This is a genomic window from Pseudoalteromonas sp. MEBiC 03485, assembly GCF_004195145.1.
Lineage (GTDB): Bacteria > Pseudomonadota > Gammaproteobacteria > Enterobacterales > Alteromonadaceae > Pseudoalteromonas > Pseudoalteromonas apostichopi.
On sequence record NZ_SGBT01000001.1, the window covers coordinates 2,504,682 to 2,735,367 of the forward strand.

Sequence of the window (230,686 nt, forward strand, 5' to 3'; positions counted from 1 at the left end):
ATTGGCAAACTAACAACACAAAAAGTTTACTTCGATTATGGGGATGGCACATTAGACTCCATGTATCCTGATCTTCAAAAACAAATTGATAATGTATTTATGCAACACGGTTATCCAGCTTCGTTATGGCAGAGTCAATATTTCCCTGGTGCGACGCATACAGAAGTTGATTGGGCTAAGCGATTGCAAATTCCACTTGAGTTTATGTTCAGAGCAAACGCGCAAGCACTGTAATAATTGATTGATTAAAAGAATCGAACTGCTTCTGCTAGGCTAAATGCCTGTATTAAAGGTATTTATAGCACGAAGCTATAACTATGAAGTAAAAACTTAATTACATACCCAATATTTATTGGGCATGGCTTTTGGTAAAAGGAAAAATAATGTTAAAAAAACTAGCCTTATGTGGTTTGTTAGCAATAAGCACGCAAAGTAAAGCGGATGACTATTTGCTTTACTTTATGGGGGGCCAATCAAATATGGAAGGATTTGGCTTTAATAAAGATTTACCTGCGCAGTATAAAAAACCAGTTGAAAATACCTTACTCTTTTTTGGTAACCCTGTTGCTGATGATGCATTAAATGGTGGTAAAGGTGTTTGGACTAATTTAATGCCTGGTTTTGGAACAGGCGCAAGATCGACAGATCATTCAATTATTTTATCTGAAAGGTTTGGTCCTGAATTGAGTTTTGGTAAACGCTTATCTGAGCTTACTGATAAGAAAATAGCCATTATTAAATATGCACGTGGAGGCTCATCTATTGCGCTTGGGGCATCTGGCTTTGGTACATGGGGGCAGAACTATGCTGACAACACCAAGGTTAACCAATGGGATAACTTTCAAACTACCGTAAGATCTGCGTTAGCTAACAATGATATAGATGGTGATGGTGAAGCAGATACTTTAGTACCAGCAGGGATCATTTGGATGCAGGGTGAAGCCGATGCCTATCATGAGCAAGCATCTAAGGTTTATTTCGCTAATTTAACAAGCCTTATGAATGATATGAAAATGGCATTTGGTGATAAGGAGTTACCAATCATCCTTGGCAGAATCGAAGACTCTGGTAAAACACCTCAAACTAGAATGATGCCACATATTGAGAGTGTATGGGATGCTCAGAAAAATTACGTTAAATCAAATGCTAATGCTCATTTAGTTGCCTTTGATGAGCCTGTCGAATTCATTGAAGATAAATGGCACTATAAAAGTAATTACTATATAAAACTAGGTAACCTTTTTGCAGAAAAAGCTGCCGAAACGTTAGGCAAGTAAAATTTTTTTGATAACTTCTTGAATAATTAAACCGCCGAATTAACCTCGGCGGTTTTTTGTTTATAATAGGCCCAAATTTAAAATGGAATTTACCGTGAAGAAGCGAAATTATTTTCTCTTTATATATATTTTTATTGCTTTATCTATATTTTTAATAAAAGCTCAGGCAGCTGAACTTAAGCCATTTACAACGGATGGTTGTAGCTCATTTCCCGATGGAAGCTTAGAGCATAAAAACTTATGGTTGGCATGTTGTACAGCTCATGACCTAGCATATTGGCAAGGAGGTACTTTCAAGCAACGTGAGCAAGCGGATGTTGATTTAAAAGAGTGTGTTGCTAAAGTGGGTGAGAAAGAGATTGCTATTTTGATGCTTGCTGGTGTCAGAGTAGGAGGCACAGCTCTTTTACCTACTAGCTTTCGCTGGGGTTATGGCTGGCCATACCCTAAGTTTTATGGTGAGCTAACAGCGCAAGAGCGCATGCAAGTTGAAAACCGTTTAGCAGAATACGCAAATACTGAACAGAACTAACACTTAATAAAGAGAATGGTCAGAGAGCATTCGTGTTTTTTTATAATGATTCAATATGGAGTTTGTAGATGATAAAAAAAGCCTGGATGTTACTTTTATTATTTTCTCTTAATTCTCAAGCACAAAGTTTTCAATCTAAACTTGTTAAAGCCGCCAAAGAGCGTACTGAACACGTTGTAGTTTATAACGGAAGTTATCAAAAAATAGACTACCCTAATGGTGATGTTCCAAAGAATATTGGCGTGTGTACCGATGTGATTATACGTACTTACAGAGCTTTGGGAATTGATTTACAAGCGCTTGTACATGAGGATATGCGCGACAACTTTATCTTGTACCCTTCAAAGCGAATTTGGGGCTTAACCAAACCAGATACTAATATTGATCATCGCAGAGTACCTAACCTACAAGTGTTTTTTGAAAGGCACGGTGAAAGCCATGATACCAGTAATAATGCTGCTGATTATCAAGCAGGTGATATTGTGACTTGGGTTTTACCTAATAACAGGCCACATATAGGTATAGTTACAGATGAACAATCGAAAGATAAATTAAGACCGCTGATTGTTCATAACATTGGCTGGGGTCCTAAAATGGAAGATATGTTATTTAACTATAAAATTACAGGTCACTATCGATTTGAACCAAATCTTAGCGAATAGTTTTTCTGATGTATAAGAATTGTGCCGCTAGCTATTGCTAGCGGCTTTTATTTACAGTCCTGCTTTTTTAGCGCGGGCAGCGTGTAGTTTTTTGTAACTTTCGATTAAACGAAGGTGCCTGTCTAAGCCCTCAAGCTTCATACTGGTTTCTGTTAAGCCATAAAACATCACATCGCCATTGATTGAGCCAACTACAGCATCCATGGTTTCTTGACCAAACATACGAGTGAAGCTGTGAATGTAATCTTCAATCTCAAGGTCATCGCTTAGTGCTACTTCTAACGTTGCGTGCATTGCCTGGTAGAATAGGCCACGTTCAACAATGGTATTGTCATTATATTGTAAGAAAGCTTCAACCAGCTCCATTGCCGCTTCTAAATCACCGAGTGCTAAATAAATAAGCAGTTTTAGCTCAAGAATCGTTAACTGACCCCATACTGTGTTTTCATCAAACTCAATACCGATTAAGGTGATGATATCAATGTAGTTATCTAGTTCACTTTGTTCTAGGCGTTCAACTAAATCGGCAAGTTGATCTTCTGATAAACGGTGTAGGTTTAAGATATCTTCGCGGAAGTTCAGTGCTTTATTGGTATTGTCCCAGATTAAGTCTTCTACAGGATAAACTTCTGAGTAATCGGGCACCAAAATGCGGCAAGCAGTACCAAGGTCTGAGAACTCAGCAATGTAAGCTTCTTTACCTAAGCTTTCTAAAATTCCGAATAAGCTCGCTGTTTCTTCCTCATTGCTGCCAGAGAAATCCCATTCAACAAAATCATAATCGTGTTTAGCGCTGAAGAAACGCCATGAGATCACGCCCGTTGAGTCAATAAAGTGCTCTACAAAGTTTTCAGGCTCAGAAACCGCCATGCTATTGAACGTTGGCTTAGGTACATCGTTTAAGCCTTCAAAGCTTCTGCCTTGTAATAACTCAGTTAAACTGCGCTCTAACGCAACTTCAAAGCTTGGGTGCGCACCAAAAGAGGCAAATACCCCTCCTGTTTTAGGGTTCATGAGTGTTACGCACATCACTGGAAACTGACCACCTAGCGAGGCATCTTTTACTACAACAGGGAAACCTTGTTCTTCAAGACCATTAATACCCGCAACAATACCTGGATATTTATTTAATACTTCCTGTGGTACGTCTGGTAAAACAATTTCTTGTTCAATGATTTGACGCTTAACGGCACGCTCGAAAATTTCAGATAAACATTGTACTTTTGCCTCGGCAAAATTGTTACCTGCGCTCATACCATTACTTAAGAATAAGTTTTCGATCAGGTTTGAAGGAAAGTAAACAGTTTCACCGTCTGAATGGCGAACATAAGGAATAGAGCAAATACCACGCTCTTTATTACCAGAGTTGGTATCGATTAGGTGTGAGCCACAAAGTTCACCATCTGGATTATAAATTTCACGGGTGTAATTATCTAAAATACCCTCTGGTAGCGAGTCATCGTCAGTTAGTGCAAACCACTTTTCATTTGGGTAATGTACGAACTCGCTATTGGCAATGTCTTCGCCTAAAAACTGATCGTTATAGAAGAAGTTACAGTTTAAGCGCTCAATAAATTCACCTAAAGCTGAGCATAACGCGCTTTCTTTGGTCGCACCTTTACCATTGGTAAAACACATTGGCGAAGCAGCGTCACGGATATGTAAAGACCAAACATTTGGCACAATATTACGCCAAGAAGAGATTTCGATTTTCATCCCTAACTCTTCAAGGATGGACGTCATATTTGCGATGGTTTCTTCAAGCGGTAAATCTTTACCTAAAATAAACGTGTTGCTGTCATCACCAGGTTTTGCCATCAGCATTGCTTGCGCATCAGCTTCAATGCTTTCAACAGTATCGATTTTAAATTCAGGGCCGGTTTGAATAACACGTTTTACTGTACAGCGTTCAACAGAGCGTAAAATACCCGTGCGGTCTTTCTCAGAAAGGCTTTCTGGTAATTCAACCTGAATTTGGAAAATTTGGTTATAGCGGTCTTCTGGGTCAACGATATTGTTTTGCGCAACACGAATACCATCTGTCGGGATATCGCGTGAATTACAATACACTTTAATAAAGTAAGCCGCACACAATGCAGATGAAGCTAAGAAGTAATCAAATGGACTTGGTGCAGTGCCATCACCCTTATAGCGTATAGGTTGGTCTGCAATGACAGAGAAATCATCAAACTTAGCTTCAAGCCTGAGGTTGTCGAGAAAATTAACTTTAATTTCCATTAAAAAATTCCACCTTTGTGCGCGTTGCTATCTAAGCTTTGTGTGCCAGATAAGCGTTTTCATCATAATAGGTGTAATTATCTGCTTTTTCGAAGTAATAGTCTTGGGTAAATCGAAAAAAAACTAATTTTAATGCAATAAGTTTCTGGTTGGGAAGGGAGTAGGCGATAACAAAGCTGTTATCGCTAAAAATTAAACACTCGAACCACGAATAATTAACCGTGGTGGTAAAAGGGTATTCTCTACATCTTCACCCCGAATGAGTTTGAGCAGGTTATCTACCAACATTTGTCCGGCGAGGGTAGTGTCTTGTTGAACAGTGGTAAGTGGTGGGTTTACAAAGCTGGCAACCGCAATGTTATCAAAACCAACAACATGTACATCATCAGGGACCTTGATTTTTGCTTCTTTTAACGCGCGAATAGCACCAATAGCAATCAAGTCGCTGGCCGCAAATAATGAGTTAAAACGAATGTTATTTGCTATGAGGGAACGAGTCGCGTGATAGCCAGATTCTTCTGTTGAAATAGCATTAGCCATCTTACGCTCGTTTAAAGCCACGCCTTTGGCTAAGAATGCATCTTTAAAACCTTGGTAGCGAGCAAAAAACTCAGGGCTATGATCAGAGGCATCGCCAATAAATGCACAATCAGTTCTTCCGGTTGCGAGTAAATGCTCAGCAGCTAATTTACCACCACCGTAGTTATCACAGCTGACAGTTAAATCTGGGCGGTTATCTACGCTTGCCCCCCAACATACAAACTTAGTGTTTTGGTCAATTAAGGTTTTAAACTTAGGCTGATAATCGAGGTAATCACCATAACCAAGCAAAATTAGGCCATCTGCACGGTGGCTGTCTTCGTAATCAGCTTGCCAATCAGAGCTGCTAGACTGAAACGATACGAGTAAATCGTAGCCTTCTTTTGCACAGGCTCTTGTAATACTGCCTAGCATTGCTAAGAAGAAAGGATTTATTTGTGATTCATCCGAGGTTGGATCTTCAAATAATAAAAGTGCCAGGGTGCTACTTTGTTGTGTTCTTAAGTTACTGGCATTTTTATCAACTTTATAGTTGAGCTGCTTTGCTACCTCGTGAACACGTCGACGCGTTTCTTCGTTGACCAAAGGGCTATTTCGCAGCGCGCGAGACACGGTTGACTGTGACACACCCGCATAATGTGCAATGTCAAATGATGTCGCCTTACCTTTCATATGGTTACCAAATAACAGAAGAAGTATTTCCATTTTCGGCTATTTAATATTTTTTTCAAGCTATTTGTGACAAGCGGCGTGTGTGTGACTGTTCTGTACACAGCTAGGCATTTTTTATGCGTATATATATGCTTTTTCGATACTTAATACGCAGGTTTTTTTAATAAATACGTATGCATGCACAAATAATGAAAATTTTTATTGATCCCAATCTGACACCGGTGTCATAATGTCACTGTTTTATCATTTTGTTGTCAAAACGTATTTGGCTGCCCATTCAATTGGGCAGCATTTTTTTAATACAAAAGATAGCTTCCTTGAGGCAATGACCCAAAGTTTAGCAGACACAATGGCTTTGCCATTGAAAACTAGAAAAATAAGCGGCAACTAGCTTAGACAAATAGAGAAAACAACATGAACACACAGACAACGACAGAATTCGCTCCTATTCTTGTTGCCGATATTGGCGGCACTAACGCTCGTTTCGCTTTAATCACTGACTTTAATGCACAAACTAACCAGTTTGTTATCGAGCATAATTTAACATTCCCAAGTGCTGACTTTGGCTCTTTAGAAAGTGCAATTACTCAGTATTTCAGCCAAATTTCATTTCCAAAGCCAAACCGTGCATGTTTAGCGGTAGCGGGCCCGATTAAAGCAGGTCAAGTACATTTAACAAACCTTGGCTGGCACTTTAATGTTGCGGACTTAAAAGCTGAATTCGCATTTGAGCAACTTGAAGTAATCAACGATTTTGCTGCATTTGCTTATGCGGCTCCTTATTTAGATGATTCACAAAATATGGCCGTTAAAGCAGGCCAAGCTGATGAAAATGCTAATATTGCCGTAATGGGACCTGGTACAGGTTTTGGTGCTGCGTGTTTAGTTCGAACATCTCAAGGCAGCGCTGTTCTTAGCTGCGAGGCAGGCCATATTACTCTTGCAGCAGTAACTGAATTAGACCGGTTGCTAATTACTGAACTTAAAAAGCAATTAAATCATGTGTCTGTAGAGACTGTGTTCTCAGGCCCTGGTATAGCGCATTTATATCGTGCTATGGCAGCAGTAAAAGGCGTTGAAGCTAAGAATTTAGATGCAGCACAAATCAGTGAGTTGGCAACTACAGGTCAATGTGAAGTGTGTGATGCAACGCTAAATCAATTTTGTGATTGGATTGGTAGCGTAGCAGGGGATTTAGCCCTGACATTTGGCGCATTAGGTGGCGTATTTATTGGTGGTGGTATTTTACCTCGCATGCAACAACGTCTATTATCTAGTCGATTTGTTGAACGTTTTGCAGACAAAGGCATAATGTCGCAATATACTTCACAGATCCCTGTTACGCTTGTAACACAAGACAACATTCCATTCATTGGTGCTGCTGCGTGTATACATGTTAAAAGTAACGCGTAATTAGCAGTTGGATGTAGAGCGGATGAAGAAAGTAACCATCAACAGTGTCGCCAGCTATGCCGGTGTATCGAAAAAAACAGTATCTCGCGTTCTCAACAACGAGCCAAACGTGAGTGATGCAACGCGCGAAAAAGTACTTAAAGTATTTAAAGAGCTTGATTACACGCCAAACCCAATTGCACGAGGTTTGGCACAAAACCGTAGTTTTATTATTGGTTGCTTATACGATAATCCTAGTAAAAGCTATATTACCCGTGTCCAAACTGGTGCCTTAGCTGCCTGTCATGAGCTTAATTACAACTTATTGATCCATCCTTGTGAGTTACGTGGCGACGAATTAATTAGTAATATTGAGCAGTTGATTCAAACCTCGCGTTTAGACGGTATTGTACTGACCCCTCCATTTTCAGATTTTCCTGAACTTGTAAGCTTTTTAAAATCGAAAAAGATCCCGTATGCTCGCGTCGCATCAGCGGTACTTGAAGACGACTCTATTTCTGTAAGAAGTAATGATGAGCAGGGAGCTTTTGAAATAACTGAGCATCTTATTAAGCTTGGTCATAAAGAAATCGCTTTCATTAAAGGTCACCCTGATCACAGTGCTACAGAGCAACGTTTTAAAGGTTACCGAAGAGCACTTGCTTCAAACGGCATTGAGTTTGATGAGCGCTTAGTTGAAGAAGGTAACTTCAGTTATCACTCAGGTGTTGACAGTGCCCGTACTATTCTAGATTTAAATCCTCGGCCAACGGCGGTATTTGCTTCAAATGATTACATGGCAGCAGCGGTGTTAAAACTTGCTACGCAAATGCAGTTAAGAGTGCCAGATGATATTTCTATCGCTGGATTTGATAACGCTCCAATTGCTCGTCATATCTGGCCAGGGTTAACTACCATTGCTCAACCAGTTGAAGAAATGACTCAGCAAGCAGTCAAGCAATTGATTACTCATATTAGTGACCCACAAGAGTCGCCTTATCAAGTAACCCTTGAAGCAAAACTCATTACTCGTGAGTCGACAGCTGCAATTAAATAAATTTCATCTTGTTTTTTCACAGTAGCCCGAGAATGAGTGACGCGTTCTCGGGCTTTTTTATTTCAGATGGGTAAAATGGATAACAACACTTTAACTCATTGTTTTAAAATAGAACTAACTACAAACTTAGGCTAGAGGGTACGCCTTTGATAGTAGTGCTTCATATGAATTCTGCTCATATTCTACTAAAATAAAGCTGTTCATTATTTGGTCATTTAAAAAAATTAAACTAAATTTAACAGATAAGGTTGACACCGGTGTCACAGTCATGAGTTAATACAGTGACACCGGTGTCAGGTTGGTTGTGAGAGACAGCCTGTCAGCGTACCTTTGAACGGGTAAATCAAAGATGCTCAGTACAATTATTTTCGTGGAGTCTGTAATTGTTACTGAGCCTTTATCCTCTAACTATAGAGATGAGTCGAATTTATATGTTGCATCCTCGTATTCAAGAAGTCACCGAACGCGTTATCGAACGCAGTAAAGAGACCCGCCAAGCTTATTTAGAGCGAATCTCGCACGCAAAAAAACAAACAAGAGTTCGTGCAGGTTTAGGCTGTGGTAATATTGCACATGTTATGGCTGCTTGTAGCAGCGATGACAAAGATCGTTTAAAAGCAGACGAGCAACCAAATCTAGCTATCATCAACGCTTATAACGACATGCTTTCTGCGCATGTCCCTTACAAAGATTACCCAGAAATCATCAAAAACCTTGCGACTAAGTACGATGCAACAGCACAAGTTGCTGGCGGTGTACCAGCAATGTGTGATGGCGTAACACAAGGCCGTGACGGTATGGAGTTATCATTGTTCTCACGTGACGTGATTGCAATGTCTACTGCGGTTTCTTTATCGCATGATGTATTCGACGGTGTTTTCTGTTTAGGTGTTTGTGACAAAATCGTCCCAGGACTTTTAATTGGTGCTTTATCATTTGGTCATTTACCAACGTATTTTTTACCAGCAGGTCCAATGCAATCGGGTATCCCGAATAAAGAAAAAGCTCGTGTTCGTCAAAAATTTGCACAAGGCTTAGTAAGTCGTGAAGAGCTTCTTGAAGCTGAAAGCGCATCTTATCACAGTGCCGGTACATGTACTTTCTACGGTACGGCAAACTCGAATCAAATGTTAATGGAAATCATGGGTCTACATTTACCAGGTAGCTCTTTCATTAACCCTTACACAGAACTACGTGATGGTTTAACAGGTCATGCTGTAGAAACTATGTTAAAGCAGTTAATCGAAACAAAAGATGCTAACTGCCTTGCAGATGTAGTAAGTGAAAAAACAATTATTAATGGTTTAGTTGGCTTGTTATCAACAGGCGGCTCAACAAACCACGCAATCCACTTAGTGGCTATTGCGAAAGCTGCAGGTGTGATCCTAACGTGGAAAGACATGGCTGACTTATCTGAAGTTGTGCCACTTCTTACGCGTATCTACCCGAACGGCTCAGCTGATGTGAACCACTTCCAAGCAGCTGGCGGTATGGGCTTCTTAATGAAGCAACTACTTAGCAAAGGTTACTTACATAACGATGTGAAAACGATTGTCGGTGATGGGTTAGAAGCATACACCACGGAGCCAATGTTAGATAAAGATTCATCGGTGATTATGACTAACAGCACAGGCCCAAGCAAAGTTAAATGGGTGTCGTGTCCTGAAAAGTCACACGACGAAGAAGTATTGCGCCCAATTGATAACCCGTTTAGTAAGCAGGGTGGTTTACAGCTTCTTACTGGTAACCTTGGTAAAGCAGTTATTAAAGTATCAGCAGTGGCAGAGTCACACCAAGTTGTTTCTGCACCAGCTAAAGTATTTAGCTCACAAGGTGAGTTACAAGAAGCGTATAGCCGCGGTGAATTAAACACAGACTTTATTGCTGTAATTAAAGAGCAAGGTCCGAAAGCGAAAGGCATGCCTGAACTTCATAAGTTGACGCCAGTAATGGCAACACTGCAAGACCAAGGCTACAAAGTGGCGATTGTCACAGACGGTCGTATGTCGGGTGCATCTGGTAAAGTTCCTGCTGCAATCCACTTAGCACCAGAAGCTGTTGAAGGTGGTGTAATCGCTAAAATTCACGAAGGTGATTTAGTGACGCTTGACGCACCAGCAGGTGTATTGAAAGTACATGTAAGCGATGAAGAATTAGCAAAACGTGAATTACAACTTAGCCAACCAAGCCAAACATACGGCACAGGTCGAGAGTTATTTGCAGGTTTCAGAAATATAGTAAGTAGTGCAGACCTAGGCGCTAGCGCCTTTGGTTTAGAATAATAATACGCCGTTACTGGGCTATGAGGAACAAACAATGAGCATTGAGAAAATTTTATCATCGGCACCTGTGGTACCGGTTGTTGTTATCGAAAAACTTGAAGATGCAGCACCCCTTGCACGTGCGCTTTATAACGGTGGCTTAAAAGCATTAGAAATTACTTTGCGTACGCCAATTGCGGCAGAAGCAGTGAAGCTAATGAAAGAAGCCGTACCAGAAGCATACGTTGGCACAGGTACTGTGGTTGATAAAGCGACATTTAATGCATCAGTTGAAGCCGGTGCTGACTTTATGGTTAGCCCTGGCGTAAACGACGAATTATTAGCACTGGCTAAAGAGTCTGATATTCCATTTTTACCAGGTGCTGCGACACCAAGTGAAGTAATGAAATTAGCAAGCCAAGGCTTTAAGTTTCTAAAGTTCTTCCCTGCAGAAGCAGCGGGTGGCACTGCAATGCTGAAATCAATTGGTGGCCCTTTACCACAAGTAACATTTTGTCCAACAGGCGGCATTAGCCTTGAAACAGCACCTAACTACCTCGCACTTAAAAACGTAATCTGTGTGGGTGGTACGTGGATGTTAGACAAACAACTTATTGAAAACAAAGACTGGCAAGCCATTGAAGCGCTTGCTCGCCAAGCAAGTGAAGTAAAATAATTAACGGGAGATATTAGAATGATTAATGTTGCAATTAATGGCTATGGACGTATCGGTCGTAACGTATTACGTGCCCTTTATGAGTCAGCTCAAAACAACGAAATCAAAATCGTTGCAATTAACGATTTAGCACCAGCAAATGTTAACGCGCATTTAACTCAATTTGACTCAGTTCACGGTCAATTTTCTCAAAAAGTAACACTTGCTGAAAACACCATGCTAATTGGTAATGACGAAATTACCCTTACGCAAGAGCGTGATCCTGCAAACCTACCTTGGAAAGCTCTAAACGTAGATATCGTTCTAGAATGTACTGGTTTATTCACTTCACGTGAGGCAGCGGCTAAACACATTGAAGCAGGTGCTAAAAAAGTAATCGTTTCTGCTCCTGGTACTGATATGGATGCAACTGTTGTTCATGGTGTTAATAGTGAAGTATTAAACGCTGACAGCAACATTATCTCAAATGCATCGTGTACAACAAACTGTTTAGCGCCGATTGCAAAAGCAATCAACGACACAGTAGGTATCGAGCAAGGTAGCATGACGACAATTCATGCATACACAAACGATCAAAACTTATCTGACGTTTATCACCCAGATTTATATCGTGCACGTAGCGCAACTCAGTCAATGATCCCAACTAAAACAGGTGCTGCTAAAGCAGTTGGCTTAGTACTTCCTGAACTTGCGGGTAAACTAGACGGCATGGCAGTACGTGTACCAACAATCAACGTTTCTTTAGTAGACTTAACGTTCGTTGCTAAGCGTGAAACAACTGCAGCAGAAATCAACGAAGTAGTTAAAGCAGCATCAGAAGGTGCAATGCAAGGTATTCTTGAATACAACGAACTACCGCTTGTTTCTATCGACTTTAACCACAACCCAGCGTCTTCAATCTTCGATTCAACCCAAACTAAGGTAGATGGTAAGCTTGTTAAAGTGATGGCTTGGTACGATAACGAGTGGGGTTTCTCAAACCGCATGTTAGACCAAGTTAAAGCGCTAGGTCAGTTCTTATAATAGAACAGTAAAAGTTTAAGCTTTATCCAACAAAGCCACGTTTATCGTGGCTTTTTTGGTTTTTACTGGAAATTAATTTGGATTCACATTACTTTATTGTGCGTAATTGTTTTCAAGGAAAGATAATGAAAAAAATCTTATTAACTACGTCACTCTTTTTATCGTCGATACTGCCTAGTTATGTATCCGCATCGCAAGAAGCACAGCAACTTGCAGTGTGTTTAACTGATTCACTAAATGGCAAAGAGCGAAAGAACCTCGCTAAGTGGATTTATCTAGGTATGTCGACGCATAGTATAATTAAGCCTTTCTCGAACGTGACAGAACAAGATATGGATGAAACTAATCGCTATGTTGGTGCGTTAGTTACGCGTTTATTAACCGAAGACTGTCCAAAGCAAGCAAGGGCGGCGATTGAAGTCGGCGGTCAGGGAGCAATGGAAAACGCATTCGGTATTGTGGGTGAAGTTGCAATGCAAGAGTTAATGGCTGAGCCAAGTGTTGGTAATGCTTTAGGTGCATTTGATAAATACCTTGATCAAGATAAGTTTGATAAAGCATTTCAATAATATTTAAAAGGCTTATTCTTTTATAAGCCTAAATCGTTTCATAAGGATATGGATGTTTAATAAAATTAGACAGTTATTCGCTAATAAGCTGTATAAAACAATCGCGCTGGTTTTAGTAATTCTCATTGCAGGACCTGAGTTAATGATGGGGTATGAGCTTATGGCACTACTTGAGTTTTTAGGTCCATCGACATTTGTGCTTATTCATTTAGCTGGATTAATGCTCTACCTTGAAAGGCTAAAAAACGCTTTCATGAACTTTGAAAAACATAGTTTATGCTATAGGCCAATGACTTCACACATTATTGAAATGCCTGCGTTGATTATTCATTTCCTACCTGAACGCAGCCTAGTTTTAGGTTCTATTAGCTTAGTATCAATTTGTTGTGTACACATGATAGTGATGGCTTAGCGTATATTTGTTCCTAAATTCTTCTGTGTTATGCTGCAAAAAATTGATAAATGGATTTTTATATCATGACACGTCTTTATCACCGGTTATTTCGGGCTGAGCAGTTTCAAGTGGGTGAAGGCAATATCAGTGGCTATATTGCCTGCTTCTTAGCGATTTTATCCTGTTTAGGAGTATTAGCTTTTCACTTTCCTGAGTACTTAACGACGCCAGAGCTTCGACAAAACTACAGCGTTGAGTTTTTGCGTCAGCTAATGTTCGTGGCACTAATTATTTCAGGCAGTTTAGGCTTGTTGAACTTTGTTCGTAACACTAACAAACGACTCGGTGCAACAGCTTGGGTGCTGATACTTCTTGCTATTGCATTTGGTGGCCCGAATGTTCAAGTGAGCGATTTTAGAGATAATACGCCATACTTAGGGCTTGATTGGTTCATTCTTGATTTACTTGGCTCCACACTGATTTTTATTTTAATTGAGAAGCTGCTACCGCACCGCAAAGAGCAAAAAATTCTCCGCTCTGAGTGGCAAGGCGATTTAAATCATTTCTTTGTAAATCATTTAATTATCGGTTTTGTGCTTCTTGCAACCAATCAGTTTGTGCATCACGCATTTGGCTGGGCTGTATCTGATACTGTGCAAGGCTTTATTATACAAATGCCATTTTTACTCCAGCTCTTTTTAATTATTTTAGTGGCCGATTTAATGCAATACTTTGTGCACAGGGCTTATCACGAAGTACCTCTGCTTTGGCGTTTTCATGCCGTGCATCATAGTGCAAAAGAAATGGATTGGCTCGCAGGCTCACGTCAGCATATTTTAGAAATACTCGTGACGCGTAGCTTAGTACTTACGCCTATTTTTGTACTGGGCTTTCCATCTGAAGTCATTAGCCTTTATGTGATTATTGTTGGCTTTCAGGCTGTGTTTAACCATGCCAATGTTCGCGTAAATTTTGGTTGGTTAAAGTATTTTCTGGTTACTCCTCAGTTTCATCATTGGCACCATTCATCTGATAAAGCGGCCATTGACCGTAACTATGCAGCGCATTTTTCTTTTTTAGATTATCTATTTGGCACCGCTGTAAAAGGTCAAGCAGAGTGGCCCGATAAATATGGTGTGGTTGGCGATTACATGCCCGAAGGAATGTTAAAGCAGCAGCTGTTTCCGTTTAACAGGCAAAAATAAAGCCTCAGTGAGGCTTTGTTTATAGGCAAATTAGTATTAAATCATAATCGCGCAAGCAGCTCAGAAAAGCGAGGTCGTTTTTCTGAGTTGAGTACCAAGCACTCTTGGGCTATGTCGGCAAGCATCTTTGTAATGTCATTTTGTTCAGTCACAACAGTCAGTAAATCATCGATAAAATAACCGAGGGCACGTACTTCAATGCCTTCTAATAGCTGTTGTTGAGTTGGCATTAGCATCGATAAATCGGTTGCGGCACCAAAGTCACCAAACAATAAATCGCCTTGTGAATTGATCATGCTGTTATGGGCATAAATGTCACCATGGCTAACTTGCTTTTTATGCAAATGGGCGAGGGTACTTGTCATTTGTTGAATGATTTTTAGCACCATTTCTGGCGTGTACTGGCAGTTGTCTTCGAATGTGTCACGGGTACAACTTGCAAGTGATGGTGGTAAACCAAGGTTCGTAAACTCTTTATTGATCAGCTCCATTACTAAACCCAGTTGTGACTCTTCATCAACATAGCCCAACGCTCTAATTAGGTTTGGGTGCTCACTTGCTTGTAAACAGCAATTAAGCTCATCGAGTGGGTAGCCATCACTGGTGATCTCGCCTTTAAATAACTTAAGGGCAACAGGTCGTTGATGCCAGTTTGCGAAGTGAATAACCCCAGATGCGCCTTGGCCAATCTGCTTTTTAACATCGATTTCATCCAGTGCTATTTGGCTAAACAGCTCACAATGTAAGCTGGTTGAACGATTTAAATCGTTACCAGAGAAGGCAAGCCAAGCAAGTTTCGGTAAGGCTAAAAGCCAATCTGCAACTTTTGTAAGCTTATTGGCGCTTAAACGTATTAGCTCAAGCTCTTTACAATTAGCCATTGAGGCTGGCAAATGTGTTAACTGATTGCCGGCCAGTGCCAGCTTTTTAAGCTGACTGTACTCACCAAATGTATCCGGCAAAGCGGGGATTTGATTATCAGTTAAGATCAGCCATTCAATTTTCGTTGGCAAACAGTGTGCTTTAAATTCAGTAATTTGATTACTTTTAAATGCAACCATGATTAAGTTTGGGCATTGTCTTAGCACGTCAGGTATGTGTTTAAACTGATTAAATGATAAAAACAGTCGTTTTAGATTTTTTAATTTGTAAAAATCGTCAGGTAAATCACTTAGCTGGTTATTAGATAAATCAAGGGTTTCTAACGTATCGGCTAGGGTATAAATTTCTTTTGGGAATTCAGTTAGTTCTGCAACAAGCTGAAGCCGTGTACTACCTTGTAGAGAACCGGCTTTTAACTCTTCGAGGGTATTCAATGTTGATTCCTTTGAGCTAAAAGGTAAAAGGCCAACTTGGTTGGCCTTTTTAATTAAAACTGTGCGTTATGGTAAACGTTTTGTACGTCATCACAGTCTTCTAGCATGGCTAAAAAGCGTTCCATGACTTCAACGTCTTCACCTTCAATTGGTGCTTCTACTTGCGGCACAAAGGCAATTAGATCTTCGTGGAAATCAGTAATTCCCATTTCTTCAAGTGCTGTACGGGTGTTGTTGTATTCTGTGTGTGGAGCAAATACGGTGATTTTACCGTCTTCAACTTCTACATCTGTTACATCGACATCTGCCATCATCAATGCTTCTAATACAGCTTCGTCATCATCACCGTCAAAAACAAAAATAGCGAGGTGATCAAATAAGTGTGATACTGAATTTTGCGCACCAATTTTTGCATTTGCTTTAGTAAAACAAACACGTACGTCAGCGAAGGTACGTTTGTTGTTGTCGGTTAAGCAGTCAACAATGATCATACAGTTGCCCGGGCCGTAACCTTCATAGCGAGTTGCTACGTAATCTTCGCCGCCACCACCTTTGGCTTTATCGATTGCACGCTCGATTACATGCGTAGGTACTTGGTCTTTCTTAGCACGCTCAATTAAGCGACGAAGTGCTAAGTTGCCATCGGGATCAACACCACCATTCTTAGCGCAGATATAAATTTCTTTTCCGTACTTTGAATAAACTTTGGTTTTTGCACCCGCAGTTTTTGCCATTGAGTCTTTTTTGTTTTGATAAGCTCTGCCCATCTGCGTGTTGCCTTTTTGTTATAGATAAAAATAAAGCCGTTATTCTAATCATTTAACCTAGTAGTTAACAGTGTTTATTCGTCGCTTTGCTGTAACTGCCACATTCGAGCATATTCGCCATTCGCCGCAAGTAGCTGTTGGTGCTGACCTTGTTCAACAACTTGTCCTTGTTTCATAACAATAATTTTGTCTGCGTCGGTGATTGTTGATAAACGATGAGCAATGACTATGCTGGTGTGCTTTTGCGCGACTTCATGCATAGCACTTAAAATAGCTTGCTCTGAATGCGAATCAAGCGCTGATGTTGCCTCATCAAATAATAAAATAGGTGAACCCTTTAAAATGGCTCTGGCAATTGCTATACGTTGCTTTTCGCCGCCCGACACTTTTAAACCGCGCTCACCAACAAGGGTTTTATCGCCTTTATCTAGGCTTGCAATAAACCCATCTAAGTGGGCAAGGCTTATAGCTTTATCAATATCATCTTCGCTTGCCGTTGGATTTCCGTAGGCGATGTTTTCGCGAATGCTGGTGTTAAATAGCACGGTATCTTGCGGTACGATGGCAATAGCTTGGCGCAAACTTTCAAGTGTAACTGTGTTGATTGCTTGCTCATCAATATAAATTTTGCCCGCATCCACATCATAAAAGCGGTAAAGCAGGCGGCTTAAGGTACTTTTACCTGCGCCACTGGCACCGACAATCGCTACTTTACTGCCTGAAGTAACCTCAAAACTTAAATTATTTAAAATAGGCCGTTGTTTGTCGTAACTAAAAGAGACATTCTCAAATCGAATAGCTGCTTTTGTTGTAGTTAATGGTTTTGCATCTTTGTTATCGCTAATAGCGGCTTTTCGATTTAATAAGCCGAGCATGTTTTCAAGATCAGTTAGTGCACGGCGTATTTCACGATACACAAAGCCTAAAAAATTAAGAGGAAGAAATAGCTGGATCATGTAAGCATTGATCATCACAAGCTCACCTATGGTCAGCTCTTTATTGACCACTGAACTGGCACCTAGCCACATTAGTGCTGTAATAGCTGCGGCGATAATAAGTGCTTGCCCTGAATTTAGCGCAAGTAACGATAAACGATTTTTTAGCCTCGCTTGTTCCCACTTAGCTAAAAAGCTGTCGTAGGTGTTTGCTTCATAATGTTCATTGTTGAAGTACTTAACGGTTTCGTAATTTAGTAAGCTGTCGATAGCACGAGTATTTGAGTTGTTATCGGCAGTATTTGCTTCACGTATAAATCGGTTACGCCACTGAGTTACTATTACAGTAAAAGCAATGTAAATAGCGACAGCGATAACAGTGACTAATGCAAACCAAGGTGAAAACAAGGTCGCAAAAATAATGGCGACTGTGATTATTTCAAATAGGGTTGGCACGATGTTAAACATCAAAAAGCGCATCAAAAAGCTGAGGCCATTTGTACCACGCTCTATATCGCGACTAATACCGCCTGTTTGCCTATCAAGGTGAAAGGCTAATTCTAAACTATGTAAGTGTTTAAATATTTTTAAACCAATATGGCGCATAGCGTGCTCAGTAACACGGCCAAACAATGCATCGCGAACTTCACCAAAAAACACACTGGCAAAGCGCAGCAAACCATAGCCGATGAGCAGGGCAATAGGAACGCTTAATATCGGGTTGATACTAGAATCTACTGCGTCGATTATTTCTTTTAGTGCCCAAGGCATCAGCAATGTGGCCCCCTTGGCTGCAATAAGAGCTAGTACAGCCAAAATAACTCGGCCTTTAAAGGTCATTAAATAGGGCCAGAGTGTTTTGATGCTTTGTGATAGGTTCATTGCATCAGGCGATCTCGTCACCTGTTCTTTGCGGCTCATTCCACGCATGGGGGTCTCTTAAATCAATTTGATAAAAATAGGCAAAAGCTTTCGTGTTTTAGGCAAGTGTAATTTGCAAATTTACCTCTATACTGAGTGCAGTATACACCAGCGCATTAGCAAATTTGTTAATTGCATGAGTTAAACACGAAGAAAATTAAGGAGTAAGCATGAAAACCGTCGGTTATGCAGCACATGATTCAGAAAAACCATTAGAGCCGTATCATTTTGAACGCCGTGCACTTCGTGATGAAGATGTATCAATTGAAATTCTTTATTGTGGCGTGTGTCATTCAGACTTACACACAGCAAAAAACGATTGGGGCTGGACTCAGTACCCAGTAGTACCGGGTCATGAAATTGTTGGCCGCGTTCTTGAAGTGGGTAGCGGCGTTACTAAATACAAAGTGGGCGATAATGTCGCTGTTGGTTGTATGGTAGATAGCTGTTTGAGCTGTGACCAGTGTCATCATGGTGAAGAGCAGTTTTGTCGCGAAGGAATGGTGGGTACATACTCAGGGCAAGATCGTATCAGTGGCGAACTTACTCAAGGTGGGTATTCAAAACACATTGTGGTTCGTGAAGAGTTCGTACTCAATGTACCTAAAGGTTTAGACCTAGCGAAATGTGCGCCAATTCTATGTGCAGGTATCACAACTTATTCACCACTACGCACGTGGAATGTTGGCCCAGGCAGCCGTGTTGCGGTAATTGGTCTAGGTGGTTTGGGTCACATGGCAATTAAAATCGCAGCTGCAATGGGTGCACATGTTACGGCAATTAGCCGCAGTGATAAGAAAAAACAACAGGTTTTAGATTATGGTGCGAAAGACTTATTAGTCTCAAGTGATGAACAAGTGATGCAAGCACATGCTAATCAATTCGATCTAATTATTAATACCATACCCGTTAAACATGACTTTACACCTTATATGCCACTACTTGATATAGATGGTACCCAAGTGCTAGTTGGCCAAGTTGGTGAACTTGCAGAATCAAACTCTGTTCCACTTCTGCTTGGACGTCGCCGTGTTGCTGGCTCATTGATAGGTGGTATAGCACAAACCCAAGAGATCCTCGATTTCTGTGCGTTACATAATATTCTGCCAGAAGTTGAAATGATCAAAATGGAACAAATTAATGACGCTTTCGATAAATTAAAGCAAGGTGATATGGCCTCACGCTTTGTTATCGACATGTCATCATTAGAAGTTTAACTTGTTTAACAAAGTTAAATTAATAAGCGGGTCGAGTTAGGCTCGCTTTATTTTAGTTACTTTTATTTAAGTAATAACTTGTGTTTTATTTTTTTACCCTCATTATAGCTGTGTTATCCACTTAATTTATTGGTCAGTTCTTGTTACGGTTTTTCTCAGTCATTATCTTGCTATTTACTGTGTTCTTTAGTGCACAGAGCATGGCTATGCCTGACACTCACTCACACTATGCTGCCACTAAATTGTTCCAAGTCGAGCTGACTAAAACCCCAGTTATTTCTCAAACTCATACAGCTAAGCATCCTAAACCGGTAGAACCATCGGGGTTTGATACCCTTGTGCCGCGTTTAACTGCCAGTAATTCATCATTGTTTCTTTACCATAGTCAGGTTGACCCTGATTACGAGCTATTAATTGAATTCTTTGCTGAAGATTGGGGAAAAGAGCACTTTTTAGCGCCACCAAGTGCTGTGCGCATGATCCCATGGTTTGCGTTAGCCACGCAACGTAAATCCCGCATTAGTGGCTGGAAAGACGCTAATCTCTTGTACAAAGCGAATACGACCTACCATAGCTAAACGACTTCCTTCGTTACTTTTTTATTTTTGGAATTAATTTTTTACCGGCTGAAAATGCTGGAAGGAAGTCATGTATGTCACATAAATCAAAGCCGGCGCTATGGCGTCGTCTAAAAATGAGTTATGTCGCTATGATAGCGGCGTGTATTTTATTAGCGGTTAGCGCACTACCTAATCTTTACCCTAACAAATCTTGGTTGCACATTAGCTTGCCAGATCAAACTGTGACGCTGCAAAGTGTGACAACTTCACTAAATCAACATGGTTTTGAAGTGTCTGAAGCTAATGATAGCCAAGCACAACTGGCTATTTTATTAGCTGAGCCTACTCAAAGTGCCAATGCACTGAGTTTTATAAAAACTCAATACCCACAGCTGGAAGCTAAAATTGTTGAGCATGCGACAAGCCCACAATGGCTTCAGCAGCTTGGTCTTTCACCGATTAAGTTAGGACTTGACTTAAATGGTGGGGTGCTATTTGTGCTTGATGTTGACCTAGATAAAGCAATGCAAGAGCACTTAAACAGTGTGTATCAACAAACTAAATTGACGCTTCGAAAAGACAAAATTCGTGGTATTAGAGCCAGTGAAGTAAAAGAAGGGGTTGAGCTGCAAATTTTACCAAGCGGTGAAGGGCAACTCCCAGGACTCATCTCAACCTTACAAGGTCAATTCAAAGGCCTGATGCAAACTAAATCAACGAGTAATAACCTAACCACAGTATTACTGCATTTTAATGAGCAAAGCCAAAGCGAATTCAATAAACAAGTCATGGCACAAAGCTTAACAACCCTGCGTGGACGTATTGAAGAGCTTGGCATCACAGAAGCGGTAACGCAAAGGCAAGGTAAGCAGCGCATTCGCATTGAGTTGCCAGGGGTACAAGATCCATCAGAAGCTAAACGCATTATTGGTGCAACAGCGACCCTAGATTTTTATCAGGTCGTCGAAGTGGGTGGTAAAGCGTTTAATGTGCAAGGTGGTGGCGTTGTTAATTTAAATCCTGTGGCGATTTTTTCAGGCGATCACATCAATAATGCCAGTGTTGGTAAAGATGAATGGGGCAAGCCTTTAGTCCAGCTTAGCTTAGACTCTCAAGGTGGCGACGCGATGTCTGCTTTTTCAAAGCACAATATAGGTAAGCCAATGGCTACGGTTTATTCTGAATACTCCCGGAATGCAAATGGCGAAGTTGTGAAAAAAAGCGAAGTGATCAATGTGGCAAACATTGCACAGCATTTAAGTTCTCGTTTTAGTATTACGAATATGAAAAGCCCACAAGCAGCTTACGATTTAGCGCTTTTACTTCGTGCAGGGTCGCTAACTGCACCAGTGACAATCGTTCAAGAACAAACCATAGGTCCAAGCTTAGGTAGTGAAAACATTGAACACGGATTAGCTGCTTTAATGCTTGGTATCGGTATTACCCTTGCATTTATGGCGCTTTGGTATCGTCGTTTAGGCCTGATTGCCAACATTGCGTTGTTACTTAATTTAACCGCTTTAGTCGGCTTAATGTCGTTATTACCTGGCGTGGTGTTGACATTACCGGGCATCGCAGGGCTTGTATTAACAATAGGCATGGCAGTTGATACTAATGTAATTATCTTTGAGCGAATAAAAGAGGAAAAACGTAAAGGTCGACCTACCTATCAAGCAATAGAGCAAGGCTATAACCAAGCATTTACGACCATTTTTGATGCCAATGTGACCACCATGATCACAGCTATCATTCTATACGCCATTGGTTATGGACCGGTGAAAGGTTTTGCAATTACATTAGCGCTCGGACTATTAACCAGCGTATTCACCGGTGTTTACATTTCAAAAGCGCTTAGCCAAACACTCTACATTAAACTGACAAATTTATCGGGGGCTAAAGCATGAGTTGGTCAACATTAACTGCAGCGAGTAAATCGCGCGTTTTAGGGTTATTGCTAAGCTGTGTTTTAGTCATCGCGAGCTTAGGTGTTTTATCTGTCAAAGGGCTAAACTTTGGCCTTGATTTTACAGGTGGCTACATCACTGAGATAAACACAACGTCAGTAACAACTATTGCTGATTTAAAGGCAAAGTTAAGTCCTGAAATTGCAAACAAATTAACCATAACTAAAGCGGGTGAATACCACTTTGTTTTAAGAGAAGCGCCAGAGCTTAGTGAAGCCAGCAATTGGCAATCAGAGCTGAATGAGCAAGGTGTAGAATTTACCGTGCTTTCAAGTTCTTTTTTAGGTTCACAAGTCGGTGATGAGCTTTTTGAGCAAGGCTGTTTAGCATTATTTGCAGCACTGATTGCCATTATGGTTTATTTAGCTGTACGTTTTGAATGGCGACTCGCGGTAGGCTCAGTGGTTGCACTGTTACATGATTTAATCTTAGTGCTTGGCTTGTTTTCCTTGTTAGGGCTTGAGTTTAATTTAACCGTGCTGGCGAGTTTACTGGCTATTATTGGCTATTCATTAAATGACTCAATTATTGTTGGCGACAGAGTTAGAGAGCTTTTACGTATTCAGCCAGACAATCAACGCATTAATACCCATGTTGTGATTAATGATGCAATTGGCTCTACGTTAACGCGTACATTGATCACCTCAGGCACAACACTTGCGACCATTGCTTGTATTTGGCTGCTTGCTGGCGCTGCATTAACGGGTTTTGCTATCGCGTTATTTGCAGGCATTGTGGTGGGCACCTTCTCATCGATTTGTATCGCCGCCACCTTACCGCAATTATTAGGGTTAAGTTCAGAAAATTACACCCAAACACTGGATGATAAAACCAAAGCCTATATGGATATGCCATAAGTCAGTTTTATAACTTACTTTCATCAGCCGCTATTTTTCCATAGAATAGCGGCTTTTCTGTTTTAACTGCTTTGATATGAATAAAACACACGTAATTGAACATTTACGCTTTGCGCTAGAGGCACAACTGCAAAACGCCAAAGCAGCGGCAAAAGCGGCTCATGATGCAGCAACCCACGAAGAAAGTGTTGCTGAAACTCAATACGATACCTTGGGTTTAGAAGCCGCTTATTTAGCGCAAGGGCAAGCTGAACGAGTTAATGAGTGCTACCGTGACATACAAGCATTCAATACAGTGTTTAAAGAAAGCGAATTTAATAAGGTTCGTGAAGGTGCATTAGTGTGTCTTGTCGATGAACAAGATAACTCAAAGTGGTTTTTTATGGGCCCAAGTGCAGGTGGCTTAGTAGTCACCGTAAAAGAACAGCCTATATATGTTGTAACCCGTGAAGCGCCGTTAGGTAAACAGCTGATTGGCAAGCAAATTGATGACGAAGTAACACTGACAATTGCAGGTAACGCACAGTTTTATAGCATTACAGAAATAGTCTGATCAAGAAAATTTATTAATCAGTAAATTTCATCTTCAAGTAAAAAATAACTCGTTGGTCACAAAGTAAAAAAACCTCTATAAATCACATCAAGCTTAATGCTTATAAGCACCCATCTAGTTAAGTGAAGTTTAGCCTCATGCGTTCACTTAATCGGCTGGGTGTTTTCATTTTTTTCATAAGACTTAATTTAGGAAAAGTCGTGTTTAAAACCTTGATTGTGGTTGATAACAATGAGCAACGTATTGCTCAAAATTTCGAAAATGTCATTACCTTTGACACCTACTTACGTGATTACCCAAAACATAATGAGCCAAAAACGCGTATTTTAAACTTGTGTGATACAGGGCAGTATTTAAGTAAAGGCTATTATTGCTCTTTGCTTGCTGAAGCAAGAAAGCATCAGGTATTACCGAGTGTAAAAACAATTAATGCACTACGTAGCGATGAGCATAGCACGCGTCATAAAGAGCTTGCTGGTTGTACTGTATTTTTTGGTCACACAGATCAAGAGCAGCAAAGCAAAGCAACTAAAGCATTATTCTCGCAATATCCTGCGCCTATTTTGGTGTGTGATGAACAAGGTGTTGTGAAGCAAGGTGCGATTGCATCATTAGATGACACTGGCTTTACAGAGTTTGTAAAGCAACTCAATAGCTTTACGATGTCAGTATGGCGCATTCACGATAAAAAACGTCGTTACCGTTGGGATATGGCCATATTGGTTGATCACCAAGAAAAAGTGCCGCCAAGTGATAAAGATGCCATTGCTAAATTTATTAAAGCAGCTGCTAAACATGGTATTTATGCTCAAGCACTTACATTTGATGAAATTACCAATATTGCACAATTTGATGCGTTGTTTATTCGTCAAACAACGGCCATCGACCATCCAACCTATCGTTTAGCGAGTAAAGCACAAAGCTTAGGGTTAGTGGTGATTGATGATGCAGAGTCGATACTGCGCTGCTGTAATAAAGTGTATTTGCACGATGCTTTTAATTATCAAAAAGTGCCGAGTTTAAAAACTCACGTTGTGGCTGATACAAGTGAAGAGACAATTGAAAGTTTAGAAGCAAACTTCAGCTACCCACTGGTATTAAAAATGCCAGAAGGCTCTTTCTCAAAAGGCGTATTTAAAGTTGCTAATCGTGATGAGTTAGTTGCTAAATTAACAGAGTTGTTTGAGTTCAGTGCACTTGTGCTTGCACAAGAGTACATGTACACCGAATACGACTGGCGTGTCGGGGTGTTAAATGGCCGTGCAATTTATGCGTGTCGTTATTTAATGGCGCGTAATCACTGGCAAATTTATAACCATGATGCAAAACGTTTCTTTTCTGGTGGCTTTGAAACCTTGCCAACATTTGAATTACCTAAAGTGGTACTCGATGCGGCGTTAAAAGCCTGCAAAACGGTAGGTAAAGGTTTGTATGGTGTTGACGTTAAAGAACATCAAGGTAAAGCATACGTGTTAGAAGTGAATGACAACCCAAGTATCGACCATAAAGTCGAAGATGCCTATTTAGGTGACGAGCTTTATATGATCATTATGGATGAGTTTAAACAACGCTTAGAAGCACGAGGCCGTGGTTAATGAACGCCTCTGTTTGTCAAATCCGTTTTGCTCAGGCAACGGATTTGGCGGCCCTTGTTGCCATTGAAGAACAAAGCTTTAGTCAAGATAGATTAAGTAGTCGTAGTTTAAAACGTTGGATCAGCGCAACGCATGGCTTACTGATGGTGGCCGAGATCGAGAACCAACTAGTTGGTTATGGCTTGGTTTGGTGTCACAAGGGGACGCGTCTTGCTCGGCTATATTCACTGGCGGTTTTGCAATCTCAGCAAGGCAAAGGCATTGCTTCAAAGTTACTGCTTGCGCTTGAAAACGAAACAGCTAAACGCGGCCGTTTATATATGCGTCTAGAAGTTGCGGTAAACAACCTATCGGCAATTTGCTTATATGAAAAACTGGGTTACCAGGTGTTTGGTCATTACAGTGATTATTATGATGACCATAGTGATGCCCATCGAATGCAAAAAAACATTCGACGTAATATCGAGTTTAATGCCGATAAACACACGCCTTGGTATCAGCAAACAACCGAGTTTACCTGTGGTCCTGCGGCGCTATTAATGGCAATGTCATCCTTGAATGATACCGCAATGAGCCAACTCAAAGAGCTGGATATATGGCGTGAAGCCACGACTATCTTCATGACTTCAGGGCATGGCGGTTGTCACCCTCTAGGGTTAGCGCTGGCTGCAATGAAACGTGGTTTTAAAGCTGATGTAGTTTTAAATACCCGTGATACTTTGTTTATTGACGGGGTAAGAAGCGAAAAGAAAAAAGCCATTTTGCATACCGTACACAATCAGTTTGTGGCTGAAGCAATCGCTGCAAAACTGCCTGTGAGGTATCAAGAGTTAACCTTGGCCTCCATTGAAGATTGGCTTGCGGAGGGTAAAGCGGTGGTGTTATTGATCAGTACCTATCGATTTGATGGTAAAAAGTCACCGCATTGGGTGTGTGTAACGCATATTGATGAGCATTGCTTGTACGTGCATGACCCGTTTTGTGAAAACGAAAAACAATTGGCGATTGATTGTCAGCATGTCCCAATAACCAAAGCCGATTTTAACAAAATGGCTAGTTTTGGTTCATCAAGACTCAGCACTGCGATGGCCTTTTATTTATAATTTTAATTGTTAGTTTGATTTGGAAGTACAGTGACTCTGAGTAGTTTATTTGATATTGCCCCTTATTCTTGGTCAGCAATTGGTAGCGCCGCATTTTGCGGCGCAATTATTGGTATGGAGCGTCAATTACGAGGTAAGCCTGTTGGTATTCGTACCTCCGCATTGATTGTGTTAGGTACTTATTTATTTCTTGCTACAGCATTTATGTTACATGGCGATGTGATAGACCATTCACGTGTTGTAGGCCAAATTATTACCGGTATCGGCTTTTTAGGTGCGGGTGTGATGCTTGCAAAAGATGGTGCGGTTGTTGGAGTAACTTCCGCAGCAACTATCTGGGTATTAGCCTCTATAGGTGTTGTGATTGCCACTGATAACTTGTTAGCTGCAATTAAACTTTCAGTATTAGTGGTCGTTATTTTATATGGCGTAGATGTACTTGAAGCTAAATTTAAGAGCTTAGGTCGCGGTGTGCATGTTCGTGTAAAACGCTATTCAAAGTTGTATTATCGAAAAGAAAAGTGAAGTTAGATAATAGAAGTTAGATTAGAGTGATTCATGGAGCCTTGTTACACAATAAAGCCGTCCTGTTTAGAAGATTTGTTACTTGTTGATAGTCAAATTCCTGAGTTTGATGGCCTAAATAGCCTCAGTAAATTACAAGCACGGTGTGCAGATGTTGAGCATCTAGCTTTAGTTGCTTATATCGAAAATGAGCCTGTAGCCTACAAACTGGGTTATGAGCTAGATTCAAACACCTTTTATAGCTGGCTTGGTGCAGTTGCGCCAAAATGTAGAGGGCAGGGCATAGCTCAATCATTATTAAACGCGCAAGAAGCTTGGGTTAAGACCAATAATTACCGAGTTATAATGGTTAAGTCTATGAACCGTTTTCCTGCAATGCTGAATATGCTTATCAAAAATGGTTATGCAATAGTGGGTTATGAGGACAGAGGTAGCCCACAGACTAGCAAGATTTTATTCTCCAAAGTCTTTGATTAGCGTACTAAATTCTAGACTACTCATGCTAGGTTTGATTCCATTTTTAAACGTTTTACCATGAATATTGGCCATCTCGCCTGTTGTTAAAACAAGAATACTTTCGTCACTGAGCTCAAACGGAGTATTGACAGTAGCTAAGCCACACGTTTTTTCGCCAACAAGTGTTACATTATTAAGAGAAGATAGCCCAATTGCCAATGCTTCAGCTGAACTAGCGACACTAGAGTCAATCAAAACAAAAATCCCGATAGGCTGATGTTTTAAATGATAAGTATCTGGTTGAAAATTGATTTTTTGTAGCGTGCTTTCATGGGCTATTCCATCTTTAAATCCAAATCTAGTAATGCTTCCAGATGACAAATGGAATTCACCTAATGTTTGTGTAGCGTCGAAAAAAGGGGAAAGTGCTTGCAACATCGGCCACATATTGCCGCCGCTATTTTTTCTTAAATCAATAATCCAGTATCGAGAATTCTCGTTGTCTTGAGATCTTATATTATTGATTGAATTACGAACATATTGAGATTTTTCTTCCGTTGTTGTCGCTCCAATACTGGAAACTTTTAGATAAGCAAGTTTACCTTTTTGAAAACTCAGCTTAATTTTACTGTTATTAACACAGCGTTTTTTGGCGCTGAAAAAAATTATATTTGAATCTTTATCCTTGAGATAAGTATGAGGTTCATTGAGTGATTTAAGAAGTGTTGCAACGTTTGGAGTTTTATAGCCAAGATAGGCTGATTTGTCTGAATAATCATTTTTACGGATAAAGTGCTTGTTAATTAATTGCTTTACTTCATCATAATTTGGCTCTGCTTCAACAAAAGAAGAAATTAGAGTAAATAACATCAATGTAAAAAAGTATGATTTCTTCATTAAAACTTACTTCGGCAAACTAATTAAAAAGTGAGCGCCGTTGTTACTTTCTTGAACACAGATTTCACCTTGTAGTTGTTGAGTAACTATTTTCTTCGCAATGCTGAGGCCAAGCCCAATACCTGATTGGTTGTTTTTACCTTTATAAAATGGGGTGAAAATGGAGTTTTGTTCACTAATGCTGATACCGGTGCCATTATCGGAGTAGTGAATTTTTAATACCTCATCAAAATCATAAATATCAATTTCTATAGCAGGGTTTTCGATGTTGTTGAACGCATGCTCAATTGAGTTTTGCTGCAAAATAAAAAGTACTTGTTTTAGCAAGTCTATTTCAACTTCGAATTGGCTATGAGGGTTTTGATAATTAATATCTAATTTGATACCACGATGTTTTATTTGCTCTTCTAAATGCTTATACAATGACTCCGAAAGCTGAGTTAACGTCATGATTGTTTTAGTTGATTGTGATTTTGTATAGAGCAAATCCTGTAAAATTCTTATCTTATAGGCGCAAGTAGTTAAATTGCGACTTACTAGTTCATGAGTGTCTAACAAAGTGTTTAGTGTATTTTGCAGTGTTTGCTGACTCAAGCATTTCTGTGTAAGCCTATTTTGAGTTTCTGTCACTGTTTGTTGAGTGAAATCAACGGCTGTTATGCAGTTACCTAAAGGAGTATTGACCTCATGGGCAATGCCACGAATTAAAGTGGCAAGTTCAGTAAATTGGTTTTGTTCAAGCGATTGTTTCTGTTGGTAAAGTAATTTTAGTTGGGTCTCAAAGCTTTGTTTTATTGTTTCGAGTAGTTTTATCACTGGCTCGTTGTATTCATGGGGCTTGCTATCAAGGATACATATTGTACCAAATGGCGTTGTATCGCCAGCAGAAATGGGCAAACCTAAGTAGGAAACCATATTGAGCTTGATATCAGGGTTTTCTTTCCAATCATCATCAATAAGTGCATTAGGTATATTCAGCAGTTTCTGGTTTTTTACAACATGCTCGCAATAAAGGCCTGAATTCTTAAACTTTTCACTGTCGCCTATTTCGTATGGGTTTAATTGGTTTGCATTTTTAGAAAATACACTAATAATATTATTTTCGACCTTCATTACTAAAGCGACAGGCACATCGGCAAACAGTGCTAATACTTCAAGGGTTTTATTCCAACTCTCAACTAATTCATCATAATCAGGCTGATACATTATTTGAACTCAATTAAATACAAATACTACTAAGTGATAGCTTAGTAACAAATTCTAATTGAGCAACATAAATGCTCCATATCAGATTTTATTGTTCTTCAATCAGTAATTTCTTATTAATTAACCAAACAGTTTACGCCTAACTACTGTGCGATATTCACTTGGTGTTTGTGAAAGCACTTTCTTAAATACCCTTGTTAAATGACCTTGGTCGTTATATCCGACTTCTAGTGCTACCTCTTGAATAGATAAATTTGATGAGGCTAATAACTCTTTTGCCGTTTGAACACGCAGCTGTTGCCAATATTCAACGGGTGTTTGGCTGGTGGCTTGACGAAAGCGGCGTGTAAAGGTGCGGTAGCTTAAACTAAATTGCGCCGCAATTTCTTGCAGGGTCAGTTCGGAGGTTAAATTGTTTTTCAGCCAAAATTGAATTTGCGCAATAAGTTCATCAGGGTGCTTATCAACCGCACCTTCTAGATAACGTTGATCTTCATAGGGCTTACGAATCTCATGAGAGAAATTACGTTCAACATGTTGCGCTGCTGCTCGACCATAATATTGGCTAATAATATGGACTATAACGTCTGCAAGGGCATTTAAACTGGCAACTGTATACATACGCTCAGATTGAGTAATAAAAAAGTCAGGTTTAAGCTGCACTTTAGGGTAGTCACGTTTAAATTGCTCTGCGTAATGCCAGTGGGTGGTAGCAGGGTGACCATCAAGTAATCCAGCCTCAGCAACTAAACAGTTGCCAGTACCTACACCAATGATATGACTGCCTTGCCGCCAAGAATCGCCAAGCCAGTCAACCAAGCTTTGCTGTTTGCTTACTACAGGTCGCGGGTTGCGCCAAATACCAGGGACAATAATTAACTCACTAGCTGGCGCTGAGGCAGTTTCGCAATCGGGCATTATTGCTAGCCCCGTGCGGTTGGGGATCGCTTTTATGCTAGTTGCTACTAAGTTGATGTTGAGAGGTTTAAATTCGTTATGCTGATGATGGCTTTTGGCAAAGGCCTCGCCGGCTCTAAGCATTTCTATAGGTAAGGTTAAACTAGTTATTAGTAAGTGTGGATAAACCAAAATACTAATTTCTATGGCTTTTTGATGTTGAAGTTTCGTCACTGAAATTGCTCCGACCAGTTGTTTTTGGCCTTTTATGCAGGTTATTTGGCTATTTAAGCATAAAGTGTATTAGTTAATCCATTTAAACTTGGTTTAATTCTCATAACACGTTTTCTCAAGGTTTTTTATGACAGCATTACCCGTTATTGTTGGTATGGGTGGTATTAATGCCGCTGGCCGCACTTCTTTTCATCAAGGTTATCGTCGTATCGTGTTAGACAGCTTGGACGCTAAAGCCCGTCAGGAGACATTTTTAGGCTTAGCGACTTTAATGAACTTAGTCACCCTTACTGAAGGTGTACTTAAAGATGCTCAAGGCAATACAGTTGCTGAAAAAGATATCGAAGCTAAGTTCGGTGAACAAATTTTAGCTGGCACACTTATTCGCAAAATTGAAAAAAATCACTTCGATGTTGATGCGACTCCGTGGCAGCAAAAAATGACGTTAACAGCGTCAGATGAACAACAAATAGTTTTTGAAACGCGTCGCCGTGATTTACCAACCCCTGTACCTAGTAGCTGGCACATTGAGGAGTTGAGCGATAAAAAAGTAAAAGTAACTATTAGTGCTGATCTTGCTATTAAACATGACAGTACCCGCGATAATCCAATTAAAGCGGCGGGTCAACTACCGACAGGTTTCGAACCTTCAGCTATGTATAACAGCCGCTACCAGCCTAGAGGTCTGCAAGCAACTATCTTTGCTGCAACTGATGCAATTCGTTCGACTGGTCTGCCGTGGCAGCAGGTAATGAACAGTGTTGAGCCTGATCAAATTGGTACTTACTCAGCCTCTGTTGCTGGCCAAGTTGATGATGAAGGTTTTGGTGGTTTGATTCGTGCGCGTCAACAAGGTGATCGCGTTAGTACAAAACAGCTTGCACTTGGCTTAAACACCATGTCGACCGACTTTATCAATGCTTATGTAACAGGTAACGTGGGTACGACCTTTACCACATCAGGCGCGTGTGCCACGTTTTTATATAACCTACGTGCTGCTGTAAACGATATTCAAGCAGGTCGCACGCGAGTAGCGATTGTGGCATCAGTAGAGTGTGCTATTACGCCAGAAATTGTTGAAGGCTTTGGTAATATGAGCGCACTTGCAAATGAAGAGGGCCTAAAGCGCCTTGATAATTCAGAAGTCGTTGATCATCGCCGTACAAGCCGTCCATTTGGTGAAAACTGTGGCTTTACAATTGGTGAAGGTGCACAGGTTGCTATCTTAATGGATGATGCATTGGCATTAGAGTTAGGTGCTGATGTGTTAGGTAGCGTTGCGGATGTGTTCGTAAATGCTGATGGAATTAAAAAATCAATCACAGCACCGGGCCCTGGTAACTATATTACAATGGCAAAATCTGTTGCACTAGCTAGTGGTATTGTTGGTCAAGAAGCGGTACAAAAACGTAGCTTTATATTGGCTCACGGCTCAAGCACGCCTCAAAACCGCGTAACAGAATCATTAATTTACCATAAGGTAGCACAGACATTTGCTATTGATAATTGGAAGATTGCAGCTCCTAAAGCGTATGTTGGGCATACTATTGCTCCAGCCAGTGGTGATCAATTAGCCATGGCATTAGGCGTGTTTAGTCATAACATTATGCCAGGGATTACTACAATCGATAAAGTGGCTGATGACGTTTATAGCGAGCATTTAGATATTCGCACAGAACATTATCAATGTGATGCAATGGACATTGCATTTATTAATTCAAAAGGGTTTGGTGGTAACAACGCAACGGCGACTGTTTTATCCCCAGCAATTACATTGCAAATGCTAGCAAAGCGTCATGGTGATGTGGTTATGGCGAAATATCAGGATCGTCATACTCAAGTAGCTCAAGCTCAAGCTGATTACCAACAACAGGCTGATTTAGGTCATTATGAGCTTATTTATCGCTTTGGTGACGGCTTAATTGATGAAAATGACATCAAAATTTGCCAAGATTCAATGACAATCCCAGGTTTTGATAAAAAGGTTTTATTATCAAAATCAAACCCTTATGCGGACATGTTTTAAGATCAAGACTTGTTTAAGCACATTCTTGACAGCAAGGCGCTTTTAAAGCGCCTTTTTTAGTGCTATAAATGTTCCTATCAAAGGGAATTGGAGCAATTACTCATGATTAAATTTACTAAACTCGCTGTACTTTGTTCACTTATCGCATTACCAACACAGGCTTTAGCAAGAGACGTCAATGATTTAGGTGTTGATGTTCAAGCAGCAACTTCCGCCTATATCGTAAAAAATACAAATCCGCGTTATCCAGGTAGTTATAATGGCTCTCGTTTAGAGGGCTGGGCTTTAATGTCTTATGTAGTGGACAAACAAGGTAAAGCCAAAGATATCGAAGTGATTATGGCATCTGATACTCGTGGTAGTGAAGAAAACGCAGAGAAATATTTAACGAACTTAGAATTTGCACCCGCGACTAAAAAAGGTGAAACAGTTGAAGGTGGTTATCTGTTTTCTTTTGAAGTAGGTAAGTATTTTAATGGCTACTCAAATGATAAGGCTAGCCGTGGTTTTATCAATGAGTACGATGAAATCAATAAAATGCTGCAAGCAAAGGAATTTAAAAAAGCTGAGCAAGCACTAGCCAAGCTATATAAAGATCACACTAAAAACACCTCTGAACAGGCGTTATTTGCATGGCTAAAAAGCCAATTTTTTTACCATCAACAACAATGGTTTGGCTTTGATGAGCAGCTGTCTATTGCCTATTTACTACGAAATAAGTTGCCAACAGATATACAGTATTTAGTCGCTAAAAGCGCTTTACAATGGTACAGCTTTAAGGGTGACTTCAATCTTGCTTACAACGCCATTGATGCGTTAGATAATATTGAAGGAAAAGAGTTTTCAGAAGAAAACAAACTTGCCACAATTAAGCAAATTGATGACTTATTAGCTCGTACTCCGCAGATCAATTCACAAATTAATGTCTCAAAGGATAAGCTTTCATATTTGTCATTATCTCGTGGTTCTATCAAGATAGAGGGCGCACGTGATGTATCTAAATTACAGATCCGTTGTGCTGATCAAGTAATAGACCTTGAAGCAAATGATTCAGTGAGTTATGTGCTTGATGAACAAAGCCGACGCTGCGGTTTATTAGTTAAATCTACAAATTCTGCTGAGATTAAAGTAAAACAAACTGGTTATGCTATTGTTAATTCAAAATATGATGCCAGTTAATTGTTTACTTTAAACGCTTTACATATCTTAGCGTTACGAAGTTAATTAATGCCATTAGAAAGGCGATTTCGTAACGACTAAATGCCACAGCAATGCCAATAAGTCCCATGTTCCAAATACTGGCTGCTGTGGCTGTTCCATAAGTAGAGTTTTTGTTCTTCAAAATGGCGCCACCGCCAATAAAACCAATACCCGTGATAATCCCTTCGAGTACTTTTGACTCAGCCTCTGAGCTAGTTAAAACAGACATTCCAACTAATGCATAGCCACAAGATGCAACAGCAACTAATGGAAAAGTTCGAAGACCTGCACCATTACTCGTTTTTTCTCGATCAAATGCCATGGGTAGGGCAAGTAAGTAGGCAATCCCCAGGTGCATTAGGTTATCGAGGATCTCGTGCCAATCAAGATTAAAGTCCATAATCAATTCCTTTTTGTTAATAGCCGAGTGTTGCAATTTCAATACCCGATCAGCAAATTAATTAAAATGAGGAAACTAGGGACATGTAGCCGGGTTTTTAAAAGTAGAGCTTGATATAATTTGCGATTTTTACGCACTACTGTGTCATTTTTTCAGTCTTTTGGCTGTTTGAAATTTCAGCATACAGACAGTATGCTAAACACGCTAAATAAATAGGCTTCAGTTTGAAACATACAACCTCATCTCTTGAAAAAACTGCTCTCGCATTGTGTATCTTAGGTGCGCTCATTGCTGTAATTTTGCCTAGTTTTATCACTGAACAAGTACAGCCTTTTGTAAAAACGGTTTTAGATTGGATTGGGAGTAGTTTTTTCTTAATGGTGAATTTTTTATTGTTCGCCATCATAATTTTAGCTATTAGTCCATTAGGCAGCCGTAAAGTAGGTGGGCAAGATGCTGTTGTTGAGTATTCTAACTTTGGCTGGTTTGCTATGTTATTTGCTGCGGGAATGGGCTCTGGCCTAGTTTTTTGGGGAGTTGCGGAGCCTGCTTTACATTCGCTTGACCCGCCCCTTAAACAAAGCTTATATCCAGATAGATTAGCCAGTAGCTTGGCGCTAACATTAGTTAATTGGGGGGCTCATGCTTGGGCACTTTATGCGGTATTTGCTTTAGTGCTTGGTGGGTTAACTCAATATAGTGGTAAGTCTGGTGATATTTGTTCGCCTGTTCTTACTGCAGTAGGTAACAGGTTTGATAAATCAACAAAATTTACAGTCTCTTTTATTGTAAAATTAATTGCTGTTCTCGCGATATTTTTTGGTGTAGTTGGCACTATAGCAAATTCAACTCTGTTGATAAGTAAAGGGGTTGAGATAGAGTTGGGAGTTACTTCTACTTTATTAGTTGGCTCATTAATCGTTTGTTTATTAACAGTTATATATTCGCTATCAGTAAAGTTTGGTTTACGTCGCGGCGTACAATCACTAAGCATTTTCAATGTGATTTTGGCATTCAGTTTGTTGGTCTGGTTATTAACAGTGGTGCCGATTGAGCCAATTATAAAAATTGCTCTAGATGGAACTGGCTATTATTTACAGCTACTAGTAACTGGAACTTGGCAATTTGATAGCCAATTAAAAGCGCCGGATTGGGCCACTCATTGGACATATAACTATTACTTTTGGTGGTTAGCCTGGGGTCCATTTGTTGGTGTTTTTTTAGCCAAAATAAGTCAGGGGCGTAAGGTTTGGCAATTTATTTTTGCGGTTGTGTGTATTCCTACTTTAGTGACTATTATTTGGTTTGCGACCTTTTCTGGGGCAGCAATTGAATGGGATAGACTCAATCAAGCGGGTATTTTAGTAGCGATAAAACAAGATTACAGCCAAGGATTATTTGTCTTTTTTAATCAATTAGGTTGGCAAGGAACCGTGTTTATTTGGGCTAGTTTGTTATTACTATTGATATTTGTTGCAACATCAGCTGACTCTGCAATTTTAGTCATAAGGGAACTTGTAGGAGCTGATCCTAGCAATCGAGTGACCCTTTACACTTGGTGTTTGGCATTATTCTTATGCAGCTTGGCTCTTTTACTTTTACAAGATGAGCCATTAAATCGAAGCGTTGCAATTTTAGGCGCTTTACCTTTCTTATTAATATTCCTATTGCAGTTAGTTGGGTTTCTAAAAGAGTTTATTCGCGATATTTGTGATTAATTTACAGTTTTTTACAGTTAAATTATGCATTTGTCATTATGCTTATAAAATAAGCTTAAGTGTATTGGAGGACCGATGCTTAAATTTTTGTATGTGATGCTACCTTTTAGTTTACTTAGTGGCTGTACAGCCGTTGGCCTAGTGGCAGATGGTATTGGCGGGGCCTCTAGCCAAGCACAGCCTGCAAGCGCCTATGCAGATAAAAAAGATAATGACCGAGTTAACTATGGCATGACCATGACAATGCTAGGTTACGAAATCGACAAGGCGATTATTGAAGGTCTAGAGAATGGTAGCAAAGGTAAAGATGTTGAGCTTAAATGTCGTCAAATAAGTCGCGCAGTAAATGAATGTGTTGAGGTTCAAGCTGAGCCGAAAAAAAGACCTACATTAATGGATAGTTTTAATAATGAAGATTAACTTCTCAAAACTTGTTATTTGCTTTGTTAGCTACCAATTAGTGGGGTGTACAGTGGCGGGGTCAATAGTAGATGGCTATGCAAAAAACTCACAACCAACAAACCTTGCAACCACAAATGCAAATCAAACTAACAGCACAGTAACGGACTCTGAGGGCTTTTCATTTGCAAAGTTAGGCTTTGAAATTGATAGCGCTGTAATAGGTTTACTCGAACCAAAAGAGGAACAACCAAAGTTAGTTTGCAGGCAAATCACACGAAGTATTAAAGAGTGTGAGGAAGCTAAGCCCTCACACTAAAAATTAGATATTAATCACAGATACTTTTGATGAAACATTAGGTGTTCGTCAATAAAGCTACTGATAAAGAAGTAACTATGATCATAACCTGCGTGCATGTTAATTTCGGCTGGATAATCTTTCTCATTCACGACAGCAAATATGTTCTCTGTTTTGAGTTGCTCAGTTAAGAAGTTATCGGCCTCACCTTGATCAATGCGAATCGGTAAATAATCATCAGCGACGGCTTTTTTCATTAACTCACAACTGTCGTATTCCAGCCAACTTGCTTTATCATTACCTAGGTAATTGCTAAACGCTTTTTCACCCCAAGGGCAATTAATCGGGTTAACAATCGGGCTAAAAGCACTGGCGCTGACGTATTGTTTCGGGTTTTTGAGTGCAATCATCAATGCGCCGTGACCACCCATAGAATGACCGGCAATGGCTTTTTTAGTCGTCACAGGGAAGTGTGCTTCAATAAGTGCCGGTAATTCAGACACAACATAGTCGTACATGTTGTAATGGACATTGTAAGGTGCTTGAGTAGCATTTACATAAAAGCCTGCACCTTGACCAAAATCGTAGTTTTCATCGTCAGGAACATTATCACCACGCGGGCTAGTATCTGGAGCGACAATCGCAATACCCAGTTCAGCCGCTTTTTTAAATGCCCCGGCTTTTTGCATAAAGTTTTCATCGGTACAGGTTAAACCTGACAACCAGTACATCACTGGCACTTTATTCGTTTCGCTGGCACCGGGTGGTAAAAATATCGCAAAGCGCATAGCACAATGTGTACTGGTAGCTTGGTGGGTATATTGTTTATGCCAGCCACCGCTGACTTTTGTTGAGCTTATGTTTTCTAGCATAACCAAATCCTTGAAACAAAGGCGCTAGGCATTAACCTAACGCCAAATTAAAAGATTAATAATGAATAACTGAGCGGATGCTCTTACCTTCGTGCATTAAGTCGAAAGCTTCATTGATATCTTCAAGTTTCATGGTGTGTGTGATGAAATCATTTAACGCAAACTCACCATTCATATAGCGCTCAACAATCTCTGGTAGTTCAGAGCGACCTTTAACACCACCAAACGCACTACCGCGCCATACTCGACCTGTTACCAGTTGGAATGGGCGTGTCGAGATCTCTTGGCCTGCACCTGCAACACCAATAATCACTGATTCACCCCAACCTTTGTGGCAACACTCAAGGGCAGAGCGCATTACATTAACGTTACCGATACATTCAAATGAGAAATCAACACCACCGTCAGTCATTTCAACGATGACTTCTTGAATTGGTTTGTCGTAGTCATTTGGATTGATTAAATCAGTTGCGCCTAATTTAGTAGCAAGATCAAACTTACTTGTGTTGATATCAACACCAATAATACGGCCTGCGCCAGCCATTTTCGCACCGATAATCGCCGATAAACCAATGCCGCCTAGACCAAAAATAGCAACAGTATCGCCTTTTTGAACTTTTGCAGTTTTAGTTACAGCGCCCATACCAGTTGTTACACCACAACCAAGTAAACAAATTTCTTCAAGCGGGGCTTCTTTGCTTACTTTAGCTAGTGAAATCTCAGGTAATACAGTGTACTCAGAGAAAGTAGAGCAACCCATGTAGTGATAAATTGGTTGACCATCTTTATAGAAACGCGTCGTGCCATCTGGCATTAAACCTTTGCCTTGCGTTTCACGTACCGCAGAGCATAAATTTGTTTTACCAGATTTACACATCTTACACTCGCCACATTCAGCAGTATAAAGAGGAATAACATGATCGCCTACTTCAACATGTGTGACGCCTTCGCCTACAGCTTCAACAATACCGCCGCCTTCATGGCCAAGGATTGCTGGGAAAATACCTTCAGGATCTTCACCAGATAAAGTAAATGCATCTGTGTGACAAACACCTGTAGCAACAATCTTTACAAGCACTTCGCCTTTTTTAGGCATCATTACATCCACTTCTTCAATTGATAGTGGTTGATTTGGACCCCAAGCGATAGCCGCTTTTGATTTAATAAAATCAGTCATAACGTTCCCTTATAGTTGTTGGAAGTAAGTATTAAACCTAGTCTATTTTATTTATTTCTCAATGAATGATAATCTTCGTTTTATTAAAACACTTTTACAGTATGGTAATAATGAATCGTTGGCACGGAATTGATGAATTTTTAGCGGTAGCAGAAACGGGCAGTTTTACCAAAGCAAGTAAACTTCTGGGTATGTCGGTGGCCCATGTAAGCCGATATGTGAGTCAATTAGAAGAGCGATTAAACACACAATTGCTAACCCGTACGACCCGTAAAGTGGTGCTAACGCAAGAGGGGCAGGTGTTTGCGCATCAAACAAAGCAATTACAGCATGCCATGGATGATGCCACGGCACTGCTTGCTGAGCAGCAACTGACACCAAAAGGCAGTATAAAGCTAACAGCCCCAGTGATGTACGGTGAAAGTTTTATCATGCCTGCAGTACATTCGTTTATGCAAAAACACCCAGATATTGAAGTGATCAGCCATTTAAGTAATGAACAAGTCAATCTATTAGAAGATGGGTATGACCTAGCAATTCGGCTCGGTCATTTAAAGGATTCATCCTTGAAAGCACGGCGTATTAGTCAGCGCAGGCTTGTTATTTGCTGTAGCCCTGAATATATAAATAAATTTGGCCAACCACATAGTGTTAGTGAATTACATCAGCATAATTGCCTGATTGGAAATAACAGTTACTGGCGGGTAAAAGAGCAAGGCCAAGATAAGCATATAAAAGTGGCTGGGCGGTTAGCATGTAACAGCGGTTGGGCATTGGTTGACGCTGCTATGAAAGGGTTGGGTATCGTGCAACTACCGGATTACTATGTTAATGAACACCTAGCCAGTGGCAAGTTGACCGCTGTACTTTCAAATGTTGCACCCGCACCTGAAGGTGTATGGGGTGTTTATCCACCTAGGCAGTTTATAGCAACCAATGTAAAAGCATTACTAGACCATTTGGTTGCTACTGTTCAAGTATCAGATTTATAATTATTTTTTACAATTTCGCGCATCCCATGCTAGCTAAATCTGTGCTAACATGAGCGCATATTTAGCCCTTGGAATATCCATAACTTATTATGTTTCAACCTGTTAGCCTTTTTATAGGGCTGAGATATAGTCGCTCCTCAAAGGGTAATGCCTTTATCTCATTTATTTCATTTTTCTCTATTGCGGGCATTGCTATTGGCTTAATGGCCTTGTTTACAGTCAGTTCAGTAATGAATGGCTTTGAAAATAACCTGAAAACCAACATGCTTGGATTAATTCCCCATATCGAAGTATCTGCTGATGATAACTCGAAAGAAACCATGCTGCAGTTAAAGCAGCAACTAGAAAACTCTCAAGATATTAAACAAGTTAACCTTTATCGTCATGGTGAAGCTATTTTACAAACTAACCAAGATTTGCACGGCGTATTGTTACAAGGGCTCTATGATGAAGGAAGCTCCCTCTATAACGTAAAGGATAAAATTGTTGCCGGTAATTGGTCACAAGTAATGGATAGCAACTACCATATTGCTATTAGCCGCTATTTGAGCCGAAAATTAGGCATTTCGCTCGGGGATAAAGTACGGGTGATTATGCCTAATGCGAGTTCATATACCCCCCTAGGTCGAGTACCTAGCCAGCGCTTGTTTACCGTTGGCGCTCTTTATGAAACGCAATCAGAAATCGATATGTCATTGGCATTTACTAGTGGTTATTCGTTAGGCCGGGTTTTAAAGCTGGCAAAATCAGCGGCACCAAACTTAAGTGTTTCGCTTTATGAACCATTTGCTGTTGAGCAAGTTTTGCAATCTCAGTCAGCTATTTTAAATGATTACACAGTGGCTGATTGGCGAGCTAGCCAAGGGACACTATTTGCTGCTGTGGCGATGGAAAAGCGTATTATGTCGATGTTACTTGGCTTAATCGTGCTCGTTGCGGTGTTTAATATAGTTTCAGCATTAACCATGATGGTCAGTGAGAAGCAAAGTGAAGTAGCTATTTTACAAACACTGGGTTTAACCCCGTTACAAGTGCAGCATGTTTTTATGATCCAAGGCTTATATAACGGTCTGATCGGTACCAGCATTGGTGCGTTACTTGGTGTGCTATTAAGTAGCAACATTAATGAATTATTAAATATGTTAGGCATCAATTTATTAGCGGGTGTGAGTTTACCAGTTAAATTTGATGTTATGAGTTTGAGTCTAATTGCTGCAGGGAGTATTGCGATGAGCTTTTTAGCTACTTTGTATCCTGCCAGAAAAGCTGCAAAAGTGAATCCAGCAGAGGTATTACGTTATGAGTGATTTAGTTATCAATTGTCAGCAGCTGAACAAAGTTTATCAAGATGGCGATAACGAGGTTGCGGTATTAAAAGGGGTTGATTTAACACTTAAACAAGGCGAAATGTTAGCTGTTGTAGGTAGCTCTGGCTCAGGCAAAAGTACTTTATTGCATATATTAGGCACCTTGGATAACGAAAGTTCAGGCAAGGTTGAAATTAAAGGTCAGCAGGTTTCTAAATTAAATCGAAAACAACAAGCCAGTTTCCGGAATGAAAATTTAGGCTTTATTTATCAATTCCATCATCTATTAATGGAATTTACTGCGATTGAAAATGTTGCTATGCCACTCTTAATTAAAGGTTTAAGTGCAGTCGATGCAACGGAAAAAGCGCATAACATGCTAGATAAAGTAGGCTTGTCTCATCGCAGCGAACATAAACCATCGGCTTTATCAGGTGGTGAGAGGCAGCGGGTTGCAATCGCACGTGCATTAGTAACAGAGCCTGCTTTGGTGCTTGCCGATGAACCAACGGGTAACCTAGATAAACAAAACGCTATTAAGATTTACGACTTAATTAAAGAGTTAAATACCAGCTTAAAAACCAGTTTTGTAGTGGTAACTCATGATTTAGAGCTTGCAGATAAACTCGGCAAAATTGCTTATTTAGATGATGGTAAGCTTGCAATTAAAGAGTCTCAGCATGTTGCTTAGTGCCTTTATTTCAAAACGATTCCGCGCTCATAGCGGACAAAAAGACGGACAAAATGGCTTTGTTAGCTTTATAGCTAAAGCTTCGACGATTGGCATACTTTTAGGAGTAGCCGTCTTAATTGTTGCTCTTTCAGTTATTAATGGCTTTGAGCAGCAATTAGTGCATCGGCTTTTATCGGTTGTACCACAGGTTGAATATGTCGCGCCAAATAAACCAATCAATAACTGGCAATCAAAAATTGCGCTACTTCGCTCTCAAACCGGTGTAACAGGTGCTGCACCCTTTATTAGTGTTAATGGTATGGCGCAATATAAAAGTGAGTTAAAAGCGGTTGAAGTGCGCGGTGTTAGCCCTGAATTTGAAAATCAGGTGTCGGCATTAAACCAATTTACAGAAGGGCGCTTAGTTAGCCAGTTACAACAAGAAGATGTGCTTTTAGGACAACAAATAGTAAACCGATTAGGTCTTAAAATTGGCGATCCAGTTACCTTATTAATCCCACAGATAAACCAGCAAAGTAACACTTTACTGGCTCCAAAACGCGTGAGCTTGAATCTGGCTGGTATTATTAAAATGGGCGGTCCAATAGATGAAACCGCGGCTTTTATTCGTCTAGACAAAGCGCAAAATGTGCTGAGCTTTAATGAAAACCAAGTAACCGGCTTACGATTACAAGTGGCCGATGTGTTCGCCGCCCATCAAACAGCGATGCGTGTTGGGCAAGTTATTCCAGATTATGTTTATGTCTCTAGTTGGTTTCGAACGCAGGGAAGCTTATATCAAGATATTCAAATGGTTCGTACCATTGTGTATATCGTGGTGTTTTTAATAATTGCGGTAGCGAGTTTCAATATTGTTTCGTCTCTAGTGATGGAAGTACGTGAGAAACAGGCAAATATTGCGATTTTAAAAACCATGGGCGCACAAGATAGTACCATTTTAGCGACCTTTGTTATGCAAGGTTTTACACAAGCCTTAATAGGTGTGATTTTGGGCACGATTATCGGTGTGATGCTAGCATTAAATATTAGTGAACTGTTCACTTGGGTAAGTAACTTATTTGGTGATAACCCGTTACAAGGCGTGTATTTTATCGAGTTTTTACCAAGCAAATTAGTATGGCAAGATATCGTTATCACCGTGATTGTCACCTTTGTCCTCGCAATTTTGGCAACACTTTACCCGGCGTGGCAAGCAACCCGGGTAGACCCTGCAAAAGTACTTGGTAACTAAAGAAATTCAAGCTTGGACAAGCATTAGATTATTGATTTTTGGTTTCATGAATTTGGCCCTAAAGGTTGGTATTAACAATCTGATGAAGTTGATGCATTAATTAAGCGTTAGTTTTCATAATGTCTTTTGCAGGTTAGCTGGCGAGCATGCTGATTAGTGAATATATGCGCTAGGCTATTAGCTGAAATCATCGTGTTAGCTCAGTTTTCACGCGGTATTGACCGTGAAACAGCGAAAGCGTTTAGCCAAGATCCGTAAGCGCTAAGCTTAGCGCAAAGAGCTATCGAACTAGGTTTTGATATATAACTTGAAAGCTCACAAGTAGCGTTTTTTATATGCTTTTTATGCACAGTGAATCGAAAGTCATTCATCAGCAGGCTGAGCAATTGTTTAAAGGCATGAGTAATTATGAGTTTGAACTAAAGCACAAAGTTATTATTGATAGGTTTGGTCGTTACCCACACCGCAACACAATTTTAGGTCGAGAATCAACAATTGAAGAGCTGCAATTTTAAACTGTGCCTAACTCTTCATTCTGAGTTGGCTGAATAATACTCAAGTAAATTAAAATGCCTTTTGATTGCCCGTAAACACTTGCACAGCGCCATTTTAAACCTTAAAGTGTCAGAAATGTTGTAAAAGAGTAACCACCATGGAACAAAAACAAGCAAGACCATTAACACCAGAAGAACAAGCCGAAGCGCAAAAACAAAGTGTTATTTGGCAAAGAGAATGTTTCCAAAATGCACAAAAGCATCTAGCAGAAAAAGGGGTTATCCCGCAAACTGTTGTTGAGAAAGAAAGTCGTTTCATTGCGCCTTTAGTGGCAATTTGGAAATTTAAAGCACAAAACGGTAAAAGCTATTGGGTGATCACGGGTCGCTTACCGACTGATCACGCTGAAGCAAGCGCAGCAACTAATGCACGTGAAGTATTACGTTATTTTTCAATGCAGTGGCAATTGAAGGCTGATCAGCTAATGCAATCAGGGGCCGTAGACAAAACCAAAGTTGATTTTGCGAATTTGCTAATCAATCGTGCTCATGGCTTATATGAGTTGTTTGAAAAAGAAGAAATGTGGCAAAACGAGCCAGCATAACTGACTTTACAAACTTACTAATAAAAAAGCTGAATATTTTTATTCAGCTTTTTTATTTTACCGAAACCTTAATGTACTAAAGTGAATGGCCGCGTATCAAACTGCTTGATAGGGCAGAGCATTCGCTGCCTTGGAATACCAGCTTCCATAAACACTAAACCATCTGCTGAAAAGCCATTTTGTTTAAACCTGTCTACCTCATTCAAAATACAATTAATACTGACACAGTCACAGCCTTGCTTTTCAGCCATACTTACTAAGTAATTCAATAATGATTTGTAAACCGAACGGTTACGGTGTTCAGGCAAAACTGCTATACGACCAATTAGGCCATCATTGCATAAACGCCCAGTAGCAACTGGGCATTTACATTCGTCTGTTACAAGGACGTGATGTGCTGTTTTATCTAAATGGTCAAACTCAATGTGTTTTGGAATATGCAATTCGCAAACAAATACCCGCTCTCGGATCTGTTGTAAAAGTTCCTTGTCGATATTCCATTCAACTTCATCTATTTGATAGCCCATAAACACACGCTCCTAACAAAACCAAATACCCTCATTTAAAAGTGTAGTAAAAGTTTTCAAGAAAATGTGATTATTTTTTGAACTATTTATATCAGCAGCTGTCAGCCAGGTTTGATCTGTGAGCTTTTTAATTAATTCAAGCTCATGTAAATCATGCATGTAATTAATGCCATTAACACTTAAAAGTATTTTATCTCCAATCACTTGATAGATTGCTCGGGTGCCACCTAAGCGCTCAAAAACAACCTCGTCATCACGTAGTAACTCAAGTAAATTATCTAATGTATAAGGTTCTTCTAAAGGTGCTAAATCCATTTCATGTTTTGGCTGACTCATATTGTTACCAAGCCAAGTCTTAAATACTGCATCATCATTTATTGCAGCAATCATCAGCTGTTTAACATTTTCAGCTTCAAATTCCTTAAGTTCGCCTTTTGAGTCACGTAATTTAAGCTCAGCATCACTGTATCGTTGATTGCCAAGTTCAGTATCTATCAAATGGTCTGCAAACTGTGATAATAAATCGCGCTGGTTTGGTGCTCGAAAGCCAACAGAGTAATTTAATGCGTTTTCAACTGCGTAACCCTCATGTGGACAACCCGGTGGAATATAAAGAATATCACCAGGCTCTAGAACACAGTCGATAACAGCAGGAAACTGCTCGACTTGTAGCAGGCTTTTATTTTGCGCAAACTGTCTTAGGTTAGCATCAGGCATACCAACCCGCCAATGGCGTTTGCCTTGGCCTTGAATAATAAACACATCGTATTGGTCTAAATGCGGGCCAACACCACCACCTGGTGTTGAGTAGCTAATCATTAAATCATCGATGCGCCAGTTAGGAATAAAGCGAAATGGCTCTAGTAATTGAGCAGCTTCGTTATGCCAATGGTCAACCGCTTGTACTAGTAATGTAGCGTGCTTTTCAGTCAATAAGCTAAAGTCTTCAAACGGACCATGGTGTGCTTGCCAGTCATTTGAGTGATTGGTCACTATTCGTGATTCAATACTTTCTTCCATGGCAAGACCCGCAAGCTCTTCTGGCTCAATGGGGTCAGTAAAGTCTTTAAAACCTTGTTTGATAAGCAATGGTATTTTTTGCCAATACTGAGCTAAAAATTGCTCTTGGGTAAGTGAATTGATGGATAATTGATACATAACATGACCTAAGCGAATTGGTATAAAAAAAGCGAAAGGAAGGCCTTTCGCTTTTTCAAGTCTTTGTTTGAATTTAAGCTAAGTTATCGATGAACTCAACCGCACGACCAATGTAATTAGCCGGTGTCAATTTCTTCATTTCTACTTTTGCTTCTTCAGGTAACTCAAGACCGTCGATGAAATCAGCCATGATTTCTTGGTTTACGCGCTTACCACGAGTAAGGTCTTTAAGTTTTTCATATGGCTTTTCGATACCATATTTACGCATAACAGTTTGGATTGGCTCTGCGAGTAATTCCCAGTTTTGATCTAGCTCTTGTAATAAACGTTCTTCATTTACTTCAAGCTTGCTTACACCTTTTAATGTCGCTTGGTAAGCGATAAGAGTGTAGCCCATACCAACACCTAGGTTACGTAACACTGTTGAGTCAGTTAAGTCACGTTGCCAGCGAGATACCGGTAGTTTTTGCGCAAGGTGAGTAAAGATAGCGTTAGCAATACCTAAGTTACCTTCAGAGTTTTCAAAATCAATCGGGTTTACTTTGTGAGGCATTGTTGAAGAACCAATTTCACCTGCGATTGTTTTTTGTTTGAAGTGGTTAAGTGCAATGTAGCCCCAAACGTCACGGTCAAAATCAAGTAATACAGTGTTGAAACGTGCAACTGCATCGAATAACTCGGCAATGTAATCGTGTGGCTCGATTTGTGTTGTGAACGGGTTGAATGTTAAACCTAGGCTCGTTACGAACTGCTCAGCGTGGCTGTGCCAATCGTAATCTGGGTATGCACTTAGGTGAGCGTTGTAGTTACCTACAGCACCGTTGATTTTACCTAACATTTCTACGTTAGCAATTTGGTCACGTTGACGCTTTAAGCGCATGTAGACGTTTGCAAACTCTTTACCCATTGTAGAAGGGGTAGCTGGTTGACCGTGGGTACGTGTCATCATCGCAACTGACTTGTACTCAACTGCTTTTTCTTTTAATGCATTTAGAAGTTGGTCACAGTATGGAAGTAAAACTTTGTCACGCGCTTCAGTTAGCATTAAACCATGAGACAAGTTATTGATGTCTTCTGAAGTACATGCAAAGTGAATGAATTCGTTAACTGCGTTAAGCTCCGCGTTGTCAGCCACTTTTTCTTTAAGTAGGTATTCAACTGCTTTAACGTCATGGTTGGTTGTGCGCTCGATCTCTTTAACGCGTGCTGCGTCAGCTTCGCTAAAGTTATCAACAATGGCATTAAGTAAAGCATTAGCCTCGTCGCTAAATGCCGGTACTTCTGTGATTGCGCTAGCTGCAGACAAAGCTTGTAACCAACGAACTTCAACAGTTACACGGTATTTGATTAAACCAAATTCGCTGAAAATACTGCGTAGTTCCGTGGTCTTGCTGCCATAGCGACCATCTACCGGAGAGATAGCGGTTAACGCTGAAAGCTCCATAATGACTCCTAAATTGTCTAGTTTGAACGATAATTAAATTGATTGTTTAGCAATAGCGAGGATTTTTCTTTTTGCAAAGAAAAAGTGACGGCGTTTACCGCCCATTTGTCGCCATAACACGGCACTACGAATTCCGGCCAATAATAAGGCGCGAATTTTGTTTTGCGTGAGCTGCTGTTTTAATAACTCTGGCTTGCCGTAAACTTGAATACGATGCCCAAGGGGGCTTAGCACCGACGAGTAAATATCAGCAAGCGCTGCTACTACAGTATCATCTGTGATAGCAAAATGGTCGAGGCGACGTTTAACGTCATCAATGCGACGACCTAATTCATTTAAGCTGCTTTGTTTTGCGCTCAAGGCACGTTCTAATTGCATTAAGCCACCTACATATTTTACGATTTCGACGTCTTTATCTGCGCCGGCAGAAAGCTGGGCAATCAAAATACGATAGCCTTCACGTAAATTATGTTTACCCTGATATACATCTTCAGGTGTATCAGGTGATGTTTCGACAATACAGCTTAATAACTTTTCTAATTCGTGATCACTGCCTTGGCCATATTGCGCAACTTTTTGTACTTGTTTGGCAACTTGGCACATGGCAGCTAAAGCCATGACTTGGTGCTCTGTCATTACTTAATCACCGAATCAATAATACCACCACCTAAGCAGACTTCATCAGCGTAGAATACGGCTGATTGACCAGGTGTAACCGCTTTTTGTGGCTCATCAAATAATACGCGAGCCATGCCATCTTCACCAACGAGTAATGTACAGCTGATGTCTTCTTGGCGATAACGAGTTTTAACAGTACAGCGCGTTGTACCTTTAGGGCCAACACGGTCAACCCAGTGTAGTTGATTTGCATTTAAGCCATTGCTGTATAGGCGAGGGTGGTCTTTACCTTGGCCAACAACTAGTACATTGCGTTCAATGTCTTTGTCTACAACATACCAAGGTTCACCCGAACCTTCTTTCATACCACCAATTAAGAGGCCTTTACGTTGACCTAAAGTGTGATACATCAAGCCTTCGTGCTCACCAACTTCATTGCCATCGGTATCTTCGATTTTACCTGGCTGTGCCGGTAAGAATTTTTGTAAGAAATCTTTGAATTTACGCTCACCGATAAAACAAATACCTGTACTGTCCTTTTTATCGTGAGTTATTAAATCTTGCTCTTCGGCAATACGGCGAACTTCAGGTTTAGCAATATCACCTACAGGGAAAAGCGTTTGTGCAATATGTTCATGGCTTAAAGTGTATAAGAAATAACTTTGATCTTTATTGTCATCAAGGCCACGACACATAACAAATTTATCACCCCGTTTTTCACGGCGCACATAGTGACCAGTAGCGATGTAATCAGCGCCGAGTGCTTGAGCTGCAAATTCTAAGAATGCTTTGAATTTAATTTCTTTATTACACATGATGTCTGGGTTAGGCGTACGGCCTGCTTTGTACTCTGCTAAGAAGTACTCAAAAACATTATCCCAGTATTCTGCTGCAAAATTTACAGTATGAAGCTCAATACCTAATTTATCACAGACTGCTTGTGCGTCTTTAAGGTCTTCAGCTGCAGCGCAATATTCATCATTATCATCTTCTTCCCAGTTTTTCATGAACAGGCCTTCAACTTGATAGCCTTGTTGCTTTAATAAATACGCTGATACAGAAGAATCCACACCGCCGGACATACCCACGATGACTTTAATGTGACTATTTTCGCTCATAATATTCGCTGTCATTTTTTAACTGCTATGGAAAGGCCGATATTATATACCCAAACCAGCCAAAATCACAGCCGTTATTGGTAAATCAAACTAAGTGGATAGGCTTTACCAGCTAAATGATCTTCAATGCATTTTAAAACGAGGGGGCTTCTCAGTGGTAGGCTTTTAATTTGTTCAAAACTAAACCAATCTGCGCTGAGAATATCATCATCCTGGGGGGAGGGTGCTATTAGTGTAGGGCAATTAAAAGCAAAACTAAAACGCATATAGTGAACGCCATTCGCGGCATGCAAATTATAAATGCCAACAAGGTGATTGGCATTAAGGCTAATGCCAGTTTCTTCAATAAGTTCGCGATGAGCTGCTTCTGCTAAGGTTTCATTGGCTTCTAAATGACCTGCTGGTTGGTTATAACAAATTTCACCTGTGTGCTTATCGCGCTCTTTAACAAGTAAATACTTGTCTTGACACCTGACGATTGCAGCAACTGTGACATTAGGTTTATGCATCGGGATTGTTCACGACTTTAAACTGGCCACTGTCCAAACCATCAAGAGTATAGTTACCAATGCTATATCTAATTAATCGCAAAGTAGGGAAACCAACATGGGCTGTCATACGGCGAACTTGGCGGTTTCTTCCTTCAGTGATGGATATTTCTAACCAGCTAGTTGGAATATTCTTTCGTTCGCGAACGGGCGGGGTACGTGGCCAAATTGCGGGTTCATTAATTCGCCTAACCTTGGCAGGCTTGGTCATGCCATCTTTAAGCTCTACGCCTTTGTTAAGCGCAAAGATAGCCTCATCAGTAACATCACCTTCTACTTGCACCCAATACGTTTTTGCTGTTTTTTTATTGGGTTCAGTGAGAGTGTGTTGTAATTTACCGCAGTTTGTAAGTAGCAACAGCCCTTCACTATCTCTGTCTAGGCGTCCTGCTGCATAAACGTCTTTAATAGTAATAAAGTCGGCAAGCGTTTTGCGGTTTTGATCATCAGTAAACTGGCAAAGCACATCAAATGGTTTGTTAAACAGTACGACTTTACGTTTCTCTGGGCTAATTGCTTTTTTTACTTCACGTTTTTGTATCGGCCTTGAGTATGTTCGGCCACTACTGCGACGTGGTTTACTTTTAGGTTTGTTTACCATTAAATGCACCTAGCTGGTTTAGGTAAACCTGCAATTTTAGTTGCTTGCTTAGCAGGACCTTTAGGGAAAAGTTTGTACAAGTACATGCTATTACCTTTTTCTTCACCAAGCTTTTGAGCCATAGCTTTGACCAACATACGAATAGCTGGGCTGGTGTTGTATTCAAGATAAAAATCACGCACAAAGTGCACAACTTCCCAGTGCTGTTCACTTAAAGTAATGTTCTCTTGTTCAGCAATGATAGGCGCTAGATCTTCACACCAATCATTTGAATCAAGTAAATAACCTTGTTTGTCTGTTTCTATTTGTTTGTTATTAAATTCAAGCATGGTTTACCAAGTAATTGTGTTCTGTGCATTTAAAGTCATTTCTACAAACTGTGTGTAGTCTATTACGATATCCTCTTTATTGAGTGAAATATCGCGAGCTGTAGTATCTTCTTCAAGTAAATATAGACAGGATGAGAACTGCTTAAATTGCATATTGTTATAACAAGCATCACTGACTAGTAGTACCTTATCCTGTGCAGTAATTAGATTAGCCAACATATTATTGCAATAGTGGGATAAGGGTTTCGAAAAAATATGCAATGTACTCATAACGTCACCACCTGATGCTGCTCTGTAATTAAGTCTCGCTGTTGCTCAAAGTTAGCTACTTTAACATCGATAATCAGACTATCTTCTGAAAGGTTAAAGTCCATTAACGACTTTTCACAGACATAAATGTTTTCAACATCGTATAACTCAAGGGTTTTAATGGTTTTAAAATAGTTTTTAATGCCAAGTAGCTCTGGCTGTTGATTTTTTTTCAGAGCTAATACTGCCTCACCACTAAGAAGCCAACTAATGTTTTGTTCGATAGCAGCAAAAATCAGTGTAGTGTCGAGTGATTCACGAATATGTTGATCATCAAATGGACTGTGTTGACTGATCACAAGAATGTTTTTCATTTAAACTGCACCCATTTATCAGCTTCACTTACTAACATTGCAAACTCAGCTAAGCCAGCAACTGTAAACACGCCTGTGTTATCAATATCTAACCCTCGTTTTTCTGCAGCAGTAACACAAAGAAGCAGAGGAACATCTTGCGAGTTTAATTCTTGCCATAAACGATTAATTGGTAACTCATCACTGGCAAGTTCTAAATGATTACTGGAGTGGAAAACACCTGCTTGATAAAGAAAGATAGCTGTAATTGAGTGACCAGAATCAAGACAAGCTTGCGCAAATTTAATTAGCCGTTGTGTCGTGTCATGATCGGTCGGCGCGGTATGAAGAGAAAGTACAAATTGTGCCAAAACGCATCCAATAAAAAAGCCCCTAGAAAGGGGCTATTTTAGCAGAACTATTTAATTAGTCATCACTTGCACCAAGTAGGTGTAGAAGTGACGTAAATAAATTATACACGTTCAGATATAAAGCAACTGTTGCGCGGATGTAATTTGTCTCACCGCCATTAATAATGCGGCTAGTGTCAAATAATATTAAACCAGACATAATCAATACAACTGCAGCGTTAATTACCATAAAGGTAATAGAGCTACCAATAAATAAATTTACTAAGCTTGCGATAATTACCACAATTAAGCCCACTGTTAAAAAACCACCCATAAATGAGAAATCTTTTTTAGTGGTTAGAGCGTAAGCTGATAAGCCGAAGAAGATTAAGGCTGTCGAACCTAGGGCTTGCATAATAAGCATAGGGCCATTTGGCATTGCAGCGTAGTAGTTAAGCATTGGACCAAGTCCTGCGCCCATCAAACCTGTGAAAACGAATACCCAGGCAACACCTGATGCACTGTCTGCCTTTTTGTTGACAACAAAAAGTACACCAAATGCAATCAAGCTAAATACTAACCCCATAAAATAAGGTAGATTCATTGCCATTGAAATACCGGCTGTTACTGCGCTAAATGCCAGTGTCATAGCTAGTAAGAAATAGGTATTCTTCAAAACTTTATTGGTTTCAATAGTCGACATTACTGGTCTAGCAGTATTGTACGATTGATTAAACGCCATTGTTAGAGCTCCTTTAAATGAACTTATACGTTCGTTAGTTCCAATTATTAAACTGAACTAAGCCTATCAAGAGTTATATATTTGGGCAAACTATTGTGGATCAATAGACAAGATAAATAATAGAAAAGTTCAAATCGATTATATTTTGAGTGTGATTGTGTTAATGCTGAACGATTTAGTTGTTTTTTAATCACTTAAACAGTTTTTTGAAAAAAAAGCTTCACAAACCCGGCTTCCTTATCTATTATGCACGCCGTCGGAGAGATGGCAGAGTGGTCGAATGCACCGGTCTTGAAAACCGGCAGGGGTTTGTAGCCCCTCTAGGGTTCAAATCCCTATCTCTCCACCATTATTTTTACTACTTGTGTAAACGGGTAGGTTTTCGCATTCGGAGAGATGGCAGAGTGGTCGAATGCACCGGTCTTGAAAACCGGCAGGGGTTTGTAGCCCCTCTAGGGTTCAAATCCCTATCTCTCCACCATCATTGAAGCCGCTGAATTTATTCAGCGGCTTTTTTGTTTCTGCCGCTTTATTATTCCTTTGCTAAGCAAATTACGACTATTGTCGATATTTCGCATTTTCCCTAGTTAGTCCATGCTTAATACTTCTCGTATTATCTTTGTGGCATTAGGGAATTTATGAAACATCGTTTAGCAAAGAGTGTAGGACTTTCTTTATTATCGCCTGTGATCGTTGGTTGTATCTTAGGCCTTTATTATGCGTTTTCACTTGAAGGAAATGGCTTTAGTATTTTCTTTAACTTACTTGTCAGTGCAATAGCCAATGCACACATTGTAGGCTTAACTATGGCTGCATTTGTGGTACCTGGCTACCTGCTTATGTATAAGTATGCGAAAGTAAATTATTCAGGTGTGCTGACACTGGGTTTACTAGGTGGAGCTATCTTTAGTTACTTATTGAGTGCTACAACAGGTATGGCATTTGTAGTCAATGCTGTCATGTCTGCCCTTGCAGCAGGGCTGTTTTTATTTGGTTTAAGACAGGGCCTTACAGCACAATCTTCTCATCAATAGCAGAATAATTAATCAAGCTGAATGAAATTGAGGGCAAAATGTTTTTTTTTGCCCTCAAAAGGTTTCATTTGTCGTCTACAAAGAGTACCTTTAGCTACTGTATGTTTAATAAGAAGTAGTTTGGTATGCAAAAGCAAGATTTTTACCAGTCATTAGTTAAACAAACTGAATCGCTAATCACTGGTGAATCAAATATCATTGCCAACATGGCAAATATTAGTGCGCTGTTATTTACCTCACTAGAGGACGTAAATTGGGCGGGCTTTTATTTGATGGATTCACCTGAAGAATTAGTGCTAGGGCCGTTTCAAGGTAATCCTGCATGTATCCGTATTCCAGTAGGTAAAGGGGTATGTGGAACTGCCGCGCAAACACAACAAACACAACTCATTGCAGACGTGCATGCATTTGCTGGCCATATTGCCTGTGACGCTGCATCTAACTCAGAAGTAGTTGTGCCGATTTTCAAAGACGGTAAAGTAATTGCTGTACTTGATATCGATAGCCCAAGCATTGCGCGATTCGATGCTGATGATCAAGCTGGTTTAGAAGCATTGGTAAAGTGCTTTGAGGCAAATCTAAAATGAAAGATCTGCTAAATGTGCAAGATTACCTCTTTGCAATTGCTGATGTTGGTGATTGGGAAGGGGAAGAAGAAGTTGTTGCTGAAAGGCTCAACGACCTGATTCACATGGCTTGGGATCGTCTACCGGACGACCTTGACTGTGAATCAATTGATGAAATTATAAATGGTATTTGGGAACACCTTCGTGGTGATTTAGCGCTTATTGAAGCGGACTTCGAAGAGTTGACCGACTGGGTAACACACTATGTCGATTCATCACTTGATGAAAAGATGTAATAAAAGGTTCTAAGATGGAAACCACAAACAAGCTAAAAGATATTAATGAAGTACTGGATTTCTTATATCAAGAATTTCCACAATGTTTTAAACAAAAAGACGGTATTCAGCCGCTTAAAGTCGGTATCTTTAAAGATATTGCTGAGCGCATTGAAGGTTCTGAGAAGGTAAGTAAAACTCAGGTACGTCAAGCATTAAGAAAGTACACCTCAAACTGGCGCTATTTAGAAGCTGTGACAAAGTCTGAGTTCCGTATCGATCTTGATGGTAATCAAGACGAAAAAGTTGAACAAGAGCACATTGAGCACGCACAAAAAGCGTTAGAAGAAAGCCGCGCTAAAATGGCGAAGCGTAAGAAGCCGCAACGTCCACGTAAAGACGGTGACACAAAATCTTACAAAAAGAATACTGGCCACCACGCTAAATCAGGCGAAAAAGGCGCTAAAGTAAGTAATAAGCCAGCTAAAGCTGCTCCTGCAAAACGTTCAGGAAAAGTTGAACCTTTACCTGCCTCTGAGGTCAAGGTTAATAGCAAAGTTAAAGTTAAACTTGGCCAAGCACTTGTAAACGCAGTTATTACTGAAGTGAATAAAGATGAAGTTCACGTTGAGTTAGTAACAGGGATGCAAGTTAAGACCAAAGCAGACAGCCTGTATATCATTTAATAGCTGTAAAAAATAAAGGAGTTGTGTATGAGTAAAAAGTTTACGCTCATTCCGTTAGTCGCTGCCCTGTTTTCAGGTTCATTATTGGCATCTTCAGACAATTTGACTGAAAAAGATCTGCCAGTACTCAAGCAAGAAAGCCAACATAGTACGGCAAGCAAACGGGTGACAAACTTATTTACTCGTGCACATTACAAACCAATTAAATTTAACGATCAATTATCTGAAAAGGTTTTTGATCGATACATTGAATCTCTCGACTACAACAAAAATGTATTTTTAGCGTCTGATATTGCTTCTTTTGAGCAGTATAAAGATCAGTTTGATAATGCATTGTCGACAGGTAAATTGGGATTTGCCTTTGATATTTTTAACTTAAGCTTAAAACGTCGTTTTGAACGTTATGATTATTCTTTATCGCTGCTTGAAAACGAAATGAAGTTCGATAAAGAAGATGAGTATCTGTTCGACCGTGAAGACGCCAATTGGGCAACAAGCCAAGCTGAGCTTGATGAACTTTGGCGTCAACGAGTCAAGTACGATGCTTTACGATTAAAAATGACGGGTAAAGACTGGCAAGGCATTAAAGAAGTCTTGACCAAACGATACCACAATGCGCAAAAACGCTTAGTGCAAACTAATAGTGAAGATGCTTTTCAAATCGTGATGAATTCATTCGCACGAAGCATTGAAGCGCATACCTCTTATTTATCACCTCGCCGTGCTGAGCAATTTAAGATGGACATGGATCTTGAATTAGAAGGCATTGGTGCTGTGCTTAGCTATGATGAAGACTATACAGTAATTCGTAGCTTAGTACCTGGTGGCCCGGCTGATAAGTCAGAACAAATTAAAGCAGATGACCGTATTATTGGTGTTGCCCAAGAAGGTGAAGAGTTTGTTGATGTGATTGGCTGGCGTTTAGATGACGTAGTTGATCTGATCAAAGGCCCAAAAGGGACAAAAGTTCGCCTGCAATACCTAAAAGGTGCAGATGCTCACGGTACACCTAAAGTAGTTGAAATCACTCGTGATAAGATCCGCTTAGAAGACCGCGCTGCAAAATCTGAAGTATTTGAAGCAAAATACTCTGACTTAACCAGCAAAATTGGTGTTATTGAAATTCCTGGTTTCTACAACAATTTATCGCAAGACGTTAAAATTGAAATTGCGAAATTAAAAGAAGCCAAAGTAGACGGTATTATCATTGATTTACGTCAAAATGGTGGGGGCTCACTCTACGAAGCAACTCAGCTTTCTGGTTTATTCATAGACCAAGGTCCAGTAGTGCAAATTCACACGTTAAATAATCGTATTGAAGAGCAAAAAGACCGTGACGGCGTCACTTTTTATGATGGCCCACTCACTGTTTTAGTTGATCGTTACAGTGCATCAGCCTCAGAGATTTTTGCTGCAGCAATGCAAGATTATGGCCGTGCAATTGTGATTGGTGAACAAACATTTGGTAAGGGTACAGTACAGCAGCATAAACCCCTTGGCCGCGCCTATGACTTATACGATCACCCATTAGGTAGCGTGCAATATACAATCGCTAAGTTCTACCGTATCAATGGCGGAAGCACGCAGCACAAAGGAGTGATCCCAGATGTGTCATTCCCATCAGCAATTGAACCATCGGAGTGGGGCGAGAGCCAACAAGATAATGCCTTACCTTGGGATAGTATCATTCGTGCTAAATATAATTCAGTCGATAACTTGAAACCAGCTATTGCTTACGTTAATAAGCTTCATGATTCGCGAATTGCAGATGAGCCGGAGTTTGGTTATGTGTTTGATGACATTAAGCGCTACCAAGAAGAGAAAGACCGTAAAACTATCTCACTGGTTGAAGCGACGCGTTTAAAAGAGAAAGATGAAAGTGAAGAGCGTGCTTTAGAGCGTGCTAATGAACGATTAGTTCGCCTTGGTGAAAAGCCAGTAGAAAAGCTTGATGATTTACCTGATAGCCTTGATGAACTAGACCCTTTCTTAGAAGAGGCTGCATTAATCACGCAGGATTTTATTAAATATGGTCGTATTGCTAAGAAATAATTGGCAATTAAATAGCAATATTGATTAATAAAAAGGCGCTTAGGCGCCTTTTTTGCTACCTAAAACAGGTCAGGTTGTTATAATTGCAGGATATGGCTGCCCAAAAGCCACTGAAGTTTTGCGTCAAGCTTACAATAATAATTAAACACGCCACATAAGACGTGTAGGAGACTATCTTTTGAATTCAATTGAAGAGAAACCAATTAAACAGGCCAGTTTTTTAGATGCCTTGATCCCAATTACTGTGCTCGTGTGCCTGCTAGGCGCCGCTGTTTATTTATTCGGTGATAATTCATCATCAGGTCCTAACCAAATCGCTTTATTATTCGCTACTTTTACTGCAGCATTAATTGGTTTAAAAAATGGTTATACCTGGAAAAAACTAGAACAAGCCATGATTGAAGGGATCACCTTATCACTCGGTGCAATCATCATTCTGCTAATGGTGGGTGCCTTAATTGGTACTTGGTTGTTATCGGGTACTGTACCAACTCTAATTTACTATGGGCTACAAATAATAAATCCTAGCTGGTTTTATGCGGCTAGCTGCTTAATTTGTGGCATTGTAGCTATGAGTATAGGCAGTTCTTGGACCACAGCGGCGACCATTGGTGTGGCGTTATTAGGTGTTGCAACAGGCCTTGGCCTTGAACAAGTTGTAACGGCGGGTGCGGTTATTTCTGGTGCCTACTTTGGTGATAAATTAAGCCCACTTTCTGAAACAACTAACTTAGCACCTGCTGTAGCTGGTGCTGATTTATTTGAGCATATCCATCATATGCTTTGGACAACAGTGCCAAGCTTCATCATTGCCTTAATCATTTTTATCTTTATGGGCTTTAATGCTGGAGGCTCAACAGAAGCAGGGCGTATTGATGAAATCGTTAATTTATTAGAGCAAAACTTTAATATCGGTTTTGAAATGCTAGTACCACTGGTTGTGTTATTGCTTTTAGCAATTCGTAAAATGCCGGCGTTCCCTGCAATATCGATTGGTGCGGTGTTAGGTGCGATTTGGGCTATGTTATTTCAGTCAGATTTAATTAACAGCCAAATTGATGCATCACAAGGCCATCTGATTGGCTATTTTAAGTTAGTTTGGACAACTTTCTTTGATGGTTTCAGTATTGACACTGGCGACGAAAAAATGGACTCATTATTAAGCGGTGGAGGTATGGCTGGCATGCTGACAACTACTTGGCTAATTATGACGGCCTTAATGTTTGGCGCAATCATGGAAAAAACTGGATTACTTGATATGTTCGTTAAGAGCATCTTAAAAATTGCTAAAAGCACTGGCTCTCTTATTACTGCAACTATTGCAACTTGTATTGGTACTAATGCAGTTGCAGCTGACCAATACATCGCAATTGTGGTTCCTGGTCGTATGTTTAAAGACGAATATGAAAAGCGAGGCTTAAAGCCGGTAAATCTATCTCGTACGTTAGAAGATGGTGGCACAATTACTAGCCCTCTTATTCCTTGGAACACCTGTGGTGCCTATATGCAAAGTGTTTTACTAATCAATCCATTTGATTATGCCATGTACGCATTCTTTAATTTAATTAATCCATTATTAGCGATTGTTTATGCCTATTTGGGTATTAAAATTTTACGTATAACCCCAAAACACCTTAAACAACAAGCTAACGCTGAATAAACTATTTAGGCCCTGCTAAGCAGGGCCATTTGGAGTCAGTTATGTCTGCTACGAGTAAACCTCAAGCTCAATATTTAAAAGATTACCAAGCCCCACAATTCTCAATTCAACACATCGATTTACATTTTGAACTAGCGCCGTTAAAAACCTCAGTACAGTCAACAATGACAATCAATCGTACTGACGAAAGTAATGCTGATCTTTCTCTAGATGGTGTTGATTTAACACTAATTTCTGTGATGGTTGATGACAAAGCTTATAATGATTACACGCTCGAAGATGAAAAGCTGATCATTCATAATTTGCCTAAAAATTTTATACTTAAAATTGAGAACCAAATTGACCCGCAAACAAACACCTCATTAGAAGGATTGTACCTGTCAGGCGGTGCTTACTGTACGCAATGTGAAGCTGAAGGTTTTAGAAAGATTACCTATTACCTCGACCGACCAGATGTACTTGCCAGCTTTGATGTGACAATTATTGCCGACAAAAAATACACTCATTTACTGTCTAATGGTAACCAAATTGAATCAGGTAACTTAGATGACGGACGTCACTTTGTAAAATGGCAAGACCCATTTAAAAAGCCAAGTTATTTATTTGCACTTGTTGCTGGTGATTTTGATGTGCTACGTGACCATTATACAACCCAGTCTGGTAGACAAGTTGAATTAGCCTTGTTTGTGGATAAAGGCAACTTATCGAAAACGCCCCACGCGATGACGTCTTTAAAGAAGTCAATGCAATGGGACGAAGAGCGCTTTAACCTTGAATATGATTTAGACATTTACATGATTGTTGCCGTTGATTTCTTCAACATGGGTGCAATGGAAAATAAAGGTCTCAATATCTTTAATTCAAAATGTGTTTTAGCAAATCAAGAAACGGCCACCGACAAAGATTATCATACGATTGAGTCTATAGTTGGCCACGAGTACTTCCATAACTGGACAGGTAATCGAGTCACTTGCCGAGACTGGTTCCAATTGTCGTTGAAAGAAGGGTTAACGGTTTTCCGTGATCAAGAGTTTAGTAGTGACTTAGGCTCCCGTGCACTTAATCGTATTGATGCAGTTAAAGTTATGCGAACTCACCAATTCAGTGAAGATGCAGGGCCTATGGCGCACCCAATTCGACCTGAAAAAGTCATTGAAATGAATAATTTTTATACTGTGACTGTGTATGACAAAGGAGCTGAAGTTATCCGTATGATGCACACCTTACTGGGAGAAGAGAAGTTCCAGCTAGGTATGGCATTGTATTTCGAGCGCCATGACGGGCAAGCTGTTACCTGTGATGATTTTGTGGCTGCAATGAGTGATGCATCCGGTATTGATTTAACGCAATTTAAGCGATGGTACAGCCAAGCGGGTACACCAAAGCTCAATGTAGAACAAGTGTATAATGAACAAAATCAGACTTTTACATTGAGTATTGAACAATTCGCACCTGATAATCAGCCTAACAATGCCTTATTGCACATACCGTTTGCTATTGAGCTTTTAGATAGTGAAGGGCAGTCGCTACCTCTTGTGATTGATAATCAGCCACAAGATTCGGTATTAAATGTTACTGAAAAAACGCAGAAATTTGTTTTTGAAGATATTACACAGCGCCCAGTAGCAGTGCTACTTGAAGATTTCTCAGCGCCATGCATTGTTAATCAAAATACGTCTGCAGCTGATCTGTTACATATTATGCGTTTTGCTCGCAGTGACTTTTCACGTTGGGATGCTCAGCAGCGTTTATTTACGAATGAAATTAAAGCGGCGATTGCCAGTGGTGAAGCTTGTTTATCTGATGATATCTTGTCGGCATTAAAGCTACTAGTTGATAATCGTGAAGGTGACCTCGCACTAATTGCGGAGCTGTTAAAACTGCCTAGCTACGATACTCTTGCTGCAGAATATGCCGTCATCCCTGTTGATGACATTATTGCTGTGCAAAATGCATTTGAATCGCAAATTGCCAACTTCCTAACAGAGTCATTGGTTAATTGTTATAACGCCCTTGATGACGATGGTTCTACATCCGCTACAGCCGTTGCCGTACGTGCTCTTAAGCAACTTTGTTTATACTATTTAGCGAAAACAAATCATAGCGAAGTTAGCAGCTTGATTAGAGAATCTGCAAACAGTAGCAATATGACCAACGCCCTTGCTGCATTAAGTGCTGTGGTTAAAGCAAACCATCCACTGTGTGACACACTGCTAAATGAGTTTGATGCTAAATGGCGTCATGATGTGCTTGTTATGGATAAATGGTTTGCCTTACAAGCAATGAAAGATTCAGCAACGTGTATCAACGATATTAAAGCACTCTATGATCATCCTAGTTTTGACTTTGGTAACCCTAACCGAGTGCGTGCATTAGTTGGAAGCTTTAGTCACTTTAATATCACTCAGTTCCACCGTGCAGATGGAAAAGGGTATCAATTACTAGGTGATTTACTGGTTAAGCTTAATAATATTAACCCGCAAAATGCATCGCGCATGCTGACACCGTTTATGTCATGGAAACGCTATGATGAAAATCGTTCAGCGGCAATGAAAGCACAATTGCAACGCTTAGCTGATTTAGATGGTCTCAGTGATGATCTGTTTGAAAAAGTTGAGAAAGCTCTAGAAAGTTAATGAATGAGTATTACTTTGCCTTGTATCTGAGTTATGCAGAATGTCTTGATTACTATCATGGTAAATATAAATCTGTGCAAGTCACAGAGGATGGTGGCAAGACTGTTCGCTTTGATGCAAACCATTTACGCCCTTTTATTTCATCCTTAGGGATAAGAGGGCGCTTTAGGTTGACATTAACCGCTGAAAATCAGTTTTTAAAACTAGAGAAAATTAGTTAAAAAGCAGCTTTGGCTGCTTTTATTTTGTGCTTTTTAATCACTAAAAAGTTAATTTTCACTGTCTACTATTCTCTAAATTTATTATATTTTTGTTAATTCGATTTGTTCTATTGTTAATTTACGTGTATAAAATATCTGGTATGACGTCTTACCAATGCGTAAACGTCACATTTTTAAATAAATATTAACCGATTGAACGCGTTCTATATTGTAATTTTACTGTTTCGCTTCTATCGTTAGAAAGATACTAAAAACAACAATTTGATCACAAAACAACCCGTTACAGGGGGATGAACACAATGATAAAACGATCGCTTTTTGTTAAAAACAAAATAGCTTTGGGACTCGCGGCGGCTACACTCGGACTCTCAAGCACATCTTTGCACGCGGCAAACTTTGAATTAGGTGACTTTGACATACGTTTTGACTCTAATTTCTCTTATGGCCAAAGTATTCGTGTTGAAGACCGAGATTTCAAACATATAGGTAAAAGTAATAACCCTTCATTCGATTGGACGGGTTATCATTCTGCTTTAAATCCAATCTATTCTTCTGCTGATGTATGGAACCAACCAGGTGCATATTCAAATAATGGTGATGCAGGTAATCTTAATTTTGATAGTGGTGATTCATTTTCAAAATTATTAAAAGGTAACCACGAGCTATCAATCAGCAAAGATAACTTTGGTTTCTTCACTCGCTTTATGTACTTCTACGATTTTGCGTTGATGGATGGTGATTACGCATATAGCAATCCAACTTCAGGCAATAAAGTTGATCCATGTGATGATGACGACACAAAAGAACAAGTGTGTGCTGATTTACGTTTACTCGATGCCTATGTATGGGCAAACTTTGATTTAAATGAAGGTCGTAACCCACTGTCTATTCGTTTAGGCCAACAAGTTGTTAACTGGGGTGAGAGTACTTTGATTTCGCATGGTATCAACGTAAACCCAGTTGATATCGATCGATTAAAAGCCCCTGGTGCAGAATTAAAAGAAGCGTTCATACCTGTAGGTATGCTTTGGGCATCTCTCGGTATTACAGATAATTTAACGCTAGAAGGTTTCTACCAGTATGAATGGCATGAAACACGTCTTCCTGCGGCAGGTACATATTTCTCGACCAACGATTTCGCGTCTGAAAATGGTTATCAGCAAAATATTCAACTGGGCTTCACCTCTAACCCAGATATTGATTTAGCATTCTTAACAGAAAGCTTAAATAATTTAGATGACATTGTTCGCTCGCAAGGTGTTGATCCTACATCAGCACAAGGTCAAGCAATGATGGCACAAATGTACCTAGCTTACCCGACCAAAGTGGCATTAAAAGGCAAAGGTTCTGCAGGTAAAAACGAACCTGATGACGGTGGTCAATATGGCTTACGCCTAGGTATGTACTTACCTGAATTAAACGACACTGAAGTAGCGCTATACCACATTAACTATCATAGTCGTCGCCCAGTAATTTCGGGTCAAGTATCAAACTTTACTGATGCGGCAATAGCTGCCGATATCGGTATGTTACTAACGACAGAAATCACAGAAGATAATGTAACAGGCTTACAAGCATTTACTAAAGGACAGCTAGAATACCCTGAAGATATTAAGCTTTATGGTCTAAGCTTTAATACATCAGTCGGTGAAACAGCGCTTGCTGGTGAATTTGCATTCCGTCAAGACGAACCACTACAAATTGATGACGTAGAGTTACTTTACGCGGGTATGCCTGAGCAATTAGCGGTTGCAGGTATTCGTCCTGACTTTGCTGGTATTTCACAAATGAGTTTAGGCGATGCTACGAGTGTTGTAGGTCCAGGTGAAGTTGCACAAGGCTTTATTCTTCGTAACACAGCACAATTACAATTTACTGCAACGCATTTATTTGGTCCTTCGCTAGGTGCTGATAGCTGGGCGGTAGTTGGTGAAATTGGTGGTGTACGTATTAATGATATGCCAGATTACGATGAGCTTCGTTTAAACGTTGCCGGTACTGGTCGAAGCGGTATCATGCAAGGCCCATTAAGCGATGATTATTCAACGCTACACTTAGGTCTTTCAAACGGTCCTGAAACGAATCCATTCCCAACGGCTTCTGCATGGGGTTATCGCCTAATTGCCAAAGGTGATTATTATAACTTCTTTAGCGGTGTTAACTTCTCGCCACGTTTTGTGTTCTCGCACGATGTAAATGGTATTACACCTGATCCAATGTTCTTATTTGTTGAAGACCGTAAATCGCTCGGTGTTACCATGAACTTCAACTATCAAAATGCGTGGTCATTCGACTTTAGCTACAACTCGTTCTGGGGTGGTGGCGCAACGAATACTTTCTCTGACCGCGATTATGTTTCTTTCAATATTAAATATTCAATCTAAGGGTAAATTATGATTATTAGAAAACCTACCCTCATTGCAGCAGCATTTTGTGGCGTTTTCGCAAGCTCAAGTGTACTTGCAAAAATTACCGCTGATGAAGCGGCTCGTTTAGGTAATGATTTAACGCCTATTGGCGCAGAAAAAGCAGCAAACAAAGATGGCTCTATTCCGGCTTGGACTGGTGGTATAACAAAACCACCTGCTAGTTATAAGCCTGGTATGCATCATCCTGACCCGTTTGCTGATGATAAAATCTTATTTACGATTGATAAATCGAACGTTGACCAGTACAAAGATTACTTGAGCCCAGGTCAAGTTGAATTATTCAACACGTATCCTGATACGTTCAAGATGAATATTTACCCAACTCGTCGTAGTGCGTCTTATCCTCAGTTTGTATACGATGCAACTAAAAAATATGCAACGACAGCTGAGTTAGTAGAAGGTGGTAACGGTATTAAAAATACCGCTGTAGGTGTTCCGTTCCCAATTCCTAAAGATGGTTTAGAAGCTATTTGGAACCACTTACTACGTTTCCGTGGTTTATCAATTGCGCGCTCTGGTGGTCAAGCAGCACCGACAGCGTCAGGTTCATACAACTATGTAGGTTTTGATGAGCAACTATTAGTTGAATACTCATCACCTGAAGCAACGCCAGAGAAACTACAAGAATCTAATATCTTGTTTAAGTTTAAGCAAAAAGTAACTGAGCCTGCTCGTCTTGCAGGTACTGCGTTACTAGTTCATGAAACCATGGACCAAATATTAACGCCACGCCAAGCATGGACATACAATTCAGGTCAGCGTCGTGTTCGTCGTGCACCTAATGTTGCCTATGATGCACCTGGAACAGCAGCTGACAGCTTACGTACGACTGATGATTTTGATATGTTCAACGGTTCTCCGAATCGTTACAACTGGACATTAAAAGGTAAGCAAGAGCTTTATATTCCTTATAACAGCTACAAGCTTCACAGCGACAAACTAAGCTACGATGATATTTTACAAGCAGGTCATATCAATCCTGAACATGTTCGTTATGAAAAACACCGTGTTTGGGTTGTTGAAGCGAACCTGAAAGAGGGTACTCGTCATATTTATAAGAAACGTGTTTTCTATATTGATGAAGATAGCTGGCAAGTACATGTAACGGATATCTATGATAATCGCGATCAAATGTATCGTGTAGCGATGGCTCATGGCCTTAACTACTATGAAGTACCTACTCATTGGAGTACGTTAGAAGTTTATCATGACCTTAACTCTCGTCGTTATTTAGCAATTGGTTTAGATAATCAAGAAAAAATGTATGATTTCTCACAATCATTCAACGATAACGAGTTTACTTCAAGCGCATTACGCCGCGAAGGTCGTTAATAAAATTAAGGCACCTGACTCCAGGTGCCTTTTGCAATTCGCGTAAGTCATCAGTACACGCAATAGGTTTCCCAGTGACTTTTTTGACTTCTCTTTTTTATCTTTTCGAAGGCGATTTATCTTTATGAAGTATTTGCTTTATGCCTGTCTTGCTTATAGTGCTTCATGTTTTGCTCAAGACATGCCTATGCCGCAACAAGCTATTAGCGCTGTTAACGCAAACAAAACTCTACTCACCGACATTGAACTAGCTGGCTCAAATCTTGTTGCTGTTGGCAAACATGGTGTGGTTATTACAAGTACAGATGCTAAAACTTGGCAACAAGCGAGTGTACCGACCCAAGTACTACTCACTGCAGTTGATTTTTATAATAGCGATTTAGGCTGGGCCTGTGGTCATGATGCAACCATCATTAATACACAGGATGCAGGAAAAACCTGGCAATTACAGCAGTCTCTACCAAACATGGATAAGCCATGTTTAGATATTTTATTTACTACTGCTGAGCATGGTTATGCAGTAGGTGCTTACGGCATGTTTTTTGAAACTAATGATGGTGGCCAAACTTGGCAGAAACGTTTTTTAGATAGTCTATTATTTGAGGAAGACCGTGAATACCTCAATGATTTAAAAGACAGTGATCCAGAAGGGTATGAAATTGAAACCGCTTCAATACTCCCACATTTTAATCGTATTGTTAAAACCGATAATAGCTTATTCCTAGCTGGTGAAATGGGGTTAATGGCACAAAGTTTCGACAATGGGCAAACATGGCAGCGTCTTGAAGAGATCTATATGGGCTCTTTCTTTACGTTTGCGTCAACTGCAGATCAAGGTGGAGAAGACCTAGTTGCAGGCCTTAGAGGCAACATTTTTACTCGCCAAGCTGGCAGTGAACAGTGGCAGCAAATACCACACGACAATTATGCAACCGTTAATAGCGCGATTAACTACAACAACCAGTGGCTATTATTTGCTAACAGTGGGGTGATTTTCCATATTAAGAATGACCAACTTACAGAAGAACAAATGGCCGATGGTAAATCGTTACTTGATGGTGTTGTGTTTCAAGACAAACTAATTATGGCTTCAGAAAATGGCATTAAAGTGAAGGAGTTGAATCCGTAATGCGTGGTTTTTTAGATATTTTAGAAAGAGCGGTGTTTCGTCATCGCTTATTCGCAATTATTTCCTTTGCTTTGATCACCTGTTTTTTATTATTCAAAGCAACACAAATTCAATTAGACGCATCGTTTAATAAAAATATTCCGCTCAATCATGACTATATGAAGGTTTACACCAAACACGAAAAACAATTTGGTGGTGCAAACAGTATTTTGATTTCAGTCTGTGATGCAGACGGTGATATTTTTAATGAAGAATTTTTTACCCAACTTAAAGCAGTTCATGACCAGCTTTATTTTATTCCCGGTGTGAATCGTCCATTAGTAAATTCAATCTTTGCACCGAGTGCGCGTTTTGTTGAAGTGGTTGAAGATGGTTTTGCTGGCGGTCCAATTATTCCGGCAAACTTTACCGCTGACAAACGTGGTCTTGCGGTTGTAAAAGAAAATATCGAAAAAGCAAAAGTGGTTGGCCGCATGATTGCCAGTGACTACTCTTGCGCGATGGTGACAGCCCAATTACTCGAAACTGACCCGCAAACACAAGAAAAACTAGACACTTTAGCGTTTGCTGAAAAGTTAGAAACGCAAGTCCGTGATCCGCTCAGTACTGATAAAGTCAGTATCCATATCATTGGTTTTGCAAAAATGGCAGGTGATGTAGCTGAGGGGGCTAAAGGCGTACTGTTATTTTTTGCTATTGCGATTGCTTTCACATTCGTGATGGTTTGGTTATTTTGTCAAAGCTTAAAGCTGACGATTTTACCGATTGCGTGTTCAATCATTGCGGTTGTCTGGCAGTTAGGTTTGTTATCGACCTTAGGCTTTGGTTTAGATCCTATGTCAATTCTAGTGCCGTTTTTAGTGTTTGCGATTGGCGTAAGCCATGGTGTGCAAATGATTAATGACATCGGTAAAAAAGTGTCAACAGGTAGTTCAACTCGGGTTTGCTGTCAGGCAAGCTTCAGGGCACTTCTGATCCCAGGTGGTATCGCACTGTTATCTGACACAATTGGTTTCTTAACTTTACTAACCATTGATATTGGTATTATTCGCGAACTTGCCATCACAGCGAGTTTAGGTGTGGCGGTAATTATTTTCACTAACCTGATTCTATTACCTGTATGGGCATCTTATATGCGCTTTGAAGGCACTGTGCATATTCAAGCGGGTACTCACACAGATAAACCAAATTTCTTAGATAAGTTACGCGAGCTATTAGTAAAAGCTACTGATCGTAAAACAGCTGGTTTTATTATCGTCTTTACGGCTGTGTTATTTGCAGTGGGTTACTGGCAAGCTGACAAAATGCGTATTGGTGACTTACATGCTGGTGCGCCATCTTTGCACCAAGATGCCCGCTATAACCAAGACACCTTTTTGATTTCTGATAAATACACCATTTCATCAGATATCCTAAAAGTGATTGTAGAAGCGTATCCTGCTGCGTGTACTGAGCATGATGTTATGGAACGTATTAGCCGCTTCCAATGGCAAATGGAGAACGTTTCAGGGGTGCAATCAGCAGTGAGTTTAAGTTCTGTTGCACAGTCAGTGAATGCCGGCTTTAACGAAGGTAATTTAAAATGGCAGAGTCTGCCGCGCAATACCGCCAGTTTAGTGCAAGCTACTTCACGCGTCGAAACAAGCTCAGGTTTACTCGATGGTAACTGCTCTGTAATGCCAGTGATTATTTTCTTAAATGACCACAAAGCAGAAACTATTGACCATGTAGTAGCAAAGGTTAAAGAGTTTGCTGCCGCTGAAGGTACGGATAAATTGAAGTTTAAGCTCGCGTCAGGGCCAGTAGGTGTAATGGCTGCAACGAACGAATCGGTATCGGCTGCACAGTTACCTATGATGCTTTACGTTTACGGCGCCGTAATCCTGCTATGCTTAATTAGCTTTAGAAGTGTTAAGGCTACGGTTGCAGTCGTATTACCTCTGTACATCGTATCAACCTTAGCGCAAGCGTTGATGGTACAACTTGAAATAGGTTTAACAGTGTCGACATTACCAGTTATCGCTTTAGGTGTTGGTATTGGTGTCGATTACGGGATTTACATACTTTCATCAATGATGGGGCAGCTAAAACAAGGTGTGGCACTGGAAGTAGCTTATCGTAATGCATTAGTAGAGCGTGGTAGTGCAGTGCTGTTCACAGGTATTACCTTAGCCATTGGTGTTAGCACATGGATTTTCTCTGATCTGAAGTTCCAAGTGGATATGGGTATTCTTCTGACCTTCATGTTTTTGGTTAACATGTTGGGTGCAGTACTACTTTTACCTGCAATTGGTAGCTTCCTCTGGACTGACCAGAAAAAATAATGTGAATAATTGTGCTCCAATATGGCCAGTAATGGCCATTTATATCTATATTTTGTGAATAGATGACCAAATAGCTGAAAAGCTTAAAATGATTTCATCGAAAAGGCTGTTTATTAGCTGTAAAAGAGTTAGAATTTACCTGACTCCACGCTAATAAATGGCTGTACAAATATTCTACTAATCGATAAGTAGTATAGATTAAGGAACATACAATGACACGAAATGAAGGGCAAGCCTCGGTTATCTTAGATAATGTCTGTAAGCTGATCCAGAAAAAAGTTCACGCTGATAATGTGTTACTCGTTGAGAAATTCGCCAAAGCCTTGTACAGCAATATGTCTAAAGAGGATTTGGCTCATCGCAACGATAGTGACTTATATGGCGCTGCACTAAGCCTATGGAACTCGCTAGAAAAAAATAATTCTGATGACGCGGTTGTCCGTGTTTTCAATCCTGAAGTAGCAAAAGATGGCTGGCAGTCATCGCACACTATTGTTGAAATCATCGCGAAAGACATGCCTTTCCTAGTTGATTCTGTGCGCATGGCCATGACCCGCGCAAACATCGCTTCTCACTTATTACTTCACTCTCCGCTGAAAATCCAACGTGATAAAAACGCTAAAATCACCGGTATTTCAAGCTTAAAAGCTGAGCAAGAATCAACGTCGACAAAAACTGTGTTCTTTATCGAGATTGATCGTCAAACAGATGCAAAAGTCATTGAGTCTTTCAAAAAAGAACTTGAGAGTGTGTTAGTTGACGTATCTATTGCTGTAGAAGATTGGCAGCCAATTCGTGAAAAACTTATTGCGGTAACGAAAGACTTACCAAAACGCCATCATAATAATAACGAAAGCGAAGTTGCAGAAACGGTAGAATTTTTAGACTGGTTAGCCAAGGATAACTTTACGCTAATGGGTTACCGTGAGTATGAACTTTCGCCAGTGCAAGGTGATTACCAGTTAAAAGGTAAAAAGGGCACTAGCCTTGGTCTAATGAAAAACACAGACGAAGAGCATAGCCGTTTACTTTCAGAATTACCTGAAGTAGCTCGCCAAGAAGCACGTAGCAGCAATTTATTAATTTTAACGAAAACAAATTCAGTATCTCGTGTGCATCGCCCTGCGTATATCGACTATGTGGGTATTAAGCGTTTTGATGATGCGGGCAATGTAATTGGTGAAGACCGTTTCCTTGGTTTATTCTCATCAAGCTTTTATAACAACAGCGCCGCTGATGTACCTGTACTGAAAAGTAAGATTAACCGCATTATGGAAATGTGTGACTTTGCAAAAGGCACTCATGCATACAAAGCGGTATTAAATATTTTAGAAACGTATCCACGTGATGAACTTGTTCAAGCACGTGAAGCTGATCTACTTGAAGTTGCCATGGGCGTATTACAAGTACAAGAGCGTGATATGTGCCGTATTTTTGTGCGTAAAGACGCATATGGCCGTTTCTTCTCTTGCATGGTATATGTACCGCGTGAGCGCTATAACACGGCTCTTCGTCGTGAAACGCAACGTATCTTAGCCAATGCATTTAATTCTGACGAAAAAGTCGAATTTACTACTTTCTTCTCTGAGTCAACATTAGCCCGTACACATTACACGGTGCGTGTGACTGACAATAATATTGAATATAACGTGAAAGACATCGAAAACAACCTAATTGAAGCTGCCCGTACTTGGGAAGATAGACTCCAATCTGCACTACTTGAAAGTGCAGGTGAAGCACGCGGCAAAGAACTAAACCGTAAATATGCACAAGCGTTTGCGAGTGCGTATAAAGATCAGGTTTTACCAAGTGCTGCGGTTGTTGATATTGAAAAACTAGAACTTCTTACTGACGAAAACAAACTAGAAATGTTGTTTTACCGTCCACAAGAAGAAGCAAATACTAACGTTGTTCGTTTAAGCTTATTCCATAAAGATGAGCCAATCCACTTATCTGACGTAATGCCAATGTTAGAAAATTTTGGTTTACGCGTAGTGGGTGAAACACCTTACTCAGTTAAAACGACTGACGGTAAAGTTAATTGGATCATGGATTTCACCATGCTAATTGACAATAAGGGCATTGCTGATTTTGATAAAGTATCAGCACGTTTCCGTGCCGCACTGACTAATGTTTGGAATAACCGATTAGAAAACGATGGTTTCAACCGTTTAGTATTAATGGGTGGCTTAACAGGTCGTGAAGCGTCTATTCTTCGTGCATACGCTAAATACATGCGTCAGATTGGTGTAACTTTCTCGCAAACATACATCGAAAGCACGTTTGCCAATTACCCACATATTGCTTCGCAAATCGTTAACTTATTCACTAAAAAGTTCTCTGTTAAGAACCCAGGTAGTGAGAAGGCTCTTGAGAAGCTAGTTGCACAAGTAAATCTTGAACTAGAAAACGTAGCAAACCTGGATGATGACCGTATCATCCGTTTATACGTTGATATGATCAATGCAACCCTAAGAACGAACTTCTTCCAAAAAGAAGCGGATGGCCAATTTAAGTCTTACGTATCATTCAAGGTGCAACCTTCTATGATCCCAGAAATGCCATTACCACTTCCTGCGTTCGAGATCTTCGTATACTCGCCGCGCGTTGAAGGTGTGCATTTACGTGGTGGTAAAGTTGCTCGTGGTGGTTTACGTTGGTCAGACCGTCGTGAAGATTTCCGTACTGAAGTACTGGGTCTTGTTAAAGCGCAACAAGTTAAAAACACGGTTATCGTACCAGTTGGTTCTAAAGGCGGTTTCGTATGTAAACAGCTACCAACAGAGCGTGAAGCATTCTTCAAAGAAGGCCAAGAGTGTTACAAGATTTTCATCCGTGGTTTATTAGATATCACAGATAACATTGAACGTGGTGAAATTGTGCCACCAGTTGATGTTGTTCGTCATGATGAAGATGACCCGTATTTAGTTGTTGCTGCCGATAAGGGTACTGCGACTTTCTCTGATATCGCTAACGGCATCGCAAATGAATATAACTTCTGGCTAGGTGATGCATTTGCATCAGGTGGCTCAGTAGGTTACGACCACAAGAAAATGGGTATCACGGCAAAAGGTGCGTGGGAATCTGTTAAACGTCATTTCCGTGAAATGGATATTGACTGTCAAACAACTGATTTCACTGTTGTGGCAATCGGCGACATGGCGGGTGACGTATTTGGTAATGGTATGTTGCTTTCTAAGCACATTCGCTTACAAGTAGCGTTTAACCACATGCACATCTTTGTTGATCCAAACCCAGATGCAGCGACATCTTACCCAGAGCGTGAACGTTTATTTAATCTACCGCGTTCTTCTTGGGAAGATTACAACAAAGACCTTATTTCACAAGGTGGTGGTGTATTCTCTCGTGCGGCTAAATCAATTAGCTTAAGCCCAGAAATGAAGAAAATGCTCGGCACTAAGAAAGCGAGCATGACACCTAATGAGTTAATCAAAGCAGCACTAATGATGGAGTTTGATTTACTTTGGAATGGTGGTATCGGTACTTACATCAAGCACTCTAAAGAGACTGATGCTGATGTTGGTGACCGCGCGAATGATGCACTTCGTATTAATGGTTCTGAGCTTGGTGCGAAGATCTTAGGCGAGGGCGGTAACTTAGGTGCAACACAATTAGGTCGAATCGAATTTGCTGCTAAAGGCGGTCGTGTTAACACTGACTTCATTGATAACGTGGGTGGTGTAGCATGTTCAGATAACGAAGTTAATATTAAGATTTTACTTAATGGTCTAGTTGCAGAAGGTGACTTAACGCGTAAACAACGTGATGAGCTACTTTATTCAATGACTGATGAAGTATCTGAGTTAGTATTAAAAGATTGTTATCGTCAAACGCATACCTTATCGATTACTCAATCAAAAGGTACGTCGACGCTAAAAGAAAAAGTACGTTTCATCCACGCACTTGAAAAAGATGGCAAGTTAAACCGTGCAATCGAGTTCATTCCAACGGATGAAGAACTTGCAGAGCGCGCAGCAGCGGGTAAAGATTTAACTCGTCCAGAGCTATCTGTATTAGTTTCTTATGCGAAGATGGTACTTAAAGAGTCTCTAGTGGTTGATGAAATCACTGAAAACCCATACTACCGTCAATTATTAGTTAAGTCGTTCCCAGTGCCACTTCGTGAGAAGTTCAACGATGCAATGGATAACCACCCACTTCGTAAAGAAATTATCGCAACTAAACTTGCGAATAATATCGTTAACGATATGGGTCTTAACTTTATGGTTCGTATGCAAGAAGAAACAGGTGCGAATGAAGCTGAAATCGCACTTTGCTACTCAATTGCAAAAGAAGTGTTCCAGATGCCAGAAACGTGGTCATCAATTGTTGCGCTTGATAATAAGATCCCAGCAGCTGTGCAAACAGAAATGCTATATCAGTTACGTCGTACGGTTCGTCGTGCAACACGTTGGTTCTTACGTCATCGCAATAAAGCACAAACGATTGAGCAAGCAATTGAATTCTTCGCACCAACATTTGCTGATTTAAGTGAAAACCTAAACAGCTATATGGTTGAAAAAGAGAGCGAGCGTCTAGTTAAAGCAGCTGACAAGTTAATTGACAGCAATGTACCAAAAGCACTAGCGACACGCATAGTTTCACTATCAAGCTTATTCTCTGTAATGGACTTAGCTGAAATTGCAAATAATTCAGAGCGTAGTATTGATATGGTTTCTAATACGTACTTCAAGTTGGGTGCACGTATGGGCCTTCATTGGTTCCTTGACCAAATCACTAACCAACCGGTTGCGAACCACTGGCAAGCACTTGCTCGTGCGTCATACCGTGAAGAGCTGGATTGGCAACAACGTACATTATCAGCTGTGGTACTTAATAGCTTTGCAGCAGATAGCAAAGACATTGATGCACAAATTGATGAGTGGATGGATAATCAAGATCTACTATTACAACGTTGGAAGCAGATGTTATCTGAGTTCAAAACATCGCAAAGCCACGATTTTGCGAAGTTCTCAGTGGCACTTCGTGAACTAATGTTGCTAAGCCACAACTGTGACACTTCCAAATAAGTGAAAAGTCGTTAAAATACATACCCCAGCTCGCTGGGGTATTTTTTTGCCCTTAATTTGCAATGGTCCGTTTTAAACGGCTACCTTGTTTATTTTACCTGAGGAACAAACCATGTTTTATGATCTAGCTCGCCGTTTTATGTTTACCCGTGATGCGGAGTGGGCTCATGAATTTGCACTTAATAATTTACGACGATTTGCTCATACGCCATTGAGTGCTGCGTGGTCTCAATCTGTCCCTAATAAACCTGTAAATTTTTTAGGGTTAGAGTTTAAAAATCCGGTAGGTTTAGCAGCAGGCTTAGATAAAAATGCAGAGTGTATTGATGCATTTTCGCAAATGGGCTTTGGTTTTGTTGAAGTAGGTACTGTTACCCCACGTCCTCAAGCTGGTAACGATAAACCACGTATTTTTCGCCTACCTGAATCAAATGCGATTATTAATCGCATGGGTTTTAACAACAAGGGTGTTGATAACCTAGTTAACAATGTTAAAGCGGCGAAATATGACGGAATTTTAGGTATCAATATTGGTAAAAATAAAGATACACCAAACGAGCAGGGTAAAGATGATTACATCCACTGTATGCGTAAAGTGTTCGAACATGCATCATACATTACGGTAAATATCTCTTCACCGAATACCCCTGGTCTACGCGACTTGCAATACGGTGAAGCGCTGGATGATTTACTACAAAGCTTAAAGAACGAACAACTTGATTTAGTTGCAAAGCATAACAAACAAGTACCTATGCTGGTTAAGATCGCCCCAGATCTTGATGAAGTACAAATTGCTCAAGTAAGTGAATCATTGATCAACAATAAGATCGATGGCGTTATTGCCACGAACACCACTCTTGAGCGCGCTTTGGTGCAAGGACAACAATACGCAAATGAAGCGGGTGGTTTATCTGGGCAACCAGTTCGTCAGCGCTCAACCCACGTGGTTAGCGAGCTTAAGCGCTTAACCGAAGGTAAACTACCGATTATCGGTGTGGGTGGTATCGAAGATGCGGAGTCGGCAAAAGAAAAATTTGCAGCAGGTGCAGACCTAGTTCAAGTTTACACTGGTTTTATTTATAAAGGTCCGGAATTGGTAAAAACGATCCTAAATGGCTTATAAGGATCAGTTATCTAAGCAATTGATCATTAATAAAATGTTCTAAAAAATCATTTTATTAATGGTCTGCTTTAGTTATAATTTATGGTTAAGCGCACAGTATTTATTCTTTAGGGAGGAGACATGTTACAAGCATCTAAGCAATGGAAATGGCTTGCTTGTGCGAAAAATAATCGTCTTTTGGTTGATCTTGACCAAGATATGCAACTGTGCACGCCTTATAAACTTCGCCAACTTACCGATGCTGTGCTAAAAGAACCAAATTTTAGCCTTGAAGATGCTGCTTTTTATCAGCAAGTTTATCAATACCTCGAAACTTTCTCATTATGGAATCCTGCAGAGCTTTGCCAAATTGCTCTTAATGCCACAGCGGTAAAATTTCATTTAAAGCCAGTACTTGCAAAAAGTTGGTTTTTTCATGAGTATCACGGCAGCCAACCAAGTGTTGAAGCTGTAGTGAAGTTGTGCTCACAAGCACAAGAGGGTGAGTTTTTAATTGTCGACCATTCAAGTGAAGCCTCAGTGTGTATTAACTTAAGTCAACATTTTCAATTAGACGAAAATCTATCACTTGAGCAGTTTGAAGCCATTAAGGTTTTAAATAACCGTATCCATCCTGTTTATATTCAACAAAAACAGTTTAAATCTGCCTAATATCCCTGCAAATGTTGGCGTTTTTGTTCGCCAAGCTATGCTATAATCCTGCGCAATTAGCATTTAAGGGTTTTTACTTTGCAATTTATCGCACTTACTTCTATCGGAATAGAAAATTTACTTGTTGATGAGCTTACAGCACTCGGTGCAGAAGTCTCAAAACAAACCGTGGGCTCTGTACGTTTTGAAGCTGATAGCTTATTAGCACAAAAGATTTGTTTATCGAGTCGCTTTGCCACTCGTATTATGATGCTTATAGAAGAAAAAGAAGGCGTAAAAGACAAAGACAGCCTTTATCAATTTGCACGCTTGCAGCCTTGGCAAGAATGGTTTGGTCCTAAACAAACCTTTGCTGTTGATTTTAGCGGTACTAATAACGACTTAAAAAATACGCAATTTTCAGGTCTCGTTGTTAAAGATGCGATTGTCGATTATTTTGCGGATTTATTCGAGCAGCGCCCAGATGTTGATAAATACAACGCCAATGTTCGTGTTGTAGCTAGATTGAACCGCCAAGGGGTCGCGCTTTATATCGATTATTCTGGCCCTCGTTTATCTGAACGTGGTTATCGTCAAGATCAAGGCAAGGCTCCAATTAAAGAGCATTTAGCTGCAGCTCTTGTAAAACGTAGTGGCTGGCTTGAAAACGTACAGCAACCTTTGTTCGACCCATGTTGTGGTTCTGGTACCATTTTAATTGAAGCAGCCAGCATGGCACGCAATGAAGCACCGGGGTTATTCCGTGAAGGTTTCGCGTTCGAGCGCTTGCCAAGTTTTCGTATTCAAAAATATAAAGAGTTAAAAGCTGAATTAACTGCTCAAATTACAGATCCAAAGTTATGGCTTATTGGCCACGATATTGATGGCGGTGTGATTGCAAAAGCTCAGGAAAACGCCGAGCGAGCAGACCTTGGTAATGTGATTAAATTTAAACAAAGCGATGCGACTAAGTTAACCTCTGTAGCGAAATTACCAGGAGTGGTGATTTCAAATTTACCTTATGGTGAGCGCTTAGGTTCAATGGCTGAGCTGGTTAACTTACACCGTAGTTTAGGTGTGGGCTTTAAAAAGCACTTTAACCATTGGAAGCTTGCTTTATTAGGCACAGACGAAAGCCTATTTAAATTATTAAAACTTGTTAAATTAAAACGCTATAAGTTCAAAAATGGCCCGTTAGATGTTGTTTTAAATCTATACCAACTAGACGATAAACAAGTAGAGCTAAGCAAAGAAGACAAACCTGCACTTAATTTTGAAGGCTCAACGGCATTTGCAAACCGCTTAAAGAAAAACAAGCAAAACTTAAAGAACTGGTTAAAACAAAATGAAGTGAGCTGTTATCGCGTTTATGATGCTGATATTCCAGAATATAACGTAGCTGTTGATGTTTATGATGACTCAGCTGTTATTTTTGAATATGCTGCACCGAAAGAAATTGATGATAATACGGCACAAAAACGCTTACAGGATGTCATAAGCCTGACTGCTGAACAGTTAGCAATTGCACCTGAAAATATCGCAGTTAAAGTGCGTAAAAAACAAAAAGGTGAAGAGCAATACACTAAAGTATCAAAACAAAATCGCACTCAAGTCGTCGAAGAGTTTGGTGCTAAATTTAAAGTTAACCTTTTTGATTATTTAGATACTGGTTTATTTTTAGATCATCGTTTGGCACGCCGATATATTCAACAAAATTCGCAAGGCAAACGTTTCTTAAACTTGTTTGCTTATACTGGCAGTGCATCTGTGCATGCGGCAGTAGGTGGTGCTAAAGCTATCACCACCGTTGATATGTCAAAAACTTACTTAAAGTGGGCGCAAGAGAACTTTGCGTTGAATGACCTAAGTAATACTCGCTATCGTTTTGAACAAGCTGACTGCTTGAAATGGCTTGAATATGCTCAAGGTCAATATGATTTAATCTTCTTAGACCCACCGACTTTCTCAAATTCAAAACGTATGAAAGATGCATTTGATGTACAACGTGATCATATTAAATTACTTACGTGGGTTAAGAAAATCTTAAGCCCGAACGGTACGCTTATTTTCTCAAATAATAAGCGTGGCTTTAGCATGGATGAAGTAGGGCTAATGGGTCTGGGTTTAAAAGCAGAAAACATTTCAGATAAGACTCTATCACCAGACTTTAAGCGTAATAAGCAAATCCATAATAGTTGGCTTATTACCCATGGCTAATTTTACCCTGTACCACACTGATGGCTGTCATCTGTGTGAAATGGCCGATGAATTATTAATTGCTGCAAACGCATCGTTTGTAGCAAAAGACATTATGGACAGTGAACAGCTGATTGCTCTATACCAAACCAGTATTCCGGTTGTTGAAGCTCATCAAGGTGAGAAATTATTCTGGCCTTTTGATGCTGAGCAGTTAGCGCAATTTATTGCTGATAATAAAGAATAAGAGTAGTAATCACGATGGATTTAATCAGAATAGCCAAAGCGCAACTCGCTTATGGTACACATCCGCTACTAGATGATGCCGATGCCGTTATTGAGTCAGGTGAGCGTGTATGTATCGTTGGCCGTAACGGTGCAGGAAAATCAACACTACTAAAAGTACTTGATGGCCAAGTGACATTGGATGATGGCGAAATCAACCAATTAGGCGGGATTCGTATTTCTCGTCTAGAGCAAGATCCCCCCAAAGGGGCAGCAGGTTCAGTATTTGATTATGTTGCTCAAGGCATGCCAGATATTGCTAACTTACTGATAGAATATCACCACGTTAGTAATCAAATGCAAACAGACTATAACGATAAATTGCTGAACAAATTAGAGCGTTTATCTAATGAATTGGAAACAGTTGATGGCTGGCGTTTTGATACCCGTATTCAATTAGTTTTATCTCGCTTAGAGCTGGAGCCAGAGGCCAAACTTGAATCATTATCGGGTGGTTGGCTACGTAAAGTTGCTCTAGCAAGGGCTTTGGTTAGTGAACCCGACTTACTGTTACTTGATGAGCCAACTAACCACTTAGATATGAGTAGTGTTATTTGGCTTGAGCAGTTTTTAAAAGAGTTTAAAGGCGGTATCGTTTTTATATCTCACGATCGTGCGTTTATACGTGCAGTTGCTACTCGTATTCTCGATTTAGACCGTGGTAAGCTTGTTTCATATCCTGGTGATTACGCAACTTATCTTGAGCAAAAAGCGCATGATTTAAAAGTAGAAGAAACACAGAATGCACTGTTTGATAAACGTTTAGCTGAAGAAGAAACGTGGATCCGTCAAGGCATTAAAGCACGTAGAACACGTAATGAAGGGCGAGTACGCGCACTAAAAGAATTACGTAAAGAGCGTAAGCAACGTGTAGATCAAGTTGGTAAAACTGATTTCAACATTGAAACTGCTGATCGTTCTGGTAAGTTGGTGTTTGAAGCTAAAAACATTTGTCATGCATTTAAAGACAAAGTGATTGCGAAAGATTTCTCGACGCTTGTTATGCGGGGCGACCGAGTTGGTCTTGTGGGACCAAACGGTATAGGTAAAACAACGCTGCTGAAAATTTTATTTGGTGACTTAGTTCCAGATAGCGGCAGTGTTAAACAAGGTGTTAATTTAGAATTTGCCTACTTTGACCAATACCGCCAAAAGCTTGATGAAGAAGCTACAGTGCAAGACAACGTTGCTGAAGGCAAGCAAGAAGTGATGATGGGCGGTCGTTCTCGTCATGTGTTAGGTTACTTACAAGACTTCCTATTTCCTCCGGCACGGGCTCGTACGCCTGTAAAAGCACTTTCTGGTGGTGAAAAGAATCGCTTATTGTTAGCAAAGCTATTTTTAAAGCCATCTAACATAATTGTACTCGATGAGCCAACCAATGACCTTGATATCGAAACGTTAGAGCTCCTTGAGGAGATTATTAACCAATACCAAGGCACCGTATTGATAGTTAGTCATGACCGTGAATTTATTGATAATACCTGTAACTCTGTATGGGCCTTTGAGGGGAACGGCAAGATCACAGACATTGTTGGCGGTTACAGCGACTATGAAGCATACGCCGCTCATTTAGCTGAGCAAGAAAAACAACAACAGCAACAAATTAAGCAAGAAAAGCCAGCCGTTGTTAGCCAAGATAATACACCAAAGAAAAGTAATAAACTCTCTTACAAATTAAAACTTGAATTAGAAGAATTACCCAGTAAAGTGGAACAACTTGAAAAAGCGTTAGACGCTCAGCAAGTTGTGGTTAATGACCCTGACTTTTTTAAGCAAGATGCTGCAATTACAACAGAAGCATTGAACCATTTAGCCGAGTTAGAGTCTGAGCTTGAAGCCGCTTTTGAGCGCTGGGAAGAACTCGAAGATTTAAAGAATCAGTAGTAAGGATTAAAATGAAATACAAATTACTCGCTGCCAGTATTTTAGCCACCCTAAGTACCTCAGCGATGAGCGCAACCTATAAATTAGAAGAATTAGGTGGAATCGAGGGCGCGAAGTTTAACTACATTACAGATGTTAGTGAAAATGGACACATTATTGGTTTAGCAAATGGTCTTTACAAGTTACCAGTAGATATCTCTTATATCGATTTTACGGATTCGTTGATCAAAGACGCCTATGATACCGCTAAAAAACAGTTTGAATTAATTGATAAAGAAATCACATTTACGTTAGATGACATTGAGAACAACGATGCAGTGAATACTAACGCTGATGCTCATGCATTCATGGTTAGTTTTTTAACTGGACGTGCAACTGACTCAGAATACCAAAAGCTATCAAGTGCAATCGCAACACGTTACACCGCAGAAGGTTCGACAGAGCAAGTTTTATTTGATGAGCAGTCAGTTGATTTTGATGGTTTAACGCGCTCGACTTCTAACTTACTTAATGCTGTAACAGATGATGGTGTGATGGTAGGTTGGGGTAGTGCACCCTATGAGAAAACATCGTTTACTCAAACAGATGAAGACGAAGAAGAAACGCATTTCTTAAGAGATTTTATCAGTCGTGCCATCGTAATCTCAGCCGATGGTGTAAAAGTTGAACTTGCCCCTGAATTTGATGATTTTGGTGGTGTTAGTTCGGCGAATGATATTGTCAAGACTGCCAATGGTTACGAAGTTGTAGGTACAGTATCAACGAACATTGCTGCTGACCCTTTAAAAGATATTGAAGATAAATGCGATAACGAAGATGAACCTGTTTCTGATTGTGTGGAATCATATAATCGTCAATATAAAACAGGTATCTATAATAAACAGGCTGTGAAGTGGACGTTAGATAGCAATTTAAACATTACTAACACTGAGATGCTTGGTTTAGGCTTAACACCGAAAGATGACGAAGATTTCGCTTTTCGTAGCAACGCAATTGCGATCAATGAAAGTGGCTTAATCGTCGGTACTTCTGATGTTCGATACAAAGGCAGAGATACGCGAATTACAATGCCTGTTATCTTCGAAAATGGTGAAGTAAAAGAGTTTATTGATCAAGAAGATGATTGGATCTCAGGTCAGCCTTTAGCTGTTAACAACGATGACGTTGTAGTTGGTTATGCAAGTAAACGTATTGACGGCACAAACCGAACAAAATTCTTTTACTATGACAAGAAAAGCGACAGTGTTGTTTTCCCAACGGATTACTTCTCGAGCTCTAGCTCATTAGCAAACGATATCAATGATAATGGTATTGTAGTTGGTGAAGGCGAGACAGATATCTACAATACGTCAACTCGTCGTCGAGAAGGTTTCATGTACACCATTGGTGAAGATAAAATTGTTAACTTAAACGATTTATTACCGTGTTTCGAAGAAGATGGTGAGACTCGTTTTAAATATACGGTTGCTGAAGCAAAGGCAATTAACAACAATAACGAAATCTTCGGTGTTGCGACTAAAACAGTTGAAAAGACAGATTCATTTGGCAATGTTGTTGTAGATATTAACGGCAATACCGAATACGAAAGTGTTGCAGTTGCTGTTAAGTTAACTCCAATTGATGGCAATGTTGAAGAGTGTCAAGCTGAAGAGGTTGAGCAATACGAGCGTCAATCAGCAAGCTTCCCTTGGTATGCATTACTGCTATTACCATTTGCAGCAGCCCGTCGTATATTTAGAAAATAAAAACTTGGTATAAAGTAAATTACTTTCAAACCTAAATAAAAAACCCAGCTTAAAGCTGGGTTTTTTGTCTATACTGAAATCAGTTATTTTTTATGGCGATGTATCCACGCTTTACGAACAGAGCGTTTCCAAAGCATGTCGGTAGCAAAATAGCCTATGATTGCAGCAGCTGTTGCACAAATGAGTGAACCGACTAAAAAGGCTGGGCCAATTGTTGTTAGACTATCTATAAACCATTGCCAGCTTGGTTCAAATTGGAAGTGCTGCTGTGGTTGAGCAAGTGCAATAGTGCCAACAATATATGAACAATAGAAAATAGGAGGCATGGTCAGTGGGTTAGTGATCCACACTGTTGCAACAGAAATCGGTAAATTCACTCGAAATGGAATAGCCAGGGCGGCTGCAAGAACCATTTGAAAAGGAACAGGGATGAACGCAAAAAATAAACCAACCGCAAATGCACCGCGTGCTGAACGTCTATTTAAGTGCCATAAATTGGCATCATGCAATAAACGACCAAAAATTCTTAAATACTTGTGTTCTCTTACCTTGTTATGATCAGGTAAAAAGCGTTGGATCGTTTTTTTAGCCATTTAAAGCAACCATTTACATCTATTTGGTTATGCAGCGGCTTTGTCATAGGCTGTTTTTTCACCCTATATACATTTAGCACTGCGGCGTTTTATATAATGAGTTTTGCTGTATTGCTAGCAGGTGCCTATTTTAAGCCTTTTTTAACTCTATTGTCAGGGTTTATTTGCGCTATTTTAGTAGTGATTTTTCATTACTTCATTTTTTACTCAACCTCTGACTGTCAAATCGATTATAAACAAAGGCGATTAGTTCGATTTGAGGTGGTTGAAACATACAGTGATAAAAGCCCTTACTATCTAAAAGCCAATTTAAAAAGTATTGAATCTTGTCCTGCTACGATTCGACCAACTCCTTTTGCGATGCTAAGTATTCCATCAGATAAACCCGTTGTTTCAGGCGATGAAATAAGTGCATCCCTAAAACTTAAGCGTTATCGTTCTGTTAAGAATTTCTATAGTTTTGATAGAGAAAGGCAAGCGCTACTCGAGCGAATATTTTATAAAGGTCGAAGCGTAGGAGAAATAACTTATCTAGATCATCATACCAATACGAGTTTACGTGATAGATACCTAAAATACATAGATAAAATTACAGCAAATAGCCGATTACAGTGGCTCTATTATGCGCTTTTAACTGGCGATAAAAGCAAAATAAGCTACGAAGATAATAATCAATTGCGTGAATTAGGTTTAAGTCATTTGCTTGCTATTTCAGGACTTCATATCGGACTTATATATGCAGTAGGGTTTTTTAGCTCGAAGTGGTTGCTAAGAGTCAGTCATTTGCCTATTCGGCAATCATTCCAACTGAATAATATTTTTGCTTTATTTGGATTTAGTTGTTCATTTATTTATGTCTACCTCAGCGGTTTCATTGTCTCTGCCAGTCGTGCACTTGTAATGCTTGGGTGTTATTTGGTTATTTATAATTTGGGTAAAAATCCGCTGCGTTGGCGCTCAATTCTTTATGCTTTATGTATCGTATTGTTGATAGATCCATTTGCAATGTTGAACCCTGGACTCTATTTTAGTTTTATAGCGGTAACAATAATATTTTTATTAACTAGAAATACACTAGATGTAAGACTTGGATTTTTAAACAGGTTTGTTCAACTCATCCAGATTCAGTGTGCTTTGTTTATCGGGTTACTTCCATTATCTCTTTATTTTTTCAATGGCACGAGCATTATCGGTTTATTGATAAATCTTATTGCCGTACCTTTAGTCGGTTTACTGATATTGCCACTGCTGATTTTTTATAGCTTGCTTTCGAGTCTATTCGATATTACAAGTTTATTGTTTTTAGTAGACAGTGTATTGTATTTGAGTTATCAATTGTTGCTCTCTATTCCCCATGATTTGCGCTGGTTTCCTTTCAGCGAGTTTGATTTTTCATTATTAGTCATTAGTTACAGCACATTGCTTATTTTGTTATTTTGTCCAAACAAGTACGTTTGTTTAATACCCATTTGTATTTATGCCGTTGATTTCAAGTTACAGCCCAAAGCTCAATTTCAGTTAGACGTGTTTGATGTGGGGCATGGTTTAATGGTGATGGTGAGTGCCAATAACAAAGCCATTATCTATGATTTAGGGCCTCAGTATTTTGGCCGCTACGATTATATTCGCCGAGTATTACTTCAAAGCATTCGTAAACAACAACTCTCTGTTGTTGCAACCGTGATCAGTCATTTAGATAACGACCATTCTGGCGGCTTAGCTAGTTGGCAATTAGCAGGCTATGCAGAGACTTTAAGCACATTCCATCCTAAAGGGCTTGAAGAGGCGTGTAAAACAAACAGTCTCATACTCGAAGGGGTCAAAATTAATAGTTTTCATGCCGACGACAGTAGAGATAATCGAAACGATCTGTCATGTTTATTAAAAATAACGCGTTTAAACTATTCAGTGTTACTTACGGGCGATATTTCGACAGCTGCGGAAACCAAGCTTATTGAAAATGGTGTCGACCTGCAATCGACTGTTCTATTGAGCCCACACCATGGTAGTAATACCTCTTCAAGTAATAGATTTATAAATGCTGTAGAGCCTGAAGTGGTTATCCATTCATCTGCTTACCAAGGACAATGGTTATTTCCTCACCCAGATGTTGTAAAACGATACAATGAGCACCATATACGACAGTTCTCAACTGCAGAACTTGGCCATATTCGTATAAAATTCTATGAAGATAATTATCGTATAGAGTTTGCGCGCGAGCAGGAAAGTTATTGGTTCGAACAAGATTGACGTTTTGTTTTTACCCCCTTAAGGCTACAATAGTCAAAGTCTATGAATAAGAGAGTGTTATGGATCAAACTACATCCCAAATCTACAAGCGATTAATCAGTTATGTGGGTGATTATAAGTTAATCGCGTTTTTCGCCATTGTGGGCATGATTGGTTATTCTGCCATGGATGCATTGTTTATCAATTTAATGAAACCGTTCATTGATGATGGTTTAAATGACCGTAACACGGATGTTTTAACTTACGCTCCCTTTGTTGTAATTGCATTGGTATTAGGTCGAGGCATGTTTAACTACATGTCGTCTTACTGTTTAAGCTATGTGGGCTCTCAAGTTGTGAGAACCCTGCGCCAGCAATTATTTGAACATATTTTACATCTGCCAGTTTCTTTTCATGATAAAAATTCGAACGGTGATTTAATATCTAAAATTACCTTTGATACCGAGCAAGTTCAACAAGCCATTACTAAAGCCTTATTAATTGTTGTTAGAGAAGGGGCGTTTGTTGTCTTTTTACTTTTCAATATGTTTTATACCAGTTGGAAGCTTTCACTGATATTTTTAGTCATTATTCCGCTGGTGGCTGTTATTGTCGCATTTGTGTCAAAACGATTTCGTATGATTTCGAAAAAAATCCAGTCTGCAATGGGTCAAGTCACTCGCAGCTCAGAACAAATGCTATCTGGTCATAAAGTTATTCATGGTTTTGGTGGTCAGCAGCAAGAAATCTCACAGTTTTCTGCAATCAACAATCATAACCGTCAGCAGCGCATTAAAATGGACGCGACCAAAGCATTAAGTGTCTCCGTAATCCAAATATTAGCTGCAAGCGCGATGGCGGTTATTCTATGGGTCGTGTCTATGCCGTCAATGATTGATACCATCAGTTCTGGCGACTTCGTATTACTTATTTCATCAATGATGATGTTGTTACGTCCACTTAAGCAACTATCAAACGTAAATAGTGACTTACAGCGTGGTATTTCAGCAGCGCAAAGTATCTTTTTAGTACTTGATGAAGAAGTAGAAAAAGACACTGGCAGTTACAGCGTTGATAAAGTAACTGGTAAAATTGAAGTAAACAATGTGACCTTTAAATACCCAACTAAAGATGAGCCTGTATTAAAGAATTTATCACTTTCGATTAATGCTGGCGAAAGTATTGCTTTAGTGGGTCGTTCAGGCTCAGGTAAATCGACCATTTCGAATTTATTACCACGTTATTATGAGCTTGAAGGTGACAGTGAAATTTTGCTTGATGGTGTCAACATCGCTGATTACAAACTGACAGACCTACGTAAGCAATTTGCACTGGTTTCACAGCAAGTGGTTTTATTTAACGACACTATTACGAATAATATTTGTTATGGACTCGAGCGCGAATTAACAAACGATGAGTTAATGGCAGTTGCTAAGCAAGCCCATGTCTGGGAGTTCGTTAAAGATTTACCTGATGGTTTAAATACCATGGTAGGTGAAAACGGCGTAATGTTATCAGGCGGTCAACGTCAGCGAATTGCAATCGCGCGTGCAATTTTAAAAGATGCTCCTATTTTAATTCTTGATGAGGCGACATCTGCTCTCGATACTGAGTCTGAAAAACTGATCCAGCAAGCACTAGATAGCTTAATGAAAGAAAAAACATCGATTGTGATAGCACACCGTTTATCAACAATAGAAAACAGTGATTGTATTTATGTAATCGACCATGGTCAGGTTATCGAAAAGGGCACGCATAGCGAGCTGCTTGAAAAAGACGGCACCTATTCCGCTTTATGTAAAATGCAGTTTGGTGAGCAGTAGTGAGTGTAATTGAAAAAAGCTGGTATAAAAAGCCAGGTTTACTCAGTGTTTTGTTGTTACCTTTGAGTGCGCTTTTTTGGCTTATCTCTACACTTCGTGCCTTGCTTTATAAGCTTAATATACTTAAGGCTTTTAAAGCGCGTGTTCCTATAATAGTCGTCGGCAACATTAGTGTCGGTGGCAATGGCAAAACGCCATTTGTTATTTGGCTTGCTGAATACTTACAACAGCAAGGTTTAAAAGTGGCAGTGATCAGCCGTGGCTATGGTGGTCAGTCTGATTCGTATCCGTTGTTAGTGACTGATGAAACAACTACAACACAAGCAGGTGACGAACCTGTGCTTATTAAACGACGCTTAGGCTGTGTTGTTATGGTAGGACCGGATCGACAAGCTAGCATTAAAAAATTAGAACAACATGATATCGATGTCATCATTTCTGATGACGGAATGCAGCATTATAAAATGGCGCGTGATATTGAGTGTTGTATTGTTGATAGTGAACGTCAATTTGGTAACGGACTGCTCATGCCAGCAGGTCCGCTTCGCGAAACAAAAGCGCGTTTAAAATCGGTTGATCTAGTAATTGAAAATGGTGGCGACGCACAGAGCCGCTATGATTTAACGTGTAGTCCGTTTAGAGCCGTTAGCAATGCAGAACCGATCGGTTCAGTACAAGATAAAGGCCATGCCGTAAGTGCTATTGGTAACCCAAAACGCTTTGAAATGAGTTTAAAGCAGCAGGGTATTAGCTTGTTATCTACCCATCATTTTCGTGATCATTATGCTTATCAAGCAAGTGACTTTAGCGATTTTGCAGATGACGCCGTGTTTATGACAGAAAAAGATGCAGTTAAATGCTTTAGTTTTGCAAAGCCTAATTGGTATTATTTACCTGTTGATGCAAAACCGACACCTGCAGTTATCGAAAAACTTAATTTATTATTAAAACAAAAAGGGATCCTCAATGGCCTTTGATACAAAATTACTTGAAATTATCGCTTGCCCTGTGTGCAAAGGTAAATTACGTCTTGATAAAGAGAATCAAGAGCTTATTAGCACTGCTGCGAAACTTGCGTATCCAATCAAAGATGATATTCCGGTGCTACTAGAAAATGAAGCTCGTGAATTAAGCCAAGAAGAGGTTGATAAGTGGAATTCGTAGTCGTCATTCCAGCACGCTACGCATCGACGCGTTTACCTGGTAAACCACTTGCTGATATATGTGGCAAGCCTATGATCCAACACGTTTATGAAAAAGCGGTTGCTTCCGGTGCATCAAAAGTCTATATCGCGACTGACCATCAAATAGTGTTTGATGCAGTTAAAGAGTTTACCAGTAATGTACTGATGACACGTGAAGATCACCAATCGGGCACTGAGCGTTTAGCTGAGGTCGTTGAGCAATTAGAGCTAGAGAGTGACACCATTGTAGTGAACGTACAAGGTGATGAGCCTTTATTAGCAAGTGAAAACGTATCTCAAGTTGCTAAGCTTCTTGCTGATTCGGATGCACCTATGGCTACATTAAGTACAAGTATCGATGAGATTGAAGATATTTTTAATCCTAATTGTGTAAAAGTCATTAGCGATGTGGATAACAACGCGCTGTATTTTTCTCGATCGCCAATTCCCTATCACCGTGATGCGATGATGAAAAATGATCACTCTCAATTAAATTTAGCTGATTTTGCTCGTCACATTGGTCTTTATGCCTATCGCGCAGGCTTCATCAAAGATTATATTGAGTTGCCGCAAACGCGTTTAGAGCTTCTAGAGTCTTTAGAACAGTTACGTGTACTTTACCATGGTCACAAGATTAAAATCGCTAAGGCAAAATGCGCTCCACAAGCAGGCGTTGATACCCCTGAAGATTTGGCTCGCGTCATAGCTGTGCTTGGCAATTAAATATGCATGATGTAAGCAGCGTTCATCTTCATGCAAGTGAAGATGATTTCCATGTTTTTTATAAACCTGCAGGTGTTAGCTTTCACAGTGAAGAATGTGCCGGTTTTGTTGTACTTGCTGAGCAACTGGTAAATGAAAAGCTATATCCAGTTCATAGACTCGATAAAGTTACTTCAGGTTTGATTATTTTAGCCCGTAGCAAAGAAGCAGCAGCTGAATTCACCGCGCTGTTTAGTGCTCAAAAAGTTAACAAGTTTTATCTAGCACTCAGTGATGCTAAACCAAAGAAAAAACAAGGCTGGATAAAAGGTGACATGCAGAAAAGTCGTCGAGGGGCATTTAAGTTATTAAAGAGTCAAACTAACCCTGCTATAACAAGATTTTACTCAAAAAGTATTCGAGCAGGATTACGTGCTTATTTGTTAAAACCATTTTCTGGTAAGACTCATCAACTAAGGGTGGCGATGAAAAGTTTAGGTGCACCTATACTCGGCGATACACTCTACGCAGGAAGCAAGGATGAACGAACAAATTTGCATGCCTATGCACTACAGTTTAGTTATAAAGAGCAACTTAAAGAATATCGCTGCGATTACACTTTAGGCGCTCATCTCAATGAAGTTTTTAACTCAGACGAATTCAAAGAGTGGACAGCTCCTTGGACGTTGGATTGGTAAATGAAAGAAACAACACAAGACATCCGTTTTGGTGGCATTAAACGTTTATATGGTCATCAGCAATTTGATTGGTTACAACAAGCACATTTTTGTGTCATAGGTATTGGGGGCGTAGGTAGTTGGGCCGCTGAAGCGTTGGCTCGAACGGGTGTAGGGCAACTAACTCTCATTGACCTTGATGATATATGTGCTACGAATGTGAATCGTCAAATTCATGCTTTAACTGGTACGGTAGGTGAGGCAAAAGTTGAAGCCATGAAAACACGTTGTGAGCTGATAAACCCTGATATCAAAATTAACGTTATTGATGACTTCATTACGCTAGATAACATTCGTGAACATATTCAAGGTTTTGATTATGTAATTGACTGTATTGATGCTGTTAAAGAAAAAGCGGCGCTAATTGCTCATTGTAAACGTATAAAGTTACCCGTTATTACTACCGGTGGTGCAGGTGGGCAAACTGATCCAAGTCAAATCAGCTTTGGTGATGTAGCTAAAACTACTCATGACCCTTTGCTAGCAAAAGTACGTTATATTCTTCGAAAACAGTACAACTTTAGTAGCAATCCAAAGCGTAAATTCAACGTTGATTGTGTTTATTCAACAGAGCAGCTTGTATATCCAACCTCTGAAGGTGAGGTATGCCAAGCAAAACAAGGTGCAGATGGCTCAATGAATATGGATTGTAACAATGGTTTTGGCTCAGCCACGATGGTAACTGGAAGCTTTGGCTTTTTTGTTGCAGCCAAAGCAATTAGAAAGTACCTTGATAAAAAACAGCGTAATGTATAAGACTTATCGTTTTTGGTCGGCCATGGTTTGAATTCTATCAACCATGGCTTTGATGCCATTACCCCGAGAAGGGCTTAAATGGCTAATTAGACCAAGTCGTTCAAACTCATCATATGCATTAATTTGTGCTGCTTGCTCCGGTGTTAGACCATTGTATAAGGCTAAAATCAAAGCCAATAACCCCTTTACGATACGAGTATCAGAGTCACCAGCTAAAACGAGGCTGTTTTCTGAGTGATCAAAGTCAATATATAGCCAAACTTTACTTTCACACCCCTTAACGAGCGCGTCATCAACTTTTAGTACCTCAGGCATAATAGGTAATTGCTTACCTAACAGCATTATTTGGCGATATTTTTGCTGCCAGCCTGCAGCCGTTTCAATATCTTTACTAATGGCTTCAAACGTTGAATTCATATTTTATCCACAATTAATCTAATATTTCGATACTACTTTTAACGGCACTGATAAATGCATCTACGTCATCTTTATTGTTATATAACGCAAAACTGGCTCGTACTGTACCAGGAATACCTAAATGGCTCATTATAGGTTGTGTACAATGGTGACCACTGCGAACTGCAACGCCAAACCCATCAAGTAGGATGGCTAAATCAAAAGGATGTTCATCGCGATAATTAAAGCTGATGTTACCAATGTTATCTCTTTGGTTTGAATAGATTTTAATACCATCAATAGCAGCCAATTTATTTATTGCATAATCGAAAACTGTATGCTCATGTTGACGCACCTGCTGAAAATCTAAAGATGTTAAATAATTAATGGCTTCAGCAAAGGCGATTACACCAGCAATATTTGGAGTGCCGGCTTCAAATTTACCTGGCGCCTCTCGAAAAGTGCTATGAGTAAGGCTCACTGCTTCAATCATTTCACCACCGGTCTGGTAAACGTCAAGCGAATTTAGTAGCTCAAAACGTCCATATAGACCACCTAATCCTGTTGGTCCGAGCATTTTATGGGCAGAAAATACATAAAAATCACAGGAAATTTCTTGTAAGTTAGGACGTAAATGCATAGCAGCCTGTGCACCATCAACTACAGAAATCGCATTTGAGGCTTTACATGCTGCAAGGATAGGTCCTAAATCAGTAATATTTCCTAATGTATTTGATGCATGGGTAACAGCGACAACTTTTGGCTGATGCAGTTTTATAAAGTCACTGCAATGAGCACTATCAATGACCAAATCATCTTCAATAGGCATAATAATAAGCTCTGCGCCGGTACGCTGTGCTAGTTGTTGCCAAGGGACTATATTGGCGTGATGTTCAATAGCAGATAGGGCAATTTTATCGCCAGGATTAAGCCTCGAAGCCAGACCATTTGCGATTAAATTAATCGATTCGGTTGCCCCTTTGGTCCACACTATCTCATTATTTTTTACTGAAAAATAATCTGCAAGTAGCGTTCTTGTATGCTCATATTGGCGTGTCGCGTTTTCACTGAGAGTATGGCGGCCGCGGTGCACATTGGCGTTCTCGTGGTTATAAAAACGGCTAAGTGCATTAATAACTGCCTGTGGCTTTTGTGAGGTAGCCGCTGAGTCTAAATACACCAAAGGCTGCTCATTGACTGTTTCATTCAGTATTGGAAAGTCAGCACGTATTTTTGTGATATCGAACATGAAAGGCCTTAAGCTACAAGAATGCGACGATTTTAATTACTTTGTACAAATAGACAAGTGCAGGGCAACAAAAAAGGCCGCAAAGCGGCCTTTTTTAAACGCAAATTCGTATTAACGCTTGTCTGTTGGTACGTAATCGCGTGAAGTTTCACCAGTATATAACTGACGAGGACGGCTGATCTTGTGACCAGGTTGAGAAAGCATCTCATCCCAGTGAGAGATCCAACCAACAGTACGTGACATTGCAAAGATTACAGTGAACATGCTTGTTGGAATACCGATTGCTTTTAAGATGATACCTGAGTAGAAATCTACGTTAGGGTATAATTTCTTCTCAACGAAGTATGGGTCTTCAAGTGCGATTTGCTCAAGCTTCATAGCGATATCAAGAAGTGGATCTTGAATGTTTAGCTCAGCAAGTACTTCGTGACACGTTTGACGCATTACAGTCGCACGTGGGTCGAAGTTTTTGTATACACGGTGACCAAAGCCCATAAGACGGAAAGGATCAGATTTGTCTTTCGCTTTAGCAACGTACTCATCGATACGGTCAACAGAACCGATTTCTTCTAACATGTTAAGACATGCTTCGTTAGCACCACCGTGCGCAGGACCCCATAAAGATGCGATACCAGCAGCGATACACGCGTAAGGGTTAGCACCTGAAGAACCTGCTAAACGAACAGTTGACGTAGACGCGTTTTGCTCATGGTCAGCGTGAAGCATGAAGATTTTGTCCATTGCTTTAGCAAGAACAGGGCTTACTTTGTATTCTTCAGCTGGTACTGAGAACATCATGTGTAAGAAGTTTTCAGCGAAGCTTAAGTCGTTACGTGGGTAAACAAACGGTTGGCCTACGTTGTATTTGTAAGCCATAGCAGCGATAGTTGGTAATTTAGCAACTAGCTTGATTGCGCTTGTTTTACGTTGTGTTGCATCTGTGATGTCTAAATCTTCGTGGTAGAAAGAAGAAAGAGCACCTACAACACCACAAAGCATTGCCATTGGGTGAGCGTCAAAGCGGAAACCTTGGAAGAAGTTTGCAATTTTAGTATCAAGCATTGTGTTGTGCGTGATTTCTTGAGCAAACGCTTCGTATTGTTCTTTAGTAGGTAACTCGCCGTTTAATAGTAAGTAGCAAAGCTCGATGTAGTTTGATTCATCAGCTAATTGCTCGATTGGGTAACCACGGTGTAATAAAACACCTTTGCCGCCATCGATGTAAGTGATTGAAGATTCACAAGAACCGGTCGACATGAAACCTGGGTCGTAAGTGAAGTGGCCGTGAGAACCTAACGTACGTACGTCGATTACGTCTTGGCCAGCAGTGCCTTGGTAAATTGGAAGTTCGATTGGATCAAGACCATCAATATGGACCGTGGCTTTCTTATCCGCCATCTATTTATCTCCTATTAAGATAACAACTCTGATTGTTATGTTCTGAATCTGTTTAAGCACATTCTTTTCATTTTAACGTGAAAGAGGGGTGTAAAGTCAATTTTTATAAACATTATGCACAAATGGATAATAAATATTCTACCAGGATTAAATATTATACTATTGGCTAATTCGCAAACGTCTCTTACTAAACAAGAATTGTAAAAAGACCATTGGCTATATATACTATCCAAGGTTTTATACCGTATTGTCTGTAGGTAAACTTTATTTTTACATTTGAGTTTTGCATCAGTGTGAACTTTTTGTGTATCAACACGGTTTACTTAGATAGTTCCATCGAAATTCATTTTGATGGGTTTTAGAAAAACAAGTAGATGAGCTCCTAAGTGGGCAAGATGGGCAAGTAACTGTGAAAAAGCAAAGACCTGTAAATCTAGATCTAACAACTATATCTATGCCGGCAACGGCTAAAGCATCAATTTTTCACCGCGTCACCGGTGTTGCATTATTTTTTGCTTTAACGTTTGTCATTTGGGCTTGGTCTGAGTCTCTTTCTTCTGCAGAAGGTTTTGAATTCGTCAAGGGTCTGTTCAGCGGATTCATTGCCAAATTCATAGCATGGGGCACCATTTCTGTATTGGCGTATCACTTAATCGGTGGTATCCGCCATATCATTATGGACATGGGTCACTGGGAAGAACTTGAATCAGGTAACTTCAGCGCTAAAGTTGCATTAGCTTTAGGTGTTGTAGCTGCAATTCTAGCAGGAGTGTGGATATGGTTTTAAATCAAGCAACTCTTAAACGTGATGGTGTACAAGATTTCGTATCACTACGTGCAACTGCATTAATAATCAGCGCTTACGCGATTTTTATTATCGGTTATTTTTTATGTACGCCAGAAGTCACTTTCGAAGCCTGGCAGGGCCTATTCTCTAACCTAGCAATGAAAGGGTTTACCTTAATTACCCTAGTTTGCATCATGGTTCACACCCGTATCGGCCTTTGGCAAGTTCTTACGGACTATGTCAAAAACGCTAAATTACGTGCTGTTTTAGGCTTTGTATTAAACCTTATGGCTGTTGCTTACGTAGCAATTGGTCTAATCGTTTTATGGGGTGTTTAAGTGAATTATTCTGTTCGTGAATTTGACGCTGTAGTGATTGGTGCCGGTGGTGCGGGTATGCGCGCAGCACTAGCTATCACTGAATCAGGCAAAACCTGTGCACTTATCTCAAAAGTTTTCCCTACACGTTCTCACACTGTGTCTGCACAGGGTGGTATTACGGTTGCTCTGGGTAACTCACATGAAGATAACTGGGAATGGCACATGTACGATACTGTTAAAGGTTCCGATTTTATCGGTGACCAAGACGCTATCGAATATATGTGTAAAACAGGTCCTGAAGCTATTACTGAATTAGAAAACATGGGTTTACCATTTTCTCGTTTTGAAAATGGCCGTGTTTATCAACGTCCTTTCGGCGGTCAGTCGAAAAACTTTGGTGGTGAACAGGCTGCACGTACTGCAGCAGCAGCTGACCGTACTGGTCACGCGCTATTACACTGTTTATACCAACAGAACGTTAAAAACAAAACAAACGTATTCTCTGAGTGGTACGCACTAGATTTAGTTAAAAACAGCGACGGTCATGTTGTTGGTTGTACAGCAATCGACATCGAATCTGGCGAAGTTGTTTACTTCAAATCGAAAGCTGTTGTATTAGCAACAGGCGGTGCAGGCCGTATCTACGCATCTACAACAAATGCACACATCAATACTGGTGACGGTGTTGGTATGGCTACACGTGCTGGTGTTGCAATGCAAGATATGGAAATGTGGCAGTTCCACCCAACAGGTATTGCTGGCGCTGGTGTACTTGTAACTGAAGGTTGTCGTGGTGAAGGTGGTTACCTTCTAAACAAAGACGGCGAACGCTTCATGGAACGTTACGCGCCAAATGCTAAAGACTTAGCGTCTCGTGACGTTGTTGCTCGTTCAATGATGACTGAGATCCGTGAAGGTCGTGGTTGCGATGGTCCTTACGGTCCACATATCAAGCTTAAGCTTGACCACTTAGGTGAAGAGACACTTAACCTACGTCTTCCAGGCGTATGTGACCTTGCGAAAACATTCGCACACGTTGATCCAGCTAAAGAGCCAATCCCAGTTATCCCAACATGTCACTACATGATGGGTGGTGTTCCAACTAACGTTAATGGTCAAGCATTACAAATCGATGCAAATGGCCAAGAAAAAGTAGTTGAAGGTTTATTCGCTGTTGGTGAAATTGCTTGTGTATCTGTACACGGTGCTAACCGTCTAGGTGGTAACTCACTACTTGACTTAGTTGTATTCGGCCGTGCAGCCGGTAACTTCTTAGGTAAGTACCTTAACGGTGTTGAAGCTGGTAAAGATGCGTCTGAGTCTGACCTTGAAGCATCTCTTGCACGCTTTAATCGTTGGGAAAACTCTAAAGTTGGCCAAGGTGAAGACCCTGTTCAAATCAAGAAAGATCTACAAATGTGTATGCAACTTAACTTCTCGGTATTCCGTGAAGGTGATGCAATGGCAACAGGTCTTAAAGAGCTTAAAGAAATTCGTGAACGTCTTCAGTACGCTCGTCTTGACGACAAGTCAACTGAATTCAACACAGCACGTATCGAATGTCTAGAGCTAGATAACTTGATGGAAACAGCTTACTCAACAGCAGTAGCTGCGAACTTCCGCACAGAAAGCCGTGGTGCACACTCTCGTTTTGACTTCCCAGATCGCGATGACGACAACTGGTTATGTCACTCTATCTATAACCCAGTTACAGATGAAATGACAAAACGTGAAGTAAACTACGCGCCGAAACTGCGTGAAGCTTTCCCACCTAAAGCACGTACATACTAGGAGCGAGACGATGGCACAAGTACAATTTTCGGTTTATCGTTACAATCCAGATGTTGATAATGCACCACGTATGCAAGACTTCTCGCTAGAAACGCAAGAAGGCCAAGATATGATGGTATTGGATGCGCTTATGCAATTAAAAGAGCAAGATCCAACATTATCATTCCGTCGTTCATGCCGTGAAGGTGTGTGTGGTTCTGACGGTATCAACATGAATGGTAAAAACGGTTTAGCGTGTATTACACCTTTATCAACGCTACTAAAAGGTGGCAAAGGTAAAATCGTAATTCGTCCTTTACCAGGTTTACCAGTGGTACGTGACCTTGTTATTGACATGAGTCAGTTCTACACTCAATACGAAAAAGTTAAGCCTTATCTAATCAACGACACGCCTGCGGCGGGTGAGCGTCTTCAGTCAATCGAAGAACGTGATAAGTTAGATGGCTTATATGAGTGTATCTTATGTGCATGTTGTTCAACATCGTGTCCTTCGTTCTGGTGGAATCCAGACAAGTTCATCGGTCCTGCGGGTCTTCTTCATGCTTATCGTTTCTTGGCTGATAGCCGCGATACAGCAACTGAAGAGCGTCTTGCAGACCTAGACGATGCGTTCAGCGTGTTCCGTTGTCACAGTATCATGAACTGTGTTAGCGTGTGTCCAAAAGGTCTTAACCCGACCAAAGCAATTGGACAAATCAAATCAATGCTATTGAACCGCGCTGTTTAAAGCTTGAATATGTAAGGTGGTTAAGTGATTAACCACCTTGTTTTTACAACAATTAATTTCTGCGCTAAAGAAAAGGGCTTATAAATGCACGAAGGTGTGATGAAGGCATGGCTAGAATCTTCTCACTTAAACGGCGGTAACGTTGCTTACGTAGAAGAGCTTTATGAAGCGTACTTAGATGATGCGACTTCTGTGCCAGAAGAATGGCGAGAAGTGTTCGAACAATTACCAAAAGTTGATGGTGTGGATGTTGACGTAAAACATTCAGATGTTCGTGCACAATTTGCACAGCTTGCTAAAAACAAGCATAGAGAAGTAGTGGTAGCAGAGGGTGGCTCTGGCGATCCTAAACAGGTCAAAGTGCTACAACTTATTAATGCTTTCCGTTTCCGTGGTCACCAAAATGCCAACCTAGATCCGTTAGGTATCTGGGAACGCGAGCGAGTTCGAGATCTTGAACTTGAATACCACGATTTATCTGAAGCTGATTTTGACCGTGAATTCAATGTGGGTTCGTTTGCTGTCGGTCGCGAAACCATGCCATTAGGTGAGCTATATCAAGCACTCAAAACGACTTATTGTGGGTCGGTTGGTGCTGAGTATATGCACATCACTTCAACTGAAGAAAAGCGTTGGTTACAACAACGTTTAGAATCAGTGCAATCACGTCCAAAGTTCTCTAAAGAAGAAAAGCTACGTATCCTTAAAGGATTAACAGCTGCAGATGGCCTTGAAAAATATTTAGGGGCTAAGTTCCCTGGTGCAAAACGTTTCTCACTTGAAGGTGGTGACGCATTAGTACCAATGCTTAAAGAACTAATTCATCGTGCAGGTGAAAGCGGACAAAAAGAAGCTGTTATTGGTATGGCTCACCGCGGTCGCTTGAACGTACTAGTGAACGTATTAGGTAAAAACCCATCAGAATTATTCGATGAGTTCGCTGGTAAACACAAAGACACATTAAGCTCAGGTGATGTTAAATATCACATGGGTTATTCATCTGACTTTGCAACTAAGGGTGGCAACGTGCACATGGCACTTGCATTTAACCCGTCTCACTTAGAAATCGTTAATCCAGTGGTTATGGGTTCGGTACGTGCTCGTTTAGACCGTCTAGGTGATAAGTCAGGTATTAAAGCATTACCGATTACTATTCACGGTGACTCTGCAATCGCAGGTCAGGGTGTTGTTCAAGAAACATTTAACTTATCGCAAACTAATGCATTTAGTTGTGGTGGTAGTATTCGCATCGTTGTAAATAACCAAGTAGGTTTTACAACGTCTAAACAGTCTGATGTACGTTCTACACCTTACTGTACTGATATTGCGAAAATGGTTCAGGCACCAATTTTCCACGTTAACTCTGACGATCCTGAAGCGGTAGCATTTGTCACTCAAATCGCGCTAGATTTCAGAAACCAGTTTAAACGTGATGTAGTGATTGATTTAGTATGTTATCGCCGTCATGGTCATAACGAAGCGGATGAGCCGAATGCGACTCAACCACTTATGTACCAAAAAATCAAAAAGCATCCAGTTCCTCGTCTAATTTACGCAGATCAATTAGTTGCTGAAGGTTCATTCTCAGAAAATGAAGTAAAAGCACTTGCTGATGATTACCGTAACGGTCTAGATAAAGGCAACTGTGTTGTTGAAGAAATTCAACTAGAAACATCGCACTCTTCTGATTGGGCTAAGTTTGTTGGTCACGATTGGGATGTTGAGTACGATGCAACAGTATCTGTTGAAAAATTAAAAGAACTTGGTAAAAAAGTAGCAAGCTTCCCAGAAAGCCATAAAGCTCAGTCGCGTGTTAATAAAATCTACGATGACCGTAAGTTGATGGCTACAGGTGAAAAACCACTTGATTGGGGTATGGCTGAAACACTTGCTTATGCAACGCTTGTTGATGCGGGTACAGATATCCGTTTAACTGGTCAAGACTCTGGCCGTGGTACATTCTTCCACCGTCATGCGGTTATCCATAATCAAAAAGATGCATCAACATACTTACCGCTGCAAAATATCAGTGAAAATCAAGGTGCATTTGAAGTTTACGATTCAGTTCTTTCTGAAGAAGCTGTTCTTGCGTTTGAATATGGTTATGCTACAGCTGAACCTACTTCACTTGTAATGTGGGAAGCACAATTTGGTGATTTCGCGAATGGCGCACAAGTTGTATTTGACCAATTCTTAAGTTCAGGTGAGCAGAAGTGGGGTCGTTTATGTGGTCTTACATGTTTACTTCCACATGGTTATGAAGGTCAAGGTCCAGAGCATAGCTCGGCACGTCTAGAACGTTTCTTACAGTTGTGTGCTGATCACAATATGCAAGTATGTGTTCCTTCAACACCTGCACAAGTCTATGCAATGCTTCGTCGTCAATCTGTTCGTCCTTTACGCCGTCCATTGATTGTTATGACGCCTAAGTCGCTACTTCGTCACCCGCTGGCAACGTCTTCACTTGAAGAGTTATCAGAAGGTGTGTTCCACAATATGATTGACGAAATCGATGATATTGCAGCAGATAAAGTAGAACGCGTTGTATTTTGTAGTGGTAAAGTTTACTACGAGCTACTACAAGAGCGTCGTAAGCAAGAATTAAATAACATTGCTATTGTTCGTGTAGAACAACTATATCCATTCCCACATGCTGAGATGGATACAATCATGCAGCGTTACCAACACGTTAAAGATTTTGTTTGGTGTCAAGAAGAACCGCAAAACCAAGGTGCATGGTATTGTTCTCAACACCACTTCGTTGATGCAATTCCAGCCGGTGCTAAATTAACTTACGCAGGTCGTAAAGCATCAGCATCACCAGCGTGTGGTTACATGTCAGTGCATAATAAAGAACAACAAGCGCTCGTTGCAGATGCGCTTACTATTGAAAAGAAAGGATAAGCAATGAGCACAGAAATTAAAGTTCCTGTACTTCCTGAGTCGGTTGCTGATGCTACTGTTGCAACATGGCACGTAAGTGTTGGCGACAAAGTAAGCCGCGACCAAAACTTAGTAGATATCGAAACAGATAAAGTTGTTTTAGAAGTTGTTGCACCAAATGACGGTGTAATCACTGAAATTTCACAAGAAGAAGGTGCAACAGTACTTGGCGAACAAGTAATTGCATTACTTGGTGATGCAGATGCTGCACCAGCAAGTGACGAATCTGCACCAGCTAAATCAGAAGACGCGCCAGCGGCGCAATCAGCACCAGCATCAGAAGGTAAAGAAGTGGACATTAAAGTACCTGTACTTCCAGAATCAGTCGCAGACGCGACAATTGCTACTTGGCACGTTCAACCAGGTGAAGCGGTAACTCGCGATCAAAACCTTGTTGACATCGAAACTGATAAAGTTGTTCTTGAAGTTGTTGCTCAAGAAGACGGCATCATGGGTGAGCACATTCACGCTGAAGGCGAAACAGTACTTGGTGAGCAAGTAATTGGTAAAGTTAAAGCGGGTGCAGCACCTGCAGCGCCAGCAGCAAAAGCTGAAGAAGCGCCAGCAAGCGATTCAAATGTTAGCTCTGACGTATTAACGCCGTCAGTACGTCGTTTAATTGCTGAGAAAGGCCTTGATGCATCAAAAATCAAAGGTTCTGGTAAAAATGGTCGTGTAACAAAAGAAGATGTTGATAAGTTCTTAAAAGCACCTGCAGCAGCACCTAAAGCTGAAGCAGCAGCACCAGCAGCACCTATGGGTGACCGTACACAAAAACGTGTTCCTATGACTCGTTTACGTAAAACAATCGCTAATCGTCTTCTTGAAGCGAAAAACTCAACTGCAATGTTAACGACATTCAACGAAGTTAACATGAAGCCAATCATGGATCTTCGTAAGCAGTACCAAGAAGTTTTTGAAAAACGTCACGGTATCCGTTTAGGTTTCATGTCTTTCTATGTGAAAGCCGTAACTGAAGCACTTAAGCGTTTCCCTGAAGTAAATGCGTCTATTGATGGTGATGATATTGTTTATCACAACTACTTCGACATCAGCATCGCGGTTTCTACACCACGTGGTCTTGTTACACCAGTACTTAAAGACTGTGACAAGCTTTCTGTTGCTGAAATCGAAAAAGGTATCCGTGAGCTAGCGCTTAAAGGTCGTGACGGTAAATTATCAATTGATGACATGACTGGTGGTAACTTCACTATCACTAACGGTGGTGTATTCGGTTCATTACTATCTACACCAATCATCAACTTACCACAGTCTTCAATCTTAGGTATGCACAAAATCCAAGAGCGTCCAATGGCTGTAAATGGTAAAGTTGAAATCTTACCAATGATGTACTTGGCGTTATCTTATGATCACCGCCAAATCGATGGTAAAGAATCTGTAGGTTTCTTAGTAACAATTAAAGAGTTACTTGAAGATCCGACTCGTTTACTACTAGATGTTTAATCTGGTTGTATGAAAACTAAGCTGTGAACCTTGTTCACAGCTTTTTTTTTGCGCCTTTGGTCTAACTGGGGTTTTCATGTGGAGCCTTGGGATTTATACTAAGTGCGCAATTTGGGATAGCTGTTTATTTTGCATAAATATTCAGCTCTTTTAGTATAAAAAATTGGATAAAGCATCATGAATTTGCATGAGTATCAGGCAAAACAACTTTTTGCCGAATATGGTTTACCAGTTTCTCAAGGTTTCGCTTGCGATACACCTGAAGAAGCTGCAGCAGCTGCTGAGAAAATCGGCGGTGATATGTGGGTTGTTAAAACACAGGTTCACGCAGGTGGCCGTGGTAAAGCTGGCGGTGTTAAGCTAGTTAAAACAATCGACGAAGTTAAAGAGTTCGCTGCGAACTGGTTAGGTAAAAACTTAGTTACTTACCAAACAGACGAAAATGGTCAGCCAGTAGCTAAAATCCTTGTAGAAAGCTGCACTGACATCGCTAACGAATTATACCTTGGCGCTGTAGTAGATCGTGCTTCTCGTAAAGTTGTTTTCATGGCATCTACTGAAGGTGGTGTTGAAATCGAGCAAGTTGCAGAAGAAACTCCAGAACTAATTCACAAAGCTGAGATCGATCCACTAGTTGGTCCTCAAGCTTACCAAGCTCGTGAGTTAGGCTTCAAACTAGGTTTAAACCCTACTCAAATGAAACAGTTCGTTAAGATCTTCATGGGTCTTGCTAACATGTTCAACGATTTCGATTTCGCACTATTAGAAATCAACCCGCTAGTAATCACAGACGAAGGTAACCTTCACTGTCTAGACGGTAAAATCGGTGTAGATGGTAACGCGCTTTACCGTCAACCTAAAATCCGTGAAATGCACGATCCTTCACAAGAAGACGCGCGTGAAGCTCACGCTGCAAGCTTCGAGCTTAACTACGTTGCACTAGACGGTAACGTAGGCTGTATGGTTAACGGTGCAGGCCTAGCGATGGGTACTATGGATATCGTAAACCTACACGGTGGCAAGCCAGCTAACTTCCTAGATGTTGGTGGCGGTGCAACTAAAGAGCGTGTTTCTGAAGCATTCAAGATCATCTTATCTGACGACAACGTTAAAGCTGTTTTAGTTAACATCTTTGGTGGTATCGTACGTTGTGACATGATCGCAGAAGGTATCATCGGCGCAGTTAAAGAAGTGGGTGTAAACGTTCCTGTAGTAGTTCGTTTAGAAGGTACTAACGCTGAACTAGGTCGTGAAGTACTAGCTAGTTCTGACCTTAACATCATCGCTGCTGAATCACTAACAGACGCAGCTGAAAAAGTTGTTGCTGCTGCGGAGGGCAAATAATGTCTGTATTAATCAATAAAGATACAAAAGTTATCTGTCAAGGTTTCACTGGTGGCCAAGGTACTTTCCACTCAGAGCAAGCGCTTGAGTACGGTACACAAATGGTTGGTGGTGTAAGCCCAGGTAAAGGCGGTCAAACGCATCTTGGTCTTCCAGTATTCAACACAGTACGTGACGCTGTTGAAGCAACTGGCGCAACTGCATCAGTTATCTACGTACCAGCACCTTTCTGTAAAGATGCAATCTTAGAAGCAATCGATGCTGGCATCGAGCTTATCGTTTGTATCACTGAAGGTATCCCTACACTAGACATGGTTGACGTTAAAGTTAAACTTGATGAAACTGGTGTTCGTATGATCGGTCCTAACTGCCCAGGTGTTATCACTCCTGGTGAAACTAAGATTGGTATCATGCCTGGTCACATCCACAAGCCTGGTAAAGTAGGTATCGTATCACGTTCTGGTACGCTTACTTACGAAGCGGTTAAACAAACTACTGATGCTGGTTTCGGCCAATCAACATGTGTTGGTATCGGTGGTGACCCTATCCCTGGCACTAACTTCATCGACGTTTTAGAAATGTTCGAAAAAGACGAGCAAACTGAAGCTATCGTTATGATCGGTGAAATCGGTGGTACTGCAGAAGAAGAAGCTGCAGAATACATCAAGCACAACGTGACTAAACCTGTTGTTTCTTACATTGCTGGTGTTACTGCACCTGCAGGTAAGCGTATGGGTCACGCTGGTGCAATCATCGCAGGCGGTAAAGGTACTGCTGATGAAAAATTTGCTGCATTAGAAGCTGCTGGCGTAAAAACTGTACGTTCACTAGCTGATATCGGTGCTGCACTTAAAGAGAAAACAGGCTGGTAATCAGTTTATAATCTCTTAAGAAAGGCTCGCTTATGCGGGCCTTTTTTGTATTTGCTACTTTTTAATTTATGGTATGAAAAATTCTATAGCAAATTAAGAATAATAATGCTTTATTTGTGAATATAAATTCTCTACACTTGTGGCTTGTATATCTGTTTTTATTAAAACACTCGACTTTAATAAGGTAAATATTACGTGCGTACCACAGAATTGGTAGATGGATTTCGCCAGTCAACCCCATACGTTAATGCTCACCGCGGTAAAACTTTCGTTGTTATGCTTGGCGGAGAGGCGATTGACCAGTCTGGTTGTCGTAGCATCATTAATGATGTTGCGCTTCTAACCAGTCTTGGTATTAAGATTGTATTAGTATTTGGGGCTCGTCCACAGTTTAATGTGGCACTTGAACAAGTTGGCATAACTAGTCAGTTTCATAATGAGATACGAGTGACTGATAATGCAACTTTTGAAGTCATTAAAAAAGTCGCGGGTGCTATGCAATTCGATATTACTGCGCGCTTATCAACGTCTTTAAGTAGTACTCCTATGTCAGGTTCATTTCTAAATGTAGTGAGTGGTAATTTTGTTATTGCTCAACCTTTAGGGGTTGATGAAGGTGTAGACTATCATCATTCAGGTAGAGTAAGACGTGTTGATGTCGCGGGGATTCGCCATCAATTAGATAACAACGGTATTGTATTACTTGGACCAATCGCGGCATCGGTTACCGGTGAAAGCTTTAACTTAACTGCAGAAGAAATTGCAACACAAGTAGCGCTAAAGCTTCGTGCAGATAAAATGCTCGGGTTTTGCCAAGAAGCTGGTATTTTAGATGAAAATGGTGAAGCGATTGCTGAGTTAATGCCAAATGAAGCTGAGCAACTATTAGCAAGTTATCGTAATCAACCAGATGCATGTTTAAGTGCAACGGTTTTCTTACAAGCGGCGATTGATGCCTGTCGTGGTGGCGTGCATCGTTGTCACTTAGTTAGTTATAAAGAAGACGGCGCGTTACTACAAGAGTTGTTCTCATTAGATGGTATTGGTACACAAATCGCGCCGCAAAGCTCTGAACAATTACGAAGTGCTAGCATCTCTGATATTACCGGTATTATTAATCTTATCAGGCCACTTGAACAGCAGGGGTATTTAGTACGCCGTTCTCGTGAGCAGCTTGAAATTGAAATTGAACAATTTACTGTGATAGAACGTGATGGGCTTATCATTGCCTGTGCGGCTTTGTATCCGTTTGCAGATGAACAAGTGGGGGAGTTTGCAAGTCTTGCTGTTCATCCTCAGTACCGAGATGCAGACCGTGGCAGTTTTCTGCTGCGGTTTATTATTAATAAAGCCAAACGTGCAGGTTATTCGCATTTATTTGCGTTGACCACCCGTAGTATTCATTGGTTTTTAGAGCAAAGCTTTGAACTGGTCACGGTTGATGAATTACCTGAAAAGAAAAAAGCACTTTATAACTACGAGCGTCGTTCTAAGGTGCTACGACTAGACTTAACTAAGCTAAGCAATAATCGATAATTAAAAGGTGACGTGAATACGTCACCTCGATTAATTAAACTAAACTTAGTTAGTATTGATAGTTTATGTGCTGATAAAAACGAACACGTAAATCTTGACGAGTTGGATTAAATGCCAGTTCATCTGTCACTTCATTAATCGCACTCTGTACATGATTCATAAACTTGCCATAACCAATGTCATGTTTGTCTTTGTCTGCTGCTGCTATTACGAAATGCAGTGAATCAACAAGTTGATTTGCATTCCAATATTGTTGTAATTGTACTTGCTCAGAGCTGCAATCAAAGGTTAATTTTTGTAGTTCACTGTTACTTTGTGCGTTATCAATATTACTATTTCGGACAATAGGTCGTGTTCCATTAGCGATAAATGCACCCAGTGTTAATCCGCGTTTATCACAAGCACGTTTAAACGCATCAAAAATGTATTGATAAAACTCGGTGTAATTCTCTTCATTCAACATATGTTGAAATTGAGTTTTGATAGCACGAGTCACAGGAATCGAAAAACCTGCATAAGCTATTTCACTGTGTTCAGTTGGTAAATGACATTGGCGAGATTGAAAGCGAGGATACAAGCTTCGTAATTTATAACCATAGCTTTCTTTGTGACCTTTTGCTTTAGCAAATAAATCATAAGTAAGGTGTTGGTGATCACGAACTTTTAAAGCTGGCTGATTGCTTAATATCTTTTCTTGTAAAGAGTTTATTACTCGCTGCACATTATGATGAAAACTTGCCGCATTAGCGCGAATATCTTCACCAGTCGCCAAGAACAATAAACGAATTTTTTTGCATTTTTGTTCACCATCAGCAAACACATTGTGTGCTTCATGGTATTGAGGGTTATAGAAAAATAAAATTTGTTTCGCGGTTTCTAAACTATACGCCTCATCATGGTAACGAACTACCGGCAGTTTATCGTTAGCGATTAAGTGAACGTTGTGTAATTCATACTCATCACAGAGTGCAAATAACTCCCTTGCAAGACGCTTATAAGCACAGCTAACATTTGTGAACTGGGCAAAAAACTCATCAGTAGGTTTAAATTCAACTAACACATACTGATTTGCACGTGCTGAGCTTGGAATATAGACTCGGTGTTGATTGAGCGAAGCCATCTTTTTTCCTTATTGGTAGTGAAACTAGTGGCACTATATCGTTAGTCAATGATCATTTTATTGCGTTAGAACAATTTTTTTACCGTTTTTGTTGAGTCTGTGAACTATGTATTCAACAATCGACTTAATATCTTCAATAAACATGATTCTACTACTGTATGTTAGGGTTTGTTTTTGTAATAATGCATTAGTTTTGTCACCATGCAATATTCAGAGGATTATGCTCCTATGGCGGAAATTGAGAATCGCCCAAGTAACTTTATTAGAACGCGTATCGATGAAGATCTCGCAAGCGGTAAGCATGCGACTACACACACGCGTTTTCCACCAGAACCAAATGGTTTTTTACACATTGGTCACGCGAAGTCTATTTGTTTGAATTTTGGTATCGCCCAAGATTATCAAGGTCTTTGTAATTTACGTTTTGATGATACGAATCCAGAAAAAGAAGACATCAACTACGTAAACTCAATTAAAGAAGATGTGCAGTGGTTAGGTTTTAAATGGGATGGTGAAATTAAGTATTCATCTAACTATTTCGATGCTTTATATGGTTATGCTGTTGAGCTTATCGAAAAAGGCCTTGCATATGTATGTTTCTTATCTCCTGATCAAGCAAGAGAATACCGTGGTACTTTGAAAGAACCAGGTAAAAACAGTCCTTACCGCGACACGCCAGTTGAAGAAAACCTAGCGCTTTTTGAAAAAATGCGAAATGGCGAATTCAAAGAAAGCGAGTGTGTACTGCGTGCAAAAATCGACATGGCAAGCTCATTTATGGTATTGCGTGATCCGATTTTATACCGTGTACGTTTTGCTCATCACCACCAAACGGGCGACAAATGGTGCATTTATCCAATGTACGACTTCACGCATTGTATTTCCGACGCGCTAGAAGGCATCACACATTCATTATGTACGCTTGAATTCCAAGATAACCGTCGTTTATACGATTGGGTATTAGATAACATCAGCCTTGAGTGTCATCCGCAACAAATCGAGTTTTCACGATTAAATCTTGAATACACCATTATGTCTAAGCGTAAATTAAACGACTTAGTAGTTAATGGCCATGTTGAAGGATGGGACGACCCACGTATGCCAACGATTGCTGGTCTACGTCGTCGTGGTTATACACCTGCCTCAGTACGTGAATTTTGTTCACGCATCGGTGTCACTAAACAAGAAAACATGGTTGAAATGGGCATGTTAGAAGCATGTATCCGTGAAGACCTAAATGAGCATGCACCTCGTGCAATGGCTGTTCTTGATCCAGTGAAGATTGTTATCGAGAACTATGACGCAGATAAAGTAGAGACCTTGTCTGTTGCAAACCATCCGAATAAAGAAGAGATGGGTCGCCGTGATGTGCCTTTCACTCGTGAGCTTTATATCGAGCGTGAAGACTTCCGTGAAGAAGCAAACAATAAGTTCAAGCGTTTAGTGCTTGATAAAGAAGTACGTTTACGTGGTGCATATGTAATTAAAGCTGAGCGCGTTGAAAAAGACGAAAATGGCGAAATCACGACTATCTTCTGTTCTTACGATCCTGAAACTCTGGGTAAAAACCCAAGTGATGGCCGTAAGGTTAAAGGTGTAATTCACTGGGTATCAGCAAGTGAATCTATCACAGCTGAAGTTCGTTTATACGACCGTTTATTTAACGTACCAAACCCAGCTGCAGCAGAAGACTTTAACGCAACACTTAACCCTGAATCTCTAGTGGTTCTTGAAAATGCTAAAGTTGAGCCATCGCTTGCAAATGCACAAGCAGAGCAGGGCTTCCAGTTTGAGCGTACAGGCTATTTCTGTCGTGATAGCAAAGCAGATTCATTAGTATTCAATCAAACTGTGGGTCTTCGAGATTCATGGGCGAAGATTGAACAGAAAGGCTAAACCCCTTTACTAATTGTTTAAGTTTCTAAACTTAATAAAAAACCCTTTCACTTTTAAAGTGAAAGGGTTTTTTTATAACTATTAAAAGTTAAATCAGATTAAAAATAGCCACGAATACCTAGGCTGAAGTTACGACCTGGTAGTGGAGCCTTTTCTTTTATAAATGAACTGTGTACGAAGCCTAATTCATCGGTTAAGTTGTCAACATTGATATAAAGTTGTGTATCCACAGGACCTAGGTCAAGTTGGTAGTTAGCTGATGCATCAAACAGGGTATAACCGTCAGTTTTTGTCTCGTAAGCAGTAATGTCTGATTGTTCAAAATAATGAGTCCCTGTTAGGCTAAATTTCCAATCAGCAATTGTGTACTGTAATTCAGAGCCTAGTTTATTAGCTGGGATACGAGGTAAATAACCTTCATCATCTTTTAGTTTAGCGGTTGTTGAATCACCAAACACTTTAACTAAGGCACTTGGCGTTACTTGATAGTGTACGTCAAATTCAATGCCGTATAATTTTGCATCTTTACTACTGAACTGATAAACCGCCATTGCATCTTCGTCTGCTTCAGCTGCAGATTCTAAGCCATGCTCTTCATCAAATACCAAGCCTGTATTTTGCTGGTAGTAGTAGTTTTCAATGTCGTTATAGAAGAAGTTAACTGTATAACCAAAATCACCAATAAAACGGCGGAAACTTAAATCAAAGTTGGTTGCAGTTTCTTGCTCGATATCCTCTGGCTCAAAATGAATTTCGCTGTCTTCAATATGATAACCTAAGCCAAGCTCGTAGGTACCTGTTGCGATATGAACACCGTTTGACAGTAATTCAGCACTTAGTGGCGCACGTTCAGAACGAGACACACTTAAAGCTACACTTTGGCCTTCTTGATATTGCCAAATTGCACCTGCAGATAAGCTCAGGTTTGTGAAATCTTCACTGTAGTTGATGATTTCAGCTTCTTCGTCATGGTGCTCTTCTTCCTCTTCATGATCGTGATCATGATGATGCTCAGCCATGCTTACAGCAGAGTCGATTTGGTAATCTTCAAGGCGTGCACCTAGCTCAACGGTCACATCACCAAACTGGCGCTCTTCAAGCATAAAAATTGCGTTTGTTTTAGTCACACTTGCAGGTGTAAAAGCTTCTTCACCATCTGCATCGTAGTCAGACTCAGTGTAGTGATAACCTGCCATACCGTGCCAAAGGCCTAACTTGTGCTCAACGGTTGCACGTGCTTCAGTTGTTTTGTTTGTAAACACCGTTCCCACGGCACCATCTTCAATTTCTGCATGTTTATAGTCGGTGTAGCCAACGCGTAGTGAGATATTTTCAATCCAGTTATCATGAAGTGCATAGCTCATGTAACCTTGCCAGCGATCTTGCTCTAGCTGAGCGAAAACAGGTTCTTCATGTTGATCATGCTCGTCTTCATGTTCATCTTGCTCGTCATGCGCATGATGATGGTGTGAATGAGCAGGAATACCATAATCAGTTTCGATACGACCATAAGAAACACCCAGTGTTAGGTGGTCGCCAACATAACTTGTACCAAAGTTAACAGTTTGGCTATCGATAAAGGTGTTTTCAACACTGTTAGCTGTTTCGTGTTCTTCATGATCTTCACCTTCATGTTCGTCATGCTCTTCAGGAAGCTCGAACGTTGGTGTTTTGTAGTCATGACCTTTACGCTTAGTACCATCAAAATGGAAGTTAAAACCATCGTTACCGGTTTCAAGTTTTGCAGCATAAGTGTTGGTATTTGATACCGTATCGTGAGTGTATTGTGCAGCACCTGTTAAAGTATCAATGTTATCCGTTGGAATACGGTTATCAACTACGTTGACCACACCACCTATTGCGCCAGAGCCATAAAGTAGGGTAGCAGGGCCGCGAAGTACTTCGATTTGCTCAGCTGCTAAGCTGTCGTTCGATGTTGCGTGATCTGGACCAATTCGTGATGCATCGCTGCTATCAAGACCATTTTGGGTGATTTTTACACGCGGACCATCTAAACCACGAATAATTGGGCTAGAAGATACAGGGCCAAAATAGCTTGCATTAACACCGGGTAAGCCTTTTAGTGTTTCGCCTAAAGTCGGTTTAGCCTTGTCTTTTAGTTCATCGCCCGCTAATACATTAACTGGCGAAATCATCTCAAGACTATTCTTATGAAGTGCTGATGCATAAACAACAACCGTTTCAACGGAAGTAGGTGTAAGTGTAACGACTAGGTTTTGATCGTCACCATTAATAGCAATGCGTTTATCGATGAAATTATTTTTACTGATGTGTAGTTGACCTTGGTTGTCTACATCAATTTTAAACTGACCTTGTTTGTCAGTAACAACGCTTTGAGATTTACCGTGTACGTGTATTTCAGCATTGCTGATAGGTTGTTGGTTTTTATCTAATACTTGACCTGTGATCACAGCAGCCATTGTGGATTGAGAAAACAGCGCAGCGGCAACAGCACTAGAAAGAATTGAAACTTGTTTCATCATTACTACTTCTAAGTTTGTTGTTAAGTGTTGCGTTATAATATAACACTGCAATTTTTCAATCGCAATAACGTTATACTATAACTTTCCATTAAGTCGCGATTTTAACACCATACACTATACTTAGGCTGTTACTTTTGGATGGCTAAATCTTATGTCTGATAAAAATAGAGTCTTTAAAGCAAATTTCACCATTGCTGATTTAAGAGAGCACCGCAATCACAAAGAGGTGTTTACTACTGCTTGTGACCGTCGTGAAAGCTATCAACACTTTGTTCTTAAGCTTTTAAGTTATTGCTTATTTTCACACAACGAAACAGCGATGCTGAATGCAAAGTTCAGTCATGGCGAACCGGATGTGTCAATAAAAGCATTAGATGAGCATTATCAAACATGGCTTGCTGTTGACCAACCGGATATTTTACAACTCAATAAAATAGCTAAAAGAGTTGACGAGCTTTGGGTTGTAACAACATTAAACAACAATTGGTTACAAGAAAATGAACATCAGTTGGAGCTGATCAGTAATGGTCATTTAATTGCGTTTGATGATAACTTCATTGAGCAGTTGGCGAGTCATTTAACTAAAAATCTACAGTGGGATGTTACAATTGATCAGCAAATGGTGAGTGTCTCTGATAAAGAAAATTTCTACCAAACTAGCGAGCTTGTATGGCATTAAAGCTCAAGTTTTACTTTTCCATTGGGTTTACTACAACATAGTAATACTTCACCTGCCCGCACAAACGCGAGTGGCTCTTGATTATAACTCACATCACCTTCGACTAATTTAGCACGGCATGCGCCACAATAGCCTTCACGGCATTGGTAGGGGACATCTATTTTGTGTTGTTCTAGGCATTCAAGGAGAGATGAACAGCCAGAATCAAATTCAAGATTCTGGCTGTCTGTTCCTGCAAGGATAACCTCTGCAGTTGTGTTTGAGCTCATTACAGGTCGAAGTCACCAAAGTCAGATGCATCAACTTGAGAGTCAATTTGACCTACAAGGTAAGAGCTAATTTCAGCTTCTTGTGGGGCAACTTGAACATTGTCAGATACTAACCAAGAGTTGATCCACGGAATAGGGTTACTCTTACTTTCGAACTGTGCTGGTAGGCCTACTGCAGTCATACGGGCATTAGTGATGTATTCAACGTATTGACATAAGATATCTTTGTTCAGACCAATCATTGAACCATCTTTGAAAAGATACTCTGCCCAATCTTTTTCTTGCTCAGCTGCTTCAACAAACATCTGAATCGCTTCTTCGCGACATTGTGCGGCAACGATGGCCATTTCTGGATCGTCTTTACCTTCTTGCATAATGTTTAAGATGTGTTGTGTACCAGAAAGGTGTAGAGCTTCATCACGTGCAATTAGCTTGATAATTTTCGCATTACCTTCCATTAATTCACGCTCTGCGAATGCAAATGAACAGGCAAAGCTAACATAGAAACGGATAGCTTCTAGAATATTCACCGACATCATCGCAAGGTAAAGTTGCTTTTTAAGGTCAAATAAACTGACTTTAACCTCTTCACCGTTGATTACATGTTTTCCTTCACCGTAAAGGTTGTAAACAGAAATCATGTTGATTAAATCGTCGTAATATTTAGTAACGGCATCAGCACGCTCGCTGATTTTCTCGTTGCTTACGATATCATCAAAGATAAGCTCAGGAGATTGCGTCACGTTACGAATAATGTGTGTGTATGAACGGCTGTGAATCGTTTCACTAAACGCCCATGTTTCAATCCACGTTTCTAACTCAGGAATAGACACAATTGGTAGTAACGCAACGTTAGGTGAACGACCTTGCACACTATCAAGTAAAGTTTGATATTTTAAGTTACTTAAAAAGATGTGCTTTTCGTGATCTGGTAATGCTTGGAAGTCAAGACGGTCTTTACTTACATCAACCTCTTCAGGACGCCAAAAGAACGAAAGTTGCTTTTCGATTAGCTTTTCGAAGATAGGGTACTTTTGTTGGTCGTAACGTGACACGTTTACCGTTTGGCCGAAAAACATCGGTTCTTGTAATTGGTTATTATGATTTCGGCTAAAAGTTGTATAAGACATAGTGATTTCTCAAAAAACAGTCAGGACAAAGCGGGCTAATGAGCCCGCTTTTGTTATGTTATTAATTTAATTAGATTTTACAAGCGCCGCCTGCACAACCGTCATCTTCTACCTCTGGTGTTAACTCATCTTGAGAGTCTGATGCACCATCACGTGTATTGTGATAGTACAGAGTTTTAACACCGAGTTTGTACGCAGTCAGTAGGTCTTTTAATAGCACCTTCATAGGTACTTTACCGCCTTCATACTTAGATGGATCATAGTTGGTGTTTGCAGAGATCGTTTGGTCAACGAATTTTTGCATAATACCAACAAGCTGTAGGTAACCATCGTTTGAAGGAATATCCCACAGTAGCTCGTAGTTATCTTTCAGATTTTCATAATCTGGAACTACTTGCTTTAAGATACCATCTTTACTTGCTTTAACGCTGATATGACCTCGTGGTGGCTCAATACCATTTGTTGCGTTAGAGATTTGCGATGATGTCTCTGAAGGCATAAGTGCAGATAACGTAGAGTTACGCATACCATGCTCTTTAATGCTTTCGCGTAATGAATCCCAATCTAAGTGAAGAGGTTCATCACAGAACTGATCTAGGTCACGCTTATAAGTATCTGTTGGCATAATGCCTTGAGAATACGTTGTCTCGTTAAACTTAGGACACGCACCACGTTCTTTCGCTAACTCATTTGATGCTTTCATTAGATAGTATTGAATAGCTTCAAATGTTTTGTGAGTTAGGGCATTTGCGCTGCCATCTGAGTAACGCTTACCGTTCTTCGCTAAGTAGTATGCGTAGTTAATAACACCAATACCTAGCGTACGACGACCCATCGTTGCGTTTTTAGCCGCAGGAACAGGGTAGTCTTGGAAATCAAGTAAGTTATCAAGAGCACGTACAGCAAGCTCTGCAAGTTCTTCTAATTCATCAAGTGACTCAATTGCGCCTAAGTTAAACGCTGAAAGCGTACAAAGAGCAATTTCACCTTCTTCGTCCATTACATTGCTAAGAGGCTTAGTTGGTAATGCAATTTCTAAACATAGGTTAGATTGACGAATTGGCGCAACAGTCGAGATAAACGGGCTGTGCGTATTACAGTGGTCAACGTTTTGTAAGTAAATTCGACCTGTGCTCGCACGCTCTTGTGCAAACATTGAGAATAACTCAATCGCTTTAATACGTTTTTTACGAATTGACTCGTCTTGCTCGTACTTGATGTATAGCTCATCAAACTTCGCTTGATCTTCAAAGAACGCATCGTATAGACCCGGAACATCTGATGGGCTAAATAATGTGATGTAATCATCTTTGATTAAACGGCTATACATTAATTTGTTGAACTGCACACCGTAGTCAAGGTGACGTACACGGTTATCATCAACACCACGGTTGTTCTTTAGAACTAATAAATTTTCAACTTCCAAATGCCAAAGTGGGTAAAACAGCGTAGCTGCGCCGCCACGAACACCACCTTGTGAACAGCTCTTAACAGCAGTTTGGAAGTGCTTATAAAATGGAATACAACCTGTATGGTACGCTTCGCCATTACGAATAGGGCTACCAAGCGCACGAATGCGACCCGCATTAATACCAATACCAGCACGTTGCGAAACATATTTAACGATCGCAGATGATGTCGCATTAATAGAGTCTAGGCTATCACCACATTCAATTAGTACACATGAGCTGAACTGACGTGTAGGCGTACGAACACCTGCCATAATTGGCGTAGGTAACGAAATTTTGAAGGTAGACACCGCATCATAAAAACGCTTGATGTAATCAATACGCGTCTCTTTTGGATAATCAGAGAATAAGCTTGCAGCAACTAAGATATATAAAAACTGTGCACTTTCGTAAATTTCACCAGTAACACGGTTTTGAACTAAATACTTACCTTCAAGTTGCTTTACAGCAGCGTAGCTGAAGTTTAGGTCACGGTTGTGATCGATGTAAGCATCTAACTCGTCAATTTCTTGCTCGGTATAATCAACCAAAAGGTGTTGATCATAACGTTTGTCTTCAACTAATTTCGTGATGTGATCATATAAGCGTGGCGGCTCAAATTGACCGTATGCTTTTTTACGTAAATGGAATACAGCTAAGCGAGCAGCTAGGTATTGGTAATCAGGCGTATCTTTAGAGATCTGATCAGCTGCAGCTTTGATGATTGTTTCATGAATGTCATCGGTACGAATGCCGTCATAAAATTGAATATGAGATTTTAATTCAACTTGTGAGACAGACACATTCTCTAGACCTTCTGCGGCCCAAGCGATCACGCGATGGATCTTATCTAGATCAAGTGACTCTTTACGGCCGTCACGTTTGCTTACAGATAGCTGTTGGTTCATAGTTTTGCCTGTATTCCTTGGGAAATTATCGTTGTAAAGACAAAGGTATTCTTTATGTAATTATTATTATTCAATACCAGGGTGAACTAATTGAATAACATTTAGCCACAATATCTGGTGTTGTTTAAATTGCAGATCACAAGATAGTGTGGTCTGCGTTGTTTTGCAAGGGATAGAATTGCCCCATTTTGTGGATAACTATTGGATAAACGTATTGTGTTAGTAACCATTAACCTTTGAACATTCATAGAAGACGAAATTTGTAGAAATCAACAAAAGATCCAGAAAATTTATCGTTTTTAAAAATAAATTTTGACTGATTTTTTTATCATCAAAGAATGCTCAAAAGTGAATCAAATCACAATATATGGTGTTTCATCTATCAAATAACACTATATATGGTTAAATCCATCAATGGGTGTTTGCCAATTGAAATCCGCTTGCCAGTCAAGAGCAGCATCAACACTGGGTATGTAACCCCATAACGCCGTTGCACTATACATATTGGCAGCTTTTGCAGCTTGAATATCACGTTCAGCATCACCGATATATAAACAGCGACACGGATCAACGTCTAAGATCTCAGCTGTGTGTAAAAGTGGATCGGGAGATGGTTTTGAAACAGCTAATGTATCGCCACTTACTACCGCCATCGCTTTACTCAAAGAGGGTATAGCTTGTACTAAGGGCTCAGTTAAAAAGCCGGGCTTATTAGTCATAATGCCCCACTTAATATTGTTTTGCTCAAGTGCAATTAAAAGCTGCTCGATGCCATTAAAGCATTTACTGTGTACAGCGATATCTTCGGCGTAGTAATCAAGAAGCTGTTGGCGCAAAGCGAGTTGTTCAAGTTCTGGCCATTTATCACCAAAGCCTACTTCTAATAATGCATTTGCACCATTAGAAGCAGCAGGGCGATAAACATGTTCAGCAACAGGGGCCACATTGGCATCTGCTAACACGCGGTTTAATGCACCACCTAAGTCATCCGCAGTATCGAGTAGAGTGCCATCTAAATCAAAGATAAAGGCATCAAAATCGATAGAGGGTGTTTGCACACCACTCATCACGCTAGTTTCTCAAAGTGCAGGATGTAATTAACACTTACATCATCGTTTAAGCTGTACTGCTTAGAAAACGGATTATAGTTAAGACCTGTACTGGCGCGTACTTTTAATCCCGCTTCTTCAGCCCATGCAATAAGCTGTGCAGGTTTAATGAATTTTTTATGGTCATGGGTACCTTCAGGTACCATTTTCAATAGCTTTTCAGCACCAACAATGGCAAACAAATAAGCTTTTGGTGTTTTATTTAATGTTGAAAAGAATACATCGGCACCAGGTTTAGCAAGTTCTGCTACAGCGCGAATAATAGAAGCGGGATCTGGAACATGCTCAAGCATTTCCATACACGTCACAACATCAAAGCGAGCAGGGTGCTCAGCAGCAAATTGCTCTGCAGGTACTTTTATATAATCAACAGGCACGCCTGTTTCTAAACTATGTAACTTAGCAACGGTTAATGGCTCTTGGCCCATATCAATGCCAGTTACTTTAGCGCCCATACGGGCCATGCTTTCACTTAAGATGCCGCCACCACAGCCAACATCTAAGGTTTCCTTATCAAATAAGCCGCCCACTTTATCTGCGACAAAATCCAAGCGAAGAGGATTTATTTCATGAAGGGGTTTGAACTCTCCGTCGCGGTCCCACCAACGTTCTGCGATGGCTTCAAACTTTGCAATTTCTGCATTATCTACATTTTGATGCTCGGTCATAAAAAACTTCCTCGTTAATCTGAGGCCATTATATAGGGGTAAATTAATAAATCGCAAAGATTTAGCGCCTGTAAATCTAAATAAATTGTGATAGCATGGTCAGGAAATAATAACTAAAGCTCTTAAGACGGCGATTTGCCTCTTAATGAGTCAATACTGAAGGAATGTGAAATCAAATGACTGATCTCGCCAATGAAATTCTGCCAGTCAATATTGAAGATGAATTAAAAAATTCTTACCTTGATTATGCCATGAGTGTAATCGTAGGTCGTGCATTGCCAGACGTACGTGACGGCTTAAAGCCTGTTCACCGCCGCGTTTTGTTCGCAATGAACGAACTCAATAATGATTGGAATAAACCTTACAAGAAATCAGCACGTGTTGTTGGTGATGTAATCGGTAAGTACCACCCACATGGCGACAGCGCGGTATATGACACCATCGTTCGTATGGCGCAGCCTTTCTCATTACGCTACATGCTTGTTGACGGCCAAGGTAACTTTGGTTCTGTTGACGGTGACTCTGCGGCAGCAATGCGTTATACGGAAGTCCGTATGGCGAAAATGTCACATGAATTATTAGCTGATTTAGAAAAAGAAACGGTTGATTACGTACCTAACTACGACGGTACTGAGCAAATTCCTGACGTATTACCTACTAAAGTACCTAACTTATTAGTAAATGGTTCTTCGGGTATCGCTGTTGGTATGGCGACAAACATCCCACCTCATAACTTAACAGAAGTTATCAATGGTTGTTTAGCGCTAATCCAAAACCCAGACATGTCAATTGCTGACCTTATTGAATATATCCCGGGTCCGGATTTCCCGACTGCGGCGATTATCAATGGTAAAAAAGGCATTGAGCAGGCGTATTTAACGGGTCGTGGTAAAGTATACATCCGTGCTCGCGCTGAAATCGAAGTTGACGAAAAAACTGGTCGTGAAACCATTATTGTTCACGAAATTCCTTATCAAGTTAACAAAGCGCGCCTTATCGAAAAAATCGCTGAGCTAGTTAAAGATAAGAAGATTGAAGGTATTAGCGCACTACGTGACGAATCAGATAAAGACGGTATGCGTATCGTTATCGAAATCAAACGTGGTGATGTTGGTGAAGTAATCTTAAACAACCTATATGCACAAACTCAGTTACAAACTGTGTTTGGTATGAACATGGTTGCACTTGATAACAACCAACCTAAGTGTTTCAACTTAAAAGAAATGCTTGAAGCGTTTATCGTTCACCGCCGTGAAGTTGTTACACGTCGTACTGTATTCGATTTACGTAAAGCCCGTGACCGTGCTCACACGCTTGAAGGCTTAGCGATTGCTCTTGCGAATATCGACCCGATTATCGAACTTATTCGTAAGTCACCAACCCCAGCAGAAGCAAAAGCAGCATTAACAGCTCGTCCTTGGGAACTTGGTACAGTTAAAGCTATGCTTGAAAAGGCAGGTGAAGATAACGTAGCACGTCCTGACTGGTTAGCCGCTGATTTAGGTATCCGTGACGGTCAGTACTATTTATCTGAGCAACAAGCACAAGCAATTTTAGACCTACGTTTACACAAACTAACAGGTCTTGAACATGAGAAAATCTTAGACGAGTACCAAAACTTACTTGATCTAATTGCTGAGCTTTTACACATTCTTTCAAGCCCAGATCGTTTAATGGAAGTTATCCGCGACGAGCTAGTAGAAATTAAAGAGCAATATGGTGACGAACGTCGTACTGAAATCAGTGCCGCTGCTCACGATATTAGCCTTGAAGACCTAATTAATGAAGAAGACGTTGTCGTAACGCTTTCTCACGAAGGTTACGTTAAATATCAACCACTCTCTGATTACGAAGCACAGCGCCGTGGTGGTAAAGGTAAGTCAGCAACCAAGATGAAAGATGAAGACTTCATCGAGCGTCTATTGGTTGCTAACACACACGATACAATTCTGTGTTTCTCAACTGCAGGTCGCTTATATTGGTTGAAAGTTTATCAGTTACCATTAGCAAGCCGTGCAGCGCGTGGTAAGCCAATTGTTAACTTATTACCACTTGAAGCTGATGAGCGTATTACCGCTATCTTACCAGTACGTGAGTACGAAGAAGATAAATACATCTTCATGGCAACAGCGTTTGGTACAGTTAAGAAAACACCACTTACAGCATACAGCCGTCAACGTGCGAGCGGTATTATCGCTGTTAACCTGAATGAAGGTGATAGCCTAATTGGTGTTGATATCACTGATGGCACGAATGAAATCATGCTATTCACTGATGCCGGTAAAGTTGTCCGCTTTAAAGAAGCAGAAGAGTCAGAAGTTGTTGATGAAAACGGCAACCCTGTACTAGACGAAAACGGTAACCCGGAAATCCGCTTCAAAGGTGTTCGTCCGATGGGCCGTACAGCAACGGGTGTTCGTGGTATTAAGATGGCTGACGACCAACGCGTTGTGTCGTTAATCGTACCTAAGTCAGATGGTGCGATCCTAACTGTGACAGAAAACGGTTACGGTAAGCGTACAGCACTTGAAGATTACCCATCGAAGAGCCGTGCAACACAAGGTGTTGTATCAATCAAAGTAAGCGAGCGTAATGGCGCTGTGGTTGGTGCAGTACAAGTTGACGAAAACGACGAAATCATGATCATCTCTAATCGCGGTACATTAGTACGTACCCGTGTTAATGAGGTTTCTACGGTTGGTCGTAATACTCAAGGCGTTATTTTGATACGAACTATTGACGAAGAGCAAGTAGTTGGTTTACAACGTATCGAAGAAATCGAAGTTGATGAGCTTGAAGCCATCGAAGGCGAGGCCGTTGAAGTAGTCGATACCAATACTGAAGAAACGGGTGATAACCCACCTTCAGAATAACATTGATTTAAAAAGCGGCTTCGGCCGCTTTTTTTATCCGCACTATAATTACTGGAATGAGGCAAAGTAATGACTAAATATAATTTTTGTGCAGGACCGGCAATGCTACCGCCGGCAGTTATGCAAAAAGCACAAAAAGAATTTATAGATTGGCAAGGTTTAGGTGTCTCTGTGATGGAAATTAGCCATCGCAGCAGCGACTTTTTAGCACTTACTGCTAAATGTGAAGCAAGCCTGCGTCGCTTAATGAATATTAGTGATGAGTTTGAAGTGTTATTTATGCACGGCGGTGGCCGTGGTCAATTCAGTGCTGTGCCATTGAATCTTCACCTTAATGATAAACCAGCTGTGTACTGTGAAAACGGTGTATGGTCTAAAGGTGCTACTTCAGAAGCTGCTAAATTCACTGCTGTTGAAAGTATTAATGTACGTGATGATGAACAGCAAAATGGTCAGTTCTCTATCAAACCAGCAAGCAGCTGGGAATTACCTGCTGATGCGTCGTACATTCACTATTGCCCAAATGAAACCGTAGATGGCATTGAGATTTTCGAAGTACCATCACATCCATCTGCACCGATTGTTGCTGATATGTCATCGACTATTTTATCGCGCGAATTTGATGTAAATCAGTTTGATCTTATTTACGCTGGCGCACAAAAAAATATCGGCCCATCTGGTTTATCGATTGTTATTATTCGTAAAACGCTACTTGAACGTGAAGGCCTTGCAAAGCCAGGAATTCTTGATTACGCATTAGAAGCGAAACAAGGCAGCATGTATAACACACCACCTACATTTGCGTGGTACTTAGCTGCTGAAGTATTTGAATGGCTTGAAGCAAACGGTGGCGTTAAAGCGATGGAAGAGCAAAACATCGCAAAAGCAGAATTACTTTACAACTTTATTGATAGCTCAGATTTTTATAGTAATAAAGTTGCCAAGCATTGCCGTTCACGCATGAACGTACCGTTTTGGTTAAACGATGAATCATTGAATGAAAAATTCATTAATGAGTCAAAAGAAGCAGGCTTATTAGCCCTTGAAGGTCACCGTATTGTTGGTGGTATGCGCGCAAGCATTTATAACGCGATGCCACTTGAAGGTGTTCAAGCTTTGGTTAATTTTATGGAAAAATTCGCCAAGGAGCACAGCTAATTATGGAACAGCTTCGTCTTGAACCAATCTCAAAAGTAAATGGTAGTGTGACACTGCCAGGCTCAAAAAGCTTATCAAACCGTATCTTACTGTTAGCAGCACTAGCAGAGGGCACAACGGTTGTTGAAAACCTTCTCGACAGTGATGATATTCGTCATATGCTAGGTGCGTTAAATCTTTTGGGCGTAAATGTATCGCTTAATGAAGATAAAACAGTGGCTACCGTAGAGGGGGTTGCAGGTAAATTTAAAACCCCAAGTGAGCCATTGTTTTTAGGCAATGCTGGTACTGCTTATCGTCCACTGACAGCTGTATTAGCTGCTGTAGAAGGCGAATATCAGCTGGTGGGTGAGCCACGTATGGAAGAGCGCCCAATCGGCCATTTGGTTGATGCACTGCAAGCCCTGGGTGGTGATGTTGAATATCTTAAGCATAAAGACTATCCACCACTGGCCATTAAAGGCGGCAAAATCAACGGCGGTAAAGTTGAAATTGATGGCAGTATTTCGAGCCAGTTCTTAACTGCGTTACTAATGGCGGCGCCATTATTTAATGGCGACACAGAAATCACCATTAAAGGCACGCTGGTATCAAAGCCTTACATTGATATTACCCTAGATGTGATGAAGCGTTTCGGTGTTATTGTGAGTCATGACAACTATGAAACGTTTTACGTTAAAGGCTGTCAGCAGTATCAAGCACTTGAGCGTATTATGGTCGAAGGTGATGCTTCAAGCGCCTCTTATTTTGTTGCTGCGGCTGCAATAGCAGGCGGCGAAATTGAAATTAATGGGGTAGGTGCTGCATCTGTTCAGGGTGATATTGGTTTTGCCAAAGTTATGGAACAAGTCGGCGCTAAAATCGATTGGTACGATGAAAAGCTGGTGGTTCGTAAAGGCGAGCTGAAGGCGGTTGATATTGATGCTAATGCAATTCCTGATGCAGCGATGACTCTCGCAACCGTTGCGCTTTTCGCAAAAGGTACAACGGCGATTCGTAATATCTATAACTGGCGTGTAAAAGAAACAGACCGTTTATATGCAATGGCTACTGAGCTTCGAAAAGTTGGTGCAGAAGTTGTTGAGGGTGAAGATTTCATCGAAATAACACCACCAGAAACATTCAATGATGTAGCGATTGATACGTACAACGATCACCGTATTGCCATGTGTTTTGCGATGGTTGCTGTTGGCGGGAAGCCGATAACCATTAACGATCCTAAATGTACATACAAAACTTTTCCAACGTTTTTCAAAGTACTAGAGTCTGTCTCAAGTCAATAAAACAGAAGAAAATATAAAAAGTTACACTCTAGATGCGGATCTATTTCAAGAACTGACGTATAATATCGCGGATTTATTTTGGTGTGCATTGCAGGAGGTTATAAATGCAGGCGTTATCAATGCCCGTAATCACCATCGATGGCCCAAGTGGTTCAGGTAAAGGAACTGTTTGTCGCTTGTTAGCCGAGAAATTAGGTTGGGATGTATTAGACAGTGGAGCGATTTATCGTGTGCTGTCACTTGCAGCGCTTCATCATCAAATTGAACTAGATAATGAAGATGCGCTAGTGCCGTTAGCTGCAAACTTAGATGTACAGTTTTTGGTCGACAGCCAAACACATACTTCTAAAATTGTCTTGGAAGGCGAAGACGTCACAACCACAATCCGCAACGAAGAAGTGGGTGCTGCGGCATCAAAGATTGCTGCATTACCACGGGTGAGAGAAGCATTATTACGTCGTCAACGTGCGTTTCGTACTGAGAGCGGCCTAATTGCCGATGGTCGTGATATGGGCACAGTTGTGTTTCCAGATGCACCATTGAAAATTTATTTAACCGCATCAGCTGAAGAGCGCGCTCGTCGTCGCTTTGCTGAGTTGAATGAACGCGGTCTTGATGTTACACTAAGTGGTCTACTTGAGGACATAAAAGCTCGTGATCACCGCGATATGACGCGTGAAGTTGCGCCGCTTGTTCCTGCAGAAGACGCTATTGAGCTTGATACTAGTGAGCTCAATGCAATGCAAGTGTTTGATAAAGTTGTAACTTTACTCGACGAAGCAGTACTTGCAGGAAAGCTTCCAAAAGCTAAAAAGTAATTTATTAAGGTGCCGGCAGGAAGCCAGCGCTATTTTAACAACCCCATGCAGCATGGTTGCTAATTGGTTATTTAATTATTTAGAGACGTATAATGTCAGAAAATTTTGCGCAGTTATTTGAAGAAAGCCTTAAGGGTTTTGAAGCAGAGCAAGGCTCTATCGTTAAAGGTACTGTTATCTCAATCGAGAACAACATCGTACTTGTTGATGCTGGTCTTAAATCTGAAAGTGCAATCCCTGCTGAGCAATTCAAAAATGCTGCTGGTGAACTAGAAGTTGCTGTTGGCGACGAAGTAGATGTTGCTTTAGACGCAATCGAAGACGGTTTCGGTGAAACTATCCTTTCTCGTGAGAAAGCGAAGCGTCACGAAGCGTGGATCCGCTTAGAAAAAGCATGTGAAGAGCAAGAGACTGTTACTGGTGTTATCAACGGTAAAGTTAAAGGCGGTTTCACTGTTGAAGTTGATTCAATCCGTGCCTTCCTACCTGGTTCACTTGTTGATGTTCGTCCAGTACGTGACACAACTCACCTTGAAGGTAAAGAGCTTGAGTTCAAAGTAATCAAGCTTGACCAAAAACGTAACAACGTTGTTGTTTCTCGCCGTGCAGTTATCGAATCAGAAAACTCACAAGAGCGTGAAGAGCTTCTTGCTAACCTTGTTGAAGGTCAAGAAGTTAAAGGTATCGTTAAGAACCTTACTGACTACGGTGCGTTCGTTGACCTTGGTGGTGTTGACGGTCTACTACACATCACAGACATGGCGTGGAAGCGTGTTAAGCACCCTTCAGAAATCGTTAATGTTGGCGACGAAATCGCAGTTAAAGTTCTTAAATTCGACAAAGAAAAGACTCGTGTATCTCTAGGCCTTAAACAGCTTGGCGAAGATCCATGGGCAGCTATCGCTGGTCGTTACCCAGAAGGTTCTAAGCTTTCTGGTCGTGTAACTAACCTTACTGACTACGGTTGTTTCGTTGAAATCGAAGAAGGCGTAGAAGGTCTAGTACACGTTTCTGAAATGGATTGGACTAACAAGAACATCCACCCTTCAAAAGTTGTTTCACTAGGTGACACTGTTGAAGTTATGGTTCTTGAAATCGACGAAGAGCGTCGTCGTATTTCTCTTGGTCTTAAGCAATGTATTGCTAACCCATGGCAAGAATTTGCTCGTCTACAAAACAAAGGCGACCAAGTTACTGGTAAGATCAAATCAATCACTGACTTCGGTATCTTCATCGGTCTTGAAGGCGGTATTGACGGTCTTGTTCACCTTTCAGACATTTCTTGGAACACGCCAGGCGAAGAAGCTGTACGTGAATTCAAGAAAGGCGACGAAATCACTGCTATCGTATTACAAGTTGACCCAGAGCGTGAGCGTATCTCTCTAGGTGTTAAACAAATCGAAGCTGACCCATTCAATAACTACCTGGACGCAAACAAAAAAGGTGCTATTGTTAAAGGTAAAGTGACTGAAGTTGATGCGAAAGGCGCAACTGTTGAGCTAATCGAAGGCGTTGAAGGTTACATCCGTGTAGCTGATATCGCTCAAGAGCGTGTTGAAGATGCTACTACTGTAGTTTCTGCAGGCGACGAAATCGAAGCGAAATACGTTGGTGTTGATCGTAAGAACCGCACTTTAAGCTTATCTGTTAAAGCTCTTTTCGAAGCAGAAGAGAAAGAAGTACTAGAGAAGCTTAAGAAAGAAGAGCCAGCGTTCGAAAACGCTATGGCTGCAGCATTCAAAAATGCTCAAAAAGACTAATATCTAGTCTTTTAAAATTGGAAGGGCAGTTTTGCCCTTCCTTTACCACTCTTTAAGGAAACGCTATGACTAAGTCAGAATTGATAGAACAACTTGCCGAGCAACACGCACACATCCCTGTGAAAGATGTTGAAAATGCCGTTAAAGAAATTCTTGAACAAATGGCCGGTTCATTATCTAGCTCAGATCGCATCGAGATCCGTGGCTTTGGAAGTTTCTCATTGCATTATCGTTCTCCTCGCACAGGTCGTAATCCAAAGACTGGCGAAACAGTTGAGTTAGACGGTAAGCACGTACCACATTTCAAACCAGGTAAAGAGTTACGTGACCGCGTAAATGCGAGTATTGCCTAGTTTTATACAGGAGTAGTTACTTGTTTAGGGTATTAAAAATTGTATTAATTGCGCTGTGTTTATTTATTGCGTTTGTACTTGGTTCACAGAATCCACAATTGGTGCAAATCAATTATTTAATCGCTAGTAATACTTTACCCCTAGCTGTTGTAATAAGTATCTGCTTTATTTTAGGTGTCGCAATTGGTTGTTTTATAAGCTTTACACTATTTTCTCAGTTAAAGTGGCAAAATTATCGTTTAAAGAAAAAATTAGCGCCTGAAAAAAACAATAAAAAGCTTGTTGCTAATAAAGACACCTAATCATGATTGAGCTTCTGTTTTTACTTTTACCCGTTGCAGCCGGTTACGGTTGGATAATGGGTAAAAACAGCGCTAAAAACCAAGCTCATCAGCTTAATCGCCAAATCACCTCTGAATATTCTAAAGGCCTTAAATTTCTCTTAGACAGAGAAGAAGACCAAGGCTTAGAGCACCTTATAAATCTACTTGAAGTTGCTGCCGACTCAGTTGAACACTATTCAACACTGGCAACTATGTTTCGCCGCCGTGGCGAGCTTGACCGCGCAATTAAAATTCATGAGCTGTTATTAAAACACCCAAGCCTTGATGAACAACAAGCTGCAACCAGTCGTTTAGAGCTGGCTGAAGATTACATCATGGCAGGCTTATTAGATAGCGCAGAAGAGCATTTAGTTTGGCTCGTAAAAGCAGGATATAAAGAAGCGCTCGAACCAATTATCAATCTTTATTCACAAACTCGTGAATGGGAAAAGGGCATTAACATGTACGAGGCCCACAGTGAGTTGTTCACTAAACCTCAGCATGTAAAAGCCATTGCCAATTTTTACTGTGAAGCGGCCTTACAAGATAATGATACGCAAATTATGCGTAAAGCCATTAGCTTAAACCATAAAGCCATTCGTCCATTATATGAGCTTGGCCATAGTGCCTTTACCAATGAAGATTATGTAAAAGCAATTTACTATTGGCGCGAGCTAATCAGTCAGTTCACGTTTTTTGCGCCGGTATTTATTGAAGAGCTTGCACTGAGCTATCAAAAGCTAAATTTAACGCATCAGTTTTACGAATTACTTAATGAACTGCTCGATAAAGGTGGCGTATTAATAAAAATAAAACACTGCCAAGCTTTACTTGAGCAAGGCCATATAGAGCAAGCAATCAAATTTTTAACGGATAGTTTAAAGCGTCATCCAACTATTCGTGGCTTTAGCTTTTTATTACAGCTACTTGCCAAACAAAACAACGATATTAAAGATGTACTCGATCAGATTGATAAGCTAGTAACGTCTTATATCGCAACCAAACCTGATTTTCAGTGCCAACACTGTGGCTTTACCAGTCATACCATTTATTGGGTATGTCCATCTTGTAAGCACTGGGAAACAATTGTTCCAAGCCGTGGCATAGACGGTTTTTAATTCATATTAGTCCATTAGTTTTTAGGAAAGTTATGTCTGTCGAAGATTCAAAAAAAGTATTAATTGCCCTTGATTATGATGATCAACAAACAGCTCTTGCGTTTGTAAAGCAATTATCGCCTGATACGTGTCGCCTTAAAGTAGGCAAAGAAATGTTCACGTATTTTGGTCCTAGCTTTGTTAAGGAACTAATCGACTTAGGGTTTGATGTATTCTTAGACCTAAAATTTCACGATATTCCAAATACAGTGGCTAAAGCTGTAACAGCAGCTGCAAAAATGGGTGTATGGATGGTTAACGTGCATGCCTCTGGTGGCGTTGAAATGATGACTAAAGCAAAACAAGCTTTAGAGCAGTTTGGTGATGACGCGCCATTACTGATTGCAGTAACAGTACTAACCAGTATGGATGCCGCAGAACTTACTCGTTTAGGTGTAGATAAAACGCCAGAAGAGCAAGTAATTTACCTAGCAAACCTTGCTAAAGAGTCAGGCCTTGATGGGGTAGTGTGCTCAGCACAAGAAGCGAAAAAGCTAAAAGCAGAACTTGGCGCAGACTTTAAACTGGTTACTCCTGGTATTCGCCCTGCAGGCAGCGATGCAGGTGATCAAAAACGCATCATGACACCTAAACAAGCCGTTGAAGATGGCAGCGACTATTTAGTAGTAGGCCGCCCAATCACTCAATCGGCAGACCCAGTTGCAACACTAAAAGAAATTAACGACTCACTAAAATAACCTCGTTATTTAAAATAGTCTCTAAAGAGCATTGTAAGCGTGATTTATATCGCGCTATATACAATGCTCTTTTTGTTTATGGCAATTACACTAGGTTATCTACATCTGAGAATCAGGAACTCGAGCAAACTCGTATTTGGACAAAAACACGTTAGAGTATTTAATCAGTAACGCCCCAATAAGGGGCTGATAATGCTTGGCTAAAATGTGAAGCGGAGCGAAACCGAGCCAAGCTTTAGCAGTCCCGCCTTAATTGGCTTGTTATAACTCGTTTACACTGAACTGCTTTATTGAAGATGCAAGAACAACAAGCTCAATTATTTGACTATTATCGAATTCAAACCTTAAACCATCATAGTAACCTTGATTATTAACTAACATCCAAGCCCAACGTAACTTGGAGCCGAAACAGTTTTGGAGTAATAGGGAATAATTAGTTGCAATCAAGCCATCAAATTTATCTGTATCGGATAATTCAATTTCATCAGAATCTTCAATACACCTGATAAAGCAACTAAACGTTTCAAAGTCTAATTTTATCGCTGATATTTCATTTGGAAGTTCTTTGAAACTATATGATTGCGCATGTATTAGCTTTTCACATGAATTCACAATACTTGATAATTCCACGAAACCTCCAAGAGTTATAACGCCGCATTAAGGTTTGAGCGACGCTTGGCTATACTTGAGAGAAGCGAAAACGCCAAGCGTTGCGAATCACTCTTAAATGCTTTGTTAACACGCTGGCTTAACTTTGAGGAACAAGCTCATAACCATAATCATCTTCGAGAGATTTTAGTTTGTAATAATTTGGACTATAGCCGCTTTCACGGATAGCGTTCCGAACACGAGTTTCGTCTTCATCACTAATATGCATACCAAGAATAACTTCAACTAATTTCCCTGGATAAGGAAAAAGTTTATTGCCACCAGACTTAAGGACACGCCACTCTTGCTCATACTCCCACGCTTTAGATTTAGTCAATGCTATATGGTCAATAGCTTCTTCCCCTGCATCATGTGAAAACAATTTGACGCTAGGCTTAGGCATTTTATCTAAATATCTGATAGGGTTAGCATACTGACCAAGTACATTAGTTTCGTGGTACTCAAAACCAAGGCAAAACCCCCGATGAGAGTTTGAATAACTCCCCCACATTACTGCGTGCTTAGGATCTTCTGATAAGCTAAGAACGCCCATGTTAGCAAAGACAGTCTCATTATAATAAAGGGTATCTTGAAGCAACTCCCTTTGTGGTTTGCCATCCTGCGGCATAAAAGTAGCATCGACCTTGCGAAGAACTCTTGAATCATTCCAACCTTTTGAGCGCAATTTAGCAACAAACTTCGCAATTGCCTCACCCGCTGCTTTTGCTTCAGCATTGTCTGAGTTACCACGTTTTAAGACAAAGTCCTCTAAAACTTCAGTATCAGTTAGCTCTTTTTTCCAACGAGGTGCTACGTCGTGAGGATCGTTAAGTCCAGCAGGCTTTGAATACCACAACACCCCTTTAGACAAAGCGTCAACACTATTATCATCTACAAGTCTGTACTTGTAGAGAACTTCAATTTTATTGCTCAATTTTAACTCCAGAGAAACATTTAAAATATGTCATTATACATAGCGTAGTCTGCCCACTTAACAGACATTTCATGTCCACTAGGTCATAGCAAAGCCTGCATGCAACGTGCGTGCTAACGCCTTACTAATGGGCGCATAAATGCTTGGCTAAAATTAGCGACGAAGGAGCGCAAGCCAAGCGTCTTGTGTCCTATTGAGTAACTTGTTAGCATTCAATTCGCAAGTTTTTCATAATTACGTCAGCAGAATTGAAGTAATATTCACAATCCTTGCTAACCATTTTTGTAGCATAAGAAGCTTTAGGTTGCTTGAGCTTATCAAATTCGAAGTTGAAACTTAAAGAATTATAATACTGAGAGTCCATATAAACTTCTGCTGGAAGGTGTTCTTTTGAACGAATATTAGCGCGAGCAGTATGTTCTATATCCATTAACTGAGCAAATGGAATACCTAAGCTATTAAGAGATATATGATTTTTTGACTCTGAAATATGAAGCAAATTGTCATCATAGTAAGAGTTTTGCCCTTGTGTAATTACTGAATAGGTTGGTAAGCCTAGGCACTCTTGGTAAATAGTAGATATTTGTGCGGATAGTTTAATAAAGAGCTCTGGGGCATAACTATATGAGACTTCATTATCATGAGTACCTACTGACCAATTACTTTTTAAAAGTAAACTATCTGCAAAAGAAATAAATGAAATTGATGGGTAATCGCTAGCTAGTGCATCAATACGATCTCTCAGAGATTTGAGCATTTCAGTTGTAAGTTTATCTTCATCCAAATACTGCTTTACGCCAATGGCGTCAACCATAGCAAATACAGAAAAAGAACGAGCATAAAGGCTATTTAACCAGTCTCCGTTGACAAAGACGATTGGTTTTTCGTCATATTCCCAACACCCGACGCAGAATACAAAGTTTTCTTTAGTTAAGATAATAGAGATTTCGTGAAAACGATCGGAAACATTCGCATACCAAGATAACTCAACTGAATTAGCTAGAACCTTTCTTGCCGCTACAAAACTCACGTACCCAACAGGTACATATTCATTGTTTTGTGGATCATTCAAATAGTTAGTCATCATTTGTTCATATTCAGTAAGGAATTTTTCGTCCATAAGATAAATATCTCGGTCTAATGGAATTTCTTCAAATGAATATTGATTAAATTTTTCGTGCTCAAACAATGTTTGATACCTCAGTGAATGTTAACGCCCTGTTAGCCATGATCATTGCCATATAATTTATCAAAATGAACATAGAGTATAGAGTTGATGTTCTCTACCCATTGGAGAATGTCCATTAAATACTTATCTGTAATACCTATATGGTTTAACCACAATTTATATGGGCGGTTGCAGAATATTAAAGTTGTTGTTAAAAAACGTATATCAGGTGGGTGGTAAAATGGAAACGGATCAAACGTATTATCATCATTTCTGTATAAGCACCAATCGAGACTATCGTTCCAAGATGCATGAATAGACTCTGACATCATGCCGAAAGTTGATGTGTATAATTTCTCGTCTTCTACTTGTTTAAAAATTTCGAAGAAATTTTTCCCTTGGAGTTTCCAGCCATTCTTTTTCTGCTCTTTGAAAGAATTCTCATCAAAGTTTTCTAATTCAAGCTTTTCTTCAACCGATTTAAGTAGCCTTTTACCTGCTTTTGTTTCAAAAAACACATCTCCGCTTTTCAATTCGCGTAGAATACGTAAACGACCTTTGTAAGAAATCTTTCTATAGTCTTCAATAACTTTAGAGTCTGATTTTATTAAATAACTAGCAGTAATAGCTGACTCAACCAAAGGACGCTCTAGGATGCTTATTATTTCTGCATTATCTTTTTCATAGTAAGCGACTATTTCTTTAAGTAACTTCCAAACTTTAATTAATAAGCCAATAATTGGTGCGTCATCTAGCGAGTATCCTGATGGATTTAATTCAACATTTCTTACTCTTGTTATACAGTCATATATTTCAGCCACATCTTTGTAAAATACAGCAGCAAAAATATTGAGTTTATCTAATGAGTAAATGTGCTCCTGAATATGATCATCCGTGTATTTTTCAATGATATTTTCTAATTCGTCCAATTTGGCTCAATCCTTGACAGTTACGGAGAATGCTAACATGTTTATAGCGAGCTAATCGCGCGTTTTTCTACCACAGCTAGCTCGTTTTTCTTATTAGATTATTTTTAACAAACTTGTTAACTAATTGCCAGTGTTATTAAAATTTAGGAGTTCTCGCTTTTACCTCAGGATAAAAACGAGCGATTGGGTTGTTTTCCTGACTATAGGAGCAACCCATTATAACTGTACATAAAATCTTCACTGAAAAGTAGTCTTATAATGTCCAAAGCTCGCTCTTATGAGGCATTCTCCAAACACGTTTTGGGGCAGGAATGAGTTAAACCAAACCGGAAAGGCAGTTCATGGCACAATGCCGACTCACACTTTTAAATGAAAAATACTCAATATAGCGTTAGAAAATTTACGGCATCCACACGTTAAAGCTAACAAAACCCGTAAGAATAAAAAAGAGTAAAGCTTTCACTTTACTCTTTTTAGATACTTGATAACTAGCAACTAGCAACTAGCAACTAGCAACTAGCAACTAGCAACTAGCAACTTATTTCAACCTAATCGACGTTGCTTCAATATCAATCAAACCTTGCTTAAACAAACCGCCTATGGCTTTTTTGTAGTTTGCTTTACTGGTTGAGAAAGTCTTTTTAATTGCTTCAGGGTCTGACTTATCACCTAGGTGAAGTACGCCGCCTTCGGCTTTTAATTTGTCTAGGATTTTTTCGCCTAAGTCGTTTACTTTGCCCATGCCTGGTTTTTCAAGTAGCACGTCGATTTTGCCGTCTTCACGTACTTTTTGAATAAAGCCTTTTAAGCGCTGGCCTACAAATAGCTTTTTAAATACGGTGTTGTAGTAAACAACGCCAATGTGGGCTTCGTTTACGAGTACTTTGTAGCCTAGGTCTGTTTTACCGGCAACGATTAAATCAACTTCTTCCATTACAGAGTAAGTTGGTTCATCTTTTGATAAAAACTTATTAAAGTTGCTCGATGCACAAATACGTTGGCTGGCGTTATCGAGATATAAGCGTACAAGATACGAAAAGCCGTCTTTCATTTTTGGCTTTTGTTCATTGTATGGTGCTAGTACGTCTTTTTCGAGGCCCCAATCCATAAACGCACCGGTGCTATTAATCGCTTTAACACGTAGTAGGGCAAATTCGCCTACCTCAGCCAATGGTTTTTTTGTAGTGCCGGTTGGGTGACCTGCGTGATCTAAGTAAATGAATACTTGCACGCTGTCGCCAGCTTCTAGTTCGTAGTCAATTTCTTTGCTTGGTAAGAATACTTCGCCTAAATCACGGCCATCTAAATAAGCACCTTCGTTAGATATTTCGTTAACGAAAAGGGTTTGTGTGGTTCCTAAAATACTCATTGTTATTCCTGTTCTGGCTTTTTCTTACGGCGCATTGGAGCAAAACCATCTACATCAATTGGTGCTTGAATAGGGGCTTTTGGCTTCTTAGGGGCTGCTTTGCGTTTTGGTTTAGCAGGTTTAGCAGCCACTTTTTTCTCTGCTTTTTTCCAAACTGTGTTTGGTTTTTTCTCACGCAGACCTTTAAATTTACCAACAAGGCCGTCAACGGTGAAAAAGCTTAATTCATCATTTAAAAATGCTTTAATTGCTTTGTAGCTTGGCCAATCTTTCGGGCCAACTAATGAAATGGCAGTACCCTTAAAGCCTGCGCGACCTGTACGACCAATACGATGCACATATTCTTCGGCATGTTTTGGTAGGTCAAAGTTAATAACGTGGGTCACGCTTAATAAATCAAGACCACGTGATGCAACATCGGTAGTGATCAAAATTTTGAAGTTTTCACGGCTAAAGGCATCCATGATTTCAAGGCGCTTAGCCTGAGTTAAGTCACCTGCGAGTGCTTGTGCTTTAAAGCCTTTATCGTTCAACAACTGACTTAAGCGTTGGGTGTCAGCTCGTGTTGCGGTGAAAATAATACACTGACCAACATTGTCTTGTTTTACAAAGTGCTCAAGTAGGGCTTCTTTGTGATCTAAGTGATCAGCTAAATAAAGTTGCTGAGTAATGTCACTATGTTGCTCATTTGAGGCACTTAACAATATTTGTTTTGGTGAACGTAACAAGTTACGTGACAGGGCATCAACTTGTGCATGGTCAAGGGTTGCTGAGAACAATAACGTTTGGCGCAAGCGGTGATCAGCAAGGTCGTTGATCATTTTAACTTGCTCGGTAAAGCCTAAATCTAAAATACGGTCGGCTTCATCAAAAATTAACAGTTCTAAGCCTGAAAGCTGTAATGAGCGTTGACTTAAATGGTCAGCTAAACGCCCCGGAGTTGCCACTACAAAATGAGGGTCTTTACGAAGTGCTTTAATTTGGTCATTAAAGTTTTCACCACCGAGTACTTTTACCGCACTAATATTTGTGCCAGCAATTAATAATCTTAATTGGCTGTAAACTTGGGTTGCTAATTCGCGGGTAGGCGCAACGATTAAAACGCGAGGGTCGCGTTTACTGAGAGCTTTTTGCTTCATTACGCGCTGTACAGCAGGTAATAAAAACGCCAGCGTTTTGCCCGATCCTGTTTTTGACTGTGCAAAAATATCATGGCCTGCGATAGCTGTAGGTACCGCGTGAGCTTGAATGTCAGTGGGCTGGGTGATGCCTTGATGCGCAAGTTGTTTTTCGAGGCGTGTATCAATCCCAAGTTCAGTAAAGTGCAATGCGTAATCTCCGATGAGCAAAATTTGTAAATCCCGTTCATTATAACGCACTTGCCTCACTAGGAGACAGTAAAAACACAGCTATTTCGCATCAGTTTTTGCAATTATCGCTAATTCGCGTAAAATACGCGCCCTCAATGCGCCGGATTTGCGATTCGGTTAACGCCCCACATGGGCATTTAAAGCAAAAGGTAAAACCATGACTGCTGTTCATAAAGACAATGTAACTAGCGAGCACTTTGTTGTTTGCGCACTATACAAATTTGTAGCCCTTCCTGATTTTGAAGCTATTCGCCAACCATTACTTAAAGTGATGGAAGACAATGAAGTACGCGGTACTTTGTTACTTGCGGCTGAAGGTATCAACGGTACTGTTTCTGCTAAGCGTGAAGGTATCGATAACCTACTTGCATGGTTAGATTCACAACCAAACCTAGATAACATTGTGACAAAAGAGTCATACGATGACGAATGCCCGTTCTACCGTACTAAGGTAAAACTGAAAAAAGAAATCGTAACTATGGGTGTTGAAGGTATCGACCCACGTGAAGTAGTGGGTACATACGTAAAACCAGCTGATTGGAATGCATTAATTTCAGACCCTGAAGTGATTCTTATCGATACGCGTAACGATTACGAAATCGAAATTGGTACTTTCCAAAATGCGGTTGATCCAAACACTAAAACATTCCGCGAATTCCCAGCTTGGGCTAAAGAAAACCTAGACCCAGAAAAGCACAAGAAAGTGGCGATGTTCTGTACCGGTGGTATTCGCTGTGAAAAATCAACTGCATACATGAAAGAGCAAGGCTTTGACGAAGTATTCCACCTTGAGGGCGGTATTCTTAAGTACTTAGAAGAAGTACCAAAAGAAGAAACTATGTGGGAAGGTGAGTGTTTTGTATTTGATAACCGTGTTGCAGTAAATCACGATTTACAAAAAGGTTCTTACGACCAATGTCATGCGTGTCGTATGCCTATCACTGAAGAAGAAAAGCAAAAGCCTGAATACATGGAAGGTGTTTCGTGTCATCACTGTCACGACAGCCTTACAGAAGAGCAACGTGCACGTTTTGCTGAGCGTCAAAAGCAAATCGAATTAGCACAAGCTCGCGGTGAAGGCCATATCGGTAACGAAGCGCAAGAAGTTCTGCGTAAGCGTAAAGAAGCTAAAAAAGCGCAAAAAGAAGCACAGCGCCAACAGTAATTCTTAGCTTTTTGAATTGATAAAACCTCAGCACTGTCTGGGGTTTTTTTATGCCCGTATATTTGCCACATACAGTTTCTTACACATCTTAAACAGTCTCTAACTTATATCAGGAATAGTATCTTACTTAAGCTTTAAACTGATGGGATGAAAAACAATGAAGAAATTACTGCTAGGTTTACTATTTTTAGGAGGTTGTGCCTCGCAAGGTGTTGATAGAGCAGACCAAAATGTAATGATCAAACGCTTTTACGCAAAAGTGATGTCAGTGCAACCTGTTAAATTGTCATCCAACGTTAAAACAGGGATTGCTGCAGGTTCTACTATAGGCATTGTTGATCAGTTAGATGGTAACCACGAAGATATGATTGCAGGCGCTATTGCTGGGGCGCTTGTTGGCGGCATAGTGACTGCGATATCAGAAGGTAGTAATGATGCCTTTGAATATTCTTTAAGATCAGAGCAAGAAGGGAATTTTACGCTTATTCAAAAGGAGCAAGTAAATAGTGCATATGGATGTGTTGAGGTAACCATTGCCAGTGAAGCACATGTAAAAGAAACAGATTCATTACATTGCCGTTTCTAATTAATAAACACGCGAGAGCGCGTCGTCTATTTCACCTTGGCTAATTGTTTATTAAACGAAGTCAGCTTTTTATTGATCACAAAGCTGTTACACTTCGTAACAATTAAAACGATTCTTATTTAGGTGAAATTTTGACAATTGGCAAATTACATACATGGACTTTAATTGCCTGTATTAGTTGTGTTTCTGTCGCTGAGGCGGCTAATGTAGTTGTAGAATCAGTGTCTGTTGAAAAGTCTAAACAACAGATAAAAGCCGTGGGTAATGCTGAAGCTATTCATTCTGTAACACTTTACCCAGCTGTTGGGGATAGAGTTACTGCTGTTTACTTCAAGCCCGGCGATAAGGTTGCCAAAGGTGACTTACTATTAGAGCTTGATTCGCGCAGACAAAAAGCTGCGCTGATAGAAGCTGAAATTACTTTAAAAGATGCTGAGCGCACCATGAAAAGGCTTGAGGAAAGCCATTCCCGTGGTGCGGTACCGCAAAGTGATTTAGATGATGCCAAAACACTTTACGAACTAGCTAAAGTGAAGTTAATGCAAGCAAAAACAGAGCGTGAAGACCGTGAAGTTCGCGCTCCATTTAGCGGTGTTATGGGCTTAACTGACGTCGAAGTGGGCGACAGGATCACAACCCAAACAGCCATCGCTACCATCGATGATATTTCAGCGCTTTATATTAATTTTAATGCCCCAGAGGCAGCTGTGTCTGTGCTTAAACAAAAATCAGCAGTCGAAGTGGTGCCTTGGTTAGGCGATGAAACTTACACGGCTAAAGTGGCAGAGCTTGATTCACGTATCAATGCACAAACCCGCACACTCAGAACAAAAGCTAAGCTTGATAATAATGATCAACAGTTTATGCCGGGTATGAGCTTCCGTGTACATATAAATATTCTAGGTGAAGAGCTTGCCGTAGTACCAGAAGCAGCGATGATGTGGGGAGCTGCAGGCCCTTATGTTTGGAAGAGTGTTGATAATAAAGCAACCCGCGTTGATGTAAAAATTGAGCAGCGTTTAGCTGGGCGTTTATTAGTCTCAGGAGGCTTAAAAGAAGGCGACTTACTGGTAACTGAAGGGGTTCAACGTCTTAGACCTAATCAAGAGCTTAATTTCATTAATGAAGTGCAGCTAGCCAAGGAGTAATGATGAAACAGCAACCTATGATGGAAGATCTGCCATCAATGGCGATACGTCGCCCTGTTTTAATTGTGGTACTTAACTTACTCATTATTATCGCTGGTATTGCTGCAATAGCGGGAGTTGAAGTCCGAGAGCTTCCTGATGTTGATAGACCTCGTATTACTGTATCAGCTTCTTTTCCTGGGGGCTCACCAGAAACTGTAGATACCGAAGTAACCAGTAAGCTCGAAGGGGCGGTTGCTAGGGTCAGTGGTGTTAAGTCAATTCGTGCGCAAAGTGAAGAAAACAATGCCCGTATTGTGGTTGAGTTTCGCCCCGGTGTTAATCTAGATGATGCTGCAAACGAAACACGCGAATCGGTTGCGCGAGTACAACGAGAATTACCCGAAGAAGTTGAACGGGTATCAATAATTAAAGCCGATAACGATGCCGAAGCGGTTGTCTCTTTAACAGTATCAAGCGATAGTTTGTCCCTTGAGGCGTTGACAGAGCGCGTTGATGTTGATTTAGCTCCGCAGTTTTTAACCATTCCCGGGGTTGCCGATGTTCGCTTAAATGGTGACCGTGAACGGGTACTTAGAGTGCGCATCGACCCGCTTAAGCTGAGCAGCTTTAACCTTACGGTGCCAGATATTGCTAATGTACTTCGTCAAGCTCCCTTTGATGTGCCTGCGGGTAGTTTAAAATCAAGCGATCAACAGGTAATAGTTCGTGCTGATGCAACGTCAGTGTCTGCAGAGCAAGTGGCAGACATCATTGTCCGTGATGATACTCGTATTGGTGATGTCGCTGCTGTTTACTTTGGTCCAGCAGATCCGCGCTCATTTGTCAGGCTCAATGGCACACCTGTTATTGGCATGGAAATTATTCGTCAGGCCCAATCTAATACCATTGAAATTTCTGATGAAGTGCTCACTTTAATTGAGCGTATGCGTGAGCGTTTTCCTGAAATGGAGTTTACTTTAACCTCTGACGATGCACAGTTTATTAGAAGCTCAGTTGATGAGGTAATTAACTCACTATTACTTACAGTACTATTAGTAGTGATAACACTTTGGGTGTTTATTGGCTCTTGGCGGGCAACACTTGTTCCTGCATTTGCGATACCTGTTGCGTTAATTGGCTCTTTAGCACTGATTTGGGTGCTTGGTTTCTCAATTAATATACTTACCTTACTTGCATTAGTATTAGCAACAGGCCTAATTGTTGATGATGCAATTGTGGTCAGTGAAAACATACAGCGTCAACGTGGTTTAGGTCTAGGTCGACGTGCTGCTGCCGTGGTTGGTACTCGCGAGGTGTTCTTTGCTGTTGTGGCGACAACCGCTGTATTAGCTGCGGTGTTTGTGCCTATTGCCTTTTTACCTTCAACAGCAGGGCGGTTATTTAGAGAGTTTGGTGGTGTGCTAGCTGGCGCGGTGATCATCTCAAGTTTTGTTGCTTTATCCTTGGTACCTGCACTAACTTCAAAACTGAAATTAAAGCAGGGCGGTTTTCATCCTTTTGCTAAAGTTGGCCATGTTTTAGCCGCCGTATATAAGCGCACAATACACGGAGTTCTTCAACATGCATGGCTAACCTTTTTTGCTTGTGTGTTGGTTGCTGCTGGCTCTGGGGCACTGTATTTCAATTTAGATAACGAACTATTGCCAACAGAAGACCGCGGAAAAATTCGTATTTTTGCACGAGGTCCTGATGGTGTTGGCTTGAACTTTATGGACAGGCAAGCCGTGCAAATGGAAGATATCTTACTGCCGTATGTAGAAAGTGGTGATATTGAGTCTATTTATACTGTGGTTGGGCAATGGGATCCAAATATTGTATTTATCACCGTGCCATTAAAACATTGGGACGAACGTCACTTTAGCCAGCAAGAAATCATCAATAAGATTCGTGGTCCTTTAGGAAATATTCCAGGTGCGGCTGGTTACCCAGGTGGTTCAAATAGTTTGAATTTACGCGGTCAAGGTGGTGGTATTGAGCTTGCGTTATTAGGGCAAGACTATCTTGAGATATTTAAAGCAGCACAAGACTTTTCAGCTGAGATTGAAAAGGCAGTGCCAGAAGTGGCCCCTGTGCGTATTTCATATCAGCCGTCACAACCACAATTACGGGTCAATATTGATAGACGTCGTGCCGAAGAGCTTGGCGTATCGCTTAGTGATATATCAGTAACGCTACGAGCTGCAATTAATGGTGATGATATTGCTGATTTAAACATTGGTGATCAATCAATCCCAATCATGTTGCAAGCTCAAAACCAAACTATCACTAATCCAAGCGATTTAGCTAATTTGTATGTTGGCGGCCGTAACGGTCAGTTAGTGCCACTTAGTAGCGTTGCGACTATCACAGAAGAAGGTGTGGCTGCAGAGCTAGAGCGTCATGCACAGCGTCGTGCTATTGAGCTAAGTATGGAAATGCCAGAGGGTGTTACAATTGCTGAGCTGGTAACAAAAATCCGTGATATTTCAGAGCAATCTCTACCTGCTGGTATTAGTTTGGCGTTTAAAGGTGAAGCATTAACCTTCGAAGAAACTGCCAATGAAGTATTGATGACCTATGTATTGGCGTTTTTAATTGTACTGTTGGTACTTGCGGCGCAGTTTGAAAGTATTAATAGTGCAATAGTGGTGATGATTACAGTGCCATTTGGTATTACGTCAGCCATTTTAGCCTTGTATCTAACAGGTACCTCATTAAATATATACTCGCAAATAGGATTAGTGATGTTGATTGGCTTGATTGCCAAAAATGCAATATTGCTGGTGGAGTTTGCTGATCAGTTACGTGACCAAGGCCGAACGGTTAGAGTCGCTGTTGAAGAGGCCGCATTAGTTCGCCTTCGCCCAATTGCAATGACACTGGTTTCAACCTTACTGGGTGCATTACCACTAATTCTATCTACTGGCGCTGGAGCAGAGGCTCGTAACGCGATTGGATGGGTGGTGTTTGGCGGTTTAGCACTTGCGGTGTTATTTACCCTTTATTTAACACCGGTTATTTATCTTGGTCTAGCGCGCTTCACAAAACCAAGAGGTGATGAGTCGAAACTTCTTGCTGAAGAGTTAGAAAAGGCTTAATCCTAACAAATTGGCTATTTTTCTTTGAAAAAATAGCCAATTACCCTCACAATTAAATCAAATGTTTAAAACTAGGTACGCGTATGCAAGCCGAACACGTTGATATTGCCCAATTTCTCTCCGATCATGCTCCTTTTGATGATCTACCTGATGAGGCTGTTAATAAACTCGCATCACAAGTCGAAATAGCCTACTTTCGGGCTGGCACAGAAATATTAAATTATGGTGATGATATTGCAGACTTATTTGTTATACGAACTGGTGCCGTTGAAATGTATCGGCGTGATGGTGATTTATATAACCGTTTAACTATCGGTGGAATTTTTGGTTCAATGGGTCTTCTTATGAACCGTAAAGTGCGTTTTCCGGCAAAGGCACTTGAAGATACCTTAGTTTATTGCATCAATGTGAAGTTGTTTAACCAATACTGTGATGAATACGAAGTATTTGCCGACTTTTTTGAAGCCGATGGTAATGTGCGCCTTCATCAGGCAATTGTTGAACAAGCGGATAGCAACGACTTAACTACAGCAAAAGTGAAGTCACTACTGCACCGTGATGCAGTGACTGTTGCAAAAAGTGCCTCTGTGCAAATGGTTGCACAATTGATGACACAAGAGTCGGTATCTTCAGTATTAGTGACTGATGCGGATAAACCAATTAGTGATGATCCCGATGATGATGACGGTCAGGTGGTAGGAATCATTACTGACCGAGACTTACGTACCAGTGTGATTGCTGAAGGTTTGAGTTACGAAGCGCCAGCAGAGCAAATTATGCAAACAGACTTAGTTCTGCTTGATAGTAATGCGTACGTGTTTGAAGCCGTGCTTGCTATGCTCAGAGATAACATTCATCACCTGCCAGTCGTTGTGAAGAAAAAACCCATTGGTGTTATTTCGTTATCTGATATTTTACGTTACGAATCGCAAAGTAGCTTATTGTTGGTGCGAGGTATATTAGCTCAGCAATCGATTGAAGATTTAGCTTACTATGCTAGACAACTACCTAATGTGTTTGTGCGCATGGTAAATGAAGATGCTAACTCACATATGATAGGCACAGCTATGGCTGTGATAGGACGCACATTTAAACAGCGTTTGCTTGATTTAGCCGAAGAAAAATTTGGCCCGCCACCAGTTCCTTATTGTTTTATCGCTTTAGGTTCAATGGCTCGTGATGAACAATTAATTGTCACTGACCAAGATAATGCCATTATCCTTGATAATAGTTTTAATGAAGAATTACACGACGATTATTTTCAAAAGTTAGCTGATTTTGTCTGTGATGGTTTAGCCGAGTGTGGTTATAAATACTGTGAAGGTGAAATTATGGCGTCTTTTAAAAAGTGGCGTTTAACGCGGGAGCAGTGGAAAGAACAATTTGCCGGTTGGATGGCAGAACCAAAACCACAGGCATTATTACATAGTTCCATCTTTTTTGATTTAGATGGCGTTTACGGTAAAAACAAGTGGGCTGATGAGCTTAAGCGATTCATTGCAACAGAAGGGCGCAAGAATAAACGTTTCTTGGCTAATCTTGCTGCCAATGCACGTAACAGAACACCGCCTTTAGGTTTCTTTAAAGACTTTGTGTTAGAGCACAATGGTCAGCATAAGCGGTCAATGAATTTAAAACGCCGCGGAACTGCGCCTTTATCAGATGTTATTCGTGTACATGCTCTGGCAGTAGGTAGCCGCAAACAAAATTCATTCGAGCGTTTGGAAGATATTATCGAAGCTAAATTACTGCCCGAGGGCAAGGCACAGGATCTACGTGATGCCCTTGAATATATTGCCATGATCAGAATTAGGCACCAAGCATGGCAAATTGAAAAGCTTGATGAAGAACCTGATAACGATCTTGAGCCTCATTTGCTTTCTCCTTTTGAGCAACGAAATCTAAAAGAGGCATTTGCGATTCTAGATAAAGCGCAGAGTTTCCTTAAATTCAGATACTCTGCTAACTCAGGGATTAAGTAATGGCAAAACAAGGGGCAAAACTTGATTGGCCGACTCGGTATCAGCAGTTATTAGCTGCTAGTAAACAGCCGTTAATTCAAGAGTTTTATGAATCTGCCATTTGTGACCTAAAGATACCAATCTGTGACGTTCCCTTAGTGGCGCTTGATTTTGAGACAACAGGTCTAAATTTTCAAAATGACGATATAGTCAGTGTCGGCTTAATCCCATTTAATACTAAGCGTATCTTTTGTAAAGATAGCCAGCATTGGATTGTTCAGCCAAGGCGTAAGCTTGCTGAAGAGTCGATTGTTATTCATGGCATAACCCATTCAGAAGTAAGCGATGCGCCAGATTTCTCAACAATTATGGAACCATTGCTAACAGCATTGAAGGGCAAAGTGATTGTGGTGCATTTTGCACCCATTGAAAGGCATTTTTTATATCAAGCGTTGCAAGCTCGATTAGATGAAGGCCTTGAGTTTGCCGTTATAGACACGCTAGATCTGGAAACTCGTGCTCTGCGAGCAAAGCAGGGGTTACTAGGTAGATTATTCAACTCTAAGCTTGATTCTGTGCGATTAGCTGATTCTCGTATTCGTTATTCGCTGCCCGCGTATCAAAACCACAATGCGCTGAATGATGCCACTGCTACCGCAGAGCTATTACAAGCGCAAATCGCATATCATTACCGCCAAGATACGCCGCTAAGCGAATTTCTTATATAACAACCGTTGCACCGACTATATATCGGGTAATTTAAATTAATTGACCAAAGCTTATAAATAAAAAACGCCGCAAATGCGGCGTTTTTATTATTTAGAGCTGAGTGGTTAGTTTCTCGGTTCTGTTCTTAAACCAAGGATTAAACTCACACACATAAGTAGCAATACAAATGTGAAAGGTAAGCCAGTTGATACGGCTCCAGCTTGTAATGCTTCGATAGCTTGTGTACCACCAATCCAAACAAGTGCCGCTGCAATAGCACCCTCAATTGATGCCCAGAAAATACGCTGTGGTACAGGGGCATCAACTTTACCACCTGCAGTGATTGAGTCGATTACTAATGAACCTGAGTCTGATGAAGTGATAAAGAACACAAGTACCAGCACAATAGCAATGAACGAAAGCACTTGCGACATTGGCAGAGCTTCAAACATTTGGAACATAGCCAGTGGTACATCAGTTAAACCTTTTTCACCTAGCACACCTACTTTATCAACCACTTGTTCAATAGCAATACCACCATAAATTGACATCCAGAAGATGGTGACAATAGTTGGGACTAGTAGTACAACAATTAAGAACTCACGAATTGTACGGCCTTCAGATACGCGCGCAATGAACATACCTACAAACGGTGACCATGAAATCCACCAAGCCCAATAGAATACTGTCCAGCCGTGCATCCATGTCTCATCTTCACGACCATGTGGATTACTAAGTGGAATGATATTTTCAACATAACCCATTACTGTGTTAGGAATGTTGCCAAAAGCTGCGGCAAAGCCAACGATTGCAACAAATACTAGTAACACTAGAGCGATAAGCATGTTTACGTTGCTAAGCAGTTTTACACCACCATCAATACCACGAACAACAGAGATCACAGCCAGTAGAGTTACACCAACAATAACGCCAATTTGTAAACCAATTCCGCTATCAGTGCCAAATACATGGTTAATACCTGCGGCCGCTTGTTGTGCGCCTAATCCAAGTGAGGTCGCAAGGCCAAATAGGGTAGCAAGCACTGCTAGAATATCGATTAAATGCCCAGGCCAGCCCCATGCTTTGTCGCCTAAAATAGGGTAAAAAATAGAGCGAATAGATAAAGGTAGCCCTTTGTTGTAGCAAAAGAATGCCAACGAAAGAGAAACAACAGCGTAAATTGCCCAAGGATGCAGACCCCAATGGAACATAGTTGCGCCCATTGCCAATTTAGCGGCTTCTGGTGTGTTTGCTTCAACACCTAGTGGTGTTTCGTACCAGCCTGTAAAGTACGCGACTGGCTCTGCCACGCCCCAAAACATTAACCCAATACCCATACCTGCAGCAAATAGCATTGCTAACCAAGAAATACGAGAGTGAGTTGGGCGTGCTTCTTTACCACCAAGGCGGATATTACCGTATGGTGAAACAATTAATGCTAAGCAAAACAATACGAATAAGTTTGCTGACCACATAAAAAAGCCATCAAAATTATTAATAATGTCGTTTTTAATACCATTCAGGGTAGTTTTTGCTGTTTCAGCATCTGAAACTAATGTTGCCACTAAGAATAGGGCAATTAAACCAGCGCTGATGCCAAATACAGGGTTATGCACATCAAAACCCCATTTTTGTACATTGTCCTGACCGACGGTATAGTCGGTATTGTCGATACTGTACTTATCATGATGTTCGCTCATGAATACCTCTTGTTGTAGTTATATCTAGCAGAAAGCTAAACGGCCGGATGGCACAAGTTCAACTAATCCTCTTTTTACGTAGGAAATTAAAAAATAGTTTGTAGACGAACTAAATTTGTACCAAAGTCTAATCTTTAGTGTAGGAGCTCGAAAAAAAATGTAAATGGTTTTGTCCCTAAACAGCCGAATAAATGCAGTTTTTTTCTTTTTTTGTTGGAATTGTGAACAAATTGCTGCGGGTGAGGAATAATTTGATGACAGTATTATTTCAAAGCAAATTATTTTAGTTGAGATGAAAGTGCTGCAAACATAGTGTTTGCAGCACAAATTTACTACTTCTTGTACGCGTCGTTATGAACGCCCGCAGCACGACCCGAAGGATCAGCATTATTTTGGAATGATGCATCCCATGCAAGCGCTTCAGGAGTTGAACAAGCAACTGATTTGCCATGCGGAACACATTTCGCAGCTGCATCACCTGGGAAGTGCTCTTCAAAAATACTACGATAGAAATACGCCTCTTTAGAATCTGGGGTATTAATCGGGTATTTGTATTTTGCATTAGCTAGGTCTTGATCACTAACTTGATCGTTTACATACTCTTTTAAAGTATCAATCCAGTTATAACCAACACCATCAGAGAATTGTTCTTTTTGGCGCCAAAGCACTTCGTCTGGTAAATAGCCGTCAAACGCTTCACGAATGATGTGTTTTTCAATTTTACCGTCTTTACACATTTTCGCTTCTGGGTTGATGCGCATTGCTACATCAACAAACTCTTTATCTAAGAATGGAACACGCGCTTCAACGCCCCATGCTGCCATCGATTTATTAGCACGTAAGCAATCAAACATGTTTAGTTTTGATACCTTACGATTAAGCTCTTCATGGAACTCTTGCGCGTTTGGCGCTTTGTGGAAGTAAAGGTAACCCCCAAAAAGCTCATCGGCACCTTCACCAGACAACACCATTTTAATACCCATAGCTTTAATTTGGCGCGCCATTAAATACATTGGTGTTGAGGCACGAATGGTTGTCACATCATACGTTTCGATGTGATAAATCACTTCACGTAGTGCATCAATACCTTCTTGAATTGTAAAGTGAATAGGGTGGTGAATCGTACCAATCATATCAGCTACTTTTTGTGCAGCTGCTAAATCAGGCGAACCTTCAAGACCCACAGAGAATGAATGTAGTTTTGGCCACCAAGCATCAGACTCGTCATTGTCTTCGATACGTTTTGCAGCAAAACGTTGCGTAATAGCCGAGATAACAGATGAATCTAAACCACCTGATAATAGAACGCCATATGGAACGTCACACATTAATTGACGTTTAACAGCAGCCTCTAAACCTTCTTTTACATCGCTTGTTTTTGCTTCGTTGTCTTTTACAGCATCATAGCTTTGCCAATCACGACTGTAGTATTTACGAAGTTGCCCATCCTTGCTCCATAAGAAATGACCCGGAGGGAATTCTTCAATATGTTTACAAATTGGCGAAAGTGCTTTCAGTTCTGAAGCAACATAAAAGTTACCATGTTCATCATGACCTGTATAAAGTGGAATAATACCGATATGGTCACGACCAATTAAGTAGGCATCTTGCTCTTCATCGTATAAGCAAAAGGCAAAAATACCATTTAAATCGTCTAAAAAGTCAGGGCCTTTTTGCTTATATAAAGCCAAAATAACTTCACAGTCTGACTGAGTTTGAAAAGTAAAATCAGTTTCTAAGCTTGCGGCTAATTCTTTGTGGTTATAAATTTCACCATTAACAGCAAGAATATTTGTACGCTCTGGGTTGTACAATGGTTGTGCACCACTCGAAACGCCAACAATAGCAAGACGTTCATGCACTAAAATAGCTTTATCAGATGAATATACGCCAGACCAATCTGGTCCGCGGTGTCTTAATAGTTTTGACATCTCAATTGCTTGGCTTCGCAATTGAGTGGGATCAGATTTAATATCTAATACCCCAAATATTGAACACATAGTGACTCCTCATTCCAATTATGTGCGCAGTTAACAGAATTTATATAACTGCGAATGTTTGTTTTAACAGAAATAATTACCTAAGTCACACAGGTTTTTTAATTAATTGAGAATAAAATATGCACCTAGGATTATGTCTTTGCACCAGTATGGGGTAAGTGGTTAAAGGCTGAGCAGTTTAAATGCTTGATTTGCACAAATTGGGTGATATAGGGCCTAATATAAAGGCTCTTATTACTAAATGACCTGCACAGCTTTGGTGCAAAAAAATGTGTGGTTTTTTACCTTTTTAAATGTATAGACAAGTCGTAAAGATAGCGCGAGCAAAGGTTAGCTTTGCTCGCTAATTTTAACTTAAATAAATTATGAGTTATTTATTAATATAGTTAAGGGCTATCGCAAGTTGATTTAAGTGTGCAGTTAGCTTTTCTTGTGCTTCATGCGCTTCTTTGAGTGTCACAAACTTAAAGTGTAAGAAATCGCCTGGTTTTAATTGTGCAAAGTGACGAAGATCTGCTTCGATCACTGTACCAAGTAATGGGTAACCACCCGTTGTTTGCGCATCATTTAAAAGCACTATGGGTTCACCGTTTGGCGGTAACTGGATACACCCAGGAGCAACAGCCATAGATGGTAGTGAAACATCATGGCTGATATCACACTCATCACTTAATAGTCTTGTGCCCATGCGGTTGCTGTTAGGAGACACATGCCATGAATGATTGATAAAGTTTACTATGGTGTTTTTAGGTAGCAAAGCGGCGTGTGGTGCAGCATGAATACGTATTTGCGTACTTTTAGGTGGAAGCATGGCGCCTAAACCAATTTTGGTCTTGTACTTAGGTGTAATTTTAAAGGTATCACCAGTTTGCAGTGCGTGACCGGTTAAACCACCAAAACCAGCTGAAATATCAGTTGAGTAAGAATCTAAAATAGGCTCTGGTAAATGCCACTCGCCGCCAATCGCAAGGTAACTTCTAAAACCATGGCGTGCTGCATTGAGCTTTAATACATCACCTTTTTTGATATAAAAACTCCATCCTGGTTCCACGGCATTGCCGTTCACTGTGGCTTTCATATCAGTGCCATGCAGTGCAATGTAATAATCATTATCAAATTGTATTTCAGCAAGACCTAAGGTGATTTCGATTACTGGATTATTATCATCATTGCCGACTAAACGGTTCGTTATTATTTGCGCATAAGGGTCGATACAACCAGATTGACCAATTCCTAAGTGACGAGATCCTGTGCGACCTTGATCTTGTATAGACATTTGCATGCCAGGTTTGATGATAGTGATCATTTTAACACCTCCTGAATAACAAACTCTAAAGTATCGCCGGGCTCAATAGCACATGGTGAAGCAGCATTAATATCAAATAATTTAAAATCTGTATGGCCGATAATCTGCCAGCCACCGGGGGAAGTTTCAGGGTAAATACCCGTTTGCTCACCGCCGATAGCAACAGAACCTTTTGGTACAGAAAGCCGTGGTTCAGCATGACGAGGTGTAAAAAGCTTTGGATTTAAACCATCTAAATAAGCAAAGCCGGGTTTAAAGCCTAAAAACAGAACATGGTATTTGGCATTGCTGTGCATTTGAGCAACTTCGTCGACAGAGAGGTTATGATGCTTAGCAACATGCGCGATATCAGGCCCATATTCACCGCCGTAGCGCGTAGCTAACTTATGATGACGCGAATTAAAGTCACTGGATTTAAGTTCGTGCCATTGCTCAAGTAATCTTGGTAGCCAGCCTGCAAGTTGAGTTGGTTCTTTTAAATATAGGGTTAAATTATTATTGGCAGGAACTACATCAACAAAATCATCACTATTTTTACAGTACTGAGCTAATGCCCATATTTTCTTTTGTGTATTAAGTGTGTCGCTTCCTGTCACGTAGGCATCAAAAAAAATGCTGTGTGTAGTGAGCGCCATAATCTTAGGTGTGCTATTGGTCGTCGTCATTACTCATTAATCTTATTATTATCCCTTAATGCTTCTTAGCATATAGGCTGGATGTTGATGATGTAAATGTGTCTTTGGTGTTAATTAGAAAAACTCATGACAATCAAGTGGCTATAATTACTTATAGCCACTTGAAAAGTGCAATAGCAATTACTGTGCGTTATTTAATAACCAATTAGATAATAAACGTACACCGTAACCAGTTCCGCCTTCAGCTAGTTCATCTTTAGCTTTAGAGTTTAGCGCGTTGCCAGCAATATCAATGTGAACCCAGCGAGTTTCACCAGCAAAGTGTTGTAAGAAACTTGCAGCTGTAGTCGCACCAGGGCCATGTGAGCCGATATTTTTTAGGTCGGCAATGTCTGATTTTAAGGCATCTTTGTAACCTAGTGGTAAACGCCATAGGTTTTCGTTTACTTGTTTACCAGCCACTGTTAACTGCTCAACAAGTGTATCGTCATCAGAGAATACCGCAGCATATTCATTACCAACAGCACGAATTTTAGAGCCTGTTAGGGTTGCAACATCTACCATAATGCTCGGCTTAAACTTGTCGCGGGCATACCACATTGCGTCACTTAGAACTAAGCGGCCTTCAGCATCCGTATTGACAATCTCAACGCTTAAACCTTCAGCAGTTCTAACTACATCACCCGGCGCTACAGAAAACTGTGACACCATATTTGCAGCCATGCCCATCACAGCAACTACGTTAGTATCGGCTTTAGCAAGTGCCATTGCTTTTACAGTACCTAGTACTGCTGCTGCGCCTGCCATGTCTGACTTCATGCGGGCAATTGATGCACCTGTTTTAATACTATAACCACCCGAATCAAAGGTAATACCTTTACCTATTAATGCGATAGGCGTGTTTTTATTACCTTGATAATGAGCAACAACTAAACGTGAACCTTCTTCACTACCACGACCAACCGCTTCAAGTGCGCCCATGCCAAGCTTTTTGATTTGCTTAGGTTCTAAAACAGTGATTTTAACACCTAACTTTTTAAGCTCTTTTGCAGCTTTTGCAAAATCAGCAGGAGTCATTTCTGTTGCAACTTCAGACGTTAAATCGCGCGCTAAAAAAACACCTTGCTCAATACTTTGCAGTAATTTGTGAGTTTTGACTGCTTGGTCTAAATTTTCAACATCAACCGTGTAGTTAACAACATGGCTGTCTTGTTCTTTTTTATATTGCTCAAAACGATGGTCACGTAAATTCGCACCATGAGCAAATTCAGCAGCGTATTTAGCATTGATTGCGCTGTCTTTTAACTCAGAAAAATCTAGGCTTACAGTTGCTTGTTTAGCAGACTGTAATTTAGCGTGAACATTACCACCCAGTTTTGCCATTTTTGCTGCATCCAGCTCCGGCTGCTCTCCTAAGCCAACAAGTAAGATTCGTTGGTGTTCGCTACCATTTGGCGCGATTACTTCTAATGTTTTGCCATAGCCAGCTTTAAAGTCACTAAACTCAATAACTTTGTTTAAGTGAGTTTGGGTTTCTGGTTTTAAATAATTAAAGTTAGCAACTTGGCTATCTGTATCTAAAAATAAAACTAAGGTGTTGTCGTTCGGTTTAATTGATTTTGCAAAAGTGAACTCTGCGGCATTCACTTGCGTAGCAAGTGTTAATCCTAATGCAATAGCAGATAAGCTGTGTGCAATTTTCATTTTTTAATATCCCAATGTTAAAAAGCTGTGTTTTACCGTAAATAAGGTTAAGAGTTAAATTGTTAGCGGTGAATCGCTGTTTGCATGCGTTTAAGTTGAAATTATTAATACCTATGCTCGGTCTCTATTAAATACAGGCTTTTACGAGGAAATTAGTATGACAATTAAGTCGATGTTACTGACACTATTCACTTGCAGTGCCATTTTTACCATCAGCCCAATTAAAGCTGAAACAATGCCAGATAATGCAACAGGGCATATCGAAACTATAGTGCTTGGCTCGGGTTGCTTTTGGGGAGCAGAAAAACGTTATGAAGCACTGGATGGCGTGTTAGATGCGGTATCTGGTTATGCTGATGGGCATGGATTTAAAGCAACTTACAAAAATATTACTCGTAGTTCTCGTCGTTTTGATGAAAACAATTACGCAGAAGTCGTTAAAGTGACATACAACAGCAACGAGTTAACAACACAATCACTTTTAAAATACTACTTTGAAAATCATGATCCGACTCAGCTAAATCGCCAAGGTAATGATATTGGTACTCAATATCGATCAACAATTTTGGCAAGTAATAAAGAGCAACTCGAGATTGCCAATAAGCTTAAAGATGAATATCAAGAAAAACTAACAGCAGCAGGGTTTGGCAAGATTGTAACTGTGATAAAACCGCTTGATGCGTTTTATGCTGCTGAGGATTATCACCAAGATTATTTAAAGAAAAACCCCAATGGCTATTGCCCTGATCATTCAACGGGCGTTGTATTCACACCAGTAGAAAAACAGCAGGTTGATAACACAGCCTTATTGGTAGGTAAGCAAATTGTAGTGATAGATGCTAAAGGTTACTGCCCATACTGTGAAAAATTCAAAAAAGACGTCGCCAATGAATACATGGGGTCAATCCCTATGACTTTTCGACATGCTGATCAGCTTGATGGTTTAAACATAAAAACTCCGACATGGGCGACTCCTACTTTACTATTTATTGAAAATGGCGAAGAGGTTTATGGCAGACAAGGTTATGTTAGTAAAGGTGAGTTTTACAAAGCGTTAGGCGCATTTAAGCTGGGTGACAGTGAAGCTTTTAGAGTGGCTTTTCATGCGACTACAGACAGCCCTTTTTGTAAACAATACGATATCTTTAAAAATACACCTGATGGAATTTTCATTGATAAGTTAAGTGGTGCGCCGCTTTTTGACACCCGAGACAGATTCAATTCTGGCACAGGTTGGCTTTCATTTACTCATCCTGTAAAAGATAGTGTGACAATGCATGAAGATAACAGTTACGGCATGCAGCGAATTGAGCTTAAGTCAAAAAGCTCCGGCATTCACTTAGGTCATTTGTTCCCTGGTGAAGGGCCAAGAGGTAAAGATAGATACTGCATAAATGCTACAGTGCTTGATTTTGTGCCAAGAGATAAATCTTAAAAGGTAATTGGTATAAGAAAACCAGCCAACATGGCTGGTTTTCTTTTAGCCTGATGACTTTTTACCACAATTTTAATTCCTGTTTAGCGAGATTTAAGTTAAACGACACCAGCTCGTTATTATTTAGCTGCACAGCCTCATAGAAATCGGCAATGGCTGCCGTATCATTTTTCACCATTAGTCTGGCAATACCTCTATTACTTAATGCATAAGACGTCAGTTCATTACGCTTATAGTGTGGAGCATTGACCTTTTTAAGCATCGCGATTGCTTGAGAGCAATCTTGATCAGCTTTATCAAACTGCTTCAGTTTCACACTCGCAACGCAACGATTAAATGGCACGATATAGTTGTTAGCTTCGTTCATTGTCTCTAAAGAATTATTAGCAAAGTTACCTTGCATAATTGCTTTTGAGCTTGCGTTATCGTCAACAACCATGAGTTTAAAGTCGTTGTTGTTGGCAAATACAAAATTTGAACAAACAAATAATATTAACCACAGGCAGGGTTTAAGATTTAATTTAAACATTGTTTTCTCCTTGTTAGTGTAAGCAATATGCTTACTCTATAAAGTTAGAAACACTGTATAAAACTGACAAACGAGATAATCGCAACCGTTAGGTGAAGAAAAGTATTCTATAAAGCAGATATTTAAGACGAAAAAAAGCCCGGTCAGAACACACAAGAACCGGGCTTTCGACAACAATTTGGTTGGGGTAACTTTTACAGCGCTAGGTTTTGTTTTGCGCGGCTTAAGTTATGGTTAACAAGTTCGTTTTTAGAAATTTGCACTGCTTCATAAAAGTCAGAAAGTGCAGCAGTATCGTTTTCAGACATGATGCGTGCAACACCACGGTTACTAAGTGCAAACGATGTTAATTCGCGGCGTTTGTAACCTGGTACCTTACTTGTGCTTAGAAGAGAAATTGCTTGAGTACACAGGCTTTCCGCTTCTGAAAAATTCTTTTCTTTAACGCTTAATGCACAGCGGTTGAAGGCAGTTTCGTATTGGCTAGTTGCATTGTCATTAGTTTGAGCTTGCTCAATAACCATCAGTTTATAATCAGCTTGATCGGCTACTGCCATCGCTGAGCAAGTTAATAAAGAGCTAAGTGCAATAGTGGTTACAAGTGTTTTTAACATGATAGTTTTCCTCTGAATAAGTTGGTGTTTCTTGCCAACGAGTTAACTTTAAAATATTCCTATAAGCTAAACAAACGATTAAATTAAAACTGATAGATGAAGAAATTTAATCTATAGAGTAATTACTCAGTATTTGAGGCGTGGCGGGGTAGTAGAGGGGGGAATTTGAATATTAAAAAACCAGTTAAGCTATTAAACTTACACACTAATGTCATTGCTTTATTTCAGAGAGTGCCCCTAGCAAGTAGATTTGTAGGTATACGGCAGATATCAGAAGAATGGCTATTACTTTAGAGCTATTTTCAAAACTAAAATATCTGCCGTATCATGTTGTTCTTTTAATAAAATGGTATTTCCGTTTAGTGCTGTTATTTGACTACAAAACACTACGCAAAACTGTTGAAAATCATTACTTAGATTTTGAACACCTTGTTTATAATCATAAAAATTCATAGTAGGTGTCTGATTTTGTGTGTATTGATAGAAAAAACCATTTTCCTGTGGATAGACACTTAAAATAAAATGCTTATTATTTAAAAGGTTAGTGTCTCCATTGCTGATAACTCGGCCATTGTGAAAGCTCAGTAATTCGTCTTTATCATTTAAAAAGACTTCTTTATAGGTCAATTGTGTTTTCAATGACACTATCTGATTAGTAGTTAAATTAAACCTAACTATCTCGTCATTGTGAGTGTTCTTATCAACAAACAAAATGGCATCTGACTTTTTATACCACGCTATTGGTTCACCAATGATTTCATTTAACCATCTGACTGAGAATTGGTTCTGTTCAAACTCAATAATAAACGGTTTGTTATTTATACTGCTTGCTATGCGGGTACCCGATATGTCCCAGATAGGCTTTGATAAAGCAAATTCTTGCTTAGTGTTCTCAAACAGTAATGTTTCTTTTTCATTCTCTATATTTTTTAAAAAAAGTTGGGGTAGTCCATGTTTCATTGACATGTAGGCAATGTGTTTTTCATCCGGTGAAAGTGCAGCTCCTTTATCAATAGTGTTAGAGTTTATAATTTTGGTAGGAGTAGGCAGTAAATCTAAACTACTAATTAAGATATCTTGATCAGACTTAGCTTCAATAAAATAAAGCTTGTCTTTAACTATTTGGGGATAAACCAAAAAGTTATAGCTTTTAAAATTCAGAGTAGTTAGCTCTCCGCTTAATTTAAGTTGCTTTAACTCACTGCCATTGCTTAGCAGCAAAGAATCACCATCTTCAAACCAATCCATAAAATGCCAGTTATGATCGATTTTACCGACTGATGTAAGTTCGCTATTCGCTAAGTTTAAAAGCTTTACTTCAGATATTGCATTTTCATTAAACCCAACTAATGCTAATTGTTTTTGATCTGGTGATAAAGCGAGTTTATAAGGTTTAAAGTCATCACTTGGCTGGAGTAGTTTTTCATAATTGCCAGTTATCAAGTTATGGCGATACAAGCTTACATTTCGGCTGTGCTCGGAGCTATTTCGATTAGCCAAATAATAAAGGTTTTGCTGGTCATCTATAAAAAACAAACTGTTCCAAGTAATATCGCTACGCGAGAAAAGCTTTTCTTCATTTACTACTTTAGCCTGTTCATTCAGTAGTAAGCGGTTAAATGAGATACCTTCTTCTCCTTTAAATGAATAAACCAGTGCATTTGTGTTTTTATCCCATGCAAGATAGGTAAACGCTTTTAAGGTTGTATTTAGTTGCCAATGTGCATTTAATTTTAGGTCTTTGATTAAAAGCTTTCGCTTGTTTGGTTTATTGGTAGCTTGAATATAAGCGACAAACCGTCCATCAGGGCTTACTTGCATGAAGCGTTCTTTCTCATTACTTGCCGTAACTGGCTCAAGGTTCTCTAGAGAAATGTCATTACTTGAGCTAAAGAAACTAAAAAACAATATAAAGACAAATAGAACAGGGACAAGTAACAGTGTTTGTTTTAAATATTTTTTGTGTAGTAGTTCTTTAGATGAGGTGATTGCTTTCTTATCAGGAAAATGTATTTGAGCGTCAAGGCTGTAGCCTCGTTTTGGGTGTGTTTTGATAATGCTTTTGTTGTCATCAGACAATGCTTGCCTTAAAAGTGCGATATTTCTTCGAACTGAGTTTGGACTGTAAATTGCCTGTGGCCAGACAATTTCAAAAAGCATTTCGGCCGATAGAACTTGTCGCGGTCTTTGAGCAAAAACCAGCAGAAGAGCCATCACTTTAGGTTCTATAACTTGGACTTTACCTTCACTTACTACCTCGCCAGTTTCAACATCAATCAGAAAGTCATTAATACAAAATTGATTTGGCAATTCACTCACACTCAAAGCTAATCTTATCCTGTTGTTATTATTCGTTATTTTAAGCTTAATGCTTTCTTAATGTTTTCTTAATTGGTGCTTCATCGCTTTTTACGATTCATAACAGTAAAAAATTATCAAAAGGCCCAGTGCCATCTTAATCAATAAATAGTAAAAGGAATATAAAGTGAAGCAATATTTAATTACCCTTATAATTTTTATCTCTTGCATTAGTCAACAAGTACAGGCAACAAAAGAACTAGACTATAACAATTTGGCTAATCAATTCATCACTGTTTTGAACAGCAAAGATTTAAATAAGGTTGAAGGATTTGTAGTAAAGAACTTTTCGCCAGACTCTCTTGCGCGTTGGGATGGTACAGGCAAAGATCGATATGTTGGTTATTCTATCAACACCGCACTTTTTCATGGCGAGTTGAATGTTATTTCAACAGAGCTTGAAACCTCAAATAATCGTATACGACATATCAGTAAAGTGTATTCAAAAAATACCGAAATGCAGCACGAGGTGGTTATTCTTTTTAATAATGAGCCATTACAAGCAATTACGGGTTGGTATATCGAGGCTGACCCTCAAAACCCAGACTCTAAAGGTTCATTTACTGAGTCTCAATTAGTTAACGAGGTTAAAGAATATACTGAGAGGCTTGCTAAGAATGGCGCTTTCTCTGGCACAATCCTACTTGCCAAACATAATAATGTTTTATTTAACGCTGCATATGGCCTCGCTTCACATCGCTATGATGTAAAAAATAACTTAGATACTAAGTTTCAGATTGGCTCAATGAATAAGATGTTTACGAGTGTTGCTATATTGCAATTGATTGAAGCTGGCAAACTATCTCTTGATGATTCGTTAACTAAATTTATTGATAAAAGCCTTTTAGGCAAGGGCGACTTTGAAAAAATTAAGATCCGACATTTATTAAGTCATACATCGGGTATTGGCAATATGTCTGGGTATAGCGAAATAGAAAATAAAGTGCGTTCGCTCAAAGATATTCAACATTTATACACGTCTATTAACACAACATTTGAACCTGGAACACAATGGCGATATAGCAATACAGGTGTGACATTACTTGGTCAGATTATTGAGAATGTTACTGGCGAAAGTTATTTTGATTTCATTAACAAAAATATTTATCAAAAAGCCAACATGCAACAAAGCGGAAGTTTTGATCTAGACGTACCGGTCAAGAACACTGCTCGGAATTATTGGTTCTCAGTAGAAACGGGTCAAGTAACTGAAAACTTAATGTTTCAATCAGTGAAAGGGGGGCCAGCAGGTGGTGGATATTCAACGGTAGGCGATTTACATAAGTTCGCCTTGGCTATGCAAAATGGAGGGTTACTCAGTCGTGAGCTTTCTAAAGTTGCCCTTACAGCAAAGCCTGAACTTAATGCGCCAAACTGGGGCTATGGGTTTTCAGTCCGAAATTCAGAAGGAAATACGATTGTTGGGCATAATGGTTCGCATTTAGGTATGACTGCCAGGTTAAATATGTATATGGACAAGGGGTATATTTTAGTTGTGTTAGGCAATTATCAATCTTCTGCATGGCCTGTTGTGGCAAAAGTAGATCAACTAATAAAGCGTTTGTAAAAATTAATTAAAATTAGGGGCGTATTAAAGCCCCTAATAAACAACATGCAAATCTATTATTGTTAAATTTAATAACAATGTAATGGTTTTACGTTGTGGCAGTGTTTGTGTCAGTAGGCTATTCCTTGTTTAAAATGCGCTCTAATTTTATATGTAGCAATCGGTTAGTAACTTTGTTAAAACTAAACTTCTTAAATACCAGGTGTTAACATCATAAAGGGATACTGGTGCAAGCATATAAAATCAGCACGGATAAAACTGACCTCGATATTGATGTAATTTACAGGTTTATTTCAAAAAGCTACTGGGCGTCCGGAATACCAAAGCAGACGCTAGAAACATCCATTTCAAACTCATTTTGTTTTGGTGTCTATGATAGCCATAATTCTCAAATAGGTTTTGCCCGCCTCATAACAGACAAAGCAACATTTGCCTATCTTGCCGATGTATTCATAGTAGAGAGCCATCGAGGCAAAGGATTGAGCAAGTGGCTAGTTGAGAGCATAGTCTCTCACCCTGAGCTTCAAGGCTTAAGGCGTATAGTATTGGCAACAAGAGATGCGCATGGTTTGTACGCCCAATATGGTTTTCAACCAATTGAGAATCCAGAGATGTTCATGCAAATTTGGAATCCAAATGTTTACCATGATCTAGAAAAGTAACAACAATTTAAAGGTTTTATAAAACCAACTACATTTAATTCGTGGTGAACTTAGCGTTTTATAGCAGTGTTATCATATACAGGCATTAGTAAATTTAGGACAGAATTATGAAAACAGGACTTTTATCAATCGGGTTTTTAATTATATCAAATGTAAGCTTTGCTGATTGTAAAGTAGAACTTGAAGAAAGGTTAAAAGACGACTTGAACCTCACATACCAACAATTTGATCAGACATACGATGCTGGGTTTAGATTGTTAGAGAAATCAGGTTGCCATGCTGAAGCCGCAATTCTAATAAAACGTTTTATTTCTCACAATAATTCAAAAGAAAGCTCATTAACTTGGCATTTAGCTCAAATGGAAGGGCTAGCGGGTGATTATCAACAAGCTGTATTTCACGCTAAAAAAGTATTGGATCCCGATGAGAAGCTAAGTAGTTCAAAAATGTATTGGAATGACTTTGTGTTAGGAAACATCGCCTTTTGGAATAAAGACAAAGCAAAACTAAAACAACACATAGCGAATATTGAAAAGGGACAAAGTTTTAAACCTAATAAGATAAACCTGAACTACTTAAATCAGTTACTCAAACATTTTGATTTAAGCTACAAACAAGCACTATCTGTGTAGCCAACTACGTAGACTGAATTACAGAAACATCAACGTATCTGACTTAAACCTTACAAATATTACTAAATATATTATGCAAAAATTATCTAAAGCTCTTTTACTTCCAACATTCATATCTGGAGTGCTTTCATTTAAGGCGTTTGCTAACGCCCAGTCAGCTGACGTCGAAGTAATTAATCTCGCTGATGATTTTTATACTTTATATCAGTCAACCCAGACTTTGACACAAGAAAAGAGAGCAGAGCAGTTCTCTCAACATTTCGCTTCTCAATTTGCACCTTTTTATAGTGATAAAAGCTTTTTAAAAGCTATTGCGGGTTTTAGTGCAATAGAAGAGGTTTATCACTCAAAAAATAAGCGTTTATCTAAAGATTTAAATAGCAGTATGGAATCATTCATTGCTACTTTCCCCGATTTCAAATCTGAAACACCCATTTACATACTTCACTCGCTTGGAAGGTTCAATGGTGCAACTCGTGATTTGAATGGTAAGTCTTACTTAATGTTTGGTGTCGATCTTATGGCCAAATATCATAATTGGAAAAATGATACGCCATTTTTTCATCACGAACTATTTCATGTTTATCATGAAAATTTATTTCAATGTCATGTTGAGCTATGGTGTTCGATTTGGACTGAGGGTTTAGCAACTTACGTTTCACATCAATTGAGCCCGTCAGCGAGTGATGATGAATTGATGCTAAACATACCTGACAATCTGATTGAAAAGATTCAATCAAGAGAGCTGTATTCTCTCGTTGACCTTAAGAAAAAGTTTTATTCAATAAAGCCTGAAACATATTCTTCATTTTTCAATTTCACACAGGACGAGACAAACCTACCATACAGGCGAGGTTACTATCTAGGTTATATTTTAGCTAAAGAAATTGGCAAAAATTACAGCTTAGAACAATTGGCAAAATTGGATAAAAAGACCGTAGAGAGCCTATTACTTAAAGAGCTTGATTCATTAATAGAATCGCAAAACAAAAAACTAATAACACATAAACGACAAAACCCAGCCGAAGCTGGGTTTTGAGACAACACAATTCTGTGAGAACTTATAAAGCTAAGCTCTTTTTAGCACGAGTTAAGTTGTGTTCAACTAACTCGTTACCTGAAATTTGTACTGCTTCGTAAAAGTCAGACAGTGCTGCAGTGTCGTTTTCAGACATGATGCGGGCAACACCACGATTGCTTAACGTAAACGACGTTAATTCGCGACGTTTATGACTAGGTACTTTACTAGAACTTAGTAAGCTGATTGCTTTTGAGCATAGTGTTTCAGCTTCAGAGAACTTTTTATCTTTCACACTCAAAGCACAGTCATTAAATGCTTGTTCGTATTGACGGTTTTCTGCAACATTAGCAGTAATAGACTGGTCAATTACCATCAATTTGTAGTCACTTTGATCAGCCACTGCCATAGCTGAACAAGTTAATAAAGAGCTAAGTGCAACGCGTTTCATAAGTGTACTAAACATAATCTTTTCCTCTATTTAAATCGGTATCAATCGCCGACAAATGAACTTTAATTGAACAGCGCAAATTCAACAAACGATAAAAAATGACCTAATAGATGAGGAAATTTAACCTATAGACTTTAGTCTAATGCAGTGAATTAATCTTTGAGCCGTCAGCCTTCTGAATCTGACCCCGATAAAGTAGACACGGGGTTTTAATACCTAAAGAGTACGGAAAACAAACAAATTGTTGTTAATTAAAAATAAAATCGGTACTTTATGGTGGTATGTATAGTCATTGAGTTTATTCATAAAAATAAGCGTATAACCATGAAACTGATATTCGCGTTGTTACTTATAGGGCCTGTTATTGCCAATGCTGCTGAAGATAAAGTCGCTGTTTATCTTAATTTTGAGCAGGCTTATTTGAGCAACGATGTATCTTTGTTTGCCCCATTATTAAGTAAAAACTATACGATTAAACAAACATTACATATTCGAGGGATAGGGTCAGATACTGTGCCTGTTACTAAAGCTGAGTTACTTGAAGGCATGAAGCAAAACCCAAAGCCTAGTTCATTGCCGCGCTCAAAAGCTGAATCAGTCAAAATAGAAACAATTTCAAAAAGACAATTTTGTGCACGTTCACAAACTTTAGATCAAGTCGTTGTTGCAGGTAAAAACTACGAAGAGAAAGAGCAGCGCAAAGCGTGTTTTAAACATGAAAATAACCGCTATGAAGCCATAACACATACCATTGATGTTTATTACCGAAAGCTTTAACAGAGATAGTTTGAGATTCAGAAATTTCTGTATATCTAATAAACGTACTAACTGATATAAATTACGGATAAACCCTATAAATGAGATAAGGAAATATATATGAAAAAACAGTTAGGTTTAATAGCAGGGGCATTACTAGTATCAACAAGTTGTTTCGCAGCTGATAGTTTTCAAGTAGAAACAGTTGTTTATAAAGCGAATGATTTACTAGCATCGCCAGTAATGCTGGTGGAAGAAAAGCAACCTGCGACCATCTCTATAGGTGAGGGGTTTAGCTATGAAGTTACTGTGATACCACAACATAATAATACAGCAGCTGTAGAAACATCAATCACGCTCGCTGGCAGCTATTTTACACCTTCTTTTATTGTGGAATATGGTAAAAAAGCGTCATTTGAAATTGGTGAAAAAAAGTGAGTATTTTGGTGACCAAGTCTAAAAGCTAAATTTTAAAAATTGACCCTCAATTAACTTGAGGGTCATTACGCTCTATCACTCACTTAAGGTGTTTAAAAGTATCTATCATCCATTTAATAAATAGCTCTAGTTGTGCATTGGTTTCTGCCGGCTCGTGTTGTACTAAGTAGTACTTATCTTTGGTTTTTAGTGGCATATCGGTGAAATTAAATAACCACTGCTCATCAAACCAAGTTTGACTAATTGGCAAGGGGATAAGAGCAATACCCATGCCCTGTTGAGCCGCACGTGCCACACCAAACATACTATCAACCTGAATAATTTGTTTTGGTGCAAAGTCATCAATACCAGCATGCTCTGCCCATTGATGCCAAGCCCACGGCCGTGCTTTATGAAGAATAAGAGGTACTTCGTTTAAGGCCTGAAACGGGTTTTCTTGCCATGCTTGCCAGTTTTCTTTATTGCAAGCTGGTGTGTACGATAGCGAAAATAGCTCATGTACAACGCCTTCATGCGGTTTAGACGAAGACAATACAATAGACAAGTCGCTTTGCTTAGTCAGTTCTTTACGCGTTTTTAAGGTATTAAGCTGTAAGTTTGTATTTGGATGTTCGCTAGTCCATTCGCTTAGTTTTGGCATTAAAAGCTCACTGGCGAAAAACTCAGGTAGCGTAATACTAATAGTCACATTTTCTTGTAACTGACTAAACTCATTGATGGTTTTTTCTAGCGCTTTAATAAGCGGCGATACAGAGTCATAAAAATTCTTACCAGCCGCAGTTAAGCGGATAGAGCGGGTTTGACGTTCGAACAGTTCAATACCCAATTGTTCTTCTAATTGTTTGATCTGATGGCTTACGGCAGAAGGCGTAAGGTAAAGCTGGTTTGCTGCATCTTTAAAGCTAAGAGTGCGAGCAGCAAAACAAAATGAGCGTAAGCCACGTATAGGTGTTTGCATAGTTAATTTCAGTAAGTCTCAATAGCGCTTGTTAGTTAATTAACTGCTAAGCAATTATTATCCCAAAATGTAAAAAAATAGAGATTAAAGAATGAATATAGCTAACTCTTGCTATATTGTATAAAAAACAGCCGCGAATCGCTCGTTTAATCTATGTTTAGGCTAATGTTTAGCAAAAAAGTGATCTTAGCAGTTTTACCTTTTTGGTAATAGTCTAAGTAATAGATACTAGCGATTCACTAAGGTAGGGCATTTTATACTATTTATGTGACAAAATGGTGCGGCCAAAGGTGAACTTTAGATAAAAAAAATCCCTCTTGCGAGGGATTTTGGGTAACTCAGCGCCATTGGCACTGGGAATGAGGTCGGTACATGGGATGTAAGTAGCTTAAAAAGCCATCTCTGGAACATCACCTTCAACAAGCAATTTGCCTGCCGTTTTGCTAATGATTTCGTCTACCGACACGCCTGGAGCGCGTTCGATTAGATGAAATGCGCCGTCTTTAACTTCTAGTACGGCTAAATCAGTTACGATTTTCTTTACACAGTTAACCCCAGTTAACGGTAAAGTGCAACTTTCTAATAACTTAGAGTCGCCATGCTTGCTTGCATGAGTCATCGTAACAATAATATTCTTCGCGCCAGCAACGAGGTCCATCGCGCCACCCATGCCTTTAATTAGCTTCTTTGGGATCATCCACGATGCGATGTTACCGTTCTGGTCAACTTCAAATGCACCTAATACTGTTAAGTCTACATGACCACCCCGTATCATGGCAAAACTATCTGCACTATTAAATATTGCTGCACCTGTGGCTGCTGTCACGGTTTCTTTACCCGCATTGATCATATCTGCATCAACTTGGTCTTTAGTTGGGTACGCCCCCATGCCTAGTAAGCCATTTTCAGACTGTAGCATGACTTCGATGCCATCTGGGACATAGTTAGCAACTAGAGTAGGGATACCAATACCTAGGTTTACGTAATAGCCATCTTGTAGCTCTTGTGCAACACGCATTGCAACTTGTTCACGTGATAATGCCATTTTATTGCTCCTTAATCGCGAGTTGTTACACGTTCGATGCGTTTTTCAAAGTCGCCTTTGATCACGCGATTAACATAAATACCTGGGGTATGAATTTGGCTTGGCTCAAGTTCACCTGGTTCTACAATCTCTTCTACTTCAGCAACAGTAATTTTACCTGCTGTCGCAGCCATCGGGTTGAAGTTCATTGCTGTATGGCGAAATACAAGATTACCGTAGCGGTCTGCTTTCCAAGCTTTAACAATGGCAAACTCACCAGTAATTGATTCTTCTAAGATATACGGGCGGCCATCAAACTCTTTGACTTCTTTACCTTCGGCAACAGGGGTACCGTAACCCGTTGCAGTATAAAATGCTGGAATACCAGCACCACCAGCACGCATTTTTTCAGCGAGCGTCCCTTGCGGTGTCAAAACTACATCAATTTCGCCATTTAAAAGTTGTTGTTCAAAAAGCGCATTCTCGCCAACATAAGAAGCGATGATTTTTTTAATTTGTTTATCGTGAAGTAAAATGCCTAAACCAAAATCATCTACACCACAGTTGTTCGAAACAACTGTTAGGTTTTTAGTCTGTTTACGCTTAATTTCACTGATAAGTCCTTCAGGAATACCACATAAGCCAAAGCCACCAGCGATAATGGTATCGCCATCTTTTAAACCTTCCATTGCAGCTTCATAACTTGAAACCACCTTATCGAAACCGGCCATGAGCCTACTCCTTAATTATTCTGAGTGTTCTTTAGAGCAAGTGATACCTTGCTGACAGGTTGTTTATTTAATGCACTACAAATAGCCCAACCAGCTTTCGCCAGTCTTTCTAAATCAATTCCATGCTCTATGCCAAGCCCTTGTAGTAAGTAAACTACATCTTCAGTGGCAACATTTCCTGACGCGCCTTTGGCATAAGGGCAACCACCAAGGCCTGCAACAGCACTGTCAACCGTTGCTATACCGCGGTTTAGCGCGGTGTAAATATTTGTGAGCGCTTGTCCATAGGTGTCGTGAAAATGTACAGCGAGTTTCGACTTATCAATATGTTGCAAGAGTAAATCTAATAACTCATCTACTTTTTTCGCCGTACCCACACCAATGGTGTCACCTAGGCTAATTTCGTAACAACCAAGCTCGAGTAATCGCTCTGATACTTTTAATACATCATTGTAGTCGACATCACCTTGATATGGGCAACCCATAACGCAGCTAACGTAACCTCTAACACGAATGTTATTCGCTTTGGCAAAAGCCATGACATCTTTAAAGCGATCAATACTTTCATCAATAGAGCAGTTGATGTTCTTTTGACAAAACGCTTCGCTTGCAGCTGTAAAGATAGCAAATTCTTGTATGTCGACTTGATTAGCTGCTTCTGCACCACGTAAATTCGGGGTGAGGGCACTTAAATTAACGTCTGGTAAATTTAAAGCGCTTATTACATCGCTAGAATCAGCCATTTGTGGCACCCATTTAGGTGACACAAATGCGCCTGCTTCAATATCTTTAAGACCAGCTTCAGCTAGGGCGTTGATCAGTGCTACTTTATCTTGAGTACTAACGGCTGCTTCATTTTGTAAACCGTCTCTGGCGCCAACTTCTACAATGCGAACAAAATCAGGAAACTGTGCCATTACGCCTCCGGCTCTTCAACAATCGCTAGCATATCACCGTGACTCACCAGTTCACCTTCAGCAAAGCAATAGCTCGTTAATACGCCATCATGCGGGGCATTAAGAGTGTATTCCATTTTCATAGCTTCAATAATGACGACCGCATCACCTTTAGAAACAGTACTACCTACCTCAACTAAATGCTTAACAACAGTACCGTTGAGTGGCGCGGCAAGTGGTAGTGCATCACTTTCGTGCTCACTAATATAGTGTTTATCAATCAGCTCAAGCACCTTTTGTTGTGCTTTGTACATCACTGTGATGTGAGAGTCTGTTTGATTAATATGAGCAACAACTTTTTCGCCATTAACGACTAGGTTTGCAAGGCCATTTTCAACGTTGCCCGAAGTTGTATAGTCAACCCCGTCAAGGCTGATTCTAAAACCATCTGAGGTTTTAACCGCATGAACGTCTAGATCAACAAAAGGAATAGTGGTTTTAGCGTCACTGTTTAGCATAAAGCCTGTTAATTGTTGCCATGGGCTGCTGCTTTCACCTTTTAGTTGATGTGCATACGCATAGGCTGCCACCACGGTTGCAATAACTGACTGTTGCTCGTTTTTAGCAACAAGGCGCTCACCTTGGTCTTCAATAAAGTGCGTATCGGGTGCACCTGCTTGAAAAGTAGGGTGGTTAGTAAGGTTATGTAAGAAATTAACGTTACAACTAAAACCTGCTAGGTGAAATTGCTCAAGTGCTTTCGATAAACGCCCCAGTGCTGCCTCGCGGTTATCGTCATGAACAATTAATTTAGCGATCATAGGGTCGTAGAACGGGCTAATTTCATCACCTGCTGCAATGCCTGTATCTATTCGTACAAATTCAGATTCGTTCGGTGTAAATAGGGCGTCAATGTGACCAGAACACGGAATAAAGTCATTGCTAGGATCTTCCGCATAAATACGCGCTTCAAAACTGTGGCCTTGTAGCTGAATATCAGCTTGGTTAAGAGGTAATGCTTGACCTGCCGCAATGTTGATTTGCCAATTAACCAAATCAACACCAGTTACCATTTCTGTTACTGGGTGCTCTACCTGTAAACGGGTGTTCATTTCCATGAAGAAGAATTCATCACCGCATAATAAAAACTCAACCGTACCTGCACCGCGATAGTTAATCGCTTGGGCACAACGTACCGCTGCTTCACCCATTTCTTTGCGAAGTGCATCAGATAAACCAGGTGCAGGGGCCTCTTCAATAACTTTTTGGTGACGTCGTTGTAAAGAACAGTCACGATCGCCTAAGTACACACAGTTACCATGACTATCGGCAAAAACTTGTACTTCAACATGGCGAGGTTTAGTGACATAGCGCTCTAGAAGTACTAAGTCGTTACCAAATCCGGCTTTAGCTTCACGTTTTGCGCCTTCAAGTGCACTGATAAAGTCTTTTGCGTGTTCAACAACTCGCATGCCTTTACCACCGCCACCAAAGGCTGCTTTGATTAGTACTGGATAACCAATTTTTTCAGCTTCTTCTTGTAAGAAATCAGTATCTTGATTGTCACCATAATAACCAGGCACTAAAGGCACATTTGCTTGGTGCATAATTTCTTTAGCACGGGTTTTTGAACCCATGGCTTCAATGCTTGATGCTGGCGGGCCAATAAAAGCGATATCATTTTTTTCGCATGCTAGTGCAAAGTCACAGTTCTCTGATAAAAAACCATAACCAGGGTGAATACAATCAACATCAGCATGTTTTGCAACGTCGATGATTTTGTCTGCTACTAGGTATGAATCTTTACTTGGTGCAGGGCCAATGTGATACGCTTCATCAGCTAGCTTTACATGCTGAGCATGTTTATCCGCATCTGAGTACACAGCGACCGTCGTTAAGCCCATTTGTTTAGCTGTACGCATAACACGGCAGGCAATTTCACCACGGTTGGCAACGAGAATTTTTTTCAATGATTTTGTTGTCATAATGGTTCCTATTTCTGCCAGTTAGGGGCACGTTTTTCAAAAAAAGCAGTGAGACCTTCTTGGCCTTCTTCAGATACACGAATGCGTGCAATGCGCTCAGCGGTTAATTCAATAAGTGCATCATCAATTTCTTTACCTGCGACATCATTAATAAGCTGCTTCGCTGCTTTGACAGCGACAGGGCCATTGTTAACCAGACTTTGTAAGTGTTTGTCGAGGGCTGTTTGTAAATCGCCAGTGACCTGGTGAATTAAACCAAGTTGCTTAGCCGTGTGAGCGTCAAATATCTCTGCCGTTAAAAAATAACGACGTGCAGCGCGCTCACCAATGGCTTTAATAACATAAGGGCTGATAACTGCAGGAACGAGACCTAGCTTTACTTCACTTAGGCAAAATTGTGCATCGTCTTGACATATAGCTATATCACAACAGGCAATTAAGCCTAATGCACCGCCAAAGGCTGCACCTTGCACTGCACAAACCGTTGGGTGAGGGCTTGTAGCAAGTACTTTCATAAGCTTAGCGAGCTGCATTGAATCCGCTAAGTTTTCAGCAAAGTCATTGCCAGCCATAGATTTCATCCAGTTTAAATCAGCGCCAGCAGAGAAGTGCTTACCTTCGGTTTTAAGAACCAGTGAGCGCACATCACAGCTATTTGCATGTTCAATTAAACGGATCAGTTCACTGATGACTTCTTCGTTAAATGCATTGTGTTTTTCAGGGCGACTTAGTACCAGCACAGCCACATTTGATTTTGTTATTTCGAGTGTTACTGACATAAGGCCTCCATTACATTCTAAATACGCCGAACTGTGAATCGCGCTCTGGTGCATTTTTAGCTGCGCTTAAGGCAAGCCCTAATACATTGCGAGTATCAGCAGGATCGATAATGCCATCATCCCAAAGGCGGGCACTGGCGTAATATGGATGACCTTGTTTTTCGTATTGCTCGATAATTGGCTTTTTAAACTCGCTGACTTGCTCATCAGTCATGCTTTCGCCTTTACGGGCTAAACCATCTTGTTTAACTTGTGCTAGAACGCCAGCAGCTTGTTCTCCACCCATCACAGATATACGGGCATTTGGCCACATCCACATCATGGTTGGTTCAAACGCGCGGCCACACATACCGTAGTTACCAGCTCCATACGAGCCACCGATTAACACTGTGAATTTTGGTACATCAGCACATGACACTGCAGTTACCATTTTTGCACCATGCTTGGCGATGCCTTCGGCTTCGTATTTTTTACCAACCATAAAGCCAGTAATGTTTTGTAAAAACACCAAAGGGATTTTGCGTTGTGCACATAACTGTATAAAGTGCGCGCCTTTTTGCGCTGATTCACTGAATAAAATGCCGTTGTTGGCAACAATACCCACAGGGTGACCAAATATTTTTGCAAAGCCGGTTACTAAGGTTTCGCCAAAATAGCGTTTAAATTCATCAAATGATGAATCATCAACAACACGGGCAATCACTTCGCGGACATCAAATGGTTTTTTAAGGTCGGTACCAACAATGCCGTAAATTTCGTTAATGTCGTAACGCGGTGGTTTAACATCATCAAGTAAGGGTGCAGTAGGGCGCTGATAGTTAATTCGTTCGATACATTGGCGCGCGATAGAAAGTGCATGAGTATCGTTTTCAGCATAGTGGTCGGCAACACCTGATGTTTTACAGTGAACATCAGCACCACCCAGCTCTTCAGCACTCACTTCTTCACCTGTAGCCGCTTTAACCAGTGGCGGACCTGCTAAGAAAATTGTACCTTGTTCTTTTACGATAATACTTTCATCAGCCATAGCCGGTACATATGCTCCACCTGCGGTACATAAACCCATTACGACCGCTATTTGTGGAATGCCTTTACCAGACATACGTGCCTGATTGTAGAAAATACGGCCAAAGTGTAATTTATCTGGAAATACATCATCTTGTTCAGGCAGGTTTGCACCGCCTGAATCAACTAAATAAATACACGGTAAATGACAACGTTCTGCGATATCTTGTGCACGTAGATGTTTTTTCACCGTTAGTGGAAAGTATGTACCGCCTTTTACAGTTGCATCATTGGCGATGATCATACATTCAACGCCTTTCACACGACCAATACCGGCAACAACACCCGCACATGGAATAGCTTGTTCGTACACACCAAAGGCAGCAAATTGAGAAATCTCTAAAAATGGCGAGCCTTCATCAAGTAGCGTTTCAATTCGGTCACGAACAAACAACTTACCACGACCTTGGTGTCGCTCAATCAGGGCTGGACCACCACCTAAACGGATATCAGCTACCTTTTCACGCAAGTCACTTACGAGTGCTGCCATGTTGTCGTGATTTTGCAAAAATTGCGGATCGTGTGGATTTACACTCGATTTTAAAATCGTCATAACAAGGTCCTATCGGCTTTCAGTGAATAATTCGCGGCCAATTAGCATGCGGCGGATTTCAGATGTACCTGCGCCAATTTCATATAGTTTTGCATCACGTAATAAACGACCTGTCGCATATTCGTTGATATAACCATTACCACCTAAGATTTGGATAGCATCAAGCGCCATTTTAGTCGCAAGCTCTGCCGCATATAAAATCGCACCAGCAGCATCTTTACGTGTTGTTTCACCGCGGTCACAGGCACGCGCTACCGTGTAAACGTATGAACGAGCTGCATTCATTTGCGTGTACATGTCAGCGATTTTGCCTTGAATAAGCTGGAATTGACCAATTGGGCTATCAAATTGCTTACGCTCATGAATATAAGGAACAACAATGTCCATACATGCTTGCATAATGCCAAGCGGGCCAGCTGCTAGTACAACACGCTCATAATCAAGACCACTCATAAGTACTTTTACGCCTTCGTTTAAGTTACCTAGAATGTTTTCTGCTGGTACTTCACAGTTTTCGAACACTAATTCACAGGTGTTAGAGCCGCGCATACCAAGCTTGTCTAGCTTTTGCGCTGTTGAGAATCCAGGCGTGTTACGCTCTACGATGAAAGCTGTAATCCCTTTAGGGCCGGCATTTAAGTCTGTTTTTGCATAGATAACAAAGGTATCGGCATCTGGACCATTAGTGATCCACATCTTGTTACCGTTAAGCACAAATACATCGCCTTTTTTCTCAGCTTTTAATTTCATTGAAACTACGTCAGAACCAGCATTTGGCTCACTCATCGCAAGGGCACCAATGTGCTCACCACTGATTAGCTTAGGCAGGTATTTTTCTTTTTGTGCTTGAGTACCATTACGGTTAATTTGGTTAACACATAAGTTTGAATGAGCACCATAACTTAAACCAATCGATGCACTTGCACGGCTAATTTCTTCCATTGCAATGACATGTTCAAGGTAACCAAGGCCTGCACCGCCAAATTCTTCCGGCACTGTCATACCCAATAAACCCATTTCGCCAAGCTGTGGCCAAAGTTGATTAGGGAAGGCATTGTCTAAATCTGTTTGTTCCGCAAGCGGGGCAATTTCTTGGCTAGCAAAGCTATTAACGTGATCGCGGATCATGTCTGCTGTTTCGCCAAGTCCGAAGTTCATTTCTTTGTATAGTGAAATAGTGCTCATAATGTGTGTTCCTGTGAGAGTCTGTTGACGAGATTGTTGTCAGGTTATTCGTCTAAATTATTAAGGGTTTCACGACAGCGACGTTCTGCTGTAACCAATTCCATCAGTACGACTTTAATGTCGTCCATTTGTTGGCTTAGGTCTGCTTTTTTCTCTGCGATAAGGTCAAGCATAGTCACTAGCTGCTTAGCGCTTGATTTATCTGCGTCGTACAGTTCAAACAAACGGCCCGTTTCAGCCAAGGTAAAACCTAAGCGTTTACCGCGTAGAATAAGTTTTAGCCTTACTTTGTCGCGTTTTGAATAAATACGGGTTTGACCATTGCGATCAGGTGAGATCAGCCCTTGGTCTTCATAAAAGCGGATAGAGCGGGTTGTAATATCAAATTCTTTTGCTAGTTCGCTGATACTAAACGTTTGCTCATTGCTAGCAGGTTCAACTGCTGCGCTTTCGAAGTTTGTTTGATTGTCTTGTTTCATGATTTATTTACCTCATTCGAATAACACCAATATAAGTGAAGTTTACGTAAAGGTAAAGGGTGATTTGGGGGTTATACTTTAGACTTATAAAGATAACTGGTTGGATTTGTTGAAAAGCCTAATTTATCTAGCCTTGTAAGCAGATGTTCGATTTTTAATACAACAAAATACAGATAAGTTTACAGTTTTAGCGACCGCAAAAAAGTTGATTTTAGATTTACGTTGGCGTAAACGTAAATATTATGTATGCTGAATTAAATCGAATTTAAACTATAACAAATTAACTGTTTGGTTACACATGATTTGAACACATGATGATAACCACTTACATGGAGCCAATTATGACTACTGAAGCCGTTGTTATTGTTGCCGCAAAACGTACCCCTATGGGGGGTTTTATGGGCGCACTAAGTGGTGCACACGCAACTGATTTAGGTGCTACAGCTATTAAAAGTAGCTTAGAGCAAGCCGGTTTATCAGCCGATAAGATTGATGAAGTAATTATGGGTTGTGTATTACCAGCTGGTCTTGGTCAAGCACCTGCGCGCCAAGCGATGTTAAAAGCGGGCCTTAATCAAGGTACTGGTGCAACAACAATTAATAAAGTGTGTGGCTCTGGCTTAAAGGCTGCGATGTTTGCCCATGACTTAATTAAATCAGGCTCTATCAACTCAGCGGTTGCTGGTGGCATGGAGAGCATGAGCAACGCGCCTTATATGTTACCGAATGCACGTTCAGGTATGCGTATGGGTCATGGTGAAGTAAAAGATCACATGATGTGTGATGGCCTTGAAGATGCTTACGATAACAAAGCAATGGGTTGTTTTGCTCAAGACACTGCTGATCAGTATTCAATTGGTCGTGAACAAATGGATAATTTTGCACTTAGCTCACTGACTAAAGCAAACAGCGCGATTGAAACCGGCGCATTTGCGAACGAGATTGCAGCGCATACTATTTCTACGCGTAAAGGTGATGTGACTGTTGCGATTGATGAGCAACCAGGTAATGCACGTCCTGATAAAATCCCTGGTTTACGTCCTGCATTCAAAAAAGACGGCACTATCACAGCTGCAAACTCTTCATCAATTTCTGATGGTGCAGCAGCGCTTGTGTTAATGCGTGAATCAGATGCTAAAGCACAAGGTTTAACACCACTTTGTCGTATCGTTGCTCACAGCACACATTCACAAGCACCTAGCGAATTTACGCTAGCACCGGTTGGCGCTATGCAATCGCTTTTAGAAAAAGCAGGTTGGTCTGTTAATGATGTTGATTTATGGGAAATCAATGAAGCCTTTGCGATGGTGACTATGCTTGCAATTAACGAGTTAAAACTTGATGAAAGCAAAGTAAATGTCAATGGCGGTGCCTGTGCACTCGGCCACCCAATTGGTGCCAGTGGCGCGCGTATCTTAGTAACGTTAATTCATGCATTAAAGAATCGTGGTCTTAGCAAAGGTGTTGCCTCACTGTGTATCGGTGGTGGTGAAGCTGTTGCTATGGCAGTCGAAGCAATTTAATTACGTTTTCGAACTTAATCTCTCACAGCCGCAACGTATTTTAAAAACTATCATGTTGCGGCCTCTTTATACCCACTGGGGAGGAGTGCCTCATGCACCAAGTACCTTTATTTATCAACGGCGAATTTACCCAATCAAGTTCAACGCAGCTGATTGATGTTATCAATCCTGCAAACCAAGAAGTGTTAGCTCAAGTTCCGTGTGCAACGGATGCAGAAATGAATGCAGCCATTGAATCTGCAAAAGAAACTTTTAAAACTTGGAAAGAAGTACCTATCTCTGAGCGTGCGCGCATTATGATGAAATACGCTGCACTGTTAAAAGAAAACCATGATGAGCTTGCGACGATTATTTGTCATGAGCTGGGTAAAACATTTGAAGATGCCAAAGGTGATGTTTGGCGTGGTATTGAAGTTGTTGAGCAAGCAGCCAATGCACCATCATTAATGATGGGCGAAACAATGGAAAACGTAGCCCGTAAAATCGATACTTACTCTTACATGCAGCCACTAGGTGTATGTGCGGGTATTACGCCATTTAACTTCCCTGCGATGATCCCATTATGGATGTTCCCACTGGCTATTGTGTGTGGTAACACCTTTATTCTGAAACCATCAGAGCAAGATCCATTAACACCAATGCGTTTAGCTGAACTATTTGTTGAAGCGGGTGCACCAAAAGGGGTGTTACAAGTTGTGCATGGAACAAAACCTCAAGTTGACCGTTTATTAGAAGATCCAGCAGTGCGCGCTATTTCATTTGTTGGTTCGTGTGGTGTTGGTGAATACATCTATTCAAAAGGCACTGCAAATCTTAAGCGTGTACAAGCCTGTGTAGGTGCAAAAAACCATATGGTTATTATGCCTGATGCGAGTAAAGCGCATGTTGTTAATAACTTAGTTGGCGCGTCAGTAGGTGCTGCAGGTCAGCGTTGTATGGGTATTTCGGTTGCTGTGTTTGTTGGTCAAGCAAAAGACTGGGTTGATGAAATTAAAGCAGGCTTTGAAAACGTACGCCCTGGTGTATGGGATGATGCTAACGCGGCTTACGGCCCACAAACATCAAAAGCAGCTAAAGATCGTATTTTATCACTTATCGCAAGTGGTAAAGCACAAGGTGCAACGTGCTTAATTGATGGCTCTGACTTTACTGTTGAAGGTTACGAGCAAGGTAACTGGGTTGGTCCAACGCTATTTACTGATGTAACAACCGAGATGGATTTATACAAAGAAGAGATCTTTGGTCCTGTATTGGCTTGTATGTTTGTAGATACTCTTGAGGAGGCGATTGAGCTTATCAATAACTCGCCGTACGGTAACGGTACTTCGTTATTCACATCAAGCGGCGCTGCTGCACGTAAATTCCAACATGAAATCGAAGTAGGTCAAGTTGGTATCAATGTGCCAATTCCTGTGCCACTACCGTTTTTCTCTTTCACAGGTTGGAAAGGCTCATTCTACGGTGATCAACACACCTATGGTAAGCAAGGTATTCGTTTTTACACAGAAACGAAAACAATTACTTCACGTTGGTTCGAGGATGATATCGCCTCAGGTCCTAACATGAGTATCAACCTTAAATAAGCCGTAATTAATTTACTGCTGAGCGAGCACACGCTCGCTCAAAGAACACACATTTAAACGACAACAATCGTTATTCACACAAGAATAAGACAACAAAATAGAGGTCTACTATGGACTTTAATTTAACCGAAGATCAGCAAGCGTTTGCTGAAACAGCCCGTCAGTTTGCAGAGTCTGAACTTGCTCCATACGCAGCTAAGTGGGACCAAGAACACATTTTCCCTAAAGACACGATAAAAGCAGCCGGTGAGCTTGGCTTTTGTGGTTTATATACCCCAGAAGAAGCGGGTGGCTTAGGTTTATCTCGCCTAGATTCAAGCATTATTTTTGAACAGCTTGCCATGGGTTGTACAGCAACGACCGCTATGTTGACCATTCATAATATGGCAACGTGGATGATTGCAAGCTTTGGTACTGATGAAGTTAAAGCTCAGTACTGTGAGCAATTAGTGATGGGTGAGTTACTTGCTTCTTATTGTTTAACAGAGCCTGGCTCTGGCTCTGATGCGGCATCGCTAAAAACCAAAGCAGTAAAAGAGGGCGATGAGTATGTGATCTCAGGCTCTAAGATGTTTATCTCGGGTGCTGGTGAAACTGACTTACTCGTTGTTATGGCTCGCACTGGTGGCGAAGGCGCAGCAGGTATTTCGGCTTTTGTTGTTCCTGCTGACGCAGCGGGTATTGAATACGGTAAAGCTGAAGAAAAAATGGGCTGGAATGCCCAGCCAACACGCTTAATTAGTTTTGAAGGTGTAAGAGTTCCTGCGTCTAACTTATTAGGCCAAGAAGGCGAAGGCTTTAAGTTTGCAATGCAAGGCTTAGACGGGGGGCGTATTAATATTGCTACCTGTTCGTTAGGTACAGCGCAAGCAGCACTTAACACCGCACGCGAATACTTAAAAGAACGTGAGCAATTTGGTAAGCCATTAGCTGCTTTCCAAGCATTACAGTTCAAAATTGCCGATATGAACACAGAACTTGTTGCTGCTCGTCAAATGGTGCGCTTAGCCGCATTTAAATTAGATACCGGTGATAGCGAAAAAAACACTTATTGTGCAATGGCAAAACGTTTTGCAACAGATGTTGGTTTTAAAGTCTGTGATGATGCACTGCAAATTCACGGTGGTTACGGTTACATCAAAGAATACCCATTAGAGCGTCATTTTAGAGACGTACGTGTGCATCAAATACTTGAAGGCACAAACGAAATCATGCGTGTGATTATCGCACGTCGTATCTTAGCCGAGTCAGCTGGCGACATTCTATAAGGAGCATACTATGTCTAATCCATCGATTGAATTAAATATTGAAGGTAACGTAGCGGTTTTAACCATGAACAACCCGCCAGCGAATACCTGGACACAAGATACATTAACAGCACTTAAAGAGACTGTGACTGAGCTAAATGCCAACAAAAATGTGTATGCATTAGTGATAACAGGTCAAGGTGAAAAGTTCTTTAGCGCTGGTGCCGATTTAAACGTGTTTGCCAGTGGTGACAAAGGTGTAGCTGCAACTATGTCAAAAGTGTTTGGTGATGCATTTGAAGCACTAACCAATTTCCGTGGCGTATCAATCGCGGCAATTAATGGTTATGCCATGGGCGGCGGCCTTGAAGTTGCACTTGCTTGTGACATTCGTATTGCCGAAGAGCAAGCACAAATGGCATTACCAGAAGCAAAAGTTGGCTTACTGCCATGTGCTGGTGGTACGCAAAATCTTGCATGGCTTGTAGGTGAAGGCTGGGCAAAACGCATGATCTTATGTGGCGAGCGCCTAAAAGCAGACAAAGCACGCGAGATAGGCCTTGTTGAAGAAGTGGTTGGCGCTGGTGAAAGTTTAGCTGCGGCAATGAAACTTGCTAAGCAAGTTGGCGAGCAAAGTCCGGTTGCTGTTACTGCATGTAAAGAGCTTATTCAAAAAGGTCGTACACAACCGATGGCTCATGCATTGCCACTAGAGCGTGAGTTATTTGTACAATTATTTGATACGCAAGACCAAAAAGAAGGTGTGAATGCGTTCTTAGAAAAGCGTAAAGCTAATTGGGTAAATGGCTAATGACTAATGTAACACTACTAAATCATCAAGATGCGCCTGTGGTGTTTGAAACTGCTGAGGCCGCAAGTGGCCTCATTGCAATTGCTACACTCAATGCGCCAAAATCGTTAAACGCCTTAAATTACGACATGATCCAACTGCTTGAGCCTCAGCTTAGAAAATGGGCTGAAGATGACACTGTTGCCATGGTTATTTTAAAAGGTGCTGGCGAAAAAGCATTTTGTGCCGGTGGCGATGTAGTAAGCCTGCATAAAGCAATGAGCACGGGTGAGCCAGCTAATTACATCGAAGATTTTTTTACCCTTGAGTATAAATTAGACTATCTGATTCATTGCTATGAAAAACCAATTTTACTTTGGGGTAATGGCATTGTTATGGGTGGCGGCTTAGGTTTAATGGCAGGGGCAAGTCACCGCGTGGTAACAGAAACCTCTCGTATTGCAATGCCTGAGCTTACCATTGGTTTATACCCTGATGTTGGTGGCAGTTATTTCTTACATAAAATGCCTGAGCAAGTTGGTCTATTTTTAGGATTAACTGCAGCGTCTATCAATGCTGAAGATGCATTGTTTGTAAATCTTGCTGATCACTATGCAACTGCCGATAAATATGATGCTATGTTAACGGCTATCACTGATGAAAAGTGGGGCAAAACGGCTTCATTAAACCACGAAAAGCTGACTAAAATTTTAATCTCAATCGATAATATTTCAGGCCGTGTACCTAAAGGAAACGTAAAGGATAATCTTGAGGTTATTCAAAAGTTGGCTGAATTTGACTCATTGCAGGGCAAAATCGACTACATCCAAGGTTTAGATACCGAAGACAAATGGCTCACACGTGCGCAAAAGTCATTAGCGCATGGTTGTCCGCTTAGTTGTGCGCTGGTTGAACGTCAATTAGCAAACTCAAAAGAGATGACATTAGCACAGTGCTTCAAAATGGAACTAGGCATGTCGGTACGCTGTGGCGAAGTAGGCGAGTTCCAAGAAGGGGTCCGTGCGCTATTAATCGATAAAGACGGTGCACCTAACTGGCAGTTTAAATCGCTTAGCGATATCGACGAAGCAGTTGTAGATAGCTTCTTTACACCACGCTGGGATGAGCAAACTCATCCACTCAATTCGTTAACTTCATCTTAAGTCCAAGGGGTAAACAAATGGCTAAATTAACAATAGGATTTATTGGTTTAGGCAACATGGGTGGCCCGATGGCGGCAAACCTTGTTAATGCGGGTCACACAGTTCGTGTGTTTGACTTAAATAAAACAGCAGTAAGTGAACTTGCCGATAAAGGTGCACTTGCTGCAAATGATGCGGCTGAGTGTGCCATTGGTGCAGATATATTTATCAGTATGCTTCCGGCAAGCAAGCATGTTAAGTCGCTTTACTTAGGTGAAACGGGTCTTATCAACTTACTTGATAGCAAAACCTTAGTCATTGACTGCTCAACCATTGACGCAGAGTCAGCGCGTCAGGTGGGCAGCGAACTTGCTCAAAAAGGCATTGATTTTGTTGATGCGCCGGTATCAGGTGGTGTTGCTGGTGCAACAGCAGGCACTTTAACCTTTATCGTTGGTGGTGAGCAAAGCCACTTTGAAAAAGCTAAGCTTGCTTTAGTTGATATGGGTAAAAACATCTTCCATGCTGGTGATATTGGCGCTGGCCAAGTGGCAAAAATCTGTAACAACATGCTACTGAGCATTTTAATGGCAGGTACCAGTGAAGCCCTGCAAATGGGTATTAACAATGGGCTCGACCCAAAAGTGTTAAGTGACATCATGACCGCAAGCTCTGGCCGTAACTGGACACTTGAACTTTACAACCCATGCCCAGGTGTAATGGAAACGGCACCAGCAAGTAATGATTACAAACCGGGCTTTATGGTTGATTTAATGGCGAAAGATTTAGGCCTTGCTATGGAAGCGGCTCAACAAAGTAATTCATCTACCCCAATGGGGTCAATGGCGAAGAATTTATACACTATGCTTCAGCATCAAGGTGCAGGTAGTGATGATTTTAGCGCTATTTTTAAATTATTCTCGAAGTAGGAGTTTGTTGTGGAAATTAAAAACAACAACATCGTAATTACAGGTGGTGCGCAAGGTTTAGGCTTTGCGATGGCCGAAAAATTTGCATCACTTGGTGCTAACATTGCACTTATCGATATGCAACAAGACGTACTTGATACTGCAGTATCTGCACTTTCTAAACATGGCACAAAAGTGATGGCTTATGCTGCCAATGTGACCGATGAAGACGCTGTTGTAGCAACGTTTAATACTATTAACAAAGACTTTGGCCATATCGGTGTGTTAATTAACAATGCAGGTATCTTACGCGATGGTATGTTTATTAAAGCGAAAGAAGGTAAAGTGGTTGATAAAATGTCGTTGGCTCAGTTTCAATCAGTGATTGATGTGAATCTTACCGGTGTATTTTTAGCAGGCCGTGAAGCTGCGAGCCACATGATTGAGTCAGGCAAAGGTGGCGTTATCGTTAATATGTCTAGCGTTGCACGCGCTGGTAACATAGGCCAAACAAACTATGCTGCATCTAAAGCCGGTGTTGTTGCGATGACAACAGGTTGGGCGAAAGAGTTAGGTCGCTTTAATATTCGTGTTGGTGCAATCGCACCGGGTGTTATCCGCACTGCGATGACAGATGCAATGAAACCAGAAGCAAAACAACGCATGATGGCGGTAACGCCTGTCGGTCGTTTTGGTGAAGCTGAAGAAATAGCTCAAACAGCACAATACATTGTAGAGAATGATTTCTTTACGGGTCGTGTTGTTGAAATTGATGGCGGTATTCGCCTTTAATTTTAAATGGTAACCCTTTACCCATTGAAAGTACCAAAACGGTAAGCCTAGCTTGCCGTTTTTTATTTTTAAAGTATCTTAACTTCATAATTATAAGGAGATTTTTTATGAACACTCATGGCATTACAGTATCAATGAGCAAGGGAATTAAAGCTAACTTCAAACTGGGTGAACATTTAATTGAATACTGGGGTTCTGCTTACTCAGGTAAAGAAGTTCTGAAAGTAGACGGTGAATTAATAGCAGAATCACGTAACTTTAAAACAAAATCTGTTCATGAGTTTAATATTGATGGTAAATCCTGTCAGTTGTGTATAAGCGTTAAACCCTTCTTCAAGTTCTCAGCTGTTATATCATTAGAGTGTGAAGGTGAATTAGTACAACGCTACAGACTCACATACGGTAAAACACGAAAAGTCGCTTGGTATTTCAGGTATCTCGATCTCTTAGCATTTTTTGTTTTGGGATGGATATTCATGGCAGAAGTCATATCACTCAACGAGCTTATTTTACTTGCTGGCGCCATCTTAATTTTTTCAGAATTAGTCTTTAAAAATCATGGCTGGATCATCGAAGAGCAAAAGCCTTGTAATTAACTGTCTAGCATTCAATAATTAAGCGGTTAAATGCCGCTTAACTTTGAGAGATGCAGTGAATCCCAAACAAATCCGCAATTTTTATATCAATGAAGAACAGTCTGTTTACTTGCTGTCTCACCATGATGCTAAAAAGCACCGCCAATGGCTTAACATTTGTATTAAACAACTGACCTTGCTTGGTTACAGTGACGTTGAATTGATTGGTTCTGGAGCGTTTGGATTTGTTTTTGCGGGTGTTGATGATGAAGGCTTACCATGGGTATTTAAGTTTTCACGTATAACCCTTGCACAAAGTGTACGTGATCGCCTAGAAGACGAAGCCTACATGCTTTCGCAAGTTAATAACCCGCTCGTGCCAAAATTTTATGCTTTTGAGCGCATTAAAAAGCAAGGTATTTTAATGATGGAGCGCGCTCTAGGTGAAGACTTAGAAAAAATATCCATCAAACAGGGGCGTTTTAGTGCAGCAAAAGTCATGGCGCTGGCTCTTAGGCTACGCAATGTGCTTGTAGATTTGCGTGAACACAAAAATGGTCTAAGTCCACAGCCAATTGTGCATGGCGATATTAAACCCTCTAATATTGTTTATGATGAACAAACCAATAAATTGTCGTTGGTAGACTGGGGCAGCTCTGTTTATGCACAAATAGACGCTGAAGGGAATCCGGTTGCCAGCAATTTTATGGATCTTATGTCTGCTGATATAAGCACCACGAATGCACGTATGGGTGATGTGTATTTTATTGGTGACGAGCAAATGTCAGGTGGACAATCATCGCCACGATTTGATGAACAAGGTGTTGCCTCAACCCTTTATGCATTAGCCTCAGCTCAATCTTGCCGATTTGGTGCAGCGGTTATTCCGGCTACAAGCTTAAATTTACCTATGGAGCTTGCCCGAGTCATTGATGGTATGCTTTCAAAAAATAAGGCCACTCGCGATGGGGCGGGTGATTATTTTATGCGTAATATGCCTACAATGGCTAAAGCTTACCTACCTGAGCTACCTCGTAAAGTCATTCGCCCTTATATTCCTTATTGGTTTAGTGAGTTTGATGAGCACCCAGATACGGTGGTTTACAGCTCACGTAAGCAATTTTTAAGGCAAGCCGACCATAATCAACAATTACTTGATGTAAATGACGCTCAGCTCGATAGATACTACAAAGAGTTTTTATTTGATACCGGCGACACCGAAAAAGCTTTTCTGGCATCAATAAGCCGTTTAGCTAAATACCCGGTAGTAGGGGGCTTGAGCTTTCATTGGAAAGAAAACTCCCTGTTTGTTGAGTCTTCACTTATTCTGCATGATGAAACACTTGGCACTGCGTTTACCGATGCCATAAACAACACTGTGATGTTGGCGCAGGGAATTGAACAAAAAGGTCTCTTTAAATGTTGCCTGTTTGATGCACGTAAAACCATTCAGCTGGAACGGGATGGCACCGGTGCATTTAAGTTTGAGCATTTACCTGAGCTTGATTATGAAGTAATGGATTTACAAGCCTCAGACGTAACCAGACCGCATTCTTACTTTGAAGATGGTAAAGACCCTGATGAGCAGTTACAGCTCCCGAAAAAGGTCATTAAGTGCGTATTTGAGCTAAACCAAATACACCATACTGGCTGTATCATTTTTGAAGCCTTACCTGATAGGATGAAAATACATCATTACTATCGTTTGCTTGATGCCAGTAAAGAGCCTGAATTTAAACGCTTATTAAGCAAGCTTATGCAATATGCTGTCAATATCACTGATGTCGGTGTGGCAGGCTTTATGAAGCTACCTTACAAAAATACCCGTGAATTTGATTTGTGCACTAAACAGCCTGATGAGTTTTATCCGCGAGATCCAAAAAGAGTGTTAGACATCTGAGCCTTCTGCCTTTGGCTTATACATCGGCTAGTGAGAAAGACAAAATTGGCAACCACCTTTTCGTTCAAAATGGGTAACTGGGCACATATCAGAATGGGATTGTAAGTAGTACTATCATTTACCATTTCCTTTTATAGGTGTTCGGTGGCTAGATTTGTGCTTTATAGAAGAAGTGGTAGACGTCAGAGGGAATCAATCTATAAAAGAGCATGATCATTCTCAGAGGTTAACTGAGCTTTAAGATAAGATAGGTTTATCTTACGAAAAAGGCAAAACAACTATAAGGGTTTGGGGATATCTTCCTAAGTGCCATGAGCTTTTTGATACAACCTAATAATTACATGTTTGAATTTATTTAAATAAAAATTACTAACAGTAATCTCAATAATAAGGAACATAACTGATGAATCAATTAACAGAGAAAAGGATTACTTGTCCTTATTGTGGTGAGCAAATAGAAATCTTGCTAGATCCAGCAGACTTGGATCAGCAGTACATCGAAGATTGTCAGGTTTGTTGTAAGCCAATAAACTTTTTAGTTTTTGAAAGCATAGATCAAGAGCTTTCAGTTACAGTATCAAGTGATGATGAAAGTAGTGGTTTTTCTAATTTTTAGAAATTAGATTGTAAGAATTCTAAGTTATGAAATATAAAACCTGCTAAATAGCAGGTTTATGAGTGAGTGACTTTTACTTATGCTCTTCAATTATCTCAGTGATCCCTTCAGCTGAGAGTATCTCTATCCAATAGCCATCTGGGTCTTTAATAAAGGCTAAGCCTTTCATTGAGCCATCGTCAGGTTTTTTAACAAACTCAACATCGTATTTTGCAAAGCGCTCGCATGCTGCGTACACGTCTGGCACGCTAATACCGATATGACCAAAGCCTTTTGGTTCATCATTACCACTGTGGTAACCAGCAAAACTGTCGTCGTTTTCTGTGCCCCAATTATGTGTAAGCTCGATAAGAGCAGGGCGGCGAAATACCCACTGTGCTTTTTCTTTATCGCTGCCTGTTGGCATGTCTTGCTCATAACCTAAAAAGTACAGCGTAAACTCCATTTTAGGGAAGTCATATTTACCCAGTAACTTCATACCTAAAACGTTTTGGTAGAAATCTAAAGATGGCTTTGGATCTTTAATTCGCAACATTGTTTGTTGCATTACGTAATCTTGCGTTGCGTTTGCGATTTGTTCAGGTGACTCGTTGTAGTTAGACATACACATCCTTTTTAATTCAAATTACTGATGATGCAATCAGTCTAACATAATCAGGTTACCCTTAAATTAATAACAAATATTATTGACGTGTTTAGGTAGCACTTCAATTCTTAACTTACTAACTCACTCATATAAAAAAACCGCCCAACAGGCGGCTCATTTCAACTTATAGCATAAAACTTACAGCTTTTGTCGATCAATTACCCCAAGGGTTACTCGCATTTGAACGCTGCTTACGTGCTCGTGCTTGCTGCTTGGCTTCTTTTTTAGCATGAATGCGTTTGGCGTCGGTAAAACTTAACTCACAAGGATCACCTGGTTTTTGATCAGCAGGGATCACACGATCGCGAGGTGGCAATTCATAGTTTACATCATCAGGGCGTGGTAAGTTTTTAAGACGATACAAATAAAAGTTTTCTACTTTTTCTTGTGCCCATTGGGTTTTACGTAAAAACTTAACCGCAGATTTAACATCAGGATTATTTTTAAAGCAGTTTAGACGCATATAGGCGTGGAGTAATTCCCAGCCATATTGTTCGACAAGCTCTGTTACGACTTGCTCGATACCAACACCTTGCAGTGGGTTGTTGCTGAAAATTTCTTTATTACTCATTAGACTGTCCGGTATTACAAAACTAGGGTAAGTATAATTGCCTTTACCCTAGTTTTATAGCTAACTTGCTAAGAATGTTTGTTTTCGAGCTTATTCTTTGCAATTAACCACAACGCGGCCGCGAATTTCACCTTTTAGTAACGCTTCTGCATTTGCTATCGCTTGTGAAAGAGGAATTTCTTGCGATATGGTATCTAGGTATTGTGTTTCAACAAGCTCGCTTAAACGCTGCCATGCTTCAATGCGGTCTTCTTTAGGACGCATTACACTATCTATACCCATAAGGCTTATACCGCGAAGGATAAACGGCGCGACTGTTGCTGGGAAGTCCATGCCTTGTGCTAAACCACACGCTGTTACAACACCACCATATTTTATTGATGCACAAACATTTGCAAGTGTGTGGCTACCTACTGAATCAATTGCACCAGCGAATTGTTCTTTAGCTAGTGGTTTGCCCGGTGACGAAAATTCATCACGCGATAAAACACGTTTTGCACCTAATTTTTCAAGGTGCTGTGCTTCATTCATGCGGCCTGTTGTAGCAACAACATCAAAGCCAAGCTTGTTTAATAAATAGATAGCAAAACTACCCACGCCACCATTACCACCAGTTACAAGGACTTCGCCACTTTGCGGCGTGATACCTTGTTTTTCTAAAGCAATAATACTTAGCATAGCTGTATAACCAGCTGTTCCTATTTGCATTGCTTGCTTTGGTGTTAAGTTAGCGGGTAGGGGGATCAGCCAATCACTACTCATTGATGCTTTTTCGCTAAGACCGCCTAGGTATTTTTCACCAACCCCAAAGCCATTTAATAATACTTTATCCCCTACTTTAAATTCATCACTGTTAGATTCGCTAACAGTGCCAGCAAGGTCGATGCCTGGGATCATTGGAAATGTTCTTACTACTGGGCCTTTACCAGTGATAGCTAAAGCGTCTTTGTAATTTAAGGTACTGTAGTCAACATCAATATTTACATCGTGCTGGTGGATATTTTCTACGGGAAAGTCTGTGTACTCGGCATGATAGCCTTGATCATCTTTGTTTATAACTACCGATTTTACTGATGTTGTCATGTTGACTCCTTTTAGACCGATCGTCTTTTAATGGTTAAAATAAAACCGTTTAAAACGGCTTTATAAAATTAAGCGTAAAAATTGTGCTGTATAAAGGGTAAGCGGTTCACTTGATTTATCAAGTTTAGAGCGCATTACTGCACCCTCCCAGCCAATCCAAAAAAATTCAGCAAGCATCTTACAATCTGATGCTTGGGGTATTTGTTTTAGCTTTTTAGCGTCAAGTAAGCACTGTTCAATTAATGCTTGCCAGCTATTGTAAGCCTTTTTGATGCGTTCAATCATGAAATCATCAAGGTAACTGAGTTCTTGGTTTAAATTGCCAATTAAGCACCCACGTGTAAATTCAAATTTTGCCATCCCTTGTTTAGCATCATTTGCAAACAGCACAATTCTCTCAAGAGGTGTTGTAGCTTCGTTTGTTAAATGGCGTTTTAACTTTGCTTGAAAATAATTGTCATAAGCATCGATGAGTGCTAAGCCAAAATCATTTTTACTTTTGAAATAATGATAAAAAGACCCTTTTGGCACTTGAGCCGATTTTAAAATTAAATCAATGCCTGTTGCGCTAAAGCCTTTTTCGGTCAATACAGCTAAGCCCGTATTAATTAATAGGGCACGAGTATCTGCATTTGAACGCGCTATTTTGGGTGGCCTGCCGCGACGGCTTGGCACTTTGCTGTGTTTTTCCATGACGAATATATTAGACCGATCGGTTTTTAATATGCAAGAATTAATTTGACTAAATTGTAATCATCATAAATTTGTCATGATTACAATTTAAATGGGAACTTTGCTAAAAAAGTGTTGGTCATAATTCAGGAGGCTAAAAAGAGCTGTATCGTGTTTAGCTGAATTTAAGTGTATTTATAGGTCGTTTTAGATGAAGAGGTACGACCACTTAGTCATTTTAAATGTTAATTCATTTGAGCATCAGCATGTTAGTTATTGTCAAACTATTTAATTGTTTTTTGCCATTTGAATTTAACAGTTTTATTAACTATTCATTAAATGTAGATGTCAATTTCGCTACATATCTATAAATATAAAAGGTGAGGATATTACCTATGAAGAGACAGAAAAGAGATCGTTTAGAAAGAGCTCATTCTCAAGGTTATAAAGCAGGCTTGGCAGGCCGTTCAAAAGAACAATGCCCTTATCAACAAATCGACCCTAAATCTGAATGGTTGGGTGGCTGGCGAGAGGCCATTGAAAACCGTAATATGTTCAAAACTTAATATAGGCACCTTATTCACGCAAAAAAGCCCTATCAAGGGGCTTTTTTGTACCTGCTATTTTGTATCTTAAATTAAAGATTAAAACGCAGATGTATCTTGGAAAAGACCTACTTTTAGATCTTTTGCTTCATAAATAACGCGGCCATCGACTTCAACAGTACCATCAGCCATACCCATGAATAATTTACGTTTAATTACACGTTTCATGTCTAATCGATAGGTTACTTTTGTAGCAGTTGGTAGGATTTGACCTGTGAACTTAACTTCACCTACACCAAGTGCACGACCAAGACCAGGACCACCTGACCAACCAAGGAAGAAACCAACTAATTGCCACATTGCATCTAGGCCTAGACAACCTGGCATTACCGGGTCACCTTTAAAGTGACAGTCGAAGAACCAAAGATCAGGGTTGATATCTAGTTCTGCAACGATCTGACCTTTACCGTGCTCACCACCGTCAGCAGTGATAGAGATAATGCGGTCCATCATTAGCATGTTGTCACTTGGTAAACGACAGTTGCCTTCACCGAACATTTCACCTTGACCACAAAGGACCAATTCTTCTTTTGTATAGCTGTTTTTAGGTTCCATAACTCTTATTCATCGCTTAGAAATTGTCCCGTACTTTAGCGTACACTTGTACGCTAAACAACTCGGAGCAGTTAATTTTTTGCTATTTTTCGCTTGTTTTATGACCATTTAATTAAAGTGTCGCTGATAAAGGTAGATAAAACCGCGCATTGTGAAGTAAAAATCATTATAATTGCTGTGATTCTTTAACCAGTCTAAAGGAAATTTATGATCCTTTTTGTAAACTCACTAACAGTGATTGATTTTTCTTACTTGTGTAATAAACGCGGCGCAGTTGGCGAGAGCTGGATTGTGGATTTAACTCTGCACGGTCAATTAAATGATGAATCGATGGTCCTTGATTTTGGTTTAGTCAAAAAACAGATTAAGGGCATTATTGATAACTGTATCGACCATAAACTTGCTGTGCCTAACAGTCTAAACGGTTCAATTATAAAGCATGCTGATCACAGCGTGTTAGATTGTCACTTTGGTGATAATTACCACTTAGCTATGAGTGCTCCAAATCAAGCATTTTGTTTAATTGATGCTGATATTGTTGATGAAAAATCGGTAACTGAGTTTTTAATTAAAACTATTATGCCTGAGTTACCTAGCAACATTGAAAAGATTGAAATTAATTTATACCCAGAGCACAGCCAAAGCTTTTACTATCACTATAGTCACGGTCTTAAAAAGCACGATGGTAATTGTCAGCGTATTATTCATGGTCATCGCTCACAAATTGGTATTAGCCTTGATGGTATGGCTATGCCTCGCTTACAAAAAGAGTGGGCAGATAAATGGGAAGACATTTATTTAGCAACAGCTGAAGATGAAATTAATAAATCAGACCTTAAGCATGTAACAGCACAAGATAACGATGTATGTTTTGCTTATACATCACAGCAAGGCTATTTTGAAATGGCGATTGATAAGTCACGCTGCGACATTTTACCTTGCGATACTACGGTTGAGTGCATTGCAGACTACTTAAGTTCACAAGTTAAAAACCAATACCCTGAATCAGAAGTAAAAATTACAGCTTATGAAGGGGTTGGCAAGGGGTCTATAAGTTATGCGTAAAGGATTACTAATAGCAGCATTTGCAGGATTGTTTTCTTTAACTGCAAGTGCTGTTGAATTAAAAGGACATTTAACTCAAGGCGGTTTAGTGACTGGCCAGATTGAAGGTGCTAAAAGTGTTAGCTTAAATGGTGAGTCTCTTAAGCTTTCAACAAATGGTGAGTTTGTGTTCGGTTTTGGTCGTGATGCTAAGGCAAATCATACCCTTTCTTGGGTTGATAGGGCAGGTGTAAGTCACGAACAAGAAATTGTGATCACAAAACGTGATTACAAAATTGATAAAATCACCGGTGTTGCAAAAAAATATGTTTCGCCCCCTAAAGAAGTGTCTGAACGTATTAGCCGTGAAGCTGTTGCTGTTCGTAAAGCTAGACAAGTTAATTCTGATTTACGTTATTTTTTAGATCCCGTTTATAAGCCTGCAGTTGGGCGAATTTCTGGTGTTTATGGTAGCCAGCGCTACTTTAATGGTGAACCACGTCGACCACACTTTGGATTAGACATTGCCAATAAAACGGGTAGTCCAGTGTATGCCCCAGTCAGCGGCACAGTGGTTTTTGCTGATGCTGACTTATATTACTCTGGTGGTACTTTAATTCTTGACCATGGCCATGGCGTTACCTCTACTTACATTCATTTAAGCAAATTAGATGTAAAAGTAGGGGATGAAATTAAGCGTGGCGATAAAATTGCTGAGATCGGCGCGACCGGTCGAGTTACCGGCCCTCATTTAGACTGGCGTTTTAATTGGAAGAATGAACGCCTTGACCCTGCGCTAATGATGCAAGACACATTAGCTAATAAAAAGTAGAGACTATGACACAACAAATCGATCGTGACGCTATTATTGCAAAGCGTATTGCTGACTCAACAACATCAGTAACAAAAACTGTTTTTCCTGGCCGTACCAACCACCACAATACTTTATTTGGCGGTGACGCGTTGGCGTGGATGGATGAAGTAGCGTTTATTGCTGCTACACGTTTTTGTCGTAAGCCACTTGTAACGATTTCGTCTGACCGTGTAGATTTTAAAGAAGCCATTCCGGCTGGTACATTCGCAGAGCTTATCTCTAAAGTTGTACATGTAGGTAATACCAGCCTTAAAGTAGACGTTGAAATCTTTTTAGAAAGAATGCACAAAGATGACAAGCACTTAGCTATTTCAGGTAGCTTTACGTTTGTTGCTGTTGATGATAACCACAGACCAACTCCGGTAGTTTGCGATAAAATGATTAACGGTTTCGAATAAGACTTACTGCAAGTTTAAAGTGAATTAAGCACCTTCGGGTGCTTAATTTTTTACCGTTAAAGAACACATCATACTAGTTATGTTATATGAATCTATCAGCAAGGAACAAAATATGCAACTATAAGTAATCAAAGGGGGGAGTGCGATGCGTTTAATATTACTGGTTATTTATATATTAATTATATTGTTGGCTTTTAATCAACTCGAAGGTTACCTGTTTGATTTAGCAGGCGCTTTGCGTGGCGTGCTGATTATATGTAGCTTATTACCTGCAATACTTTTATTGTTATGGAATAAAAAGCTTTCTTTTTGTTTAGTTTTTTTAAGTATTGGCTTAGTTCTATTTCACTTTAAACCTTACTCATCATCTGAAGCTGTTAAAAATTCCGATATCAAAATCGCACAAGTAAATTTGCAATATAGCAATCCTAACTTAGCACAGATCATCGACAGTCAATTTTTAGGTACGCAAAATGATATCTTGGTACTGTTTGAGTTTAATGATACGCAGCGCCATGTGCTTGATGAACTCAACACGCAATATCATTTGTTTGGTTATGCTGAAGTTGAAGGGGCACCATTTGGCATTCTTGTTATCTCCAAGCTACCTATTGTGCAAAGGCAAATTAAACGCTTTGATAATCCTAAACTTGGCTATGTAAAACTTAGTTTCTTGTACAATAACATTATGTTAAATAGTGTTTTTTTTCATCCTCCATCACCTAGAACTCATACTTTATGGAGTCAGAGAAATAGGGTATTAAGTGAAGTTAGTAATGAAATTAAAAACTTGAAAGGGAGTTGGTTAGTTGCCGGTGATTTTAATACAGTACCTTGGTCACGGTACTTTATAAAGACTAAAAGCAGTTGCTTTAATCGCACAGGTTTTTATACAAGTTGGTCTTTCAATAATCAGCTAAGTGATTTAAAAGTTTTGGGTTTACCAATAGATCATTGTTTAGTGAGTGAAGATGTTTCTTTATCTAATGTTGGTGTTAACTCAGTAAACGGCAGCGACCACAAACTGCTGCACTATGAACTCACATTTTCTACGCATTGATTAAATTTAAGGTGACTATTTTCAATTAATATATCAACTAGCATAGTTAGCTCAAAGTTATCCCAAGGTTTTGCGGTAATCATATTAGCTATATTATTGTTAAGTGCACTTTTAGAAGCTTCTAGCTCTGCATAGCCAGTAATCAAAAGGCGAGAGCAGTTCGGCTGTAGCAATTTAATATCCTCTAGAACAGCAAAACCACTGATTGCAGGCATCAACAGATCACAAATGACTAAACTAATAGGGTTCTTTTTCGCATACTCAATTGCCGATAGAGGGTCGTTGAAACAAATTACATGGTTGTTAGTACCTAATAACCGTTTTAGCGACCTTAAAATTGCTTCATCATCATCGATGATTACAATGTTTTTTTTCATGAATGCGCTCCAAATAAGTGCTTCAAGTCATACAGCATATGTTTAAAGTTTCGTTTATGAGGGAATAGCCAAAAGGCTCTGTTTGAATACATAAGTGCTTTTGAATACTGACCAAGTTCACGGTAGAACTCGCCATAGCATTCACTTAATCGTGCTTTAATTTTTTTTCGTTCATTGTTTGATACAACAGATTGGTTACGATTAATAATTTCGACCATCGCTGCTAATCTATTTTCTCTATTTGATGTTATAGAGTTAGCACGCATTAGATAGTGCATTGCACATAGCGTTGAATAACCTACATAACCTTTTTTAGCTATTTTTAACCAGCAATCTAAATCGGTAGCGCTACTTAACTTATTATCAAAACCACCCACCTCAACAATGGCAGAGCGCTTAACCATGACCGACGAAGTGCCAACAATGTTGGTGGTGATCATTTGGCTTATTGGATTATCAAGAAATTGGAAGTCTGTGTTTTCTTCATTGCATTTAAACTCAGGCCAGTAATCAAAACAGCCAATTATATCTTCGTTGTTTTCATTAAAATGCATGTAGTCAGTAAAACTTAACACGCAATCTGGGTGTTTTTTATGAAATGATAACTGAGCTGCAAGTTTATCTGCTGACCAATAATCATCGGCATCTAAAAAAGCTAAGTACTCTGACTTTGCTTGCGTAATTGCCAGGTTACGAGCAGCGACAACCCCTTTTCTTTGTTGGCTAAAGATGCGTACTTCACTTTTGTCAGCAGCTAGTTGCTCAAGGTATTCTTTGCTGCCATCTGTAGAGCCATCATCAACAATAATGATTTCAAAATTTACATTTTTTTGCTGGTAAATGCTGTTAATACAGGTATCTAGATACTGCAAACAGTTGTAGTTGGGAATGATAATACTGACTTGGCTGTTCATAATATGCTCCAATAGCATTTCTTCACGTAGTAAAGGATACGCAATTTAGACGCCAGCTTTAAATCTGTATTTTCTTTGAAATTACTCAGCCTTTTCTCTTTGTGCGTTGCATTTTGCAAATCTTCGGTAATTTTTTATCTCAATTCGGGAATATTTCGGTTTTTTTGCTGGGTATGGAACTTGCCATAGCTCTTATAACAGTTTTTATAGGAGCGTTTTTATGAAGCATATTGCTATTTTGGTCCCAAGCTTTCCAATTGCATCAGAAACATTTGTTGTAACGGAAATTAAAGCTCTTCTAAACGCAGGGCATAAGGTGACAGTTCTTACATTTGAAAAAACCTCTGTGATGATTAATTTAACCAGTGCCATTGAAGTTAAAAAAATCACTAAACCTGCGTTTAAATTGATCTTACCTTCTATGTTTAACATTTATAAGTTAGCAAGGGCAACGCATACTGCAGCTCAATTTAAATCAATTTCAACACAATCATTACTTGCGTATGGTTATCAAATTGCACGCTATATAAAAGCTGCAAAGATAGACCATTTACATTGTCATTTTATGCATGGCCCACTTGCATACGGCATAGTTGCTGCAAAACTATCAGGCATTACCGTGTCTTCTATTGGCCACGGTCATGATGTTTACGTTAACAACGCAGATTTAAAACCAAAACTAGCACTTTGTGATTTTTCGATAGCGGTTTGTGAAGAAATGGCTATGCAATTTAAGCGCTTTTCAAAGAGCAATGTTAAATTGTTGCATTGCGGTATCGATACTAGACAATTTAAATTTGTACCATCGTCTCTTAATGAATCTGTGCGTTTGATTTTCATCGGCCGTCTTGTCGAGAAGAAAGGTCTGCAATTTCTACTACCTGCACTTAAGCATATTCCAAAAGAGTTTGGGATAACCCTCGATATAGTAGGGGACGGTCCAATGCTGAACGATTTAATGTACATGGCTGAAGAGCTTGGTATTCGTAAATATATACGCTTTCTAGGTGAAAAACCTCATGATTGGGTTAGCTCAAACCTAATTTATTATTCTGCGCTTATCGCGCCTTTTTGCGTCGCAGAGAATGGCGACCGTGATACGGGCCCGTTAGTTTTAAAAGAAGCCATGGCCTGTGGCCTTCCTGTTCTCACTACCACCTTAATGGGAGCAAACGAAATTGTAACCCCAAGTGTTGGTATGAAGTGTATGCCAGGCAGTATCTCCGGGCTTAGCAAAATGCTCTTTAAATTTCACCAGTTATCACCACAAAAGCGGTATTTACTTGGTCAAAATGCCAAGCAGCATGTGAATGAGCATTATAACGCAGTTAAACAAGCACAGCAGCTTTCCAAATGGGTTGAATCTTTATAGGGAGGTTTTATGAGTAACTTAAAACAAATCGGTTACTTTGCTTTAGCAATATTTGCAGTTAAAGGTTTTGGCTTTTTGCTTTTACCAATAACTACACGCTTTTTAGAAAAAAGCGAATTTGGTGAACTAAATTTTTTAGTAACCATGTCAGCGTTATGCTCTTTAGTGGTTTCGCTTGGTTTACCTGAGCTACTGCTAAAACAACAGTATCCATCTTTTCGTGAAAAAATGGCGTTATTTAGAGACTCTCTGGTATTAACAATCTGTTTTAGTGCGCTTTTTTTAGGCTGTAGCTTTATATTTAGCGAGCAAATTATTGCAACCTTACCTGCGCAAATAAAGGTGATTGATTTTAGGTTACTTATTTTAAATTTAACTTTTGCCTCGGTACTTGCTATCCCGTATACCTACTACCGGTTATTTGGTTACGCGCAAAAGTATTGTTTTTATAGTATTGCGCATGCTGTCATACAAACTTGTTTAACAATCACTTTGTTAGTTCTTGGTTTTAATGTAACCGGTGTAATGGTTTCAGGTGTTGTCTGCACGTTCATTATTATGTGTTTAACCTTAAGTGATATGCGAAGTGCACTTAAAGTGAGCTATTCTCGCTTTAGCTGGAGAATAAAAAAATCACAGACTGTATTCTTAACTTCAATTATCGCATCAGGTTTGTTTGTTTATGCCGGTAATGGTGCCGAGAACTGGTTCATTGTTGCACAGTTCAACGAGAGTGTCTTAGCAAGTTATTACGTCGCAGCACAATTCGCCATTATAACTTCATTTACATTTGAGCCAATCCGACTTTGGTGGTTTGCTAAGCGCTTCAGCTTAATTAAGCAAGATAAAACGCAATATCAAAATTATGCAATAACCTCATTAAATGCAGGCTTAGCTATGTGTGTTTTGATGAGTTTACTGGCACCAATCGCTCTAAACTCTGTACTTCCTGCTGAATACCATGGCAAAGATAGCTGGCTGATTTTATTAATTATTGTTGTAGCTATTCGTCATCACAGCGATATTTTTAATATAGGTTGCTACATGCACAAGAATGGTGTGTTTGTATCCTTAATTAACTTTATCACAGCGCTTTTAGGCCTAAGTCTACTGTATTTTTTAGTGCCCAACTTTGGAGTTGAAGGCGCAATTTTGTCGTTAATTATTATGCAAAGCTTTAAATTAGTTTGCCTTTACTCAGTTAGTCAATATTTCGAACCTCTAAATCTAAATTTTGCTGCATTAATTCCAAGCTGGTTAGCATTGGTCTCTATAACGTTTATCACATTACAGTTTAACGAGCTTAGTTATGCTAAATGGGTGGTGTGTTTAATTTATTTAGTTGGCCTAGCATTCCAATATAAATCTTTGATTAAGCATGTAATTACAAGCTTAATGAAGGAGCATCACTATGCTCAATTACTATAAACAAAATCAGTTATTCATTAATGGCATTTTAGTAACCTTACTTGTGGTTGTTACCTATGCCATTTTGGGCCCGATAGCAGTTTTTGCATTGCTGCTATTACCTTTTGCCGCTTTCACTGCAGTAAAGGTAAGTGTGGCTTTTATAATTTTGTTTATTTTATTTAGCTACTTTAGATTACACGAAGCTTTTCCTTTTTTAATGCCTTTTAAAATTCCTAAGTTACTCGCGCTTGCGTCACTATTGGGAATAGCTTGGCACCTGTTTATCTCACAAAAATTAAAGCCACATTGGCATACCAATCATCTGATATTTTTTGTTTGGTTTATTTGGCTTACTGTTTGCGTTTTTAGTGCCTCAAATCGCGGTTTAGCGATGGAGTACTGGTCAGGTGTACTGACAAAAGTACTCATTATGGTATTTGCAATCTCGTGGTGGATGAGCACATTAAAGCATTTTAATGTGGTTAGAATTGGCATCATGATCTCAGGTGCCGCCATTGCTTTAGTTGCCCTGAGTAACAAAATGAATGGCATTGGCCTAGTAGAAGGTACCCGCGTCACTATTTCGCGAGAACTTCGCTCGCAGCTTGGTGATCCTAACGATTTATCACTTGTAATGATGTTTCCCGTGTCTTTTTTAGCTGCTGAAGTATTTGATTCAAGTGCCCATAAATTTAGACGCATCATTGCATTTATTTGCTTAGTTATCGCAATCAGCGGTGTTATTGCAACACAAAGCCGAGGAGGCTTACTTGGCATTGCTGCTGTACTTAGTTTCTTTATTTACCAGAAAGTTAAAAATCCTGTAGTGGTCGGCTGCATTGGTGCCGTGGGCATGTTAGCCATGGTTGCTTTTGCAGGTATTGCAGATAGACAAAGTGGCGGCTCCCATGAAGGTGGTGTTGATGAATCAGCTATGGGCCGTATTTACGCATGGCAAGCTGCAATCAATATGGCAATACATAATCCATTAACTGGGGTTGGGGTTAATAACTTTGTCGTTAATTACTATTTCTACAGCCCACATTGGGATGGCAAGAATCATGCAGTACACAGTACGTGGTTTCAGGTATTAGGTGAAACAGGCATCGTAGGAATATGCATTTTTGTATTAGTGATTGCCTGTATTTATCGCACCTTGAACCGTGTGTTCTTAATGAATAAACAGATTAATGACAAACAAATAGATGTAAATGCGAAAGCGCTAAAGGGCGGCCTAATTGGCTTTATGGTGTCAGGCACCTTTTTAACTCAGGCATTTACATGGCCTATATATATCATTCTTGCTTTAACCATTGCCTTAGAAAAGCTTGTAATTGATAGACAAAGGGAGAGCTCACATGAGTGAAAATATTAAACAATGGCTTAAATCAAGTGACAGCCCATTTGCAAAATCGCTTTTTCAATTTGCTAAATCGATTCGCAATCCGCAAATGTGGGTTATCCCAGGTATTCATTCATTTATATATAAACTACATTTATTGGTTAAAACTGTAGTGAGTGAGCTTGGGCGCATTTTTTATTACACACCACTATTTAAAAGCCAAATTAAGGGCTCAAAAGCAAATTTATACCTGTATTCTGGTATGCCGCAAATTTTAGGAAAACTTGAAATTAGCTGTAATGACAACACACGAATTAGTGGCATCAGTACTTTTTGTGGGCGTAGTCATGGTAGTTACACACCCAAACTTATAATTGGCAGTAATGTTGATATTGGCTGGCAAAATGCGTTTTCTGTTGGTCGAAAAATTGTTTTAGAAGATGATGTTCGCCTTGCAGGTCGGGTATTTTTAGCTGGTTTTCCTGGTCACCCTCTAAACTCTGAAAGACGTGCTCTAGGTGATCCTGATGATGAATGCCAAGTTGGCGATATCATTATCAAACAAGGCGCTTGGATAGGCACCGGCGCAACTGTGCTTGCAGGTGTAACAATAGGCGAGGGTGCTATAGTTGCTGCAAGCGCTGTAGTTACTAAAGATGTGCCAGCAAATACTATTGTTGCTGGCAATCCAGCTAAAATTGTTAAAGAGCTGGAGGATTCGCTATGAAATTTATTGTATTCGGCGAAGACTGGCAAAGTCACCCAAGTAGTACACAGCACCTATTTAAACAACTAGCAAAACAACATCAGGTTATTTGGATTAACTCGATTGGTATGCGAAAACCAACATTTCGCTTGATTGATGTAAAACGAGTCTTTAATAAATTAAAAAGCCTTTTTTTATCAAAGCCCTCAAGACCGAAAACGACGACAACCAAAACTGGCCAGAATATTAATTTAACATCACACACATTAGCGGTTTTACCTTGGCACGATAGCGTAATAGTAAGGCTATTTAATAAATGGATTTTTAATCGAAAAGGTTTCATAGATGATGAGCCAATAGTTTATTGGCTTAGTGTGCCTACTGCAATTAGTCTAATCTCACCGCGAGCGCAGGATAAAGTCATTTATTACTGTGGAGATGACTTCTCGGCTCTTGCAGGTGTCGATCATAAGATGGTTGCGCCTTTTGAGAGCGAACTTATTGAAAAAGCAGATATTATTTATGTTGTTAGTGAATATCTTGCCTACAAAATGCCAAAATCTAAAGTAAAAATGCTTTCTCATGGGGTCGATTTAGAACTATTCACCACGCAAACACCGAAAGCCTTTGAACTTGAACAAATAAGCAGACCCATTATTGGCTTTTATGGCTCCTTAAATGCTTGGCTTGATAAAGCCTTATTGTTAAGGCTAGCTAAAGATAGGCCTGAGTATCAATTAGTATTGATAGGCCACCTTGTCGAAGACTTCTCTGAGCTACTCAAGTTAGACAATGTAACCCATATACCGGCTGTAGAGCATGATCGTTTAGCTTCATTTTCTCAGCATTGGCAGGTATCTATCTTGCCATTTGTTGATAATGAACAGATCAGGGCCTGTGATCCACTTAAATTAAAAGAATACATAGCCACAGGCACACCGATTGTCACGACACGCTTTGCTGCGGTTAATCCGTACCAAGAGACCATATTAATAGCAGACAACCACCAGGGCTTTATTGAGCGTGTCGACTATGCTGTAAGCCTAAGTAAATCAAACAACTTGAATTGGCGAGCAAACCAATCTCGGCAGGCAAGTGATCATAGCTGGCAAGCAAAAGCCAAGCTAGTCTGTAAACAACTTAGGTTTTGCTAAACAAACCTTTCAACCCAAAGCCGCATCTTGTATCGATACAAGATGCGGCTTTTTACATTTTGGCTCACTAACTGCAATTAAATAACTATCTATAGAAATCTCGGTTGTTTTTATCAATTTGCAAATTAAAACCGAGCAATTTCGCAAAATGCAAAGCAAAAGGTAAAGTATGTTAGTTAAAGAGCAGATCAAACGGTTAATTTATTTAGGGCTTTATGCGCTTTACACGCGTATTAAGCTCTTTATTATTCCGTTTTGCATTGTGCCAATCGTCGTCATTGCGCTTGGCTTATCTGCGCAAAAACAATATACCAATCACGCCACCATCTTAATTGAAGAGTCTGCACTACTTAATCCTTACTTAGATGATCTGTCTTTCTCGTTTCAGCTTTCTGATCGTATGGCAGCGCTGCGTACCTTAGTTATCAGTCGTAAGGTACTTATTGCAGTAGCAAAAGAAACCCAATTAATAGCTGAAGATGCTACGCCAAAACAAGTTGAAGAAATTCATCAAAAACTATCTAAAGCGTTATCACTTTCGTTAATTGGCGATGAGCTGGTCCGCATTAACTTTATTTGGCATGACCAATCACAAATGAAGCCAGTACTTGAAAAGGTGGTAGAAAAATTTATTGAACGTTTATTAGCACCAACAAAGGCGTCACTTGATACTTCTGAGCAGTTTTTCTTTAAACAGCTCGATAGTTTACGCGAAGAACTTGAGTTATCTGAAGAAGCCCTGGCTGATTTTAAAACCAAAAACAGTAATACCTTACCCGATGTATTACATAGCAATCGCCAAACCTTCGACAGCTTACTAAGCGAAAAACAACAAAAGCTGATTGCTCTTTCAGGCGCTAAAGCAAAACTGAATGCCTTAGTGAGTAAAGTAGGGCAGGCCAATCCAATTTTAGGCAATTTAGAAGAAAAGATAATTCGTACTGAATCTGAATTAAGTCTTTTGAGAACACGCTATACCGATAAACATAGCAAGATTATCGAGAAAAAACGCACACTGGCAAACTTAAAAAGTCGCCAACAGGCGTTGTTAGCATCAAGTGAAGAGCTAGACACAACGAATCTTGATCAGTTATGGCAAATGGTTAATACGCTTCCGTCTGGTGATGGTAAAGAGAGCAGTGTTTTAGTATCACAACTTCTTGCGCTTGAAGAGGCCCGTAATAATTTACTTCAGCAAGAGCAAGAATTTGCAATGCTCGAAGAGCAAGTGCAGCTTGTCAGTGAACGTCTGTTAGTAACCAGTGATGTAGAAAAACAATTACGTAAACTAGAGCGTGATTACGATGTTAAACAATCACTTTATAAAGACATGCTGAGCCGTTACGAAATGGCCAAAGTTACGGGCAAATTAGTTAAATACGAAGGACCTGACAAAGTTAAAACAATTGAGCGAGCTTATAGCCCAACACAACCTATCAATACATCAATGCTGATGACCGTTATCGTTGGCATTGTGCTTGGAATTTTCACAGGTAGTGCAAGCGTATTTGTTGCTGCACTTTGTGACAGTCACTTAAAAGATATTAAAACGATCGAAAAACTTACCAGCGCAGAGGTGGTAACAGTACTTCCTATCGTCAATGCCGAATCTAACTTCGGTAATATTGAAGGAGATAAATTATGAATGTCATGCACTTAGTTCAACACCTGCAAGTAGGTGGCCTAGAAAAAATGGCAATTACTTTACTCAAAAACAGCCAATTTAGTAGTTCAAGTATTATTGTTTCTCTTGAGGGAGATAGACAATCTGCGTTTGAGCAATGGCCAGAGCTTGAACAATTTAGCCATCGCGTGATTTGTTTAAACAAAAAATCAGGCGTGAGTATTTCTGTTATCGCAAAGATAAAGGCATTAATAAAAGAGCATGATATCGATATTATTCACAGTCATCATGTTGGCCCTGTTATTTATGCTGGCCTTGCTTGTGCGTTGACCGGTGATTCGGTTCGTCATATATCAACAATTCATGATGCCTGGTATTTAAATAACGTTAAACAATGTACTTTCACTAAGTTGCTGGATTTATTGACAAATATTTATTGGGTTGCTGATGCACGTATTGTTGCTGACGAATTTAGAGCTAAAACGTCAATCATTCCTGAGCGCACAATTTTAAATGGCATTGATTTCGATACCTTTGTGGCTATAAATAAAACAACGGCTAGAAGTCAGCTTAACTTACCCCACACAGCTAAGTTGGTTGGCTGTGCCGCCAGGTTAATTGAAGGAAAAGGTCACAAAGATCTTATTCATGCTTTGCATTATTTACCTCAGGATTACCATATTGTGTTTGCAGGTGACGGCGAACAGAAAGTCACTTTAATGAATTTGGTACGTAATTTAGGCCTTAACGAACGCGTGCACTTTTTAGGTAATGTACAGGACATGCGGGCCTTTTATTCGAGTATCGACGTTATGTGTTTGTATTCACAACGAGAGGGTTTGCCATTATCAATTATTGAAGCCATGGCATGTGGTATTCCGGTTGTAGCTTCCGATGTTGGAGGCATTCATGAAGTTCTTACTAAGAATGAAGGTGAACTTGTGTCTCCTCACGAATTTAACAAACTTGCACCGGCTATTTTAAGAGCAAGTAGACTTCCGCATGGTTTATGTATTCGTCATCACGCTATTGCTATTGCGGATGCCAGAACCATGAGTAGTAAATACGACAATTTATATTCTGCATTAGCAGTGTAGGAGCCAACCATGACTATTTTTACTACATTATTTATCATTTTGATGTGTATTGCTGCATATCATCATGTTGGCTACCCATTATTACTAAAGTGTGTTGCAAGCAAAAAGCATAAACCAAGCAAGCAAACCGTTTTTGATGACAACTACACACCGAATATTGCTGTTTTGATGTGTGCTTACAATGAACAACAGCATATTGCAGAAAAGCTTTATAACTTAGCATCACTAGTTTATGACACTCATCATTACTCCATTCATGTTTATTTTGATGGTTGCACCGATAAAAGCTATCAACAAGCTCTTCAAGCACAGCAGGTATTACATAAGCAAGGCGTGCATTGTTATTTTCACCATCGTGATGAAAACCAAGGGAAAGTACAAGGGTTAAATACCTTGATGGGGATGGCAAAATATCACAATGATATTTTACTGTTCACTGATGTTAGTGCTTTATTGAGTATTGATGCATTAAACAAAGTGGCTAAGCAATTTAGTGATCCGCAAGTGGCAATTTCGACAGGTGTGTACACCTTAGATGAAAATGCCCCTGATGCGCAAAAAGCCTACTGGCAGTACCAAAACCAAGTGAAAAAATCGGAGTCAAACCTAGGCGCCGTGATTGGCGTACCAGGGGCAATGTTCGCCATGCGCGCTGAATACGCGTGTGAATTAGAGAAAAACACCATCAACGACGACTTTGTATTATCAATGAAAGCATTAAGCAAAGGCGGTAAGGCCGTAGTCGATGAAGATGTAGTCATTTACGAGCGAGAATGCGATGAGCAAAGTGAGGATTATAAACGCCGAGTAAGGCTAGGTGCGGGTAATTGGCAGCAAATTAAAGCGCTTTTTTTATTACTTAACCCGCGTTTAGGGTGGACTTGTATGAACTTTTTCTCGCACAAAGTATTACGTGGCTTAATGCCAATTATTTTAGCCTGTATTTATGGCTGTGTAATGATAGAGGCCCTCGTGTCGCAGTCTATGTGGTCATTATTGATTGCTACAGGCATTTTGTCACTTCACGCAGTACAAGCTGTTAAAACTATATTCGCGTTTAAAAAACGCATTCCTATCGTCGATAAAGTTAATTACACCTTAAATAGCTACTTTTTAGCACTTTGGGGGATCATTCGTTATGAACAAGGTTACTTCGACACCCCTTGGCAACGTGTAAAATCTGCGAGTAAAGCACAAACCAAGTCTGTTATTAGAGTCATCAAACGAAGCTTAGATATTGCAGGTGCCTTATTTGCGTTAAGTCTAGTTTGGCCTGTTTGTTTAATTGCAGCGCTGGCTATAAAGCTTACATCTAAAGGTCCTATCATCTTTAAGCAACTTAGAGTGGGTGAAAGCTCAGATGACTTCGTTGAGTTATTTTATGTTTATAAGTTTCGCTCTATGGTGGTTGATGCTGAGTCGCGTTCTGGTGCTGTGTGGGCCAGTAAAGATGATCCAAGAATAACGGCAGTAGGGCGCTTTATGCGTAAAACACGAATTGACGAACTTCCGCAATTAATTAATGTGCTCAAAGGCGAGATGTCATTAATTGGCCCAAGACCAGAGCGTCCTGTTTTTTATGGTAAATTAGAAAAAGACATCCCTTATTTTTGCCAGCGTACTTACGGGGTTAAACCAGGTATTTCTGGTCTTGCTCAAGTGATGAACGGTTATGACGAAACCATAGACGATGCACGCAGTAAAATTGGCTGGGATTACGCCTATTCACTGAGTATGTCATCACCGCGTGCTTGGGCGAAGCTTGAGTTTTCAATTGTGGTTAAAACATTACAAGTTGTCTTTACAGGCAAAGGGCAGTGATACCAATCCACGTCTTTTTTATCAAATAAATTAAGCAAATCACGTTGCATAATGCAAATTAACAGCAAAAAGTTAATTGCATTATGCATCACCCCATCATTTAGCCTTTAAATTACAACACCTTATAAACTGGCATTTTAGTTGTACTAGTTACTATGACTAACCAATTTAACTAAGGTGAAGATCATGGCTAACAACACATCATTTTCTAACGATACCAAACTAATTTCACTACCTAGTGACTTTTCTGGTCTAGCCGTCGATGGCTTTAAAGATCAGTTTGAAGAGGTTGCACATGGCAAACAGCAAAGTGTGGTACTCGATTTTAGCTCTACTACATTTATTGATTCATCTGGCATTGGTGCCATGGTGTTCTTATATAAACGTATTGAGAAAAAAGGGCAAAAATTATCACTGCTTAATGTGTCTGGGCAACCACACAAACTAATGAGTCTATTAAGAGTTGATAAGACGATTCCATTTATCGAACAAGCTGATATCGCGTGAGGTGATTTATGAAGCACATACTATTTACAATCATTTTGCTAACGCTTGGTGGATGTGCTTCTTGGCCTGATGAGGGGCAAGGAGGCTGGGCAGAAAAATATCAAAATTATCCGCTTACTGATGAACAACACGAGATGATCTATGACACACAAGAAACCGTGGTGCTAAGCGAATTTCAACATCATGTTTTAAAGTTAGATTTATTAAAAGCACAAGGGATACAGCAATGTATGCCAGCACAACTGCTAAAAGCACAAATATACGAAAACCGTATAAGACGCCTAATAGCAGCGCAAATGTGGTCTGATGTTGAGCATGATTTACTTATTCACTATCACGGTTTAAATCAGCTTGCGAAGCACTTTGAAACTGTTAATGCGATGAGCCAATGTGCAGGCGTTACTGATACTGAAAAAAACATGACAGCATCACTTAAAGACCAGATCACTGAGCTTTTAAATAGTGATAACCAGTTCTCGCTGAATGATTTTCAGGTTACTCCTAAATACATCACACGTTTAGCACAAGCGGCTGACTTAATTAAACAAGTTGATGAAGTTAACTTACTGCTTGTTGGTCATGCTGACATTAGTGGTCAGCAACAAAACAACTATGAGTTAGCACTTAAGCGTGCCGAAACAGTAAAACACTGGCTAGGTATTTATGGTGTAAACCCAGCGACAATAACAACCTTAACGCAAGGTAGTTTAACACCGTACAGCGACGAACCTGACTCAAAACCTAAACGTCATTCAGATAGACGAGTAGAGGCAATTATTATCGACATGAATGAAGAAAAAAGCACGAAACAAAGCCATGCATTATCCAGCTGGACCAAAATCCTAAATGGTCCTAAGGAGCAATAACATGAAACAGTTAATCTTACTTTGCTTACTGATTTTCGCCTTACCGACTTTCGCTGAAGAAATAGAAGTAGGTAATAAACTTTACTTATATTTACCAGGTGAAGCTGAGTTTAGCGAACCGTTTGAAGTTGATAAAGAAGGCACAATTACCTTACCTGAGCTAGGTCGTTTTAAAGTAGCAGGCTTACAGCTTGACGATGTGCAAAGTCAATTACGCACAGCATTAAGTGAAATGTATGTGGCGATGGATGACTTTTACGTTGAAATTCACTCTCGTGATATTTTCATTAATGTAATGGGCTATGTGAACGATCCATCACAAGTGAGCATCCCTAAAGATGGCAATATTCAAATGGTGATTGCGCGTGCAGGTGGCTTAAAACCAGGCGCTCAGCTTGACCGTTTACAAATTCGCCGTGCTGGAGAGATGATTGAGTTTAACTACAAAGCCTACCTAGACTCAGGCAACATAGATTTGCTTCCCGCACTTCAAAGTGCAGACACGGTATTTGTCCCTGTGTCGCCATTATTAGGAAACGTGCAAATCGACTTTGATGCACAAACGTTAAGTGCATCTGGTGACGCAAGTGATAACAGTGCCATCACATTGCTTGGCGAAGTACACAATCCGGGCAGCTTTTCATTTAAAGAAAACATGAGTGTACTTGATGCACTGATGCGTGCCGAAGGGGTAACACGCTATGCAGATGTGACGAAAATTCGCGTTATTGTTGATAAGACACCGGTTGTATTTGATTTAAAAGCCTATTTAGATAAACCCAATAACGATACCATGCCACAGCTTAAAGCAGGCTCAACCATCTATGTGCCAATTATGGTTGATGATGTAAATACCACATCAAGAACTGTCTATATCATGGGTGAAGTACAAAAGCCTGGCGCTTATGAAGCAGCAGATAACACCAGCTTTTTAGACATACTTGCCAATGCAGGTGGGCCAACTCGCTTTGCCGAAACGCGTCAAATAAAAATCTTAACGCCAGCCGGCGAAAACATCCTGTTTGACCTGCAAGGCTACAGTGAAGGGCTCATTGCTGTAAAAGTACCAAATCTAAATCCAGGCGATGTGATTTTTGTACCAGAAAAAACTGATCAAAATGAAAAAAGCTGGTTAAAAGTTCCTCCTAAGCGTGCCATTAAAATTATCGGCGCCATTTTATCGCCGGGTCGTTATGAGTGGAGCCCTGAAATGGACTTTACAGATTTACTGGCTCATGCCGGCGGTCCAACCAAAGGGGCAAACATCAATGACATTAAAATTGTTAGAAACGGCGAAATCACGAAACGTTTTGATTTAGAGCAATACACGATTAATGATTCGGGTAAATACGCATTACCTAACTTATTGGCTGGCGACACCATTATTGTTGAAGAGCTACCGGTTGACCCTGCCGACAATAAATCACAATGGATCCGTCAAGAATCAAGCAAATCAATATATATTATGGGGCAGGTGGGCTCACCAGGTCGTTATGCATTTAACACGAATATGCACTTTATCGACATTTTAGCCGCCGCTGATGGCCCTACAGATAACGCTGATTTACGTAATATTCGTATTACACATCGCAATGATAACACCGCAAGAGTTAGCAAGTTAAACCTTGCACTGTATTTTGAAACCGGTGATGAAACATTATTCCCGCATGTGTTACCGGGCGATACCATCTACATTCCAGAAAAAGATAAAGATTGGCTACGTACACCGAAAGAGCAAGTAGTTCGTATTATGGGGGCGGTTGAAAAACCAGGTCGTTACAGCTTTGATGACACCATGACGGTACTTGATGTACTTGCAGAAGCGGGAGGTCCATCAAGCTCAGCGCTTATCGACAAAATTGTGGTGGTCAATCACTCCTGCTGTAAAGAGCAGTCTCGTGTGTTTGATTTAGAAGAGTTCGTCAAGAACCCTAATTCAGCGTATATCCCTGTGTTACGCGCTGGCGATACTCTTTATGTACCAGATAAAGGCCAAGATTTAATGAGTCAGTTTAAATCAAACTTCTTAGATTTTATTACTGTTGTTGCTTTAGTGGTGGGCTTATGAAACTAATACCAGCGCAATACCAAGAACTTGAAGCCGTGTGTAACGAGATAGATAACACTAAAGCACGTTGTATCTGCTTTATCTCATTAACGGGGAATGAAGGCTCTACATCGCTATGTGCCAGTGTAGCTAAACGTTTAAGTTTACAGGCGGCCAAAGTTTTAATCATCGATTTAAACCCGCTCAATCCGTTTAAATTTGAACAACCAGACACAGTTGAATCATGGTGCTTTAGTGATATCTCATGTCAGCTTAATATCATTAATACTGAGCAAGTTGATTTACTGACTATGCAACACTTAAGAGAGCTTGAATCAGTTAAAAGTAAAAATGTGCTGAATGACGCCATTGAACGGATAAAACAAGAGTACGACTATATTTTTTTAGATATGAGCCCGGCGTTAAAATGTAATCGCGGTAATGTACCACTGCATGCTTTAAGCCTATGTACGGATCTCACATTTTTAACGGTATCGCTTGGCTATAACGATGAAGAAGCCTTGTGTCATGGGATGGCGAATTTAGAACATGCTGGTGTAACTAAGATAAAAATAGTTGTTGCCCAGCATCAATTTGCACCTTTAGGTAGCCGTATCGTCAGAACTCTTAAAGCATTTCAGCCAAAATGGCCTAAACTGACAGAGTATCTATTAAACAAAGTTATTAAACAGCGTTGGTTATTTTTACCCTACTGAGACTCTGAATGGACTGCTTATATCAAAAGACTTTTAATTTAGATTGGCCTACGGTCAGCGAAATTCGCCATATTTTAAAGCATGTTTTAACGGCGATCAGTGTTAAAAATCAAGATATTGATGCAGCAGGGTTAGTCGCTACCGAATACCTCACTAATCTGTTACGCCATAGTGATGAAACGGCTAGGTTTGTGCAGTTTTCTATGCATAAACTTGCAGACAAACAACTATTGATTGAATTTAAAGACAGCATGCCAAGCTATGACTTATTTAATCAACAACCTAATCAGTGGCAAATAGATAGTGGCGAGTTAGTTGAAGGGGGCATGGGGGTGGCGCTTATAAAGCACTACTTTCCTAATGCCAGCTATAAAATTGTCGATCAGCAAAACATATTTTCATTTTGTTTAACCAATATAGATAAACGACCCACACTTATCTACATAGACGATGATAAAGCCCAGCTTGCCTTGCTTAATGCCTATTTGTCTGAACATTTTCAGGTGATTTGCTGTGAAGACAGTGAGTCAGGCTGGCAAGAAATTCTTACCTCTGGCGCTACAATTTTGCTGCTTGATCATAAACTCAAAAATGGTACCAGTGAGCCATTACTTAAAAAGCTAAATCAATCTAATCTTAAAACAAATTTATCTGTAGTGATGCTTACAGGTGATGACAGTGAAGAACTTATAAAACGTATAAACCTGTTAGGTGTTGATGATTATTTAGTAAAACCAGTTAGCAAAACACGTTTACTGCAAAGTATTGAGCGGATTGTGCATCGTTTTTCAGCACTAAAGTATTTAATCAATGAAGAACGCATGCAAACCAAACAAAAAATAGGCGAGTTTAATGCGTATAATTTTGGCTCAATCATCAGTCAAAATGGCGGGGATTTTTGTATGTACCCCCACCAGCAGCAAACCCCCGTTATTATCGGCGATATGATGGGACACGGTATAACAGCCCTCAAAGAAAGTTTTGCTATAAAAGGATTTTTAAGTGGCTGTTTAGCGACTCAAATTCCATTAACCGATGTTTTAAAGACACTGAATCAGGCACTTTATGAACAGCGGCTTTGTAAAAACAGCCTAGTAACATTATTAATTGGCTTTATCGAAAATAACACGCTTCATTGGTTTAACGCAGGTCACCCAGCCCCTTGCGTGATAACAACACAAGGAAAGCTGCTTCAACTTAGCGGAACTGATCCTTTGTTAGGCCTTTCTGACGACCATCAATACCAGCATTACCGCTATGACTTAAGTGATGTTGCGCAGATTTTATTATTTACCGATGGCTGGCTTGATAATCAGAAGATGAGTGAGGTTGACCAAATCATTGCTAAATTAACGCATGATAACTTACACAGTGAGGAGTTTGCCTATGCTCTTTGGCAAGCAAGCCAAGTAAAACTATCGGCTGAAATAGACGATGCCTCATTAATTGTGATCAATAAACACTAAAGTTTGAGTTTACAAACCCACTGAATACACACTAAGCTACTAGTAAGGATCTGTTAAATAATCACTTTATCTCAGCATAAAACGATAATAAAGGAAGTCAGTAATGCCACCTAAAATACTCATTGTTGAAGATACAGAATCGCTTGCGCTGATGTACCAATCATATTTGATCCCAACAGGGGTTGAAACTCGCATTGCCTACAATGGTGAGCAAGCTATGTGCGCACTAAACGAGTTTGAACCTGACTTAGTGATTTTAGATGTTATGCTGCCTGATATGAATGGGCTTGATATTTTATCGTCTTTAGACCCAGATACGGCACCACAAGTGATTGTTCTAACAGGGCATGCAACCAAAGAAATGGCCATTAAAGCGATTAAACTAGGTGCCAGTGACTTTTTAGAAAAACCGATCGAAGCAGATCGTTTTCGCATCACAGTAAACAACGCATTAAAGCTCAAAGATTTAAAACAAACAGTTAAAAGCTATCAAACAACCTACGAGAACGGTAAATATTACGACCTGATCGGCAGTTCATCCGAAATGCAATCGGTTTACCAAATCATAAAGTCAGCATCGGCGAGTAAAGCCACTGTGTTTATTACTGGTGAAAGTGGAACGGGTAAAGAGTTGTGCGCCCGTGCGGTACATTTAGCGTCACCGCGCGCTAACAAACCGTTTGTAGCCCTTAACTGTGCTGCCATCCCAAAAGATTTAATCGAAAGTGAAATATTCGGCCACTTAAAAGGGGCGTTCACTGGTGCTATTGCCAATCGTGAAGGGGCAGCTGGCCAAGCTGATGGCGGGACTTTGTTTTTAGATGAACTATGTGAAATGGACATCAACTTACAAAGTAAGCTACTGCGCTTTATTCAAACTGGTTGTTACCAACAAGTGGGAAGCGAAAAAGAAGTCAAAGTAGATGTACGCTTTGTGTGTGCGACTAATCGAGACCCTTTACTTGAAGTGCAAGAAGGGCGTTTCCGTGAAGACTTGTATTACCGTTTACATGTTATTCCAATTGCTTTACCGCCATTAAAACAACGTGGTAAAGATGTTATTGAAATTGCGGACGCATTATTCAAAAAAATAAGTAAAGAAGAAGGGCGCTCATATAAAGGCATGTCTGAAGGAGTAAGAAACTTATTTTTGAGTTATGGCTGGCCTGGTAATGTTCGCCAATTAGAAAACACGATTCGTAATATCCTTGTGTTACACGATGAAGCGTTTATTGAAGCAAGTATGATCCCCGCATTGCCAAATGCACAAAACCAAAGCCATGCGGCTACACCTATTACTGCGCCCAATCAGTCAGAAGCTGTTACGCAAAGTGTCACATCTTCGACCAATGAACTCGCTACGAGTGTTAACAATACATCCTATGTGTCTTCACAAGTTGGTTTTTCTCAAGCAGACATAGAACCACTTTGGATAGTCGAAAAGCGCTACATCGAACAAGCAATTGACGCCTGTGATAACAATATACCTAAAGCAGCTGCTTTATTAGATGTGAGCCCTTCCACGATTTATCGTAAAATCAAAAGTTGGGAAGAGATGCAAGTAAGCTAGTGTTATAAACGCGATCTAGCTGTTTAAATTGTTGTTCACCTGAAAAGCGTTGCTGAATTAATTTTTGTGCATTGTTAAGCATGTATTGTTTTTGCTCAGTGCTCAGCATTTCAACGTTTTTAAGCTGTTTTTGGAGTGCCTGAGCCGAGCTTTCGCCCATCATTAATCCGTTAGATAAATGATTGATAATATGCGGCAATTGCCCAACCGCTGCAGCAATCACTAACACCCCATGCGACATTGCTTCTAATGCCACCATTGGAAGTCCTTCTGCGCGAGAGCAGATCACCAATACATCGAGTTGTTGCCATATTTGTTGTTGCTCACATTGACCATGATAATTGACCGCTGATAAATCCAGTTCATTCACCATTGGCCCATCGCCAAACATATGAAAATTCAAGTTTGTTGATGCAAAATGTTTAGCCGCTTCAATGAAAATATCAGGCCCTTTTTCATGAGATAAACGACCCACAAAGCCAATATTAATCTCCTGTTTGCTACGAAGTGTTCTTAGTTTTGTAGGTTTTTTCACTGCGATGAAGTTTTCAAGTAACTCCGCATTGTAGAGCTCTTTGGTCAACGAGTTCGATACGGCAAAGTTTAAAGAGAAGTAGCTCAGAAGCTTATCAAGCTTATTGTAAAAGTACACTTTGCCCACACCAGCTTCACCAGCGTGATAGGTGGAAATACAAGGGCGGTTTTGCCAGCGACACACCAACTTACCCATGATACTTGCCTTGTACCCATGGGTGTGTAGTAATGCTGAACGAGGAAACATTTTTAGTATTTCGTTCAAGCTTTTTAAATTTCCGCCAGCAAAACCGTAAGTGATATTCGCTTTTTCTAAGCGATGATAAAACTCACGATTATTATGATCTTGATAAAATAGTACCGAGCTCATAATATTATATCGTTCTAATAGCTTACTCATGGCAATCAAATGGCTTTCGATGCCACCAATTAAGCTTGAATCTACAAATAAAATAACACTATATTTCATATTCACTCCAAGGTGAGACCATGATAGATACAGCGACCTATGCTCAATTACAACAGGATGTTGGTGACGACCTAGCAAAACAGCTTTTACAGGTTTATATCACTGAGTCCCGCCAAATCGTTGCTGATCTTGCTGACGCAACGAAACAGTCTGAAATCGAAATAAATGCCCACAGTTTAAAAAGCAGTAGCCGTAGTTACGGGGCATTAGCCGTAGGCGGCCTTGCAGAACAAATTGAGCAAAAAGCGAAGGCATCACAATTTGACGATGAACTACAAAGCTTAATAGCCTTACTGCAAGACCAATTTGCACAAACGCTAACTCACGCGCAAAGTTTGATTGCTACTGACTAGTTCCTCAGCTTCTAGGCTTAACGGCATTTTTAATATTTCGCCAAATACATTACTTAGCTGCTCAATGTCGTGCTGCTGGTTTGGCGATTTAACAACATCGTCAAAGTGAGACACAATTTCACTAAGCGCATCTAAAGAGATACTCATGTCACAAAACCGGTAACCAAGCATGCCTTCGAGCCAATCAACCGGTTGCATATCGAGCGATTTAATTACGCTGGCTTCTTTGGCAATATTTTCGATAAACAATCGGCATGCTGATGTTTGTTGCACCGCTTTAGCTATGTCTTCAACTAACATGGCAGGCATTACACTGGTAATTAAACTTCCAGGGCCAATTATTAGCATATCGGCGTTTTCAATAGCTTTAACCACACCAGGAGCAGCATTCACATCTTGTGAGAGCGTTAAATAGTCTGGGAGCTCTTCTTGTAAATCAATATCGCATTCACCAAATACTTTGATGCCTGATGACATAACCGCTAGTAAATCAGTCGGTTCGTCTGACATGGGTAGAATCGTTTCTGAATTACCCAACATAGCATTGAACCATGCAACCGCTTGAGTTGCTGAGTTAGTTTGTTGGGTTAAGCTTAATAAGGCTAAATTACCTAGGCTGTGGCCATTGAGTTCACCACCATCAAAACGGTGGTGAAAAACTTGATGGATTAATGAGTCACTATCAGCTAATTGCAAACAACAGCGTCTAATATCACCAAGGGCAACTACATCTTGGCTTTGACGTAATTTACCTGTGCTGCCGCCATTGTCTGTGGTTGCAACGATAGCTGTCAGTTCGGCGCAGTGAGGTCTAATTGCACTTAACATATGGGATAAACCGTGTCCGCCGCCTATGCATACTATTTTCATAACACTCGCCTTAATTAAGCTTATTTAATATTTAGGAAGCATGGCCCGTACCAAGTGTTCGGATTTATATAACACAATGAAATTTAAATAATTTATTTTGATATTTTTATGGCTAAACTGAGAACTGTTTTCTATATTTGCAATATGCGATGCAATATTAACTAGGAATGGCAATGGCAGAGTTAAACTTAGAGCAATTACAACTTGAGCTAACGGCATTTCATGGCATAAATGATAGCCGTGCATTAAAAGCTCAACTTGAAAAAGTGCTTCTGCCATATTTTTCGTTTAAAGAGTTTTGCTTAATCAACTTCGAAGATTCAAAAGCATCCCTCGAAATGCGTACTATTAAGTACATTGAATTTGACGAAACAATATTAAAGTCAAAGTTACAACAAGCGCAGTCACAGTGGTTATTTAATGAAGATAACTCACTGTTTTATAGTAATGAGTTCGTAAATAACCTAATTTTTCATGTTGATATCTCTGAACACACAACGCAGTGCTTGGTCTTTTTCGATATAAAAGAGCAGGCTAGTTTTAATGATAAATCACAAACCGCAATCAAAATCTTATTACAGCAAGTAGCGGTTCAATTAGCTGCGCAAACAAGGCTTAACCGGCAAAAGTTTCACTCAACCTCTTTACTAACAAGACTTGGAGAGTTATCAGAACTATTCAGAGACTTCGCCAGCGAATGGTTTTGGCGTACTAATAAAGATGAGCACTTTATTAATGTTTTAACTACCGCCAGCCATAGTAACTTATACAAACGCCATTTTTTACATAAAAATTTTGATGCCATTATCACTGAGCAGGAACAAAATCAGTTAAAAAAATGGTCACACTTTAAACACTTGCTGGCAGATCATGCTGAGTTTTTAGATTTTGAATTTGAAGTTAATTCGTCGCCTCCGGCCTGGGTCTCTTTGAGTGGTAAACCACAATTTGATTCAAGCGGGAAATTTCGCGGCTATTTAGGCATCGCAAAAGATATCACGGTTAACAAAGAGCGTGAGCAAGCACTACAATTAGCAAAAGAAAAAGCAGAAGAAGCAAACCAAGCAAAGTCACAGTTTTTAACTGTGATGTCCCATGAGATCAGAACTCCTATGAACGCCATTGTCGGCATGTTGGAGTTGTTAGCCGATTCAGAACTTAATGACAAACAAACTCGTTGGCTTGATTACGCAAACTCAAGCGCTGACTTATTGCTTGATTTGATCAGTGATGTACTGGATTTTTCAAAAATTGAAAGTGGCTCGATGGAGCTTGATGTCAAAGCGACAGATATAAATGCCTTAGTTAAAAATATTACTGCACAGTTTCAAGAAACCACTCAAGGCTCTAATGTCTTGTTTACCACAGAGATAAGCGATGGCTTACCCAACAAAATTAATATTGATGGGGTCCGGGTCGGGCAAATTCTGTTTAATATTTTAGATAATGCCTTCAAGTTTACCAAAGTAGGCACAGTTAATTTTAACGCTGACTTCAATGATACCCATTTGTTATTTGAGATAGCAGATACTGGGCAGGGGATCTCTCAATCTCAAATAGCCAGCATTTACGATGCCTTTAAACAGCATGACTATGGTGTTAATCGACAAGTAGAAGGGATTGGCCTTGGGCTTAGCATTACCAAAAGCCTTGTTGATTTAATGAAAGGCGAGATTAGAGTAGCTAGTGCAATCAATATAGGCACTAAGTTTACTATTTATATTCCATACTCTGTTGTTGCCGATGATCAGCAATCAATAGAGCATGAGCAAACTCTTGAACCAATGGCTATTCTTGTTACAGAAGATAACAAAACCAACCAAGTGCTAATCAAAACCTTTTTAGAAAAGCTCAATCACCACGTTACCCTTGCAGATAATGGCCAACAAGCGATCGATAAGGTACAACAGCAACACTTTGATTTAGTTCTTATGGATATGATGATGCCAGTGATGGATGGTATTACCGCAACTAAATACATGCGTGAAGAATTAAAAATGACTTTACCCATTGTTGCCTTAACAGCTAATGCATCACATCAAGATAAAGCCATTTGCCTTGAGGCTGGTATGAACAAAGTGCTGACCAAACCAATTCGATTTCATGATCTAAACCGCGCACTACGCATTTTGTTTAGCCAATAAAGAAGCCCCAAAATAATGGGGCTTCTTTATTTTACAACACCATTGCCGCAACCCAGCCAGCAACAAGTAGCGGAATATTAAAATGGATGAAAGTGGGCACCACTGAATCCCAAATATGGTCGTGTTGACCATCTGCATTTAGACCGGATGTTGGGCCAAGTGTTGAGTCAGAAGCAGGGGAGCCTGCATCACCTAGTGCTCCAGCAGTACCAACCAGTGCAGCTGTAGCCATTACCGAAAAATTTAGTTCCATGCATAATGGTACAAATAGAGTCGCGATAATTGGCACCGTCGAAAACGAGCTACCTATGCCCATGGTTATTAGTAATCCAACGAGTAAAATCAATGCAGCCGCAAGAGGTTTGTTACCTTCAATGATACCTGCTGCAGAGCTAACTAATGAGGCTACATCACCCGTTGCTTGCATAACTGAAGCAAAGCCCTGTGCAGAAATCATAATAAAGCCAATCATCGCCATCATAGCAATGCCTTTACTAAAAACATCACCATTTTGTTCAAGTTTTACAACACCAAACAAGGTAAATATGGCCACACCAACAAGACCACCAAGGATCATTGAATCACTGATATTTTGTGCGACTAAAGAGCAAAGTACGGCTGTTATGCCCACAACTAATACCTTTTTAGGTTGTTCTATCACAACTTCATTTTGTTGTTCTGTTAAAGTATGCGAGTCGTAACTACGGCGTTTTCGATAGCTAATAAACACCGCAACGAATAAACCAAACAACATTCCAATAGCTGGAATGATCATTGCCATCGGTACTTGTGTATTCACAATTACTAAGCCATTTTCAGTGAGGTTTTTGTGTAGTATCGAATATAGGTAAATGCCACCAAAACCATAAGGTAGCACCATATAAGAGGTAGCTAAGCCGAAGGTTAAAATACACGCAATGGCACGTCTATCAAGGCGTAACTTGTTAAACACCACAAGTAATGGCGGAATTAGAATGGGTATAAAAGCAATATGTACGGGTATCAAATTTTGTGATGAAATTGCGCATAGTAAAATGATACTTAATATAAGATAACTAAGTGTAGTTTCGCCTTTATGGCTGTTTTCGTTTACTTGCTTTAGTAACTTAGACGCTAAAATGCGTGTTAAACCCGACTTCGAGATTGCGACTGCAAACGCACCTAACATCGCATAGCTCAGTGCTATTTCAGCGCCACCCGATAAACCATCATTAAATGCATTAACGGTTTGAGATAAACCAAGGCCTGCGGTCAAACCCGCAACAATTGCGCTTAGCGTCATCGCCACAATGACATTAATTCGACAAAGTGTCAGGATCAGCATCAACATAACGCCGACAATTACTGCATTCATATTGTTCTCTATTTGGCTGTTTTGAGAGAGTTTAACAGAACTCGCACGCGGTTTTTGCGGTTTTGGTTATATGAATGCTGTTGATAACGTACTTCGATGATTATTTGCTCAAACTCGCTTAGGTATGCCTCTGATCTAGGCTTTTGCTGTTTAATTAAAGCAATATTTTGTAGTGGCGTGTTAGTGTCTAGAGGCTCTATACCTTGCTTTTTTGCCCACTGATAAAGCTTAGTGATGTCATCAACCAACGGTTCACTACTTCGAATAGGGCGTTTGTTATATAAGAAATAACCAGTAAAGATCAGTAATAACGTACCTAATACAATTAATGGTGTTAGCCATGCAGACTTATTACCAAACAGTGAATCAAACAAACTTTGCTGAGATTCTTGGTCAAACGTAAGCACCCAGTTAGTCCATTTATAGTCGAGCTCTTCAAGGTGAATTCGAAGCCAGTTTATTGCTTTAAAATGACTCCAACGTTTTAGACCAAAGTTAAGATTGTCGTTAAAGCTTTCGTTTAAATCTCCCAGTTGTGATAACGAACCGTTTAAACGTTCAGGAGCAACAACAGCGGTAGCATCAAAAATATGCCATTTTTCATCAAAGAACACTTCAACCCATGCATGGGCATCATATTGGTAAATGTTAAGCGTAGCGGCTTTAGTTTGTTCTCCACCTAAATAACCTGACACAACACGGGCAGGGTAACCGGCAACACGAAACATAAATGCAGCGGTGCTCGCATAGTGCCCACAAAAGCCCCGTTTGGTATCAAATACAAACTGGTCTAGTGTATTATCACCATACATAGGCGTAGGTGTTAATGTATAAGCAAACTGTTGCTGATTAAAATAATTAAGTAGTGCATTAAAGTAACTTTGAGCATTATTATGCGTAGCTGCAAGCTTTTTTGCGAGTGCCATCGTTTGTGGGTTTGTTGTGTTAGGTAAGCGGGTATATAAGCGTTTTTCAAAGTCACTAAGGTTCATCGAAGCCTGACTGCTCGTTACCGCATATTTAATATTTTTGTTTAAGTTACCTTTACGCTTTAACAAACCATTGTAGGTTGAGTGCACATCTGAATTAGCACTTTGTGCAAAGCCAAGTGCAAATAGCCAATTTGAAGATGAAGGCTCTGCAATAATCTGATAATTTACGCTATTACTTTGAGTAATTGTACGGCGAATTTGATTAAATTGTTGAGATTTCAAAATGTCCGATATTAACCATTCACTGCCATTAAACTCATCATGAATAAGGCTGCGCCAGTAATAGGGGGCCTGTAAGGCTTGCCCAGGCTGTTGTTCTACCCGAAAAACCAAGTCATCTGACTCAGCTAATTTCGCAATAGAAAAGGGGTTAACTTGCTCTGATAAACCCGTTTTCGCAAGCTTTGGCCCCGGTAATTGCCAAAACGCCGGTATTTTCGGTAAAAACAAAATCAAAAATGCCGCTATGGGTAAAGCTAGTAGTATGGTTTTAAAACTTTGTTTATTAGCGGCCTTAAAGCTTTGTGGGCTAGTTAAATAGCCAAGCACCGCAAAGTTCACAATATAAAGCACACTGACCACCAAGGTTTCAAACAATCCTTGATGGAATAAATACACCGTTGAAAGGTTAAAAAACACCAGTAAACAAACGGTTTGATACTGTTTGACGGTTTTCGCTTGGAGCAATTTAAAGCTACTAGCAAGTAGCATCATGGATACAAATAGCTTTACTGTATCGCCCACGCCAACCAGAACAAATAAGGCAACTAAGCAAATTGCTGCCAAAATATTCGCCAACAATCCATTTAGTTTTTTATAAAATTTACCTAAAAACAGGTTTAAAAAACTGAGGCCAGCCAATATGGCTAGAAATGGAGTAGTTACTTCAGTAAACAAAAAACCACTAATAACAATAAACAGAAGTGATAAAACGGTATTAATAAGCGGGGTATTCATGCTTAAAACTCCGCTAAAGCTTTCAGGCAAGTTTCTTGATGACTTAGCCCTAAACCTTTTGTGATATGTTTATTGGGTAAAGTTAACGAAAAAGCGATTTGTTGATCGGTTAACTGGTTTACTAAAAAACATAATTGGCTTAATCGATGCTCGTTATTTCCTGTTAACGTATTGTAATTAAGAGCTAATTCCTGTGATGTATCACTGGTAAACTCTTTCGTTAATAGCTGCTGAGTTTTAGCGTAGTGTTTCCACGACACCTTATTAAGTGCAGTGCCTTGCACAAAAGAAGTGAGTTGATAAAAGTCATCATTACCGGCTTTGATTTGTGCATTATCGCCATCATGTTCGTCATTGTCATGAAGTTGTGTATCAAGCTTTTCTGTGGGTATTGGCTTTGGATAAACATAAACTGTATCTATGGGCTCTATGTAGCTCCAAACCGACACTAAGCCAAAAGGGAAATGACTAATGATTTTTATTCTATCAAAGCCATAAGCACCACGTTCGCTACATTTAAGTGCTATTTCAACCGAGTTTTTCTCGTTGCTTTGTAGTGAAACGGCTTCAGATTCGATGTTATTATTGATTAGTTTTACTAATTCGCAGCGTGATTTTGCTTGTAGTTCAAAGCGTGCTAAGGGCGCTTTGGGTGCATAATCTTCTTTCACTGAGAGATATTTAACCAATAAACCTCTGACATTTTTATAGCCAGTTAGTATCGCAAATACCATAACAACAACCATTAAATAAGCCATCGCTAATATAAGGTTATTTTGATAGTTAATACCCATCACAAAGTTAAGTAGGGCAATTATTAGAAACTGCCCACCAAGTTTAGAAGGAAGCACATAAATAGTTTTATGTTGGAGTTCAATTTCGTTTTTTTTATGTTTGTTTTTTAATAACTTATTAAAAACTAATTGACGAAATTGTTTAACAAAAGCAGGGCGCTTTAACATGTTTACAAGCTTACAGGCACATGTTTAAGTGCATAACCACTGTCGCCAGAATTTAACCCCAATCGGTGATCAGTCACGCTAGGAAAAACCGCTTGTACATCTTCAGGCAAAACAAAATCACGACCTTCGATATACGCCCATGACTTTGCAGCACGAGCAAGTGCAATACTTGCTCTTGGTGATAATGGGTTTACAAAATGACTATCTTGGCGAGTAAAAGCGACTAGTTCGAGTATGTAGTCAACAACCGTATGACTTATTGTTACAGTATTAATTTCTTTTTGAATAACAGCGAGTTGTTCTGAGTTAATGCGAACAGGTAAATCATCATAGTTACGGTTGTTTAGACCTAAAATAAGGTTTTTCTCGGCTTGTTTATCAGGAAAACCTAAACTGATACGCATGAAAAATCGGTCTAATTGTGACTCTGGTAACGGATAAGTTCCAGATTGGTGCACTGGGTTTTGAGTTGCAATAACAAAAAATGGTGATGGTAGGGCGTGTTTAACCGAATCCACCGTAACTTGTTTTTCTTCCATTGCCTCTAAAAGCGCACTTTGTGTTTTAGGACCAGCACGATTAATTTCATCACCTAAAACAACTTGGCTAAATACAGGGCCTTGATGAAAAGAAAAACTATGTTCTTTAGCATCAAAAATGTTCGTACCAAGAATATCAGAAGGTAATAAATCACTTGTGAATTGAATACGTTGATACGACAATCCAAGAACTGCTGCAAGTGCATGAGATAAAGTGGTTTTTCCCATACCAGGCAAATCCTCAATGAGCAAATGACCTTTACTGAATAAGCATGCTAAAGCAAGTTTAATTTGTTGTTGTTTACCAAAAATGACCGTAGACAGATCATCAATTATGAGTTGGATTGTCGAATTCATAAACTACTTAATTTGTTATGGTTTCCATCAATTCTAGACGTTTCATAACAGAGTCGACTTTTTTTGAGTTAAAAGGTTTAGCAATAAAACCTCGGGCGCCTAATTCCCAAGTGTTTTGAACATTCTCAAGACTGTTATGACCTGAACACATAACAACGTGAGTATGGGGATGTCGGTCATTCAAATATTCAAGAATTTCCTCACCGTCAGTGTTAGGTAGCTCAATATCAAGAAAGATAACGTTTGGTGACTTTTCTTCAATTAGAGTTTTGGCTGATTCAAAATCTCGACTTTCTAAAATATCGTCAAAACCAAGACCAGTTAAAATTTGATTTAGATAGTCGCGAATATCTTGCATATCGTCGATTATCAGAATAGGTTCTAACGGTTTCACAAATTCCATATCGTTTACATCTTATCGTTACATCTTAAGTTGATAGTTTTAATATATGTCATGCGATAAGTAAGCTCAAGAAACTCAGACTAATAAAATAGATAATATGACAAAACACCATCATTATGTCCGATACCGTCTAGTATTGGACTTAGCGCATATAGAGAATAGGTACCAGGATATACCACTGGGTTACTTCCTATAATTTATATTATGTTAAATAAGATATTTATCTTTATAACCAGCCTCACTAGTCGTTAGATTTTAAGGTTTTTTAGCCCCTTTTTTGCTTAATTTGGGTTTTCACGGTTTTATAGTTTTTTATAAACTGCTCATTTTTACTTTGTAAATTTTCAACCAAACTTACTTCATTCCAATAAGACTACAACGATGACTTTTTACAAACCTAGATTTGAAATGCCTTTCTTGTACGGCTTCCCAAAAATATAAAAGCAATTTTTTCACTGCCTGTAACCGTAATGGCTTTAAGTTCATTGACTATGATTTACTGTTCGTTATAACCAAAGCCACTTAGATGCCCTACAAATTCAAATTGGGCAGCTGTACGATTTGATTTAAGTAAGTTAGACGCTGAATATCATTGGTAATGAATTAATCAAAATGAGTGATCAACTGCTTTGTAAGAATTTACAATTTCTGAATATAAAAATGATTTATTAATTTTAGACTTTCAAAAACTCCCAGTTACATTAATACGTAGCCAACTACGTACCAGCCAATTGGCCAAAACGCTAACAAACTATATGTGATTAGGTTTGCATTCCTAACTTTAGTCTTAATGTCATTTTTATTGAGTCCGGTATCTGCAAGCATTTTCTTTGAAACTAAAAATTCAGACCACCATGATACAAAATAAAATGGAATAAGTAGGAATAACCCTGCAAATAAAATCATCCAATGTAAGTCAGATTCATAAGGGATTAACCAAGGTGCTTGCCACGTTACTGCTAACATTTTGCCGACAAATGTATCCACGCCATACGCTCCGCCACCACCTGTCAGCATTTGTATTAAAACAAGAATTACCCAAGTTAGAGGAACCCCAACAATTGTAGATACTAAGTTTGAAACAAATGCTGTTTTTACCGATAGTCCTTTGGTTAAATCTAAACTCTTTTGAAGGTATATTGCTTCAATAGCAATTATTGGTAACAAAGAGATCGAATACACAGGCACTGCAAGCATAATCATAGGTAGTCCTGCATTTGCTGAAGCACCAAATGAGATAATAGCGAGTGGCAATAAAAATAGATAAATTATGAATTTATTCAAAACTATCCTTAGTGTTCTGTTCTTCCTTATATTTAACTGTCAATTTAACTTAATGTTATTTCCAAATCAAAGTCTACTCAAACTATCAGTTTCTCCATTAATTTAAGCTAGTCATTGGCTTCATAAGCCTTACTCGGTCTTACGAACTTTAAATATGTCTCAGATAGCAATATTTATCTTGTAGTTTCGTTATTTTTCACCGAGTTTTTTGATTACTTTTTTTATCTAAGTAATGTCTGTTTTCACTGCGGCAACGGTGGCGAACGCGCCACCAATTTGAACAATAACAATTAAAAGTAAGTTTATTGAGTTTGCATCGGCGGTCATACCCTGCCCCTTCGCTGCTAGAGTTATTCTCAGCATCAACTAAACCATCAATTAAAACTCGGTATTGCGGTTTTAATCGGAAATTAGCGTCAAACTAATTAAGGTCTAAGGAAGTTAGCCATAAAATCTCAAGTAACTCCACCATTCAAATCCTTTTCGATTCGTGTTTAATGAAGACACCTTTAATAATGCTCAAGGCTAGAGTCTTTGAGTGGCTTTTAAGTAGTTACCAATCTGTTTAACACACAGAATTTGACTTCTGTGGCGCCTGAATATTTGAAGTGGATTTTGTCGTATGTCAGGCCAACGGGAACGTCTAAAGAAACTGTGTTACCAGGTTCAACGCCTGTAATACTTGGAAGTTTAGAAATATTGCGCATTGACGGCTCCTAGTTAATTAAGTTTTTAACTGGACGCAGAGCGCGAACTTTGTTGATAACAGCAAAAGCGGCTAATGCCATACCAACGGTGATCAAACGATTTTTAGTAAACATGTGCGGCTCCAAATGTAGTTGCACGGGATTGGAGCCTGGAGCGTAAAGGGGAATAAAAAAGGCCGTATGAGCTTTACTTATAGCTGATACAGCTCATGAGATAATTGATTATTTAGTCTTCATTAGTTCTATATTTGGCTTTAATAGCTTCTGTTTTCATCATTAATTTTACAGAAAAAGTATTTTTTTCATGTAACGAGGCCAGGAGCGCATCAGATTGTATCAATAACCCTTCTAAATGATAGAGTTCTTCTAATGCATCATTTATATTTGATATTTCTTTTATGTACTTAATCTTTTTTTCATAAATTACTTCTGATTTCTTAACTCTTTTATTATCAGAGTCTATTAACTCCTCAATAAAAGCTAAGATATTTTCCATATCTTCAGGATCTAAGTCAGAATTAAAAACTAACTCAGTTAGTGAAGAAGTATTATATCTATGAGTTAATACATTTGAAAAATATCTTGTTATTATTATATATAAGTCCCGTTTAATTTTACTTAATTGAACAAGTTCTTCATGTTCTCTAGAAAGACGAGCATTTTTATAAGTTTTGACACTGATGTACACCGCTGCACAACCGATAAAAAAAGTTATCAAAGGCTGGAAAGCACTTAAGATAAGTAAAAACTTTTCTAAATAACCAATCAAATTCACCTCCTTTTAAAATAAATTGTTTCTAGTTTCGCTTGTTCAGTCCCTTTCGCAACCAATACTGAATTTGTTTGCGATCGATATTCACAATTGATTTAAGTTCCTGTACTGATAAATCCATTTCTTTAGCCATATAGTTATAACTGGCTGACGTTTTTAGCGCGCCACACCAGGTAAACTCAACTTGGTTGAGAATAGTTTTATCTGATTCCTGTGGCCGCTGTGTTATAGCGCAAAGCCTACCGCCATACTTACGAACTTTACGGCATAACTCCCCCCAATTAGGCGGTGCTTTACCAATGCGGGTAACATCGGCTATTTCATCTGAGATTATTTTAAAATAAATAATATTTGCTCTAAGAAGGCTATAAACTATTTCATTCCCCCCAATTAAACGCCCTAGCAACACTTAGCCCAATTTCATGCAGCACTACAAATCCAGCGCCGTATAAGCTGGCCCATACTGGGATGATGATAAAATCGAGGGTTGAGGTGGATGATGAAACGGCGACTTCTTGGTAATTAGTAAGCCATGGGTAAAAACCTACGCTGTAGAGAATAACAATAGGTGCGACAAAGAGTACTAAACGTAGTTTTCGTGCTTTAAAAAACGGTATAAATGAAGCTCCAAGCATCAATAATAACGGCACAAACACGTAGACTACAGAGGTAAAATCATTGAGCGTCATGCCTAAACCAACGGTTACAATCAGCATGAATAAAGCAATAAAAATGCGGTAAGCGGCTGTAAAATTCATTGTCATTCCTTGTAATAAACCTACAACCACCCTAGCATGGTAATTTTTAAATGTATATTTTATATGACAATTATCTTATTGCACTCGATACTTTCTACGAAATACTTATCATGGCTTACTACTATAAACCCACCTTTAAAGTCTTGTAATGATTTTGCTAATAACTGTTTTGATTCAAAGTCTAGGTGATTATCAGGCTCGTCTAATAACAAGAATGCAGTGCTTTCAATATTACTAACAATACACATGGCTAGTTTCATTTTCTCGCCACCACTCAAAAATGCGGCGTGTTTAAATACAGCATCCTTTCTAAAGCCAATACTTGCAAGTAAAGTTCGCGCGGTGCTCTGGCTTAAATCTTTACAGTAAGTCATGAGATTTTCAAGCATGGTTAGCTCGTTGTTTATGAGTGTAAAATGTTGGTCTAAATAATAAAGAGCTTGGTTGCAATATAACTCCCCTACTTTAGCTGGTATCTCTCCTATAAGAGTTTTAAGTAAGGTTGATTTTCCGGCGCCATTAGCGCCAGCTAAATGAACTTTATCATCACTGTACACCTGAAAAGTTAGCGACTTTTGGGCACCATATGCTAATACTACATTATCCAGGCTGAGTACTTTGTGATGCTTAGCCTCATCTTTTTGCGATAAATAAAATTGTTGGGCTTTCACTTGTTCAAGCTGACTTAAAAATTTTTGTTTATTGCTATTTAGCATACCTTCTCGCTTAGCGGTATTTTTACTTTGCGAAGATAAATTTGCACTGGCTTTATCTTTTTTCGCATCCATTAACACTTTAGGTTGGCTACCAGACTTTCTAAGTGCTGCTCCCTGAGCTGCTCGCTTAAGTGTTTTTTGCTGTTGTAATTGCTCTGCTGCTTTGAGTATTGTTTGCTGTTTAACAACGTGGTTTAATTTGTTTGCAAGCGCAGCAACTTGCTTCTGCTTTTGACTTTGGTATTGTGAAAAACACGTACCATATTGTGTTAAACCAAGGGTTGTAAGTTCCCATATTTCATGTGCTTGTTCTAATAATTCTTGGTCGTGACTAATCAGTAATATTTGTCCTTTGAATTTGTTAATTTGCTCTATAAGCCAGCGCTTACCGTGTGCATCTAGGTGGTTTGAAGGTTCATCGAGTATTAAAATATCGTGATTAAAGAAGTTAAATAACGCCCAGAGCTTTAATTGACTAAACTGGCCGCCGCTTAAATATTTGCTTGCTTTACAGTCACTCAAAATTTCAGTATCAGTGCTTTTAACACCTAGCCTCAAAAGCTCTGCCTTAAAGCGCTCTGGTAAGTCCCAATTGTCTTCTAGCAAAGTTAAATTTTGCTCTGTAACTTGCCCTTGGTTTATCGCTTCAAGGGCATTAAACATAGACTCTAAGCCAATAGCCTCTGCAATTGTTAGATTATCAGCCTGATTTACATCGTCCATTTGCTCATAAAAGCCAAGGGTTGAATTACAAACAACCGTGCCAGAGCTTGGCTTTTTTTGCTTAGCAAGTATTGACGCTAATATAGATTTACCGCAGCCGTTCCTGCCAACTAACGCAGTAACTTTTGCAGTGAGAGAAAATGAAAGGTCGTTAAATACAACATCGCCATTGCCATGTTGATAACATAAATTGAAAGCTTGAAGTTGTGGCATAGTGCCTCCTGTATTACAGGGGCAGTGATACCAATCCACAATAATACTTAATCATTTTGAGGGATAAAACCTGCCGCTACCTTCGTTAAAAATATCGCATTAAAAACAACTTAATAACGAAATTTTTGCCTTGTTATCGACGATGTTTTATTGCCTTGTTATCGACGATGTTTTATTGCCTCAAAATAGACCACTTAATTAAGAGAATTGGTATTAGGCGTTTGATCACACGAGAAGGAATATAATAATGTAAGTGATAGTGAGCAACGCCTACTAACCCTGTTGGTCCAAAAAGATAAATTGAAATTGGATAACAGGTTTAGATGTTCATGTTGGCGGCTACTCCTAAAAATGAGCTCTCATAATAACCATCCACTGCCTAAATGGCAACGAGTTATGTTACTCTTAAGCCACTGAACATTTAAAGGAATCTATTTTGAATTTAGTTGAAAGCCAGCATGCCTCACAAAACCCTATTCAAGTTAAGCTGCAAATTGCTGAACATAAGCGTGTTTTTGTCATTGGCGATTTAGATGCAGATTTAGCTAAATTTGAACAGGCGCTCTGCTCTGTCAATTTTAATCCAAGCACGGATATTCTTTTTTCACTCGGCGATGTAATAGACCGGGGTGATAACAGCATGGCTTTATTAAGACGTTTTAAAGAGTTGGGTGTAAACATGTGTTTAGGTAACCACGAGCACATGCTACTTGAATCATTATTAGCAAATAATGAAGATTATTATCGCTTATGGGTTGAAAATGGCGGCCATTGGCACACCCAAGCAACCGATGAAGAGCTTAAATTTGTCTTTCAGCAACTTCTAAAGTGCCCTCTTTCTTATTTTGTTGAATACGCTGGTATAAAAATCGGCCTCTCGCATACCACGTGCGCTGATTGGGATTGGAATAATCCAACAAAAGATAAAGAAAAAGCAATTAGTTTACTACTTTGGGATAGAGCTTTAACCAAAGCAAAGAAGCCAGTAATAAACCCAAGTATCGATTTTTCAGTGCACGGTCATAACACCACTAAAGAGCCTTATTGGCTAGGTAATAGCTATCATCTTGACACAAATTACCTCAGTGGTAAGCCTACTATAGTTGAGCTTAAAACACTGATAAACCAGTTTTCATCAATGTAAGCTTGCCAGTCGTTCGACAGTTTGATCATCAAGGTATTTTTTATAGGTGAGCCGTGCATGCCACAGCTGCTCATCGTTTTCTTGAATGTAAATAATTGGGCCAGCAACTTTATTCGCTAAGCTAGTTAATTTACTGTATTCACGGGTATCAATTATACCATCGCTGAAGTAGCTTCGTGCCGTATTTAAAAATTGCTCTTCTTTATAGATATCGCTATGCCAAATTAACGAACGATACATACTTGCTGTTATTTCGGATGGCTTGTCATTCGAACGAAAGAGTTTCACTTCTGTATAAATTGAATTACCGGTGATTACAATCCCTATTAACGACAACGTCGTAAGAGTCATCATCCATTTCATGCTCTATTCCTCAAAATTAGGTACTAACCTAACTATAGGTGATGAAGATGAATGTATGCTGTTTATTTAATTAATTAGGATTGGTAAAACTATTTTCAAGATACTTAATTCTTGTTTTAAATGTTGTTTAATGTATTAGGCAAACTAGCCTAATACATTAACATCACTACTAGTGAAGTGCCGCTGTAAACGGTATATTTTTACAGATTTCAGCTTCTGCTATCAAAATTTCTTCTAGGCGAGCATCAACTTCTTGCTTATCGAAATACTCGTAGGCAAGTTCAACGAATAAGTTTTTATGTTTTTCTTCTGATTTAGCAATCGCGACATAAAACTCTTTTTCTTTACCTGCTGGTAAGGCTTCAGCGACAAGCGAAAAACGCTCATGTCCGCGAGCTTCTATTACACCAGCCACTAATAAGCGGTCCATTAAAAATTCATCACGACCATTTCTGAAAACCGCGCGAATTTGTTTGATGTAAGGATCTTTTTGATCATTACCAAGGGAAACATCACGTTCCATTAGTAATTTTAAAACTTGTTTAAAATGAATCATTTCTTCTAACGCTAAATCAGTCATAGCTTTAACGAGCTTACGACGATCTGGGTAGTGTGAAAGCATAGACATAGCCATACCAGAGGCTTTTTTTTCTGCTGCAGCATGATCTTGTAAAAAGGTATTGAAGTCAGCCAAGACTCCTTCTGTCCATTCAAATGGCGTGTGGTATTTTAATTCAAACATAATAAGGAACAACTTAACTTATAATGGCGGCGATTCTAGCGTATTTTACTTATGATTATAACCAAGAGATTTATCAATTTTACCACTTCGGGTTGATGACACTTTATCTGGGTGTTTTATGTCATTCCAAGCTGTGACCTTGCCCCCAATATTAAGCTGTTTAAAGCTGATTGGTTGTTCCGTGCTTAAAAACTGCTGCAATAGTTGCGGGCTATTAGGGTCAGCAACATTAAGTGTTAGTAATTGATGTTCACAGCCTTTAAAGTAATCTGCTATTTGCTGTTGATGGCGCTGATAACAGGCTGTTAAATACTCATCAGATTCTAAATCTGCCAAACTATAGTGGCCAAACACATCAAGATAACAGCGTTTTAAGTGAATATTAAAGCCACCGTCTGGGCGCATTAAATTAGTGTGCATACGTGTTAATAGCTGCCTGATTGATGGTAGCCATTTAGCTAAGTCGCGCTCAAGATTTATAAAGCGGCTGTTTGCAAAGTGTTTATCAAGTAAAACATATTCACTAAATACAGGGGTGTCGGCAATAACGTCTGCGTTGGTAATTGCTTGTTGGGTATAGGCTGTGTGCGAGGTTTTATAGCCGAGTTCTAAAAAGCTGTTACATATACTGGTTGTGCCGGTTCGTGGTAAACCGATTATAAAAATTTTTGAGCTCATGGCACCTTATCAATAGATAACCACAGCGACTTATCTTCTACTGGGGTTAACCTTGGTAATTCGTTATTGTTCAATTCTATAATAATCTTGTCATGAACGTGGGCATTTTTAATGAAATCACGATTATATTTAAAGAATAGCTCGTCAAATTCACCGTTTTTACGCATAACTTTTAAACCCTCATTCACCGCTTTTGCAATTTCAGGCTTATCTTTGTTAAAAAAGAAATAAATAGGGCTTTTATATTTAAGCATTAGTTGCGGAAGAACAACCAAGTCGATTTTTTTCTCGAAATTAGCCTTTTCCTCCTCTATTTCGAGTATAGAGCGAGGAAATAACTGCCCTCTTCCTTTATCAAGCATAACGAATAATGACTCAAAATCTTGAGAAGTAGCCACAGTTAAATTGTTGCCTTTTAAAATATCTGTGTCAGGCCAGTGCTGGCCTTGTATAAATATAATATTTTTTAGATCGTCGTATGTCTTGATTTGGCTTAGATAAGGTAATTGCCTTTTAGTTGTAAACATTAAACGCCACCCGAACAGTCCTTTAAAAATAGGAATTCTCAATGGCAATAACATTTTTTCACGTTCAGTATTGGTCATACTCCAATACACATTAATACCAGTTCCAGTTGCTATTTCTCTAAGAACTCTGTTTTGTCCTAATAGTCTTGGTGACGGTGTTAAAGTAAAATTATAACCACTTCTCTCAAGTGCGGTACGAAGCAATATAAGAGGATAAAGTAATTTTTCATCAAGGTTTGGCAAAGTCTTAGGGTAAATTACCCTAAGAGTTTCAGGTGGAATAGCAACCGCTTTTTTTGCATTGATTGTTTTTACATTTGCCGAACAAATATTTTTTAAAAACAGTAAGGTAAGAGTAAAAACAACTTTCTGCATATTAGAATACCTGTGTAACTAATAACATCACTGCACTGATCAAAATAGTTAAGAAGGTGAGTATCATTCCTAACGCTCGTAATTTCATTATATTATCAACGAGTGCATAACTATGACAAAAACGGCCTGCAACAAGCATTGAACCTAAAATATAGCAGAAATGGCTAGGAAGACCCTGATACTCTAATAAAAATAGCAGAATCAATGAAAATGGCACATATTCAATAAAATTAGCATGGGTACGTATAGCTGCTTGTAGGCTTGCATCACCACCATCGCCTAGTGAAATACGTTTTGCTTTACGAAGTTTAATTACACGAAAGCTAAGTTGGATGTATAAAATGGCCAAAATGGCAGCAAAAGTTGAAACAATCACAGTTTTTCCAATTTTTATTTAAAGTTAGACGCTTAGCACTGTTTATTGCTAGGCTGTTAAGTAAGTAGTTAGGTTAGCTCAGTATGATATTTAATGTCTAACAGTTCTTAAGGAAGTGCATGTTTACGCCAAGAAAAATTGCCGATAATTACCGTGAAATGGTAAGTAGTATCGGTTTTTACCCTTCAATGCTCTCTGTCATGTTTTTGATTTTCGGATTAATTAGCATTGCAGTAGAGTACTCTTCACTATCAATGGAGTTTAAAAAGCTGATTGGCGTGTTGTTGGTCGACAGCGAAGAAAACGCCCGAACTATCCTCAGTACGCTTGCAGGAAGCATTATCTCGTTAACGGTTTTTAGCTTTTCTATGGTTATGGTAGTGCTAAACAGCGCCAGTGCTAGCCTTTCTCCTCGAGTATTACCTGGACTAATTACCCGTAAATCGCACCAATTAGTGCTTGGCTTTTATCTTGGTAGTATTATCTACACTATATTAATGTTGATAAACATACGTACCATTGGCGATGGAGATATGGGAATTCCATCTTTGGGTATCTTCTTTTCTTTGGTTTTTGGTTTGATTTCGCTGGGATTTTTTGTGTTTTTCATTCACTCAATTTCTAAAGCGATTCAGGTCGATAATGTGTTAAACGATCTATTTAAAAATACCAAAGGCGAGCTTAAATGCATTATTAATATGCAACAAGAAAACCCAGTTGAGCATTTTCCTGACTTTGATGACTGGCATAGCATAAAAAGTAAAACAGAAGGCTACTTTAAAGGCGCACATAGCGATAAATTATGCGCATTGTGCCAACAGCACGGTATAAAAATTTATATCTCGGTTAAGCAAGGCTTCTTTACGGTTAAAGGTTATCCGTTTTTAAAATGTGATACTGACTTATCTGACAACCCAGAGCTTGTAGAGCAACTACTAAACTGTTTTATCTTTTATATCGAAGAGTATATCAGCGACCATTACCGCTACGGTATGACACAAATCTCAGAAATTGCAGTAAAAGCCATGAGTCCGGGGATTAATGATCCTGGCACTGCGGTAAAAGCCATTGATATGCTGAGTATCTTATTGATTTTACGTTTAGATATTTATGATGTTAATTACTCGCTTAAACGATGCGAGAACAATCAACCACACCTTTATATACACGAAACATCATTCGATGAGCTACTGCACGATAACTTTACGCCTATTCGTAACTACGCAAAAAATGACGCCTATGTCATGGTTAACGTACTTGAAGCTTTTAAAAATATATTGTTTAGAGCATCTGATAACGAAAAAGCAACAGATAGTTTGTTTGTTTATTTAGGGGCGATTATTGAAGATATCGATACGCATATTAGTAATGAGTATGACCGAGAACAAATTACTAATATGCTTAAAGCCATAGCCCGTATTTCAGAGCAACAAGGTGAAAAATTGCTGGCAAGCTTCACCAGCAATCAATAGACTAATTTTCTATTAGGTAAACGGCATAGCTACTAGCTGTGATCGTAAGCTCGCCACCGTTGTATGCATCAGGTACATAGTTATCTGGTGCAGCTTCAGCCATAACCATTTTACTTGCACGCATATAAGGCTGGTTTCCTGTTTCTAGTGGGCTATTAGAAGCGGTATAAAGACCTTTAAGCTCTACCCCGTAATCACTGGCAAACTCTTTTGCGGCATCACGCGCATCTTTAATTGCCAGTTTTTGAGCTTGCTTTTGTAACTCTTCATAACGGCTAGATATAAACTGTGTTTGATTAATTTCATTTATGCCCGCGTTCACCAATTGCTGAAGCATAATCGGGTACTTTTTAATATCAGTTAAAGTCACAGATAGACTGCGCGTTACTCTATAGCCGACAAAGTTTTGCTTGCCTGTTTCACGGTTGTATTCTGTTTGGCGGTGTATAGAGATATTAGACGCATAAATGCCCTTTTCATTCACACCTTGGCTTTTAGCAAGCTTAATAGCTTTTGCCATGGTTGCATCGGCTTTGTTTTTAGCGGCAATTAAATCTTTATCTACTTCAACAATACCCACTGTTAGTTTAACGTTATCAGGGATAGCTTTGATAGTTGCGTTGCCTTGAATGTAAATATGCGGTGCATCAGGTGTAGCTTGTGCTAACGCATTAAAGCTTAGCGCGGTGGCCATCGCGGTGAAAATTAACTTACGCATAATACTGTTCCTTAATTATTAACTCCGTTCATTATCACCTTAAAGAGTTAATTGAATATGAACAAGGCCTTTTAAAACAATATAAAAAAACAGGCATTAAAGCCTGTTTTTTCAATAACTCAACGTGTTATAGCTTAGATACTACGACGCTTATAGTTACGGTACTCTGGAAGCCAATAGTTTTTCTCAATTGCAGCCCATAGCGCTTCATCGCTCAGCTCAAGTGCCACACCTTCTTCCATGGCTTTTTTAGCTACCGCAAACGCAATACGTTTACTTAATGATTGGATTTCAGTAAGTGCTGGTAATAAGCTACCTTTACCTGTGTTAGCACGTGGCGAAGACTCTGCCAGAGTTTCACTTGATACAATCAGCATCGCATCTGTAATTCGTGTTGCTTTAGCAGCAATAACACCTAAACCAATACCCGGGAAAATGTAGCTGTTGTTACATTGCGGGATTGGGAAAGTTTGGCCGTTATACTCAACCGGATCAAATGGGCTACCAGAGGCAACAATCGCTTGACCGTCTGTCCACTCAATTACGTCTGAAGGAAGTGCTTCAACTTGCTTAGACGGATTACTTAACGGGAAGATAATCGGTTGTGGGCAAGATGCGTGCATTGCACGAATAACTTGTTCTGTGAACAAACCAGGTTGGCCAGATACACCAATTAGGATGTCTGGTTGCGCACAGTGCATTACATCTAATAAAGATGCGTACTCACCACTGTATGTCCACTCGCTCAAACCGTCTTTAGATTGGCAAAGGGCTTGTTGGAAGTCACGTAAGCCTTCCATGCCTTCAGTAAGTAAACCAAAACGGTCAACCATGAAGATTTGAGAACGAGCTTGCTCATCACTGATACCTTCAGCAACCATAGTACTGATAATTTGCTCAGCAATACCACAGCCAGCAGAACCTGCTCCGACAAACACGACTTTTTGCTCTGAAAGTTTCGAGCCTTTAACACGACATGCAGCCAGTAAAGAACCTACTGTTACTGCAGCAGTACCTTGAATGTCATCGTTAAAGCTGCAGATTTCATCACGGTAGCGTTTTAATAATGGCATTGCATTTGGTTGTGCAAAGTCTTCGAACTGAAGTAACACACTTGGCCAACGACGTTTAACAGCTTTGATGAATAGATCTAAGAATTCGTCATACTCTTCTTGCGAAATACGTTTATGACGAGCACCCATGTACATAGGGTCGTTAAGCAGTTTTTCATTATTCGTACCAACATCAATCATTACTGGTAACGTGTAAGCTGGGCTAATACCACCACACGCTGTGTATAGTGATAATTTACCGATTGGAATACCCATACCACCTATACCTTGGTCACCTAGACCAAGAATACGCTCACCGTCAGTTACAACGATAACTTTTACTTTGCCTTTAGTGGCGTTACGTAAAATATCATCAATTTGGAAACGATCTTCGTAAGAGATAAATAGACCACGGGCACTGCGGTAAATGTCTGAGAACTTTTCACAGGCATCACCTACTGTTGGTGTATAGATAATTGGCATCATTTCTTCAAGATGATCACGCACTAAACGGTAGTAAAGTGTTTCGTTGTTATCTTGAATAGCACGAAGGTAAATGTGCTTGTTTAAATTATCGCTAAAGCTTGAATACTGCTGGTAACAACGCTCAACTTGTTCTTCGATCGTTTCATAACGCGGTGGCAGTAAACCGGCTAAGTTGAAATTTTCCCTTTCTTTTTGTGAAAAAGCACTGCCTTTATTTAATAGTGGCGTTTCGATCAGACCAGGGCCTGAATAAGGAATATAAAGATAATTTGGATCGGTATTTGTAGTCATATTTCCAAGCTTTGATGCGTCATAATTATGATCTGACATTATTACTCTTGAAGGCGAAATTGCAATGACAATTCACCTTGTCAGACCATTGAAGAAAATGAATTTTATGCTCTAAAGAGCTTACTAGATAGTATACATGAAAACTCAGCAGCTTTAAGGCTGCTGAGCTTGTTTTTAGTGGCTTTTATCACTTAAAGCGATGCCTTCACGGCGAGGATCGGCTGCGCCATAAAGCTTACCGTCTTTTACTTCAACAGCATGTAAACCAGAGTTTAAATCTAAGATACGAACTGTATGTCCACGATTAACAAATTCGGCTTCAGCGTTGGCAAGTTCAGTGCCCTTTTCTAGGCTTGTGTAATTATTACGATTAGTAATGCGCGGTAAGTTAATTGCAGTTTGCGCATCTAAGTTCCAATCAAGCACACCCACAACCACTTGAGCAACGTAATCAATAATGCGGCTACCACCCGGTGAACCGACTACCAAGCGTAAGCTGCCATCTTTGTTAAACACCATTACTGGCGACATTGAACTACGCGGACGTTTACCTGCTTCAACACGATTGGCTAACGGCTTACCATTTTTTGTTGGTGATAAAGCAAAGTCAGTTAGCTGATTGTTCAAAATATACCCGTTCACCATTACTGTTGAACCAAATGCCATTTCGATAGAACTTGTCATTGACACTGCATTACCTTGGCTATCCACAATCGATACATGGGTGGTTGATGGTAATTCGTAAGCATCATCCTGTGCATAAGCAAGTGAGTTTGGTGGTGTGCCTGCTTCAGCGTGGGCATCTTTTTCAGAGATAAGCTTTGCTCGACCTGCAAGGTAACCTTTATCAAGTAAACCTTGTGTAGGGATTGGCATAAAATCAGGGTCGCCCATATACACGTTACGATCTGCAAACGCTAAACGCGATGCTTGTGTAAAGTAATGCAGAGCTTGAACTGAATTTGGTTTAAGCTTAGCCATATCTTTGTGTTCAAGTAAGGCCAGAATCTGTAATACAGCTACACCACCACTACTTGGT

General features: G+C 39.9%; 210 protein-coding genes and 2 tRNA genes (2 of these 212 only partly in view). 126 read left to right on the forward strand and 86 right to left on the reverse strand.

Features of this window, described 5'->3' with window-relative positions:
- The 4 genes from EVU92_RS11535 to EVU92_RS11550 all read left to right on the forward strand — a co-directional run.
- On the forward strand, positions 1-234 hold the 3' end of the coding sequence (locus EVU92_RS11535; RefSeq protein ID WP_130051344.1) for an alpha/beta hydrolase-fold protein. Its footprint begins 705 nt before the window's first position; 234 of the gene's 939 nt are visible here — the last part of the coding sequence; its start codon lies beyond the left edge, outside the window; its stop codon occupies positions 232-234.
- 149 nt (positions 235-383) lie between these two features.
- The gene (locus tag EVU92_RS11540) at positions 384-1,277 is read left to right on the forward strand and encodes a sialate O-acetylesterase (protein WP_130051345.1); all 894 of its coding nucleotides are present in this window, start codon (positions 384-386) and stop codon (positions 1,275-1,277) included.
- Between the two features lie 94 nt (positions 1,278-1,371).
- On the forward strand, positions 1,372-1,809 hold the full coding sequence (locus tag EVU92_RS11545; protein ID WP_346654649.1) for a hypothetical protein: 438 nt from the start codon (positions 1,372-1,374) through the stop codon (positions 1,807-1,809).
- Between the two features lie 68 nt (positions 1,810-1,877).
- Positions 1,878-2,471, forward strand: coding sequence for a DUF1287 domain-containing protein (locus EVU92_RS11550; RefSeq protein ID WP_130051346.1), 594 nt, complete (start codon positions 1,878-1,880; stop codon positions 2,469-2,471).
- A 51-nt stretch (positions 2,472-2,522) separates the two neighbouring features.
- Here the strand turns inward: EVU92_RS11550 and EVU92_RS11555 are convergent, their stop codons facing one another.
- On the reverse strand, positions 2,523-4,709 hold the full coding sequence (locus EVU92_RS11555) for an OsmC domain/YcaO domain-containing protein (protein WP_130051347.1): 2,187 nt from the start codon (positions 4,707-4,709) through the stop codon (positions 2,523-2,525).
- 192 nt (positions 4,710-4,901) lie between these two features.
- On the reverse strand, positions 4,902-5,921 hold the full coding sequence (locus tag EVU92_RS11560) for a LacI family DNA-binding transcriptional regulator (RefSeq protein WP_130052281.1): 1,020 nt from the start codon (positions 5,919-5,921) through the stop codon (positions 4,902-4,904).
- Between the two features lie 414 nt (positions 5,922-6,335).
- On the opposite strand from EVU92_RS11560, the gene glk reads away from it, so the two are divergent.
- The 8 genes from glk (at position 6,336) to EVU92_RS11600 (ending at position 14,498) form a co-directional block, all read left to right on the forward strand.
- Positions 6,336-7,334 (forward strand): glucokinase, encoded by a 999-nt coding sequence (gene glk / locus EVU92_RS11565; RefSeq protein WP_130051348.1) that lies wholly within the window; start codon positions 6,336-6,338, stop codon positions 7,332-7,334.
- Between the two features lie 22 nt (positions 7,335-7,356).
- On the forward strand, positions 7,357-8,370 hold the full coding sequence (locus EVU92_RS11570; protein WP_130051349.1) for a LacI family DNA-binding transcriptional regulator: 1,014 nt from the start codon (positions 7,357-7,359) through the stop codon (positions 8,368-8,370).
- Positions 8,371-8,801: 431 nt separating this feature from the next.
- Positions 8,802-10,652, forward strand: coding sequence for a phosphogluconate dehydratase (edd, locus tag EVU92_RS11575; protein WP_130052282.1), 1,851 nt, complete (start codon positions 8,802-8,804; stop codon positions 10,650-10,652).
- Between the two features lie 34 nt (positions 10,653-10,686).
- Entirely contained in the window at positions 10,687-11,307 is a 621-nt protein-coding gene (eda, locus tag EVU92_RS11580) for a bifunctional 4-hydroxy-2-oxoglutarate aldolase/2-dehydro-3-deoxy-phosphogluconate aldolase (RefSeq protein ID WP_130051350.1), read from the forward strand.
- Positions 11,308-11,325: 18 nt separating this feature from the next.
- Positions 11,326-12,330 (forward strand): type I glyceraldehyde-3-phosphate dehydrogenase, encoded by a 1,005-nt coding sequence (gene gap, locus EVU92_RS11585; protein ID WP_063705673.1) that lies wholly within the window; start codon positions 11,326-11,328, stop codon positions 12,328-12,330.
- A 125-nt stretch (positions 12,331-12,455) separates the two neighbouring features.
- Positions 12,456-12,899, forward strand: a complete 444-nt coding sequence (locus EVU92_RS11590; protein ID WP_130051351.1) for a hypothetical protein — start codon at positions 12,456-12,458, stop codon at positions 12,897-12,899.
- 52 nt (positions 12,900-12,951) lie between these two features.
- A complete protein-coding gene (locus EVU92_RS11595; protein ID WP_130051352.1) occupies positions 12,952-13,311 on the forward strand; it encodes a hypothetical protein in 360 nt (119 codons plus the stop codon).
- Positions 13,312-13,376: 65 nt separating this feature from the next.
- Positions 13,377-14,498: a sterol desaturase family protein gene (locus EVU92_RS11600; RefSeq protein ID WP_130051353.1), complete on the forward strand. Its 1,122-nt coding sequence runs from the start codon at positions 13,377-13,379 to the stop codon at positions 14,496-14,498.
- A gap of 41 nt (positions 14,499-14,539) precedes the next feature.
- Here the strand turns inward: EVU92_RS11600 and EVU92_RS11605 are convergent, their stop codons facing one another.
- The 3 genes from EVU92_RS11605 to EVU92_RS11615 form a co-directional block, all read right to left on the reverse strand.
- Entirely contained in the window at positions 14,540-15,814 is a 1,275-nt protein-coding gene (locus tag EVU92_RS11605) for a protein kinase (protein ID WP_130051354.1), read from the reverse strand.
- A gap of 53 nt (positions 15,815-15,867) precedes the next feature.
- Positions 15,868-16,581, reverse strand: coding sequence for a YebC/PmpR family DNA-binding transcriptional regulator (locus EVU92_RS11610; protein ID WP_105180428.1), 714 nt, complete (start codon positions 16,579-16,581; stop codon positions 15,868-15,870).
- A gap of 74 nt (positions 16,582-16,655) precedes the next feature.
- A complete protein-coding gene (locus tag EVU92_RS11615; RefSeq protein WP_240701333.1) occupies positions 16,656-18,437 on the reverse strand; it encodes an ABC transporter ATP-binding protein/permease in 1,782 nt (593 codons plus the stop codon).
- Between the two features lie 170 nt (positions 18,438-18,607).
- On the opposite strand from EVU92_RS11615, the gene EVU92_RS11620 reads away from it, so the two are divergent.
- The 9 genes from EVU92_RS11620 (at position 18,608) to EVU92_RS11660 (ending at position 27,288) form a co-directional block, all read left to right on the forward strand.
- Entirely contained in the window at positions 18,608-19,654 is a 1,047-nt protein-coding gene (locus tag EVU92_RS11620) for an NAD(P)-dependent alcohol dehydrogenase (RefSeq protein ID WP_130051355.1), read from the forward strand.
- Between the two features lie 206 nt (positions 19,655-19,860).
- Entirely contained in the window at positions 19,861-20,232 is a 372-nt protein-coding gene (locus tag EVU92_RS11625; RefSeq protein ID WP_130051356.1) for a hypothetical protein, read from the forward strand.
- A 74-nt stretch (positions 20,233-20,306) separates the two neighbouring features.
- Positions 20,307-22,118, forward strand: a complete 1,812-nt coding sequence (secD, locus tag EVU92_RS11630) for a protein translocase subunit SecD (protein WP_130051357.1) — start codon at positions 20,307-20,309, stop codon at positions 22,116-22,118.
- On the forward strand, positions 22,115-23,035 hold the full coding sequence (gene secF, locus EVU92_RS11635; RefSeq protein WP_130051358.1) for a protein translocase subunit SecF: 921 nt from the start codon (positions 22,115-22,117) through the stop codon (positions 23,033-23,035). The genes secD and secF overlap by 4 nt, the downstream gene beginning before the upstream one ends.
- Before the next feature lie 76 nt (positions 23,036-23,111).
- Positions 23,112-23,588 carry a GreA/GreB family elongation factor gene (locus tag EVU92_RS11640; protein ID WP_130051359.1) on the forward strand — a complete coding sequence of 159 codons (477 nt, stop codon included), beginning with the start codon at positions 23,112-23,114 and terminating at the stop codon, positions 23,586-23,588.
- A 200-nt stretch (positions 23,589-23,788) separates the two neighbouring features.
- Positions 23,789-25,183, forward strand: coding sequence for a RimK family protein (locus EVU92_RS11645; protein WP_130051360.1), 1,395 nt, complete (start codon positions 23,789-23,791; stop codon positions 25,181-25,183).
- Positions 25,183-26,286: a GNAT family N-acetyltransferase/peptidase C39 family protein gene (locus tag EVU92_RS11650; RefSeq protein ID WP_130051361.1), complete on the forward strand. Its 1,104-nt coding sequence runs from the start codon at positions 25,183-25,185 to the stop codon at positions 26,284-26,286. The genes EVU92_RS11645 and EVU92_RS11650 overlap by 1 nt, the downstream gene beginning before the upstream one ends.
- A 30-nt stretch (positions 26,287-26,316) precedes the next feature.
- Positions 26,317-26,811, forward strand: a complete 495-nt coding sequence (locus tag EVU92_RS11655; protein WP_130051362.1) for an MgtC/SapB family protein — start codon at positions 26,317-26,319, stop codon at positions 26,809-26,811.
- A 33-nt stretch (positions 26,812-26,844) separates the two neighbouring features.
- Positions 26,845-27,288 (forward strand): GNAT family N-acetyltransferase, encoded by a 444-nt coding sequence (locus tag EVU92_RS11660; protein ID WP_130051363.1) that lies wholly within the window; start codon positions 26,845-26,847, stop codon positions 27,286-27,288.
- On the opposite strand, the gene EVU92_RS11665 is transcribed toward EVU92_RS11660, so the two are convergent.
- The 3 genes from EVU92_RS11665 to EVU92_RS11675 form a co-directional block, all read right to left on the reverse strand.
- Positions 27,265-28,164: a S41 family peptidase gene (locus EVU92_RS11665; protein ID WP_130051364.1), complete on the reverse strand. Its 900-nt coding sequence runs from the start codon at positions 28,162-28,164 to the stop codon at positions 27,265-27,267. The two genes, EVU92_RS11660 and EVU92_RS11665, sit on opposite strands and share 24 nt — an antisense overlap.
- Before the next feature lie 6 nt (positions 28,165-28,170).
- Positions 28,171-29,370, reverse strand: a complete 1,200-nt coding sequence (locus EVU92_RS11670; RefSeq protein ID WP_130051365.1) for a GAF domain-containing sensor histidine kinase — start codon at positions 29,368-29,370, stop codon at positions 28,171-28,173.
- A 120-nt stretch (positions 29,371-29,490) separates the two neighbouring features.
- A complete protein-coding gene (locus tag EVU92_RS11675) occupies positions 29,491-30,501 on the reverse strand; it encodes a helix-turn-helix domain-containing protein (protein ID WP_130051366.1) in 1,011 nt (336 codons plus the stop codon).
- Positions 30,502-30,628: 127 nt separating this feature from the next.
- Here EVU92_RS11675 and EVU92_RS11680 point away from each other — a divergent pair, with 127 nt between their 5' ends.
- Positions 30,629-32,527 carry a beta-ketoacyl synthase gene (locus tag EVU92_RS11680; RefSeq protein ID WP_130051367.1) on the forward strand — a complete coding sequence of 633 codons (1,899 nt, stop codon included), beginning with the start codon at positions 30,629-30,631 and terminating at the stop codon, positions 32,525-32,527.
- A 102-nt stretch (positions 32,528-32,629) separates the two neighbouring features.
- The gene (locus EVU92_RS11685) at positions 32,630-33,706 is read left to right on the forward strand and encodes an energy transducer TonB (RefSeq protein ID WP_130051368.1); all 1,077 of its coding nucleotides are present in this window, start codon (positions 32,630-32,632) and stop codon (positions 33,704-33,706) included.
- 4 nt (positions 33,707-33,710) lie between these two features.
- On the opposite strand, the gene EVU92_RS11690 is transcribed toward EVU92_RS11685, so the two are convergent.
- Complete coding sequence (locus tag EVU92_RS11690) at positions 33,711-34,127, reverse strand: MgtC/SapB family protein (RefSeq protein WP_130051369.1); 417 nt, start codon at positions 34,125-34,127, stop codon at positions 33,711-33,713.
- 224 nt (positions 34,128-34,351) lie between these two features.
- Here EVU92_RS11690 and EVU92_RS11695 point away from each other — a divergent pair, with 224 nt between their 5' ends.
- From EVU92_RS11695 to EVU92_RS11705, 3 genes are all read left to right on the forward strand, one after another.
- Complete coding sequence (locus tag EVU92_RS11695) at positions 34,352-35,845, forward strand: BCCT family transporter (protein WP_240701310.1); 1,494 nt, start codon at positions 34,352-34,354, stop codon at positions 35,843-35,845.
- Positions 35,846-35,920: 75 nt separating this feature from the next.
- The gene (locus EVU92_RS11700) at positions 35,921-36,265 is read left to right on the forward strand and encodes a hypothetical protein (protein ID WP_130051371.1); all 345 of its coding nucleotides are present in this window, start codon (positions 35,921-35,923) and stop codon (positions 36,263-36,265) included.
- Between the two features lie 52 nt (positions 36,266-36,317).
- The gene (locus EVU92_RS11705; RefSeq protein ID WP_130051372.1) at positions 36,318-36,563 is read left to right on the forward strand and encodes a hypothetical protein; all 246 of its coding nucleotides are present in this window, start codon (positions 36,318-36,320) and stop codon (positions 36,561-36,563) included.
- A gap of 14 nt (positions 36,564-36,577) precedes the next feature.
- Here EVU92_RS11705 and fghA read toward each other — a convergent pair whose 3' ends face one another.
- Both fghA and EVU92_RS11715 read right to left on the reverse strand, forming a co-directional pair.
- Positions 36,578-37,414: an S-formylglutathione hydrolase gene (gene fghA, locus EVU92_RS11710; protein ID WP_130051373.1), complete on the reverse strand. Its 837-nt coding sequence runs from the start codon at positions 37,412-37,414 to the stop codon at positions 36,578-36,580.
- Positions 37,415-37,469: 55 nt separating this feature from the next.
- Positions 37,470-38,591, reverse strand: a complete 1,122-nt coding sequence (locus EVU92_RS11715) for an S-(hydroxymethyl)glutathione dehydrogenase/class III alcohol dehydrogenase (RefSeq protein ID WP_130051374.1) — start codon at positions 38,589-38,591, stop codon at positions 37,470-37,472.
- 110 nt (positions 38,592-38,701) lie between these two features.
- Between EVU92_RS11715 and EVU92_RS11720 the strand changes: the two genes are divergently transcribed.
- From EVU92_RS11720 to EVU92_RS11745, 6 genes are all read left to right on the forward strand, one after another.
- A complete protein-coding gene (locus EVU92_RS11720) occupies positions 38,702-39,583 on the forward strand; it encodes a LysR family transcriptional regulator (protein WP_130051375.1) in 882 nt (293 codons plus the stop codon).
- 89 nt (positions 39,584-39,672) lie between these two features.
- Positions 39,673-40,890 carry a lipoprotein-releasing ABC transporter permease subunit gene (locus EVU92_RS11725; RefSeq protein ID WP_130051376.1) on the forward strand — a complete coding sequence of 406 codons (1,218 nt, stop codon included), beginning with the start codon at positions 39,673-39,675 and terminating at the stop codon, positions 40,888-40,890.
- Positions 40,883-41,581: a lipoprotein-releasing ABC transporter ATP-binding protein LolD gene (lolD, locus tag EVU92_RS11730; RefSeq protein ID WP_130051377.1), complete on the forward strand. Its 699-nt coding sequence runs from the start codon at positions 40,883-40,885 to the stop codon at positions 41,579-41,581. The genes EVU92_RS11725 and lolD overlap by 8 nt, the downstream gene beginning before the upstream one ends.
- A complete protein-coding gene (locus EVU92_RS11735; protein ID WP_130051378.1) occupies positions 41,571-42,815 on the forward strand; it encodes a lipoprotein-releasing ABC transporter permease subunit in 1,245 nt (414 codons plus the stop codon). Before lolD ends, EVU92_RS11735 begins: the two co-directional genes overlap by 11 nt.
- Before the next feature lie 344 nt (positions 42,816-43,159).
- A complete protein-coding gene (locus EVU92_RS21885; protein WP_346654650.1) occupies positions 43,160-43,330 on the forward strand; it encodes a DUF924 family protein in 171 nt (56 codons plus the stop codon).
- 137 nt (positions 43,331-43,467) lie between these two features.
- Complete coding sequence (locus EVU92_RS11745) at positions 43,468-43,914, forward strand: DUF4826 family protein (protein ID WP_130051379.1); 447 nt, start codon at positions 43,468-43,470, stop codon at positions 43,912-43,914.
- 68 nt (positions 43,915-43,982) lie between these two features.
- Here the strand turns inward: EVU92_RS11745 and EVU92_RS11750 are convergent, their stop codons facing one another.
- The 12 genes from EVU92_RS11750 to EVU92_RS11805 form a co-directional block, all read right to left on the reverse strand.
- Positions 43,983-44,441: a GNAT family N-acetyltransferase gene (locus EVU92_RS11750; protein ID WP_130051380.1), complete on the reverse strand. Its 459-nt coding sequence runs from the start codon at positions 44,439-44,441 to the stop codon at positions 43,983-43,985.
- Positions 44,442-44,453: 12 nt separating this feature from the next.
- A complete protein-coding gene (locus tag EVU92_RS11755; protein WP_130051381.1) occupies positions 44,454-45,599 on the reverse strand; it encodes a cupin domain-containing protein in 1,146 nt (381 codons plus the stop codon).
- A 73-nt stretch (positions 45,600-45,672) separates the two neighbouring features.
- On the reverse strand, positions 45,673-47,043 hold the full coding sequence (purB, locus tag EVU92_RS11760) for an adenylosuccinate lyase (RefSeq protein ID WP_130051382.1): 1,371 nt from the start codon (positions 47,041-47,043) through the stop codon (positions 45,673-45,675).
- A 33-nt stretch (positions 47,044-47,076) separates the two neighbouring features.
- On the reverse strand, positions 47,077-47,679 hold the full coding sequence (gene hflD / locus EVU92_RS11765; protein ID WP_130051383.1) for a high frequency lysogenization protein HflD: 603 nt from the start codon (positions 47,677-47,679) through the stop codon (positions 47,077-47,079).
- Positions 47,679-48,779 (reverse strand): tRNA 2-thiouridine(34) synthase MnmA, encoded by a 1,101-nt coding sequence (mnmA, locus tag EVU92_RS11770; protein ID WP_130052284.1) that lies wholly within the window; start codon positions 48,777-48,779, stop codon positions 47,679-47,681. Before mnmA ends, hflD begins: the two co-directional genes overlap by 1 nt.
- Positions 48,780-48,853: 74 nt before the next feature.
- Complete coding sequence (locus EVU92_RS11775; protein ID WP_130051384.1) at positions 48,854-49,288, reverse strand: NUDIX hydrolase; 435 nt, start codon at positions 49,286-49,288, stop codon at positions 48,854-48,856.
- Positions 49,281-49,928, reverse strand: coding sequence for an rRNA large subunit pseudouridine synthase E (locus EVU92_RS11780; protein ID WP_130051385.1), 648 nt, complete (start codon positions 49,926-49,928; stop codon positions 49,281-49,283). Before EVU92_RS11780 ends, EVU92_RS11775 begins: the two co-directional genes overlap by 8 nt.
- The gene (locus EVU92_RS11785) at positions 49,928-50,257 is read right to left on the reverse strand and encodes a TusE/DsrC/DsvC family sulfur relay protein (protein WP_130051386.1); all 330 of its coding nucleotides are present in this window, start codon (positions 50,255-50,257) and stop codon (positions 49,928-49,930) included. The genes EVU92_RS11780 and EVU92_RS11785 overlap by 1 nt, the downstream gene beginning before the upstream one ends.
- 3 nt (positions 50,258-50,260) lie before the next feature.
- Positions 50,261-50,527: a sulfurtransferase complex subunit TusB gene (gene tusB, locus EVU92_RS11790; RefSeq protein ID WP_130051387.1), complete on the reverse strand. Its 267-nt coding sequence runs from the start codon at positions 50,525-50,527 to the stop codon at positions 50,261-50,263.
- Positions 50,524-50,880 carry a sulfurtransferase complex subunit TusC gene (gene tusC, locus EVU92_RS11795; RefSeq protein WP_130051388.1) on the reverse strand — a complete coding sequence of 119 codons (357 nt, stop codon included), beginning with the start codon at positions 50,878-50,880 and terminating at the stop codon, positions 50,524-50,526. Before tusC ends, tusB begins: the two co-directional genes overlap by 4 nt.
- Complete coding sequence (gene tusD / locus EVU92_RS11800) at positions 50,877-51,230, reverse strand: sulfurtransferase complex subunit TusD (RefSeq protein WP_130051389.1); 354 nt, start codon at positions 51,228-51,230, stop codon at positions 50,877-50,879. Before tusD ends, tusC begins: the two co-directional genes overlap by 4 nt.
- A 55-nt stretch (positions 51,231-51,285) precedes the next feature.
- Positions 51,286-51,951 (reverse strand): Bax inhibitor-1/YccA family protein, encoded by a 666-nt coding sequence (locus EVU92_RS11805; RefSeq protein ID WP_062564480.1) that lies wholly within the window; start codon positions 51,949-51,951, stop codon positions 51,286-51,288.
- Positions 51,952-52,209: 258 nt separating this feature from the next.
- Here EVU92_RS11805 and EVU92_RS11810 point away from each other — a divergent pair.
- From EVU92_RS11810 to EVU92_RS11910, 21 genes are all read left to right on the forward strand, one after another.
- A tRNA-Ser gene (locus EVU92_RS11810) sits at positions 52,210-52,300 on the forward strand.
- Between the two features lie 41 nt (positions 52,301-52,341).
- Positions 52,342-52,432: transfer RNA gene (locus EVU92_RS11815), tRNA-Ser, on the forward strand.
- A 157-nt stretch (positions 52,433-52,589) separates the two neighbouring features.
- The gene (locus EVU92_RS11820; protein ID WP_130051390.1) at positions 52,590-52,985 is read left to right on the forward strand and encodes a hypothetical protein; all 396 of its coding nucleotides are present in this window, start codon (positions 52,590-52,592) and stop codon (positions 52,983-52,985) included.
- Between the two features lie 125 nt (positions 52,986-53,110).
- A complete protein-coding gene (locus EVU92_RS11825) occupies positions 53,111-53,572 on the forward strand; it encodes a GAF domain-containing protein (protein WP_130051391.1) in 462 nt (153 codons plus the stop codon).
- A complete protein-coding gene (locus tag EVU92_RS11830; RefSeq protein ID WP_063705577.1) occupies positions 53,569-53,847 on the forward strand; it encodes a hypothetical protein in 279 nt (92 codons plus the stop codon). The genes EVU92_RS11825 and EVU92_RS11830 overlap by 4 nt, the downstream gene beginning before the upstream one ends.
- A 14-nt stretch (positions 53,848-53,861) precedes the next feature.
- A complete protein-coding gene (gene proQ, locus EVU92_RS11835; RefSeq protein WP_130051392.1) occupies positions 53,862-54,512 on the forward strand; it encodes an RNA chaperone ProQ in 651 nt (216 codons plus the stop codon).
- Positions 54,513-54,539: 27 nt separating this feature from the next.
- Positions 54,540-56,564 (forward strand): carboxy terminal-processing peptidase, encoded by a 2,025-nt coding sequence (gene prc / locus EVU92_RS11840; RefSeq protein ID WP_130051393.1) that lies wholly within the window; start codon positions 54,540-54,542, stop codon positions 56,562-56,564.
- 178 nt (positions 56,565-56,742) lie between these two features.
- A complete protein-coding gene (gene nhaC / locus EVU92_RS11845) occupies positions 56,743-58,224 on the forward strand; it encodes a Na+/H+ antiporter NhaC (RefSeq protein ID WP_130051394.1) in 1,482 nt (493 codons plus the stop codon).
- 41 nt (positions 58,225-58,265) lie between these two features.
- Positions 58,266-60,860, forward strand: coding sequence for an aminopeptidase N (pepN, locus tag EVU92_RS11850; protein ID WP_130051395.1), 2,595 nt, complete (start codon positions 58,266-58,268; stop codon positions 60,858-60,860).
- Positions 60,860-61,081: a DUF2835 domain-containing protein gene (locus tag EVU92_RS11855; protein WP_130051396.1), complete on the forward strand. Its 222-nt coding sequence runs from the start codon at positions 60,860-60,862 to the stop codon at positions 61,079-61,081. Before pepN ends, EVU92_RS11855 begins: the two co-directional genes overlap by 1 nt.
- Before the next feature lie 299 nt (positions 61,082-61,380).
- On the forward strand, positions 61,381-63,465 hold the full coding sequence (locus EVU92_RS11860) for a DUF1302 domain-containing protein (RefSeq protein ID WP_130051397.1): 2,085 nt from the start codon (positions 61,381-61,383) through the stop codon (positions 63,463-63,465).
- Between the two features lie 12 nt (positions 63,466-63,477).
- Positions 63,478-64,842 carry a DUF1329 domain-containing protein gene (locus EVU92_RS11865; protein ID WP_130052285.1) on the forward strand — a complete coding sequence of 455 codons (1,365 nt, stop codon included), beginning with the start codon at positions 63,478-63,480 and terminating at the stop codon, positions 64,840-64,842.
- Positions 64,843-64,966: 124 nt separating this feature from the next.
- Positions 64,967-65,971, forward strand: coding sequence for a YCF48-related protein (locus EVU92_RS11870; RefSeq protein WP_130051398.1), 1,005 nt, complete (start codon positions 64,967-64,969; stop codon positions 65,969-65,971).
- A complete protein-coding gene (locus EVU92_RS11875; RefSeq protein WP_130051399.1) occupies positions 65,971-68,295 on the forward strand; it encodes an MMPL family transporter in 2,325 nt (774 codons plus the stop codon). The genes EVU92_RS11870 and EVU92_RS11875 overlap by 1 nt, the downstream gene beginning before the upstream one ends.
- Before the next feature lie 212 nt (positions 68,296-68,507).
- Entirely contained in the window at positions 68,508-73,346 is a 4,839-nt protein-coding gene (locus EVU92_RS11880) for an NAD-glutamate dehydrogenase (RefSeq protein WP_130051400.1), read from the forward strand.
- A gap of 112 nt (positions 73,347-73,458) precedes the next feature.
- Positions 73,459-74,469 (forward strand): quinone-dependent dihydroorotate dehydrogenase, encoded by a 1,011-nt coding sequence (pyrD, locus tag EVU92_RS11885; RefSeq protein ID WP_130051401.1) that lies wholly within the window; start codon positions 73,459-73,461, stop codon positions 74,467-74,469.
- A 120-nt stretch (positions 74,470-74,589) separates the two neighbouring features.
- Positions 74,590-75,120, forward strand: coding sequence for a cell division protein ZapC domain-containing protein (locus tag EVU92_RS11890; RefSeq protein WP_130051402.1), 531 nt, complete (start codon positions 74,590-74,592; stop codon positions 75,118-75,120).
- A gap of 78 nt (positions 75,121-75,198) precedes the next feature.
- Positions 75,199-77,316, forward strand: coding sequence for a bifunctional 23S rRNA (guanine(2069)-N(7))-methyltransferase RlmK/23S rRNA (guanine(2445)-N(2))-methyltransferase RlmL (rlmKL, locus tag EVU92_RS11895; protein ID WP_130051403.1), 2,118 nt, complete (start codon positions 75,199-75,201; stop codon positions 77,314-77,316).
- The gene (locus EVU92_RS11900; protein ID WP_130051404.1) at positions 77,309-77,542 is read left to right on the forward strand and encodes a glutaredoxin family protein; all 234 of its coding nucleotides are present in this window, start codon (positions 77,309-77,311) and stop codon (positions 77,540-77,542) included. Before rlmKL ends, EVU92_RS11900 begins: the two co-directional genes overlap by 8 nt.
- A gap of 14 nt (positions 77,543-77,556) precedes the next feature.
- Positions 77,557-79,467 (forward strand): ABC transporter ATP-binding protein, encoded by a 1,911-nt coding sequence (locus EVU92_RS11905; RefSeq protein WP_130051405.1) that lies wholly within the window; start codon positions 77,557-77,559, stop codon positions 79,465-79,467.
- Between the two features lie 11 nt (positions 79,468-79,478).
- Positions 79,479-81,212 carry a DUF3466 family protein gene (locus tag EVU92_RS11910; protein ID WP_130051406.1) on the forward strand — a complete coding sequence of 578 codons (1,734 nt, stop codon included), beginning with the start codon at positions 79,479-79,481 and terminating at the stop codon, positions 81,210-81,212.
- 83 nt (positions 81,213-81,295) lie between these two features.
- Here EVU92_RS11910 and EVU92_RS11915 read toward each other — a convergent pair whose 3' ends face one another.
- Complete coding sequence (locus tag EVU92_RS11915; RefSeq protein WP_130051407.1) at positions 81,296-81,805, reverse strand: DUF2062 domain-containing protein; 510 nt, start codon at positions 81,803-81,805, stop codon at positions 81,296-81,298.
- A gap of 96 nt (positions 81,806-81,901) precedes the next feature.
- Here EVU92_RS11915 and EVU92_RS11920 point away from each other — a divergent pair, with 96 nt between their 5' ends.
- The 7 genes from EVU92_RS11920 to tcdA are packed head-to-tail and all read left to right on the forward strand — an operon-like array spanning position 81,902 to position 89,236.
- Positions 81,902-84,055: a DNA internalization-related competence protein ComEC/Rec2 gene (locus EVU92_RS11920; RefSeq protein WP_240701311.1), complete on the forward strand. Its 2,154-nt coding sequence runs from the start codon at positions 81,902-81,904 to the stop codon at positions 84,053-84,055.
- A gap of 59 nt (positions 84,056-84,114) precedes the next feature.
- Positions 84,115-85,857 (forward strand): lipid A export permease/ATP-binding protein MsbA, encoded by a 1,743-nt coding sequence (gene msbA, locus EVU92_RS11925; protein ID WP_130051409.1) that lies wholly within the window; start codon positions 84,115-84,117, stop codon positions 85,855-85,857.
- Positions 85,857-86,834, forward strand: a complete 978-nt coding sequence (gene lpxK, locus EVU92_RS11930; protein ID WP_130051410.1) for a tetraacyldisaccharide 4'-kinase — start codon at positions 85,857-85,859, stop codon at positions 86,832-86,834. The genes msbA and lpxK overlap by 1 nt, the downstream gene beginning before the upstream one ends.
- Positions 86,824-87,021, forward strand: coding sequence for a Trm112 family protein (locus EVU92_RS11935; protein WP_036968654.1), 198 nt, complete (start codon positions 86,824-86,826; stop codon positions 87,019-87,021). The genes lpxK and EVU92_RS11935 overlap by 11 nt, the downstream gene beginning before the upstream one ends.
- On the forward strand, positions 87,009-87,764 hold the full coding sequence (gene kdsB / locus EVU92_RS11940; protein ID WP_130051411.1) for a 3-deoxy-manno-octulosonate cytidylyltransferase: 756 nt from the start codon (positions 87,009-87,011) through the stop codon (positions 87,762-87,764). Before EVU92_RS11935 ends, kdsB begins: the two co-directional genes overlap by 13 nt.
- A 2-nt stretch (positions 87,765-87,766) precedes the next feature.
- The gene (locus EVU92_RS11945; protein WP_130051412.1) at positions 87,767-88,441 is read left to right on the forward strand and encodes a TIGR01621 family pseudouridine synthase; all 675 of its coding nucleotides are present in this window, start codon (positions 87,767-87,769) and stop codon (positions 88,439-88,441) included.
- A complete protein-coding gene (gene tcdA, locus EVU92_RS11950) occupies positions 88,442-89,236 on the forward strand; it encodes a tRNA cyclic N6-threonylcarbamoyladenosine(37) synthase TcdA (protein ID WP_130051413.1) in 795 nt (264 codons plus the stop codon).
- Between the two features lie 3 nt (positions 89,237-89,239).
- Here tcdA and EVU92_RS11955 read toward each other — a convergent pair whose 3' ends face one another.
- The 3 genes from EVU92_RS11955 to EVU92_RS11965 form a co-directional block, all read right to left on the reverse strand.
- Positions 89,240-89,653 (reverse strand): SufE family protein, encoded by a 414-nt coding sequence (locus EVU92_RS11955; RefSeq protein ID WP_130051414.1) that lies wholly within the window; start codon positions 89,651-89,653, stop codon positions 89,240-89,242.
- 13 nt (positions 89,654-89,666) lie between these two features.
- On the reverse strand, positions 89,667-90,881 hold the full coding sequence (locus EVU92_RS11960; protein ID WP_130051415.1) for a SufS family cysteine desulfurase: 1,215 nt from the start codon (positions 90,879-90,881) through the stop codon (positions 89,667-89,669).
- 111 nt (positions 90,882-90,992) lie between these two features.
- Entirely contained in the window at positions 90,993-92,279 is a 1,287-nt protein-coding gene (locus tag EVU92_RS11965; RefSeq protein ID WP_054551373.1) for a citrate synthase, read from the reverse strand.
- 409 nt (positions 92,280-92,688) lie between these two features.
- Between EVU92_RS11965 and sdhC the strand changes: the two genes are divergently transcribed.
- The 9 genes from sdhC (at position 92,689) to argA (ending at position 104,063) form a co-directional block, all read left to right on the forward strand.
- Positions 92,689-93,066, forward strand: coding sequence for a succinate dehydrogenase, cytochrome b556 subunit (sdhC, locus tag EVU92_RS11970; RefSeq protein ID WP_082401567.1), 378 nt, complete (start codon positions 92,689-92,691; stop codon positions 93,064-93,066).
- Positions 93,057-93,404: a succinate dehydrogenase, hydrophobic membrane anchor protein gene (sdhD, locus tag EVU92_RS11975; RefSeq protein WP_130051416.1), complete on the forward strand. Its 348-nt coding sequence runs from the start codon at positions 93,057-93,059 to the stop codon at positions 93,402-93,404. The genes sdhC and sdhD overlap by 10 nt, the downstream gene beginning before the upstream one ends.
- On the forward strand, positions 93,405-95,177 hold the full coding sequence (sdhA, locus tag EVU92_RS11980) for a succinate dehydrogenase flavoprotein subunit (protein WP_130051417.1): 1,773 nt from the start codon (positions 93,405-93,407) through the stop codon (positions 95,175-95,177).
- A gap of 10 nt (positions 95,178-95,187) precedes the next feature.
- Positions 95,188-95,904, forward strand: a complete 717-nt coding sequence (locus EVU92_RS11985; protein ID WP_054551369.1) for a succinate dehydrogenase iron-sulfur subunit — start codon at positions 95,188-95,190, stop codon at positions 95,902-95,904.
- A gap of 84 nt (positions 95,905-95,988) precedes the next feature.
- A complete protein-coding gene (locus EVU92_RS11990; protein ID WP_130051418.1) occupies positions 95,989-98,808 on the forward strand; it encodes a 2-oxoglutarate dehydrogenase E1 component in 2,820 nt (939 codons plus the stop codon).
- Positions 98,809-98,811: 3 nt separating this feature from the next.
- Positions 98,812-100,311 carry a 2-oxoglutarate dehydrogenase complex dihydrolipoyllysine-residue succinyltransferase gene (gene odhB, locus EVU92_RS11995; protein WP_130051419.1) on the forward strand — a complete coding sequence of 500 codons (1,500 nt, stop codon included), beginning with the start codon at positions 98,812-98,814 and terminating at the stop codon, positions 100,309-100,311.
- A 177-nt stretch (positions 100,312-100,488) separates the two neighbouring features.
- On the forward strand, positions 100,489-101,655 hold the full coding sequence (gene sucC, locus EVU92_RS12000; protein ID WP_054551366.1) for an ADP-forming succinate--CoA ligase subunit beta: 1,167 nt from the start codon (positions 100,489-100,491) through the stop codon (positions 101,653-101,655).
- On the forward strand, positions 101,655-102,527 hold the full coding sequence (sucD, locus tag EVU92_RS12005; RefSeq protein WP_130051420.1) for a succinate--CoA ligase subunit alpha: 873 nt from the start codon (positions 101,655-101,657) through the stop codon (positions 102,525-102,527). The genes sucC and sucD overlap by 1 nt, the downstream gene beginning before the upstream one ends.
- A 195-nt stretch (positions 102,528-102,722) precedes the next feature.
- The gene (argA, locus tag EVU92_RS12010; RefSeq protein ID WP_130051421.1) at positions 102,723-104,063 is read left to right on the forward strand and encodes an amino-acid N-acetyltransferase; all 1,341 of its coding nucleotides are present in this window, start codon (positions 102,723-102,725) and stop codon (positions 104,061-104,063) included.
- 49 nt (positions 104,064-104,112) lie between these two features.
- Here the strand turns inward: argA and EVU92_RS12015 are convergent, their stop codons facing one another.
- Positions 104,113-105,183: a DUF3083 family protein gene (locus EVU92_RS12015; RefSeq protein ID WP_130051422.1), complete on the reverse strand. Its 1,071-nt coding sequence runs from the start codon at positions 105,181-105,183 to the stop codon at positions 104,113-104,115.
- A 228-nt stretch (positions 105,184-105,411) separates the two neighbouring features.
- Here EVU92_RS12015 and glnS point away from each other — a divergent pair, with 228 nt between their 5' ends.
- Positions 105,412-107,079, forward strand: coding sequence for a glutamine--tRNA ligase (gene glnS / locus EVU92_RS12020; protein ID WP_130051423.1), 1,668 nt, complete (start codon positions 105,412-105,414; stop codon positions 107,077-107,079).
- 98 nt (positions 107,080-107,177) lie between these two features.
- On the opposite strand, the gene EVU92_RS12025 is transcribed toward glnS, so the two are convergent.
- A complete protein-coding gene (locus tag EVU92_RS12025; RefSeq protein ID WP_130052286.1) occupies positions 107,178-109,580 on the reverse strand; it encodes a TonB-dependent receptor in 2,403 nt (800 codons plus the stop codon).
- 154 nt (positions 109,581-109,734) lie between these two features.
- Between EVU92_RS12025 and EVU92_RS12030 the strand changes: the two genes are divergently transcribed.
- A complete protein-coding gene (locus tag EVU92_RS12030) occupies positions 109,735-110,262 on the forward strand; it encodes a YaeQ family protein (protein WP_130051424.1) in 528 nt (175 codons plus the stop codon).
- Here EVU92_RS12030 and yfaE read toward each other — a convergent pair.
- The 5 genes from yfaE to ubiG form a co-directional block, all read right to left on the reverse strand.
- Positions 110,259-110,531 carry a class I ribonucleotide reductase maintenance protein YfaE gene (yfaE, locus tag EVU92_RS12035; RefSeq protein ID WP_130051425.1) on the reverse strand — a complete coding sequence of 91 codons (273 nt, stop codon included), beginning with the start codon at positions 110,529-110,531 and terminating at the stop codon, positions 110,259-110,261. The two genes, EVU92_RS12030 and yfaE, sit on opposite strands and share 4 nt — an antisense overlap.
- The gene (nrdB, locus tag EVU92_RS12040; protein ID WP_130051426.1) at positions 110,531-111,661 is read right to left on the reverse strand and encodes a class Ia ribonucleoside-diphosphate reductase subunit beta; all 1,131 of its coding nucleotides are present in this window, start codon (positions 111,659-111,661) and stop codon (positions 110,531-110,533) included. Before nrdB ends, yfaE begins: the two co-directional genes overlap by 1 nt.
- A 70-nt stretch (positions 111,662-111,731) precedes the next feature.
- Positions 111,732-114,017 carry a class 1a ribonucleoside-diphosphate reductase subunit alpha gene (gene nrdA, locus EVU92_RS12045; RefSeq protein ID WP_130051427.1) on the reverse strand — a complete coding sequence of 762 codons (2,286 nt, stop codon included), beginning with the start codon at positions 114,015-114,017 and terminating at the stop codon, positions 111,732-111,734.
- Between the two features lie 392 nt (positions 114,018-114,409).
- Positions 114,410-115,084: an HAD-IA family hydrolase gene (locus tag EVU92_RS12050; RefSeq protein WP_130052287.1), complete on the reverse strand. Its 675-nt coding sequence runs from the start codon at positions 115,082-115,084 to the stop codon at positions 114,410-114,412.
- Positions 115,084-115,794 carry a bifunctional 2-polyprenyl-6-hydroxyphenol methylase/3-demethylubiquinol 3-O-methyltransferase UbiG gene (ubiG, locus tag EVU92_RS12055; RefSeq protein WP_105174078.1) on the reverse strand — a complete coding sequence of 237 codons (711 nt, stop codon included), beginning with the start codon at positions 115,792-115,794 and terminating at the stop codon, positions 115,084-115,086. The genes EVU92_RS12050 and ubiG overlap by 1 nt, the downstream gene beginning before the upstream one ends.
- A 176-nt stretch (positions 115,795-115,970) precedes the next feature.
- Here ubiG and gyrA point away from each other — a divergent pair, with 176 nt between their 5' ends.
- The 9 genes from gyrA (at position 115,971) to pyrF (ending at position 126,217) form a co-directional block, all read left to right on the forward strand.
- Positions 115,971-118,667 (forward strand): DNA topoisomerase (ATP-hydrolyzing) subunit A, encoded by a 2,697-nt coding sequence (gene gyrA, locus EVU92_RS12060; protein WP_130051428.1) that lies wholly within the window; start codon positions 115,971-115,973, stop codon positions 118,665-118,667.
- A gap of 69 nt (positions 118,668-118,736) precedes the next feature.
- The gene (serC, locus tag EVU92_RS12065) at positions 118,737-119,825 is read left to right on the forward strand and encodes a 3-phosphoserine/phosphohydroxythreonine transaminase (protein ID WP_130051429.1); all 1,089 of its coding nucleotides are present in this window, start codon (positions 118,737-118,739) and stop codon (positions 119,823-119,825) included.
- A gap of 2 nt (positions 119,826-119,827) precedes the next feature.
- Entirely contained in the window at positions 119,828-121,108 is a 1,281-nt protein-coding gene (gene aroA, locus EVU92_RS12070) for a 3-phosphoshikimate 1-carboxyvinyltransferase (protein ID WP_130051430.1), read from the forward strand.
- Positions 121,109-121,212: 104 nt separating this feature from the next.
- Positions 121,213-121,926 (forward strand): (d)CMP kinase, encoded by a 714-nt coding sequence (gene cmk / locus EVU92_RS12075; RefSeq protein WP_130051431.1) that lies wholly within the window; start codon positions 121,213-121,215, stop codon positions 121,924-121,926.
- A gap of 92 nt (positions 121,927-122,018) precedes the next feature.
- A complete protein-coding gene (gene rpsA, locus EVU92_RS12080) occupies positions 122,019-123,686 on the forward strand; it encodes a 30S ribosomal protein S1 (RefSeq protein ID WP_054551350.1) in 1,668 nt (555 codons plus the stop codon).
- Positions 123,687-123,751: 65 nt separating this feature from the next.
- On the forward strand, positions 123,752-124,039 hold the full coding sequence (gene ihfB / locus EVU92_RS12085) for an integration host factor subunit beta (protein WP_036968575.1): 288 nt from the start codon (positions 123,752-123,754) through the stop codon (positions 124,037-124,039).
- 20 nt (positions 124,040-124,059) lie between these two features.
- A complete protein-coding gene (locus EVU92_RS12090) occupies positions 124,060-124,341 on the forward strand; it encodes a LapA family protein (RefSeq protein WP_054551349.1) in 282 nt (93 codons plus the stop codon).
- Positions 124,342-124,343: 2 nt separating this feature from the next.
- Positions 124,344-125,480: a lipopolysaccharide assembly protein LapB gene (gene lapB / locus EVU92_RS12095; RefSeq protein ID WP_130051432.1), complete on the forward strand. Its 1,137-nt coding sequence runs from the start codon at positions 124,344-124,346 to the stop codon at positions 125,478-125,480.
- A 32-nt stretch (positions 125,481-125,512) separates the two neighbouring features.
- Positions 125,513-126,217, forward strand: coding sequence for an orotidine-5'-phosphate decarboxylase (gene pyrF / locus EVU92_RS12100; RefSeq protein ID WP_063705476.1), 705 nt, complete (start codon positions 125,513-125,515; stop codon positions 126,215-126,217).
- A gap of 261 nt (positions 126,218-126,478) precedes the next feature.
- On the opposite strand, the gene EVU92_RS12105 is transcribed toward pyrF, so the two are convergent.
- The 6 genes from EVU92_RS12105 to EVU92_RS12130 all read right to left on the reverse strand — a co-directional run bounded on the left by EVU92_RS12105 (position 126,479) and on the right by EVU92_RS12130 (position 132,593).
- Positions 126,479-126,847 (reverse strand): DUF6334 family protein, encoded by a 369-nt coding sequence (locus EVU92_RS12105; protein WP_039497899.1) that lies wholly within the window; start codon positions 126,845-126,847, stop codon positions 126,479-126,481.
- Positions 126,848-126,965: 118 nt separating this feature from the next.
- Positions 126,966-127,799, reverse strand: a complete 834-nt coding sequence (locus EVU92_RS12110) for a DUF2971 domain-containing protein (RefSeq protein WP_130051433.1) — start codon at positions 127,797-127,799, stop codon at positions 126,966-126,968.
- 205 nt (positions 127,800-128,004) lie between these two features.
- Positions 128,005-128,988 (reverse strand): hypothetical protein, encoded by a 984-nt coding sequence (locus EVU92_RS12115; protein WP_130051434.1) that lies wholly within the window; start codon positions 128,986-128,988, stop codon positions 128,005-128,007.
- Between the two features lie 32 nt (positions 128,989-129,020).
- Positions 129,021-129,896, reverse strand: a complete 876-nt coding sequence (locus EVU92_RS12120) for a DUF5677 domain-containing protein (RefSeq protein WP_130051435.1) — start codon at positions 129,894-129,896, stop codon at positions 129,021-129,023.
- Between the two features lie 538 nt (positions 129,897-130,434).
- On the reverse strand, positions 130,435-131,265 hold the full coding sequence (locus EVU92_RS12125; RefSeq protein WP_130051436.1) for a S1-like domain-containing RNA-binding protein: 831 nt from the start codon (positions 131,263-131,265) through the stop codon (positions 130,435-130,437).
- Positions 131,266-131,267: 2 nt separating this feature from the next.
- Complete coding sequence (locus tag EVU92_RS12130; protein ID WP_130052288.1) at positions 131,268-132,593, reverse strand: DEAD/DEAH box helicase; 1,326 nt, start codon at positions 132,591-132,593, stop codon at positions 131,268-131,270.
- Between the two features lie 199 nt (positions 132,594-132,792).
- Here EVU92_RS12130 and EVU92_RS12135 point away from each other — a divergent pair, with 199 nt between their 5' ends.
- From EVU92_RS12135 to EVU92_RS12160, 6 genes are all read left to right on the forward strand, one after another.
- The gene (locus EVU92_RS12135; protein ID WP_055197229.1) at positions 132,793-133,800 is read left to right on the forward strand and encodes a rhodanese-related sulfurtransferase; all 1,008 of its coding nucleotides are present in this window, start codon (positions 132,793-132,795) and stop codon (positions 133,798-133,800) included.
- A gap of 157 nt (positions 133,801-133,957) precedes the next feature.
- Positions 133,958-134,386, forward strand: a complete 429-nt coding sequence (locus tag EVU92_RS12140; RefSeq protein ID WP_130051437.1) for a hypothetical protein — start codon at positions 133,958-133,960, stop codon at positions 134,384-134,386.
- A gap of 137 nt (positions 134,387-134,523) precedes the next feature.
- Entirely contained in the window at positions 134,524-135,534 is a 1,011-nt protein-coding gene (locus EVU92_RS12145; RefSeq protein WP_240701334.1) for an efflux RND transporter periplasmic adaptor subunit, read from the forward strand.
- Positions 135,535-135,536: 2 nt separating this feature from the next.
- Positions 135,537-138,614: an efflux RND transporter permease subunit gene (locus EVU92_RS12150; RefSeq protein ID WP_130052289.1), complete on the forward strand. Its 3,078-nt coding sequence runs from the start codon at positions 135,537-135,539 to the stop codon at positions 138,612-138,614.
- A gap of 83 nt (positions 138,615-138,697) precedes the next feature.
- The gene (locus EVU92_RS12155; RefSeq protein ID WP_130051439.1) at positions 138,698-140,596 is read left to right on the forward strand and encodes a DUF294 nucleotidyltransferase-like domain-containing protein; all 1,899 of its coding nucleotides are present in this window, start codon (positions 138,698-138,700) and stop codon (positions 140,594-140,596) included.
- Positions 140,596-141,303, forward strand: a complete 708-nt coding sequence (locus EVU92_RS12160) for a 3'-5' exonuclease (protein WP_130051440.1) — start codon at positions 140,596-140,598, stop codon at positions 141,301-141,303. Before EVU92_RS12155 ends, EVU92_RS12160 begins: the two co-directional genes overlap by 1 nt.
- Positions 141,304-141,408: 105 nt before the next feature.
- Here EVU92_RS12160 and EVU92_RS12165 read toward each other — a convergent pair whose 3' ends face one another.
- The 5 genes from EVU92_RS12165 to EVU92_RS12185 all read right to left on the reverse strand — a co-directional run bounded on the left by EVU92_RS12165 (position 141,409) and on the right by EVU92_RS12185 (position 148,628).
- The gene (locus EVU92_RS12165) at positions 141,409-142,983 is read right to left on the reverse strand and encodes a BCCT family transporter (protein ID WP_130051441.1); all 1,575 of its coding nucleotides are present in this window, start codon (positions 142,981-142,983) and stop codon (positions 141,409-141,411) included.
- A gap of 332 nt (positions 142,984-143,315) precedes the next feature.
- Positions 143,316-144,983, reverse strand: coding sequence for an asparagine synthase B (gene asnB, locus EVU92_RS12170; protein ID WP_130051442.1), 1,668 nt, complete (start codon positions 144,981-144,983; stop codon positions 143,316-143,318).
- A 370-nt stretch (positions 144,984-145,353) separates the two neighbouring features.
- Positions 145,354-146,289: a biotin-dependent carboxyltransferase family protein gene (locus tag EVU92_RS12175; protein WP_130051443.1), complete on the reverse strand. Its 936-nt coding sequence runs from the start codon at positions 146,287-146,289 to the stop codon at positions 145,354-145,356.
- Positions 146,286-146,954: a 5-oxoprolinase subunit PxpB gene (pxpB, locus tag EVU92_RS12180; protein WP_130051444.1), complete on the reverse strand. Its 669-nt coding sequence runs from the start codon at positions 146,952-146,954 to the stop codon at positions 146,286-146,288. Before pxpB ends, EVU92_RS12175 begins: the two co-directional genes overlap by 4 nt.
- Positions 146,955-147,104: 150 nt before the next feature.
- Positions 147,105-148,628 carry a leucyl aminopeptidase gene (locus tag EVU92_RS12185; protein WP_130051445.1) on the reverse strand — a complete coding sequence of 508 codons (1,524 nt, stop codon included), beginning with the start codon at positions 148,626-148,628 and terminating at the stop codon, positions 147,105-147,107.
- Positions 148,629-148,785: 157 nt separating this feature from the next.
- Here EVU92_RS12185 and msrA point away from each other — a divergent pair, with 157 nt between their 5' ends.
- Complete coding sequence (gene msrA, locus EVU92_RS12190) at positions 148,786-150,063, forward strand: peptide-methionine (S)-S-oxide reductase MsrA (RefSeq protein WP_130051446.1); 1,278 nt, start codon at positions 148,786-148,788, stop codon at positions 150,061-150,063.
- Positions 150,064-150,124: 61 nt separating this feature from the next.
- On the opposite strand, the gene EVU92_RS12195 is transcribed toward msrA, so the two are convergent.
- From EVU92_RS12195 to EVU92_RS12205, 3 genes are all read right to left on the reverse strand, one after another.
- Positions 150,125-150,592 (reverse strand): hypothetical protein, encoded by a 468-nt coding sequence (locus tag EVU92_RS12195; protein ID WP_130051447.1) that lies wholly within the window; start codon positions 150,590-150,592, stop codon positions 150,125-150,127.
- 194 nt (positions 150,593-150,786) lie between these two features.
- Positions 150,787-151,206 (reverse strand): hypothetical protein, encoded by a 420-nt coding sequence (locus EVU92_RS12200; protein WP_063705413.1) that lies wholly within the window; start codon positions 151,204-151,206, stop codon positions 150,787-150,789.
- Between the two features lie 285 nt (positions 151,207-151,491).
- Positions 151,492-153,525 carry a winged helix-turn-helix domain-containing protein gene (locus EVU92_RS12205; protein ID WP_130051448.1) on the reverse strand — a complete coding sequence of 678 codons (2,034 nt, stop codon included), beginning with the start codon at positions 153,523-153,525 and terminating at the stop codon, positions 151,492-151,494.
- Between the two features lie 166 nt (positions 153,526-153,691).
- Here EVU92_RS12205 and EVU92_RS12210 point away from each other — a divergent pair, with 166 nt between their 5' ends.
- The 4 genes from EVU92_RS12210 to EVU92_RS12225 all read left to right on the forward strand — a co-directional run bounded on the left by EVU92_RS12210 (position 153,692) and on the right by EVU92_RS12225 (position 157,464).
- Positions 153,692-155,131: a serine hydrolase domain-containing protein gene (locus tag EVU92_RS12210; protein WP_130051449.1), complete on the forward strand. Its 1,440-nt coding sequence runs from the start codon at positions 153,692-153,694 to the stop codon at positions 155,129-155,131.
- Positions 155,132-155,358: 227 nt separating this feature from the next.
- Positions 155,359-155,793, forward strand: a complete 435-nt coding sequence (locus tag EVU92_RS12215; protein WP_130051450.1) for a GNAT family N-acetyltransferase — start codon at positions 155,359-155,361, stop codon at positions 155,791-155,793.
- Positions 155,794-155,900: 107 nt separating this feature from the next.
- Positions 155,901-156,425: a hypothetical protein gene (locus tag EVU92_RS12220; protein ID WP_130051451.1), complete on the forward strand. Its 525-nt coding sequence runs from the start codon at positions 155,901-155,903 to the stop codon at positions 156,423-156,425.
- A 73-nt stretch (positions 156,426-156,498) separates the two neighbouring features.
- A complete protein-coding gene (locus EVU92_RS12225; protein ID WP_130051452.1) occupies positions 156,499-157,464 on the forward strand; it encodes a DUF5700 domain-containing putative Zn-dependent protease in 966 nt (321 codons plus the stop codon).
- A gap of 22 nt (positions 157,465-157,486) precedes the next feature.
- Here the strand turns inward: EVU92_RS12225 and EVU92_RS12230 are convergent, their stop codons facing one another.
- Positions 157,487-157,909 carry a hypothetical protein gene (locus EVU92_RS12230; RefSeq protein ID WP_130051453.1) on the reverse strand — a complete coding sequence of 141 codons (423 nt, stop codon included), beginning with the start codon at positions 157,907-157,909 and terminating at the stop codon, positions 157,487-157,489.
- Positions 157,910-158,218: 309 nt separating this feature from the next.
- Between EVU92_RS12230 and EVU92_RS12235 the strand changes: the two genes are divergently transcribed.
- Positions 158,219-158,671, forward strand: coding sequence for a hypothetical protein (locus tag EVU92_RS12235; RefSeq protein WP_130051454.1), 453 nt, complete (start codon positions 158,219-158,221; stop codon positions 158,669-158,671).
- Between the two features lie 99 nt (positions 158,672-158,770).
- Complete coding sequence (locus EVU92_RS12240) at positions 158,771-159,088, forward strand: hypothetical protein (RefSeq protein WP_130051455.1); 318 nt, start codon at positions 158,771-158,773, stop codon at positions 159,086-159,088.
- Between the two features lie 79 nt (positions 159,089-159,167).
- Here EVU92_RS12240 and EVU92_RS12245 read toward each other — a convergent pair whose 3' ends face one another.
- The 9 genes from EVU92_RS12245 to EVU92_RS12285 all read right to left on the reverse strand — a co-directional run bounded on the left by EVU92_RS12245 (position 159,168) and on the right by EVU92_RS12285 (position 168,743).
- Positions 159,168-160,046 (reverse strand): LysR family transcriptional regulator, encoded by an 879-nt coding sequence (locus EVU92_RS12245; RefSeq protein WP_130051456.1) that lies wholly within the window; start codon positions 160,044-160,046, stop codon positions 159,168-159,170.
- Between the two features lie 388 nt (positions 160,047-160,434).
- Entirely contained in the window at positions 160,435-161,091 is a 657-nt protein-coding gene (locus EVU92_RS12250; protein WP_054561524.1) for a 3-oxoacid CoA-transferase subunit B, read from the reverse strand.
- A gap of 11 nt (positions 161,092-161,102) precedes the next feature.
- Positions 161,103-161,801 (reverse strand): CoA transferase subunit A, encoded by a 699-nt coding sequence (locus EVU92_RS12255; RefSeq protein WP_130051457.1) that lies wholly within the window; start codon positions 161,799-161,801, stop codon positions 161,103-161,105.
- Positions 161,802-161,812: 11 nt separating this feature from the next.
- Positions 161,813-162,718 (reverse strand): hydroxymethylglutaryl-CoA lyase, encoded by a 906-nt coding sequence (locus EVU92_RS12260; RefSeq protein ID WP_130051458.1) that lies wholly within the window; start codon positions 162,716-162,718, stop codon positions 161,813-161,815.
- Positions 162,718-164,682, reverse strand: a complete 1,965-nt coding sequence (locus EVU92_RS12265; RefSeq protein ID WP_130051459.1) for an acetyl/propionyl/methylcrotonyl-CoA carboxylase subunit alpha — start codon at positions 164,680-164,682, stop codon at positions 162,718-162,720. Before EVU92_RS12265 ends, EVU92_RS12260 begins: the two co-directional genes overlap by 1 nt.
- 8 nt (positions 164,683-164,690) lie before the next feature.
- Positions 164,691-165,461 (reverse strand): enoyl-CoA hydratase/isomerase family protein, encoded by a 771-nt coding sequence (locus EVU92_RS12270; RefSeq protein WP_130051460.1) that lies wholly within the window; start codon positions 165,459-165,461, stop codon positions 164,691-164,693.
- Between the two features lie 10 nt (positions 165,462-165,471).
- A complete protein-coding gene (locus EVU92_RS12275) occupies positions 165,472-167,079 on the reverse strand; it encodes a carboxyl transferase domain-containing protein (RefSeq protein WP_130051461.1) in 1,608 nt (535 codons plus the stop codon).
- A 9-nt stretch (positions 167,080-167,088) separates the two neighbouring features.
- A complete protein-coding gene (locus tag EVU92_RS12280) occupies positions 167,089-168,264 on the reverse strand; it encodes an isovaleryl-CoA dehydrogenase (RefSeq protein WP_130051462.1) in 1,176 nt (391 codons plus the stop codon).
- Positions 168,265-168,308: 44 nt separating this feature from the next.
- On the reverse strand, positions 168,309-168,743 hold the full coding sequence (locus tag EVU92_RS12285; RefSeq protein ID WP_054553803.1) for a MerR family DNA-binding transcriptional regulator: 435 nt from the start codon (positions 168,741-168,743) through the stop codon (positions 168,309-168,311).
- A gap of 341 nt (positions 168,744-169,084) precedes the next feature.
- On the opposite strand from EVU92_RS12285, the gene EVU92_RS12290 reads away from it, so the two are divergent.
- The 10 genes from EVU92_RS12290 to EVU92_RS12335 all read left to right on the forward strand — a co-directional run bounded on the left by EVU92_RS12290 (position 169,085) and on the right by EVU92_RS12335 (position 179,819).
- The gene (locus EVU92_RS12290; protein ID WP_054553804.1) at positions 169,085-170,266 is read left to right on the forward strand and encodes an acetyl-CoA C-acyltransferase; all 1,182 of its coding nucleotides are present in this window, start codon (positions 169,085-169,087) and stop codon (positions 170,264-170,266) included.
- 92 nt (positions 170,267-170,358) lie between these two features.
- The gene (locus EVU92_RS12295) at positions 170,359-171,849 is read left to right on the forward strand and encodes a CoA-acylating methylmalonate-semialdehyde dehydrogenase (RefSeq protein ID WP_130051463.1); all 1,491 of its coding nucleotides are present in this window, start codon (positions 170,359-170,361) and stop codon (positions 171,847-171,849) included.
- 110 nt (positions 171,850-171,959) lie between these two features.
- Entirely contained in the window at positions 171,960-173,117 is a 1,158-nt protein-coding gene (locus tag EVU92_RS12300) for an acyl-CoA dehydrogenase family protein (RefSeq protein WP_130051464.1), read from the forward strand.
- A 10-nt stretch (positions 173,118-173,127) separates the two neighbouring features.
- Positions 173,128-173,907, forward strand: a complete 780-nt coding sequence (locus tag EVU92_RS12305) for an enoyl-CoA hydratase (protein ID WP_130051465.1) — start codon at positions 173,128-173,130, stop codon at positions 173,905-173,907.
- Positions 173,907-175,049, forward strand: coding sequence for an enoyl-CoA hydratase/isomerase family protein (locus tag EVU92_RS12310; protein WP_130051466.1), 1,143 nt, complete (start codon positions 173,907-173,909; stop codon positions 175,047-175,049). The genes EVU92_RS12305 and EVU92_RS12310 overlap by 1 nt, the downstream gene beginning before the upstream one ends.
- 17 nt (positions 175,050-175,066) lie before the next feature.
- On the forward strand, positions 175,067-175,957 hold the full coding sequence (gene mmsB / locus EVU92_RS12315) for a 3-hydroxyisobutyrate dehydrogenase (RefSeq protein ID WP_130051467.1): 891 nt from the start codon (positions 175,067-175,069) through the stop codon (positions 175,955-175,957).
- 9 nt (positions 175,958-175,966) lie between these two features.
- Complete coding sequence (locus tag EVU92_RS12320; RefSeq protein WP_130051468.1) at positions 175,967-176,728, forward strand: SDR family oxidoreductase; 762 nt, start codon at positions 175,967-175,969, stop codon at positions 176,726-176,728.
- 107 nt (positions 176,729-176,835) lie between these two features.
- Positions 176,836-177,324 (forward strand): hypothetical protein, encoded by a 489-nt coding sequence (locus tag EVU92_RS12325; protein ID WP_130051469.1) that lies wholly within the window; start codon positions 176,836-176,838, stop codon positions 177,322-177,324.
- A 55-nt stretch (positions 177,325-177,379) separates the two neighbouring features.
- Entirely contained in the window at positions 177,380-179,203 is a 1,824-nt protein-coding gene (locus EVU92_RS12330; RefSeq protein WP_130051470.1) for a serine/threonine protein kinase, read from the forward strand.
- A gap of 403 nt (positions 179,204-179,606) precedes the next feature.
- Entirely contained in the window at positions 179,607-179,819 is a 213-nt protein-coding gene (locus EVU92_RS12335) for a CPXCG motif-containing cysteine-rich protein (RefSeq protein ID WP_130051471.1), read from the forward strand.
- 73 nt (positions 179,820-179,892) lie between these two features.
- On the opposite strand, the gene gloA is transcribed toward EVU92_RS12335, so the two are convergent.
- The 4 genes from gloA to EVU92_RS12355 all read right to left on the reverse strand — a co-directional run bounded on the left by gloA (position 179,893) and on the right by EVU92_RS12355 (position 182,812).
- The gene (gene gloA / locus EVU92_RS12340) at positions 179,893-180,423 is read right to left on the reverse strand and encodes a lactoylglutathione lyase (protein WP_130051472.1); all 531 of its coding nucleotides are present in this window, start codon (positions 180,421-180,423) and stop codon (positions 179,893-179,895) included.
- 196 nt (positions 180,424-180,619) lie between these two features.
- Positions 180,620-181,036: a VF530 family DNA-binding protein gene (locus EVU92_RS12345; RefSeq protein WP_130051473.1), complete on the reverse strand. Its 417-nt coding sequence runs from the start codon at positions 181,034-181,036 to the stop codon at positions 180,620-180,622.
- A 90-nt stretch (positions 181,037-181,126) separates the two neighbouring features.
- A complete protein-coding gene (locus EVU92_RS12350) occupies positions 181,127-182,119 on the reverse strand; it encodes an MDR family oxidoreductase (RefSeq protein WP_130051474.1) in 993 nt (330 codons plus the stop codon).
- 60 nt (positions 182,120-182,179) lie between these two features.
- The gene (locus EVU92_RS12355; protein ID WP_130051475.1) at positions 182,180-182,812 is read right to left on the reverse strand and encodes a TetR/AcrR family transcriptional regulator; all 633 of its coding nucleotides are present in this window, start codon (positions 182,810-182,812) and stop codon (positions 182,180-182,182) included.
- 374 nt (positions 182,813-183,186) lie between these two features.
- Between EVU92_RS12355 and rmf the strand changes: the two genes are divergently transcribed.
- On the forward strand, positions 183,187-183,357 hold the full coding sequence (gene rmf / locus EVU92_RS12360) for a ribosome modulation factor (protein WP_036968408.1): 171 nt from the start codon (positions 183,187-183,189) through the stop codon (positions 183,355-183,357).
- 78 nt (positions 183,358-183,435) lie between these two features.
- On the opposite strand, the gene fabA is transcribed toward rmf, so the two are convergent.
- Positions 183,436-183,951, reverse strand: coding sequence for a bifunctional 3-hydroxydecanoyl-ACP dehydratase/trans-2-decenoyl-ACP isomerase (gene fabA / locus EVU92_RS12365; RefSeq protein WP_130051476.1), 516 nt, complete (start codon positions 183,949-183,951; stop codon positions 183,436-183,438).
- Positions 183,952-184,158: 207 nt separating this feature from the next.
- Here fabA and EVU92_RS12370 point away from each other — a divergent pair, with 207 nt between their 5' ends.
- From EVU92_RS12370 to EVU92_RS12385, 4 genes are all read left to right on the forward strand, one after another.
- A complete protein-coding gene (locus EVU92_RS12370; protein WP_130051477.1) occupies positions 184,159-185,016 on the forward strand; it encodes a 6-carboxytetrahydropterin synthase in 858 nt (285 codons plus the stop codon).
- Entirely contained in the window at positions 185,009-185,827 is an 819-nt protein-coding gene (locus tag EVU92_RS12375; RefSeq protein WP_130051478.1) for a M23 family metallopeptidase, read from the forward strand. The genes EVU92_RS12370 and EVU92_RS12375 overlap by 8 nt, the downstream gene beginning before the upstream one ends.
- 5 nt (positions 185,828-185,832) lie before the next feature.
- Positions 185,833-186,267, forward strand: coding sequence for an acyl-CoA thioesterase (locus tag EVU92_RS12380; RefSeq protein ID WP_063705312.1), 435 nt, complete (start codon positions 185,833-185,835; stop codon positions 186,265-186,267).
- 145 nt (positions 186,268-186,412) lie between these two features.
- Positions 186,413-187,327, forward strand: a complete 915-nt coding sequence (locus tag EVU92_RS12385) for an endonuclease/exonuclease/phosphatase family protein (protein ID WP_130051479.1) — start codon at positions 186,413-186,415, stop codon at positions 187,325-187,327.
- Here the strand turns inward: EVU92_RS12385 and EVU92_RS12390 are convergent.
- Together EVU92_RS12390 and EVU92_RS12395 are read right to left on the reverse strand one after the other, a co-directional pair.
- Positions 187,300-187,704 carry a response regulator gene (locus EVU92_RS12390; RefSeq protein WP_130051480.1) on the reverse strand — a complete coding sequence of 135 codons (405 nt, stop codon included), beginning with the start codon at positions 187,702-187,704 and terminating at the stop codon, positions 187,300-187,302. The genes EVU92_RS12385 and EVU92_RS12390 overlap by 28 nt on opposite strands.
- Complete coding sequence (locus EVU92_RS12395; protein WP_130051481.1) at positions 187,701-188,618, reverse strand: glycosyltransferase family A protein; 918 nt, start codon at positions 188,616-188,618, stop codon at positions 187,701-187,703. Before EVU92_RS12395 ends, EVU92_RS12390 begins: the two co-directional genes overlap by 4 nt.
- A 220-nt stretch (positions 188,619-188,838) precedes the next feature.
- Here EVU92_RS12395 and EVU92_RS12400 point away from each other — a divergent pair, with 220 nt between their 5' ends.
- The 14 genes from EVU92_RS12400 (at position 188,839) to EVU92_RS12465 (ending at position 206,316) form a co-directional block, all read left to right on the forward strand.
- On the forward strand, positions 188,839-189,990 hold the full coding sequence (locus EVU92_RS12400; RefSeq protein ID WP_130051482.1) for a glycosyltransferase: 1,152 nt from the start codon (positions 188,839-188,841) through the stop codon (positions 189,988-189,990).
- A 9-nt stretch (positions 189,991-189,999) separates the two neighbouring features.
- Positions 190,000-191,418, forward strand: a complete 1,419-nt coding sequence (locus EVU92_RS12405; RefSeq protein WP_130051483.1) for an oligosaccharide flippase family protein — start codon at positions 190,000-190,002, stop codon at positions 191,416-191,418.
- Positions 191,402-192,766, forward strand: a complete 1,365-nt coding sequence (locus tag EVU92_RS12410) for an O-antigen ligase family protein (RefSeq protein ID WP_130051484.1) — start codon at positions 191,402-191,404, stop codon at positions 192,764-192,766. Before EVU92_RS12405 ends, EVU92_RS12410 begins: the two co-directional genes overlap by 17 nt.
- Positions 192,759-193,469 (forward strand): acyltransferase, encoded by a 711-nt coding sequence (locus EVU92_RS12415; RefSeq protein WP_130051485.1) that lies wholly within the window; start codon positions 192,759-192,761, stop codon positions 193,467-193,469. The genes EVU92_RS12410 and EVU92_RS12415 overlap by 8 nt, the downstream gene beginning before the upstream one ends.
- A complete protein-coding gene (locus EVU92_RS12420) occupies positions 193,466-194,602 on the forward strand; it encodes a glycosyltransferase (RefSeq protein ID WP_130051486.1) in 1,137 nt (378 codons plus the stop codon). The genes EVU92_RS12415 and EVU92_RS12420 overlap by 4 nt, the downstream gene beginning before the upstream one ends.
- A gap of 169 nt (positions 194,603-194,771) precedes the next feature.
- The gene (locus EVU92_RS12425; RefSeq protein WP_130051487.1) at positions 194,772-196,247 is read left to right on the forward strand and encodes a GNVR domain-containing protein; all 1,476 of its coding nucleotides are present in this window, start codon (positions 194,772-194,774) and stop codon (positions 196,245-196,247) included.
- Positions 196,244-197,323 (forward strand): glycosyltransferase, encoded by a 1,080-nt coding sequence (locus tag EVU92_RS12430; RefSeq protein WP_130051488.1) that lies wholly within the window; start codon positions 196,244-196,246, stop codon positions 197,321-197,323. The genes EVU92_RS12425 and EVU92_RS12430 overlap by 4 nt, the downstream gene beginning before the upstream one ends.
- A gap of 9 nt (positions 197,324-197,332) precedes the next feature.
- Complete coding sequence (locus EVU92_RS12435) at positions 197,333-199,144, forward strand: sugar transferase (protein ID WP_130051489.1); 1,812 nt, start codon at positions 197,333-197,335, stop codon at positions 199,142-199,144.
- Positions 199,145-199,330: 186 nt separating this feature from the next.
- The gene (locus EVU92_RS12440; RefSeq protein WP_054561490.1) at positions 199,331-199,651 is read left to right on the forward strand and encodes an STAS domain-containing protein; all 321 of its coding nucleotides are present in this window, start codon (positions 199,331-199,333) and stop codon (positions 199,649-199,651) included.
- Between the two features lie 8 nt (positions 199,652-199,659).
- Positions 199,660-200,517, forward strand: coding sequence for an OmpA family protein (locus EVU92_RS12445; protein WP_130051490.1), 858 nt, complete (start codon positions 199,660-199,662; stop codon positions 200,515-200,517).
- A gap of 1 nt (position 200,518) precedes the next feature.
- Positions 200,519-202,585 carry an SLBB domain-containing protein gene (locus tag EVU92_RS12450; RefSeq protein WP_130051491.1) on the forward strand — a complete coding sequence of 689 codons (2,067 nt, stop codon included), beginning with the start codon at positions 200,519-200,521 and terminating at the stop codon, positions 202,583-202,585.
- Positions 202,582-203,280: an AAA family ATPase gene (locus EVU92_RS12455; protein ID WP_063705281.1), complete on the forward strand. Its 699-nt coding sequence runs from the start codon at positions 202,582-202,584 to the stop codon at positions 203,278-203,280. Before EVU92_RS12450 ends, EVU92_RS12455 begins: the two co-directional genes overlap by 4 nt.
- 8 nt (positions 203,281-203,288) lie before the next feature.
- The gene (locus EVU92_RS12460; RefSeq protein WP_130051492.1) at positions 203,289-204,746 is read left to right on the forward strand and encodes a SpoIIE family protein phosphatase; all 1,458 of its coding nucleotides are present in this window, start codon (positions 203,289-203,291) and stop codon (positions 204,744-204,746) included.
- Between the two features lie 103 nt (positions 204,747-204,849).
- Positions 204,850-206,316, forward strand: a complete 1,467-nt coding sequence (locus EVU92_RS12465; RefSeq protein WP_130051493.1) for a sigma-54 dependent transcriptional regulator — start codon at positions 204,850-204,852, stop codon at positions 206,314-206,316.
- Here EVU92_RS12465 and EVU92_RS12470 read toward each other — a convergent pair.
- The gene (locus EVU92_RS12470) at positions 206,285-207,319 is read right to left on the reverse strand and encodes a glycosyltransferase family 4 protein (RefSeq protein WP_105174125.1); all 1,035 of its coding nucleotides are present in this window, start codon (positions 207,317-207,319) and stop codon (positions 206,285-206,287) included. The genes EVU92_RS12465 and EVU92_RS12470 overlap by 32 nt on opposite strands.
- Positions 207,320-207,339: 20 nt before the next feature.
- On the opposite strand from EVU92_RS12470, the gene EVU92_RS12475 reads away from it, so the two are divergent.
- Entirely contained in the window at positions 207,340-207,672 is a 333-nt protein-coding gene (locus EVU92_RS12475) for an Hpt domain-containing protein (protein ID WP_130051494.1), read from the forward strand.
- Here the strand turns inward: EVU92_RS12475 and yvcK are convergent.
- The gene (gene yvcK / locus EVU92_RS12480) at positions 207,637-208,542 is read right to left on the reverse strand and encodes a uridine diphosphate-N-acetylglucosamine-binding protein YvcK (protein WP_130051495.1); all 906 of its coding nucleotides are present in this window, start codon (positions 208,540-208,542) and stop codon (positions 207,637-207,639) included. The genes EVU92_RS12475 and yvcK overlap by 36 nt on opposite strands.
- 173 nt (positions 208,543-208,715) lie before the next feature.
- Here yvcK and EVU92_RS12485 point away from each other — a divergent pair, with 173 nt between their 5' ends.
- Positions 208,716-210,686: a response regulator gene (locus EVU92_RS12485; protein ID WP_168990015.1), complete on the forward strand. Its 1,971-nt coding sequence runs from the start codon at positions 208,716-208,718 to the stop codon at positions 210,684-210,686.
- Positions 210,687-210,717: 31 nt separating this feature from the next.
- Here the strand turns inward: EVU92_RS12485 and EVU92_RS12490 are convergent, their stop codons facing one another.
- From EVU92_RS12490 to EVU92_RS12535, 11 genes are all read right to left on the reverse strand, one after another.
- The gene (locus EVU92_RS12490; protein ID WP_130051497.1) at positions 210,718-212,040 is read right to left on the reverse strand and encodes a Na+/H+ antiporter family protein; all 1,323 of its coding nucleotides are present in this window, start codon (positions 212,038-212,040) and stop codon (positions 210,718-210,720) included.
- 8 nt (positions 212,041-212,048) lie between these two features.
- Positions 212,049-213,989, reverse strand: a complete 1,941-nt coding sequence (locus EVU92_RS12495; RefSeq protein ID WP_130051498.1) for a DUF3488 and transglutaminase-like domain-containing protein — start codon at positions 213,987-213,989, stop codon at positions 212,049-212,051.
- A gap of 2 nt (positions 213,990-213,991) precedes the next feature.
- Entirely contained in the window at positions 213,992-214,951 is a 960-nt protein-coding gene (locus EVU92_RS12500; protein WP_130051499.1) for a DUF58 domain-containing protein, read from the reverse strand.
- Between the two features lie 2 nt (positions 214,952-214,953).
- A complete protein-coding gene (locus tag EVU92_RS12505; RefSeq protein ID WP_130051500.1) occupies positions 214,954-215,847 on the reverse strand; it encodes a MoxR family ATPase in 894 nt (297 codons plus the stop codon).
- A gap of 7 nt (positions 215,848-215,854) precedes the next feature.
- Positions 215,855-216,250: a response regulator gene (locus tag EVU92_RS12510; protein WP_130051501.1), complete on the reverse strand. Its 396-nt coding sequence runs from the start codon at positions 216,248-216,250 to the stop codon at positions 215,855-215,857.
- A gap of 696 nt (positions 216,251-216,946) precedes the next feature.
- Positions 216,947-217,534, reverse strand: coding sequence for a hypothetical protein (locus EVU92_RS12515; protein ID WP_205987931.1), 588 nt, complete (start codon positions 217,532-217,534; stop codon positions 216,947-216,949).
- 225 nt (positions 217,535-217,759) lie between these two features.
- Complete coding sequence (locus tag EVU92_RS21610; RefSeq protein WP_168990016.1) at positions 217,760-217,897, reverse strand: hypothetical protein; 138 nt, start codon at positions 217,895-217,897, stop codon at positions 217,760-217,762.
- A 570-nt stretch (positions 217,898-218,467) separates the two neighbouring features.
- Entirely contained in the window at positions 218,468-219,010 is a 543-nt protein-coding gene (locus EVU92_RS12520; protein WP_130051502.1) for a hypothetical protein, read from the reverse strand.
- Between the two features lie 28 nt (positions 219,011-219,038).
- Positions 219,039-219,419, reverse strand: coding sequence for a hypothetical protein (locus EVU92_RS12525; protein ID WP_240701312.1), 381 nt, complete (start codon positions 219,417-219,419; stop codon positions 219,039-219,041).
- A complete protein-coding gene (locus tag EVU92_RS12530) occupies positions 219,391-219,771 on the reverse strand; it encodes a hypothetical protein (RefSeq protein WP_130051503.1) in 381 nt (126 codons plus the stop codon). Before EVU92_RS12530 ends, EVU92_RS12525 begins: the two co-directional genes overlap by 29 nt.
- 59 nt (positions 219,772-219,830) lie before the next feature.
- On the reverse strand, positions 219,831-221,423 hold the full coding sequence (locus EVU92_RS12535) for an ATP-binding cassette domain-containing protein (RefSeq protein ID WP_130051504.1): 1,593 nt from the start codon (positions 221,421-221,423) through the stop codon (positions 219,831-219,833).
- A 436-nt stretch (positions 221,424-221,859) separates the two neighbouring features.
- Between EVU92_RS12535 and EVU92_RS12540 the strand changes: the two genes are divergently transcribed.
- Positions 221,860-222,567, forward strand: coding sequence for a metallophosphoesterase (locus EVU92_RS12540; RefSeq protein ID WP_168990018.1), 708 nt, complete (start codon positions 221,860-221,862; stop codon positions 222,565-222,567).
- On the opposite strand, the gene EVU92_RS12545 is transcribed toward EVU92_RS12540, so the two are convergent.
- From EVU92_RS12545 to EVU92_RS12565, 5 genes are all read right to left on the reverse strand, one after another.
- Positions 222,559-222,930, reverse strand: a complete 372-nt coding sequence (locus EVU92_RS12545; RefSeq protein WP_130051506.1) for a hypothetical protein — start codon at positions 222,928-222,930, stop codon at positions 222,559-222,561. The two genes, EVU92_RS12540 and EVU92_RS12545, sit on opposite strands and share 9 nt — an antisense overlap.
- A 169-nt stretch (positions 222,931-223,099) precedes the next feature.
- On the reverse strand, positions 223,100-223,672 hold the full coding sequence (locus EVU92_RS12550; RefSeq protein WP_130051507.1) for a tRNA-(ms[2]io[6]A)-hydroxylase: 573 nt from the start codon (positions 223,670-223,672) through the stop codon (positions 223,100-223,102).
- Positions 223,673-223,717: 45 nt separating this feature from the next.
- Positions 223,718-224,350 (reverse strand): sulfotransferase, encoded by a 633-nt coding sequence (locus EVU92_RS12555; RefSeq protein WP_130051508.1) that lies wholly within the window; start codon positions 224,348-224,350, stop codon positions 223,718-223,720.
- Positions 224,347-225,252, reverse strand: coding sequence for a transporter substrate-binding domain-containing protein (locus EVU92_RS12560; protein ID WP_130051509.1), 906 nt, complete (start codon positions 225,250-225,252; stop codon positions 224,347-224,349). The genes EVU92_RS12555 and EVU92_RS12560 overlap by 4 nt, the downstream gene beginning before the upstream one ends.
- 1 nt (position 225,253) lies before the next feature.
- Positions 225,254-225,628, reverse strand: coding sequence for an MAPEG family protein (locus tag EVU92_RS12565; RefSeq protein ID WP_130051510.1), 375 nt, complete (start codon positions 225,626-225,628; stop codon positions 225,254-225,256).
- A 119-nt stretch (positions 225,629-225,747) separates the two neighbouring features.
- On the opposite strand from EVU92_RS12565, the gene EVU92_RS12570 reads away from it, so the two are divergent.
- On the forward strand, positions 225,748-227,100 hold the full coding sequence (locus tag EVU92_RS12570; RefSeq protein WP_130051511.1) for a DUF2254 domain-containing protein: 1,353 nt from the start codon (positions 225,748-225,750) through the stop codon (positions 227,098-227,100).
- Position 227,101: 1 nt separating this feature from the next.
- Here EVU92_RS12570 and EVU92_RS12575 read toward each other — a convergent pair whose 3' ends face one another.
- The 3 genes from EVU92_RS12575 to ggt all read right to left on the reverse strand — a co-directional run.
- Entirely contained in the window at positions 227,102-227,818 is a 717-nt protein-coding gene (locus EVU92_RS12575; protein WP_130051512.1) for an SIMPL domain-containing protein, read from the reverse strand.
- 134 nt (positions 227,819-227,952) lie between these two features.
- Entirely contained in the window at positions 227,953-229,647 is a 1,695-nt protein-coding gene (locus EVU92_RS12580; protein WP_130052291.1) for an NAD-dependent malic enzyme, read from the reverse strand.
- Positions 229,648-229,821: 174 nt separating this feature from the next.
- Positions 229,822-230,686, reverse strand: the final stretch of a protein-coding gene (gene ggt / locus EVU92_RS12585; RefSeq protein ID WP_130051513.1) for a gamma-glutamyltransferase. The gene runs 893 nt beyond the window's last position; the window shows 865 of its 1,758 coding nt (coding positions 894-1,758); the start codon falls outside the window, past its right edge; it ends in the stop codon at positions 229,822-229,824.

Bases quoted from the DNA above. Each gene is read 5' to 3' on its own strand.
- EVU92_RS12025 (WP_130052286.1), bottom strand. From the start codon at position 109,580: ATGAAACAAGTTTCAATTCTTTCTAGTGCTGTTGCCGCTGCGCTGTTT.
- EVU92_RS11960 (WP_130051415.1), bottom strand. From the start codon at position 90,881: ATGTTCGATATCACAAAAATACGTGCTGACTTTCCAATACTGAATGAA.
- EVU92_RS11590 (WP_130051351.1), top strand. From the start codon at position 12,456: ATGAAAAAAATCTTATTAACTACGTCACTCTTTTTATCGTCGATACTG.
- purB (WP_130051382.1), bottom strand. From the start codon at position 47,043: ATGGAGCTTTCAGCGTTAACCGCTATCTCTCCGGTAGATGGTCGCTAT.
- EVU92_RS11700 (WP_130051371.1), top strand. From the start codon at position 35,921: ATGCTTAAATTTTTGTATGTGATGCTACCTTTTAGTTTACTTAGTGGC.
- EVU92_RS12465 (WP_130051493.1), top strand. From the start codon at position 204,850: ATGCCACCTAAAATACTCATTGTTGAAGATACAGAATCGCTTGCGCTG.
- EVU92_RS12425 (WP_130051487.1), top strand. From the start codon at position 194,772: ATGTTAGTTAAAGAGCAGATCAAACGGTTAATTTATTTAGGGCTTTAT.
- EVU92_RS12270 (WP_130051460.1), bottom strand. From the start codon at position 165,461: ATGTCAGTAACACTCGAAATAACAAAATCAAATGTGGCTGTGCTGGTA.
- asnB (WP_130051442.1), bottom strand. From the start codon at position 144,983: ATGTGTTCAATATTTGGGGTATTAGATATTAAATCTGATCCCACTCAA.
- pyrF (WP_063705476.1), top strand. From the start codon at position 125,513: ATGTCTGTCGAAGATTCAAAAAAAGTATTAATTGCCCTTGATTATGAT.
- EVU92_RS11775 (WP_130051384.1), bottom strand. From the start codon at position 49,288: ATGCATAAACCTAATGTCACAGTTGCTGCAATCGTCAGGTGTCAAGAC.
- EVU92_RS12230 (WP_130051453.1), bottom strand. From the start codon at position 157,909: ATGTTTAGTACACTTATGAAACGCGTTGCACTTAGCTCTTTATTAACT.
- ihfB (WP_036968575.1), top strand. From the start codon at position 123,752: ATGACTAAGTCAGAATTGATAGAACAACTTGCCGAGCAACACGCACAC.
- EVU92_RS12300 (WP_130051464.1), top strand. From the start codon at position 171,960: ATGGACTTTAATTTAACCGAAGATCAGCAAGCGTTTGCTGAAACAGCC.
- EVU92_RS12200 (WP_063705413.1), bottom strand. From the start codon at position 151,206: ATGTTAAAAACACTTGTAACCACTATTGCACTTAGCTCTTTATTAACT.
- EVU92_RS12430 (WP_130051488.1), top strand. From the start codon at position 196,244: ATGAATGTCATGCACTTAGTTCAACACCTGCAAGTAGGTGGCCTAGAA.
- EVU92_RS12500 (WP_130051499.1), bottom strand. From the start codon at position 214,951: ATGTTAAAGCGCCCTGCTTTTGTTAAACAATTTCGTCAATTAGTTTTT.
- EVU92_RS12575 (WP_130051512.1), bottom strand. From the start codon at position 227,818: ATGCGTAAGTTAATTTTCACCGCGATGGCCACCGCGCTAAGCTTTAAT.
- proQ (WP_130051392.1), top strand. From the start codon at position 53,862: ATGGAAACCACAAACAAGCTAAAAGATATTAATGAAGTACTGGATTTC.
- EVU92_RS12470 (WP_105174125.1), bottom strand. From the start codon at position 207,319: ATGAAATATAGTGTTATTTTATTTGTAGATTCAAGCTTAATTGGTGGC.
- EVU92_RS12135 (WP_055197229.1), top strand. From the start codon at position 132,793: ATGACTGCTGTTCATAAAGACAATGTAACTAGCGAGCACTTTGTTGTT.
- hflD (WP_130051383.1), bottom strand. From the start codon at position 47,679: ATGACAGAGCACCAAGTCATGGCTTTAGCTGCCATGTGCCAAGTTGCC.
- EVU92_RS12150 (WP_130052289.1), top strand. From the start codon at position 135,537: ATGAAACAGCAACCTATGATGGAAGATCTGCCATCAATGGCGATACGT.
- tcdA (WP_130051413.1), top strand. From the start codon at position 88,442: ATGAAAGAAACAACACAAGACATCCGTTTTGGTGGCATTAAACGTTTA.
- EVU92_RS11555 (WP_130051347.1), bottom strand. From the start codon at position 4,709: ATGGAAATTAAAGTTAATTTTCTCGACAACCTCAGGCTTGAAGCTAAG.
- EVU92_RS11665 (WP_130051364.1), bottom strand. From the start codon at position 28,164: ATGAAGAAATCATACTTTTTTACATTGATGTTATTTACTCTAATTTCT.
- EVU92_RS12450 (WP_130051491.1), top strand. From the start codon at position 200,519: ATGAAACAGTTAATCTTACTTTGCTTACTGATTTTCGCCTTACCGACT.
- EVU92_RS11755 (WP_130051381.1), bottom strand. From the start codon at position 45,599: ATGTATCAATTATCCATCAATTCACTTACCCAAGAGCAATTTTTAGCT.
- EVU92_RS21885 (WP_346654650.1), top strand. From the start codon at position 43,160: ATGCACAGTGAATCGAAAGTCATTCATCAGCAGGCTGAGCAATTGTTT.
- EVU92_RS12390 (WP_130051480.1), bottom strand. From the start codon at position 187,704: ATGAAAAAAAACATTGTAATCATCGATGATGATGAAGCAATTTTAAGG.
- EVU92_RS11945 (WP_130051412.1), top strand. From the start codon at position 87,767: ATGCATGATGTAAGCAGCGTTCATCTTCATGCAAGTGAAGATGATTTC.
- EVU92_RS11610 (WP_105180428.1), bottom strand. From the start codon at position 16,581: ATGGGCAGAGCTTATCAAAACAAAAAAGACTCAATGGCAAAAACTGCG.
- EVU92_RS12545 (WP_130051506.1), bottom strand. From the start codon at position 222,930: ATGAAATGGATGATGACTCTTACGACGTTGTCGTTAATAGGGATTGTA.
- EVU92_RS12405 (WP_130051483.1), top strand. From the start codon at position 190,000: ATGAGTAACTTAAAACAAATCGGTTACTTTGCTTTAGCAATATTTGCA.
- EVU92_RS12240 (WP_130051455.1), top strand. From the start codon at position 158,771: ATGAAAAAACAGTTAGGTTTAATAGCAGGGGCATTACTAGTATCAACA.
- yfaE (WP_130051425.1), bottom strand. From the start codon at position 110,531: ATGAGCTCAAACACAACTGCAGAGGTTATCCTTGCAGGAACAGACAGC.
- EVU92_RS12015 (WP_130051422.1), bottom strand. From the start codon at position 105,183: ATGGCTTCGCTCAATCAACACCGAGTCTATATTCCAAGCTCAGCACGT.
- EVU92_RS11670 (WP_130051365.1), bottom strand. From the start codon at position 29,370: ATGTATCAGCCTGATTATGATGAATTAGTTGAGAGTTGGAATAAAACC.
- EVU92_RS11720 (WP_130051375.1), top strand. From the start codon at position 38,702: ATGAATCGTTGGCACGGAATTGATGAATTTTTAGCGGTAGCAGAAACG.
- EVU92_RS12490 (WP_130051497.1), bottom strand. From the start codon at position 212,040: ATGAATGCAGTAATTGTCGGCGTTATGTTGATGCTGATCCTGACACTT.
- EVU92_RS11785 (WP_130051386.1), bottom strand. From the start codon at position 50,257: ATGCTTGAATTTAATAACAAACAAATAGAAACAGACAAACAAGGTTAT.
- EVU92_RS11825 (WP_130051391.1), top strand. From the start codon at position 53,111: ATGCAAAAGCAAGATTTTTACCAGTCATTAGTTAAACAAACTGAATCG.
- EVU92_RS12415 (WP_130051485.1), top strand. From the start codon at position 192,759: ATGAGTGAAAATATTAAACAATGGCTTAAATCAAGTGACAGCCCATTT.
- glnS (WP_130051423.1), top strand. From the start codon at position 105,412: ATGGCGGAAATTGAGAATCGCCCAAGTAACTTTATTAGAACGCGTATC.
- EVU92_RS12535 (WP_130051504.1), bottom strand. From the start codon at position 221,423: ATGCCACAACTTCAAGCTTTCAATTTATGTTATCAACATGGCAATGGC.
- EVU92_RS12250 (WP_054561524.1), bottom strand. From the start codon at position 161,091: ATGGCATTATCACGTGAACAAGTTGCAATGCGTGTTGCACAAGAGCTA.
- lapB (WP_130051432.1), top strand. From the start codon at position 124,344: ATGATTGAGCTTCTGTTTTTACTTTTACCCGTTGCAGCCGGTTACGGT.
- EVU92_RS11900 (WP_130051404.1), top strand. From the start codon at position 77,309: ATGGCTAATTTTACCCTGTACCACACTGATGGCTGTCATCTGTGTGAA.
- EVU92_RS21610 (WP_168990016.1), bottom strand. From the start codon at position 217,897: ATGCTGAGAATAACTCTAGCAGCGAAGGGGCAGGGTATGACCGCCGAT.
- EVU92_RS12310 (WP_130051466.1), top strand. From the start codon at position 173,907: ATGACTAATGTAACACTACTAAATCATCAAGATGCGCCTGTGGTGTTT.
- EVU92_RS11595 (WP_130051352.1), top strand. From the start codon at position 12,952: ATGTTTAATAAAATTAGACAGTTATTCGCTAATAAGCTGTATAAAACA.
- EVU92_RS12420 (WP_130051486.1), top strand. From the start codon at position 193,466: ATGAAATTTATTGTATTCGGCGAAGACTGGCAAAGTCACCCAAGTAGT.
- EVU92_RS12275 (WP_130051461.1), bottom strand. From the start codon at position 167,079: ATGACGATTTTAAAATCGAGTGTAAATCCACACGATCCGCAATTTTTG.
- EVU92_RS12550 (WP_130051507.1), bottom strand. From the start codon at position 223,672: ATGTTTGAATTAAAATACCACACGCCATTTGAATGGACAGAAGGAGTC.
- EVU92_RS12030 (WP_130051424.1), top strand. From the start codon at position 109,735: ATGTCTGATAAAAATAGAGTCTTTAAAGCAAATTTCACCATTGCTGAT.
- EVU92_RS12395 (WP_130051481.1), bottom strand. From the start codon at position 188,618: ATGAACAGCCAAGTCAGTATTATCATTCCCAACTACAACTGTTTGCAG.
- pyrD (WP_130051401.1), top strand. From the start codon at position 73,459: ATGTTTTATGATCTAGCTCGCCGTTTTATGTTTACCCGTGATGCGGAG.
- EVU92_RS11690 (WP_130051369.1), bottom strand. From the start codon at position 34,127: ATGGACTTTAATCTTGATTGGCACGAGATCCTCGATAACCTAATGCAC.
- EVU92_RS12125 (WP_130051436.1), bottom strand. From the start codon at position 131,265: ATGAGTATTTTAGGAACCACACAAACCCTTTTCGTTAACGAAATATCT.
- nrdB (WP_130051426.1), bottom strand. From the start codon at position 111,661: ATGTCTTATACAACTTTTAGCCGAAATCATAATAACCAATTACAAGAA.
- EVU92_RS12225 (WP_130051452.1), top strand. From the start codon at position 156,499: ATGCAAAAATTATCTAAAGCTCTTTTACTTCCAACATTCATATCTGGA.
- EVU92_RS11905 (WP_130051405.1), top strand. From the start codon at position 77,557: ATGGATTTAATCAGAATAGCCAAAGCGCAACTCGCTTATGGTACACAT.
- msbA (WP_130051409.1), top strand. From the start codon at position 84,115: ATGGATCAAACTACATCCCAAATCTACAAGCGATTAATCAGTTATGTG.
- edd (WP_130052282.1), top strand. From the start codon at position 8,802: ATGTTGCATCCTCGTATTCAAGAAGTCACCGAACGCGTTATCGAACGC.
- EVU92_RS11855 (WP_130051396.1), top strand. From the start codon at position 60,860: ATGAATGAGTATTACTTTGCCTTGTATCTGAGTTATGCAGAATGTCTT.
- EVU92_RS11915 (WP_130051407.1), bottom strand. From the start codon at position 81,805: ATGGCTAAAAAAACGATCCAACGCTTTTTACCTGATCATAACAAGGTA.
- EVU92_RS12140 (WP_130051437.1), top strand. From the start codon at position 133,958: ATGAAGAAATTACTGCTAGGTTTACTATTTTTAGGAGGTTGTGCCTCG.
- EVU92_RS12345 (WP_130051473.1), bottom strand. From the start codon at position 181,036: ATGAGTAATAAAGAAATTTTCAGCAACAACCCACTGCAAGGTGTTGGT.
- serC (WP_130051429.1), top strand. From the start codon at position 118,737: ATGACTAAATATAATTTTTGTGCAGGACCGGCAATGCTACCGCCGGCA.
- EVU92_RS12445 (WP_130051490.1), top strand. From the start codon at position 199,660: ATGAAGCACATACTATTTACAATCATTTTGCTAACGCTTGGTGGATGT.
- EVU92_RS12485 (WP_168990015.1), top strand. From the start codon at position 208,716: ATGGCAGAGTTAAACTTAGAGCAATTACAACTTGAGCTAACGGCATTT.
- EVU92_RS12260 (WP_130051458.1), bottom strand. From the start codon at position 162,718: ATGGCACAGTTTCCTGATTTTGTTCGCATTGTAGAAGTTGGCGCCAGA.
- glk (WP_130051348.1), top strand. From the start codon at position 6,336: ATGAACACACAGACAACGACAGAATTCGCTCCTATTCTTGTTGCCGAT.
- aroA (WP_130051430.1), top strand. From the start codon at position 119,828: ATGGAACAGCTTCGTCTTGAACCAATCTCAAAAGTAAATGGTAGTGTG.
- secF (WP_130051358.1), top strand. From the start codon at position 22,115: ATGAGTTGGTCAACATTAACTGCAGCGAGTAAATCGCGCGTTTTAGGG.
- gap (WP_063705673.1), top strand. From the start codon at position 11,326: ATGATTAATGTTGCAATTAATGGCTATGGACGTATCGGTCGTAACGTA.
- tusB (WP_130051387.1), bottom strand. From the start codon at position 50,527: ATGAGTACATTGCATATTTTTTCGAAACCCTTATCCCACTATTGCAAT.
- EVU92_RS12400 (WP_130051482.1), top strand. From the start codon at position 188,839: ATGAAGCATATTGCTATTTTGGTCCCAAGCTTTCCAATTGCATCAGAA.
- EVU92_RS12290 (WP_054553804.1), top strand. From the start codon at position 169,085: ATGACTACTGAAGCCGTTGTTATTGTTGCCGCAAAACGTACCCCTATG.
- EVU92_RS11830 (WP_063705577.1), top strand. From the start codon at position 53,569: ATGAAAGATCTGCTAAATGTGCAAGATTACCTCTTTGCAATTGCTGAT.
- EVU92_RS12245 (WP_130051456.1), bottom strand. From the start codon at position 160,046: ATGCAAACACCTATACGTGGCTTACGCTCATTTTGTTTTGCTGCTCGC.
- EVU92_RS11935 (WP_036968654.1), top strand. From the start codon at position 86,824: ATGGCCTTTGATACAAAATTACTTGAAATTATCGCTTGCCCTGTGTGC.
- EVU92_RS12530 (WP_130051503.1), bottom strand. From the start codon at position 219,771: ATGAATTTTACAGCCGCTTACCGCATTTTTATTGCTTTATTCATGCTG.
- odhB (WP_130051419.1), top strand. From the start codon at position 98,812: ATGAGCACAGAAATTAAAGTTCCTGTACTTCCTGAGTCGGTTGCTGAT.
- pepN (WP_130051395.1), top strand. From the start codon at position 58,266: ATGTCTGCTACGAGTAAACCTCAAGCTCAATATTTAAAAGATTACCAA.
- EVU92_RS12335 (WP_130051471.1), top strand. From the start codon at position 179,607: ATGAATCAATTAACAGAGAAAAGGATTACTTGTCCTTATTGTGGTGAG.
- EVU92_RS11600 (WP_130051353.1), top strand. From the start codon at position 13,377: ATGACACGTCTTTATCACCGGTTATTTCGGGCTGAGCAGTTTCAAGTG.
- EVU92_RS11890 (WP_130051402.1), top strand. From the start codon at position 74,590: ATGTTACAAGCATCTAAGCAATGGAAATGGCTTGCTTGTGCGAAAAAT.
- msrA (WP_130051446.1), top strand. From the start codon at position 148,786: ATGACAATTAAGTCGATGTTACTGACACTATTCACTTGCAGTGCCATT.
- EVU92_RS11560 (WP_130052281.1), bottom strand. From the start codon at position 5,921: ATGAAAGGTAAGGCGACATCATTTGACATTGCACATTATGCGGGTGTG.
- EVU92_RS11715 (WP_130051374.1), bottom strand. From the start codon at position 38,591: ATGACTGATTTTATTAAATCAAAAGCGGCTATCGCTTGGGGTCCAAAT.
- sdhD (WP_130051416.1), top strand. From the start codon at position 93,057: ATGGTTTTAAATCAAGCAACTCTTAAACGTGATGGTGTACAAGATTTC.
- EVU92_RS12440 (WP_054561490.1), top strand. From the start codon at position 199,331: ATGGCTAACAACACATCATTTTCTAACGATACCAAACTAATTTCACTA.
- EVU92_RS12555 (WP_130051508.1), bottom strand. From the start codon at position 224,350: ATGAGCTCAAAAATTTTTATAATCGGTTTACCACGAACCGGCACAACC.
- EVU92_RS11725 (WP_130051376.1), top strand. From the start codon at position 39,673: ATGTTTCAACCTGTTAGCCTTTTTATAGGGCTGAGATATAGTCGCTCC.
- EVU92_RS12285 (WP_054553803.1), bottom strand. From the start codon at position 168,743: ATGAAACAAGACAATCAAACAAACTTCGAAAGCGCAGCAGTTGAACCT.
- EVU92_RS12560 (WP_130051509.1), bottom strand. From the start codon at position 225,252: ATGCAGAAAGTTGTTTTTACTCTTACCTTACTGTTTTTAAAAAATATT.
- EVU92_RS11570 (WP_130051349.1), top strand. From the start codon at position 7,357: ATGAAGAAAGTAACCATCAACAGTGTCGCCAGCTATGCCGGTGTATCG.
- EVU92_RS11880 (WP_130051400.1), top strand. From the start codon at position 68,508: ATGACACGAAATGAAGGGCAAGCCTCGGTTATCTTAGATAATGTCTGT.
- gloA (WP_130051472.1), bottom strand. From the start codon at position 180,423: ATGTCTAACTACAACGAGTCACCTGAACAAATCGCAAACGCAACGCAA.
- EVU92_RS11625 (WP_130051356.1), top strand. From the start codon at position 19,861: ATGCCTGACACTCACTCACACTATGCTGCCACTAAATTGTTCCAAGTC.
- EVU92_RS12350 (WP_130051474.1), bottom strand. From the start codon at position 182,119: ATGACAACATCAGTAAAATCGGTAGTTATAAACAAAGATGATCAAGGC.
- EVU92_RS12160 (WP_130051440.1), top strand. From the start codon at position 140,596: ATGGCAAAACAAGGGGCAAAACTTGATTGGCCGACTCGGTATCAGCAG.
- EVU92_RS12435 (WP_130051489.1), top strand. From the start codon at position 197,333: ATGACTATTTTTACTACATTATTTATCATTTTGATGTGTATTGCTGCA.
- EVU92_RS11875 (WP_130051399.1), top strand. From the start codon at position 65,971: ATGCGTGGTTTTTTAGATATTTTAGAAAGAGCGGTGTTTCGTCATCGC.
- pxpB (WP_130051444.1), bottom strand. From the start codon at position 146,954: ATGACGACGACCAATAGCACACCTAAGATTATGGCGCTCACTACACAC.
- EVU92_RS12235 (WP_130051454.1), top strand. From the start codon at position 158,219: ATGAAACTGATATTCGCGTTGTTACTTATAGGGCCTGTTATTGCCAAT.
- mmsB (WP_130051467.1), top strand. From the start codon at position 175,067: ATGGCTAAATTAACAATAGGATTTATTGGTTTAGGCAACATGGGTGGC.
- EVU92_RS12370 (WP_130051477.1), top strand. From the start codon at position 184,159: ATGATCCTTTTTGTAAACTCACTAACAGTGATTGATTTTTCTTACTTG.
- fabA (WP_130051476.1), bottom strand. From the start codon at position 183,951: ATGGAACCTAAAAACAGCTATACAAAAGAAGAATTGGTCCTTTGTGGT.
- prc (WP_130051393.1), top strand. From the start codon at position 54,540: ATGAGTAAAAAGTTTACGCTCATTCCGTTAGTCGCTGCCCTGTTTTCA.
- EVU92_RS12295 (WP_130051463.1), top strand. From the start codon at position 170,359: ATGCACCAAGTACCTTTATTTATCAACGGCGAATTTACCCAATCAAGT.
- EVU92_RS11685 (WP_130051368.1), top strand. From the start codon at position 32,630: ATGATTAAATTTACTAAACTCGCTGTACTTTGTTCACTTATCGCATTA.
- EVU92_RS11820 (WP_130051390.1), top strand. From the start codon at position 52,590: ATGAAACATCGTTTAGCAAAGAGTGTAGGACTTTCTTTATTATCGCCT.
- EVU92_RS12495 (WP_130051498.1), bottom strand. From the start codon at position 213,989: ATGAATACCCCGCTTATTAATACCGTTTTATCACTTCTGTTTATTGTT.
- cmk (WP_130051431.1), top strand. From the start codon at position 121,213: ATGCAGGCGTTATCAATGCCCGTAATCACCATCGATGGCCCAAGTGGT.
- EVU92_RS12380 (WP_063705312.1), top strand. From the start codon at position 185,833: ATGACACAACAAATCGATCGTGACGCTATTATTGCAAAGCGTATTGCT.
- yvcK (WP_130051495.1), bottom strand. From the start codon at position 208,542: ATGAAAATAGTATGCATAGGCGGCGGACACGGTTTATCCCATATGTTA.
- EVU92_RS11620 (WP_130051355.1), top strand. From the start codon at position 18,608: ATGAAAACCGTCGGTTATGCAGCACATGATTCAGAAAAACCATTAGAG.
- lolD (WP_130051377.1), top strand. From the start codon at position 40,883: ATGAGTGATTTAGTTATCAATTGTCAGCAGCTGAACAAAGTTTATCAA.
- EVU92_RS11550 (WP_130051346.1), top strand. From the start codon at position 1,878: ATGATAAAAAAAGCCTGGATGTTACTTTTATTATTTTCTCTTAATTCT.
- EVU92_RS12280 (WP_130051462.1), bottom strand. From the start codon at position 168,264: ATGAGCACTATTTCACTATACAAAGAAATGAACTTCGGACTTGGCGAA.
- EVU92_RS11640 (WP_130051359.1), top strand. From the start codon at position 23,112: ATGAATAAAACACACGTAATTGAACATTTACGCTTTGCGCTAGAGGCA.
- EVU92_RS12175 (WP_130051443.1), bottom strand. From the start codon at position 146,289: ATGATCACTATCATCAAACCTGGCATGCAAATGTCTATACAAGATCAA.
- EVU92_RS11735 (WP_130051378.1), top strand. From the start codon at position 41,571: ATGTTGCTTAGTGCCTTTATTTCAAAACGATTCCGCGCTCATAGCGGA.
- EVU92_RS11920 (WP_240701311.1), top strand. From the start codon at position 81,902: ATGAGTTTTGCTGTATTGCTAGCAGGTGCCTATTTTAAGCCTTTTTTA.
- EVU92_RS12510 (WP_130051501.1), bottom strand. From the start codon at position 216,250: ATGGAATTTGTGAAACCGTTAGAACCTATTCTGATAATCGACGATATG.
- secD (WP_130051357.1), top strand. From the start codon at position 20,307: ATGTCACATAAATCAAAGCCGGCGCTATGGCGTCGTCTAAAAATGAGT.
- EVU92_RS12305 (WP_130051465.1), top strand. From the start codon at position 173,128: ATGTCTAATCCATCGATTGAATTAAATATTGAAGGTAACGTAGCGGTT.
- fghA (WP_130051373.1), bottom strand. From the start codon at position 37,414: ATGCTAGAAAACATAAGCTCAACAAAAGTCAGCGGTGGCTGGCATAAA.
- rpsA (WP_054551350.1), top strand. From the start codon at position 122,019: ATGTCAGAAAATTTTGCGCAGTTATTTGAAGAAAGCCTTAAGGGTTTT.
- EVU92_RS12155 (WP_130051439.1), top strand. From the start codon at position 138,698: ATGCAAGCCGAACACGTTGATATTGCCCAATTTCTCTCCGATCATGCT.
- EVU92_RS11780 (WP_130051385.1), bottom strand. From the start codon at position 49,928: ATGGTAAACAAACCTAAAAGTAAACCACGTCGCAGTAGTGGCCGAACA.
- EVU92_RS11965 (WP_054551373.1), bottom strand. From the start codon at position 92,279: ATGGCGGATAAGAAAGCCACGGTCCATATTGATGGTCTTGATCCAATC.
- tusC (WP_130051388.1), bottom strand. From the start codon at position 50,880: ATGAAAAACATTCTTGTGATCAGTCAACACAGTCCATTTGATGATCAA.
- EVU92_RS12455 (WP_063705281.1), top strand. From the start codon at position 202,582: ATGAAACTAATACCAGCGCAATACCAAGAACTTGAAGCCGTGTGTAAC.
- gyrA (WP_130051428.1), top strand. From the start codon at position 115,971: ATGACTGATCTCGCCAATGAAATTCTGCCAGTCAATATTGAAGATGAA.
- EVU92_RS12325 (WP_130051469.1), top strand. From the start codon at position 176,836: ATGAACACTCATGGCATTACAGTATCAATGAGCAAGGGAATTAAAGCT.
- mnmA (WP_130052284.1), bottom strand. From the start codon at position 48,779: ATGAGCGAAAATAGTCACATTAAAGTCATCGTGGGTATGTCCGGCGGT.
- EVU92_RS11745 (WP_130051379.1), top strand. From the start codon at position 43,468: ATGGAACAAAAACAAGCAAGACCATTAACACCAGAAGAACAAGCCGAA.
- EVU92_RS12185 (WP_130051445.1), bottom strand. From the start codon at position 148,628: ATGAAAATTGCACACAGCTTATCTGCTATTGCATTAGGATTAACACTT.
- EVU92_RS12195 (WP_130051447.1), bottom strand. From the start codon at position 150,592: ATGTTTAAATTAAATCTTAAACCCTGCCTGTGGTTAATATTATTTGTT.
- EVU92_RS12460 (WP_130051492.1), top strand. From the start codon at position 203,289: ATGGACTGCTTATATCAAAAGACTTTTAATTTAGATTGGCCTACGGTC.
- EVU92_RS12580 (WP_130052291.1), bottom strand. From the start codon at position 229,647: ATGACTACAAATACCGATCCAAATTATCTTTATATTCCTTATTCAGGC.
- EVU92_RS11540 (WP_130051345.1), top strand. From the start codon at position 384: ATGTTAAAAAAACTAGCCTTATGTGGTTTGTTAGCAATAAGCACGCAA.
- EVU92_RS11955 (WP_130051414.1), bottom strand. From the start codon at position 89,653: ATGAATTCAACGTTTGAAGCCATTAGTAAAGATATTGAAACGGCTGCA.
- EVU92_RS11805 (WP_062564480.1), bottom strand. From the start codon at position 51,951: ATGGCGTTTAATCAATCGTACAATACTGCTAGACCAGTAATGTCGACT.
- EVU92_RS12355 (WP_130051475.1), bottom strand. From the start codon at position 182,812: ATGGAAAAACACAGCAAAGTGCCAAGCCGTCGCGGCAGGCCACCCAAA.
- EVU92_RS11870 (WP_130051398.1), top strand. From the start codon at position 64,967: ATGAAGTATTTGCTTTATGCCTGTCTTGCTTATAGTGCTTCATGTTTT.
- EVU92_RS12220 (WP_130051451.1), top strand. From the start codon at position 155,901: ATGAAAACAGGACTTTTATCAATCGGGTTTTTAATTATATCAAATGTA.
- EVU92_RS12385 (WP_130051479.1), top strand. From the start codon at position 186,413: ATGCGTTTAATATTACTGGTTATTTATATATTAATTATATTGTTGGCT.
- EVU92_RS12255 (WP_130051457.1), bottom strand. From the start codon at position 161,801: ATGGCCGGTTTCGATAAGGTGGTTTCAAGTTATGAAGCTGCAATGGAA.
- EVU92_RS12265 (WP_130051459.1), bottom strand. From the start codon at position 164,682: ATGACAACAAAATCATTGAAAAAAATTCTCGTTGCCAACCGTGGTGAA.
- eda (WP_130051350.1), top strand. From the start codon at position 10,687: ATGAGCATTGAGAAAATTTTATCATCGGCACCTGTGGTACCGGTTGTT.
- EVU92_RS11860 (WP_130051397.1), top strand. From the start codon at position 61,381: ATGATAAAACGATCGCTTTTTGTTAAAAACAAAATAGCTTTGGGACTC.
- EVU92_RS11750 (WP_130051380.1), bottom strand. From the start codon at position 44,441: ATGGGCTATCAAATAGATGAAGTTGAATGGAATATCGACAAGGAACTT.
- EVU92_RS12475 (WP_130051494.1), top strand. From the start codon at position 207,340: ATGATAGATACAGCGACCTATGCTCAATTACAACAGGATGTTGGTGAC.
- EVU92_RS11615 (WP_240701333.1), bottom strand. From the start codon at position 18,437: ATGAGCCGCAAAGAACAGGTGACGAGATCGCCTGATGCAATGAACCTA.
- EVU92_RS11990 (WP_130051418.1), top strand. From the start codon at position 95,989: ATGCACGAAGGTGTGATGAAGGCATGGCTAGAATCTTCTCACTTAAAC.
- EVU92_RS11650 (WP_130051361.1), top strand. From the start codon at position 25,183: ATGAACGCCTCTGTTTGTCAAATCCGTTTTGCTCAGGCAACGGATTTG.
- EVU92_RS12165 (WP_130051441.1), bottom strand. From the start codon at position 142,983: ATGAGCGAACATCATGATAAGTACAGTATCGACAATACCGACTATACC.
- nrdA (WP_130051427.1), bottom strand. From the start codon at position 114,017: ATGAACCAACAGCTATCTGTAAGCAAACGTGACGGCCGTAAAGAGTCA.
- EVU92_RS11680 (WP_130051367.1), top strand. From the start codon at position 30,629: ATGACAGCATTACCCGTTATTGTTGGTATGGGTGGTATTAATGCCGCT.
- EVU92_RS11985 (WP_054551369.1), top strand. From the start codon at position 95,188: ATGGCACAAGTACAATTTTCGGTTTATCGTTACAATCCAGATGTTGAT.
- sucC (WP_054551366.1), top strand. From the start codon at position 100,489: ATGAATTTGCATGAGTATCAGGCAAAACAACTTTTTGCCGAATATGGT.
- EVU92_RS11660 (WP_130051363.1), top strand. From the start codon at position 26,845: ATGGAGCCTTGTTACACAATAAAGCCGTCCTGTTTAGAAGATTTGTTA.
- EVU92_RS12410 (WP_130051484.1), top strand. From the start codon at position 191,402: ATGCTCAATTACTATAAACAAAATCAGTTATTCATTAATGGCATTTTA.
- EVU92_RS12505 (WP_130051500.1), bottom strand. From the start codon at position 215,847: ATGAATTCGACAATCCAACTCATAATTGATGATCTGTCTACGGTCATT.
- EVU92_RS12375 (WP_130051478.1), top strand. From the start codon at position 185,009: ATGCGTAAAGGATTACTAATAGCAGCATTTGCAGGATTGTTTTCTTTA.
- ubiG (WP_105174078.1), bottom strand. From the start codon at position 115,794: ATGACCGAGCATCAAAATGTAGATAATGCAGAAATTGCAAAGTTTGAA.
- EVU92_RS12570 (WP_130051511.1), top strand. From the start codon at position 225,748: ATGTTTACGCCAAGAAAAATTGCCGATAATTACCGTGAAATGGTAAGT.
- EVU92_RS11910 (WP_130051406.1), top strand. From the start codon at position 79,479: ATGAAATACAAATTACTCGCTGCCAGTATTTTAGCCACCCTAAGTACC.
- sucD (WP_130051420.1), top strand. From the start codon at position 101,655: ATGTCTGTATTAATCAATAAAGATACAAAAGTTATCTGTCAAGGTTTC.
- EVU92_RS12050 (WP_130052287.1), bottom strand. From the start codon at position 115,084: ATGAGTGGTGTGCAAACACCCTCTATCGATTTTGATGCCTTTATCTTT.
- rmf (WP_036968408.1), top strand. From the start codon at position 183,187: ATGAAGAGACAGAAAAGAGATCGTTTAGAAAGAGCTCATTCTCAAGGT.